The 224579-nt window shown below is 66.8% G+C and carries 207 protein-coding genes, 2 tRNA genes, 1 other RNA gene and 14 pseudogenes; 112 read left to right on the top strand and 112 right to left on the bottom strand.

Features of this window, described 5'->3' with window-relative positions; all coding sequences use genetic code 11:
• Nucleotides 1–42: 42 nt before the first annotated feature.
• On the bottom strand, nucleotides 43–1161 hold the full coding sequence (locus tag F6X53_RS04830) for a molybdopterin-binding protein (RefSeq protein WP_244965522.1): 1119 nt from the start codon (nucleotides 1159–1161) through the stop codon (nucleotides 43–45).
• Between the two features lie 197 nt (nucleotides 1162–1358).
• Here F6X53_RS04830 and F6X53_RS04825 point away from each other — a divergent pair, with 197 nt between their 5' ends.
• Both F6X53_RS04825 and F6X53_RS04820 read left to right on the top strand, forming a co-directional pair.
• Nucleotides 1359–2693, top strand: coding sequence for a c-type cytochrome (locus tag F6X53_RS04825; protein WP_150997733.1), 1335 nt, complete (start codon nucleotides 1359–1361; stop codon nucleotides 2691–2693).
• A gap of 388 nt (nucleotides 2694–3081) precedes the next feature.
• A complete protein-coding gene (locus F6X53_RS04820) occupies nucleotides 3082–4773 on the top strand; it encodes a methyl-accepting chemotaxis protein (protein WP_150997731.1) in 1692 nt (563 codons plus the stop codon).
• Nucleotides 4774–4832: 59 nt separating this feature from the next.
• On the opposite strand, the gene F6X53_RS04815 is transcribed toward F6X53_RS04820, so the two are convergent.
• A complete protein-coding gene (locus tag F6X53_RS04815) occupies nucleotides 4833–6845 on the bottom strand; it encodes a 4Fe-4S binding protein (RefSeq protein WP_150997729.1) in 2013 nt (670 codons plus the stop codon).
• 159 nt (nucleotides 6846–7004) lie between these two features.
• Here F6X53_RS04815 and F6X53_RS04810 point away from each other — a divergent pair, with 159 nt between their 5' ends.
• From F6X53_RS04810 to F6X53_RS04755, 12 genes are all read left to right on the top strand, one after another.
• A complete protein-coding gene (locus F6X53_RS04810; RefSeq protein ID WP_150997726.1) occupies nucleotides 7005–7733 on the top strand; it encodes a biotin/lipoate--protein ligase family protein in 729 nt (242 codons plus the stop codon).
• A complete protein-coding gene (locus F6X53_RS04805; RefSeq protein WP_150997725.1) occupies nucleotides 7730–8302 on the top strand; it encodes a DUF6505 family protein in 573 nt (190 codons plus the stop codon). The genes F6X53_RS04810 and F6X53_RS04805 overlap by 4 nt, the downstream gene beginning before the upstream one ends.
• Nucleotides 8299–9303, top strand: a complete 1005-nt coding sequence (locus F6X53_RS04800) for a DUF6352 family protein (RefSeq protein ID WP_150997723.1) — start codon at nucleotides 8299–8301, stop codon at nucleotides 9301–9303. Before F6X53_RS04805 ends, F6X53_RS04800 begins: the two co-directional genes overlap by 4 nt.
• Nucleotides 9304–9317: 14 nt before the next feature.
• Complete coding sequence (locus F6X53_RS04795; RefSeq protein WP_150997808.1) at nucleotides 9318–9836, top strand: DUF3305 domain-containing protein; 519 nt, start codon at nucleotides 9318–9320, stop codon at nucleotides 9834–9836.
• Entirely contained in the window at nucleotides 9833–10531 is a 699-nt protein-coding gene (locus tag F6X53_RS04790; RefSeq protein WP_150997721.1) for a DUF3306 domain-containing protein, read from the top strand. Before F6X53_RS04795 ends, F6X53_RS04790 begins: the two co-directional genes overlap by 4 nt.
• 108 nt (nucleotides 10532–10639) lie before the next feature.
• Entirely contained in the window at nucleotides 10640–11260 is a 621-nt protein-coding gene (locus F6X53_RS04785; protein WP_150997806.1) for a TorD/DmsD family molecular chaperone, read from the top strand.
• A 66-nt stretch (nucleotides 11261–11326) separates the two neighbouring features.
• Nucleotides 11327–11545, top strand: a complete 219-nt coding sequence (locus F6X53_RS04780) for a formate dehydrogenase (RefSeq protein ID WP_150997719.1) — start codon at nucleotides 11327–11329, stop codon at nucleotides 11543–11545.
• Nucleotides 11546–11552: 7 nt separating this feature from the next.
• A complete protein-coding gene (locus F6X53_RS04775; protein WP_150997718.1) occupies nucleotides 11553–14495 on the top strand; it encodes a formate dehydrogenase subunit alpha in 2943 nt (980 codons plus the stop codon).
• A 15-nt stretch (nucleotides 14496–14510) separates the two neighbouring features.
• Nucleotides 14511–15107, top strand: a complete 597-nt coding sequence (gene fdh3B, locus F6X53_RS04770; protein ID WP_150997716.1) for a formate dehydrogenase FDH3 subunit beta — start codon at nucleotides 14511–14513, stop codon at nucleotides 15105–15107.
• Nucleotides 15108–15151: 44 nt separating this feature from the next.
• Nucleotides 15152–16168 carry a formate dehydrogenase subunit gamma gene (locus tag F6X53_RS04765; RefSeq protein WP_150997714.1) on the top strand — a complete coding sequence of 339 codons (1017 nt, stop codon included), beginning with the start codon at nucleotides 15152–15154 and terminating at the stop codon, nucleotides 16166–16168.
• Nucleotides 16169–16213: 45 nt separating this feature from the next.
• Nucleotides 16214–16435 carry a hypothetical protein gene (locus tag F6X53_RS04760; RefSeq protein ID WP_150997712.1) on the top strand — a complete coding sequence of 74 codons (222 nt, stop codon included), beginning with the start codon at nucleotides 16214–16216 and terminating at the stop codon, nucleotides 16433–16435.
• 54 nt (nucleotides 16436–16489) lie between these two features.
• Nucleotides 16490–17035, top strand: a complete 546-nt coding sequence (locus F6X53_RS04755; protein ID WP_150997710.1) for a hypothetical protein — start codon at nucleotides 16490–16492, stop codon at nucleotides 17033–17035.
• Between the two features lie 497 nt (nucleotides 17036–17532).
• On the opposite strand, the gene F6X53_RS04750 is transcribed toward F6X53_RS04755, so the two are convergent.
• The 4 genes from F6X53_RS04750 to selA all read right to left on the bottom strand — a co-directional run bounded on the left by F6X53_RS04750 (nucleotide 17533) and on the right by selA (nucleotide 20639).
• Nucleotides 17533–17607, bottom strand: a tRNA-Thr gene (locus tag F6X53_RS04750).
• A gap of 153 nt (nucleotides 17608–17760) precedes the next feature.
• Nucleotides 17761–18219 carry an NUDIX hydrolase gene (locus F6X53_RS04745; RefSeq protein WP_150997708.1) on the bottom strand — a complete coding sequence of 153 codons (459 nt, stop codon included), beginning with the start codon at nucleotides 18217–18219 and terminating at the stop codon, nucleotides 17761–17763.
• A 348-nt stretch (nucleotides 18220–18567) separates the two neighbouring features.
• Nucleotides 18568–19035 (bottom strand): MarR family winged helix-turn-helix transcriptional regulator, encoded by a 468-nt coding sequence (locus tag F6X53_RS04740; RefSeq protein WP_150997705.1) that lies wholly within the window; start codon nucleotides 19033–19035, stop codon nucleotides 18568–18570.
• Nucleotides 19036–19181: 146 nt separating this feature from the next.
• Entirely contained in the window at nucleotides 19182–20639 is a 1458-nt protein-coding gene (selA, locus tag F6X53_RS04735) for an L-seryl-tRNA(Sec) selenium transferase (RefSeq protein WP_150997703.1), read from the bottom strand.
• A 190-nt stretch (nucleotides 20640–20829) separates the two neighbouring features.
• Here selA and F6X53_RS04730 point away from each other — a divergent pair.
• Nucleotides 20830–20906: transfer RNA gene (locus F6X53_RS04730), tRNA-Arg, on the top strand.
• Between the two features lie 97 nt (nucleotides 20907–21003).
• Here the strand turns inward: F6X53_RS04730 and F6X53_RS04725 are convergent.
• The gene (locus F6X53_RS04725) at nucleotides 21004–21255 is read right to left on the bottom strand and encodes a hypothetical protein (protein ID WP_150997701.1); all 252 of its coding nucleotides are present in this window, start codon (nucleotides 21253–21255) and stop codon (nucleotides 21004–21006) included.
• A gap of 276 nt (nucleotides 21256–21531) precedes the next feature.
• Between F6X53_RS04725 and F6X53_RS33840 the strand changes: the two genes are divergently transcribed.
• From F6X53_RS33840 to F6X53_RS04705, 4 genes are all read left to right on the top strand, one after another.
• Entirely contained in the window at nucleotides 21532–21714 is a 183-nt protein-coding gene (locus F6X53_RS33840) for a hypothetical protein (RefSeq protein ID WP_306426577.1), read from the top strand.
• A gap of 81 nt (nucleotides 21715–21795) precedes the next feature.
• A complete protein-coding gene (locus F6X53_RS04715) occupies nucleotides 21796–22191 on the top strand; it encodes a FixH family protein (RefSeq protein WP_150997697.1) in 396 nt (131 codons plus the stop codon).
• The gene (locus F6X53_RS04710) at nucleotides 22188–23669 is read left to right on the top strand and encodes an efflux RND transporter periplasmic adaptor subunit (protein WP_150997695.1); all 1482 of its coding nucleotides are present in this window, start codon (nucleotides 22188–22190) and stop codon (nucleotides 23667–23669) included. Before F6X53_RS04715 ends, F6X53_RS04710 begins: the two co-directional genes overlap by 4 nt.
• Entirely contained in the window at nucleotides 23666–26839 is a 3174-nt protein-coding gene (locus tag F6X53_RS04705; RefSeq protein ID WP_150997693.1) for an efflux RND transporter permease subunit, read from the top strand. Before F6X53_RS04710 ends, F6X53_RS04705 begins: the two co-directional genes overlap by 4 nt.
• A 76-nt stretch (nucleotides 26840–26915) precedes the next feature.
• On the opposite strand, the gene F6X53_RS04700 is transcribed toward F6X53_RS04705, so the two are convergent.
• The 15 genes from F6X53_RS04700 to F6X53_RS04630 form a co-directional block, all read right to left on the bottom strand.
• Nucleotides 26916–28658, bottom strand: a complete 1743-nt coding sequence (locus tag F6X53_RS04700; RefSeq protein WP_150997692.1) for a hypothetical protein — start codon at nucleotides 28656–28658, stop codon at nucleotides 26916–26918.
• A gap of 9 nt (nucleotides 28659–28667) precedes the next feature.
• Nucleotides 28668–29573 carry a glycoside hydrolase 5 family protein gene (locus F6X53_RS04695; protein WP_150997690.1) on the bottom strand — a complete coding sequence of 302 codons (906 nt, stop codon included), beginning with the start codon at nucleotides 29571–29573 and terminating at the stop codon, nucleotides 28668–28670.
• Nucleotides 29570–30370: a TIGR04290 family methyltransferase gene (locus F6X53_RS04690; protein WP_150997688.1), complete on the bottom strand. Its 801-nt coding sequence runs from the start codon at nucleotides 30368–30370 to the stop codon at nucleotides 29570–29572. Before F6X53_RS04690 ends, F6X53_RS04695 begins: the two co-directional genes overlap by 4 nt.
• Nucleotides 30371–30387: 17 nt before the next feature.
• A complete protein-coding gene (locus F6X53_RS04685; RefSeq protein WP_150997685.1) occupies nucleotides 30388–31185 on the bottom strand; it encodes a nucleotidyltransferase family protein in 798 nt (265 codons plus the stop codon).
• A 2-nt stretch (nucleotides 31186–31187) separates the two neighbouring features.
• Nucleotides 31188–32303, bottom strand: coding sequence for a CgeB family protein (locus tag F6X53_RS04680; protein WP_150997683.1), 1116 nt, complete (start codon nucleotides 32301–32303; stop codon nucleotides 31188–31190).
• A gap of 7 nt (nucleotides 32304–32310) precedes the next feature.
• On the bottom strand, nucleotides 32311–32895 hold the full coding sequence (locus F6X53_RS04675; protein WP_150997681.1) for a histidine phosphatase family protein: 585 nt from the start codon (nucleotides 32893–32895) through the stop codon (nucleotides 32311–32313).
• Nucleotides 32892–34004, bottom strand: a complete 1113-nt coding sequence (locus F6X53_RS04670) for an inositol-3-phosphate synthase (RefSeq protein WP_150997679.1) — start codon at nucleotides 34002–34004, stop codon at nucleotides 32892–32894. Before F6X53_RS04670 ends, F6X53_RS04675 begins: the two co-directional genes overlap by 4 nt.
• 68 nt (nucleotides 34005–34072) lie before the next feature.
• Nucleotides 34073–35080, bottom strand: coding sequence for a UDP-glucuronic acid decarboxylase family protein (locus F6X53_RS04665; RefSeq protein WP_150997805.1), 1008 nt, complete (start codon nucleotides 35078–35080; stop codon nucleotides 34073–34075).
• Between the two features lie 26 nt (nucleotides 35081–35106).
• A complete protein-coding gene (locus tag F6X53_RS04660) occupies nucleotides 35107–36246 on the bottom strand; it encodes a CgeB family protein (protein WP_150997677.1) in 1140 nt (379 codons plus the stop codon).
• Entirely contained in the window at nucleotides 36243–37337 is a 1095-nt protein-coding gene (locus F6X53_RS04655; protein ID WP_150997675.1) for a CgeB family protein, read from the bottom strand. Before F6X53_RS04655 ends, F6X53_RS04660 begins: the two co-directional genes overlap by 4 nt.
• Nucleotides 37334–38446: a CgeB family protein gene (locus F6X53_RS04650; RefSeq protein ID WP_150997673.1), complete on the bottom strand. Its 1113-nt coding sequence runs from the start codon at nucleotides 38444–38446 to the stop codon at nucleotides 37334–37336. Before F6X53_RS04650 ends, F6X53_RS04655 begins: the two co-directional genes overlap by 4 nt.
• Complete coding sequence (locus tag F6X53_RS04645; RefSeq protein WP_210386370.1) at nucleotides 38443–39582, bottom strand: glycosyltransferase family 4 protein; 1140 nt, start codon at nucleotides 39580–39582, stop codon at nucleotides 38443–38445. Before F6X53_RS04645 ends, F6X53_RS04650 begins: the two co-directional genes overlap by 4 nt.
• Nucleotides 39567–40859, bottom strand: a complete 1293-nt coding sequence (locus F6X53_RS04640) for a TIGR04295 family B12-binding domain-containing radical SAM protein (RefSeq protein ID WP_150997671.1) — start codon at nucleotides 40857–40859, stop codon at nucleotides 39567–39569. The genes F6X53_RS04645 and F6X53_RS04640 overlap by 16 nt, the downstream gene beginning before the upstream one ends.
• On the bottom strand, nucleotides 40856–41971 hold the full coding sequence (locus F6X53_RS04635) for an NAD-dependent epimerase/dehydratase family protein (protein WP_150997669.1): 1116 nt from the start codon (nucleotides 41969–41971) through the stop codon (nucleotides 40856–40858). Before F6X53_RS04635 ends, F6X53_RS04640 begins: the two co-directional genes overlap by 4 nt.
• A complete protein-coding gene (locus tag F6X53_RS04630) occupies nucleotides 41968–43080 on the bottom strand; it encodes an NAD-dependent epimerase/dehydratase family protein (RefSeq protein ID WP_150997667.1) in 1113 nt (370 codons plus the stop codon). Before F6X53_RS04630 ends, F6X53_RS04635 begins: the two co-directional genes overlap by 4 nt.
• A gap of 589 nt (nucleotides 43081–43669) precedes the next feature.
• On the opposite strand from F6X53_RS04630, the gene F6X53_RS04625 reads away from it, so the two are divergent.
• Together F6X53_RS04625 and F6X53_RS04620 are read left to right on the top strand one after the other, a co-directional pair.
• Entirely contained in the window at nucleotides 43670–44500 is an 831-nt protein-coding gene (locus F6X53_RS04625) for an alpha/beta fold hydrolase (RefSeq protein ID WP_150997666.1), read from the top strand.
• Nucleotides 44501–44607: 107 nt separating this feature from the next.
• Nucleotides 44608–45546 carry a pirin family protein gene (locus F6X53_RS04620; RefSeq protein ID WP_150997664.1) on the top strand — a complete coding sequence of 313 codons (939 nt, stop codon included), beginning with the start codon at nucleotides 44608–44610 and terminating at the stop codon, nucleotides 45544–45546.
• Between the two features lie 65 nt (nucleotides 45547–45611).
• Here the strand turns inward: F6X53_RS04620 and F6X53_RS04615 are convergent, their stop codons facing one another.
• A complete protein-coding gene (locus F6X53_RS04615) occupies nucleotides 45612–46808 on the bottom strand; it encodes an MFS transporter (RefSeq protein WP_150997663.1) in 1197 nt (398 codons plus the stop codon).
• Between the two features lie 93 nt (nucleotides 46809–46901).
• Between F6X53_RS04615 and F6X53_RS04610 the strand changes: the two genes are divergently transcribed.
• Nucleotides 46902–47663, top strand: a complete 762-nt coding sequence (locus F6X53_RS04610) for an AraC family transcriptional regulator (RefSeq protein ID WP_150997661.1) — start codon at nucleotides 46902–46904, stop codon at nucleotides 47661–47663.
• Nucleotides 47664–47829: 166 nt separating this feature from the next.
• On the opposite strand, the gene F6X53_RS04605 is transcribed toward F6X53_RS04610, so the two are convergent.
• Nucleotides 47830–48975: a glycosyltransferase family 4 protein gene (locus F6X53_RS04605; RefSeq protein ID WP_150997659.1), complete on the bottom strand. Its 1146-nt coding sequence runs from the start codon at nucleotides 48973–48975 to the stop codon at nucleotides 47830–47832.
• A 201-nt stretch (nucleotides 48976–49176) separates the two neighbouring features.
• Here F6X53_RS04605 and F6X53_RS04600 point away from each other — a divergent pair, with 201 nt between their 5' ends.
• Entirely contained in the window at nucleotides 49177–50376 is a 1200-nt protein-coding gene (locus F6X53_RS04600) for a DUF1972 domain-containing protein (protein WP_150997657.1), read from the top strand.
• The gene (locus tag F6X53_RS04595; protein WP_150997654.1) at nucleotides 50376–51692 is read left to right on the top strand and encodes a glycoside hydrolase family 5 protein; all 1317 of its coding nucleotides are present in this window, start codon (nucleotides 50376–50378) and stop codon (nucleotides 51690–51692) included. The genes F6X53_RS04600 and F6X53_RS04595 overlap by 1 nt, the downstream gene beginning before the upstream one ends.
• On the opposite strand, the gene F6X53_RS04590 is transcribed toward F6X53_RS04595, so the two are convergent.
• Both F6X53_RS04590 and F6X53_RS04585 read right to left on the bottom strand, forming a co-directional pair.
• Nucleotides 51693–52982, bottom strand: a complete 1290-nt coding sequence (locus F6X53_RS04590; protein WP_238295971.1) for a VpsF family polysaccharide biosynthesis protein — start codon at nucleotides 52980–52982, stop codon at nucleotides 51693–51695.
• The gene (locus F6X53_RS04585) at nucleotides 52979–55117 is read right to left on the bottom strand and encodes a GumC family protein (RefSeq protein WP_244965521.1); all 2139 of its coding nucleotides are present in this window, start codon (nucleotides 55115–55117) and stop codon (nucleotides 52979–52981) included. The genes F6X53_RS04590 and F6X53_RS04585 overlap by 4 nt, the downstream gene beginning before the upstream one ends.
• 269 nt (nucleotides 55118–55386) lie before the next feature.
• On the opposite strand from F6X53_RS04585, the gene F6X53_RS04580 reads away from it, so the two are divergent.
• Nucleotides 55387–56925, top strand: a complete 1539-nt coding sequence (locus F6X53_RS04580) for a glucosamine inositolphosphorylceramide transferase family protein (RefSeq protein WP_425324678.1) — start codon at nucleotides 55387–55389, stop codon at nucleotides 56923–56925.
• A gap of 56 nt (nucleotides 56926–56981) precedes the next feature.
• On the opposite strand, the gene F6X53_RS04575 is transcribed toward F6X53_RS04580, so the two are convergent.
• Nucleotides 56982–58184, bottom strand: a complete 1203-nt coding sequence (locus tag F6X53_RS04575; RefSeq protein ID WP_150997652.1) for an FAD-dependent oxidoreductase — start codon at nucleotides 58182–58184, stop codon at nucleotides 56982–56984.
• A gap of 523 nt (nucleotides 58185–58707) precedes the next feature.
• Here F6X53_RS04575 and F6X53_RS04570 point away from each other — a divergent pair.
• Together F6X53_RS04570 and F6X53_RS04565 are read left to right on the top strand one after the other, a co-directional pair.
• Nucleotides 58708–60063, top strand: a complete 1356-nt coding sequence (locus F6X53_RS04570) for a hypothetical protein (protein ID WP_150997650.1) — start codon at nucleotides 58708–58710, stop codon at nucleotides 60061–60063.
• A complete protein-coding gene (locus F6X53_RS04565) occupies nucleotides 60060–61283 on the top strand; it encodes a GNAT family N-acetyltransferase (RefSeq protein ID WP_150997648.1) in 1224 nt (407 codons plus the stop codon). Before F6X53_RS04570 ends, F6X53_RS04565 begins: the two co-directional genes overlap by 4 nt.
• Before the next feature lie 48 nt (nucleotides 61284–61331).
• Here F6X53_RS04565 and F6X53_RS04560 read toward each other — a convergent pair whose 3' ends face one another.
• From F6X53_RS04560 to F6X53_RS04535, 5 genes are all read right to left on the bottom strand, one after another.
• On the bottom strand, nucleotides 61332–61733 hold the full coding sequence (locus F6X53_RS04560; protein ID WP_150997646.1) for a hypothetical protein: 402 nt from the start codon (nucleotides 61731–61733) through the stop codon (nucleotides 61332–61334).
• An 80-nt stretch (nucleotides 61734–61813) separates the two neighbouring features.
• A complete protein-coding gene (locus F6X53_RS04555; RefSeq protein WP_150997644.1) occupies nucleotides 61814–61996 on the bottom strand; it encodes a hypothetical protein in 183 nt (60 codons plus the stop codon).
• A gap of 92 nt (nucleotides 61997–62088) precedes the next feature.
• Nucleotides 62089–62352, bottom strand: a complete 264-nt coding sequence (locus F6X53_RS04550; RefSeq protein ID WP_238297702.1) for a hypothetical protein — start codon at nucleotides 62350–62352, stop codon at nucleotides 62089–62091.
• Between the two features lie 350 nt (nucleotides 62353–62702).
• Nucleotides 62703–63170, bottom strand: a complete 468-nt coding sequence (locus F6X53_RS04545; protein ID WP_150997642.1) for a Ros/MucR family transcriptional regulator — start codon at nucleotides 63168–63170, stop codon at nucleotides 62703–62705.
• Nucleotides 63171–63855: 685 nt separating this feature from the next.
• Entirely contained in the window at nucleotides 63856–64335 is a 480-nt protein-coding gene (locus tag F6X53_RS04535; RefSeq protein ID WP_150997637.1) for a Ros/MucR family transcriptional regulator, read from the bottom strand.
• Between the two features lie 485 nt (nucleotides 64336–64820).
• Here F6X53_RS04535 and F6X53_RS04530 point away from each other — a divergent pair, with 485 nt between their 5' ends.
• Nucleotides 64821–66263, top strand: a complete 1443-nt coding sequence (locus F6X53_RS04530; RefSeq protein WP_150997635.1) for a sensor histidine kinase — start codon at nucleotides 64821–64823, stop codon at nucleotides 66261–66263.
• A gap of 86 nt (nucleotides 66264–66349) precedes the next feature.
• Nucleotides 66350–66607 (top strand): hypothetical protein, encoded by a 258-nt coding sequence (locus F6X53_RS04525; RefSeq protein WP_150997633.1) that lies wholly within the window; start codon nucleotides 66350–66352, stop codon nucleotides 66605–66607.
• Nucleotides 66608–66700: 93 nt separating this feature from the next.
• Here F6X53_RS04525 and F6X53_RS04520 read toward each other — a convergent pair whose 3' ends face one another.
• The gene (locus F6X53_RS04520) at nucleotides 66701–67417 is read right to left on the bottom strand and encodes a response regulator transcription factor (RefSeq protein ID WP_210386369.1); all 717 of its coding nucleotides are present in this window, start codon (nucleotides 67415–67417) and stop codon (nucleotides 66701–66703) included.
• A gap of 370 nt (nucleotides 67418–67787) precedes the next feature.
• Between F6X53_RS04520 and F6X53_RS04515 the strand changes: the two genes are divergently transcribed.
• Nucleotides 67788–68576 (top strand): DUF72 domain-containing protein, encoded by a 789-nt coding sequence (locus F6X53_RS04515; protein WP_238296957.1) that lies wholly within the window; start codon nucleotides 67788–67790, stop codon nucleotides 68574–68576.
• 367 nt (nucleotides 68577–68943) lie between these two features.
• On the opposite strand, the gene F6X53_RS04510 is transcribed toward F6X53_RS04515, so the two are convergent.
• Both F6X53_RS04510 and F6X53_RS04505 read right to left on the bottom strand, forming a co-directional pair.
• Nucleotides 68944–69969 (bottom strand): extracellular solute-binding protein, encoded by a 1026-nt coding sequence (locus tag F6X53_RS04510; protein ID WP_150997789.1) that lies wholly within the window; start codon nucleotides 69967–69969, stop codon nucleotides 68944–68946.
• Between the two features lie 176 nt (nucleotides 69970–70145).
• Complete coding sequence (locus tag F6X53_RS04505) at nucleotides 70146–71258, bottom strand: DUF2778 domain-containing protein (protein WP_150997630.1); 1113 nt, start codon at nucleotides 71256–71258, stop codon at nucleotides 70146–70148.
• A 290-nt stretch (nucleotides 71259–71548) separates the two neighbouring features.
• Between F6X53_RS04505 and F6X53_RS04500 the strand changes: the two genes are divergently transcribed.
• The gene (locus tag F6X53_RS04500) at nucleotides 71549–72958 is read left to right on the top strand and encodes a phosphatase PAP2 family protein (RefSeq protein WP_150997628.1); all 1410 of its coding nucleotides are present in this window, start codon (nucleotides 71549–71551) and stop codon (nucleotides 72956–72958) included.
• A gap of 67 nt (nucleotides 72959–73025) precedes the next feature.
• Here the strand turns inward: F6X53_RS04500 and F6X53_RS04495 are convergent, their stop codons facing one another.
• The 3 genes from F6X53_RS04495 to F6X53_RS04485 form a co-directional block, all read right to left on the bottom strand.
• Nucleotides 73026–73523, bottom strand: coding sequence for a phospholipase A2 family protein (locus F6X53_RS04495; protein WP_150997626.1), 498 nt, complete (start codon nucleotides 73521–73523; stop codon nucleotides 73026–73028).
• Between the two features lie 214 nt (nucleotides 73524–73737).
• Nucleotides 73738–74232, bottom strand: a complete 495-nt coding sequence (locus tag F6X53_RS04490) for an HD domain-containing protein (protein ID WP_150997625.1) — start codon at nucleotides 74230–74232, stop codon at nucleotides 73738–73740.
• Nucleotides 74233–74313: 81 nt separating this feature from the next.
• Nucleotides 74314–74568, bottom strand: coding sequence for a hypothetical protein (locus F6X53_RS04485; protein WP_150997623.1), 255 nt, complete (start codon nucleotides 74566–74568; stop codon nucleotides 74314–74316).
• A 147-nt stretch (nucleotides 74569–74715) separates the two neighbouring features.
• On the opposite strand from F6X53_RS04485, the gene F6X53_RS33605 reads away from it, so the two are divergent.
• Entirely contained in the window at nucleotides 74716–74841 is a 126-nt protein-coding gene (locus F6X53_RS33605; RefSeq protein ID WP_280525994.1) for a hypothetical protein, read from the top strand.
• An 11-nt stretch (nucleotides 74842–74852) separates the two neighbouring features.
• Complete coding sequence (locus F6X53_RS04480) at nucleotides 74853–75053, top strand: hypothetical protein (protein ID WP_150997621.1); 201 nt, start codon at nucleotides 74853–74855, stop codon at nucleotides 75051–75053.
• Between the two features lie 39 nt (nucleotides 75054–75092).
• Here the strand turns inward: F6X53_RS04480 and F6X53_RS04475 are convergent, their stop codons facing one another.
• Nucleotides 75093–75596 carry a thermonuclease family protein gene (locus F6X53_RS04475; protein WP_150997620.1) on the bottom strand — a complete coding sequence of 168 codons (504 nt, stop codon included), beginning with the start codon at nucleotides 75594–75596 and terminating at the stop codon, nucleotides 75093–75095.
• A 283-nt stretch (nucleotides 75597–75879) separates the two neighbouring features.
• Between F6X53_RS04475 and F6X53_RS04470 the strand changes: the two genes are divergently transcribed.
• Nucleotides 75880–76551, top strand: coding sequence for a metallophosphoesterase family protein (locus tag F6X53_RS04470; RefSeq protein WP_150997617.1), 672 nt, complete (start codon nucleotides 75880–75882; stop codon nucleotides 76549–76551).
• Nucleotides 76552–76569: 18 nt separating this feature from the next.
• On the opposite strand, the gene F6X53_RS32155 is transcribed toward F6X53_RS04470, so the two are convergent.
• Nucleotides 76570–76722: a hypothetical protein gene (locus F6X53_RS32155; RefSeq protein ID WP_191970695.1), complete on the bottom strand. Its 153-nt coding sequence runs from the start codon at nucleotides 76720–76722 to the stop codon at nucleotides 76570–76572.
• A 193-nt stretch (nucleotides 76723–76915) separates the two neighbouring features.
• Between F6X53_RS32155 and F6X53_RS04465 the strand changes: the two genes are divergently transcribed.
• Both F6X53_RS04465 and F6X53_RS33600 read left to right on the top strand, forming a co-directional pair.
• Nucleotides 76916–77836: a phosphotransferase family protein gene (locus F6X53_RS04465; protein ID WP_150997615.1), complete on the top strand. Its 921-nt coding sequence runs from the start codon at nucleotides 76916–76918 to the stop codon at nucleotides 77834–77836.
• 682 nt (nucleotides 77837–78518) lie between these two features.
• Complete coding sequence (locus F6X53_RS33600; protein ID WP_280525993.1) at nucleotides 78519–78653, top strand: hypothetical protein; 135 nt, start codon at nucleotides 78519–78521, stop codon at nucleotides 78651–78653.
• Between the two features lie 53 nt (nucleotides 78654–78706).
• Here the strand turns inward: F6X53_RS33600 and F6X53_RS32150 are convergent, their stop codons facing one another.
• Nucleotides 78707–78874, bottom strand: a complete 168-nt coding sequence (locus F6X53_RS32150; RefSeq protein WP_191970694.1) for a hypothetical protein — start codon at nucleotides 78872–78874, stop codon at nucleotides 78707–78709.
• A 182-nt stretch (nucleotides 78875–79056) separates the two neighbouring features.
• Entirely contained in the window at nucleotides 79057–79344 is a 288-nt protein-coding gene (locus F6X53_RS04460) for a hypothetical protein (protein ID WP_150997613.1), read from the bottom strand.
• A 262-nt stretch (nucleotides 79345–79606) separates the two neighbouring features.
• Here F6X53_RS04460 and F6X53_RS04455 point away from each other — a divergent pair, with 262 nt between their 5' ends.
• The 3 genes from F6X53_RS04455 (at nucleotide 79607) to F6X53_RS04445 (ending at nucleotide 80997) form a co-directional block, all read left to right on the top strand.
• Entirely contained in the window at nucleotides 79607–80050 is a 444-nt protein-coding gene (locus F6X53_RS04455; protein WP_150997611.1) for a DMT family transporter, read from the top strand.
• A 136-nt stretch (nucleotides 80051–80186) separates the two neighbouring features.
• The gene (locus F6X53_RS04450; RefSeq protein ID WP_150997609.1) at nucleotides 80187–80456 is read left to right on the top strand and encodes a hypothetical protein; all 270 of its coding nucleotides are present in this window, start codon (nucleotides 80187–80189) and stop codon (nucleotides 80454–80456) included.
• 262 nt (nucleotides 80457–80718) lie between these two features.
• On the top strand, nucleotides 80719–80997 hold the full coding sequence (locus tag F6X53_RS04445) for a hypothetical protein (RefSeq protein ID WP_150997607.1): 279 nt from the start codon (nucleotides 80719–80721) through the stop codon (nucleotides 80995–80997).
• On the opposite strand, the gene F6X53_RS04440 is transcribed toward F6X53_RS04445, so the two are convergent.
• Nucleotides 80981–81742 carry a hypothetical protein gene (locus F6X53_RS04440; protein WP_150997605.1) on the bottom strand — a complete coding sequence of 254 codons (762 nt, stop codon included), beginning with the start codon at nucleotides 81740–81742 and terminating at the stop codon, nucleotides 80981–80983. The two genes, F6X53_RS04445 and F6X53_RS04440, sit on opposite strands and share 17 nt — an antisense overlap.
• Nucleotides 81739–81924, bottom strand: coding sequence for a hypothetical protein (locus F6X53_RS04435; RefSeq protein ID WP_150997603.1), 186 nt, complete (start codon nucleotides 81922–81924; stop codon nucleotides 81739–81741). Before F6X53_RS04435 ends, F6X53_RS04440 begins: the two co-directional genes overlap by 4 nt.
• Nucleotides 81925–82048: 124 nt before the next feature.
• Between F6X53_RS04435 and ssrA the strand changes: the two genes are divergently transcribed.
• Nucleotides 82049–82404: a transfer-messenger RNA gene (gene ssrA, locus F6X53_RS04430) on the top strand.
• Nucleotides 82405–82522: 118 nt separating this feature from the next.
• Here the strand turns inward: ssrA and F6X53_RS04425 are convergent.
• Genes F6X53_RS04425 through F6X53_RS04405 form a run of 5 tightly spaced genes read right to left on the bottom strand, consistent with a single transcriptional unit; the run spans nucleotide 82523 to nucleotide 86799 of the window.
• Nucleotides 82523–83752, bottom strand: coding sequence for a molybdopterin molybdotransferase MoeA (locus F6X53_RS04425; protein WP_150997601.1), 1230 nt, complete (start codon nucleotides 83750–83752; stop codon nucleotides 82523–82525).
• On the bottom strand, nucleotides 83749–84246 hold the full coding sequence (gene moaC, locus F6X53_RS04420) for a cyclic pyranopterin monophosphate synthase MoaC (RefSeq protein ID WP_150997599.1): 498 nt from the start codon (nucleotides 84244–84246) through the stop codon (nucleotides 83749–83751). The genes F6X53_RS04425 and moaC overlap by 4 nt, the downstream gene beginning before the upstream one ends.
• Nucleotides 84247–84268: 22 nt before the next feature.
• The gene (gene trpC, locus F6X53_RS04415; RefSeq protein WP_150997597.1) at nucleotides 84269–85102 is read right to left on the bottom strand and encodes an indole-3-glycerol phosphate synthase TrpC; all 834 of its coding nucleotides are present in this window, start codon (nucleotides 85100–85102) and stop codon (nucleotides 84269–84271) included.
• 8 nt (nucleotides 85103–85110) lie between these two features.
• The gene (gene trpD, locus F6X53_RS04410) at nucleotides 85111–86124 is read right to left on the bottom strand and encodes an anthranilate phosphoribosyltransferase (RefSeq protein WP_150997595.1); all 1014 of its coding nucleotides are present in this window, start codon (nucleotides 86122–86124) and stop codon (nucleotides 85111–85113) included.
• A gap of 60 nt (nucleotides 86125–86184) precedes the next feature.
• Complete coding sequence (locus F6X53_RS04405; protein ID WP_150997593.1) at nucleotides 86185–86799, bottom strand: anthranilate synthase component II; 615 nt, start codon at nucleotides 86797–86799, stop codon at nucleotides 86185–86187.
• Nucleotides 86800–87100: 301 nt separating this feature from the next.
• Here F6X53_RS04405 and F6X53_RS04400 point away from each other — a divergent pair, with 301 nt between their 5' ends.
• A complete protein-coding gene (locus F6X53_RS04400) occupies nucleotides 87101–88792 on the top strand; it encodes a methyl-accepting chemotaxis protein (protein ID WP_150997591.1) in 1692 nt (563 codons plus the stop codon).
• A gap of 130 nt (nucleotides 88793–88922) precedes the next feature.
• Here the strand turns inward: F6X53_RS04400 and trpE are convergent, their stop codons facing one another.
• Both trpE and F6X53_RS04390 read right to left on the bottom strand, forming a co-directional pair.
• A complete protein-coding gene (gene trpE, locus F6X53_RS04395) occupies nucleotides 88923–90437 on the bottom strand; it encodes an anthranilate synthase component I (RefSeq protein WP_150997589.1) in 1515 nt (504 codons plus the stop codon).
• A gap of 9 nt (nucleotides 90438–90446) precedes the next feature.
• A complete protein-coding gene (locus F6X53_RS04390; RefSeq protein WP_150997587.1) occupies nucleotides 90447–92348 on the bottom strand; it encodes a peptidylprolyl isomerase in 1902 nt (633 codons plus the stop codon).
• A 196-nt stretch (nucleotides 92349–92544) separates the two neighbouring features.
• Here F6X53_RS04390 and tpiA point away from each other — a divergent pair, with 196 nt between their 5' ends.
• From tpiA to F6X53_RS04360, 6 genes are all read left to right on the top strand, one after another.
• Nucleotides 92545–93306, top strand: a complete 762-nt coding sequence (tpiA, locus tag F6X53_RS04385) for a triose-phosphate isomerase (RefSeq protein ID WP_150997787.1) — start codon at nucleotides 92545–92547, stop codon at nucleotides 93304–93306.
• A 229-nt stretch (nucleotides 93307–93535) separates the two neighbouring features.
• A complete protein-coding gene (gene secG, locus F6X53_RS04380) occupies nucleotides 93536–93967 on the top strand; it encodes a preprotein translocase subunit SecG (RefSeq protein ID WP_150997585.1) in 432 nt (143 codons plus the stop codon).
• A gap of 182 nt (nucleotides 93968–94149) precedes the next feature.
• Nucleotides 94150–95778 carry a CTP synthase gene (locus F6X53_RS04375; RefSeq protein WP_150997583.1) on the top strand — a complete coding sequence of 543 codons (1629 nt, stop codon included), beginning with the start codon at nucleotides 94150–94152 and terminating at the stop codon, nucleotides 95776–95778.
• Between the two features lie 193 nt (nucleotides 95779–95971).
• The gene (locus F6X53_RS04370; RefSeq protein ID WP_150997581.1) at nucleotides 95972–96424 is read left to right on the top strand and encodes a DNA polymerase III subunit chi; all 453 of its coding nucleotides are present in this window, start codon (nucleotides 95972–95974) and stop codon (nucleotides 96422–96424) included.
• 144 nt (nucleotides 96425–96568) lie between these two features.
• On the top strand, nucleotides 96569–98122 hold the full coding sequence (locus F6X53_RS04365; protein WP_150997785.1) for a S10 family peptidase: 1554 nt from the start codon (nucleotides 96569–96571) through the stop codon (nucleotides 98120–98122).
• Between the two features lie 11 nt (nucleotides 98123–98133).
• The gene (locus F6X53_RS04360) at nucleotides 98134–98529 is read left to right on the top strand and encodes a hypothetical protein (RefSeq protein ID WP_373875911.1); all 396 of its coding nucleotides are present in this window, start codon (nucleotides 98134–98136) and stop codon (nucleotides 98527–98529) included.
• 4 nt (nucleotides 98530–98533) lie between these two features.
• On the opposite strand, the gene F6X53_RS04355 is transcribed toward F6X53_RS04360, so the two are convergent.
• On the bottom strand, nucleotides 98534–100324 hold the full coding sequence (locus F6X53_RS04355) for a hypothetical protein (RefSeq protein WP_238296629.1): 1791 nt from the start codon (nucleotides 100322–100324) through the stop codon (nucleotides 98534–98536).
• Between the two features lie 222 nt (nucleotides 100325–100546).
• Between F6X53_RS04355 and F6X53_RS04350 the strand changes: the two genes are divergently transcribed.
• From F6X53_RS04350 to F6X53_RS04340, 3 genes are all read left to right on the top strand, one after another.
• On the top strand, nucleotides 100547–102049 hold the full coding sequence (locus tag F6X53_RS04350; protein ID WP_150997579.1) for an NAD(P)/FAD-dependent oxidoreductase: 1503 nt from the start codon (nucleotides 100547–100549) through the stop codon (nucleotides 102047–102049).
• A gap of 161 nt (nucleotides 102050–102210) precedes the next feature.
• A complete protein-coding gene (locus F6X53_RS04345; RefSeq protein ID WP_425324679.1) occupies nucleotides 102211–103476 on the top strand; it encodes a PQQ-dependent sugar dehydrogenase in 1266 nt (421 codons plus the stop codon).
• Between the two features lie 78 nt (nucleotides 103477–103554).
• On the top strand, nucleotides 103555–103875 hold the full coding sequence (locus F6X53_RS04340) for a c-type cytochrome (RefSeq protein WP_150997574.1): 321 nt from the start codon (nucleotides 103555–103557) through the stop codon (nucleotides 103873–103875).
• Nucleotides 103876–103879: 4 nt separating this feature from the next.
• Here the strand turns inward: F6X53_RS04340 and F6X53_RS04335 are convergent, their stop codons facing one another.
• The 4 genes from F6X53_RS04335 to F6X53_RS04320 form a co-directional block, all read right to left on the bottom strand.
• Complete coding sequence (locus F6X53_RS04335; protein ID WP_150997573.1) at nucleotides 103880–105019, bottom strand: GNAT family N-acetyltransferase; 1140 nt, start codon at nucleotides 105017–105019, stop codon at nucleotides 103880–103882.
• A complete protein-coding gene (locus F6X53_RS04330) occupies nucleotides 105016–106377 on the bottom strand; it encodes a lipopolysaccharide biosynthesis protein (protein WP_191970693.1) in 1362 nt (453 codons plus the stop codon). The genes F6X53_RS04335 and F6X53_RS04330 overlap by 4 nt, the downstream gene beginning before the upstream one ends.
• Nucleotides 106378–106462: 85 nt before the next feature.
• Nucleotides 106463–107446 carry an SGNH/GDSL hydrolase family protein gene (locus F6X53_RS04325; RefSeq protein ID WP_425324677.1) on the bottom strand — a complete coding sequence of 328 codons (984 nt, stop codon included), beginning with the start codon at nucleotides 107444–107446 and terminating at the stop codon, nucleotides 106463–106465.
• A complete protein-coding gene (locus F6X53_RS04320; protein ID WP_150997571.1) occupies nucleotides 107413–108504 on the bottom strand; it encodes an OpgC family protein in 1092 nt (363 codons plus the stop codon). The genes F6X53_RS04325 and F6X53_RS04320 overlap by 34 nt, the downstream gene beginning before the upstream one ends.
• Nucleotides 108505–108852: 348 nt before the next feature.
• Between F6X53_RS04320 and F6X53_RS04315 the strand changes: the two genes are divergently transcribed.
• The 4 genes from F6X53_RS04315 (at nucleotide 108853) to F6X53_RS04300 (ending at nucleotide 113587) form a co-directional block, all read left to right on the top strand.
• Nucleotides 108853–109866 carry an SDR family oxidoreductase gene (locus F6X53_RS04315; protein ID WP_150997569.1) on the top strand — a complete coding sequence of 338 codons (1014 nt, stop codon included), beginning with the start codon at nucleotides 108853–108855 and terminating at the stop codon, nucleotides 109864–109866.
• A 3-nt stretch (nucleotides 109867–109869) separates the two neighbouring features.
• A complete protein-coding gene (locus F6X53_RS04310) occupies nucleotides 109870–110775 on the top strand; it encodes an alpha/beta fold hydrolase (RefSeq protein ID WP_150997567.1) in 906 nt (301 codons plus the stop codon).
• Between the two features lie 86 nt (nucleotides 110776–110861).
• Nucleotides 110862–112898, top strand: coding sequence for a hypothetical protein (locus tag F6X53_RS04305; RefSeq protein ID WP_150997566.1), 2037 nt, complete (start codon nucleotides 110862–110864; stop codon nucleotides 112896–112898).
• Nucleotides 112895–113587, top strand: a complete 693-nt coding sequence (locus tag F6X53_RS04300; RefSeq protein ID WP_244965520.1) for a hypothetical protein — start codon at nucleotides 112895–112897, stop codon at nucleotides 113585–113587. The genes F6X53_RS04305 and F6X53_RS04300 overlap by 4 nt, the downstream gene beginning before the upstream one ends.
• Nucleotides 113588–113698: 111 nt before the next feature.
• Here the strand turns inward: F6X53_RS04300 and F6X53_RS04295 are convergent, their stop codons facing one another.
• Nucleotides 113699–114667 carry a hypothetical protein gene (locus F6X53_RS04295; protein WP_150997564.1) on the bottom strand — a complete coding sequence of 323 codons (969 nt, stop codon included), beginning with the start codon at nucleotides 114665–114667 and terminating at the stop codon, nucleotides 113699–113701.
• A gap of 926 nt (nucleotides 114668–115593) precedes the next feature.
• Here F6X53_RS04295 and F6X53_RS04290 point away from each other — a divergent pair.
• Nucleotides 115594–116991, top strand: a complete 1398-nt coding sequence (locus F6X53_RS04290) for a tyrosine-type recombinase/integrase (RefSeq protein ID WP_150997562.1) — start codon at nucleotides 115594–115596, stop codon at nucleotides 116989–116991.
• Nucleotides 116992–117177: 186 nt separating this feature from the next.
• Here F6X53_RS04290 and F6X53_RS04285 read toward each other — a convergent pair whose 3' ends face one another.
• From F6X53_RS04285 to F6X53_RS04245, 9 genes are all read right to left on the bottom strand, one after another.
• Nucleotides 117178–118890: an arylsulfatase gene (locus F6X53_RS04285; protein ID WP_150997560.1), complete on the bottom strand. Its 1713-nt coding sequence runs from the start codon at nucleotides 118888–118890 to the stop codon at nucleotides 117178–117180.
• 17 nt (nucleotides 118891–118907) lie between these two features.
• A complete protein-coding gene (locus F6X53_RS04280) occupies nucleotides 118908–119879 on the bottom strand; it encodes a formylglycine-generating enzyme family protein (RefSeq protein ID WP_150997558.1) in 972 nt (323 codons plus the stop codon).
• A 3-nt stretch (nucleotides 119880–119882) separates the two neighbouring features.
• Nucleotides 119883–120908, bottom strand: a complete 1026-nt coding sequence (locus F6X53_RS04275; protein ID WP_150997557.1) for a SphA family protein — start codon at nucleotides 120906–120908, stop codon at nucleotides 119883–119885.
• A gap of 733 nt (nucleotides 120909–121641) precedes the next feature.
• Nucleotides 121642–122214 (bottom strand): hypothetical protein, encoded by a 573-nt coding sequence (locus tag F6X53_RS04270; protein WP_150997555.1) that lies wholly within the window; start codon nucleotides 122212–122214, stop codon nucleotides 121642–121644.
• Nucleotides 122211–122465, bottom strand: a complete 255-nt coding sequence (locus F6X53_RS04265) for a DUF6074 family protein (protein ID WP_150997553.1) — start codon at nucleotides 122463–122465, stop codon at nucleotides 122211–122213. Before F6X53_RS04265 ends, F6X53_RS04270 begins: the two co-directional genes overlap by 4 nt.
• Nucleotides 122462–122695: a helix-turn-helix domain-containing protein gene (locus tag F6X53_RS04260; RefSeq protein ID WP_191970692.1), complete on the bottom strand. Its 234-nt coding sequence runs from the start codon at nucleotides 122693–122695 to the stop codon at nucleotides 122462–122464. Before F6X53_RS04260 ends, F6X53_RS04265 begins: the two co-directional genes overlap by 4 nt.
• A 298-nt stretch (nucleotides 122696–122993) precedes the next feature.
• Nucleotides 122994–124880, bottom strand: coding sequence for a hypothetical protein (locus F6X53_RS04255; RefSeq protein ID WP_150997550.1), 1887 nt, complete (start codon nucleotides 124878–124880; stop codon nucleotides 122994–122996).
• Entirely contained in the window at nucleotides 124877–125383 is a 507-nt protein-coding gene (locus tag F6X53_RS04250) for an ABC-three component system middle component 2 (protein ID WP_150997548.1), read from the bottom strand. Before F6X53_RS04250 ends, F6X53_RS04255 begins: the two co-directional genes overlap by 4 nt.
• Nucleotides 125380–126381, bottom strand: a complete 1002-nt coding sequence (locus F6X53_RS04245) for an ABC-three component system protein (RefSeq protein ID WP_150997546.1) — start codon at nucleotides 126379–126381, stop codon at nucleotides 125380–125382. Before F6X53_RS04245 ends, F6X53_RS04250 begins: the two co-directional genes overlap by 4 nt.
• A gap of 449 nt (nucleotides 126382–126830) precedes the next feature.
• Here F6X53_RS04245 and F6X53_RS04240 point away from each other — a divergent pair, with 449 nt between their 5' ends.
• Nucleotides 126831–128108, top strand: a complete 1278-nt coding sequence (locus tag F6X53_RS04240; protein WP_150997544.1) for a site-specific integrase — start codon at nucleotides 126831–126833, stop codon at nucleotides 128106–128108.
• Nucleotides 128109–129332: 1224 nt separating this feature from the next.
• Here F6X53_RS04240 and F6X53_RS04235 read toward each other — a convergent pair.
• Nucleotides 129333–130190, bottom strand: a complete 858-nt coding sequence (locus F6X53_RS04235; RefSeq protein ID WP_191970691.1) for a glutathione S-transferase N-terminal domain-containing protein — start codon at nucleotides 130188–130190, stop codon at nucleotides 129333–129335.
• Between the two features lie 485 nt (nucleotides 130191–130675).
• Here F6X53_RS04235 and F6X53_RS04230 point away from each other — a divergent pair, with 485 nt between their 5' ends.
• Nucleotides 130676–131383: a hypothetical protein gene (locus F6X53_RS04230; protein ID WP_191970690.1), complete on the top strand. Its 708-nt coding sequence runs from the start codon at nucleotides 130676–130678 to the stop codon at nucleotides 131381–131383.
• A 32-nt stretch (nucleotides 131384–131415) separates the two neighbouring features.
• Here F6X53_RS04230 and F6X53_RS04225 read toward each other — a convergent pair whose 3' ends face one another.
• From F6X53_RS04225 to F6X53_RS04195, 7 genes and pseudogenes are all read right to left on the bottom strand, one after another.
• Complete coding sequence (locus F6X53_RS04225; protein ID WP_150997541.1) at nucleotides 131416–131616, bottom strand: hypothetical protein; 201 nt, start codon at nucleotides 131614–131616, stop codon at nucleotides 131416–131418.
• A 99-nt stretch (nucleotides 131617–131715) separates the two neighbouring features.
• The gene (locus F6X53_RS04220; RefSeq protein WP_150997539.1) at nucleotides 131716–132639 is read right to left on the bottom strand and encodes an alpha/beta hydrolase; all 924 of its coding nucleotides are present in this window, start codon (nucleotides 132637–132639) and stop codon (nucleotides 131716–131718) included.
• A gap of 135 nt (nucleotides 132640–132774) precedes the next feature.
• Nucleotides 132775–134997 (bottom strand): SF1B family DNA helicase RecD2, encoded by a 2223-nt coding sequence (gene recD2 / locus F6X53_RS04215; RefSeq protein WP_150997537.1) that lies wholly within the window; start codon nucleotides 134995–134997, stop codon nucleotides 132775–132777.
• Between the two features lie 129 nt (nucleotides 134998–135126).
• Nucleotides 135127–135376, bottom strand: a pseudogene (locus F6X53_RS04210) (transposase); the annotation flags it as partial.
• 113 nt (nucleotides 135377–135489) lie between these two features.
• Nucleotides 135490–135675 (bottom strand): hypothetical protein, encoded by a 186-nt coding sequence (locus F6X53_RS04205; protein WP_150997535.1) that lies wholly within the window; start codon nucleotides 135673–135675, stop codon nucleotides 135490–135492.
• A 71-nt stretch (nucleotides 135676–135746) separates the two neighbouring features.
• The gene (locus F6X53_RS04200; RefSeq protein ID WP_150997533.1) at nucleotides 135747–136853 is read right to left on the bottom strand and encodes an adenylate/guanylate cyclase domain-containing protein; all 1107 of its coding nucleotides are present in this window, start codon (nucleotides 136851–136853) and stop codon (nucleotides 135747–135749) included.
• A 42-nt stretch (nucleotides 136854–136895) separates the two neighbouring features.
• Nucleotides 136896–137144, bottom strand: a complete 249-nt coding sequence (locus F6X53_RS04195) for a hypothetical protein (protein ID WP_150997531.1) — start codon at nucleotides 137142–137144, stop codon at nucleotides 136896–136898.
• 281 nt (nucleotides 137145–137425) lie between these two features.
• On the opposite strand from F6X53_RS04195, the gene F6X53_RS04190 reads away from it, so the two are divergent.
• The 3 genes from F6X53_RS04190 (at nucleotide 137426) to F6X53_RS04175 (ending at nucleotide 139892) form a co-directional block, all read left to right on the top strand.
• The gene (locus F6X53_RS04190) at nucleotides 137426–138478 is read left to right on the top strand and encodes a hypothetical protein (RefSeq protein WP_238298541.1); all 1053 of its coding nucleotides are present in this window, start codon (nucleotides 137426–137428) and stop codon (nucleotides 138476–138478) included.
• Between the two features lie 57 nt (nucleotides 138479–138535).
• On the top strand, nucleotides 138536–138817 hold the full coding sequence (locus tag F6X53_RS04185; protein WP_150997527.1) for a DUF2312 domain-containing protein: 282 nt from the start codon (nucleotides 138536–138538) through the stop codon (nucleotides 138815–138817).
• Nucleotides 138818–139127: 310 nt separating this feature from the next.
• The gene (locus F6X53_RS04175; protein ID WP_342353991.1) at nucleotides 139128–139892 is read left to right on the top strand and encodes a dienelactone hydrolase family protein; all 765 of its coding nucleotides are present in this window, start codon (nucleotides 139128–139130) and stop codon (nucleotides 139890–139892) included.
• On the opposite strand, the gene F6X53_RS04170 is transcribed toward F6X53_RS04175, so the two are convergent.
• The 5 genes from F6X53_RS04170 to F6X53_RS04150 all read right to left on the bottom strand — a co-directional run bounded on the left by F6X53_RS04170 (nucleotide 139889) and on the right by F6X53_RS04150 (nucleotide 142690).
• Nucleotides 139889–140449, bottom strand: coding sequence for a Ros/MucR family transcriptional regulator (locus tag F6X53_RS04170; protein WP_150997523.1), 561 nt, complete (start codon nucleotides 140447–140449; stop codon nucleotides 139889–139891). The two genes, F6X53_RS04175 and F6X53_RS04170, sit on opposite strands and share 4 nt — an antisense overlap.
• Nucleotides 140450–140510: 61 nt before the next feature.
• Nucleotides 140511–141077, bottom strand: a complete 567-nt coding sequence (locus tag F6X53_RS04165; protein WP_150997521.1) for a hypothetical protein — start codon at nucleotides 141075–141077, stop codon at nucleotides 140511–140513.
• Between the two features lie 123 nt (nucleotides 141078–141200).
• Nucleotides 141201–141668, bottom strand: coding sequence for an HAD family hydrolase (locus F6X53_RS04160; protein WP_150997519.1), 468 nt, complete (start codon nucleotides 141666–141668; stop codon nucleotides 141201–141203).
• A gap of 135 nt (nucleotides 141669–141803) precedes the next feature.
• A complete protein-coding gene (locus tag F6X53_RS04155) occupies nucleotides 141804–141989 on the bottom strand; it encodes a hypothetical protein (RefSeq protein WP_150997517.1) in 186 nt (61 codons plus the stop codon).
• 71 nt (nucleotides 141990–142060) lie between these two features.
• Nucleotides 142061–142690 carry an adenylate/guanylate cyclase domain-containing protein gene (locus F6X53_RS04150; protein ID WP_191970689.1) on the bottom strand — a complete coding sequence of 210 codons (630 nt, stop codon included), beginning with the start codon at nucleotides 142688–142690 and terminating at the stop codon, nucleotides 142061–142063.
• Between the two features lie 110 nt (nucleotides 142691–142800).
• On the opposite strand from F6X53_RS04150, the gene F6X53_RS04145 reads away from it, so the two are divergent.
• The 3 genes from F6X53_RS04145 (at nucleotide 142801) to F6X53_RS04135 (ending at nucleotide 146430) form a co-directional block, all read left to right on the top strand.
• Nucleotides 142801–143799, top strand: a complete 999-nt coding sequence (locus tag F6X53_RS04145) for an IS481 family transposase (RefSeq protein WP_150997513.1) — start codon at nucleotides 142801–142803, stop codon at nucleotides 143797–143799.
• Nucleotides 143800–144257: 458 nt separating this feature from the next.
• Complete coding sequence (locus F6X53_RS04140; RefSeq protein ID WP_150997511.1) at nucleotides 144258–145865, top strand: sensor histidine kinase; 1608 nt, start codon at nucleotides 144258–144260, stop codon at nucleotides 145863–145865.
• Nucleotides 145855–146430, top strand: coding sequence for a response regulator transcription factor (locus F6X53_RS04135; protein WP_238298551.1), 576 nt, complete (start codon nucleotides 145855–145857; stop codon nucleotides 146428–146430). Before F6X53_RS04140 ends, F6X53_RS04135 begins: the two co-directional genes overlap by 11 nt.
• A 154-nt stretch (nucleotides 146431–146584) precedes the next feature.
• Here F6X53_RS04135 and F6X53_RS04130 read toward each other — a convergent pair.
• A pseudogene (locus tag F6X53_RS04130) lies at nucleotides 146585–146934 on the bottom strand (IS110 family transposase); the annotation flags it as partial.
• A gap of 744 nt (nucleotides 146935–147678) precedes the next feature.
• Here F6X53_RS04130 and F6X53_RS33060 point away from each other — a divergent pair.
• Nucleotides 147679–148071: an IS5 family transposase gene (locus F6X53_RS33060; protein ID WP_244965519.1), complete on the top strand. Its 393-nt coding sequence runs from the start codon at nucleotides 147679–147681 to the stop codon at nucleotides 148069–148071.
• Complete coding sequence (locus F6X53_RS04125; protein ID WP_244965518.1) at nucleotides 147962–148519, top strand: IS5 family transposase; 558 nt, start codon at nucleotides 147962–147964, stop codon at nucleotides 148517–148519. The genes F6X53_RS33060 and F6X53_RS04125 overlap by 110 nt, the downstream gene beginning before the upstream one ends.
• 21 nt (nucleotides 148520–148540) lie before the next feature.
• Here the strand turns inward: F6X53_RS04125 and F6X53_RS04120 are convergent, their stop codons facing one another.
• Complete coding sequence (locus tag F6X53_RS04120) at nucleotides 148541–151648, bottom strand: efflux RND transporter permease subunit (protein ID WP_150997505.1); 3108 nt, start codon at nucleotides 151646–151648, stop codon at nucleotides 148541–148543.
• A complete protein-coding gene (locus F6X53_RS04115) occupies nucleotides 151645–152817 on the bottom strand; it encodes an efflux RND transporter periplasmic adaptor subunit (protein WP_150997503.1) in 1173 nt (390 codons plus the stop codon). Before F6X53_RS04115 ends, F6X53_RS04120 begins: the two co-directional genes overlap by 4 nt.
• Before the next feature lie 48 nt (nucleotides 152818–152865).
• Between F6X53_RS04115 and F6X53_RS04110 the strand changes: the two genes are divergently transcribed.
• Nucleotides 152866–153390 (top strand): hypothetical protein, encoded by a 525-nt coding sequence (locus F6X53_RS04110; protein WP_150997501.1) that lies wholly within the window; start codon nucleotides 152866–152868, stop codon nucleotides 153388–153390.
• A 743-nt stretch (nucleotides 153391–154133) separates the two neighbouring features.
• Here the strand turns inward: F6X53_RS04110 and F6X53_RS33055 are convergent.
• Nucleotides 154134–154568, bottom strand: a pseudogene (locus F6X53_RS33055) (IS630 family transposase); the annotation flags it as partial.
• A gap of 237 nt (nucleotides 154569–154805) precedes the next feature.
• Here F6X53_RS33055 and F6X53_RS04100 point away from each other — a divergent pair.
• A pseudogene (locus F6X53_RS04100) lies at nucleotides 154806–155841 on the top strand (IS110 family RNA-guided transposase).
• A 699-nt stretch (nucleotides 155842–156540) separates the two neighbouring features.
• A complete protein-coding gene (locus F6X53_RS32145; RefSeq protein ID WP_191970688.1) occupies nucleotides 156541–156690 on the top strand; it encodes a hypothetical protein in 150 nt (49 codons plus the stop codon).
• A gap of 232 nt (nucleotides 156691–156922) precedes the next feature.
• On the opposite strand, the gene F6X53_RS04095 is transcribed toward F6X53_RS32145, so the two are convergent.
• On the bottom strand, nucleotides 156923–157273 hold the full coding sequence (locus F6X53_RS04095; RefSeq protein ID WP_150997497.1) for a hypothetical protein: 351 nt from the start codon (nucleotides 157271–157273) through the stop codon (nucleotides 156923–156925).
• Between the two features lie 402 nt (nucleotides 157274–157675).
• On the opposite strand from F6X53_RS04095, the gene F6X53_RS04090 reads away from it, so the two are divergent.
• Both F6X53_RS04090 and F6X53_RS04085 read left to right on the top strand, forming a co-directional pair.
• Nucleotides 157676–157972, top strand: coding sequence for a hypothetical protein (locus F6X53_RS04090; RefSeq protein ID WP_150997496.1), 297 nt, complete (start codon nucleotides 157676–157678; stop codon nucleotides 157970–157972).
• Between the two features lie 367 nt (nucleotides 157973–158339).
• On the top strand, nucleotides 158340–158555 hold the full coding sequence (locus F6X53_RS04085) for a hypothetical protein (RefSeq protein WP_150997494.1): 216 nt from the start codon (nucleotides 158340–158342) through the stop codon (nucleotides 158553–158555).
• A gap of 750 nt (nucleotides 158556–159305) precedes the next feature.
• On the opposite strand, the gene F6X53_RS04075 is transcribed toward F6X53_RS04085, so the two are convergent.
• The 5 genes from F6X53_RS04075 to F6X53_RS04060 are packed head-to-tail and all read right to left on the bottom strand — an operon-like array spanning nucleotide 159306 to nucleotide 161198.
• On the bottom strand, nucleotides 159306–159734 hold the full coding sequence (locus F6X53_RS04075; RefSeq protein ID WP_150997492.1) for a hypothetical protein: 429 nt from the start codon (nucleotides 159732–159734) through the stop codon (nucleotides 159306–159308).
• Between the two features lie 27 nt (nucleotides 159735–159761).
• Nucleotides 159762–160028, bottom strand: a complete 267-nt coding sequence (locus F6X53_RS04070) for a hypothetical protein (protein WP_150997490.1) — start codon at nucleotides 160026–160028, stop codon at nucleotides 159762–159764.
• 1 nt (nucleotide 160029) lies between these two features.
• Nucleotides 160030–160302 (bottom strand): hypothetical protein, encoded by a 273-nt coding sequence (locus F6X53_RS04065; protein WP_150997488.1) that lies wholly within the window; start codon nucleotides 160300–160302, stop codon nucleotides 160030–160032.
• 1 nt (nucleotide 160303) lies between these two features.
• A complete protein-coding gene (locus tag F6X53_RS32140; RefSeq protein WP_191970687.1) occupies nucleotides 160304–160468 on the bottom strand; it encodes a hypothetical protein in 165 nt (54 codons plus the stop codon).
• Between the two features lies 1 nt (nucleotide 160469).
• Nucleotides 160470–161198 carry a hypothetical protein gene (locus F6X53_RS04060; protein ID WP_150997486.1) on the bottom strand — a complete coding sequence of 243 codons (729 nt, stop codon included), beginning with the start codon at nucleotides 161196–161198 and terminating at the stop codon, nucleotides 160470–160472.
• Between the two features lie 289 nt (nucleotides 161199–161487).
• On the opposite strand from F6X53_RS04060, the gene F6X53_RS04055 reads away from it, so the two are divergent.
• Both F6X53_RS04055 and F6X53_RS32135 read left to right on the top strand, forming a co-directional pair.
• Nucleotides 161488–162200 (top strand): IS5 family transposase gene (locus F6X53_RS04055; RefSeq protein WP_238298875.1). Its coding sequence is split into 2 segments (ribosomal slippage): nucleotides 161488–161779 and nucleotides 161779–162200, totalling 714 coding nucleotides; the frame shifts between segments, so codons are not numbered across the junction.
• A gap of 118 nt (nucleotides 162201–162318) precedes the next feature.
• Nucleotides 162319–162489, top strand: a complete 171-nt coding sequence (locus F6X53_RS32135) for a hypothetical protein (protein ID WP_191970686.1) — start codon at nucleotides 162319–162321, stop codon at nucleotides 162487–162489.
• 19 nt (nucleotides 162490–162508) lie between these two features.
• Here the strand turns inward: F6X53_RS32135 and F6X53_RS32130 are convergent, their stop codons facing one another.
• The gene (locus tag F6X53_RS32130) at nucleotides 162509–162679 is read right to left on the bottom strand and encodes a hypothetical protein (RefSeq protein WP_191970685.1); all 171 of its coding nucleotides are present in this window, start codon (nucleotides 162677–162679) and stop codon (nucleotides 162509–162511) included.
• Between the two features lie 510 nt (nucleotides 162680–163189).
• Here F6X53_RS32130 and F6X53_RS04050 point away from each other — a divergent pair.
• The 5 genes from F6X53_RS04050 (at nucleotide 163190) to F6X53_RS32125 (ending at nucleotide 168552) form a co-directional block, all read left to right on the top strand.
• Nucleotides 163190–164905: a thiamine pyrophosphate-dependent enzyme gene (locus F6X53_RS04050; protein WP_150997484.1), complete on the top strand. Its 1716-nt coding sequence runs from the start codon at nucleotides 163190–163192 to the stop codon at nucleotides 164903–164905.
• A gap of 81 nt (nucleotides 164906–164986) precedes the next feature.
• Nucleotides 164987–165268 (top strand): YtcA family lipoprotein, encoded by a 282-nt coding sequence (locus F6X53_RS04045; RefSeq protein WP_150997482.1) that lies wholly within the window; start codon nucleotides 164987–164989, stop codon nucleotides 165266–165268.
• 65 nt (nucleotides 165269–165333) lie between these two features.
• Complete coding sequence (mdtN, locus tag F6X53_RS04040) at nucleotides 165334–166320, top strand: multidrug transporter subunit MdtN (protein ID WP_238298125.1); 987 nt, start codon at nucleotides 165334–165336, stop codon at nucleotides 166318–166320.
• Nucleotides 166301–168301, top strand: coding sequence for an FUSC family protein (locus tag F6X53_RS04035; protein ID WP_150997480.1), 2001 nt, complete (start codon nucleotides 166301–166303; stop codon nucleotides 168299–168301). Before mdtN ends, F6X53_RS04035 begins: the two co-directional genes overlap by 20 nt.
• 86 nt (nucleotides 168302–168387) lie before the next feature.
• A complete protein-coding gene (locus F6X53_RS32125; protein ID WP_191970684.1) occupies nucleotides 168388–168552 on the top strand; it encodes a hypothetical protein in 165 nt (54 codons plus the stop codon).
• Here F6X53_RS32125 and F6X53_RS32120 read toward each other — a convergent pair.
• Together F6X53_RS32120 and F6X53_RS04030 are read right to left on the bottom strand one after the other, a co-directional pair.
• Complete coding sequence (locus F6X53_RS32120) at nucleotides 168549–168707, bottom strand: hypothetical protein (RefSeq protein ID WP_191970683.1); 159 nt, start codon at nucleotides 168705–168707, stop codon at nucleotides 168549–168551. The genes F6X53_RS32125 and F6X53_RS32120 overlap by 4 nt on opposite strands.
• A 97-nt stretch (nucleotides 168708–168804) precedes the next feature.
• A pseudogene (locus F6X53_RS04030) lies at nucleotides 168805–169317 on the bottom strand (IS5 family transposase); the annotation flags it as partial.
• Between the two features lie 220 nt (nucleotides 169318–169537).
• On the opposite strand from F6X53_RS04030, the gene F6X53_RS32115 reads away from it, so the two are divergent.
• The 6 genes from F6X53_RS32115 to F6X53_RS04005 all read left to right on the top strand — a co-directional run bounded on the left by F6X53_RS32115 (nucleotide 169538) and on the right by F6X53_RS04005 (nucleotide 175858).
• Complete coding sequence (locus F6X53_RS32115) at nucleotides 169538–169699, top strand: hypothetical protein (protein ID WP_191970682.1); 162 nt, start codon at nucleotides 169538–169540, stop codon at nucleotides 169697–169699.
• Nucleotides 169700–169729: 30 nt separating this feature from the next.
• Nucleotides 169730–170422 (top strand): methyltransferase domain-containing protein, encoded by a 693-nt coding sequence (locus tag F6X53_RS04025; protein WP_150997478.1) that lies wholly within the window; start codon nucleotides 169730–169732, stop codon nucleotides 170420–170422.
• Entirely contained in the window at nucleotides 170401–171477 is a 1077-nt protein-coding gene (locus F6X53_RS04020) for an NAD(P)/FAD-dependent oxidoreductase (protein ID WP_150997476.1), read from the top strand. Before F6X53_RS04025 ends, F6X53_RS04020 begins: the two co-directional genes overlap by 22 nt.
• A 604-nt stretch (nucleotides 171478–172081) precedes the next feature.
• On the top strand, nucleotides 172082–173650 hold the full coding sequence (locus F6X53_RS04015; RefSeq protein ID WP_150997474.1) for a DHA2 family efflux MFS transporter permease subunit: 1569 nt from the start codon (nucleotides 172082–172084) through the stop codon (nucleotides 173648–173650).
• Nucleotides 173647–174720 carry a type III polyketide synthase gene (locus F6X53_RS04010; protein WP_150997472.1) on the top strand — a complete coding sequence of 358 codons (1074 nt, stop codon included), beginning with the start codon at nucleotides 173647–173649 and terminating at the stop codon, nucleotides 174718–174720. The genes F6X53_RS04015 and F6X53_RS04010 overlap by 4 nt, the downstream gene beginning before the upstream one ends.
• Before the next feature lie 388 nt (nucleotides 174721–175108).
• Complete coding sequence (locus F6X53_RS04005) at nucleotides 175109–175858, top strand: IS6 family transposase (RefSeq protein ID WP_150997470.1); 750 nt, start codon at nucleotides 175109–175111, stop codon at nucleotides 175856–175858.
• Between the two features lie 60 nt (nucleotides 175859–175918).
• Here F6X53_RS04005 and F6X53_RS32110 read toward each other — a convergent pair whose 3' ends face one another.
• Together F6X53_RS32110 and F6X53_RS04000 are read right to left on the bottom strand one after the other, a co-directional pair.
• Nucleotides 175919–176092: a hypothetical protein gene (locus F6X53_RS32110; protein ID WP_191970681.1), complete on the bottom strand. Its 174-nt coding sequence runs from the start codon at nucleotides 176090–176092 to the stop codon at nucleotides 175919–175921.
• A gap of 246 nt (nucleotides 176093–176338) precedes the next feature.
• A pseudogene (locus F6X53_RS04000) lies at nucleotides 176339–176955 on the bottom strand (efflux RND transporter permease subunit); the annotation flags it as partial.
• Here F6X53_RS04000 and F6X53_RS32105 point away from each other — a divergent pair.
• Nucleotides 176851–177264 carry a hypothetical protein gene (locus tag F6X53_RS32105; protein WP_191970700.1) on the top strand — a complete coding sequence of 138 codons (414 nt, stop codon included), beginning with the start codon at nucleotides 176851–176853 and terminating at the stop codon, nucleotides 177262–177264. The pseudogene F6X53_RS04000 and the gene F6X53_RS32105 sit on opposite strands and share 105 nt — an antisense overlap.
• Nucleotides 177264–177679: pseudogene (locus F6X53_RS33950) on the top strand (Ros/MucR family transcriptional regulator). The gene F6X53_RS32105 and the pseudogene F6X53_RS33950 overlap by 1 nt, the downstream one beginning before the upstream one ends.
• Nucleotides 177680–177686: 7 nt before the next feature.
• Here F6X53_RS33950 and F6X53_RS03990 read toward each other — a convergent pair.
• The 3 genes from F6X53_RS03990 to F6X53_RS03980 all read right to left on the bottom strand — a co-directional run bounded on the left by F6X53_RS03990 (nucleotide 177687) and on the right by F6X53_RS03980 (nucleotide 180765).
• Nucleotides 177687–178070 (bottom strand): response regulator transcription factor, encoded by a 384-nt coding sequence (locus F6X53_RS03990; protein ID WP_150997468.1) that lies wholly within the window; start codon nucleotides 178068–178070, stop codon nucleotides 177687–177689.
• 110 nt (nucleotides 178071–178180) lie between these two features.
• A complete protein-coding gene (locus F6X53_RS03985; RefSeq protein ID WP_150997466.1) occupies nucleotides 178181–178840 on the bottom strand; it encodes a response regulator transcription factor in 660 nt (219 codons plus the stop codon).
• Nucleotides 178837–180765, bottom strand: a complete 1929-nt coding sequence (locus F6X53_RS03980; protein ID WP_150997463.1) for a PAS domain-containing sensor histidine kinase — start codon at nucleotides 180763–180765, stop codon at nucleotides 178837–178839. The genes F6X53_RS03985 and F6X53_RS03980 overlap by 4 nt, the downstream gene beginning before the upstream one ends.
• 974 nt (nucleotides 180766–181739) lie before the next feature.
• Between F6X53_RS03980 and F6X53_RS03965 the strand changes: the two genes are divergently transcribed.
• The 6 genes from F6X53_RS03965 to F6X53_RS03940 all read left to right on the top strand — a co-directional run bounded on the left by F6X53_RS03965 (nucleotide 181740) and on the right by F6X53_RS03940 (nucleotide 187127).
• Nucleotides 181740–182060, top strand: a complete 321-nt coding sequence (locus F6X53_RS03965; RefSeq protein WP_150997461.1) for a hypothetical protein — start codon at nucleotides 181740–181742, stop codon at nucleotides 182058–182060.
• A gap of 246 nt (nucleotides 182061–182306) precedes the next feature.
• Complete coding sequence (locus F6X53_RS03960) at nucleotides 182307–182702, top strand: hypothetical protein (RefSeq protein ID WP_244965517.1); 396 nt, start codon at nucleotides 182307–182309, stop codon at nucleotides 182700–182702.
• Between the two features lie 97 nt (nucleotides 182703–182799).
• The gene (locus tag F6X53_RS03955) at nucleotides 182800–183951 is read left to right on the top strand and encodes a patatin-like phospholipase family protein (RefSeq protein ID WP_150997459.1); all 1152 of its coding nucleotides are present in this window, start codon (nucleotides 182800–182802) and stop codon (nucleotides 183949–183951) included.
• A 31-nt stretch (nucleotides 183952–183982) separates the two neighbouring features.
• Nucleotides 183983–184726: an acetoacetate decarboxylase gene (locus tag F6X53_RS03950; protein ID WP_150997457.1), complete on the top strand. Its 744-nt coding sequence runs from the start codon at nucleotides 183983–183985 to the stop codon at nucleotides 184724–184726.
• 48 nt (nucleotides 184727–184774) lie between these two features.
• The gene (locus F6X53_RS03945) at nucleotides 184775–185560 is read left to right on the top strand and encodes a 3-hydroxybutyrate dehydrogenase (RefSeq protein WP_150997456.1); all 786 of its coding nucleotides are present in this window, start codon (nucleotides 184775–184777) and stop codon (nucleotides 185558–185560) included.
• 493 nt (nucleotides 185561–186053) lie between these two features.
• A complete protein-coding gene (locus F6X53_RS03940) occupies nucleotides 186054–187127 on the top strand; it encodes an adenylate/guanylate cyclase domain-containing protein (protein ID WP_191970680.1) in 1074 nt (357 codons plus the stop codon).
• Here the strand turns inward: F6X53_RS03940 and F6X53_RS03935 are convergent.
• Both F6X53_RS03935 and F6X53_RS03925 read right to left on the bottom strand, forming a co-directional pair.
• Entirely contained in the window at nucleotides 187081–187395 is a 315-nt protein-coding gene (locus F6X53_RS03935; RefSeq protein WP_150997454.1) for a transposase, read from the bottom strand. The genes F6X53_RS03940 and F6X53_RS03935 overlap by 47 nt on opposite strands.
• 431 nt (nucleotides 187396–187826) lie before the next feature.
• The gene (locus F6X53_RS03925) at nucleotides 187827–188483 is read right to left on the bottom strand and encodes a DDE-type integrase/transposase/recombinase (RefSeq protein ID WP_280525995.1); all 657 of its coding nucleotides are present in this window, start codon (nucleotides 188481–188483) and stop codon (nucleotides 187827–187829) included.
• A gap of 327 nt (nucleotides 188484–188810) precedes the next feature.
• On the opposite strand from F6X53_RS03925, the pseudogene F6X53_RS03915 reads away from it, so the two are divergent.
• A pseudogene (locus F6X53_RS03915) lies at nucleotides 188811–189339 on the top strand (arsenate reductase ArsC).
• A gap of 1 nt (nucleotide 189340) precedes the next feature.
• Here F6X53_RS03915 and F6X53_RS03910 read toward each other — a convergent pair.
• Nucleotides 189341–190099, bottom strand: coding sequence for a sulfite exporter TauE/SafE family protein (locus tag F6X53_RS03910; protein ID WP_150997450.1), 759 nt, complete (start codon nucleotides 190097–190099; stop codon nucleotides 189341–189343).
• A gap of 359 nt (nucleotides 190100–190458) precedes the next feature.
• On the opposite strand from F6X53_RS03910, the gene F6X53_RS03905 reads away from it, so the two are divergent.
• The 13 genes and pseudogenes from F6X53_RS03905 (at nucleotide 190459) to F6X53_RS03845 (ending at nucleotide 206230) form a co-directional block, all read left to right on the top strand.
• Nucleotides 190459–190944 (top strand): winged helix-turn-helix transcriptional regulator, encoded by a 486-nt coding sequence (locus F6X53_RS03905; RefSeq protein WP_150997448.1) that lies wholly within the window; start codon nucleotides 190459–190461, stop codon nucleotides 190942–190944.
• A gap of 18 nt (nucleotides 190945–190962) precedes the next feature.
• A complete protein-coding gene (locus F6X53_RS03900) occupies nucleotides 190963–192129 on the top strand; it encodes an HlyD family secretion protein (RefSeq protein WP_150997446.1) in 1167 nt (388 codons plus the stop codon).
• Between the two features lie 65 nt (nucleotides 192130–192194).
• Entirely contained in the window at nucleotides 192195–193742 is a 1548-nt protein-coding gene (locus tag F6X53_RS03895; RefSeq protein ID WP_238298904.1) for a DHA2 family efflux MFS transporter permease subunit, read from the top strand.
• Between the two features lie 311 nt (nucleotides 193743–194053).
• A complete protein-coding gene (locus F6X53_RS33040; protein WP_244965516.1) occupies nucleotides 194054–194299 on the top strand; it encodes a PaaI family thioesterase in 246 nt (81 codons plus the stop codon).
• A 23-nt stretch (nucleotides 194300–194322) separates the two neighbouring features.
• Nucleotides 194323–194460 (top strand): annotated as a pseudogene (locus tag F6X53_RS03885) (acetyl-CoA C-acyltransferase); the annotation flags it as partial.
• A gap of 337 nt (nucleotides 194461–194797) precedes the next feature.
• Nucleotides 194798–194989, top strand: a complete 192-nt coding sequence (locus F6X53_RS03880) for a hypothetical protein (protein ID WP_150997442.1) — start codon at nucleotides 194798–194800, stop codon at nucleotides 194987–194989.
• A 527-nt stretch (nucleotides 194990–195516) separates the two neighbouring features.
• Complete coding sequence (locus F6X53_RS03875) at nucleotides 195517–196566, top strand: HlyD family secretion protein (protein ID WP_342353990.1); 1050 nt, start codon at nucleotides 195517–195519, stop codon at nucleotides 196564–196566.
• Complete coding sequence (locus F6X53_RS03870; protein WP_150997438.1) at nucleotides 196563–198911, top strand: ABC transporter permease; 2349 nt, start codon at nucleotides 196563–196565, stop codon at nucleotides 198909–198911. Before F6X53_RS03875 ends, F6X53_RS03870 begins: the two co-directional genes overlap by 4 nt.
• On the top strand, nucleotides 198901–199887 hold the full coding sequence (locus F6X53_RS03865; RefSeq protein ID WP_150997436.1) for an HlyD family secretion protein: 987 nt from the start codon (nucleotides 198901–198903) through the stop codon (nucleotides 199885–199887). The genes F6X53_RS03870 and F6X53_RS03865 overlap by 11 nt, the downstream gene beginning before the upstream one ends.
• Before the next feature lie 123 nt (nucleotides 199888–200010).
• On the top strand, nucleotides 200011–201480 hold the full coding sequence (locus F6X53_RS03860) for a mechanosensitive ion channel family protein (RefSeq protein ID WP_150997434.1): 1470 nt from the start codon (nucleotides 200011–200013) through the stop codon (nucleotides 201478–201480).
• A gap of 413 nt (nucleotides 201481–201893) precedes the next feature.
• Nucleotides 201894–202907, top strand: a complete 1014-nt coding sequence (locus F6X53_RS03855) for an IS110 family RNA-guided transposase (protein ID WP_150997432.1) — start codon at nucleotides 201894–201896, stop codon at nucleotides 202905–202907.
• A gap of 509 nt (nucleotides 202908–203416) precedes the next feature.
• Nucleotides 203417–204268, top strand: coding sequence for a universal stress protein (locus F6X53_RS03850; protein WP_150997430.1), 852 nt, complete (start codon nucleotides 203417–203419; stop codon nucleotides 204266–204268).
• A gap of 135 nt (nucleotides 204269–204403) precedes the next feature.
• Nucleotides 204404–206230 (top strand): glycoside hydrolase family 15 protein, encoded by a 1827-nt coding sequence (locus F6X53_RS03845; protein WP_150997428.1) that lies wholly within the window; start codon nucleotides 204404–204406, stop codon nucleotides 206228–206230.
• A gap of 14 nt (nucleotides 206231–206244) precedes the next feature.
• Here F6X53_RS03845 and F6X53_RS03840 read toward each other — a convergent pair whose 3' ends face one another.
• On the bottom strand, nucleotides 206245–206709 hold the full coding sequence (locus F6X53_RS03840) for a MaoC/PaaZ C-terminal domain-containing protein (RefSeq protein ID WP_191970679.1): 465 nt from the start codon (nucleotides 206707–206709) through the stop codon (nucleotides 206245–206247).
• A 625-nt stretch (nucleotides 206710–207334) separates the two neighbouring features.
• Here F6X53_RS03840 and F6X53_RS03835 point away from each other — a divergent pair.
• Nucleotides 207335–208534, top strand: a complete 1200-nt coding sequence (locus F6X53_RS03835; protein ID WP_150997423.1) for an IS256 family transposase — start codon at nucleotides 207335–207337, stop codon at nucleotides 208532–208534.
• A gap of 56 nt (nucleotides 208535–208590) precedes the next feature.
• Here the strand turns inward: F6X53_RS03835 and F6X53_RS03830 are convergent.
• A pseudogene (locus F6X53_RS03830) lies at nucleotides 208591–209141 on the bottom strand (thiamine pyrophosphate-binding protein); the annotation flags it as partial.
• Nucleotides 209142–209334: 193 nt separating this feature from the next.
• On the bottom strand, nucleotides 209335–211893 hold the full coding sequence (locus tag F6X53_RS33595) for a winged helix-turn-helix domain-containing protein (RefSeq protein WP_280525992.1): 2559 nt from the start codon (nucleotides 211891–211893) through the stop codon (nucleotides 209335–209337).
• 1481 nt (nucleotides 211894–213374) lie between these two features.
• Between F6X53_RS33595 and F6X53_RS03820 the strand changes: the two genes are divergently transcribed.
• The 4 genes and pseudogenes from F6X53_RS03820 to F6X53_RS32095 all read left to right on the top strand — a co-directional run bounded on the left by F6X53_RS03820 (nucleotide 213375) and on the right by F6X53_RS32095 (nucleotide 215876).
• A complete protein-coding gene (locus F6X53_RS03820) occupies nucleotides 213375–215249 on the top strand; it encodes a PAS domain-containing sensor histidine kinase (RefSeq protein WP_238297299.1) in 1875 nt (624 codons plus the stop codon).
• Nucleotides 215246–215470, top strand: a pseudogene (locus tag F6X53_RS33025) (DNA-binding response regulator); the annotation flags it as partial. The gene F6X53_RS03820 and the pseudogene F6X53_RS33025, both read left to right, overlap by 4 nt.
• A 112-nt stretch (nucleotides 215471–215582) precedes the next feature.
• Complete coding sequence (locus F6X53_RS33590; RefSeq protein ID WP_280525997.1) at nucleotides 215583–215711, top strand: hypothetical protein; 129 nt, start codon at nucleotides 215583–215585, stop codon at nucleotides 215709–215711.
• An 18-nt stretch (nucleotides 215712–215729) separates the two neighbouring features.
• Nucleotides 215730–215876, top strand: coding sequence for a hypothetical protein (locus F6X53_RS32095; protein WP_191970678.1), 147 nt, complete (start codon nucleotides 215730–215732; stop codon nucleotides 215874–215876).
• 86 nt (nucleotides 215877–215962) lie between these two features.
• Here F6X53_RS32095 and F6X53_RS03810 read toward each other — a convergent pair.
• Nucleotides 215963–216157 (bottom strand): annotated as a pseudogene (locus F6X53_RS03810) (IS630 family transposase); the annotation flags it as partial.
• Between the two features lie 1145 nt (nucleotides 216158–217302).
• Between F6X53_RS03810 and F6X53_RS03800 the strand changes: the two are divergent.
• A complete protein-coding gene (locus tag F6X53_RS03800; RefSeq protein ID WP_150997418.1) occupies nucleotides 217303–218400 on the top strand; it encodes a patatin-like phospholipase family protein in 1098 nt (365 codons plus the stop codon).
• Nucleotides 218401–218416: 16 nt separating this feature from the next.
• Here F6X53_RS03800 and F6X53_RS03795 read toward each other — a convergent pair whose 3' ends face one another.
• The 3 genes and pseudogenes from F6X53_RS03795 to F6X53_RS32885 form a co-directional block, all read right to left on the bottom strand.
• The gene (locus F6X53_RS03795; RefSeq protein ID WP_150997416.1) at nucleotides 218417–218572 is read right to left on the bottom strand and encodes an integrase core domain-containing protein; all 156 of its coding nucleotides are present in this window, start codon (nucleotides 218570–218572) and stop codon (nucleotides 218417–218419) included.
• Between the two features lie 36 nt (nucleotides 218573–218608).
• A pseudogene (locus tag F6X53_RS33015) lies at nucleotides 218609–218854 on the bottom strand (hypothetical protein); the annotation flags it as partial.
• Between the two features lie 170 nt (nucleotides 218855–219024).
• Nucleotides 219025–219168, bottom strand: a complete 144-nt coding sequence (locus tag F6X53_RS32885; RefSeq protein ID WP_210386374.1) for a hypothetical protein — start codon at nucleotides 219166–219168, stop codon at nucleotides 219025–219027.
• A 1-nt stretch (nucleotide 219169) separates the two neighbouring features.
• On the opposite strand from F6X53_RS32885, the pseudogene F6X53_RS03780 reads away from it, so the two are divergent.
• Nucleotides 219170–219316: pseudogene (locus F6X53_RS03780) on the top strand (SDR family oxidoreductase); the annotation flags it as partial.
• 34 nt (nucleotides 219317–219350) lie between these two features.
• Here F6X53_RS03780 and F6X53_RS03775 read toward each other — a convergent pair.
• From F6X53_RS03775 to F6X53_RS03755, 5 genes are all read right to left on the bottom strand, one after another.
• Nucleotides 219351–220055: a hypothetical protein gene (locus tag F6X53_RS03775; RefSeq protein ID WP_150997414.1), complete on the bottom strand. Its 705-nt coding sequence runs from the start codon at nucleotides 220053–220055 to the stop codon at nucleotides 219351–219353.
• An 873-nt stretch (nucleotides 220056–220928) separates the two neighbouring features.
• Entirely contained in the window at nucleotides 220929–221477 is a 549-nt protein-coding gene (locus F6X53_RS03770; RefSeq protein ID WP_150997412.1) for an amino acid synthesis family protein, read from the bottom strand.
• Between the two features lie 30 nt (nucleotides 221478–221507).
• Nucleotides 221508–222743 (bottom strand): ABC transporter substrate-binding protein, encoded by a 1236-nt coding sequence (locus tag F6X53_RS03765; RefSeq protein ID WP_150997410.1) that lies wholly within the window; start codon nucleotides 222741–222743, stop codon nucleotides 221508–221510.
• Between the two features lie 67 nt (nucleotides 222744–222810).
• On the bottom strand, nucleotides 222811–223686 hold the full coding sequence (mmsB, locus tag F6X53_RS03760) for a 3-hydroxyisobutyrate dehydrogenase (protein WP_150997408.1): 876 nt from the start codon (nucleotides 223684–223686) through the stop codon (nucleotides 222811–222813).
• 7 nt (nucleotides 223687–223693) lie between these two features.
• Nucleotides 223694–224579, bottom strand: an 886-nt coding sequence (locus F6X53_RS03755; RefSeq protein ID WP_150997406.1) for an aldehyde dehydrogenase family protein, incomplete at its 5' end; no start/stop codon positions are given.

Raw genomic sequence — 224579 nt, 5'->3', positions numbered from 1 at the left:
GGATCTTCACGAGGGCGGTACGCATCAAGGGCGCTGATCCCGTCACAGGGGCAGGATCTCGACCGGGGTCCCGTCGGGATAGCCCTCCCGCTCCGGCGGAACCAGGACGGCCCCTCGTGCCAGCAGGAGCCGGGCGAGGGCAAGCTCGGCGCCGCCGAGCGGCGTGACGCCGCCCTCGACCGGCGCCACGAACACGATCTCGCTGAGCCCGATCACCGAGGTGAGCTTGCGGGACAGGATCGCGGTGGTCGCGGGCACCGGCGCGGCCCCGGTCAACCCGGCGAGCAGCGGGCGCCCGAGGGCCAGGAAGGCCGCCAGCATCGCTTCCGGCCGGCCGGGCAGGAGCAGCACCGGCATCGCGCCGACCCGCCCGAACCCGGAGGTCTCCCCGGGCCGCAGGGCGAGCCCGTGCCCGTCGAGGCGCCCGGCCCGCGCCAGGGCATCCGCGGCCCCGTCCGTGCGGCCGAATCCGGTGCCGCCGACGACCAGGAGCGCGTCGGCCGCGAGGCCGCGCAGCGTGTCCGCGAGCCCCACGACCGCGCCGGGCGCTTCCGTGACGGAGCTGACCCGCCCGCCCGCGCCCGCCACGAGCCAGGTCAGGGCGGCCGCGCGCGCCTCCGGCCCGTCGCGCCGCCCGGCGCCGGTGAGCACGACCGCGATGCGGGGAACGCGGATCGGGATGTCGCGCAGGCCGGCCTCCGCCAGCGCGAGCGCCTGCGGCGCGCTCACCCGCTCGCCCGCCCGGATCAGCGTCCGGCCCGCCGCGAGGTCGCCCGCGACGGGGCGCGTCCCGTCGCCAGGGGCGGCGTCCGCCACGATCTCGGCCAGCGGCCCGGACAGGTCGACGGCCTCGGCGGGCAGCAGGGTGTCGGCGGCCTCGGGCAGCGCCTCCCCGGATTCGAGCCAGGACGGCGCCCGCTGAAGGAGGATCGGCGCGTAGGGCGAGGCGCCGGTGATCTCGGCGGATGCGACGGCCCAGCCGTCGCGCAACGCGGTCCGGGTCCGGGGCCGGGCGATCGCCGCCGTGACGTCGTCCGCGCTGACGCAGCCGACGGCTTCGGCCAGCGGGACGGCGCGCGCCGAGACCGGCGCGAGCCCGTCGCGCAGGCGCGCCAGGGCCTCGCAGAGCGGCATCAGGGCCGCGGAACTCGCCCTTGCCATTCGCGCCCTCCTGTCCTCCGGGCGCGCGACGGCGCCGGAACGGCCCGGGGCTTGGGCCATCTCGGCCCGGCGATCAAGTCCGCGCCCCATCCCTGAGGTTGCACCTGCGCCCGATATCCCTGCGCCGATCCGCCGGACGACAGGCCGCCCCGGCCTCGGCTATGGTCCGGGCGCTCCGCCTTTCGTTTCGAGACGACATGCCGCTGATCCGCGTCCGCCCGCACCGCCTCGCCCTCCTGCTCGCGGCGATCAGGTCGATCGCGGCGATTGGCCCGATCGCGGCGATCGGCCTGATCGAACCCGCCAGCGCGCAGATGCGCGGGCATGGCGGGCCGGTCCGGGCGCTTGCGGCGACGCCGGACGGCGCGCGGGCGATCTCGGGCAGCTTCGACCAATCGGCGATCCTCTGGTCGATCGAGACCGGCGCGGCGACCCAGGTGCTTCGCTTCCACGAGGGCGCCGTCAACGCCGTGGCGGTTCTGCCCGAGGGGCGCTTCGCCACCGGCGGCGAGGATGGCCGCATCGCCCTCTGGCAGCCGGGCGAGGCCGACCCGATCCGGGTCTTCCAGGACCATGCCGGTCCGGTCGTCGGCCTCGCGGTCTCGCCGGACGGGCTCGGCCTCGCCTCCGCCTCCTGGGACGGCACGGCCCGGCTGCGCCCCGTCGCGGGCGGCGCGGCCATCGCCTATGACGGCCACAAGGGCAACGTCAACGCGGTGGCGTTCCTGCCCGACGGCCGCCTCGTCAGCGCCGGCTACGACGCCACCCTGCGGATCTGGCCGCGGGCGGGCGAGGACGAACCTGCGCGGATCGTCACCCTGCCGAGCCCCCTCAACACGGTGGCGGCGGCGCGTGACGGCGAGATCGTGACGGCGGGGGCGGACAGCGTCCTGCGGATCCTCAGACCGGATGGCAGCGTGCGGGTCGCGCTGGAACTCGCCCCGAACCCCGTCATCGCGGTCGCGCTCTCGCCGGACGGGACCCGGATCGCCGCCGCCACGATCGGGGGCGCTGTGGCGGTCGTCGACCGGGCCTCGGCCAAGTCCGTGTTCAATCTCGTCGGGCCGGGGCTGCCGGTCTGGTCGCTCGCCTTTCGGTCGGATGCGGAACTCGTCACCGGGGGCGGGGACCGGATGATCCGCCGCTGGGACATGCGGAACGGCGAGCCGATCGGCAGCCTCGCGATGGCGCGTCCGCAGGATGAGCTGGCGCGCTTTGCCGGGGAGCCGGGCGCGGCGGTGTTCCAGGCCTGCGCCGCCTGCCACAGCCTGACGCCGGACGGCGGCAACCGGGCCGGGCCGACGCTCAGCGGCGTCTTCGGCCGGCGCATCGCCACCGCCGAGGGCTACCGTTTCTCCGAGGCCTTGAGGAAGCTCGACATCGTCTGGAACGCCGAGACCATCGCCAAGCTCTTCGAGGTCGGGCCGTCCCGCTACACCCCAGGCACCAAGATGCCGGATCAGACGGTCAACAGCGCCGCCGACCGCGAGGCGCTGGTGCGCTTTCTCGAGAAGGCGACGCAAACACCCTGATCGGGCGCTCGCGTCACGGCCCGAGGGGGAGCATTTATGCGCCGGTTCGCGCGCAAGCAAATGGGCGGTTTTCGACGAATTTTCTCAGCGGCGCACTCGACGAAAACACTAATAGCTCAAACCAATGCCGTTCATCCCGGCGCAAGACCGCTGAATGTAACGGCCCTTTAAGCGTGAGGCCAGATATTGTCCTGGCGTGGCCGCCGGGAAAGCTGCCGCGATCCGAAACACAGGTTCGTCCCCCATCACATTCGCCGCGGAACCGAATGTCGGCCTTGCCGGCCCGTCGACGCGACGCGTTTCGGCCACGGCCCGCTCTCCGGCGCGCCCCCGGCCTCCCGAACCCCGTTCAATCCCTCCCTGAAACACGCGGAATCTGGGGCAATCGATGAATCTCCTCTCGCGCATCTCGATCCTCAACAAGATCGGAGCCGTCATCGCCCTGATCGCCGTGATCGTCGGCAGCTGCATCTGGTATGCCCAGATGCGGATGAGCGCCATCGACGTTGCCTATAGTCAGTTCTTCGCCCGGGAATCGCGGGGCGTCGACAGCGCGCGTCGCCTCAACCGGCTGATCTTCGAACTGAACTACTACGTCTACCGCACCATCGCGGAGACGGATGCCGAGCAGATCAAGCAAGCCAATGCCGGCTTCGTGGCGGCGCTGCCGAATGTCGACAAGACCCTGAAGATCCTGCGGCAACAGGCACCTGATTTCGCGACGCGGATCGACGAACAGGCCGAGCGGCTGGCGCGCTTCGTCTCGGGGGTGACCGAGGTGCGCCGGCTGGCGAGCCTCAACCAGAACGACCAGGCGATCGATCTCGTGCATCGCACGATCGATCCGACCTTCGACGCGCTGGCGACGGCGGGGATGCAACTCGGCGACGACATCGGCAAGTACCTGCAGGAGGGGGCCGACAATCTCAGCAATCAGACCCAGGCCACGCGCTGGAACCTGATGGTCTCCAGCGCGCTCGGGATGCTCGTCGGGCTGGGTGCCGCCATCGCGATCGTCATCCTGGGCATCACGCGGCCCGTCGCCGGTCTCGTGGCGGTTCTCCAGCGCATGGCGCGCGGCGAGATCGACGCGGAGATCAAGGAGGCGGCGCGCCGGGACGAGATCGGGGCGGTGGGCCGGGCCGTCGACGGCATCAAGACCATGGTTGCCCAGAAGGCCGCCGAGCAGGCCGAGATCAAGCGCATCGCCGATACGGCCACCGCCGCCGCGCGCCGCCGCACCATGATCGACCTCGCGGATGATTTCGAGCGCGCGGTCGGGGGCATCGTCGGCCAGGTCTCGTCCTCCGCCACCGAGCTCCAGGCCACCGCCGAGCAGATGACGAGCACCGCCAGCCAGGCCGCGAGCCAGTCGACCAATGCCGCCGTCGCCGCCGAGGAGGCATCCACCAATGTCGGCACCGTCGCGACCGCCGCCGAGGAACTCGGCGCCTCCGTGCAGGAGATCGGCCGGCAGGTCTCCGGCTCCGCCGACCTCGCCCAGGTCGCCGTCACCGAATCCGACGAGACGGCCCGCCTCGTTCACGAGCTGAGCCAGGCGGCCACGAAGGTCGGCGACGTCGTCAGCCTGATCTCCAGCATCGCCGGACAGACCAATTTGCTGGCGCTCAACGCCACGATCGAGGCGGCGCGCGCCGGCGAGGCGGGACGGGGCTTTGCCGTGGTGGCGACGGAGGTCAAGGAACTGGCGAGCCAGACGGCGCGGGCGACCGGCGAGATCTCGAGCCAGATCAGCCAGATCCAGGGCGCGACCGGCCAGGCGGTGCGGGCGATCGGGACGATCTCGGGCCGGATCCGCGAGATCAACGCGGTGGCGACCACGATCGCGGCGGCGGTGGAGGAGCAGGGCGCGGCGACCCAGGAGATCGTCCGCAACGTCTCCCAGGCCTCGGCCGGCACCAGCGAGGTCACCCGCAACATCGCGGGCGTGGCGGGGGCTGCCGAGGAGACGGGGGCCGCCGCCGCCCAGGTCCTGGCCTCGGCCTCCGAATTGTCGCGCCAATCCGAGCATCTCGGCTCAGAGGTGCAGCGCTTCCTCGCGACCGTGCGCGCCGCCTGAGATCGGGCGGCGCTCCGGCCGGGCGGCGCGGGTCGGAACGGGGCTCCGGGGGGCGGGGCTCAGGCCGTCTCGCCGGCCTTCTCGGCCCGCTCGCGCAGGTAATCCTCGCTGGTGCGGGGTCTCGCCCGCTCCGGCCCGGCATGCGGATCGAATCCCTGGTTGTAGGCGTCCTCGACGCGGCAATCCTCGCACATCATCAGCGAGCGGATACGGGCCTCGCCGGCCGCGCCCGCGAACATCCAGTGGTTGCCCCGAAGCTTCTCGATGACCCGCTCGACCGTGCTGCGGGTGCCGAAGGCCTTGCCGCAGGCGACGCAGTCGAAGGGCTCCTCTTCCTTGACGATCCGCCGCGGCGCGGCCCAGGCGGCGAAATCGACCTGCGGCGTCAGGCTGATCACGTCCTCCGGACAGGTCGCCGCGCAGAGGCCGCACTGGACGCAGAGGGATTCCTCGAAGGCGAGGAGCGGCCGGTCGGCGCTGTCCGACAGGGCATGGGTCGGGCAGGCGCCGACGCAGGCGAGGCAGAGGGTGCAGGCCTCCGTGCGGAAATCGAGGCCGCCGAAGGGCGCGCCGGCCGCGAGCGGCACCAGCGGGACCGGCGTGGGCGCCGCGACCTGCATCTCGCGAAAGCTGACGCGCAGCACGCTGCGCTTGTCCCCCACCGGCTCGAAGCCGGCAGGCCTCGGTGTGGGGGTTCCGCGCCGCGCCGAACGGAGCGCCGCCCCGAGGGCGTCGGGATCGTCGGTCTCGATCACGCCCACGACGGTGCCGGCCTCGGCCTCCCCCGCGTCCGGACCGTAGCCGAGCCCGCGCGCGAGGGTGCCGGCGAGCGTCACCGTCCGGTGCAGGCTCGCCAAGTCGTGCTTCGGCCGGGCGCGGGCGAGCACCTGCGCGCCGACCGCCCCGTAGGCGAAGAGCGCCGCGAAGGCCTCGGGGCCGATCTGCGTGACCTCGTTGACCCGCACCGGCAGGATGTGGGCTGGCAGACCCTCGCCGAAGCGGCCGAGGGCGTGGAGCAGCGGCTCGCCGTGATCGCCGTCGTGGAACAGCACGATGCCGTCGCGGCCCCCGGCCTGCCCGTAGGCCAGCATCAGAGTGCGCAGGCGGCGCATTAGCGCGTCGGCCGGGGGCAGCGCGTAGGCGGCCGCGCCCGTCGGGCAGGTCGCGGCGCAATTGCCGCAACCGGCGCAGATATAGGGATCGATCGCCACGTGGTCGCCGGCGGGCGTGATGGCGCCGGTCGGGCAGACCTCGAGGCAGCGGGTGCAGCCGGTGATGCGCGAGCGCGAATGGGCGCAGAGATCCGGGTGGAACTCGACGAAGCGCGGCTTGTCGAAGGTGCCGACGAGGTGGGAGGCCTCGAACAGCAGCCGCTCGACGGCGGCCGGATCGCGCGGATCGGCGCGCAGGTAGCCGCTGCGGGTCTCGTGAGCCGGGAAGAGCGGCGTGCCCCCCGTGAGGTCGATCACGAGGTCGCAGGTCGAGGTGGCGCCGTCGCGGGGCGCACCGAAGCGCAGGGCCTCGCGGGAGGAGGGGCTCGGCACGGCATAATCGTCGATGCGCAGCGAGAAGGCGCCGAGATGGCCCGTGGCGGCCGTCACCGTGCCGTGCAGGACCGGGAACTCGGCCCGCGCCGGCGGGGCCACGTCGCCCGGCCGGCTGAGCAGCACCGTGATGTCGAGATGATCCGCGAGGCGGCGGCCCGCCTCGATCGCGGCCTCGTCGCGGCCATAGACCAGCGCGACGCCGGCGCTCTCCAGGGTGACGAGCTTGGTCTCGGCCTGCGGCTCGGCCGCCGCCGCGAGCAGGGCCGCCATCTTGGGGCCCGCCGCCGCGCCCTCGCGCGACCAGCCCGCCATCTCGCGGATATTCGCGTAGCGCACCCGGTCGGCGGCGCCCTCCGCCTCGGCGATCTCATCGAACAGGGGCGCCTGCAGGGTGCAGGACACGGTGAGGGGCGCGCCGGTCGCCAGGGCGGCACGGAAGCGCTCGATCTCACGCCCGCAGAGCTGGTCCGCGGTCTCGAGGCGCCCGCCGCAGCCGCGCGCGAGGCTGCCGCCGTCGAGCGCCATGGTCTTCTCGCAGGAACACGCGATCACCAACCGGTCGGACACTGTGTCATCCCCAAAAGCGCGAGCCTGTGGCCTGCACGTGCTTGTCGCGGGCTCTTATACTCGAATAGGTCCAAACTGCGATTCCACAGATGGGCGCAGCCTTTACGCGACGCAACGATGACCGGGTCCGACAGGGAACTTGACGGGACGCCCTTCGTCCTGCCGCCGCTCTTCACGAGCGTGGCCGCGCCGAGCCCCGGCGCGGTGTTCGCGCAGGCCTGCGCCCTCGCTCACCCCGACGCCGTCGGCACCCTGGTCTTCGCCGATGACGGGCGCGACCTCGCCTTCGCGGTGGTGCTGGGCCCGGCCGAGCCCCTGCGCACGGCGCGGCGCGCCTTCCTGGTCTGCATGAACGCGCTCGCGGATGGGGTCGGCGCCCACGCGCCCCCCGAGAAGGCGATCCGCTTCGACTGGCCGGACGTGCTCCGCTTCAACGAGGCGATCCTGGGCGGCGGCCGCCTCGCCTGGCCCGAGGATTGCGCGGAGGATGCGGTGCCGGATTGGCTGGTCTTCGGTGCCAGCCTGATCGTCTCGAAACGCCACGCGGGCGATCCCGGCCTGACGCCGGATTCCACCTCCGTCGAGGAGGAGGGGTTCGAGGTCGAGGACCGCAGATCGTTCATGAAGAGTTCCGCGCAGTTCCTGATGAAGTCCTTCGAGATCTGGACCGAGGACGGCTTCGCGCCGCTGGCCGACGCCTACCTGTCGCGCCTCTCCGGCGACACCGCCCCCCGCGGCATCAGCGAGACCGGCGACTGCATCACCGGCGACCGCATCCTCCCCCTCCGGCCGGCGCTGGAGGCCGTTGCCTGGCTCGACCCCGCGACCGGGAGCCCCCGCCTGTGAGCGTCCTCAAGCTGCCGCGTACGCTGCGGCTCGACCCGTCCGACACCTTCGTGTTCGCCCATCCGGCCGAGCCCGGGGAATGGGCGGTGACCGGTTCGTTCCTGTTCTTCGACGTTGATCCGACAGCACTTTCCGCCAAGGAGCGCGCCGCCTTCCGGTCCGGTTTCGTCGGGGTCGAGTCCTTCGGCTTCTCCACCTTGGTGGTCGTCAGCGAGGCGAGCGAGGCCGAGCGCGAGGCGGCGATCGCCGCGCTCGCGCGCCACATCCACGACAGGCTCGGCGCCCCCGATCTCGAGACCGCCCGCGCGGCCGCCCGCGAGGAGATCGCCGTCGCGGCCTCCCTCTGCACGCCGCCGGTCAACACCGTGATCGCGATGAACCGCAGCCTCGAACAGGGCGCGCTGAAGGAGCGCTTCCGCACCCTGCAGCGGCGCGCCGGTCCCGCCGGCGCCGACCCGCTCCACGCGCAAGCCCGCGCCTTCACCTTCGTGGAGACCGACGAGGAGCCCGAGGAGGCGGTCGATCTCCTCGGGCTGATGGCGCCAGGACAGGACAAGGGACGGGCATGACCGAGTTCTGGGTTTCGAGCGGGCACCACCTCGCCGGGCGGACCGAGAGCGGCGGTCTCGCGGTCACCGACGCGCTGCTGCTCGCCTATCTGGCGCGACCGGAACTGGTGCCGCCGGAGGATGCCTGTCCGGCCGAGCGCGCGCTCCACGCACGCCTTCTCGCGGATCCGCGCCGGCCGGTGTCGCGCGCGGAGATCGCGGGTCTCGCCGATCCCGATGCGGTCGAGAACTGGGAGGTGATCCTCGCCTTCCGAAACCGGCTCATCACGGCCCGCTCCATTGAGGCCGCCTATCTCGATCTCGTTCGCGGCGATCTCGCGGGCACGCCCGCACTCTTCCTCAACCAGCTCGTCCACCTGATCCTCCGCAATGCCCTCGATGGCTGCGACGATCCCTACGTGCTGCGGGCGGCGGAGCTGTTTTTTCGGCCTCAGCGGGTCTCGATCGGCAAGGATGCGACTCTGCTCGCCGATGCCGAAATCATCGAGGCCCGCGAGGCGGGGCCAACTCAGTCTCCCCTGATGGCGATGTTCGGCCACGAGCCGGCCTCGGAACTCGACGTGCTCACGGACGAGACGGCCTGGACCTATTGGAGCCGCTCCGACGCCTTCACGATGGCACTGAACCTTTCAGCCAACCCGAAGAGCCGGGACGGTCTCGCCCGCGCGATCGAAGCGTGGCTGCGGCACCTCCTGGGACTCGAGGCCCATGTCGAGCCACTGGCGCGGATCGAGGACCGGGACTGGCGCTGGTTCGTCGGGCTCGACGCCGAGGCGACGCGCATCGGAAACGGGCTCTGGCGTGGGGAGCGCGCCGAGTCCGAAGCTCTGACGCGGGTCCTCGCGCTGTTTCGCATGACCATTCCGGATGCCTCGCGCGTTGACCCGAAGGTTGCCGGTCACCCAATCTACCTGCTGCTGGCCATGAACCCGGCCAAGCTCGTGACCCTGAAGCCCCAGAACCTCGTCGCCGGCCTGCCGCTGGCGTCAGGATATGCCTGAGCGGAGATTTGGTGTTGGGAACCACGCCGGTGGATCGCTTCGAGGTTGGGGTGATTGTGGTGAAACGCCGCCTCAACAATCCCTGGGTGTCGCATCAGTGGCTCCCGGTCGGGGCGTTGCCCGCCGTGCCTCCGGTCGCGCCCTGGACGACGCTCGGCTCGACGCCCGATGAGGAGACTTTCTACGCGGGTGCCTGCGAGGTTCGGCTCCACATCGGCGAGACGGCCCATTACCGCGACAATCTCGTGTCCGGTCGGCCAAGCCTCTGGGTGTCGCTGCGGCATGTCGCGGGCGAGGAATACGAGATCGCCAGCGTCACGGCCGATCCCTACGAGGGGGAGGCGATGGCTGAGGGCATCGGCGAGATCGTCGAGCCGGTGCCGATGCCGGAGCCTCTTCAGGCCACGCTCGCGGCCTTCATCGAGGCCTTCCACATCGAGCGCAAGTTCGAGAAGCGCAAGCGCGACAGGGCGGATCCCGAAGCGCTCGCGCGCCGGAATCGTCCGGTCAAGTCGAGCGGAGCGTCGGAATGAGCGGTGGCGACTTTCTCGCGCGCTGGTCCCGTCGGAAGCGCGACGTTGCGGAGCACGAGGCGACGCGGCCCGTCTCGACGAATTCCACCTCGTCCGACGAAGCCGTCGCCGACGCGTCCGGTACCGAACCTGCCGATGCCGTTGAGGCAGGGGAGGGGGTGGCGCTGACGCCGGAGGAAATCGCCCGGCTTCCGGCCCTCGACGACCTCCGTGTTGACACCGACCTGATCCAGTTCCTGCGAAAGGGTGTTCCGCGCCTGCTCCGGAACGCCGCCCTGCGGCGGATGTGGACCCTCGATCCGGGCATCCGCGATTACGTCAGCGAAGCGCGGGACTATGCCTATGACTGGAACATGGTCGGCGGCGTCCCGGGCTATGGGCCGCTCCTGCCGAGCGACGACGTTGGCGCCATGCTCAAGCAGATCGTCGGAGGATTGCCTGAGGCAAGGGACGCCGCTGAGGCGCCGCGGGACAGGGGGATCGCAGACGCGACGACGGCTTCCGCGACCGCCGAGGCCGCACTGCACGAGCAGATCGAGGCTGCCACCCTCGAAGCACCGGAAGATGCGAAACACATCGCGCCGGCAGCTACGCAGGGCGACGCACCTTTAATCCCAACGAATGATGGGCTGTCTCGAAACAAAATCGAGGCTGTGTCACCTGTGCGACGTCATGGCAGCGCGATTCCGATTTGAATCGCTCAAAACTGAGATTGCGAGTGTCTGGAACGCGTTTATAATGTGCACAATGAATACGGTCCGCGGGACGCTCGCGGGTTGAGGGATGTCATGCAGCCGGGTGGGATGTCGGGTGAAATCCGAGCTGAAAACGGCCCCGGTGCGATGAGGGCTGTCGATGAGATCGACCTCCTGCGTGCCCGGCATTATGACCTTCTCGCGACGCTTCTCGGGCGTGCGCCGTGCAGTCAGGTTCTCTCTCAAATCTCGGATCTAAGGGGGGACGAGACGGCTCTCGGGCAGGCCCTCGGCGCGCTCGGACAGGCAGCCTGCCGCGTCGAACCGCGGGCGGTGGAACGCGACTACTTTGACGTCTTCATCGGCGTCGGGCGCGGCAAGCTTCTCCCCTACGCCTCCTATTATCTGACTGGCTTCCTGAACGAGCGGCCGCTCGCGCGGGTGCGCGAGGATTTCGGCGAACTGGGGCTCGAGCGAAGCGGCGGGATGAGCGAGCCCGAGGACCACGCCGCGATCTTGCTCGAAGTGATGGCGGGCCTCGCCTCGCAGCGTTTCGATGCCGAGCCTGGCTTCGAGCAGCGCTTCTTCGAGCGGCACCTGAAGCCCTGGGGCATCCGCTTTTTCGAGGACCTCGAGACGTCAGCGGACACGGATTTCTATCGCGCCGTCGGCACGCTCGGGCGAAGCTTCCTTGAGATTGAGGCCGAGGCCTTCGCGCTGGATGCCTGACTTTCGGTTTGAAAGCTTTCGGACGATGCCGGTTGGTGAGAGCATGGTCGGATTGGAGGATTGAGGATGCGACAGGAAAAGAAGAGCGGGATCGGTCGCCGGCAGTTCTTTCGCACCATCGGCGGTGGTTCGGCCGTCGCCGCAGCAACTCTGATCTCGCCGCTCTCGACGTCGGAAGCTCAGGCTTACGATCCGGGCGCGGAGGAGACCAAGGCGCGTTATCGGGAGACCGATCACGTGAAGGCCTTCTACCGCACGAACGGCTACGAGACCTTGCAGAAGTGACATCGCGATGCTGATCAAGCGCAAAAGCGGCGATGCTGGCCGCACGAAACATCAGGCCGTCGTTGCGGGTCTCGCCGCCGGCACCCTCGATCGGCGCGCGTTCCTGCGTCGCTCCGGTCTCGCGGCCGGCGGCCTCGCGGCGGCAGGCTCGATCCAGCTCGGGTCGGTGCGCAAGGCCGAGGCCGCGGGCTCCGCGGTGAGCGGGCCTGATGTCGTCATCAAGAAGAACATCTGCACCCATTGCTCGGTGGGCTGCACCGTGACGGCCGAGGTCGTGAACGGCGTCTGGGTCGGCCAGGAACCGTCCTACGCCAGCCCGATCAATCGCGGCACGCATTGCGCCAAGGGCGCCGCCATCCGGGAGCTCGTTCACAGCGACCGCCGCCTGAAATACCCGATGAAACTGGTCGGGGGTCAGTGGACCCGGGTTTCCTGGGAGCAGGCGATCAACGAAATCGGTGACAAGATTACGGCGATCCGCGAGAAGAACGGCGCCGACGCCGTCTACTGGCTGGGTTCGGCCAAGTTCACCAACGAGGCTTCCTACCTGTTTCGCAAGTTGGGCGCTTTCTGGGGAACGAACTCGGTCGATCACCAGGCGCGCATCTGCCACTCGACCACGGTGGCGGGCGTGGCCAACACCTGGGGCTACGGCGCCCAGACCAATTCCTACAATGATATCCGTAACGCGCGGACGATGATCATCCTCGGCGGCAACCCGGCCGAGGCACACCCGGTCTCCATGCAGCACGTGCTGTCGGGCAAGGAGATCAACCGCGCCAACATGATCGTCATCGATCCGCGCTTCACGCGCACCGCCGCGCATGGCACCGAGTACGTGCGCATCCGCTCCGGCACCGACATTCCGGTGATCTGGGGCATGCTCTGGCACATCTTTCAGAACGGCTGGGAAGACAAGGAATTCATTCGTAAGCGCGTCTACGCCATGGACGATGTCCGCAAGGAAGTCGCCAAGTGGACGCCCGAGGAGGTCGAGCGGGTCTCCGGGGTTCCGGGCGAGCAGCTCAAGCGCGTCGCCGAGCTCTTCGCCAAGGAGAAGCCCTCGACGCTGATCTGGTGCATGGGCGCGACCCAGCACACGGTCGGCACCGCCAATGTCCGGGCTCTGTGCATCCTCTGCCTGGCCACCGGCAATGTCGGCAAGCCGGGCACCGGCGCCAACATCTTCCGCGGGCACACCAACGTTCAGGGCGCGACCGATCTCGGCCTCGATGTGACGTCGCTGCCGCTCTATTACGGGCTCGTCGAGGGTGCCTGGAAGCACTGGGCCCGCGTCTGGGAGGTCGAGTACGACTGGCTGCAATCGCGCTTCGACGAAGTGCCGGCCCAGGCCGGCCGCAAGGCGCGCTCGCGCAAGGAGAACATGGAGGCGCCGGGGATCACCTCGACGCGCTGGTTCGATGCGGTGAACCTGCCGGCCGACCAGGTCGACCAGAAGAGCCCGATCAAGGCCATGATGGTGTTCGGCCATGGCGGCAACACCGTCACGCGCTTGCCCGACGCCATCAAGGGCATGAACAACCTTGAACTTTTGGTCGTCGCCGATCCGCATCCGACGACGTTCGCGGCGCTCGACGCTCGGCAGGACAACACCTACCTGCTGCCGATCTGCACGACGCTCGAATGCGACGGGTCGCGCACGGCTTCGAACCGCTCGCTGCAATGGGGCGAGCAGATCGTGAAACCGGCCTTCGAGTCGAAGTCCGATTACGAGGTGACCTACCTGCTGGCGAAGAAGCTCGGCTTCGCCGACTCGATGTTCAAGAACATCAAGGTCGAGAACAACGTGCCCCTGGCCGAGGATATCCTGCGCGAGATCAACCGCGGCGGCTGGTCCACCGGCTATTGCGGCCAGAGCCCGGAGCGGCTCAAGGCGCATATGAAGAACCAGGCCAAGTTCGACCTCGTGACGCTGCGCGCCCCGAAGGACGATCCGGAGGTCGGCGGCGATTATTACGGCCTGCCCTGGCCCTGCTGGGGCAAGCCCGAGATCCGCCATCCGGGAACCCATATCCTCTACAACAACAACCTCCACGTAAAGGACGGCGGCGGTGCTTTCCGCGCCCGCTTCGGCGTGGAGCGCAACGGCCAGACGCTGCTGGCCGAGGATTCCTTCAGCAAGGGCTCGGACCTGACCGATGGGTACCCCGAGTTCACCATGGGTGTGTTCAAGAAGCTCGGCTGGGACAAGGACCTGACCGCCGAGGAGATGGCGGTCATCACGCGCGTCGGCGGCAACACGATCGACGCGGTGAGCTGGGCCACCGATCTCTCGGGCGGCATCCAGCGCGTCTGCCTGGACCACGGTGTCGTGCCGTATGGAAACGGCAAGGCGCGGGCGAATGCCTGGAACCTGCCCGACCCGGTGCCGGTCCACCGCGAGCCGATCTACACGCCCCGCCCCGACCTCGTGGCAAAGTACCCGACCCGGCCCGACGAGCGCCAGTTCCGGATGCCCAATATCGGTTTCACGGTGCAGAAGGCCGCGGTGGACCGCGAGATCGCGAAGAGCTTCCCGATCATCCTGACCTCGGGCCGGCTCGTGGAATACGAGGGCGGCGGCGAGGAGACGCGCTCGAACCCCTGGCTCGCCGAGCTGCAGCAGGAGATGTTCGTCGAGATCAACACCCAGGATGCGGCGGAGCGCGGCATCAAGGATGGCGCTTGGGTCTGGGTTTCAGGGCCCGAGGATGGGACGCAGGCGAAGGTCAAGGCCCTGGTGACGGAGCGGGTCGGCCGGGGCGTGGCCTTCATGCCCTTCCACTTCTCCGGCTGGTACCAGGGCAAGGACATGCGCCAGTACTACCCGGCCGGCACCGACCCGGTGGTGCTCGGCGAGAGCGTCAACACGATCACCACCTACGGCTTCGATCCCGTCACCGGCATGCAGGAGCCCAAAGCCGCCCTGTGCCAGATCCGCGCGGCGTAAGAGGACGACGTCATCATGGCCCGCATGAAGTTTCTCTGCGACGCGGATCGTTGCATCGAGTGCAACGCCTGCGTCACCGCCTGCAAGAACGAGCACGAGGTGCCCTGGGGCATCAATCGCCGCCGCGTCGTAACGCTCAACGACGGCAAACCCGGCGAGCGCTCCGTCTCGATGGCCTGCATGCATTGCACGGACGCGCCCTGCGCCTCCGTCTGCCCGGTGAACTGCTTCTACACGACCGCGGATGCCGTGGTCCTTCACTCGAAGGATCTCTGCATCGGCTGCGGCTATTGCTTCTACGCCTGTCCGTTCGGCGCTCCGCAATATCCGCGGGTCGGCAATTTCGGCTCGCGCGGCAAGATGGACAAGTGCACGTACTGCACCGGCGGGCCTGAGCCCGACCTCTCGACCATCGAGTACGAGAAATACGGCTCGAACCGCCTCGCCGAGGGCAAGCTGCCGCTCTGCGCCGAGATGTGTTCCACGAAGGCGTTGCTCGCGGGCGACGGCGAGATGATCGCGCAGATCTACCGGGAGCGCGTGATCAAGCGTGGCTACGGATCGGGAGCCTGGGGCTGGAAGACCGCCTACCGCGAGACCGTGGCGATCTGATCGCGGCGGAATCCGAGAAAGGCTTGAAGGGAAGGGAACCGCCGATGCGGCTGGGAACCACGATCAGCAGGACATTCGTCGCCATGATGGCGCTCGTGGCGGTAGCGGCGATCGATGCGCCGGTGCGCGCGCAGGCGCCGACCACCGCCCCGAATCCGACGGCCGACTCGGTGAACGAGGACTTGCTGTTCAAGCAGGATCCGAAGATCCATGGGCGCATCTCGATTCCGGATCAGAAGGCCGCCAACCTGATCCAGCCGCAGGGCCGGGAATGGCGCCTCTTCCATGAGGGTTGGATGCCCTGGATCGGCGCCGCCGCGATCCTCGGCATGATCGCCGCGCTCGCGCTGTTCTTCTTCACGCGAGGTCGGATCAAGCTCGAGCACAGCGAGGAATCCGGCAGGAAAATTCTCCGCTTCAACGGGTTCGAGCGCTTCACGCACTGGATGACGGCGAGTTGCTTCGTGATCCTGGGCCTGTCGGGCCTCAATTACATCTTCGGGAAGCGGCTGTTGATGCCGATCATCGGCCCGGAGGCGTTCGCGACCTTGGCCCAATGGGCGAAGTACAGCCACGTCTATCTGGCCTGGCCCTTCATGCTCGGCATCGTGTTCATGGTCGCGGTCTGGCTCCGGGACAACATTCCGAACAAGATCGACTGGCAATGGATCAAGGCCGGGGGTGGCTTCATCGGCAAGGCGCATCCGCATGCCGAGCGCTTCAACGCGGGCCAGAAGGTCGTGTTCTGGATGGTGACGGGCTTCGGCACGGCGATGGGCATCACCGGCCTGATGATGCTGTTCCCGTTCTACGCCACGGATATCAACGGCATGCAGGTCATGCAGGGCATCCACTCCCTGATCGGCGTGGTCTTCATCGCGGCGATCCTGGCGCACATTTACATCGGGTCTCTCGGCATGGAGGGCGCCTACGACGCCATGGGCAGCGGCAAGGTCGATCTCGCCTGGGCGCGCTCGCACCACGACCTCTGGGTCGAGAAGGAGCAAGCCAAGACCGCGAGCGGCCCGCAATTGCGGCCGCATCAGGCTCCGGCCGAGTAGGGCCGCTTCGGGGGCATCTCAGCGGGGCTGAGATAGGAGACGTCCATGAAAGCGTTCGTTGTTGCCGTGATCTGTGCCGTGGCGCTCGGCATCGCGGCCTCCTACGTCCTGGCCACGAGCCAGAGATTTGCCTGGCAGGCCTTCTCCACCACCTCGACCCGCGTCTCGCAGCCCGGCACCAACCTCGTCGGGCCCCGCTGGACGGGGGACGTGAAGGGGCCTCACGACGAGGTGGCCGGGGACCCGCAATCCGGCAAGCGCTCCTGAGCGCCGCGGCCGCAGACTGACGCAGGGACACCGGCGATGCCGAAGGACCGGATCATGATCGCAAAAGCAGGCTTGGCCCTGGCCGTCTTCCTGAGCCCGATCGCGGCGTCTGCCCAGACCGACCCCGCGCCGAGCGGCGCACGGACCGGCAAGCCCGCCAATATCTGCCAGGAGCTCGTGGCCTTCGTGCACCCGCCGGCACCGGCGGCGCCGGCCGGTTCACCGCCGCCCCAGACGGCGACCGCCGTTCAGGCCCCCGCTCAGGGGCAGCCGGCGCCGACGGCGTCGTCAGCAGCCGGGGAGACCCAGCAGAAATCGGGTCTCAGCGGTCCCGTCACCCAATCCGGACCGGGGGCCTCGGGGCCGCAGGGAGAGGCCCAGAAGGCAGCCCCCGCCGCCCCGCCGCCCGCCGCAACGGCTGCGGGCGCGCCGAAACCCTCGCCCGAAATGATCGAGCAGGCCGATGCCGCCGCGCGGAACAATGATATCGTCGCCTGCCGCGATACGGCGCGGAAGATGCGCATCGCTGGCATGGCGCTTCCCGCGCCGCTCCTCGCGCTCACGGCGCTCGACCTGAAGTATCTGCAGGCCGCGCGCTAGGATCGATCCGAACAAGCGATCTCCGAAGCGTTTTCAGTTCCTGGCAGACCTTCGCGCTCGAGTGTGTCCGCGCGGGCTCGTTTTCCGCTCGGGCACAGAAGCGCGCGCGCAAGCTTCGGCATGAGGCACCATGTCGATCGGTTCGAGCCCCTAGCCGGTATCGACCCGTGGTGAGCGGCCTGCCGGATTGCTCTGAGCTTCCGCCGTCGGGCTCCGGCGTGCCCTCTCGGAGGCGATCTGGAGCCTGCGCCGCATCCGGACCGGGGCCCACCCGCCCCGCACCACCGGCAGGGCCTGGCGGATCTATCCAGTCCGTGCCACGGGTGCTGACAGCATGGGGCGGGGATGGGCGGCCCAGGCGCCGCATCCACCTCGCAGGAATCTGCATTGTGATGGCGCGAGCGGGCTTGCGAACGCGTTCTGCGGCCGTAATGGCCCGCAGCGAGATCGGCCGGATCTGGCGCGCATCTGACTGATGGAACGTGATCAGGAATAACTGGTGCTGCGAGGGGGGATCGAACCCACGACCTCCTCATTACCAATGAGGTGCTCTACCACTGAGCTACCGCAGCATGGGGCGGAGGGCGCTGAGCGCTTCCGTCCGACCGGGTGGGGGATTAGCGGATCGGGATCGGCTTGGCAATCGTCTGAATGCACGGTTCTGTCGATCCTCCGCCGCATGGTTCGACGGCAACACCCGCGCGCAGCATCGCTTCGGTGCAATCTCAGTCGGGCAGGCCGGCTTCGCGCCTCAGGGCCGCTCGGATGATGCCCGCGAGGCCCGCCTCGGCGACCGCCTCGGCGGCCTCGGAGGGGGTGAACCAGCGGTTCTCGCGCTCGTGCTGCTCGGGCCAGCGCTTGAGCTGCTTGCGCACTTCGAGGGGGAACACCTTGACCTGGCACAGGACCGAGTCCCGGTTCTTGAGGCGCTTATCGTAGAGATAGAAGCCGAGGGGGCGCTTGCCGACATGGCCGATGACGCCGGCCTCCTCATAGGCCTCGCGGGCGGCGGCCTCGTAGGGTTTGCGCCCCTTCATGGGCCAGCCCTTCGGTATCACCCAGCGCCGGCTCTCGCGGGAGGTGACGAGGAGAACGGTGTAGCTGCCGTCCCCGTCCCGTCGGAACGGCAGGGCGCCCACTTGCCGTCTCGGCTCGCGCTCGCTGTCACCGGGTTGTGTCGTCATGATCCGAAAACGATGACCTCGCTGCGAGGAGTTAGGCGCGCGATGCTCCAGGCCGGCCCATCCGCACCCTGACGCGGCGCCTGATCCCATCCGGAGATCCGCCCGGCCCCACCCATCCCGATGGAGCGACGCGGTGGATGACGGTCCAGCGCGATCCGGGCCATGACGTTTCGCGGAAGAGAGAGAACGGAACGGCCCGCGACCGTCCCCGTTCCCCAAATAGGCGGAAGGCCGGGCCGCCTCAACCGAAATTTATCCGGCAAACGAACGCGGCCGATCAAGACCCTACAGGAGCGCGCCGACAGCCGCATGACAGGGAAGGGCATTGCGGTCTCTGCGCCGGCTGGCTCAGCCGTTCGCGGACAGGTTCTCGATCAGATGGTTGAGGTCGGCCCGCATCGCCTGGACTTCCGGTTCCGTCAGGTTGAGCTGGCACATGACCGATTGGCGCACGCCGGCGGCCTCGGCCTTGAGGGATTGCCCCCGCGGGGTGAGGCCGATCTCCACCTCGCGCTCGTCGCTCTGCCGCCGGCTGCGCACCAGAAGCCCCGCGCTCTCGAGACGCTTCAGCACCGGCGTCAACGTGCCGGAATCGAGGCGCAGGCGCCGCCCGATCTCCGACACCGTGACACCGTCCGTTTCCCAAAGCACGAGCAGGACGAGATATTGCGGGTAGGTCAGTCCAATCCGTTCCAGCATCGGACGATAGGACTTCGTCATTCGGTGCGCCGCCGCATAGAGAGCGTAGCAGAGCTGGTTGTCGAGCAGCAGCGGGTCCGTGAGCGACCCGGCCTTCTCCTTGAGCGCGTTCACCATGTACACCATGCCATCCGGCCACACCGAGACCGCACGCGTCCGGCGCGAGCCCGACCGGCCCCTCCTGCATAGCACGATACGCGAAACCGGAGCGCAGCGTATACGCAGAATTCTTCCGCGCACCCCGCACGATAATGCGCCTTGGCCTAGCACGCGAGGGCGTCGAGGGACGCCAGGAAGCCGGCTTCGTCTTCGAGCGTACGCAGGTCGAGTTGGAGGGCATCGTGAGCGACCCGGCCGATGATCGGGACCGGCAAAGCGCGCAAGTCCGCGCCGAGGCGCTTGAGCCAGGCGCCCCCACCGCGGCGCGTGCCGTCGCTGGCCGGTCGGCGCAAAGTCAGGCAGGCGCTCGGCAGCGTGTCGATGGGGAGCGCCCCGGACCCGATCTGGCTGGCGCAGGAACTGAGCGCAACCTCGGCGCGCCCCTGGAGGCGTCGGGCCACCTCGGGCAGCAGGCGCCGCGCCTGCGCCTCGATCTCGTCGCGCGGCCGCGTCAGGAGCCGCAGGGTGGGCAAGCGTCGGCGCAGTTGCTCCGGATGTTCGTAGAGCCGCAGCACAGCCTCCAGGGCGGCATAGGTCATCTTGTCGACCCGCAGAGCCCGCTTGAGCGGGTTGCGCCGAGCCTTCGCGACGAGGTCCGCCCGGCCCACGACGAGGCCGCATTGCACACCGCCGAGGAGCTTGTCCCCGCTAAAGGTCACGAGATCGCAATACGCCAGCGCCTGCCGCACGGTCGGCTCCGGCGGCAGACCATAGGCGGCCAGGTCGATGAGGCTGCCGCTGCCGAGATCGCTGGCGAGGGGGACGCCGCGCGCGATGCAGAGCCGGTGCAACTCGGCCTCGGGCGGCTGCGACGCGAATCCCCGGATCTCGTAATTGCTCGGATGCACCTTCATCACGAGGCCGGTGCGGGGGCCGATGGCGTCGGCGTAATCGGCGAGATGGGTGCGGTTCGTGGTGCCGACCTCCCGCAGCCGGCATCCGGCCCGGGCCATCACGTCCGGCACGCGGAAGGATCCGCCGATCTCGACGAGTTCCCCTCGCGAGACGATCACCTCGCGGCGCAGGGCCAAGGCGTCGAGCACAAGGAGCACCGCGGCCGCATTGTTGTTGACGACGAGGGCCGCCTCGGCTCCGGTCAGGCGACAGATCAAGGCCTCGACATGGCTGTCGCGTTCCCCCCGCTCACCCGAGGCGAGATCGAATTCGAGGTTCGTCGCCCCCGTCATCGCGGCTGCGACCGCGACGACGGCCTCCTCCGGCAGGATCGCGCGACCGAGATTGGTGTGGAGCACCGTGCCCGTCAGGTTGAAGACCTGGCGCAACGAGGGGCGCGCGGCCGCATCGAGGCGGGCCGCGGCGCGCGCGACGATCTCGGCGTCGTCTGGAACCGGCTCCGCGCCCGCCCGGATCTCGTCGAGGACGGCTCGGATGGCGCCCGTGAGAGCGATCCGGCCATGTTGTACGACCCAGGATGACGCCGTCCCGTGACCGAGCAAGCGCTCGACCGCGGGCGGACGGCGTCGGGCCGGTGGCCCGCCATCGTCGTCGGGCGGGTCCTGCAACGCGCGCTCGCCTTCGCCCGGGGATACAACCTCGCTCATGCTCCAAGACATAGCAGCCGGCCCCCTCCGATCCAGCGTGCGGCGGGCCGATGCGGACCTGTGATCCGGCCCGTCCCCACCGCGGCGGGCGAATTCGCCCGATCGGCGCGGAAGGGCTTGCCAAGCGCAGGCGGAGCCTCTAGACACCGCTCCCGACCGGTGCGGCAAGCAACGCCGCCCGATCCACCGCGCGCCCGTAGCTCAGCTGGATAGAGCACCAGACTACGAATCTGGGGGTCAGAGGTTCGAATCCTTTCGGGCGCGCCATTTCACAATCATTGATAATAACTTGGCCTGTTTCGCGATTGCGGTATTTTCATACCGTATCGGCAATCGCGGCTGGGGTGCGACGCGTTTTGGCTGCTCAACAGGGTGTCCTTGGCAAGGCCGAGGCGTTGGTCAGTTGTAGGCGCTCACCGCGCATCCAATCAGCACCTGCGCTGACGGCGACCCGGTCACGCGCCCGCACCTCGTCGCGCTCCGCCGGCGTGTCGGGGCGCGACAGGCCATGCGCGAAAACGTCAGCAGCAGGTACGGGATGTGCGTTGATGACCAGATCATCGAATGCCGGATCGTCCAGGTCCTTGCCGGCCACCGCCGGTATGAAGACGAGCATCGCTGAACAATCCGCTATTCTTATCGCAGCCCGGGCCCAGGGCTTTCTGCGGCTGGCCCGATGTGAGATCTTGGACTCGTGATCGTCTGGCTCGCCCTCCGGCGGCTGCTCCCGCTCCTCGCGGTCGTCAGTCTTGCCCTTGCGCCAGTGGCTGCCCCAGCGGCCATGGCGGGCGTGCACGCGCCCACGGCAGCGCAGAGCCACCCGATGGCAATGTCCCGCATGGCCGATGGGGCCATGGATGACATGCCCTGCTGCCCACACGAGATTCCGACGATGCCGGACTGCTCGAAGGGCTGTCCCCTGATGGCGCTCTGCCTCGCGAAGCTCGTCTCGGGCCTGCCGAGCGGGATCGGCCTTCCCGTGCGGGTCGCGAGCGTCGAGGACAGGCTCTGGGGTGGCAATGCGCCCTTCGACAGTCTCGTCCGCGCCCCTCCACCCGAACCCCCTCGATCCTGAGCCCGATGCTGCCGGCGTAAGCGTCGGCCGATGCCGCGTGCCTCGGCGCGCGGTCCTCATCGTGTTCAGGAGATTCCGCCCGTGACGAAGAATGCTTTTGCGCACGCCCTGTCGGCGGCGCTGCTCGGCCTCGCCCTGATCGGGCCGGCCCGAGCCGACATCAAGGATTACGAATTCCGGCTCGTGAAAAACGAGGTGAAGCAGGGCGACGCCGTCCTCGATGTCCGCCTCGTCGACAAGCGCAGCGGCAAGCCGGTGCCGAACGCCGTGATCATGGCCAAGCGCATCGACATGGCGCCCGACAGCATGGAGGAGATGGTCTCCAGGATCGAGCAGCTGCCGTCGACGGAGCCTGGTCTCTATCGGTTCAGGACGACGCTCACGATGGCCGGCGGCTGGCGCCTGTCGCTCGGAGCCAAGGTCCAGGGCGAGACCGGCACCGTCGAGAACAAGCTGGTCCTCAAGGCCGTCCCATGAGCCGGTCAGCTTGGCTGGCCGGCACCCTCGCCGCGCTCGCGGCGGGGGGCACCGGCTATTGGGCGGGGCGCGCGGGCAGCCCCGTCCCGGCGCTCGTCGAGAGGGCGCGGTTGGAATTCACGGATTGGCTTCCGGCCCGCAGGTCTGCTCCTGCGGCCCCCGCCGGAGCGACGGGGCCGGTCGCCTACTATCAGGATCCGGACGGCAAGCCGATCTACGCGCCTACGCCGACGAAGACCGCGGATGGCCGGGATTTCCGCGCCGTCCAGGCCGACGAGGACCTGCGCTTCGACGCCGATACATCCGAGACGGGGAGGCCGGCCGAGATGCCGCCGCACGCCGCGGCCGGTGCGCCCGCGAGCCCTCGACGGACGCGCTACTACCGCAACCCGATGGGCCTGCCGGATACCTCGCCGGTCCCGAAGAAGGACTCGATGGGGATGGACTACCTCCCTGTCTACGAGGGTGAGGATTCGGATACCGGCGTCGTGACGGTCTCGCCGGGCAAGATCCAGCGCACGGGGGTGCGGTCGGAGGCGGCCGAGCGCCGCGCCCTGTCGGTGCCGGTGCGGGCGCCGGGCTCGATCGAGGAGGACGAGCGCCGGATCTCCGTGATCGCGATGCGGACGGATTCCTTTATCGAGACGGTCGAGAACGTCGCCACGGGCGATCACGTCCACAAGGGCCAGCCGCTGCTGCGGCTGTTCTCGCCGGAGATCAACGCGGCCGCAGCCCAATACCTGACCGGCATCGGCTACGAGGGGGCCCGGCGGCGCCTCGAGAATCTCGGCATGCCGGCGGAGGTGATCGACGAGATCGAGCGCACGCGCAAGGTGCCGGCGACCCTTACATGGTCCTCTCCACGCGATGGCGTCGTCGTCGAACGGAACATCTCGGACGGGATGCGCGCGAAGTCCGGCGACGTCCTGTTCCGCATCGTCGACCACAGCCGGGTCTGGGTCCTGGCCGACGTGACCGAGCGCGACCTCGCCGCCGTCGCTGAAGGACAGCGCGCGACGGTGCGGCCCAGGAGCTTCCCAGGCCGGGTCTTCACCGGAACGGTGGCGCGGATCTACCCGCATCTGGCGATGGGCACGCGGACCGCCCGCCTGCGGATCGAGTTGCCGAACCCGAACGGGGAGCTCCGCCCGGCGATGTACGCCGATGTCGAGATCGCGACGGGCAACGACACGCCCGTGGTGACGGTGCCGGAGGACGCCGTCCTCGACACGGGCGCCAGACAGGTCGTCCTGCGCGACAGGGGCGAGGGCCGGTTCGAGCCGCGCGCGGTCAAGGTCGGACGCCGCGGCGGCGGGTACGTGGAGATCAGCGAGGGCGTCACGGCGGGCGACCGGGTCGTCACCTCGGCCAACTTCCTCATCGATGCCGAGAGCAACCTGAAGGCGGCCCTGGAAGGCATGGCGACGGCCGCATCGCCGGCCGAGACGTCGGCGCTGGCCGAGGAGAAGCCGCGATGATCGCCCGTCTGATCGGCTGGTCGGCCCGCAACCTCGTGCTGATCCTCATCGCGACGGTGTTCGCGGTCGCGGCCGGCCTCTACGCCCTGCGCACGCTGCCGCTCGATGCCATCCCGGACCTCTCGGACGTGCAGACCATCGTCTATACCGAATATCCGGGGCAGGCGCCGCAGGTGGTCGAGGACCAGGTCACCTATCCTCTCACCACGGCCATGCTGACGGTGCCGAAGTCCAAGGTGGTGCGGGGCTTCTCCTTCTTCGGTGTCTCGTTCGTCTACGTGATCTTCGAGGACGGCACCGACCCATATTGGGCCCGCAGCCGGGTGCTCGAATACCTCAATACCGCGGGCCGCCGGTTGCCCTCCGGCGTCACGCCGACACTGGGCCCTGACGCCACCGGAGTGGGGTGGGTCTACCAATACGTCGTGATCGCCAAGGAACGCACGCTCGCCGAGCTGCGCTCTCTGCAGGACTGGGTCGTCCGCTTCGGGGCTTCGAGAGCCGAGGGCGTGGCGGAGGTCGCGAGCGTCGGCGGCTTCGTCAAGCAGTACAACGTCGTCGTCGATCCGAACCGGCTGCGCGCCCAGGACGTCTCGCTGAACAAGCTTCGAGACGCGATCCGGGCGAGCAATGCGGATGTCGGCGGCCGCACGGTCGAGCTCTCCGAATTCGAGTTCATGGTCCGTGGCCGCGGCTACGTGAAGAGCGTCGCCGACATCGAGAACATCGTCCTGAAAACCGAAGGCGGCACACCCTTGCGGATCCGTGATGTGGCCCGGGTTGAGCTCGGGCCGGACGAGCGCCGCGGCATCACCGAGATGGACGGCGACGGCGAAGTCGCCGGCGGCATCATCCTGCAGCGCTTCGGCGCCAATGGGCTGAATGTCATCGAGAGTGCCAAGACCCGCCTCGCCGAGGTCGCGAAGAGCCTGCCCGCCGGCACCGAGATCCTGCCGGTCTATGACCGCTCGCAGCTCATCGACGCTGCCATCGAGACCCTGCGCAGCACGCTGGTCGAGGAGAGCATCGTCGTCTCCCTCGTCTGCTTCGTCTTCCTGCTCCACATCCGCAGCGCGCTCGTGGCGATCCTGATGCTGCCGGTGGGCATCCTGATGGCCTTCGCCGGCATGAGAGCGCTCGGCATCGGCGCCAACATCATGTCGCTCGGCGGCATCGCCATCGCGGTCGGCGCCATGATCGATGCGGCGATCGTGATGGTCGAGAACGCGCACAAGCATCTGGAGCGCGCTCCGCCGGAGAAGCCCCGAGGCGAGATCCTGGTGGACGCGGCGGCCGAGGTCGGCCCCTCGCTGTTCTTCTCGCTCCTCATCATCACGGTGAGCTTCCTGCCGATCTTCACACTGGAGGGCCAGGAGGGCCGTCTGTTCGGGCCGTTGGCCTTCACCAAGACTTTCGCCATGGCGGCGGCTGCGCTACTTTCCGTGACGTTGGTGCCGGCGCTGATGGTGCTGTTCGTGCGCGGGCGGATCGTGCCCGAGCACCGCAACCCGGTGAACCGCCTCCTGATCTGGCTCTACCGGCCCGTCATCGCAGGCGTGCTCCGGGCTCGGGTCCTCACCGTCCTGGTCGCCCTGCTCGTCCTCGGTGCCACGGCCTGGCCGGCCCGCCAGCTGGGATCCGAGTTCATGCCGGAATTCGACGAGGGCACGCTGATGTACATGCCCACCACCTTGCCGGGCCTCTCGGTGACGAAGGCGGGGGAACTCCTCGCCACCCAGGACCGCATCATCAAGGCGTTCCCGGAGGTCGCCTCGGTCTACGGCAAGGCGGGTCGCGCCAACACCGCGACCGATCCGGCGCCGATGGAGATGTTCGAGACCATCATCAATCTGAAGCCGAAGGCGGCTTGGCGGCCGGGCCTGACGCTGGCTGGCCTGAAGGCCGAGATGGATCAGGCCCTGCAGTTCCCGGGCGTCTCGAATGCCTGGACGCAGCCGATCCGCGCCCGCATCGACATGCTCTCGACCGGCATCCGCACGCCGGTCGGTATCAAGGTGCTCGGCACCGATCTCGGCGCGATGGAGAAGGTCGCCCGGAAGGTCGAAGCCGTGGTCCGCACTGTACCGGGCACCTCGAGCGCCTACGCGGAGCGGGTGATCGGCGGCTACTTCCTCGACATCACGCCGGACCGGGAGGCGCTCGGGCGCTACGGCCTGATGGTCGGCGACGTGCAGGACGTCATCGCGATGGCGCTCGGCGGCGAGAGCGTCACGAACACGGTCGAGGGCCGTGAGCGCTACACGGTCAACCTGCGCTACCCGCGCTCCTACCGCTCGAACCCTCAGGCGATCGCCTCCGAGGTGCAGGTGCCGCTCAAGGGGGGCGGGACGGTGCCGTTGGGTGAAGTCGCCAACGTCCAGCTCACCCGGGGGCCGACATCGATCCGCACCGAGAACGGCCAGCTCGCCGTGTACCTCTTCGTCGACATCGCTGGGCGCGATCTCGGCGGCTATGTGGCCGAGGCCCGGGCCGCCGTGGCGAACGAGGTGCGCCTCCCGCAAGGCACGATCCTGCAGTGGAGTGGTCAGTACGAGTCCCTCGAGCGCGCCGAAGCCCGCTTGCGGATCGTGGTGCCGCTGACGCTGCTGATCGTGTTCTTGCTTCTGTACCTGAACTTCCGCCGGCTCACCGAGACGCTGATCGTCATGCTGTCGCTGCCCTTCGCGCTGGTGGGCGGCGTCTGGCTGATGTGGTGGATGGGATTCAACCTGTCGGTCGCGGTGGCGGTCGGCTTCATCGCGCTGGCTGGCGTCGCGGCCGAGACCGGCGTGGTGATGCTGGTCTATCTCGACCATGCACTCGACGAGATCCGGTCCCGCCGGGCGCGGGAGGGCCGGCCGCTCACACGCGAGGACCTGCGCGCGGCGATCATGGTCGGCGCCGTCGAGCGGGTGCGTCCGAAGATGATGACCGTGGTCGCCATCATGGCCGGCCTCGTCCCGATCCTGTGGAGCACCGGCTCCGGCTCCGAGGTCATGCAGCGGATCGCCGTGCCGATGATCGGCGGCATGGTGTCCTCGACGATCCTGACGCTGGTCGTCATCCCGGCGATCTACGGACTCGTGAAGGGCCGGGGCTTGCCGGCGGAGCACATCCAGATCCCGGCCTCCTGGCAGGACGAGCCTGGAACACGCGCCGCCGCAGAGTAGAGGGAGGCCGCAGCAGCGCGTGCGTTTCAGGATGTGCCGCCGGACGTCGAGGCGCGGACTTGTCCGGCAGCCCGCATCAGGGCCGGAGCAGGCGCTCGAGCTGCTCCGCGTAGCGCGCACGCGCGCGCCCGAGGCGCAGGGCCTCCGCGGGATCGTGCGCGGCATCCGCCGCCAGGCTGGCGGCCCCGAGCTGGAACGCGAGGTAGCAGGGCGTCAGGAATGCGAGAAGTTCGGGATCGACCGGGCGCCCCGCCTCGCGCCCGACGATCCCCGCGAGGCGGGCCTGCGCGGCCTCGGAGAGCGCCAGTTCCACGCCGGCGCCGGCGACATCCCAGGCGATGTCCTGGCAGCCGACGAGATCGTGAGCCGCATGATGGTCGAGGGCATCGCATTTGAGAAGGTGTCCGCCGGGCTGGACCAGGAATTCCCAGGCCTGCATCCGGCCGTCGATCTCCACCGGATGGGCCTTCCGTTCGAGGGCTGAGAGCCGATCGGACGGCCAGCGGTCGAGGCACCTCGCCCAGTCCGCGCCCTTGAACGCCTCGACGTTGTGGCGGGCCATCGCGAGAAGATCGGCGAGACCCGCGCCGCGATCGGGCCCGCTCGCGAAGCACCGCGCCCGAAAGCCGAGATAGCGCCCAACCTGATCCGTGAGATCATCCGGCGACACGCGGCAGAGGTCGAGGGGCCGGGCCTCGTCGAGCCAGCGCTCGACGAGGAAGCCATGCCGATAGCCCGCGACCGGGGGCGTGAATCCGGCGGCGTGCAGCGCCCGGGCCCGGTCGAGCTTCGCGCGGCCGGCCCGCCCGAGGCCGACGAACTTGAGGAGCCAGGTGCCGCCACTGGCCCTGAGCAGGAACTTGCGCTTTTCCTGCTGCGCGTTGACGGGCGGCCACGCATCCGCGTCTCGGCCCTGGAGCACCCGCCATCGCCCGCCCGAGATCTCCTCCAGGGGGGCCTCGGCCGGGCCGACGAGATCGGCGACCCAGGCCGCGACTCCGTGATCGGCCAGCCCCACCTCCTCGAAGGACACGACGTGGCGCCTCATGCGCGGCCAGCGCGCGCGATGCCGCGCATCCGCCTGAGGGCCCGGCGCGCCAGGATGGCTCGGGAACAGGCTGATGCGATCCTGCGCGACGCCGCATTCGCAGAGCAGGTCGATCACCGCTCCGAAGGAGCTTCCGGACAGGCCCGGTCCCTCATCGACGATCGCGAACGCGGCTGGATCCCCCGTGATCAGCCCCGCGCCGCTCCTGTCTGCACGGGGCAACTCGCGGCGGAACGGGTGGCCGACAGGACGTATCGTCCGCAGGTCCCGCGATCCCAGCCCGGCCGCCACCATCGCGCCGAGGGGCGCGCCGATGCTGCGGATACCGATGACGCGCGTCGTTGCGCCCAAGGCGGCGCGCGCCGCCGCGATCGCGTAGCTCTCCGGGTAGAGCGCGTAGAAGGCGAAGCCCTCGGCCCAGCGCGTGGTGATCGAATCCGGCAGCGCCGTCGCGGCTAGTCCGTTCAGGTCAAACGCCCCGGGGGCCGCCGCGAACCCCGTCCGCCAGGATTTCCAGACCGAACGGGCGAGCGCCAGGAGGAGATGGTTCGCGCTGGCCTGCGAGGGGGAGAGGGCATCGGGACCGCGATCGCGAAAATCCGCATCGGCGATTCCCTGCACGAGCTCTCCGGCCTCGATCAGGGCCGCGACGAGCGCACCGTGGCGGCCGATTCCGGGCCTCTCATCCGCCATCTCCCGAAGGAGTTCAGCGAGGGCCGCGAGCTTGTGGCGCGGATCGCCCGTCCAATGAGCCTTGCCGTAGACGAGCATGGCGGACGCTCAGCGAAGAATGCCTCGCGCGGGCGCGTAGCGGCGGACCATGTCGGCGCAGAACGCGGCGTATTCCTCCGGAACCTGCGGCGCGCTGCTGTGATGCGGAGCGATGCCCCGGTGCTCGGGCGTGAAGCAGAACGTCACGGTGACGTCGAAATCGCGCAACGCCTCCATCTGCCGGTCGAACCAGTCGAGGGCGTTCGGCCGGAAGCTGTCGGCCCAGGACAGGCCGGTGCGCAGGTAGGTGACTCCGAGGCGCTTCATCCAGGCCACGGCCTTATCGAGGCGATGATCCTCGAAGTGGAACCACTGACAGAGCCCGAGGGCCGGGGTGTGCTTGGCGAATTCCTCGAGCGCGCATTTCGGCGTGCCGTCCTGGCGAAGCAGGCCCATGTGGAAATGCCGGTAATAGGACGAGCCCTCCGCCTCGCGGTGGCGCGTGGTGGCCTCCCACTCGCGCGGCAGGTCGTAGAGACTGTACCAGTGGATGCGCGGAGCGCGCCCGATCAGGAGCTCGGCCGTGCGCGCGAGTCCCCAGAGTTGCACCTCGTCCGCCCCAAAGGTCGAGATGCCGACCTCCGAGACCCAGATCGGCAGGCCTGTGACCGCGCGGATCTCCGCGATCTTCCCCGGCCATTCGTCGATCTGCCAGAGGTTCCAGTCGAGGGGGAAGCCGTGCACCGCGACCGCGTCGACCGCGCCGAGCACGCCCTGGCTCTCCATGCGGCGGATGAAGAACGGATCGATCGGCGAGATGCCGCCGAGAACCCGCGTCAAGCCCGGATTGACCGCATGGATCGCCTCGCCCGCCGCCCTCGCCATGGCGCCGAAGCGCAGCCAGTCCGGATCGATCTCAGGATCCCAGTGCGATTTGTTGTTGGGCTCGTTCCAGAGCATCACCGCTTCGATCACAGACCATGGTCCTCGGCTGACGGGGTGTCTCTCCGCAGGGCGTCCGCCCGCGCCGGATGGATGGCGCCGGCACCGGGGGGGAGGGGGGCGCAGCGGCAGACATAGACCTCCTCCTCCGGGTGGGAGACGAGGGCGAAGCCGCTCGCGCGCAGCATCGCCTCGGTGCAAGCCCGGTTGGGGATCCACCAATTGGTCCAGTCATTCGCGTAGCGGTGCTCGATGAAGTGCAATTTCGGGTACCCGGGATCCGCGAAGTGGTCGACCTTCCAGAAGTCGTAATCCTCGGCGACCGGGGCGACGTCCTGCGCGCCGCGTTGCATCGACTGGAACACGAAGAGGTCGCGCGCTGCGTGCTCGCGGATCAGATCGAGGGCCAGAAGCGGATGGCGCAGGTGGTAGAGCACGCCCAGGAACAGCACGACGTCGAAGCGTTCGCCGAGCGTCCCGACATCGTAGACGGAGAGGTTGCGGAACTCGATGTCCTGGCCCGTCCGCGCGGCGGCGAAGCGGGCTTGCGCGAGATAGCGCTCGTCGGAATCCACCGCCAGGACCCGCTCGGCGCCGCGCCGCTTCATCTCGATCGCGTAGAAGCCGCCGTTGCAGCCGATGTCGAGGACGCTCTTGCCGGTGAGATCGGCCGGGATCGCGTCGGAAAAGCGCGTCCACTTCACCCGCGGGTAATCCCCGAGGAAGTGATCCGGCGCCGTCGGCACACCGTCGAGGTCGATGTTGTGGAACCACGCCCCGAGCGCGTCGATCTCCCGGCGCAACGCGGCGCTCTCCTCGGCCAGCCTCATCGTCTGATGGTCTCCGGTCATCGGGAAAGGGAGGCCGCGCAGGCGCGGAATCCGGGTTCGCCGAGGGAGAGGCGTCCCGTGGTCCCGTTCCCCTCGGCCTCGCCGAGGAGCGCGATGGCGGATCGATAGCCGTCGAGGGTGCCGACATCGACGTAGGACCGTCCCGCCTTGACCCCGATCGCGTGCCCGCCCTCGGCCAGATAGGCATTCATCAGCGTGCCGATATACTCGTCGGCGCAGTGGCGTGCCTGCCAGACCGCGTGCAGCTCGCCCAGCATCCGGCCGGGCATCTTGAAGGCGCCCCAGATCCATCGCGCGTTCGCGCCGGCGCGCTTCACCTGGATCTCGACGACCCGGTTCTCGGCATCGAGGATGACGGCGTCGAAGCGCTCGGGCTGGTCCACGGGGAAGAGCAGGAACGAGAGGGCATCGTCGGGCAAGGCCCTCAGGGCCTCTTCCGGAAACCAGACCGTATCGGGGAGCCCGACGATCACGGGCTCATCGGGCGCGATGAGGGGGAGGGCGCGGAACACCGCGTCGCACAGCCCGACCGCGTGCGGCTGGACCACATAGGCGATCGGAACGCTGCCGTATCCGGCCCCGTAATACTCGACGATGTCGGACTTGCCCGGTGAGATGACGAAGCAGATCCGCGTCGCTCCCGCCCGCAACATGCGCTCCACCAGGTACTCGCTCACGGCGCAGGGGCAGGCGAAACCGTCGCGAAGGCGGCTTCCCACCGGCAGCAGCTCCTTCGAGAAGGCGAGGGGCTGGATGCGGCTGCCACGCCCGGCGGCGGGCACGATTCCCCACATGGTCAGGCCCCTTCGCTGAATTCGGGCTGGAGCGCGCCGAGGTTCGGCGCGCGCATCGGTGCCTCGGCGAGGATCCGCTCGAGCGCGTCGAGACGACGGGCCGCGCTGTGGTCAGTGAGGGTGCGCGCGCGGCCCGCCTCGGCGACACGGCGGATCTCGGTATCGCTGAGGTCCATGACGGCGCAGACATCCTCGGCGTCGCGCGCGATCAGGATCTCCTCGCCAGGCCGGTAGAAGTGATCGAGCCCCTCCCAATCGTCGCTCAGGAGTGCGGTGCCGCAGGCCGTCGCCTCGAACATGCGGCCGGATGGGCACCAACCCAGCTCGGCCATGGCGCCCCGCGTGACGTTGAGCGTCAGCCGCGACGAGGAGAAGAAGGCCGGGTGCTCCTCGGGCATGACGTGCTGCACGAAATGGATGTTCCGGGTCCACGGGAAGTCCGACGGATATTGTGCGCCACCGATGAGAAAGCGCTGGTCTGGACGGCGCCGGGCCGGCTCGATGAACAGGTCGGCGACGCCGGCCTGCCGGTCGGCCGCATAGGTCCCGAGATAGGACAGGTCGGCCCGGTAGCGCTCGCGCGGCGTCGTGGGGCGATGGACGGCCGGGTCGACATGCCCGTAGAGCGGGGCCACCCGCTGCGCGCCGAGTTCCTCGCGCAGGGCCGTCAGGGCGCTGCCGCCGGTATAGCTCAGCACGAGATCGAAGCCGCCGAGGCCGCCCGGGCCGATATAGTCGACCGCTTCGCCGCGGCGCAGGCGCGCGAGGGTCACCGGCGTGTCGAGATCGTAGAAGACCCGCCGCGCCCTGGAGGCCGCCAGCACGAGGTCCGTAGCCGCCAGCGCATCCGGGCAATAGGAGGTCACCATCGCGACGTCCGCCCCGGCCACTTCGCGGGCCGCGAGGGCCCGGACGTCGCTCCATGCCTCGAACAGGACGAGGCGCCCGCCGGGCAGGTCGGTGAGGTCGCGATGCGGCCGGTAATACGGGAGATCGCGCTCGAAGAAGACGACCTCGTGCCCGCGCTGCGCCATCGCGCGGCACAGGCCCCGCCAGAGTGTGGCGTGCCCGTTGCCCCAGGCCGAGCTGACGGTGAGCCCGAAGACGATCAGCTTCATCGTGGCCTCATGCCGTGGCCGGCCGTTCGTTGAGGCCGAGGAGGCGTCCGCCCCCCGGCCAGTACTCGATGAGGCTCAGCGATCCGGGATCGACCGCGAGCCGGTCATAGGCATCGAGGGAGAGGCCGAGAACCTTCAGCAGGACCGCCCGGATCACGTCGCAATGGCTCACGAGTACGCAGGTCCCCTTAAGCCGTTCCAGGAGCCCGAGGACGCGCCCCTGGGCCTCCGCCATGCTCTCGCCGCCCGGTGCGCGCGCGATCGCACGGGACGTGTTCCAGAACCGCCAGAGCGGGTCGTCCGCGAGTTCCGCGAAGCTCCGCCCCGTCCAGTCTCCGAACGCGATCTCGTCGAGTTCTTGCGCGACCGCGATGGCCTGCCCGAGGGCGCCGGCGATCGCGTCGGCGGTCGCCAGAGCCCGCTCCCGCGGACTCGAGAGGACCAGGGTGGCGCCCGAGTCGCGAAGGCGCTCGGCCAAGGCCGCCGCCTCCTTGAGGCCCGCCGCCCCGAGCACGATCCCGGGCATGCGCCCGCAGAGGATCGTGCGCACGCGGTCATGCGAGGCGTGGCGCACGAGGTAGATCCGGCTCATGGCCGCTCCGCCGATCCGGGCGTTTCCGGATCGGGCAATCCGGCGACGAAGCGGAGCGTGCGCTCCCGGGCCTCGTTGTCGGTGAACTGCCGGGGCGGCGCCTTCATGAAGTAGCTCGACGGTCCGATCAGGGCGCCGCCGGTGCCGCGGTCCCGGGCGAGCTTGGCGCACCGCACGGCATCGATCACGATTCCGGCCGAGTTCGGCGAATCCCAGACCTCCAGCTTCAGCTCGATGGTGAGCGGCACGCCGCCGAAGGCCGTGCCCTCGAGCCGGATATGCGCCCATTTGCGGTCGGTGAGCCACGGAACGTGGTCGCTCGGTCCGACATGGATGTCGCCCGCCGCGAGGGGCACGTCGAGCTGGCTCGTGACGGCACGCGTCTTCGAGAGCTTCTTCGATTCGAGGCGCTCCCGTTCCAGCATGTTCTTGAAATCGGCATTGCCGCCGAAATTGAGCTGATAGGTCCGATCGAGGCGCACGCCGCGCTCGCGCAGCAGGTTGGCGAGCATCCGGTGCACGATGGTGGCGCCAACCTGGCTCTTGATGTCGTCGCCGATCAGCGGCAGCCCGCGTTCCGAGAACCGCGCCCGCCAGGCCGGATCGGACGCGATGAAGACCGGGATGCAATTCACGAAGGCACAGCCGGCCCGAAGCGCGCACTCGGCGTAGTACTCGGCGGCGCGCTGGGAGCCGACCGGCAGGTAGCAGACCAGGACGTCGGTGCGGCTCCGTTCGAGCTCCGCCGCGACATCGACCGCGGGCTCCTCCGATTCCGGAACGTCGGCCCGCAGATAGGTCCCGAGCCCGTCGAGCGTCGGCCCGCGCCGCACCACGATCCCGCTCGGCGGCACGTCGGCGAAACGCTGGGTGTTGTTCGGCGCGGCGAGGATCGCCTCCGCGAGGTCGCGCCCGACTTTCCCGGCATTGATGTCGAAGGCCGAGACGACCTCGATGTCGGCGACGTGATAGCCGCCGAGCTCGACATTCATCAGCCCGGGCACGGCCGCCTCGGTGGCGGCCTCGCGATAGTAGCGCAGGCCCTGCACGAAGGACGAGGCGCAGTTGCCGACGCCGACGAGGCCGACGCGAACCTTCGGGCCACCCATCACGGCCTCCTCATGCGCGCTGAAAACCACGGACCGCGCGACGCGTCCGCGCGACTGCGGCGTCGCTGTCATTCCGCCGCAAGGACGTCATCCTGCAGCCGCTCCATCCGGATCGCGCCGTCCGGCACGACCTCGTTCGCGAACCACGCGATTGTCGCCTCGAGCCCCTCCCCGAGCGCCACGGCCGGCGACCAGCCGAGCAGATCACGCGCCCGGGTGATGTCGGGCTTGCGCCGGCGCGGATCGTCGACCGGAAGGGGCCGCTTGACCACGCGCGAGGTGGTTCCGGTGAGGTGGATGACGCGCGTCACGAGGTCTGCGATCGTCAACTCGCTCGGATTTCCGAGATTGACCGGACCGCCCGGCAAGGTGTCGCGCGCCATCAGGCGCATCAGCCCGGCCACGAGGTCGCTGACGTAGCAGAAGGAGCGCGTCTGGCGCCCGTCGCCGTAGATCGTGATGTCGGCGCCCGCCAGCGCCTGACAGATCACGTTCGAGACGACGCGCCCATCGTCGGCTCGCATGCGCGGACCGTAGGTGTTGAAGATGCGCGCGACCCGCACGTCCGTGCCGTGGCCGCGCTCGAAGTCGAAGACCAGGGATTCGGCAGCCCGCTTGCCCTCGTCGTAGCAGGCCCGCGGCCCGGTCGGATTGACGTTGCCCCAGTAGGATTCCTGCTGCGGGTGCACGTCGGGATCGCCGTAGACCTCGCTGGTCGAGGCCTGGAGGAAGCGGGCGCCGTCCGCGCGGGCGCGTTCCAGCAGCCTGTTGGTGCCGAGCACGCTCGTCATCATCGTGTGGACCGGGTTGGCCTGGTAGTGCGGCGGCGAGGCGGCGCAGGCGAGATTGAAGATCCGGTCGAACCGCGGCAGCCGCGGCAGCGGATCGACGAGGTCAGCCTCCAGGAATGTGAAATGGGACACGCGCCGGAGATGGTCGAGATTGGCTTGGCGCCCGGTCATAAGATTGTCGAGGCAGGTCACTCGCGCGCCATCGGCAAGCAAAGCGTCGATGAGGTGCGATCCGATGAACCCTGCACCACCGGCAACAAGAATGTTCAGGCCTCTCTCGCCCATCACGACACCTTCCTTTTCCGCTGCCATTATTCACGAAGCACTTCGCTGGCTGATGTTTTGCCAAGCATTGAGCGTGCGCTGATGTTCCCGCGGCGGTCGATCGCCTCCCGGAGATGGGCCTCGAGTTCCGCCGCGCGTTGCGCGGCGCTGTGGCTGGCGAGAACCCGCGCGCGGGCCGCTGCGGCGAGCCGCAGGCGCGCGGCCTCGGGCTGTCCTTCGAGGAGGTCCAGCACGTCCTCGGCCGTGTCGACGGGCAGGATCTCGCGACCGGGGACGAGCACGGTCTGCAGGCCTTCCCAGCGATCGGTCAGGATCGGGGTGCCGCAGGCGGCCGCCTCGAACAGGCGCACGCTCGGGCTGTACCCGGCCCGGATCATGTCGGCCCGCGTGATGTTCAGGGTGTAGCGGCTCGCCGCGTAGAAGGCCGGATGGTCGGCGGGCGCCACGTGCTCGATCCGGTCGACGTTGCGTGGCCAGTCGATCTCGCGGGGATATTGCGGGCCCGCCACCGCGAAGCGCAGATGCGGTGCGCGCCGGGCCGGTTCGAGGAGGAGCCGCGTCAGGGTCGATTGCCGGTCGGGGCTGTGGGTCCCGAGATAGGACAGGTCCCAACGCGCGGTCCGGGGCAGTGCCGGGTAGGCGTCCGGATCGACCGAGCAGTAGAGCCGGCGCGCCGCCGGTGAGCCGTAGCGCTCCTCGATCCTGCGCAGAGTCGGCCCGCCCGTGAAGGACAGGTAGAGGTCGTAGGCCTCGATCAGGTCGGGCGCGAGATACGCGTGGTCCCGCGCCTCCAGCTTCGCCAGGGTGACGGGCGTGTCGATGTCGTAGAAGGCGCAGACGCGCCGGTTCCAGGCGCGCACGCGCCGGCCGACGGCGACGCCCTCGGGCACGTAGGAGCCGACGATCACCGCATCGGCCGAGGCGATCCGCTCCCGGAACCGTTCGAGATCGGCGAGGTCGCGATAGAAGGCGAGATCGCAGAAATCAGGCTCCGTCAGGTCCCGGTGCTCGGCATACCAGGGGGTCTCACGCTCCAGGAACAGGATCGCGTGCCCGCGTTCGGCGAAGGCCCGCAGCAGAGCCCGGTAGGTGGTGGCGTGCCCATTGCCCCAGGAGGAGGACAGGCTCAGCCCGAGCACGACGAGGCGAAGGGGCGCGCGCATCACGCGACGCTCCGCTCGCGCTTGCGCGCGGCTTCCTCGCGCAGGATCGCGTCGACCTCCGCGCCCCGATGCCGGTAGGTGTGCTCGCGGGTGATCCGGGCGCGGGCGGCCGCCCCGATGGCGCGGGCGCGCTCGGGGGTCAGGGCGGCCAGGTGCGCGGCGACGTCGCGGCCGTCTCGGGCGACCAGAACCTCCTCGTCCTCTCGCAGGAAGAGATCGAGTCCGGTCCAGGCGTCCGTGATCAGGCAGGCGCCGGCGCCGGCCGCCTCGAACACCCGGGTCGCGGGCGAGAAGCCCACAGCCGCCATGCTGTCGCGGGCGATGTTGAGCACCGCGCGCGGCGTCGTATTGAAGGCGTTGTGCTCGCGCGTGTAGACGTGGCCGATCGGGCGGACATTGCCCGGCATGGCCTTGTCGTCCCAGCCATTTCCGCCGATCAGGAAGGCGCGCGCGGGCAGCCGCGCCGCGGCGTCGAGGAAGAACGTCTCCACCCGCGCCTCGCGGTCTGGCAGGCGATTACCCAGGAAGGCGAGGTCGGCGGCGAAGCGCGGTTCGGCCGGGACCGGGTGGTGGGTGTCGGGATCGAGCGCGTTGTAGATCGGGATGCACCGGGCGGCCCCGAAGCCCTCATAGGCGGCGATCACCGGCGGACCGCCGCCGTAGGTGAGGACGAGGTCGAGGGCCGGCATCGCGCGGTGGAGGGCGTGGCCGGGTGTCCGCGCGAGGTCGGCCAGGGTCGCGGGCGCGTCGACATCCCAGAAGATCCGGATGGCCTCCGGGCGCGAGGCCGCGACGACGCCCTCCAGCAATGCGTCGTCGAACACGCCGACGCCGCTCGCCTTCACCACCACGTCGGCCTGCGCCGCCTCCGCCACGACCGCGCGCATCGCCTCCGGTGTTGCCGGATACACCCGAACGTCGGCGTAGGGGGGCGGATCGATGTCGCGGTGCTTCTGCCGGTCGTAGGCGTCCGGCTCGTAGAAGGTGATGCGGTGGCCGCGCGCGGCGAGGTCCCGCAGGAGACCGCGATAATAGGTGGCCGCCCCGTTCCAGTAGGAGGATAGCAGGCTTGATCCGTAGAAGGCGATCTTCACGCGACACTCTCCTGCAGGGCGGGCGCGCGCAATCTCCGGGCGATCTCCAGGAGTTCGTCGGCCCGGTGGCGGCAGGTATGGCGCGCCCGGATCGCCGTGAGCCCGTTATCCGTGAGGCTCCGCCGCAGATCGGCATCCGCATGCAGGGCGCGCAGGTGGCGCTCCATCTCCGGCCCGCTGCGGGCGACGAGGTAGTCGGTGCCGGGCCGGAACAGCCCCTCGGCATCCTCCCAGGGCGCGCTGACGAGGGGTATGCCGCAGGCGAGCGCCTCGAAGACCCGGATCGTCGGGATGCCGGGCAATTGCTCCGCGTAGAAGCGGCGCGGCACGTGGATTGTCGCCTGATGGCGGGCAAAGAGGCTCGGGGCCGCGGCGTTCGGAGCCCAGCCGTGATAGCGCGCGCCGGAACGGCCAAGCGTCGCCAGCGCGGACTCCGTGTAGCGCACGCCGTAGATGTCGAGGGGTAATCCCGCGGCCTGCGCAGGCGCGAACAGGAAGGCTTCGAGCTCGGCGCTGCGCTCGTCGTCGCCCCAATTGCCGATCCAGATCAGGCCCTGCCGCCGGCCTTCCACGAGCGGAGGGCGGAACAGGCGGGTATCGGCGGCCTCGTGCCAGACGATGGCGCGGTCGCCCCAGCCCCAGCCCCGATAGACCGCCGCCAAGGTCTCGCCGAAGGCCAAGACGCCGTCATAGCCCGAGAGATCGAAGCGCCGCATCGCCTCCGGCTCGCTCACCGCCCGATGATGCGTGTCGTGGAACAGGAGCGTGAAGGGCGCACCGCGCTTGCGCGCCTTGCCGAGCGCCGCCACGAGGGCGGGCTCGTTCCACTCGTGCACGATGACGAGGTCGGCATCCGCCGCGCGCTCCGCTGCCGGCTCGACCGCGTCGTAGACCTGCGCGTCGAGCTCCGGATAGCTGGCCCGGAAGGGCGCGAGCCCCGCCTCGCCATGATCCAGCAGGAGGTTGGCGAGGCTCCAGGCGCCCCGCGGCTCGAAGGATTCGACCGCGTGCCCGCTCAGGACCAGCTCGCGCAGGACGCCGCGCAGGAAATGGGCGTTGCCGTGGTTCCAGCACGAGGCGAGGGAATGGGTGAAGTAGGCGATCCTCACGCGGCCGCTCCCTTCAAGGAGGCGCGCGCCACAGGCTGGGCGAGAAGCGCCTCGAAAATCCGGAGAACGCCCGCCGTGGTGGCCGCCGCGGTGTATCGGCCGGCCCGCTCCCGGGCCGCCTCGCCGAGGGCGGCGCGCCGCCGCGTATCGGCCGCGAGGGATTCTAGGATGCGGGCGATCGTGTCCGCGTCGTCGGCATCGACGAACAGGGCGGCGCCCTCCCACAATTCCCGGAAGGTCGGCAGGTCCGACAGGACCAGGGCGCAGCCCGCCTGCGCGGCTTCGAGGATCGCGAGGCCGAAGGGCTCGTAGCGCGCGAGGGAGACGAAGATCGGCCGCCGTGCGAGCTCGGCCGCGATGCCGGCCTCGTCGAGCTGCCCCGGCAGGTCGAGATGCGTCAGCGCGATGCGCGCGCCGTTCGGTCCCGCGATGGGTCCGGCCGCGCTCACCGGCAGGGTGATCCGAGCCGCGACGCGGTCGAGGCCCGCGAGGTTCTTGCCCCGGTCCCACAGCCGCCCGGCGGTGAAGACGAAGCCGGCGGCCTCCGCCTCCGTGGCGTCCGCATCGGCGAGGGGCCGCCGGCCGTTGCGGACGACGCTCGGCGGCCGCGGCAGGCCGTAGGCGCGGGCGGTGGCGGCCGCGAAAGCGGCGCTCGGAGCGAGCAGTGCGGCGGTGGCGCGGCAGCCACGGCCGACGAGATCCGCCCGCCAGGCCAGATCGGGCGGGAGCGGACCGGTTTCGAGCGCCGCCCACCAGGTGGCGACGCAGGAATGGCAGACGCCGACGACAGGCACGTCGAAGCCGCCATCGGCCGCGAAGGCCGGGCTATGCAGATGGACGATGTCAGCGCCGACCGCACGGGCAAGCCGCGCCAAGGCCGCGCCGGCCGCCGTCACCGCGCCGGGCTCCGTGGCCGTCCAATCGAGGGCATGGCCGGTCCTGACGAGGCGGCAGCCGGCGGCCTCGGCCTGCGCGGCCTGCATCTCGGACGGGTCCGGCCCGAGCACGGCGAGCGTCACCCCGACGCCTGCCTCGGCAAGCCCCGCGGCGAGGTCGATCGCGTAGGACCAGACGCCGCCGACGGCGTCGGCGCTCATCAGGACGTGGAAGCGCTCGGTTGTCAGACCCGTCCGCATGCGACCTCCAATTCCCGGAGCGGCAGCGGGCGCTCCTCCTGGATGTCGCTGAACTGGTCGAACTGGCCGAGGTAATGCGCGTGCGCCCGCTCCCAGGCCGCGTCGTCCGGCGCGCCCCAGAGGCGCCGGTAATCGGGGGAGCTCGGATAGGGGTAGAGCGGCACGGGGTCGTTGGCCCAGACGCCGCGCGCGCGCAGGTGGTCGCGCCATTGCGCCACCAGCGCCGGATCGTCGCCCGCCACCTTGATCAGGTTCGCCTGCACGAAAGGCACGGTGTTGCGGGCGCGGATCAACCGCTCGGCGAGCTCGTCGGTGGTGGCGCGGCACCTCTTGTCGAGGGATGCCCGGCCCTCGACGGTCAGGCTCTCGATACCCGCCTCGATCGAGACGCATCCGGCTGCGCCGAGGAGATCCAGCATTTCCGGTTTCCACAGATCGATCCGGGTCTGGATGCCGAAGCGCAGGTCCCGCGAGACCAGCGCCTCGAGGAGAGGCCTCTGGGGCAGGAAGATCTCGTCGATGAAGTAGACGTAGGTGACGCCCTGCGCGATCAGGCCGTCGATCTCGTCAAGCACGAGCGCGAGGTCACGGCGTCGATACCCGTCGCGAAAATCGATCTTCGCGCAGAAGCTGCAGGTATAGGGGCAGCCCCGCGAGGCCTCGACCTCGGCGCCCGGGCCGTCGGGCTCCCGGTCGAAGCGATGGTGATGGTGGGTATGGCGTGCGAGCCACGCCTCCGGCCAGCGCAGGGCCGGGAGGTCGCTGAAGCGGGAGGCGTGCGGCTCGCCCGTGACCAGGATGTTGCCCTCGTCCCGGAATGCGATGGACGGCACGCGGCTGAGTGCGTCCGCCTCCGCGAGACGCAGGACGATCTCCTCGCATTCGCCCCGCACCACCGCGTCGACGCCGAGTTTCTCCAGGGTCGGCCGGGGCGTCGCCGAACCGTGCGGCCCAACCGCGACCGTGCGGCCGCCGCGCCCGGCCAGCGCGTCGAGGAAGGCGCGCGGCACCCGCAATTCCGGGGGAGCGCAGCGCCAGAACAGGTAGGTCGGGGCGGTCGCCACCACGGTCATGCCGGGCCCGAACGCCGCCACCGCCTCGGCGGTCTGCGCGTGTGTCAGGCCGCAGAGATGCGCGTCGAGCATCAGCACGTCGTGCCCGGCGGCCGTCAGGAGCGCCCGCGTGTAGCCGAGTTCGAGCGGGAGATGAGGCTCGCGGCAGCCGAAATAGATGCTGTTGCGGTAGTCCCAGGCGGGGTTGACCAGAGCGACCCTCATTCGGCCGCTCCCATCAGCGGGGGCACGGGGTTCTCGGCTCCGGAAAGTAGGGCGCCCGGACCCAGTTGTGGCTGCGCGAGCGAGGCGGCGAGTTCCGCGACGCCCCGGCGCCACGGCATCGGAGCCGGGAGACCGAGGATCGACGCGGCGCGGCGGGTATCGGAAACGTAGTAGCGCTGGTCGCCCGCGCGCCAATCCGAGAAGTGCCGGTCAATCGGGCGGCCGACGAGCCTCTCGATATAGGCGAGGACCTGATGCAGGCTCACGGCGTTGTCGGGGCCGCCGCCGAGGTTGAAGGCTTGGCCGGCAATCGCCTCGATGCGCGTCCAAGCCGCCACATAGGCGGTCACCGCGTCCGAGACGTGCAGGATGTCGCGCACCTGCATCCCGTCTCCGAAGATGCTGATCGGCCGACCCGCGAGGGCGCTGATCAGGAAATGCGCGACCCAGCCCTGGTCCTCGGTCCCGATCTGTCGGGGGCCGTAGATGCAGCTCATCCGCATGACCGCGGTCGGGATGCCGAAGCTCCGGGCGTAGTCGAGCACGTACTGGTCGGCGCCGCCCTTCGAGCAGCCATAGGGCGTGTGGAAATCGAGGGGCCGCGCCTCGCTGATGCCCCAGCGCCGCAACGCGGGGTCGGCCGGCAGGTAGGCGTCGTTCGTGGCCGTCAGCGGCAGGTCGGTGAGATTGCCGTAGACCTTGTTGGTCGAGGCGAAGATGAGCGGCACCCTGCGCGCGCGCAACGCCTCGAGGAGCGTCAGGGTCCCACCGAGATTGATCGCGAAATCCTCCAGCGGGGTGACGAGGCTCGTGGTCACGGCGACCTGCGCGGCGAAGTGGAAAACCACATCCGCGCGGGCCACGCAGGCCGCGAGCCGGTCAGCGTCCCGGATGTCGCCGATCACCGCGGTCAGCCGGTCGCGGTGCCGCGCTTCGAGCCAGGCGAGGTTCGCCTCGACGCCCGGGCGCATCAGCGCGTCGTAGACGGTGACACCGTGCCCGGCCGCGGCCAGATGATCCGCGAGGTTCGCACCGATGAAGCCGGCGCCCCCGGTGATCAGGACGTTGCGGCCGCCCGGACCGCCCGGGGGGAGGGGCCGAGACCGGCTCACGCGACGAGACCTCGGGCCTCGAGCTCCCGGCGCGCCTCGGTCACCCGATCGATGGCCTGCTGCTCGGCGACCCAGGCGGCCAGTTCCGCAACGCCCTCGGCGAAGTCGCGCCGCGGCGCGAAGCCGAGTTCGCGCTGGATCTTGCCGATATCCGCGATGCAGTGGCGGATGTCGCCCGTCCGTGCCTGGGCGGTGATTTCCGGCGCGAGTTCCGGCCTGCCCATGGCGCGGGCCAGGATCTCGGCCACCTCCCGGACGGACCAATCCTGGCCGCTCCCCACGTTGTAGACGTTGCCGGGCGCCTTCGGGTGCTCGAGCGCCAGCACGAAGGCTTCGGCCACGTCCTCGACATGGATGAAATCGCGGCGCTGCTCGCCGTCCTCGTAGATCATCGGCGGCTGGCCGTTATGCAGCCGCGAGGCGAAGATCGCCAGAACGCCCGTATAGGGGTTCGAGAGCGCCTGGCCCGTGCCGTAAACATTCCAGAGGCGCAGCGCGACTCCCTCCATGCCGTAGACGGAGGTCAATGTCAGGGTCAGGCGCTCCTGCACGTATTTCGTCAGGGCGTAGACCGAGGCAAGGGTCGGGGCCTTCCATTCGGGGGTCGGCACCGGCACGAGGGGGCACCCGTCCGTATCCAGCGGATCCCAGGGCTCGCCCGCACGGCGGGGCTTGCGCACCGCATCCTGGACGATGCTGCCGTTCACGCTCCGGTACAGGCCCTCGCCGTAGATGCTCATCGACGAGGCGACGACGACGCGGCGCACCGGCCTGTCGATCAGTTGCTGGAACAGGGTGGCGGTGCCGCAATCATTGACGGAGACGTAGCGCTCGACCGCGTACATGCTCTGGCCGACGCCGACCTCGGCCGCGAGGTGCACGACGGAATCGACGCCGTCGAGGGCCCGCGCCAAAGCTGCCGCATCGCGGATATCGGCCTGGATGAACTCGATCCCTGGGCGCGATGGGTTCGGCCGGGCGCCGTGCCCGTGGACCTGCTCGATCAGGCTATCGAGTACTCGAACGCGGTAATTGCGCGAAAGCAAAGCATTGGACAGATGATTGCCGATGAAACCAGCGCCGCCGGAAATAAGGACAGTCTCTTTCAAGTCGCAGCTTCCTCCATGCGGTCGCGCCCCGGGAATGGGGTCGGGTCTGTCGGAGATCCGCGTCGCTCGATTGAGGTGGTTCAAGAACGATCGACAGACCAAGGGCTTGCGCTGTCCACCTCCGGATCGGTGAGCGATTGTTTCAGGCACGTGCACTCAGCGGCGTCTGTGCCGGTGAGCTGACCAAGTGCTTTGTTCAACTTACCTCTGAGATCCGAACTGGAAAATATCCTGTGATAATCTTTCGCACGGAACTGCTGCGAAGGTTGGCCGCCGGCCCTGCCGACGATCGCACGCCCCGCCTGCACGCCCGCGCGACCGCCCCTGCGATGACGCTGATCGCGCTTCTACGGAAACGATGCGTTTCGATTGTTTCCGTTTCATGCGACGCGTTCTGGTTGCAGTATGCTGTGCATCGAGCGCGACCGAACCCCGTGCGAAGGAGACGACGATGAACGTCCGCGCCACAACGCCCAATATCGGCCGCGCCGTCTTCCCGGCGGATGGCCGAGCCGATCAGCGCTCATTCGCCTGAGATCGCGGAGAGCGGCGGATCCCGCTCCTCCACCCACATCATCCGAGGTTCCAGATGCCAATCATCACCCAGACGGACGGCACCGAGCTCTTCTACAAGGATTGGGGGCCGAAGGACGCGCAGCCGATCGTCTTCCATCATGGCTGGCCGCTCAGCGCGGACGACTGGGACAACCAGATGCTGTTCTTCCTCGGCCAGGGCTTTCGCGTGGTCGCCCATGACCGGCGCGGCCACGGTCGCTCGACCCAGACCGACACCGGCAACGAGATGGACACCTACGCGGCCGACGTCGTCGCGCTCGCCGCGGCGCTCGATCTGCGGAACGCCATCCATGTCGGCCACTCCACCGGCGGCGGCGAGGTTGCCCGCTACGTCGCACGCGCCGAGCCCGGCCGCGTCGCCAAGGCCGTCCTGATCGGGGCGGTGCCGCCCGTGATGGTCAAGTCCGAGACGAACCCCGGCGGCCTGCCCATCGAGGTCTTCGACGGCTTCCGGGCCGCGCTCGCGGCCAACCGCGCGCAGTTCTACCGCGATGTGCCGGCCGGCCCCTTCTACGGCTATAACCGCGCGGGCGCGCCGGTCTCGGAAGGGGTGATCGGCAATTGGTGGCGCCAGGGCATGATCGGCGGCGCCAAGGCGCAGTACGATTGCATCAAGGCTTTCTCCGAGACCGATTTCACCGAGGACCTCAAGGCGATCGACGTGCCTGTGTTGGTGATGCACGGCACCGACGATCAGATCGTGCCGATCGCCGATTCGGCTTTGTTGGCGCAGCCCTTGCTGAAGAACGGCACGCTCAAGACCTATGACGGGTTGCCGCACGGGATGTGCACGACCCATCCCGAGATCATCAATCGGGACCTGCTGGCCTTCATCCGAGCCTGAGAGCCGAGCGGTGCGCCGGGGGCCGTTCCCGGCGTGCCGCAGCCTCCGGTGCGCGGCCCGAACGGTCCTCACCCCCCTTTCGATCGAACAGAACAGGAGCCACGGCAATGAGTTGGCACAGTGCAGAGGATCCGATCCCGGGAGACCGCTTCTCCTGCGACGCCATCCGGACCCTGATCGTCCCGCGCTCGCGCGACCTCGGCTCGTTCGCGGTGCGGCGGGCTCTGCCCTCCGCCGAGTGCCGGATGGTCGGCCCCTTCATCTTCTTCGATCAGATGGGGCCGTCCGAGTTCCTGCTCGGCCAGGGCATGGACGTGCGTCCCCATCCCCATATCGGCCTCTCGACCGTCACCTACCTCCTCGAAGGCGAGATCATGCACCGGGACAGTCTCGGCACGGAGCTGCCGATCCGTCCGGGCGAGCTAAACTGGATGACGGCGGGGCGGGGCATCACCCATTCGGAGCGCACCGGCGCCGGTCTCCGGAAGACCGGCTCGACGCTGTTCGGCCTCCAGAGCTGGGTGGCCCTGAGCGCGCAGGACGAGGAGAACGCTCCGGCCTTCGAGCATTACGACGCGTCGGCGCTGCCGGTCCTCACGGGCGAGGGCAAGACCGTGCGCCTGATCGCCGGCGACGCCTTCGGGGCGCGCTCGCCCGTGCGCACGTCGAGCCCGATGGTCTACGCCGACGTGACGCTGCAGCCCGGCGCCGTCCTGCCGCTCGACCCGACCTATGACGAACGCGCGATCTATACGATCTCGGGCGCGATCGAGATCGCTGGCGACGGCTTCGGGCCCGGGCAGCTGCTGGTCTTTCGGCCGGGCGACCGCATCAGCGTGCGGGCGACCGAGGCATCCCGCTTCATGGTGCTGGGCGGGGAGCCGATGGACGGCCCACGCCACCTCTGGTGGAACTTCGTCTCCTCGCGCCCCGAGCGCATCGAGCAGGCCAAGGAGGATTGGCGCCAGGCCCGCTTCGACACCGTGCCGGGTGAATCCGAGTTCATCCCGCTGCCCGAGGACCCTCCGCCGGTCCGCTATCCTTGAGCGAAGCCGGGGCGGCGTGGTGGCACGCGTATCAGGCGCAACGCTGGGGTCCCGCGCCCCGGGCCTTACTCTGCGGCAGCGAGCGCGCGCGCCCGGTCGCCCCGGGTCAATCCGAAGAAGCCGAGGGCGGCGGCGAAGATCACGAGGCCGATCGCGGCCGCGATTCCAAGGACCAGCCCGAACCCGCCGCGATCATGGAAGAGGGCGATCATCGGCACCACGAAGCCGCTCACCGTGAAGCCCAGGAAGTAGCGCACGCTGTAGGCTCTGGCCCGATAGGCGGCCGGCACGTAGCGGGCCACCATCGCGTCGTTGATCACCACTTGGCCGTAGAGGGCCGCCATCGTCAGGACCAGCCCGATCAGGAGCGGGATGCCCGTTGACGCGGCCGCGATGGCGAGGCCGACCGGCTGCAGCACGGACAGGCCGAGGAAGAGTGTGGGCAGGCTGTAGCGGTCGATGAGGCGCCCCATCAGCAGCTGCGTCAGGGCGCCGAACACGAAGACGACGGTCGCGAGGGATCCGATCAGCGCGAGCGGCAGCCCGTCTCCGACGCGCTCGTCGAGGACCTTGGGCAGCGCGATGGTGGTGACGTTGAAGGTCATGCCGCCCGCCACGATCGCGAAGCCGAACACGACCAGGAGCGCGACCGGGCGCGACACCGGAATGATCGCCGCGGCGCCGGACTTGCGGCCGCCGCCCTCGCCATCGCCCGGAACGAGGGCCAGGAAGGCGATTCCGCAGGCGAGGCAGACCAGGCCCGGCACCACGAAGGCCGCCTTCCAGCCGAGACCGGCGGCAAGCAGCGCCGTGACGCCGGAGGCGGTCGCCGCACCGAAATTGCCCCAGACCCCGTTGACGCCGAGGTCCCGGCCGAGGCGCCGCGCATGCGTGACCAGCATGGTCGACCCGACCGGATGGTAGATCGCCGAGGCGAGCCCCAGCACGCAGAGCCAGATCGCGAAACTTGTGGGGCTCGAAGCACTCGCCACGCCGAGGCAGGACAGACCGTACCCGAAGAAGAAGATCGCCAGCATGGTCCGACGCCCGAACCGGTCGGCGAGCCAGCCCATCGGCAGGGAGCAGAGGCCGAAGGCCACGAAGGCACCGGTGGCAAGCCCGATCAACTCGCCGTAGCTGAGGCCCGTCTGCGCCGCGATGGCGAGCACGGCGGTCGGGTAGATCAGCAGCACGAAATGGTCGAGGGCGTGCGCGACGTTGACGAAGCGCAGCGTGCGGCGCGACAGGGTTTCGGAATCCATCGGGCGGGCGTCTCCGCGAGCGTGCCCCCTGCCTAACTGACCCGTTGAACGTTGTCGGGCCGAAGGTGTACGCAATCGGGCCAAGGAGGCGCGATGCGTTCGATCCGGGCCGAGGATTATCAGGATGTGCCGCGCCAGGTCGCGGTGATGCCCAAGACCTTTCCGGCCGGCAGCCGCACGGACCGCCACTTCCACCCGCGCGCGCAGCTTCTCTACGCGACGGCGGGCCTGATGATGGCGACCGCCCAGGACGGCACCTGGGTCGTGCCGGAAGGCCATGCCCTCTGGATTCCGCCGCGCCTGCCCCACGCGGTGGTCATGCACGGCGCCGTCGCGATGTGCTCCGCCTACCTCGCCGTCGAGGCGGTGTCCGGTTTTCCCGCGCGCGCGCAGGTCATCGAGGTCTCGCCGCTGCTTGCCGCCGCCCTGGCCGCGCTGACGCAGGAGCCCGTGCTCTACGACGAGGCGGGCCGTGGCGGTCATCTCGCGGCTCTGGTGCTCGACGAGATCGAGCGGGCGCCGGAAACACCCTTGACCCTGCCGCTGCCGGACGATCCCCGGCTTCGCCGGATCTGCATCGGGCTGATCGATCACCCGGCTTCGAGCGCGGATCTCGACGCCTGGGCCGAGCAGGTCGGCGTGAGTCGCCGGACGCTGACGCGCGGATTTCGCGACGAGACGGGCCTGAGCTTCGGACAATGGCGGGCCCGGGCACGGGTCGTCCGGGCCCTGGCCCTCAGGGCGGACGGGCATCCGCTGCGCCAGATCGCGGCGGCGGTCGGCTACCGCAGCGTTCAAGCGCTGCGCGCGCGCATGGAGAACGACCTCAACGGGATCCTGGCGGACGGCGATTGAGAGGCGGCTGCCGGGCTGCGAGCCGGGGCCGTCGCAGGCCGGCTCCGGAGCCGTGACCGGCGCGGTCGCCATCTGCCAAAGGTGCAGTCCCGCCGGCAGCCCGACATCCTGAGGGTCCGCCGGTGTTTCGGCGCAGCGTTTGGCCGGGCCGCAGGAACCGGCACGGTCAGGTTCCTGGCGCGGTTCCGCTCGCGCGACGCCCCAGGACGCGGAGCAACTGATCCCGCATGGCCTCGGCGGAGGCGGCCTCGCCGAACACCGTCTGGTAACGCAAGCGGGCGGCCGCCGGAAAGGCGCGCCAGGATTCCGGCCGTGCCACGATGGCGGTGAGCGCCTCGGCGAGGCGATCGGCGCGACCGGGCGGGACCACCCAGCCGCCGCTTCCGTGCTCCACCACCTCGGGCAGGCCGCCGATATCCGAGACGATGGGCGGAATCCCGTAGGCCATCGCCTCGATCGCGACGCGCCCGAGCGATTCTGGCAGGCAGGACGGCACCGCGACGACGTCTGCCCAGAGGAAGTGCGGCGCCGGATCGGCCACGAAGGGATGCAGCGTGACCCGCTCCGCGAGCCCTGCCTCCGCGATCGCGGCGACGAGGGCCTGCTCGCGCTCGGCATCCGCGAACGCGCCACCGACGATGCGGACCTCGATCCGGTCCCGGATCGCGCCGGGGAGGCGGCCGATCGCCTCGACCAGCACGTCCTGGCCCTTGATCCGGCTGATCCGCCCGAGCATCAGCAGCCTGAGCGGACGGCTTCCGTCATAGGTCATGGCTTTGACCGGGCCCGGATCGGCGATGCCGTTATAGACGACGCGTGCGCGCATATGCGCCGGCATCGCGAAGGCGCGCTCGGTCGCGCGCGAGTTGAAGATGACGCCGCAACCGCTCCAACGGATCAGTGCCCGGAGCGCCTTGAGGACGGCGCCTTCCGGGATCTCGTGGACATGCACGATGCTGCGTCCGCCGCCGGCGCGCGCGGCCAGGAGGTAATCGGCGACGACCGACGTGTTCACGTAGACGAGGTCGCTGCTCCGGATGCGCCGGAGGGCGCGTCCCACCGCGAAGGGGAGGGTGAGGAGCCCGATCGTGGCGAGCCGCGGCAGCTCGCGCCGCCGCAGGATCCAGAGCGGCTCGATCAGGACTCGCGACGCGATCGCCTCGAGGGGCGCCACGATCGGCCCCGAGCGCGGTAGCACGACGTCGATCCAGGCGGCGGGCCAAGCCGCCCGGATCACCCGAACCGTCTCGATGAAACTCCGGTCGGATCCGTAGAGCTCGAAGCCTTGATGCACACAGGTGATCCGCGTCATGACCAATTTTCCAGATCTTTAACGATCCCTCTGATGCCACGAGGCGATTAAAGCGAATCTTAATCCGGGACCGTCATTTGCTCTGTACTGAAAAGGCGAAGTAAATCCGCCTCGGATCGATCCAGTGCCGGGCCCCAAGTCCACCCTGGCCTCCGTGGGCGTATCGATCCGGGACAGGATGCGATGAGGATCCGACCGATCATGGGACAGGCTGCCCCCTCACTGCTGATCCTCGGAACGCGCGGCGTCCCGGCCGCGCATGGCGGTTTCGAGACCTTCGCCGAGAAGCTGGCGCTGTTCCTGACCGGGCGCGGCTGGAAGGTCGGCGTGTATTGCCAGGACGAGGTCGAGACGGTCGGCGAGCGGTTCCGGAGCACGGATTGGAACGGCATCGAGCAGATCCACGTCGCTGTGGGATCGCGGGGCCCCCGGGCGACGCTGGAATTCGATTATCATTGCGTGCGCCATGCCGCGGAGCGGGACTCGGTCTGCCTCGTGCTCGGCTATAACGGCGCCGTGTTCCTGCCGCTCCTGCGCCGGAGGGGACGCAAGATCATCACCAACATGGACGGCCTCGAGTGGCGCCGGCCCAAATGGTCCCTCCCGGTCCGGGCCTATTTCTGGGTCAACGAGTGGATCGCGGCGTGGACCTCCCACCGCCTCGTCGCGGATCACCCTGCGATCGCCGGCCATCTCGCGACGCGCCGGTCGCGCGACGCGATCGCCACCATCCTGTACGGGGGCGACCCGGTCGGCGCCGCGCCGGCCAGCGCGCTCGAGCCTCTCGGCCTGGAGCCCGGCCGGTACATGACCTCGATCGCCCGCATCGAGCCGGACAACAACATCCTGCCGATCGTCGAGGCCTTCTCGCGCAAGCGCCGGGACGCCAAGCTCGTGGTTCTCGGCACCGTCAACCCGGCGAACCGCTACCACCGGCGCGTGCGCGCGGCGGCGAGCGAGGAGGTGATCTTCCCGGGCGCCATCTATGAGGCGGAAACCGTGAAGGCGCTGCGCTACCACGCCCGTGCCTATCTGCACGGCCATTCCGTCGGGGGCACGAACCCATCCCTGGTGGAGGCGCTCTGGGCCGGCAACGCGGTCATCGCGCATGACAACCCGTTCAATCGCGGTACGGCCGGCGCCGATCAGGCCTATTTCCACGATGCGGCGAGCTGCTCGGCGCAGATCGAGACCTTGCTGACGGACGATCTCGCATTGAAGCGCGCCCGCGACGCGGCAGTGAAGCAGGCGGCGGCCTTCGCCTGGCTGCCGGTGCTCGAAGCCTACGAGCGTGAGCTTCTCCAGCTCGGCGGCTACGATCAGGTCAGCTACGCGATGGACATCGCCGCAGGGGCCGCCGCGAACGACCGGATCGCCGACGTCTCGACCGGCACCGCCTGATGGAGGCGGACGAGCCGGGCGCAGCGGGAGGCAGGCCCGCACGGCGGCCGACGCGGCGGAGCGTGCTCGGGGGAGCCCTCGGGATCTCGCTGGGGCTGCCTCTCGCCGCAGGCCCCGGCTTGCCATCGGTCCGGGCGGCGCCGGCACCGGAGCCGATCCGGCTTCGGCGCGGAATCAACCTGTGGCCGTGGTTCGCGCTGACACGGGAATTCCCAGCGCCGCGCATCGATTACGCCTGGCCGCCGTTCCAGGATCAGCGCCCGATCCCGACGCCGAGAGACCTGTCGCGGCTCGCCGAATCCGGGCTCGATTTCGTGCGGCTCCCCGTCGATCCGGGCCCGTTCCTCGCGTTCACGGGCGCGCGCCGCGCCGCGCTTCTCGCCGATCTCGATGCTGCGGTCGCGGCGATCCTCGACGCCAGGCTGAGCCTCGTTCTCAATGTCCAGGCCAATGTCTCGACGCATTACTACAATCCAGCCAATCTCGTCGCCGATGCGCGGGCGCCGCTGTTTCCAGCCTATCGCGACCTCGTCGCCGAGCTCGCGCGCCGGCTCGCCCGGCACGATCGTCGCCGGGTGGCGCTCGAGCCCGTCAACGAGCCGCCGCAGGCCTGCGGCGCGGCGGCCTGGGATAGTGTCCAGGCATCCCTGCTGATCTCGGCGCGCGCCGCCGCGCCCGATCTGACGCTCGTGGCGACCGGGGCCTGCGGCAGCATGATCCGGGGTCTCGCCGCCCTCGATCCTGCGCCCCTGCGCGGGCTGCGGCCGCTCATCTACAGCTTCCATTTCTATGAGCCCTACCTGTTCACCCATCAGGGCGCGCCCTGGATGCAGGAGCCGATCTACCGGGCCCTCAACGCGGTGCCGTGGCCCGCCAGCGCCGGTCGCCTCGACGCGACGCTCGCCGCCGTACGGGTGCAGATGCGGGGAGATGCGGGCCGCAGCGACGCCGAGAAGGCCAAGGCCTACCGCCTGACCGAGGCGAAGCTCGCGGAATATTTCGCGGCACGGCCCGATCGCGGCTTCATCGATCGGCAGTTCGCGGACATCCGCGACTGGGCGACGCGCCACGCCATTCCTGAGCGCGAGATCCTGATGGGGGAGTTCGGCGCGCTGCGCAGCGACCACCGCTACGTTGCGGCCGGCGACGCCGACCGCGCGCGCTACGTCCGCGACGTGCGGGAGAGCGCGGAGGCCTTCGGGTTCCCCTGGGCCTTCTGGAACCTCTTCGACGGGATGGGCCTGATCGACGACGACACCCGCATCGCCGATCCGGCGCTCCTGTCGGCCCTGGGCCTCACGCCGTCTGCGCGCTGATCAGAGCCGTCCGGCTGCCCTGTTGTCGGGAATCGGGCGGTAAAGGGCCACGAGCACCAGAACGAATTTGGCCAGCAAAGTCGTCTTCCCGCCGAGGCTCTCGAAGGTGTTGATCAGGATCACGAAGGCGACCATCGGCAGGGCGAACCCGGGCCGGCAGCGGCGCCCGACCTCGCACAGGAACAGCGTCACGGCGACCGTCAGCAACAGCGCCATCAGGCCGCCTTGGTAGAGCACCACGCGAATGATCGGGTGCTCGATGCCCCATTCGAGCCCGGTGATCCGGCGCAGGCTGTCGACCAGAGTGGGGTCCGGCCCGAGCACGAGATCGCGCAGGGGCAGGCGGCTGAACAGGTCGAACATCGCCACGCGCGCGTTGGCGCTGCCGCCGTCGGCGGCGAAGCGGCCGAGCAGCGCATCGAAGAAGCCCCCGAAGGCGAGGGCCGCCACCGCGCTCGCGACGAGCGGCAGGGCACAGGCCGCACCCGCCGCCGCGAGGAGCGGGATGCGTCCGCGCGCGACGGCGCGCAGGAGCTGGACGATCCCGAAGGCCCCGCCGAGGAGCAGGGTGACGATGATGGCGGAGCGGCCCCCGAAGGTGACGAGGGCCACGAGCTGCACCGCGATCATGCCGAGGCGCGTCAACGGCTTGAGGCTGCCGCCTCCCGCGATCAGGGCCAGGACGTAGCAGGCCGTCAGGGTCGCGTTGCCGAGGGGATGGCCCTGGAGGGCCGCGGACCGCGTATCGGTCTCGAAGGTCGCGCCATCGAGGCGGAACGGGAAGAAGCGCTGGCCGGTCGCGAATTCGACGATCCCGAGCAGCGCATTCACGGCCATCACGGCATGGACCAGGGTCTCGAGGCGACCGAGGCTCCGCGCGTCGCGGTCGATCAGCAGGATCATCACGAGCGCCGGCTGAAGGAAGCTGTCGATCGCGCCCGCGGCGCCCGAGGCGCCCCGCAGGGTGATCTGCAGCGCCATGGCGATGCCGGCCGCGGCCAGGAGAAAGCTCGCGGGCGCGTGCTCCGCTGCCGAGACGACATTGGCCACGGGGTTGCCCCGCCGCAGCATCTGCCAGGCCACCAGGAGGACGCAGAGGTAGCTGGCCGGATGCACCTTCTGCGCCTGGCCACCCGTGAGGCCGTCATAGTTGATGCCGACCACCCAGAGCAGGCCGCCGGACACCGCGAGGATGATCAGCGAGGTCAGCACCAGACCGAGATCGGGCGGAAACCCGAATCCGGCGCGCCGCGGAGCCGGAGCCCAGGCCCGCGCGTGCGTCCGCATCATCGCGTGGCGCCCTTGCCGTCCACCAGCAAGGCGCCGAAGGGGGCATTCCCGAGCGCCGCCGCGATCCGGCCGGTCTCGACGAGATCATCCTGCAGCGTATGGCCGCCGCACGCCACCACGATGAGCCGATCGACGGCGGCGACGAGGGGAGCGATGCGGACGTTCTGCGCGAGGGTGCCGCCATCGAGCAGGACGAGGTCGTAGCGCTCGGCGACGTGCGAGAGGAACCGGTGCACGTTCTCGCGCTCGAAGGCGTCGCGAACCGGCTTCTGGCCATTGCCGACGGGGAGACGGCGCGCGCCCGTGGCCGCGTCGGTCGTGGAGGCGGTGTGGAAGCTGATCTCGCCGCGCAGGACTTCGAGCAGGCCGCCGTTTCCGGGATCGGCCGAACCGAGATCGGCCTCGACCACGAGCACGTGATCCCCCCGCGCGACCGCGACGGCGGCCAGGAGATCGATCAGCGCCCGACGTTCGGCCGCGTCGGATGCCGGCGCCGCCACCATCACGCTCAGCGCCCGGTCTTTGCGGTGCTTCATGCCGGCGAGCGCGTAGAGGCTGTCGAGGGCGAAGGCGGCCGGCGCCGCGCGGGCCGCCCCGTCCGACGATCCGAGCGCCGACGGGAAAGCAGCGAGGACCGGCGCGCCGAGGAGCCGTTCGAGCTGGCGCCGGGACAGGAGCGTCGGGCGCGCATATTCGCGCACCAGCGCGAGCCCGGCGCCGAGCCCGAGCCCGCCGCCCAGAGCCGCGCCGAGGATGAGGAGGCGCAGGGGCCAGCTGCGGTCCTCGGGCGGCTGCGCCCAGGTGATGACGCGCGCGTTCGTCGGATCCACGCTCGCCTGCTCGCTGATCTCGCGGGAGCGCACCAGGAAGGTGTTGTAGACCGAGCGGCTCGCGTCGAGCTCGCGCTCCAGCTCGCGCAACCGCACATTCGCCTTGCCGGTCTGGACCGAATCGGCCTTCAGGATCTCCAGGTTGCCGGTCAGCGAGCGCTCGTTGGCGAGGGCCCGCTGGTACTCGATCTCGGCGCCCTGGACGATGCGGCCGAGTTCGGCGTCGATCAGCCGCTTCACGTCGGATTTCTGGGTGCGGATTGCGGTGATGAAGGGGTGGCGCTCTCCAAGCTGCGTGCGCAGGTCGGCCTCCTTGCTCGTCAGCTCCGCATATTGCGAGCGCAGGCGCTCGATCGTCGGCGACTGGATCGCCTCGGGCGTCGCGCCGGCGTCGAAGGCGCCGCCTCGGGCGCTGCGGATGCCCTGGAGTCGGCTCTTGGCATCCGCCGTCCTGTTTCGGGCGGCCACGAGGCGCGCGTTGCTCTCCGTGAGCTGCTGCTCGCCGACCAGGCGTCCGCTCGAGGCGATCAGCCCATTGTCGGCCCGGAAGGCCTCGAGCCGCGTCTCGGCCGCGAGAACATCCTCGCGCAGGCTGTCGAGGCGCGCGTTCAGCTCGCCCGCGGCGCGCTTGGCCGCATTCACGCGGGCTTCGGCCTGATCAGCGAGATAAGCGCGCGCGATGGCGTTGACGATGCGTGCCGCCTTGTCCGGATCGGAGGCCGTCACGACGACGTCGACGACGAAGACCTTCTCGGCGCGCTTGACGGCGAGCTTCCGGCGCAGGTTCCGCAGGGCGCGCAAGGTGGCGTTGTGCGGCTGGACCTCGGAGCCGGACACGGCCTCGCGCAGCCCCTGCACCGCCCGCGACAGGATTCCGTTGCCCGTGGCGCCGAATTCCGGATCGGCCTCGAGCCCGGCTTCCGCGATGGCGCGGAGCAGGACCGTGTCGGATTCGATGACCCGGACCTGGCTCTCGATCTTGGTGATGCCGCCATCCGGCGCGACCGCGCCGGCATTGAGGTCATTGGTCACGACCTGACGGTCGCGCGGATCGATCAGGAGCTGCGAGGTCGCGGTGTAGAGCGGCGTCGCCAGGAAACCGTAGAGCAGAGCCGCGAGCCCGAAGAGGGCGGTGGTGCCCAGGATGATGCGCCGGCGCCGGATCAGGATGCGCCAGAGGTCGCCGACCTCGGCGGTCGTCTCCCGTTCCGCGGGCCCGCCCCGATCGACCACGGCCGGCAGGAACCCGTGCGATTGTGCCAGGCTGAGAGAGGTGTGTCCCGCGTTCGGCCATTGCTGGTTCAAGGTCGGGCTCCGTGGTCCTCGCGCCGCGGTCGTCGCAATGCCCGTACCTTCGTGCGGTTAGTCTTGAGATCCTGTCCGTTCGGGCGCGGCGCGTGAGGGCTATCTCGGTCTTTAGTTAATCAATCGCCGCGGCCCATGCGGGCAGATATTTCATTAAGCGAGCGACGTCCGGACATTCCGGCATGAAGGAAGGCTTCATCGTCCCCCGATAAGCTCACGGCTCGCTCCGGATCTGCGCGCCCTCGGGACGGCGCGGTCCACACGAACTGGTGTCCTCCAGCGAGGCAATGCGCGACGTGCGGGTCAGACTTCGCCTCGATGGCCGCCGGGCGCGGCGCTGGCACCTTCGCCTCGCGGACGCGCTCGCCCGGCATCCGGGGGCCTGCCTGGAGGTCGATGCCCGGCCCGGGCCAGACCACTGGCCGGACAACGCGGATCTGCTCTTCCGCCTCGAGACCGCGATCCACGGATTGCCGCAAATCGGGCCGGCCGCCCATCTCGACGCGCGCACGCCCCCATCCTGGCCGGCTCCCGGCAACGCGCCGCCGGACCTGGTCATCGACCTCTGCGGCGACGTTCCGGAGACCGGAGCGGTACGGCTCTGGCGTGTCCTCTATGACGGGCAGGCCGGCGAGGCGGCACTCCTGGCGAGCCTTCTGGCCGGGCGGGCGCCGATCGCCGAGATCGTCGAGGGACAGCGGGTCCTCTGTTCCGGACGGCTGGGCACCGAGGTCCGCGGCGTCGCCCTCACGATGTTCGAGGACGCGCTCGTCCGCACCGCGACGATGATCGAGGCGGCGCTCAAGGGCCGCGCCCCCCTCCTCGGCGCCGATGCGCCGTCATCGGCCGCGCTGCGCTTGCGAACATCCGATCTCGGATTGCGCGCCGTCCGGATGCTCGCGGGCGCGATCGTGCGGCGGCTCTATCATCTCTGCTACCGCGCGCCGCATTGGCGCGTCGGCTGGCGCCGCCTCGACGGTCCGGGCCTCGTCACTCTGGGCCACCTTCCCGAGATCGGGTGGCGCGAAGTGCCCGACGACGGGCGGCGCTTCTACGCGGACCCGTTCCCCTTCGAGCATCAGGGCGAGCCTTGGCTGTTCGTCGAGGAATATGTGCACGCGCTCGGCAAGGCGCTGATCTCGGCGGTCCGCTTCGGTCCCGAAGGGGCGATCGGGGTGCCGGTCCCGGTGCTCGAGACCGGTTGCCACCTGTCCTATCCGTTCGTGTTCGCCCGGGACGGTGCCGTCTGGATGGTGCCGGAGAGTTGCGGGGCGGGGAGCATCGACCTCTATCGCGCGGCATCGTTCCCGGGCGGCTGGGTGAAGGAGGCGACGCTGGTCTCCGGGATCGCCGCGAGCGACGCGACCCTTCTCGAACATGCGGGACGGTGGTGGATGTTCGCCGCCGTCCGGGGCAATGATGCCGAGGCCGCGCTCGGGAACGGCTCGTTCTCGGACGCGCTGCATCTCTGGACGGCGCCTGATTTCAGGGGGCCCTGGACGCCGCACGCGGCCAACCCCGTCCTGATCGATATCGCTTCCGCGCGGCCCGCGGGTCGCATCGTGCGGCGGGGCGCCGACCTGATCAGGCCGGTCCAGGATTGCACGCGCGGCTACGGGCAGGCGCTGGCGCTCGCCCGGATCGAGCGTCTCGATGACGAAGCCTTCGCGCAGCGCGTCGAGGCGCGCATCGAGGCCGGCCCGGCTTGGCCGGGGAGCCGCCTCCACACCCTGAACGCCGCGGCCGGATACGAGTTCATCGACGGCTCGGCCCGCGCGCCCCGCTTCAAGCCCTCCCTCCGGCGTTGAAGCCCCGCGGGAGGATGGATCCTGGCCACCGCTCCGGCGGGGTTCGCGCGGAGCCTTCAGGTGCGGCCCGGGTCGTGGTTCTGCTGGAACGGCTGCGCGATCCGCGACAGCGTTCGCCGCACGACGGCGTTGCGCACCCGGCGCGCATCCCAGAGCAGCCCAGTCCCGGTGACCATGCCCCGGGCGTAGAAACTCGACGCGATGCTCGCGCCGTCGACACCCTGCTTGACCCGATCCTGGTAGAAGCTCGCGATCTTGTCGGCGCCCATCCCGGGCGTCTCGAACCATCGCGGGAGATGGACCGAGCAGAGCCGGTCAACATCGGTGATCACCCGCCGGAACCCGACCCCCGGCGCCGGGCAGGTCGTGCAGAACGCATCGCCCACGAGGACGATGCCGTCGCGGCGGTGATCCTGCGTCACCGTGAGGTCGATCTGTCGGATGTCGACAGGACCGTCGATGCGGAAATCGTCGCAGACCGTGACGATGTCGGGCGCGAGGTCGCGGAGGATCGGCTGCGGTGCCTGCCTGAACGCGCGGGTCCAGGGCTCGGCAGCCTGCCGATAGACGAACAGGTTCCCCCGCATTGCCCCATCGATCGGGAACAGGGTCAGGTAGGCCATGCGGTCGGCGGGCTTGTAGCCGTAATAGGTCAGGGTATCGAACGGAAATTCCGACCGGGGCCGAGCCATGTTGAAGCCCAGGGAGAGCGAGTGTCCCTTCGAGGTCTCCACGCGCCGCAGCCCGGCATGGCGCCGCACCGCGTCCCCGAGACCCGTGGCCAGCACGACGAGGCGCGCCTGTGCGAGGGTCCCGTCCGTCAGCGCGATGCGCTGCAGGTCCGGTCCCGTCGTGATCTCGGCCACCCGGCCGCGCAAAAAGGTCGCCTGCGCGGGCAGCGCGGCCCGGAGGCCGTTGATCAGCGGACCGTAGGAGAAGCCGTATTCCCGCAGGCGTGCCTTCGAGACGAGGCGGCCGTAGCGATAGATCCGGCTCTCGTCCATGGGCGTGAGCAGCGGCCGGACCACGGGGCCGAGCCCCAGCCGTTCGAGCACCGCCATATGGTCGAGGCCGAATTTCTCCCCGCGGAATTCCGACGGATAGACGGCCTGCGCGTCGATCAGCAAGACCCGCAATCCGGCCTTGGCCAGAACGATCGCGGTGCTTGTGCCGGCGAGCCCCGCGCCGATGATCGCCACGTCGGCCACGATCGTCGCGCCCTGCTCGCCGGCCGCGCCGTCCCGTCTCGCCTCGGACATGTGCCGTTCCCCATCCACGCCCAGGCCCCCCCGATACCGGTCCGGCGCCCTGATCCGGTCTATCGCAAGTTCTCTCGGGTCGAGAGCCGATTAGGCAGAGAGCCATAGAGCCTTGAGGAGACCGTTAAACTGGTCGTCTCCTGCGGAGAAATAGATCAGCGATCCGCGCGTCGGGAGCGCTGAGGGGAGGGCAAGTGCGATTTGAGTTAACCGGACGTCGATGCGATCGGTGCGTCCGCGCGGCCGCGGGGCAAGAAGAGGGATCGGTGGACCGCTCGTTCACCGGACGGAAACTGCATTGCGAAATCGAGGCGCGCATTAAGCGGGCCGACATAGTTGGAATCGCACATCTCATCTCGGACAGGCCGCGACCGGCGGCGCCGATCGCCGCGCGGGGAGGCGTTCCCCCCGGGAGATGCGTCTCGGGATCGGAGCGATGCCGGAGGGATGACGCGATGAATCCGTCGAGATCGGCCGTCGGCAGACGCGCGGCATCGCCGATGCCGCCTTTGGCGAGCCGCACGTGAGCGGCCTCCGCGCGCGGCTCGCGCAGGGCCGCCTGATCCTGATGGTCGGCGGGGAGGCGATGCAGAGCGCCCTCAACTTCGCGCTGAACCTCGCGCTCCTGCACGCCCTCCCGGCGAAGGAATTCGGCGTCTTTGCTCTGGTGATGGTCATCGGCGGCGTCGGGCTGACCTATATCCGCGCCCTGACCGCCATGCCCGCCGCGATCCTGATCGGCCAGGCGAGCCGTCCGGGTCGGGCGGCCATCCACGACGTGACCTTCGGCTCGGCGGCCCTGCTGCTCTCGGCCGCCATGGCGGCCTCCGTCGCCATCGTGCTGAGCGCCTGGGTCGAGAGCGGGGCCTGGGCCGGCGGCGCCTTCGTGGGCCTCTGGGCCTTCCGCAGCCATCTGCGCACCGTTTATTTCGCGGATCAGCGCCAAGGCATCGTCGGCATCGGCGACCTGGCCTACACCCTCTGCGGATCGCTGACGGCGGCCGCCATCTGGGCTGGCGCGGATATTCTGCGCAACGTCCTGTTGATCCTCGCGGCCGCCAACGCCCTCGCCATCGCGGTGATGCTGCTGCGCGCCCGCCGCCGGGTACGCGTCAGCTTCGGCCGCAGGACCCGCCGGCGCTATCTCGGGATCGGCCGGCAGCTGGCCTGGTCCGCCCTCAGCGTCACCACGACCAATCTCCAGGGACAGGGCATGGCCCTGATGGTCGCCGCCCTCGCGGGCCCGGCGGCCTACGCGCCGATTGCCGCCGCCTTGGTGGTGTTCGTGCCGCTGCGGATCGTCGCGACCGCCCTCGCCAACATGAAGCAGCCGGAACTCTCCGCAAACCTCGCGCGCAACGAGATCCGAACGGTCCGTCGGTCCGTGCCGGCCTGGATGGCCGCGATGGCGCTCGGCGGGCTCGCCTACGGCGCCGCGATCGCTCTGGTGCTGCCGGTCATGGCGCCGGGCTTCACCGAGACGTCATCGCCCCTCGTGCTCGCCCTCGCGTGGATCTTCTACACCCTGACGATGGTCTCGGTGATGCCCCGGATCATGCTCGAGATCCTCGGCGAGTTCCGGTCGATCACGATGATCACGGTGGGCAGCGCCGTGCTCGGCATGGGTCTTTCCCTCCTGATCCTCCTGACCGAGCCGCCGAGCCTCGCCCTGATCGGCGGCGTCGTCTCGGAACTCTCGGTCCTGGCCGCTTCCGGAATAGTGGTCTGGCTCAGGATCAATCAGTCGCGTCACGGCCGCGTTCAGGCCTCGCCGTTCGATCGCGCGCCGAAGGGCGGCGCGACGCCGCCGGATCGCGGCCATCGTCTCTTCGCGCTCGAACCCGACGAGCGCCTCTCTGAGCAAGGCACCGCCCGATGAACGCCGTCGATCTTGCCCTGTTCTCACCGCAGGCCGAGAGGCCGATGGCGGCCGCGACGGGCCGCGCCTTCGCAATTGCCCTCCATCGCGACCTCGCCGGCGCGGAAGGCGCCTGGCGCCACCTCGAGCGCGAGGGCACGGTGACGGCCTACCAGCGCTTCGACTGGGTGCGTGCCATCCTGCAGCATCTCGCGCCGCGCGCGTCGGCGGATCTCCTCATCGCGGAGGTGCGCGACGCCGAGACCGGCCGGCCCCTGATGCTGTGGCCGATGTGCCGCCTGAACCGGCGGGGCCATCGGGTCATCGTCTGGGCCGATTTCGGGGTCTGCGACTACATCGCGCCCCTGATGGCCGCCGGCCTGACCCTGTCCGACGCGGAGGCGGAGGCCGTCTGGACCGCCATCCTGGCGGTGCTGCCAGCCGCGGACCTCGTGCGGATCGACGCGATCCCCGCGATGGTGTCGGGCTACCCCAACCCGCTGGCCCAGCTCGCCCGAACCACCGCCTCCGCGCACATCACCTCCGGCATGGCGATCCACGGACCGTCAGGCACGCTGCTGCAGCGGGTCTGCAAGGCCTCGGTCATGCGCGAGATCGGCATGAAGAGCCGGCGCCTGGAGCGGCGCGGCGACGTCGCCTTCGTGGTGGCCGAGACCGCGGACGCGGTGGAGACGATGTTCGCCGTCCTGCTGGAGCAGCGCCTCGCGCGCTTCGCGAAGCTCGGCCGCTTCGATCTCCTGACCCAACCCGAAGCCGTCGCCTTCTATCGACAGACGGCCCTGGAGGGCCTGTCCGGTGGGGCGGCCAGGCTCGTCGGCCTGCAGGTCGGCGATCAATGGGTCGCCACCTGCTACGGCCTCGTTCACGGCGGCGCGTTCCACGTCACGCTGCTGTCGATCGCCGATGAGAGCTGGCGGAATTGTTCACCCGGCTTCCTGCTGGTCTGCCGTGCGATGACCTGGGCGCGCGAGCAAGGCCTCGACTACTTCGATTTCACGATCGGCGAGCACGGCTACAAGGCGAAGATCGGCGGCCAATCGCAGCCCCTGCTGTCCATTCACCAGGAGCTGAGCCTGAAGGGTCGGGCCCTGCGCGGGGTGATCGAGGGCTTGCGCGACGGAAAGGCGTGGCTCGTCGCGCGCCATCCCGCCCTGTTCGAGCGCCTGCGCAACCTTCGCCAGGCGCAGCGGCGCGGAGCCGCGCGCTTCCGACGATCCTGATGCCTCGCCCCTGAGGACCGGCATTCGACCCCTTGCGGACGCGCTCGTTCACGCTCCCGCGGCCGAATCCTGCAGGTGCCCCTTGATCGCCCGCCGCCGGATCAGGATGGCAAACCGGCCGCCCGCACGGCTCGCGAGATAGAGCGCCAGGCTCACCATCGCGGCAGAGCCGGCACTTCGGAAGTCCGGCACGCCGGAGACGGTGCCCTGTTCGATCAGCCTCAACGACGCGACGCTGCCGGATTCGCCGAGGCTGCCCTGACCGGCGGGGACGGGCGCGCGCCGGCACTTCTGAGTGGGCTTCAGGGGGTCGAGGCCGCCGGCATTGCAGGGAGGCAAGGGGCGAGCGTTCCAGGTCGCGACGCTGCCGAGCCAGATCGCGAGCGCCAGGGGCGGTCCTGCGAGCACGAGGCCGATACGATGTGACCATCGCGAGACATGCGACACCATCCCGACTCACCCTCTCTCGACGCCCTCATGGATCACAACCCGAGAGGACTTGCGAGAGTTCAGAGCGTGTCGGCACGCCCTCATGGGCGTGGACGGTTCGGCTGCGGCCTCGCGTCGTCGCGTCCCGAACGGCCGGTCGGCAGGCGGGCGCGGTCCAGCAGGTGTGCGAACCCGTCCCATCGCTTGGCGCGCGGCGTCGCCGCGACGACCAGCGCGATGGCGCCCAGAGCCCCGGCGAGCATGATGGCAAGTTCGAGTTCCATGGCGGTGAGGGTAAGACGGGCGAGTGGTCACGACCATGTGACCTCGTGTCGTGCGCGTTCCACGAAACCGTCGGGCGTAGCGGGCCGTGAGCCTACCGCATGTCGGACAGGTGATCGGAGGTCATCGCCTCGAGGCTGGCGAGGCCCCGCTCGGTGATTTCCCAGGAGGCGAACATGCCACCGAGATGCGGGCCGGCTTGCTCGCCGAGCCAGCGAACCTTGCCGAGACTCGCCAAGGCGCAGAGGCGGCTGTGATCGCTGGGCCAGCTTCGGTCCTGTTCACGCTTGACGGAGATGCGCCCGGCGACAGCGTGCGCCGCCTTGGTCAGCAGACGGCGCTCATGTTTGATCAGCATGTCGTCTCTCCGAATCAGGGGGCGAGCGGGCACGCGGCACCGGCGTTGAGGTAGGCCGATACGGCCAAGCTTTGCAACCCCGAAACCCCATTTGGTACAAGGGGATACCGTCTAGATCGGGGGTTTTCGGCAGGCCGGCGCCTGAGGCCAGCGGGACGGAGAGGGGGGCTCGACCGGGTTTCGGCCGCGCGGCGTTCCGGCTCCCGAACCGGCGCGACCGGCCTCGTCGTGGTATCGGCAGAGCGGCGCGCGGGGCCTCAGGACACCGGCAGCCCGATCGGGCGGCGCGCGGCGACGGACAGGCGCCGATTCCAGCGGCGCCTGTCCGACAACCCCGTTGCGGCAGGCGATCAACCGGTCTTGCGTTGCGCCCGGCTTTTGGGCTCGACGGCGCTTGCCTGAGCGCCGGGCCGGCCCAGCCCGATCGCGCGCGCGAGTTCCGCACGCTGTTCCGAGTAGCTCGGGCACACCATGGGATACTCCTTCGACAGGCCGTAGCGCTGCCGGTAGCTGTGCGGATCGAGATTGTGGGCTGACAAGTGGCGCTTGAGCGTCTTGTAGGGCTTGCCGTCGATGAAGCTGATCAAGGCGCCGGCGGTGATCGACTTGCGGATCTGCGCCGCCGTCGGCTTATCGACCTCCGCGGCCGACGCGGCCGGCACCGGGCCTGCCGCGAGTCCGCTCAAGGCTTTGTGGACGCTGCCGAGGAGAGATGCCACCTCCACGATCGGCACGGAGTTGTTCGACACGTAGGCGCAGACGATGTCGGCGGTGAGCGTGACGAAATCGTTTGTATGATCTTGTGTTGCCTCTGACACGTTTGCAATCCGAATAAGTACCCCCGCCGAAGTTAGATCACTTTCAAGTCATATCGATCAAGTGCTGACGCATGCGTTTCCTGTTTGTACGAATTGCCAGATTATCCCGACCAGAAAGATATCGCATTGGAGCGGCGCGCGTCGGCGCCTGGAATTGACCTTTCTTTCTGGTCGAAGGCAGCTTCTCGATGAAGTCGCGGATCCCGAAATGCCTGATCTCACGACAGGTGGCTGATTTGCTTGAAGGACCGCGATCGAAGACATGACGCGATGCGCCCGGTACGGGCCTCGCGACGCTCTCGGCGTCGATCGACAAGGCTGAGCCTGTGGTGAAGGGGCCCGAGCGCGCCTTCCGCTTCTCGAATCCTCAGCGAGGCAGGATCGGTCTCGAGCCGTCGGCACAGGGTGGGTGCGAGGCTCAGGCGCGTGGCAGCGCCCCCCCGGCAGGGACGCGCCTCTGTTCCGCGAGACGATTCGCTCTGGCGCCCTGGCGCCCATCGGCATCCGCGCCCCGACGGCGCCATCGCAAGGCTTCATCCGCTCGCATTGAGCGCGGCGTGCCGCTCTCGGAGCAGTTGAGACCGTCGTCGCGCCGAGGACGCGCGGCCGGGACGCGGCGTGCCGCGCGACACGCGGATCGCCGCATCGTGGCGGCTGCCGTCCGCATCCGGCGGGTGACTTCGGATCAGGCCGCCTTGCGGGGACCCCGACCCGTCGGCGCCTCGGCGGATGCCTGTCCGCCGACGCGGCCGAGGCCGATCGACTTGGCGAGTTCGGAGCGCTGGGCGGCGTAGTTGACGGCCACCATCGGATAATCGGCAGGCAGACCGTAGCGCGCCCGGTAGCTGTAGGGGTCGAGCCCGTGGCTCGCGAGATGGCGCTTCAGGGTCTTGTAGGGCTTGCCGTCCACGAAGCTGGTCAGCGTGTCCGGGGTGATCGACTTGCGAATCTGCGCCGGGGACGGCTTCTCGAAATCCTCGGCCGCTGAGATCGGCGCAGTCCCCGTCGCGAGGCCGTTCAGCGTTGCGTGGACGCTGGCGATCAAGCCGGGAAGATCAGTCATCGAAACATGATTGCGCGCAACGTAAGCAGATACGATCTCTGCGGAGAGATCCACGAGGCTGCTGCTCGTAGTCACTGCGTCTTCCTGCACGTTTCGCTCCATGAATGTGCGTGAAACAACGTCGAAATGGTTGATTCAGCTTGAGCTGTCAACTAGCTTACATTCGAAATGCGCTGCGCACTGCATTGAAGCCTGTGCGTGGCATGGGGCAGGAATCGTTCTTTGTTCTCTTGAACTTTGCGCGCGGGACATTGCGGCGCCGGGTTTGGCCCCACTTCGCGCGGCTTTTCATCCCTCGAGGCCTTGCGCAGGAGACCGGTTGAAGCCGCCCGAACCCTTCTTTCCCATCGGCGCGGCGCGCCGAAATCGCGGCACTTCGACGGAATTCGTCCATCCTCGTTCGCGCCAGCTGCGGCCGAGCGATGTCTCGCTGGCATGCGTCGCCGGTGTTCGGCGGCGCGGCTGATGCGGAACGTCAATGGAACGGGTGGGACCGAGCATTTACATCCCGATCGCACCATGTTTCGAGGATCTCGGTCCTCGGTCGATGCTCCCTGTGCCGGCGCCTGCGAGTCTTCCCTGCTGCGATGTACACATTCCTGACCAGGCTCGGCCTGCGCTTCGAACAGAATGCGGACGAAGACCGCTTCGTCGAGCGCTTCACGCTCGATGATCTTGGCCGGACCCGGGCCGCCATGGTTCTCGGGGCCTTCGTCTACTGCGCTTTCGCGGTCTGGGACTGGATTCTCGATCCCACAATCTGGACCACCACGCTGGCCATCCGGCTCGCCGTCGCGGCTCTGGTGCTGCTCCCGTTGACGGCGGCGCTGACTCGACCGAGCGCGCAACGATGGGCGGAGCCGATCTATCTTGCCTACTGCCTCGTGCCGGGCTGCGTGCTCAGCCTGATCTATCTTCTGCTGGAGCCGGGTTTCGACCATGCGGCCGCCGGGATGATCATCGTCATCCTGTTTGTCTCGACCTTGCTGCCGTTGCGGCTACCCTCGCTCATTGCGTTCTGCGTCGTCACCTGGATCGTCTTCGCGGCCTGCGAATCCTTCGCCACGCATGAGCGGGCCGGCCTGCGCTTCGTGAACAATTTCGAGATCGGCATGGCCTACGCTCTCTCGCTCTACGCGGTTGGCGCACGGGAACTTCGCGCCCGCCGCCAGTTCCGGACCGAGCAGGCTCTGCGTCGCGAGACGTTACGGTCGGAGGAGGCCTTGCGCGAGTTGCGCGAAGCGCAGGCCCACCTCGTCCAGGCCGAGAAGCTGGCCTCGCTCGGCCAGCTCGTGGCCGGCGTCGCCCACGAGATCAACACCCCGATCGGGCTGGCGCTGACCACCTCGACCGCCATCGACGGCGACCTGAAGCGCCTCGTGCGCAGCATCGAATCGGGACAGTTGCGCCGCTCGGAGCTGACCCAGGGGATCGCGCGGCTGAGCGAGGGAATGCGCCTCCTGTTCGCCAATCTGACGCGCGCGGCCGACCTCGTGCACAGCTTCAAGCAGGTCGCCATCGACCAGGCCAACGAGGAGCGGCGGCGCTTCGAGCTGCGCGGCTGGCTGCTCGAACTGATGAGCACCCTCGAGCCTTTGCTCCGCCGCAAGGGGCACGACGTGCGGCTCTCCTGCGAGGCCGGAATCGTCATCGATTCTTACCCTGGCGCGCTGGCACAGATCCTCAGCAACCTCGCGCTCAACGCGGTGATCCACGGCTTCCCGGGCGGCCGGACCGGCGTGCTCGACCTGACCGTCTCGCGCTTGGGAGCGCGCGATCTGCGCATCGTCTTCGCCGACAACGGCGCCGGCATCCCGGCGGAGAACCTGCGCAAGGTGTTCGACCCGTTCTTCACCACGCGGCGGGACCAGGGCAGCACCGGCCTTGGCCTGCACATCGTGTTCAACCTCGTGGTCTCCACATTGGGCGGGCAGATCGAGCTGGAGAGCGGCCCGGATCGCGGCACGCGCTTCACCATCGATCTGCCGCTCACCCTGGGGGCGGCCGGCGAGGCCCTCGCGACCGTTTGACGACGTTGGAACGCCGTTCGTGGCGGCCCCGGAATAGGGCAAGCGGTCCTACTGACCGGACGGGTGCTCCCGTGCGATGAGCGGGCATGATCCGGGTCATCAAGCACATCCTCGTGGAACCGACGCCAGACCGGCACGCGCGCATCGAGCGGATCACCGCCCGGATCGGCGCGGCCTTCCCGGAGGCCACGACCGAGCTCGTTCCGGGCCTGCTCGACGACGATCTCGTGGTGGAGGTGCGCCTGCCGCTGTGCCAGCTCGACGCGTGGCGCGCGGCCCGCGCGCGCTGGGCTGATCTCGACAGCACCGACGACGTCGAGCACCGCGTCTCGGACCCATCCTGAGCCGCCTGCGGTCCGCCCGCAGCCTTCAATGTCGGCAATCGCGGGCTCGCGCTCGGCTCGACGTCGTTGCGCGGGCGGTGCGCAGCCCCCGCTTCACAGGGACTGAGCGCGAATGCCATGCTCGATCGCCCAGAGCGCGGCCTGCGTCCGGTTCTGGGTCTTCAGCTTCCTGAGCACGTTCTTCACGTGGATCTTCACGGTTGCCTCGGCGAGGTCGCAGGCGCGCGCGATGATCTTGTTCGACGCCCCCCCGGCGAGATGCTTCAGCACGTCGATCTCGCGGGGCGAGAGCTTGTGCACGGTCATGATCTGCTCGCGCGACGACGCGACGACGGCCTGCCGGCCCGTCAGGGTGCCGTGAGAGCCTTCGGTCGGGCCAAGCTCGGGCCGGGGGCGGGGCTTCCAGCGCGCGGAGATCCCCGGCATCTGGACCGTCAGGCCGCTGAAGATCAATTCGAGGATCTGCTGAAGGGTCTCTGTCGAGACGGTCTGGTCGACGATCGCGGACGCGGCCTCGCACAGGTCTTCCGGAATTGTCGCGCAATCCTCGCGATTGATTAGAAGCACCAGCTTGGTCTCGCCGCATCGTTGCGCGAGATCAACCGGGATGGTTTCGCCTTCGCGCCCGCTCGAGGCGACCAGAATGAGCATCCGGCCGGCCCGCTCGGGCAAACGCAAGACGGCTTCCGAGACGTTCAAAGCTTCCGCCTCGACGCTGTACCGCGTCGCACGAAGCATGGCCTTCAGCCCTTCTCGCGATAACGGATTGGAGGACACGACAACTGTCGAGATACTGCCCTCGCCGAACATGGCTTTCCCCTGTGATGTAATGCTGTCAACAAATGATCAGACGCTTAGTCTGAGAACCGTCTGAGAAACGATGGCACCAGTCGGGGCTCCGGAAAATTTCGATTTGTTAATATTATGTATGCTTTTCGCTTAACGTGAGAGTAAGTTTAATCCGTACAGTCACATTATGTCCGAAGGCGCGCATTCGCGCTCGTCGGTGGCGTCGTCGTGGGCCCCATCGGCCTGCTGACCCAAGCTTTAGCGCGGCTGAGTTGGCGCGCGACGCGGGTCGGGCGTCGCGACTGACGGGACGTGAGAGCCTGGACGGAGGAGGGAGCGGTGATGGCCACTGGCCCCATCACGGCCGGTCGTGCTGCGGAACGGACTTGCCATGTGGCTGGGACACGGTTTCAAGGGCCGCATGTCGAGGCAGACCGGAATCTTCGTCGGAACGGCGGGCTGGAGCCTGCCGAAGCAACACGCGGACGCGTTCCCGCCCGACGGCAGCCATCTGGAGCGCTACGCCGCACGGTTGACGGGCGTCGAGATCAACACGTCCTTCTACAGGCCGCACCGCGTCGCGACCTACGAGCGCTGGGCGGCCTCCGTACCCTCCGACTTCCGCTTTGCCGTCAAGGTCCCGCGGACGATCACGCACGAGCGGCGCCTGGTCGATATCGATGAACCGCTGACGCGCTTCCTCGCCGAGGTGGCCGGCCTCGGCACGAAGCTCGGCCCGATCCTGCTCCAGCTTCCGCCCAGCCTCGCCTTCGAGCCCGCGCGAGACAGCGCGTTCCTGGCGCGGCTGCGACGCGATGTCGGCGGCGACCTTGTCTGCGAGCCCCGGCATCCGAGCTGGTTCACGCCGTCGGTCGAAGCGCGGCTCGACGCCATGCAGGTCGCGCGCGTCGCGGCGGATCCGGCTCCGGCACCGGGGGCCTCCGAGCCCGGCGGCTGGCGCGGCATGGCCTATTACCGGCTCCATGGATCGCCCGAGATCTACCGTTCGGCCTATGCGCCGGCGGCCCTGCAGCGGATGGCCGAGCGGCTCGCGCACCATGCCGCGGGCGCGGAGGAAGCCTGGTGCATCTTCGACAACACGGCCGAATTCCACGCCGCCGGCGATGCGCTCACCACGCTGCGGAACCTGGCCAGACTCGACCCCGGCACGGGAGCCTGACATCGACCGGAGATCGCGGGCGGGGATGCGGGGCCCCGCCCCGGCGCGAGCTCTGCCCATCTCCGGTGAGCCTCACGATGTCGAGGCGCAGAGGGCACGCATCCCGCACAAGAAAAGCCCCGCGCGCCTCAAGGCTGCGGGGCGAAGGTTGATCTCGGAGACCAATCCCGTCGGCTCAGATCGAGGGGAAGGAACGCCGACGGTGCTGAACCCGGGTATCGAGTTGAGCCCGCACAGGGTGGCGCGCATCGCGGTGGCGCACATGCTCAAATGTGAAGCGGCACCCGAAAAGGCTGGTCGCAATCGGACCGAGCCGCCCGGCGCACCGATCCCGCGCGAGCTGAATCTCGGGTCGGGGGCTCCGCGCTCAGTGCGGTTGCACCTTGTCGCCGTAACGCCGGGTCCATTCCGCCAGGATGCGGGCGCGGTTCTCGGCCATCCACGACAGGTCGTTGCGCGCCATGCGCGCCTCGATATGCGGCGGGTAGGTGGCGGGTGGCTTCGACACGTCGGGATGAGCGACGATCGCGAAGGTCTGCGCATAGAGTTCGCTGGCGGCCCGGCTCGCGGCCCAATCGGCCACGCGCTTGGCGAGATCGACATGCGGCGAGCCCTGCACGATCGCGAAGGCTTCCAGCTCCCAGCCGACGCCGTCGATCGGGACGAGGATCTGGATCGGCGCGCCGCTCTCCTTCAGGAGGGCCGCCCGCATGTCGTAGCTGAGGCCGGCCAGATATCGGCCCTTGGCGGTTTCCTCGCAGGGGCCCGCACCGGTCGCCAGATAGGTGGCGACGTTCTGGTTGAGCGCATCCATGAAGTCCCACGCCGCGGTCTCGCCCATGCTCTGGATCCAATTCGCCACAAGCAGGTAGCCCGTCCCGGTCAGGGCCGGGCTGGGCAGGGCGAGACGCCCCTTCCATTCGGGCGCGAGAAGATCGCGCCAACGATCGGGGCTCGGGATCCGGTCACGTTGGGCGAGATCGCCATTGAGGCAGATGACGCCGAGATAGGCGTCCATGCCGGTCCAGGTATAGGGCAGGTTCGGATCCCGGAAGGGCCGGCGCAGCTCGTCCGCTCCGGCCGGCTCGTAGGGCAGGAGAAGACCGATCTTCTCGAAGGCGATCAGGCTGGTAGCCGCGAGCCCCAGGACCATGTCCGCCCGCAGATGCTCACGCTCGGCGAAGATCCGGTCGGTGAGAATGCCGGTCTGGTGCCACACCCAGGACACCTCGACCTCTGGCACCGCGGCCTCGATCGCTCGCTTGAACGGAGCATGCTGCTCGGGCTCGAGGGCGGTGTAGATGATCAGGCGCGTGCGTTCGACCGCAAGTGCCGGGGCCGACAGGCAGGCGAGGACGAGGCTGCGGAGCAGCAGGCTGAGGAGGAACCGCATCACCGTCGACGTCGCGAGATCTGCCAGGCACGAAGGGCGGCGCCTCGGTCAGGCCCGGGAATCGCCGCGCGCCACTCTCGCAGCCCAGCGCCGCCGCGTCACGCGGGACCCCGCGTTGCGGGGCGGGGAGCCTCGGCGATCCTGGCGGCGTGACCGGATCCGGGATGGCCGCGAGCCTACCCCTCGCCGCCGAGGCGGGCCGAGCGTCCCGGGACATCGCGCGGCTTGCCGGCCATGCTGGGCGGCAGGTCCTGCCCGCGGCCGGAGACCACGACGAGGCGCTGGATCTCGCCTCTCAGATAGGCCTGCAGGAACTTGTCGTAATCCTTGAAAGAGACGCAGCCGTTGGAGGCGCCGCTCGGCCCGAGCATGTAGGTATGCGCCAGCAGGCCGACACGGCCATGGACGGCGGCGCTGCCGCCGACGGGGTTCAGGCGGATCGCCCGCACGCCGTGGAACAGCGCCTCGCGCTCCGAGAGATCGTAGGTGCCGGGCGGGGTCGCCCCCTTCATGCGCAGGTGGACGGAGTTCGGGTCGTCCATGGTGGCGCCGAGGCCGGAATGCGCTTCGAGCCGCTCGCCGCTCGGCATGTGAACGATCCGCGCGCTGATGTCGTAGACGGCCGTGCCGGTTCCGCCTTCGGGGATTGGCGTGGGGCTGAGCCGACGCCGCGGCGTCACGTCGGCCGGGTTGCTCTCGAGCGCCGCGTAGGCGAGGGCAGGGCCGGCGGGCCGCTCGACGCCGAACAGCTTCTCGAAGAACGAGCGATCATCCTCAGTGGCGATCGGGAGGGCCGTCGTTCGCGCGCGGCGGAGGGCCGAGCGATCCGCCCGGCGCGTCAGCTCGGCCGGGTTCAGCTGGCGAAATTCCTGCGGGCGCGGCACCGGCAGGGGCACCGTCTGGGCGAGACGCGGCGGTTCCTGAGCCGGAGCGGGGGCGATTTCCGCCGCGTCCTGTTGCGCGAAGGGTGTGGGCGGCTCGGTCTCGGCCGATGACCAGGCGGGGCTCGCCTCGCGCAGGGCCTCCCGCCACAATTGGTCCGCCTCGGCGCCGAGGGCCAGGTCCGAGCCGGGCGCCGCATCCTCGCCCTCGGAGGGTAGGGCGATCTCCTGCACCGGCAATGCCGCGTCCGGCCGCACGAGAGGCGAATCGTTTTCCGGCGGGCGCGTGCCGATCGCCGACAGGCCGAATGCGGCCGCCAGAGCAATCGTCAGGGGGACACTCGCAAGACCGAGGCGGCGGAAAGAATTCGTGCCAAGCCGGACGCCTTGCGTAGATGTGTATGCCATGCGATCGCCACTCGGATCTTCGTGTCTCGACCGGTTCCTGGCCGTCCTCCACGCGTGTGTACTCGTGAGTACAGAGCGACCACGCAGGATGAGCCGGCCGGTACCGGTTCCAGTGTGGCAAAGATCCAACCTCGCCCGGCTTTTCTTGGGCGACAATATGGTTACGACGAGATGAATTCGGGCCGTCCAGGATGCGGTACGGCGTGACCACCATAGGTCGGCCCCCCGATGCGGCGGCGGCGGCGCTCTGCTAGCGTCCGGCACAGCTGAAGCAGCCGAGGGCCGGTGTCATGCACTCTGGGATCAAACTTGTTCTCGCATTCCTGTCCACCTTGGCGCCCGTCGCAGCCTCCGGACAATCGGCGACGAACATCGTCGCGCTTCGCGGCCTTGCCCCCGTGAGCACGTTGCCCGGCACGCCGGAGGGCAAGGCGGCCCTCGCGGCAAATCTGAGCGTGACGGGCGATATCCAGACCGGGACCCTGAAGCAGCCGACCTTGCTGTCGTTCACCGAGCAGCAGCAGCTCGCGCTCCGCGACTGCTTCATCACGGACGGCAATGCGACCGAACTCGCCGACGGCCTCGGCTCAAGGCTCGGCGAGGTCTATCAGGCCAAGGCGCGCTACGAGGATTTCAAGACCTTCACCAGCATCTCATCGGCTCTGGCCGATCTGATCGGCTATACCAACAATGTCGCGAAATCGGACTCGAACGCCGGCAAGTACTTTTTCGCCAACGCGACCACGGACGGCAAGACGCCCGTGAGCGAGGCCGCGGCGGCGATCTTGAGCGAGACGGGCGGGACGACCGACGTATTCGGCAAGGCCTACGGGCGCGTGGCGGGAAGCCCCGGGGCGGATGCTTTCGGGAATTCCCGTCCGTTTCAGACCGAGCCGCGCCTTCTCGCCTATCGGGGAAGCGATTATTTCGACAAGGCCTCCCACAGTCTCGACTGGCTCCGGGGCCCGAGCCAGAACCTGACCGACAGCCCATCCTATCCGAGCGGCCACACCACCTACGGTTACACCGAGTCGCTGCTCCTCGCCGTGCTGGTGCCGGAGCGCTACCAGCAGATGATCACGCGCGCGGCCGAGTACGGGAACGATCGGATCGTGGTGGGCGCCCACTACGCCATGGACGTGATCGGCGGGCGCAGTGTCGCACTCCATGCCGTCGCGCATCTTCTCGCCAACGATCCGGCCTATGTGGGGAAGACGCGCGACAACCCCGCCGTCATCAACGGGATGAGCCACGCCGCGGACAAGGTTGTCGCCATCAGCGATTACCCCGCCGCTCTCGCGGCCGCCCGCAGCGAGCTCGCGGCTTTCCTGAAATTCGGTTGCGGCGACACCGTCGCGGCCTGCGCCAGGATGGATACCGGCCGGTTCCGGGACGGAGCTGCCAACGAGGCGCTGTACAACGCCACCCAGACCTACGGCCTTCCGGTCGTGCATGCGCGCACCGCCAGCGCCGTCGAGGATGTCGGCACAGTGGCGCCCGAGGCCGGCTACCTGCTGACGGCGGCGTTCCCGTCCCTGACCCTCGCGGAAGCCAACGACATCCTGACCGAGACCCAAGGCCCGGGCGGCGGGTTCCTGAATGACGGCTCCGCCTTCGGTCTCTATTCGCGGCTGAACCTCTATGCCGCGGCCGGCAAGGCCGCGGCGCTCGTTGCCAGGAAACAGGCCGCGGCCGAGTGAGTCTCGGCATGCCGGGACGGACGATGCGGCCGCGCCCCTCCCGGATCCCTGGTGTTGGCCGCGACGGTTACTCGTCGGATTCCGGCTCGTCGGTCACCAGGTTGGCGGGCGCGCCGAACCATTGCGGCGCGGTGGCCGTATCGGGTCGGTCGAGCCCAGCGGGGATCGAGGCCGGCGCCGGCGGAATGTCCGAGGTAGCCATCATCATGGAGGCTCCGGCGGAGACGAGCCCGGCCATCGCGCGGAGATCGTCCGGTTGCCGCCGGTCGCGGGAGATCCGCGCGGCCTCCCGCTCCAAACGAAGATTGCATGCCCGCGAGGGCAGCCCGCCATCCGGGGTGCAGTCATCGTGCCGGGCACAGGCCGCATCCAGGGCGTCGATCGGCGCCAACGGGGCGTTGTTGCCGGGGCCGCAATAATTGCCGTGAACCAGCAGGGCCGGTCCCTGAGTTCCTGATGCGGTCTGCGCCATGGCCGGTCCCGCGAGACAGGCGGCAAGACCGGCAGCCAGACAGGCGGCAGAACCTGCGGAAAGAAGAAACGGTACGGTGACTTTGCCGAGCATCGACTGGTGATCTCTTGCGATCTCGCCCCCTCAGGCGGGTCGTGTCGCGTGCTGCAATGCAGCGAGTCCGGTTAGAAGGAGCGGAGCGCTCGATCGGTTCCCGACGATCGGTCGTCGATGCCGGTCGCCGCACCGAGCCAAGCGGGTGTCCCGGCACCGGATTCGTCGGCGCCGCGACGATTTCGCGCGCTGCTACAGGGCGCAAGCTCGCCGCTCAATCGCCGGTGTAGCCGAGACCTTGAGCCGCCTGTTTCAGCCGGGCGAAGCCCGCCGCATAGCGCTCCTTCAGCCAGCCCGCGTCGGGCAGGGTGCGGTCGGGGCTCAGATTGTCCGCGTTGTCGGACATCTTGATCAGGATGGCGCCGAGATTGCCGCTCTCGATCACCCGCGTGATGCGTTCCGAGTAGGCGGTCCGCGCAACCGGTTTCGTCAGGATCGTCACCATCTCGACGACATCCGCCCCGAAGCCCGCGGCGCGCAGGTCCGCGATCGTCCGAGGCGTATCCTCGAGCACGTCGTGAAGGATGGCCGCCTGCATCACCGCCATGGGATCGATCGCGAGGCTGTCGACCGCTCGGGCGTGCCCGGCGCGCGCCACCGCAGCGTTGGCGACGCGTTCGAGGTGGCGGATATAGGGTTGGCCACCCTTGTCGATCTGACCCGCATGGGCGGTGATCGCGAAGCTATGCGCGTCGAAGATGCTGCTCATGGCCTTCCCGGGCGGCCCCGAGAGATGTGTATCACCCGCGGCCGCCTGCGCCGACACTGTGTGCGCGAGACGTCGCCCAAGTCAGGAAGCCTTCTCGACGGGCGCCGTCTCGACGACGCGAAGTCCCGCCGAGCGGCTGCTGTAGCTCGGGCGGTTGAGGCGCCCGAGATCCATCAGGGGCTGCAGGGGCAGCTCGGCGAGATCGAGGAGCCTCGCTTCGCGCCAGCGCAGCTTGAACTCGCCGTTCTTGAACCAGCTCGGCTTCTTCTCCTCTACGAGGAGAAGGAGCTTCCCGCTCCAGGTCTTCTTGAACCAGAACCGTCCAGTCAGAGCCATCGTGCCACTCACGCCAATGACCCCCCCTGCGTATCAACGGTCAAGCTTATCGCTTGTTCCTGACAGGGTTGCGACGGATCGGTCCGTCTCGCGTTATGTCACCGCGGCCTTCCCGGCACCGCGCCCGACCGGAATTTTGCTTCGCTCATGCCTCGTTGGCTCTTCCTCGTCTTCTCCGCCGCCCTTGCCCTGGCGGTTCTGGGCAGTGCCCTGGTGTTCCTGAGGGGATCGCCCGCCCGTGAGGCGACCGGCATCGCCACGGACGCGTCGTGATGCGGCTCGGGATGCCTCTGATCGCCGCCGCCCTGCTGGCGATCGCCGTCGTGGTCGGAATTGGCTTGTGGCGGTCGAGCGCGCGCGAGGAGCAGCGCGCCGAGACGGACGGCAAGCCGGCGGTTCCCGCCTGCGATCCGCAGAACACGGTCGGCAAGGTCATCCTGCCCGATTGCCCGAAGCCCGCCTTTCCGACCCCCAGAACGCCCTGACCCGGATTGCCTGATCGGCACGCCGGATCGCTCCGAGACTCAGTCGTTGGCCGGCGGGTTCGCGGTCACCTCGGCGCGGCGGTTCGCATGGCGCCAATCCATGGGCTCGACGAAGGTCCCGGCCCAGAGGCCGCGGCGCGTCGCCCAGGCCTTGCTTTCCTGCCGGAGGTAGGCCGGGGAGGCGCGCCGCTCGGCGATGGCCTGGCCATGCGCGGCCATCCAGGCACTCAGATCCTCGTGACCGACGCGGCAGACCGCCACGACCCGCTCACGCTTGGGCGTCTTCACAGGCTCGCAGGTGACGGGATTCGTGCCGATCTGTCCGGCCAGGGCATGGGCCGCCGTGCGGCCGCAAGGGTAGGTCCGCCCGGTCGCGTTCTCGCAGGTCTGTGCCGCTTCCGGCGCGTCGATCCCGTAGAGTCGGATCTGCGCGCCCTGCAACTCGATCGTGTCCCCGTCGACGACCACGGCGGGTCCGGAGATCGTCTCCGCCGACAGAGCCGGGAGCGTGAGCAGGAGAAGGAGGGTCGTGGAGCGCAGCATTGAACGGGGGTTGCCTGAGGGGAGCGACGTGATGTGCCGAGGAGTGGCCAGGGTTACCACGACATTCGGCCAAAAGACGGCAGGCCGGGCCCCCTCGAACGGATAGGCGCGTAACGTTAATCTCCCGTAACACTCCGCTTCCGCTCAAGGGCCTGGTCCCGGCCACGCGCCGTGGCATCATTCCCGGGCATGGCCGTTCGCGCATGCGGTAAGGTCTGGCCCGTGTCATGACGACCTCACCGCCTGCGTGAGGAATGGCGCGTGATACAGTCCCGGGAGTGCCATGCCGGACCTCACCTACGCCATCGGCGACATTCATGGATGCGCTGACCTTCTCGAGCGGCTGCTCGCGCGGATCGAGCAGCACCGCGCCGGGCGCGACCGCTGCCTCGTGTTCCTGGGCGACTACGTCGATCGCGGACCGGACAGCGCCCGCGTGATCGCGATCCTGCGCGGTTTGCAGCAAGGGGAGCCCGAGGCCGTGATCTGCCTCATGGGCAACCACGAGGAGATGATGCTGGCCTCCTATCGGGACGGTCTCGGGGCAACCGCCTGGCACGAGAATGGCGGCGTCACCACCCTGGCATCCTTCGGCATCGAAGATCCGGAAGACCTGCCCCATGACGTGCTGGCCTGGCTGTCGGGCCTGCCGACGGTCCACGAGGACGACCGCCGCTACTACGTCCATGCCGGGTTCCGGCCCGGGCAGCCGGGAATCGATCCCGACATCGAGACACGCCTCTGGATCCGCGAGCCGTTTCTCTCCGCCGATTACGATTTCGGCAAGCACGTGGTGCACGGGCATACGCCCCAGAAATCCGGCCGGCCGGATATCCGGAGGCACCGCACCAACCTCGACACCGCGGCGGTTCGCGGCGGTGCTTTGTCGGCCGGCGTGTTCACCCGCGACGCGCAACGGGCCGTCGCGTTCCTGCAGGTGGCGGCCTCGGACTGACCCCGCGCGGCTGGTCCGTCAGAGGGCTTGGACGATTGGGCCGGTCGCGAGAAGCACGTGCGCCTGCGCGGCGATCGCCAGGAAACCGAAGGTCATCGCGGTCGCGACAGCGGCGGCAAGGGCGGAAGCAAAACGTAAGGACATCACAGCACCCATGAAGGTCAACTGCATTCCTCAACCTGTTGAGGTCGTCGGAGCAGGCTACAGAGAGATGGGAGCGCGAAGTGGGCCTCGGTGTGCGCGCGAGCACATCGAAGCCTGCCTGAGCCTCTGCCTGAGCGTTGCTATGATTGCGCCTGTTCGGCGCACTGCTTAGCCTGCTGATCGCCAAAGCAGGGGGCTGCTGAAGCCCTCGAAAATCTCCATGTCCGCAGACCAAGACCCTCGGCGTGCCCGTGGCCCTCGAATCGGCTCCGGGCGCAGCTCGGACGTGTTTGAATACGGGCCCGACCAGGTGCTCAAGCTCTACCGGGTGCCCTGGGAGCCGGCCGCAATCCTCAACGAGTTCGATGCGACGCAGCTCGCGTGGGCACGCGGGCTTCCGGTCCCGGCGCCCGTCAGGATCACGCAGGAGGACGGCCGAACCGGGATCGTGTTCGCGCGTCTCCAGGGGCGAAGCGTGTTGGGCCGCTACGCGCGTGATCCGGTCGGGCTCCTCATCGCCCTCAGGCAGATTGCGCGCCTCCAGCGCCAGATCCACACCTGCGACGCGGCGCAATTGCCGAGCCAGCACGCGATGCTCCGCAGCCAGATCGCCAAGGCGCGCGTGTCGGATTCCGTGAAGCGCGCGGCACTTGCCGTGCTCGATCGCTTGCCGGACGGGACCAGCCTCTGCCATGGCGATCTGCATCCCGAGAATGTCATCTGCACCCCCGACGGCCTGTCGATCGTGGATTGGCAGAAGGCGCGCGCCGGCAACCCCGCCGCCGATGTTGCCAGGACCGCGCTGATCCTCGAACACGGCCGATGGAACCTCGGTCGTTTCGGCACGATTCTGCCGATGACCCCGATCCGGAAGCTCGTGGCCTTCCTGTATCTCTGGCGCTACGCGCAGCTGACGGGCACGCCCGTCTCCGAGCTGAGGGCTTGGCGCCTGCCGCTCCTGGTGTCCCGCCTGTTCGGCCAGGCGGCCGCGAACGAGGATGCGGTGCGGGCGGATGCCGAGCGTCTCGCCCGGCGCGTCAGGGAGCCGGCCCCGGGGCTCGTGCGGGCCACAATCCTCATGGCCTGCGTCGCGGTTGGGCTCTCGGACGAGGCGATGATGGCCGCGCTCTTCCTGGCCTGAGGCGCAGGGCAGATCCCCTCACCAATTCGCCACGGCGATCCCGATGCTGATGCCGGCGCCCAGAAATGCGGCGGCCACGGCGATGATCTCGACGACGTCCATGGATTGCGGGGCGTGCCATGACCTGGGTGGGGGAGGCGCGATCCTATCATCGCCGGTCGCCCGCGCATCCCCCGATATCCGGGCGACGCGCGCAGCCGCGTGAACGATCGTTGGCGACGTGTCGCCACCAAGCCTGCCTCTGGGAGGCGTGAGCATTCGCGCGATCTGGAAGGAGGGCGATTCCGCCAAGATCCGTCGCCCCGGGTTGTGAGGGCGGCGGGCCAAGTCACATGGGTTCATAAGCGCTCGGCCCGCCCGTCGCGACACCGACCGGGCCGATCTCGCGACAGGTAAACTTAGCAGGGACCGCACGGGGCTCGTCGAATTCCAGTCGATGACCGTTGAGAGGCGCCGCGATATGTAACGCATTTCGACGGAAAGAGGCCGCATCCGGCGATTGTCAATCGAACACGGGCGGCACCACTCGTTCCGACCCGGACCATCTCACGAAGGACTTGTCTATCCTGTGGACAAGACGGCCGGCGGGGTCGAAGCTTGGCCTTAATCCTGCGTTTGCGGACGAGAGCACCTGACGCTAGGCTCCGGTCTCGCCCCCCGAGCGCGGGCACCGCGAGGCAGGATGTTCAGGTTCCTCCGCAACTGGTTCCTGCTCTCGATTCCCGTCGGAATTCTGATCGGTCGCTTCATCGAGGCCGGAAAGGGCTCGTCCTCGCCGGACCCTCGGCCGGACAGGGCACCGGAGCGCAACGAATAGGATCCCGATGCCTGACGGCAGGGTGTCGCACCGATCCGCTCAGACCGGACGGCTCAGTGGATGAGCCAGTGGAGCAGGATCGCGGCGGCGCCGCCGACCAAGGCGAGACCGAGCAGCACGACGCTGCTGAGTTGATCGACCGTGTCGACGTCCTGACCCTGCCGGTGCACCGGTGCATTGGCCGGGTTGCTGCCGATCGTTGAATTTGCGCGAGTGTCCATGAGCATCTCCGGGATGTGAGGCAGGCCAACGCGTCAGGCTGGAGGAGGCACCTGGTTCGACATGCGGCGCTTCGCCCCTGTCGGTCGTGCATCGGCAATCGGCGAGCCCGAACAGGCCTTCCGAGCAACGAAAAGGGCCGGGATGAACCCGGCCCCATCGCTCTGCGGGATGCTGGAAGCGTTCAGCGCGCGCCGGCCGCACCGGGCGCGGTGCCGGCCGCACCGCCGCTCGTGTTGGCACCACCGCTGTGACCGCTGGTCGAGCCGGTGGTGTCACCGGCCGCACCGGCCGTGCCGGGCGCCGTCGTGCTCATCGAGCGCTCCATGCCCTTCTCGGAATTCGACTTCACGCTCCCGGGATTCGTCATGTTGCGCTCAGCACTCCCACCGCCGGTGGCGGTCTGGGCAAACGCCGAGCCGGACAAGGCCAGGATCATCGCGGTCGCGAGGCTAATCGTCGTGGTACGCATCGTTGGTTTCCTCCGTTTCAGGAACTGCGATCCCAACGGCGAACACCGACCTTTCGTTCAATTCCGATCCATCACCGCGCGATCGTCTTCCCGAAAGCCTAGCCGTTCCAAGCCGATGCTTATGCTCCGGGGATCCAGATCCTGTTCGGGTCGTTCGCTCAATCAGTCAGCACCCGCCCGGCCGGCGAAGCGCCGCTCCGGCCGTCAAGCAATTCCGGGTCCTGGCTCCTGCCGAGCACTCCAAGGCTGAAGAGGTCGATGCATGTGGTATCTGTACGGGTGCGTGCTGCTCGCGGGCATCGCCAACGCCATCCAGCCCGGGATGAATGGGACGCTGGCCAAGGACCTGCCGCAGCCCCTGGCCGCCGGGCTCGTCGTCGGGGCCGGGACGCTCCTGAGCATCCTGACCGTCGGCCTGATCTCCGGGCGCATGGCGCTGCCGAGCTACGATCAGGCCGCGCAGATCCCGTGGTGGGCCTGGATCGGCGGCGTTCTGGGCGGCGGGATCGTGATCACCCAGCTCCTCATCGCCCGGCAGATCGGTGCCGCGCCGTTCCTGGGCATCCTGGTGACCGCGGGCGTCGTCACCTCGATCGCCCTTGACCATTTCGGCTGGGTCGGTTTCGCGCAGCACCCGGCGAGCCTTTGGCGCATCCTCGGAGGGGGCCTGATGATCGCGGGCGTCGCCATCGTGGCACTGACCTGAGGCCGTCGCGCCGTCGGCCGCAAGCCCGGTCGGAGTTCCGGATCTGCATCCGCGTCTTCGAGAGAAGTTGCGAGCAACCTAATGCGACGAACGCAGTTATCTGCCCAGACGCTGGGATTTCCAGCAAGGAGACAACATGAAGAAAATTGTTGCTGTGACCGCCCTGGCCCTCTCGATTGCTTCCCCGGCCTTCGCGCAGACTGCGCCGGCCGCGCGTGAGCCGGGTTCGACCGGAACAGTCGTCCAGGGTCAGCCCAATACGACCGGCAACGACCGCAATGTCGTGATCGCGCCGGGCGCGACGGGTGCCTCGACGATCACGACGGATTCCGCCGCGGGCGGCAATGCCGGTCAGCCCGAGCGCGCGGTGCCGCAGGGCAGCGCGAGCGGAAGCGGCACACGTTAACACCATCGACGCCGAACGCGATGCGGGTCCCGCAGCCCTCGGGCTTGCGGGACTTTTTTTGTTTTTCACGCCCGGTGTGACGGCCCTTGTCGTGCGGTTCGATGATTGCCCGCGCTTGGTCCGCCCCAAACACGCCCTGCGATGCGTTGGGACGCGGCCGCCTGTTTCGGCTGCGGTCCTGTGCCCCGATCACGCGAGGTCATAGGCCCAGGCCGGACCGGGCGCTGGCCGCAGACCCTCGCCTCATGCCATGGTGAGTCGCATGACATCTCATGACGAATGCGCGCGCGACCTCCGATCCTACATCGACCACGCGGATCGCGACGATCTCGGGGCCGCGCAGAACGCGATTCTGAAGTTTGCGCTCGCCGAACCCGACCCTCAGGGACGCGCTGCCGCGATGGATGCACTCCTGGACGACCTCAGCCGCGACCGCAGCCCCGCCACGATGTCGGAGGCGCAACAGGCGTTCCACACCGTCCTGATCGCGATGATCGAGCGCACCAAGACCGTGGTGGGGCCGGTCACGTCGGGTCGCTGAGCAGACCCTCCGGAATTGCGCTCTCGGAGGGCGCCTCGGCTGCCGCGAGGCGCCGGCGGGCGGCCCGCTCGCCGGCTTCCTGGCCGCATTTCTCGGCATGGACCGCTCGGTTGACCACCTGAAGGTTCGGCGTGCCCCAGAAGGACAACAGCGTCGGCCACGGCGCGTCCCGGTGCTCGCGCCAAACGCGGTAGAGCGGAACGCGATGATCCACCTCGGCGGTCTTGAAGAGCCGCTTGCCGGAGGCCGCGCAACGGTGCCTTTGCCCGGCCTTCAGGATCTTCACGTGGTCGCTCGGCGAGGTCCAGAGCTTCCAGGCGGCGACGCAGGCCGAGTGCCAGCTGGCATTCTTGTTGGGGATCCCGGCGCCCCACAGATCGCGGTGCCAGCCGAAGCGATAGACCGGCTGTCCGCAGATGCAGCAATGGCCGCGACCGCGGGCATGCGCCGGCTCGCGGTAGGGCGAGGGCGGCATCCGGAAGGTGAGGGGAAGCCCGGCTCCCTTCTCGCCGCCGAGCCGCCAGGACCATCCCTCGGGCTGGCCGGAACACGCCGCCAGCGCCCGCGCAAGGCGATCGGCGCGCAGGAGGTGATGGCGCCAGTAGCTCTCGACGGCGAGGCGCGGCGTCGGCGGCTTCAGCGGTCTGCTGAGCGCATGCCGCAGAACCGTGGCCGGGAAGATCGCCGGGATGGCGCGTTCGAGCCGTTCCCGGGACAGCGCATTGCGCTCGTCCCGCCAGCTCACGGGCGCGGATCCGCGTGCCGCTCCTCATCGATCAGGGCCTCGACGGCCGCGATCGTGTTCTCGAGATCGGCGATCTTGCGCAAGGTCCCGTCGGGCGGGAGCATCGCGAGTTCCGCAGCCTGAAGAACCAGCATGCGCTGGGCGGCCTTCAGGCGGTCGAGCAGGGCTTCGAGATCTGACATGCTGTCGGCTGTAGCGGGTCTGCGATGCTTTCCACAACCGCCGTTCGGGCCAGGCCTTGCGCAGTTCGGCGCGCCGTTGCCCGGAAGCCGCGCGCCGCCGGGCTGTCGATCCGGGCCGCGGACGCGAGTTGATTTTCCGGCCGCGACCGCCCATATCTCGGATGCGGTTGATGACCGGTTCGTAATAACGTTTCAGGACCCGGGGGCGGTACCCGGCGCCTCCACCATGAGCGCATCGTGATGCGCTCCTGTTGGGGGCGAAACAGGATCGACTGGGCGGTAAAGGGATCGCGAGTCCTATCTCGCTTCGGCGGGAGACGGTGCGACTGTCGGTAAGGTTTCGACCGGTTTGGCGTAGGTAACCCCTATTCCAGGCATCTGACCAAAACTCTAAATGCCAACGATAACGTTGTCATGGATGCCCGCCTCGCGGCGTAAGCATCTTGCGGTAGGGTAACCGTAGAAACAGAACCCGGAGCTCCGGCTCCGGGACCCACCTTTCCCTTTCATCTCACGGCACTTGAGCGCTCTTCGCGGGCTCGCGCGGCGATGGCGCTTGCGCGCCGATTCGGCCTCACCTTCGGGACGGCTCCGACGCTCAGAGCAGGCCGCGATCGAGGCGGATGATCCGGCACGCCGCGCCGGCCTCGGCCGCCTCCGCGTGGGGCGGGCGAACCAGCAGCGCTTCGGCGTGGCCGAGGGTCGAGAGCATCGAGGAATCCTGGCGCTCTTCTGGATAGACCACGGGAAGCCGGTCGGGGGCGGTCTCCAGGCGCGCGCGCAGGTAATCGGCCCGGCCGTCATTGGCGGCGAGCGCGCGTCCGAGTCGGGCGGGCTCGCTCCGGTCGGCCCCGGCCGCCGGGTCGCCCAGCATGGCCCGGATTGCCGGCACCACGAACAGGATCCCGCAGACGATCGCCGAGACCGGATTGCCCGGCAGCCCGATCACCAGCATGTCGCGCAGGCGGCCATGCATCAGGGGTTTCCCGGGCCGCAAAGCGATGCGCCAGAACGCGAGTTCGAGCCCTTCGCCCCGGAGGGCGGATTGGACGAGGTCGTGGTCTCCGACCGAGGCGCCGCCGAGCGTCACGAGGAGGTCGGCCCCGGCCTCGCGCGCCCGCTGGAACGCGCTCGCGAGGGCGGGCAGATTGTCTGCGGCGATGCCGAGATCGATGGCCTCGCCGCCCGAGGCACGAACGAGTTCGGCGAGCGCGAGGGCGTTCGAGGCGATGATCTGGTCCCACGCCGCCGGCTGGCCGGGCGATACGAGCTCATCCCCGGTCGCCAGGATGGCCACCCGTGGCCTGCGCCGAACCGGGATCTCGACATGTCCCGAGGCGGCCGCGAGGGCGAGGCGCCGCGCATCGAGGGTTTCGCCGGCGCGCAGCAGGACATCGCCTTCGTGGAAATCGAGGCCCCGCCGCCGGATGAAGCGATCCGGCGTCACCGGCTCGCGGGCCAGGACCCTGTCGCCCTCGGCATCGGCGTTCTCCTGGATCAGGATGGCGTCGGCGCCGTCCGGCACCGGCGCGCCGGTGAAGATCCGCACCGTCTCGCCGGGGCCGAGGGAGCCCGCGAATCCGTGCCCGGCCGCGCTGGTGCCGGTGAGGCGGAGGCTCGCCGGAACCTGCGCGACGTCGCCGCTGCGCACCGCGTAGCCATCCATCGCGGAGGCGGCGAAGGGCGGCTGCGTGCGCCGGGCCGCGAGATCGGCCGAGAGCGTGCGCCGGCCGGCCGCCGTGATCGGCAGGTTCTCGGTCTCGACCGGGCGCTCGACGCTCGCGAGGATGCGGGCCAGCGCGTCCGCGACGGGCAGCAGGCCGCTCACGCGCGCGTCTCCGGATCGGCTTCCGCCACGAAGGAGCCGGAGCGGCCGCCATCCTTGGCGAGCAGCCGGATGCCCTCGATGCGCATGCCCCGGTCGACGGCCTTCACCATGTCGTAGACGGTCAGGCAGGCCACCGAGACCGCCGTGAGCGCCTCCATCTCGACGCCTGTCGGACCCTGCACCTTCACCTCGGCGGTGATGCGAAGGCCGGGCAGCCCGTCATCGGGCTCGCACTCGACCCGCACCTTCGAGAGCAGGAGCGGGTGGCAGAGCGGGATCAGCTCGTGGGTGCGCTTCGCCGCCATGATCCCGGCAAGGCGCGCGGTGCCGATAACGTCGCCCTTCTTGGCATCGCCCTCGCGGATCAGCCGCAGCGTCTCCGGCAGCATCACCACGCTGCCACCGGCGCGCGCGGTGCGGGTCGTTGCGGCCTTGTCGGTCACGTCGACCATGTTGGCCGCGCCGCTCGCATCGAGATGGGTCAGGCCTGTCATGAAGCTGTCCCTGCCGATCGGCTCACGCGCCGGCTTCGCCGAAGAGGAGGCGGCGCGTCGCGGCCGCCACGTCGGACTGCCGCATCAGGCTCTCGCCGACCAGGACCGTATGGAGCCCTTCCTGCGTCAGGCGCACCACGTCCGCGTGCCCCGAGATCCCGCTCTCGGCCACCGGAATGCGGTCCGGCGGAATGCCCGGCGCGAGCTTGATCGCGGTCTCGAACGAGACCTCGAAGGTCTTGAGGTTGCGGTTGTTGATGCCGATCAGGCGGGTCCCGAGCGGGACGGCCCGTTCGAGCTCCTCGGCATCGTGCACCTCGACCAGCACGTCCATGCCGAGATCGTGCGCGGCCTCGACGAGGTCGCCCGCCTCGGCGTCGTCGAGGCAGGCCATGATGACGAGGATGCAATCGGCCCCCCAGGCCCGCGCCTCGAAGACCTGGTAGGGCTCGAACAGGAAATCCTTGCGCAGGACGGGCAGCGAGCAGGCGGCGCGAGCCTGGGTCAGGTATTCGGGCCTGCCCTGGAAGGAGGGCTCGTCGGTCAGGACCGAGAGGCAGGTGGCGCCCCCGGCCTCGTAGGCGGAAGCGAGGGCGGCCGGGTCGAAATCGGCGCGGATCAGCCCCTTCGAGGGGGACGCCTTCTTGACCTCCGCGATCAGCGCCGGGCGCTTGGCCGCGACATGCGTGGCGATCGCGTCGGCGAAGCCGCGCGGCGGGTCCATCTTGGCGACCCGGGCCTCCAGCTTGGCCAGCGGCACCCGAAGCTTCGCCTCCGCGATCTCGCGGCGCTTGTAGGCCTCGATTCGTGCCAGGACGGTCTGGGCGCTCGTGCCGCTGCTCTCTGTCTCGGACATCGGGTTCCTCAGGCGTTCGAGACGGCGACGAGGCGGGCGAGGGTGGCTCGGGCCGCCCCGGAATCGACGGCATGGCTCGCCCGCGCGACGCCCGCCGCGAGGGTGTCGGCGGCCTCCGCGACCACGAGCGCGGCCCCCGCATTGAGAACGGCGATGTCCCGATAGGCGTTGCGCGCGCCTTCCAGGACGGCGTGGAGGCTGCGGGCGTTATGATCGGGGTCTCCGCCGCGCAGGTCCGCGAGGGTCCAGAGCGGCAGGCCGACCTCGCGCGGGTCGATGGTGAAGTGCGAGATCCGCCCCCCATCGAGGGCGACGACCGCGGTCGGCCCGGTCACCGTGATCTCGTCGAGGCCGTCCGAGCCGTGCACGGTCCAGACCCGCCGGCTGCCGAGTTCCGCCAGGACGCGGGTCAGGGGCTCGGCCCAGGCCGCCGTCGAGACGCCGAGCAGCTGGCGCTCGACGCCCGCGGGATTCGAGAGCGGTCCCAGCAGATTGAAGATGGTGCGCACCGGCAATTCCGAGCGGATGGGCGCCACGTGGCGCATCGCGCCGTGGTGGGTCTGCGCGAACATGAAGCAGAGGCCGGCCTCGTGCAGGCATCGCGCCAGGGCCTCGGGATCGAGACCGAGCTTGACGCCGAGCGAGGCGAGGACGTCGGCGGCCCCCGAGCGCGAGGTCGCGGCGCGGTTGCCGTGCTTGGCCACCGGAACGCCGCAGGCCGCCGTCACGATCGCCGCGAGGGTCGAGACGTTGTAGCTGCCCGAGTGATCGCCGCCGGTCCCGACGATGTCGACGGCGCCCGCGACCGGGTTCACGGTGACCATGCGGGACCGCATCGCCTCGACGGCCCCGACGATCTCGTCCAGGGATTCGCCGCGCATCTTCAGGGCGATCAGGAAGGCCCCGGCCTGGACCGGCGTGACCTCGCCGGAGAGCAGGTCGTCGAAGGCGGCGCGCGCTTCCGCCCGATCGAGGGCGAAGCCGGCGGCGACCTTGGCAAGATGGGGCTTGAAGGAATCCATTCGCCCGACGCGCAGCTTACGAGGCGGGAGGGCCCGGCGCCGCTCCCTGACGATCAGGCGTCAATGCACGCCGTCGCCGCGCTTGTCACGCTCCGCGTTCCAGGCGGTGGCGATATCGAGGAAATTGCGCAGGATCTGCGCGCCGTGATGCGACAGGATGCTCTCGGGATGGAACTGCACCCCGTGGACCGGCAGCGTCGCGTGTTCCAGCCCCATGATCAGACCATCGGCCTCGGCCGTGACCGTGAGGCTCTCCGGACAGCGGGCGCGGTCGACCACGAGGGAGTGATAGCGCGTCGCCTCGAAGGCATCGTTGAGCCCGCGGAAGATCCCGCCCGACCCGTGCCGGATGGTCGAGACCTTCCCGTGCATCGGGCTCGGCGCACGCACGACCTCGCCGCCGAAAGCCTGCCCGATGGTCTGCAGGCCGAGGCAGACCCCGAAGATCGGGATCTCACCGCCGAGCGCCCGCACGGCGTCGAGGCAGATCCCGGCCTCGTTCGGGGTGCAGGGGCCGGGCGACAGCACCAGCGCATCGGGCCGGCGCTCCCGGATCGCCTCGACCGTGATGGCGTCGTTGCGGGCGACCGAGATCGTGCCGCAGAGCGGCCCGATCAGATGGACGAGGTTCCAGGTGAACGAGTCGTAATTGTCGATCACCAGGACGTTGGGCATCGGCGCAGTTCCCATCGTGGCGAGATGACGTCACTTGAGGGTCCGGTCAAGGGCGGGGGCGATCCGGGGCGGGGGGCCGGCGAAGGGGCGGGGACTGCGCGCGAAGAATGGCGCAATTTGCTCACAAGCGCCCAAGCGCAGCCAAGTAATGAAATTAAATTGCTCAAATGAATTCTGGCGCGGATCGGGCATCCGGCGAGAAACGCCGCGGATAAAGCCGCTATTTAATCGTATCTTCATCGGACCTGGCCATTTTTGTGCTCAACCGGCGATAGATGATCTGGATCAGGCGGAACACATCATGAAGGCACTGCACAACGCGCGCGTCCTGACCAAGATCGCGATCCCGCTCGCCCTGGTGGCCCTCCTGACGATCGGGCTGGTGGCCTATGCCCGCGTCGTGCTCGGGGCGATGTCGGACCAGACCCACGCGCTGGTCGATGTCCAGGCGGCACGCCAGGAGAGCATCCTGCGCATCGGGATCAACCTGGCCGAGCTGACCATCCAGGACCGCAACATCACGATCGAGACGCGCAGCCAGGAGATGGCGGAGTACAAGCGCCGCCAGGACGTCGCCAAGGGCGCGGCGCTCGCGGCCTCCGATCGGCTGATCGCGCTCGCCGATTCGCCGGCGCGTCTTGCCGTGAATCAGGAGCTGCGCCGGCAGATCGAAGCCTATTTCGCGGTCGTCGATCGTTCGACGGAGCTCGGTATGCGCAACGATGCGCAGGGCGCCGTGGCGATCTCCCAGGGCGAAGGGCGCCTGGCACGGCGCAAGCTGATCGAGACGGTCGAGAGCCGGATGAGCCTCTTGGGACGCGAGTTGCTTGAGGCGAAGGAGCAGGCCGGCGCGACCGCCACGCGCGGCACGCTCACCCTGATGGGCGCCGCCTTCCTGGGCCTCCTCGTGGCCTGCGGCCTCGCCGGCCTGATCGTGATCACGGCCGTGACCCGGCCGCTCGGCCGGATCACCCGGGCCCTGGAGCGGCTCGCCGCGGGCGACCTCGACATCGCCGTCGAGGGCACCGAGCGCCGCGACGAGGTGGGCGTGCTGGCCCGGGCCCTCGGCGTGTTCCGGGACAACGCCGCCGAGGCGCGCCGCCTCGGGGCGCTCCAGGCCGAGGAGGATGCCGCCAAGATGCGCCGCGCCGAGCGCCTCGATGCGGTGACGCGCAGCTTCGAGACCACGGCCACGGGCCTGACCGAGGGTCTGGCCGCGGCCGCCACCGAGATGGAGGCGACGGCCCATTCCATGACCGGCATCGCCGAGGGCACGAACCAGCAGGCGGTGGCGCTCGCCGCCGCCTCGGCCCAGACCTCGGGCAACGTCCAGACCGTGGCGTCGGCCACGGAGGAATTGTCGATCTCGATCCAGGAGATCACCCGCCAGGTCGCCCGCTCGGCGGAGATCGCGGCCTCCGCGGTCGTCAGCGCCCGCGACACCGACGCGACCATCCGGGACCTCGCCGCGACGGCCGAGAAGATCGGGGACGTGGTGGCGATGATCTCGACCATCGCCGGGCAGACCAACCTGCTGGCCCTCAACGCCACCATCGAGGCCGCCCGGGCGGGCGATGCCGGGCGGGGCTTCGCCGTGGTGGCGACCGAGGTGAAGGAACTCGCCGCGCAGACCAGCCGCGCGACCGACGAGATCTCCGGCCAGATCAGCGCCATCCAGGGCGCCACCCGCGGCGCGGTGACGGCGGTTCGCGGGATCGGAGAGACCATCTCGGGCATGGCGGATATCGCCACGCAGGTGGCCGCCGCGATGGAGCAGCAGGGGGCCGCGACGCGCGAGATCGCCCGCAACGTGCAGGAGGCCGCCCACGGCACCGAGCAGGTCACCGGCAATGTCGGCGAGGTCCGCAGGGGCGCCGGCGAGACGGGCTCGGCGGCGACGCAGGTCCTCGGCGCGGCCCGGGAACTCGCCACCCACTCGAACACCCTCGGGCAGACGGTGCGACGCTTCCTCGGCGAGGTGAAGGCGGCGTGACACCCGCCGCGCCGGCCACCGGACGCCCGCCTCGGGCGCTCCGGACGGATCCCCGCAGGCCGACCGGGCCGAGAAAGCGTGGCGCCGCGGCGCAGGGTCAAGCCCCGCGACGCGGCCAAGTTCCTGCCCGCTACTGCCCGCGCTTCGCCCGCGCGGCGAACAGAACCGCGTCCTCGGCGGCCCGGAACAGGGCCTTGGCCTTGTTGACGCATTCCTGCTGCTCGGCGGCCGGGTCTGAATCGTAGACGATGCCCGCGCCCGCCTGAACATGCATGCGGCCGTCCTTCACGATGGCGGTGCGAAGCACGATGCAGGTGTCCATCTCGCCCCGCGCGCCGAAATATCCGATGCAGCCGCCATAGGGCCCGCGCTTCTCGCGCTCCAGCTCGTCGATGATCTCCATCGCCCGGACTTTGGGGGCGCCCGAGACGGTGCCGGCCGGGAATCCCGCCGCGAGGGCCGCGAGGTTGTCATGGGCCGGGTCGAGATCGCCCTCGACGTTCGAGACGATGTGCATCACCTGACTGTAATATTCGAGGAAGAACGAGCCGGTGACGGTGACGCTGCCGATGCGCGCGACGCGCCCGACATCGTTGCGGCCGAGGTCGAGCAGCATCAGGTGCTCGGAGCGCTCCTTCGGGTCGGCGAGGAGTTCCTCCGCCAGCGCCTTGTCCTCGGCCGGCGTCGCGCCGCGCCGCCGGGTGCCGGCGATCGGCCGGATCGTGACGCGGCCGTCGCGCACCCGCACCAGGATCTCGGGGCTTGAGCAGACGACCTGGAAATCCTCGAAATCGAGGTAGCACAGGAAGGGCGCCGGGTTGGTGCGCCGAAGCGAGCGGTAGAGCGCGAAGGCCGGCAGCGTGAAGGGCGCCTCGAAGCGCTGCGACAGGACCACCTGGAAGATGTCGCCCGCGACGATGTACTCCTTCGCCCGCGCCACCATCGCGGCGTAGGCGGCCGGGCTCGTGTTGGAGACGGGCTCCGGATGGGCGACGTCCGAGAGGTCGGCCCGGGCCTCGATCGGGAGCGGGCCCTCGAGCGCCGCCGCGACGCGCTCCAGCCGGCCCATCGCCGCCTCGTAGGCCGCGCGGGCACCGAGGCCGGCGGCCGGGCGGACCGGGCTCACCACCGTGATGAGGTCGCGCACGGCATCGAACACCACCATGGTCCGGGGCCGCACCAGCACGGCGTCCGGCACCCCGAGGGGGTCGGGGTTCGGCGCCGGCAGCACCTCCATGGCCCGCACCATGTCGTAGCCGAGATAGCCGAACAGGCCGGCCGCCATCGGGGGCAGCTCGGCGGTGTCCTCGGGGCCGATCGCGCTCTCGGCGATCAGCGCCCGCAGGCTCTCCAGCGGCGCCCCGTCCTCGGCCTCGAACCGGGTCAGGTCGGTGCCGCGCGCGATCGCCGCCCGGCCCTCGCGGCAGCGCCAGATCAGGTCGGGGTCGAGGCCGATCATCGAGTAGCGCCCGCGGACCGCGCCGCCCTCGACGGATTCGAGCAGGAAGGCCGGCCCCGCATGGCCGGCGCGCAGCTTCAGGAAGGCCGCGACCGGGGTCTCGAGGTCGGCCACGAGGGTGAGGTTCAGGAGGCTCGGCCGGCCGGCCTCGTAGCCGGCCGCGAAGGTCTCGTAGGCGTCGACCATCGCGGGCGCTCAGTACTCGCCGCCGATCGCCCGGCGGAAGGCGGCCTGGTTGACGCTGACGCCGGCGCTCTTCTGCACCTCGGCGATGTACTCGCCGAGCACGTCGTCGGCGAGGGCGGTGCGGAAATTCGACTCGATGGTCTTGTCGGAGGGCGAGCCCGCCACGAAGGCCGGCATCGTCGCGCCCGTGACCTTGAACACCGCCCGCCCGTCGCCGGAGGCCGCCGAGCCCGCCTTGCCGACCGGGGTCGCGAAGATGCGGCTGACGATGTCGGCGGTGAGATCGCCCTTGGGCTGATTGCGGACGAGGTCGTCCGCGCTCTGCACCGTGAGCCCCGTATCCTGCGCCAGGGCCTCGAGGGTCTCGCCCTTGTCGAGGCGCTCGCTCAGCTCCCGGCCCTTGGTGGCGAGCCGGCGCGCCACCTCGGCGGATTTCCAGCCCGCCACGACGGCGTCCCGGACCTCGGAGAGCGGCTTGTCATGCGCCGGGTCGATCCTGGTGATGTCGTACCAGACATAGCCGCCGGCCTTGGTGCGCAGGGGCTCGTTGTCGCCGCCGATATCGGAGCGGAAGGCCGCCGCGAGCGTCGCATCGGTGTCCGGGATGCCCTCGACGGTCTTGCCCTGCGGGTCCTTGCCGAGGGAATCGACGGCCGGGATCGTCACGAGGGCGAGGCCGCGCTCCTTGGCGATCTCCGCGAGCGGCTTGGCGCCGGCGCGCTGGTCCTCGATGGCGTCGTGCAGGGAATCGACGCTGTCGCGGGCGCGCTGGAGGGCGAGCGTCTGTCGGATCTCGGGCGCGACCTCCGCGAAGGGCTTCAGGGTCCCGGGCTCGATTCCGGTGACCCGCAGCAGGACGATGCCGAAGCGGCCCTTGACGGGCTGGCTCACCGCTCCCTGCTGCAGCGCGAAGGCGGCCTCCGCCACGGCCGGGTCGAACAACTCCGCCTTCGTCAGGGTGCCGAGGGAGAGATCCTTGTCGCTGGTGCCGCGCTCGCTCGCCACCGCCTCGAAGGATTTCTCGCCGCCCTCGATCGGCTTGCGCGCGGCCTCGGCGGCCGCCTCGTCCGGGAAGACGATCTGCTGGATCGTGCGGCGCTCCGCCGTGCCGAACCGGTCCTTCTGGCCGTCATAGGCCTTGCGCACCGCCTCCTCGCTCACCGCATCCGGCTTGGCGAGGGCCTCTGGGCTGATCACCAGCAGGTTCATGCTGCGGTACTCGGGCGCCCGGTAGGCGCCCTTGTTGCCGTCGTAATAGGTCTGGAGGTCCTCCTCCGTCGGGGCCGGGACCTCGCCCGCGGAGGCCGGAATCAGCATCAGGTAGGCGGCGGAGCGGCGCTCGGTGGCGTAGCGGTGGACCGCCTCGCGCAGGGAGAGCGGCACCTTGAGCTCGGAGGCGACGGCCTCGGCGAGCTGCAGCCGCGCGATCACGGCGCGCTGCTCGCGCACGAAATTCGCCTCGTTCAGGCCCGCCCGCTGCAGGGTCTGGTAGAAGAGCTGCGGCTCGAACTTGCCGTCCTGGTTCTGGAAGCTCTTCTCGTCGTGGATCGCGCGCAGCACGGCGGCATCCGACACGGCGAGGCCGAGATCGCGGGTCTTCTGGTCGAGGGACGCCTCGGTCACGAGCTGCGACAGCACCTGCCGGTCGAGGCCGAGCGCCCGGGCCTGATCGGGCGTGAGGTTGCGGCGCAGCTGCGCCTGATAGCGCTGGAGCTGGTTCTGGTAGGCCGTGCGCACGGCCTCCGCCGAGATCGGGGTCTTGCCGACCGTCGCGACCGCCGTGGACGAGCCGCCGCGGAAGAATTCCTCCACGCCGAAGATCGCCACGCCCGCGATCAGCAGGGTGAAGACGACCGTCATCACGATCTTGCCGAGCCAGTGCTGGCTGGCGTTGCGCATGTTCTGGAGCATCGAAAGCGCTCTGGTGCCCGTTTTGCGGTGCCGCGCGTTTCCGAAGAAGGCGCGGAGACCGGTCGATCAAGGTTGCCCGCGATAGACCATCCCGGCCCTGGCGCAAAGGCCGACGCGCGTCGCCCCCGCCCGTTTGCGCGCCTAAGCTTGCTCTGGTACGCCCCGGGGCGACGACGCGTAGCGAGTGGGGATGGCGATGACGAGCGCGGGGCGACGCCCTCTGGTGGCCGGCAACTGGAAGATGAACGGCACCCGCAGCTCCCTGGCTGTGGTCGAGTCGGTCCGGCAGGGCCTGACGCCGGAACTCGCCGAGCGGATCGACGTCCTGATCTGCCCGCCCTCGACCCTGATCGCCTCCTGCGTCGCCGCCGCCTACGGCTCGCCGATCGCGATCGGCGGACAGAACCTGCACGCCAAGCCGAACGGCGCCTTCACGGGCTCGATCTCGGCCGAGATGCTGAGCGACCTCGGGGCGCGCTACGTCATCGTCGGCCATTCCGAGCGCCGGGCCTATCACCACGAGACCGATGACGGCGTCCACGCCAAGGCGCTCGGCGCCCGGCGGGCGGGCCTGTGCGGCATCATCTGCGTCGGCGAGACCAAGGAGGAGCGCGAGCAGGGCCGCGCCCTCGACATCGTCCGCGCCCAGCTCGCCATCGGGGTGCCGAAGGGCGCGACCGCCGCCGACACCGTGATCGCCTACGAGCCGGTCTGGGCGATCGGCACCGGCCTGACGCCGACGCCCAAGGACATCGCCGAGGTCCACGCCTCCCTGCGCGAGATGCTCGACAAGCTCGTCGGGGCGGAAGCGGAGAAGATCCGCATCGTCTATGGCGGCTCGGTCAAGCCAGGCAATGCCCGCGAGCTGATGTCCGTCGAGAATGTCGACGGCGCCCTCGTGGGCGGCGCCAGCCTTGTCGCCGAGGATTTCCTCGGTATCTGCGCCGCCTACGCCTGAGGCTCCGGCCCGCCCCGGGCGGGAGGCCACCTCGCTGCGGGTGCGCCGCGTCACCGCGGGTGGGCCGCGTCGTCGCGGCCCGGTTGGCGCCGGCCCGCATCTGGTGTAATGGCCCGCACGATATGCGGCCGGTGGTGTTCGCGCGGCATTGCGCCCGGGATCGCCATCGCCCTCCGCACGCGTTCGGCCGCTGGCCCTGCGAACCGCGCGTGCCGTTTCTGGAAATCCGATGCAGACCGTCCTGATCGTCGTCCATCTTCTCATCGTGCTCGCGCTGATCGCCGTGGTGCTTCTGCAGCGCTCGGAGGGCGGGCTCGGCCTCGGCGGCGGCGGAAGCGGCGGCGTCTCCGGCTTCATGACCGGCCGCGGCCAGGCAAATGCCCTGACCCGCGCCACCGCGATCCTGGCGGCGTGTTTCTTCGCCACCAGCATGGCGCTCGCCGTGATGTCGCACCGCGCCGCGGCCCCGAAATCGATCCTCGATGGCGGCGGCACCGCGCAGCAGCCGAACAAGCCGGCCAACGCCGACAACCTCCTCGACACCCTGCGCCAGCAGAGCGGCACCCCGGCTCCCGGCGCCCCGGCGGCGCCCGCCACTCCGGTGCCGGTTCCCGCCCAGCCGGCACAGCCGGCCGTGCCGGAAGCTCCGCAATCGCGCTGATGACGTCGCGCGCCGGGCCAGAATCCGGCGGGCAGAAGCCGCGGGCAAGATCCCGCGGGCAAGATCCGCTTCCGACGCCCCAGCAAGGCCGTTCCCTCGCGTTGCGTGGTCCACAAGGATCGCGCGGCGCGAGCGTTTCGCGGTTTGGCAAATCACCGAGCATTCGTTAAGGACCGAGGCCCATGACGCGGTACGTCTTCATCACCGGCGGCGTGGTTTCCTCGCTCGGCAAAGGTCTCGCCTCGGCGGCGCTCGCGGCCCTGCTTCAGGCCCGCGGCTACAAGGTCCGGCTGCGCAAGCTCGACCCCTATCTCAACGTTGATCCGGGCACGATGAGCCCGACGCAGCACGGCGAGGTCTTCGTCACCGACGACGGCGCCGAGACTGATCTCGACCTCGGGCATTACGAGCGCTTCACCGGCGTTCCGGCGACGCGCGCCGACAACATCACCACGGGCCGGATCTATCTCGACATCATCACCAAGGAGCGGCGCGGCGATTATCTCGGCGCGACCATCCAGGTGATCCCGCACGTGACGAACGCCATCAAGGCCTTCGTGCTCGAGGGCAACGAGGCGTTCGACTTCGTGCTCGTGGAGATCGGCGGCACGGTCGGCGACATCGAGGGCCTGCCCTTCTTCGAGGCGATCCGCCAGCTCGGCCAGGAATTGCCGCGCGGCGCCACCGCCTTCGTGCACCTCACGCTCCTGCCCTACATCCCGTCGGCCGGCGAGCTGAAGACCAAGCCGACGCAGCACTCGGTGAAGGAGCTGCGCTCGATCGGCATCCAGCCCGACATGCTGCTCTGCCGCTGCGACCGGCCGATCCCGGCCGACGAGCGGCGCAAGCTCGGCCTGTTCTGCAACGTCCGCGAGACCGCCGTCATCGAGGCGCGCGACGTCGATTCGATCTACGACGTGCCGCTCTCCTACCGGGAGGCGGGCCTCGACCGTGAGGTGCTGGCGCATTTCGGCATCGCGAACACCGTCGAGCCCAAGCTCGACCGCTGGCGCACGATCTCGGAGCGGGTGAAGAACCCCGAGGGCGAGGTCTCGATCGCCATCGTGGGCAAGTATACGGGCCTCAAGGATGCCTACAAGTCGCTCACCGAGGCGCTGACCCATGGCGGCATCGCCAACCGGGTCCGGGTCAACCTCGAATGGATCGAGTCCGAGGTGTTCGAGCGCGAGGACCCGGCGCCCTTCCTGGAGGGCATCAACGGCATCCTGGTGCCGGGCGGCTTCGGCCAGCGCGGCGCCGAGGGCAAGATCCGGGCGGCCCGCTACGCCCGCGAGCGCAAGATCCCGTATTTCGGGATCTGCTTCGGCATGCAGATGGCGGTCATCGAGGCGGCGCGCGCGCTCGCCGGCATCGCGGACGCGAACTCGACCGAGTTCGGCGAGACCCCCGAGCCCGTGGTCGGCCTCCTCACCGAATGGCTGCGCGGCAACGAGCTCGAGCGCCGCGCGGCCGCAGGCAATCTCGGCGGCACGATGCGGCTCGGCGCCTACAAGGCGAGCCTGCGGCCGGATTCGAAGATCGCCGAGATCTACGGCGCGACCGAGATCTCCGAGCGCCACCGGCACCGCTACGAGGTCAACATGGCCTATCGCGAGGCTCTGGAGGCCAAGGGCCTGCGCTTCTCCGGCACCTCGCCGGACGGGCTCCTCCCCGAGACGATCGAGCACGAGGGGCATCCCTGGTTCATCGGCGTGCAGTTCCACCCGGAGCTGAAGTCGCGTCCCTTCGAGCCGCACCCGCTGTTCAAGGGTTTCGTCGCGGCGGCGATCGACCAGAGCCGCCTGGTCTGACGCTCGGAAGGGCAGGGGTCTCGATCTCCGGGCGTCGCGCCGTCCCGGCCGAATGCACGGGCGCGCGTCCGCGTCGGGCCCTGATCGCGGCGGCCGTGATCGCGGCGGCCCTGGCACTGCGACGCTCGGTCCGGCGGAACCGGCCGCGTCCCGCGCTACATTCCGGCCCCGGACGCCCTATCTGACGAAGACCGTGACCGAGATCCTGTTCTACCACATGCAGCGCCAGCCCCTGGAGAAGGTGCTGCCGAACCTCGTCGAGCGCTCCCTCGAGCGGCAATGGCGTGCGGCGATCCAGGCCGCGACCGAGGAGCGGCTTCAAGCCCTCGACGACCACCTCTGGACCTACAGCGACGACAGCTTCCTGCCGCACGGCACCGACCGGGACGCCGACGCCGCGACCCAGCCGGTGGTGCTGACGCTCCGCGACGGGAACCCGAACGCGGCCTCGATCCGCTTTCTCGTCGAGGGCGCCGACCTGCCGCCGGACGCCGGAGGCTACGAGCGCATCTGCATCCTGTTCGACGGCACCGACCAGGACGCCCTGCTGCGCGCCCGCGAGCAATGGCGCGAGGCCAAGGATGGCGGCCACGCGGTCGCCTATTGGCAGCAGGACGAATCCGGCCGCTGGCAGAAGAAGGCGTGAGCCCACGTGATCCACTCGATCAGACGACGTTTCGCCGGCAGCCGGCCCGCTCCGAACGGGCCCGCGCGGCGCCGGCCCCGCGATGAAACCGGGCTGAGCGGGCGCACCCCCGCTCTCCTGGCCGCGGCTTTCCTGTCCGGCGCGATGCTGATGGCCGGCCCCCTCGCGGCGCAGAACGCCCAGCCGGGGGCTGCACCGGCCGCGGAGACACGCCGCCCGCCCGAGCGGGGACCCGAGGGACGCAAGCTCCCGCCCGATTCCACCACCGAGCACAGCCTGTCCCTTCCGGACGGACGCAGCCTGTCCTTCACGGCGACCGCCGGCAGCCTGCCCCTCGTGGACGAGGCGGGCAAGCTCCAGGCCGAGATCGCCTTCGTGGCCTATAGCCGGCCGCCGCGGCAGGGGGAGGCGTCGCGCCCGATCACCTTCGCGATCAATGGCGGGCCCGGTGCCGCCTCCGCCTACCTCAATATCGGGGCGATCGGGCCCTGGCGTCTGCCGACCGAAGGGGGCAGCATCAGCCCGTCCCAGCCCGTGACCCTGGTTCCCAACGACGGCACCTGGCTCGACTTCACCGATCTCGTCTTCATCGATCCCGTCGGCACGGGCTACAGCCGGGCGGCGGACGGCGATGCCAAGCGCTACTGGTCGGTCGATGCCGACGCTTCGGTGCTGGCCGCCGCCATCGCCCGCTACCTGCGGGTGAACGACCGCATGGGCGCGCCGAAATTCTACGTCGGCGAGAGCTATGGCGGCTTTCGCGGGCCGCTGATCGCCGCCAAGCTGCAGGAGGATGTCGGCGTCGGCCTGTCGGGGCTGGTCCTGTTGTCGCCGGTCCTCGATTTCGGCTGGCTCCAGCCGCCGCGCAGCAATCCCTGGGGCCACGTCACCCGGCTCCCGTCCTTCGCGGCGGCCGCCCTCGAGCGGAGCGGGACCGCGCTCAACCGCGGGCTCCTCGCCGACGCCGAGAGCTACGCCACCGGCGCCTATCTGAGCGATCTCCTCAAGGGGCCGAACGACAAGGCCGCCGTGGCGCGCCTGACCGAGCGGGTCTCCGCCCTGACGGGGCTCGATCCCGCCTTCGTGCGGGCCCAGGCCGGGCGCCTCACCGCCCACAGCGTCCAGCGGGAGATCGACCGCACGGGGGGCCGCGTCGCGAGCGCCTACGATACCGGCGTGACGGGCTGGGACCCGGACCCGACCGCGCCGCATTCGGGCTTCGAGGACCCGCTCCTCACCGCCATCCAGGCGCCGCTCACCAGCGCCATGATCGAGCTCTACGCCAAGCAGCTCAACTGGCGGGTGACGAACCTGCGCTACGAACTCCTCAATGGTTCGGTGAACCGGGGCTGGACCTGGAGCTCGGGCCGCAGCGCCCCGGAATCGGTGAGCGCGCTGCGGGGGGCGCTCGCCCTCGACGGCAACCTGCGCGTGCTGGTGGCCCACGGCTTCACCGACCTCGTCACGCCCTACTTCGTCTCGAAGCTCCTGATCGACCAGATCCCGGATTACGGCCCGGAGCCGCGCCTGAGCCTCGCCGTCTATCCGGGCGGCCACATGTTCTACTCGCGCCCCGAGGCGCGGGCCGCCTTCCACCGGGACGTGGCCGCCCTCTACGCCTCCGCCCTCAAGGTCCGCAGCGCCGGCGAGTCCCGGACCGGCATCCAGCCAACCGAGCGATCCCGGGACATGCCGTGAGGAACTCCGCCGTGAGACCCTTTTCCGGGACGGTGAAACCCGCCTCCGCCGCGCTCGCGCTGATCCTGGCGCTCGGCGCCTGCACCAGCACCGAGGTGCGGACGCCGCCCGTGCCGGCGGCGGTCAAACCGGCTCCGCCGGCCGCTCCGAGCGTCTCCGCCCCGACCGTCTCGGGCCCGGTCCTGGCTCCGGACGGGACCTGCACCGGACCGGCGGGCGGGAGCGCGACCGCGATCGAGCCCGGCATCGGCGAATGCGACCTCGTGCGCCTGAAGGGCAAGCCGCCCACCGACGTTCTCGTCGGCGAGGGCCGCGCCGGCCGCGAGGTCCAGGTGCTCTACACCGAGCCCGGCGCGAAGGAGTTGTACTTCTTCGTCAACAACCGCCTCGACCGGGTGGTGAAGTAGCGCCTCAGCGCATTAGCCAGACCTTGAGCCCGGTGCCGGCCACCGGCACCGGCTCGAGCCAGGGCACCGCGACCGCGCCCGTCGTCAGGCGCGTCGCGAAGGCGGTCTCGGCGCCGAGATCGGGGACGGGCTTCGTCGGGCAGGTCACCAGATAGGTGGCACCCCGCGCCGTCATCTGGCGGCGCAGGTCCGCCTCGCTTCCCCCCAAACCCTCGATGGCCGCAATGAGCCCCGGAATCGCGCGGTGATAGGGTGCCGCCACGATCGCGTGGGGCGTGTGGAGGAGGATGGCCGGGCCCATGTTGATGGGGGCCAGGATCGTGCCGGGGGGGAGCGCCGCGAGGGGTGAGACCGAGCTTTCCGCCTGGCAGGGCAGGCCTTCCGGCGTCGGCTCGGCCGCCCTCAGGAACGCGAGCGCGTAGGCCGGCAGCGACCAGATGGTGCTCACGAGGGATGCGGCGAGGAGCGATGCGCCGATGCGCCGACGCAGCGTCACCTCGGTCGCCTCAAGGAGCGTGAGCGCGCGGTCGATCGCCGGGCCCGCCACGAGCGGGATGAAGCCGGCTGCGATGTAGGTCCCGCGAAACTGGTCCCACCCGACGATCAGCCCCGGCCACAGGAACAGGCTGACGACGAGGAAGTAGCGTCGCTGTGTCGCCGGGCCGTACCGCACCGCCCAGGCGGCAGCCAGGGCGGCGGCGACGAGGGGCGGGTAGAAGGCCAGGATCTCGGGGCGCCCCTTGGCGATGAAGGCCGGCACCGACATCATCTCGCTGACCGCACGCAGCCAGCGCTCGTGCACCAGGGCCGGCATGCCCGGGAAGGGACCGCCAAGGCAGATCGGGAACAGGGCCGCGAAACCTGCCCCCAGCGCGACGCCGAGACCGGCCGCCAGCGCGAGCCGCCCATTCCAACGCGTCAGGTGCCGGTCGAAGATCGCGCAAGTCAGCGTGGCGATCATGCCGCCGACCGCGAGCCACAGCCAGGGCGGCGAGAGGGCATCGCAGGCCGTCGTGCCCCAGAGGGCGGGCGCCGTCTGCAGGCCGAACAGGAGGGCGGCGCCGAGGCCGAGCCCGAGGCCGAAGCCCGTGAGGCCGGCCAAGGCCGGCCAGCCCCGCGCGATCCAGTCGCCCACCAGGAACAGGGCCGCGAGCGCGAGGGTCGGCAGGCCCTCAAGCCCGATGGCGAGCGACAGAGCCGCGAGCGCGCCACCGAGGAAGGCCGGCACGAGGCCGCCGCGCACGAGGCAGAAGGCGAGGCCCAGCATCGCCAGGATCTGCAAATTGTGATGGTCGACCCGGCCCACGGTGAATTGGCCGACGAGCCCCAAGGTCTGGAGCGCGGCAAGGACCGCGAGCGCGGCCGCGCGCGGGTTCAGGCAGCGCCTGACGCCCAGGAACAGGATCACTCCGTAGAGGGCGAGGAGCAAGGGCGGCCACAGGGCGGCGGTCAGCCCCTCGGCGAGCGGCCGGCCGAGGAGCGGAGTCAGCGCAAGGATCGAGCCCGCCAGGGGCGCGTCGACGAGGCGCGACCAGTGGCTCGCCACGCCCCCCGGCGGCAGGAAGCGATGCTGGACATTGTCGTACCAGCCCTGGCCAGCGACGAGGTCGCGCACGCCGACGAGGCGCATCGCGTCGTCCGTGTCGCGCACGCGCAGATGCTGGATCGTGCCGAGGACATCCGCGACCGGGTAGAGCGTCGCCGCCGAGAGCGCCAGGATGAGCCAGAACACGAGGCGGGGATCAAGGCGCGTCGCGGGTGCGCGCGGCAGGCCGGGGGAGGCGGCGCTCAGCACGGCACGGCTCCGCAAGACCGTCCCCGCCCGCTCGCCGCCGTCATCGCCGTGCCCCTCTGAGCCCGGCGGCAGAGTGGCGCGCCGGCGTTAAGGATGGGTCAAACCCGCGACGCTCGCCGCGTGCCCGGGGACCGGAGGGCTTCCTTAACCATCCTGGCGGCAGAATTTCCCAGCGCGCGCCCCGGAATCCTGGCCGCGCGAGCGGATGGGCCGGAGTTGCGGATGAGCTACCACACCGAGACGCTGGTGATCGGCGCCGGCCCGGCCGGACTGACCGCCGGCTACCTCCTGTCGAAGCAGGGGCGCGACGTGCTGGTGCTGGAGCGGGATCCGAATCAGGTCGGCGGCATCAGCCGCACGGTGGCGCATAACGGCTATCTGTTCGATATCGGCGGGCACCGCTTCTTCTCCAAGGCGAAGGCGGTGGTGGATCTCTGGGACGAGATCCTGCCCGACGACTTCATCGAGCGTCCGCGGCTGTCGCGGATCTACTACAAGGGCAAGTACTACGCCTATCCGCTCAAGGCCTTCGAGGCTTTGCGCAATCTCGGCTTGCTGCAGAGCACGGCCTGCGTCCTGTCCTATCTCTACGCCCGGGCCAGGCCGATCGCGGAGCCGAAGAGCTTCCACGACTGGGTCCGCAACCAGTTCGGCGAGCGCCTGTTCTCGATCTTCTTCAAGACCTACACCGAGAAGGTCTGGGGCATGTCCTGCGACGCGATCTCGGCCGATTGGGCGGCGCAGCGCATCAAGGGGCTCGATCTCGGCGCCGCGATCCGCGACGCGCTGGTCCGCTCGCTGGGGCTGCGGCCGAAGCGCAGGGCCGGCGAGCCGGTGATCAAGACCCTGATCGAATCCTTCCGCTACCCGCGCCGCGGCCCCGGCATGATGTGGGAGGCGGCCGCCGCCAGGATCGCGGACCAGGGCGGGCGCGTGCTCCTCGACCGCGGCGTCGACGGCCTCAGCTTCGATGCCGCCACCGGAATCTGGACCGTGTCGGTGATCCGCCGCGACGGCTCGCGCGAGACCTACACGGCGCGCAACCTGATCTCGTCGGCGCCGGTGCGCGACCTCGTGGATGCGATCAAGCCGCGCCCGCTGAGCACCTTCAACGCCCGCGCCCTGCAATACCGCGACTTCCTCACGGTGGCGCTGATCGCCAAGTCGCGCGCGGATTTCCCCGACAACTGGATCTACATCCACGATCCCTCGGTGCAGGTCGGGCGGGTGCAGAATTTCCGCTCGTGGTCGCCCGAGATGGTGCCGGAGGCGGGCTATACCTGCCTCGGCCTCGAATATTTCTGCTTCGAGGGGGACGGCCTCTGGACCGCCTCCGACGACGACCTCGTGGCGCTCGCCAAGGCCGAGATCGGCAAGATCGGCCTGATCGCGCCGGACGAGGTGGTGGATGCCTGCGTGGTGCGCCAGCCCAAGGCCTACCCGGTCTACGACGAGACCTACCGCGACAATGTCGCGGCCGTGCGCCTGGAACTGGAGCGGGACTTCCCGACGCTGCACCTCGTCGGCCGCAACGGCATGCACAAGTACAACAACCAGGACCACGCCATGATGACCGCGATGCTCACCGTCGAGAACATCCTCGCCGGGCATCGGCGTCACGACATCTGGCGGGTGAACGAGGACGCGGAATACACCGAGGCCGGGATATCCGGCGCCGACGAGGCGCTGGCGAGCGAGCGGCTGGTGCCGCGCAAGGTCGCCTGAGGCGCCCGCGCCTTCAAAGGCCGGCCCGGCGTCAGGCTCGGCCCTTGCCGCGACGCTTGCGCGGCCTATCACTCTCCCGGACCGCCCGATCCCAGAGTGGCGGCGCCGGGAGGACGTCCATGCGATCTGCTGCTGTTGCCGTGACCTTTGCCGCGCTCGTGATGGGAACGACCGCCCTCGTGACGACGCTGTCCGCGCCGGCGCGCGCGCAGGGCGCCCCGCCGGCGGCCACCAAGGCGAAGGCCGACGATCTCGAGAAGCTCCAGGCCTTCCAGAGCACCGGCACGGCCGCGGCGCCCGAGATCCCGCAGACCGGCAAGCGCGCCGACGCGATCCGCCGCATCCTCACCAAGGTGAAGCTGCCCGAGGGCTTCAAGATCGATCTCTACGCCATCGTGCCGGATGCCCGGGCGCTGGCGGTGGGGCCGAATGCCGGCGTGGTCTTCGTCGGAACCCGCAAGACCAAGGTCTACACGGTGACGGACCGGGACAAGGACCGGGTCGCCGACGAGGTGCGCGCCTTCGCGCCCGGCATCGACTTCAAGGTCCCGAACGGCGTCTGCTTCTCCCGCGACGGCGTCCTGACGGTGGTGGAGCAGAACCGGGTCCTCGCCTTCCCGGCGGCCGAGTTCTTCTACGAGAATCCCGACGTGGCGGCCGGCGTGCTGGTGAAGCAGGGCGAGCTGATCCCGGCCTCCGAGGAGAGCTACAACCACACGGCGCGCGTGTGCCGGGTCGGAGCCGACGGCAAGACCTACATCGCGCTCGGCCAGCCCTACAACGTGCCGCCCCAGGACAAGCTCGATCTCTACACCAAGGCCGGGATCGGCGGCATCATCCGGATCGATGCCGACGGCAAGAACCGGGAAGTCTACGCCACGGGGGTGCGCAACTCGGTGGGGATGGATTTCAGCGCCAGCGACAAGGCCCTGTGGTTCACCGACAACCAGGTCGACGGCATGGGCGACGACCAGCCGCCGGGCGAGCTGAACCGCGCCACCAAGGCCGGGGAGAATTTCGGCTTCCCGTGGTTCGGCGGCGGCCATGTCCGCACCACCGAGTACAAGGATGCGGCGCCCCCGAAGGACGCGGTGTTCCCCCAGGCCGAGCTGCCGCCGCACGCGGCCGATCTCGGCATGACCTTCTACAGCGGCAAGATGTTCCCGGAGCGCTACTGGGGCGGCATCTTCACGGCCGAGCACGGCTCCTGGAACCGGACCCAGCCGATCGGCGCCCGCATCATGTTCGTGCCGGTCAACCCGGACGGCAGCGCGGGCCAGCCGAAGCCCTTCGCCGAGGGCTGGCTGACGAGTGACGGCGAGTATCTCGGCCGTCCCGTCGACGTCGCGGTGATGCTCGACGGGTCCCTGCTCGTCTCCGACGACACCGCGGGCGCGATCTACCGCATCTCCTACGAGGGCAAGTAGCCCCATCGTTGCCGCAAGGGCGGGCCCCTCCGATCCGGGAGGGGCCCGCCTCGTCCCGAGCCACGCGTGAGACCCGCGATGCTGCGTTTTGCCTGCCTGAGCCTCGTTGTCCTCTGGACCGTCACCGCCGCCGAGGCGGGTGACGCCGCGGCCGGGCGCAAGCGCGCCGTCGCCTGCCAAACCTGCCACGGCATGGACGGGCTCTCGAAGCTGCCCGAGGCGCCGAACCTCGCGGGCCAGGTCGAGCCCTATCTCATCAAGGCGCTGACCGAGTACCGGGACGGCACGCGCCGGAACGAGATCATGAACGTGGTGGCGAAGGAACTCTCCGACGCCGACATCGCCGACCTCTCGGCCTATTACGGCGGGCTTCAGATCGAGGTGCTGCCGCCCGGCTGAGGCGTCAGGGACGGCGCAGCAGGCGCTTGGCCTCGGCGCGGGCCGCGTGCTCGAACCGGGCGAGCCGCAGGCGCCGCTCCAGGGACAGGCCTCCGCCGGGCGGCACCGCCACGATCTCCGCGATGGTCTCGCGCTCGCCGTAGAGGCTCTCCAGCGCGGAGCCCGCGAGCGCCGCCGAGTCGAGGCGCCGGGCAAAGCCGGTCTCGTGCATCGCCCGGACGATCGCGGCCTCGAGCAGCAGGCCCGGCGCGGTCGCGCGAAGGGTCTCGTCATAGGCCGTCTTCAACAGCGTCGCGGTGCCGCCTCCCACCAGCGCGAGGCTGATCGCGATCGGGCGGCCGTCGAGGCGCAGGAGGTCGGCGCGCGGGGTCACGGGGCCATCCGTGCCCCTGAACAAGGCCCGCGCGAGGGCCGCGCCCTCCGGCCGGCAGGCCATGGCGGTGCCGGCTGCGCCCTTCCAGCCCGCCCGCTCCAGCGCCAGGAAGGCCTCGACGGCCGCCGCCAGGGCGGGGCCGGCCTGCGCCGTCTCGAAGGTCACGGCGCCGGCCTCCGCGAGGCGCCGCTCCCGCCGCCGCAGATCCTTGAAGCGCGCGCGGTGCGGATGCCCCTGAAGGTAGGCGTCGTGGCTCGCGCGCCGGTCGAGGATCGGGCGCTCGAATGCGGCGACGCGCCCGCAGGCCCAGCCGGCTCGCGCCATCGCCGCCAGGAGGCCCTTTCCGACAGCCGATTCCGCCGGCAGGAGCGGCCAGCGCCACGCCCGGCCGCCGGACGCGTCGGCGAGACCCGCGACCAGGGCCGCGAAGGTCTCGGGGCCATCCGCATCGCGCCCGACGAGGGGCGTCGTCGCGGTCACGAGGGGCGACAGGAACGGGCGCGCGACGTGGCCGCCGAGGCCGCTGAGGTCGCGCCGCATCCGGTAGGGCAGGGCGGCGACGAGGCGCCCGTGGCGCCGCACCGCGACGAGGCGCAGATCCGCGCCCGCGAGTCCGGCCGCCGCGTGCGCGGCGAGGACGTGGCGGCTGAAATGCGGATGCGGGTCGAGGGCCCGCTCGACCAGGTCGTCCCAACCCCGCGCGTCCTGCGCGAGGCTCGACGCGTCGACGCAGTCGATCTGGAACGGGGTTCGGCGCTGCCGGGGAATCATCGGGCGGGCCGCGTCGTCAGCCGGGACCAGACCGGCGTCGCAAGCCCGTGCACCGACCGGGCGGCGCGCGCCAGGGCAAAGCCCCGCAGGAGGGTGACGCCCGCGAGCGCCAGGGCGGCCCCGATCGGCCCGAGCCAGGGCACCAGCACTAGGCAGGCGAGCACGGCGAGCCCCAGCATCGCGGCCGTGATCACGGCGCAGAGGCGCTCGCCGCCGAGCATGGTCAGGAGGTCCTCGGCCGGACCGAACAGGGCGGCCCCGACGCTGCCCGCGACGAGGACGGCGAGGATCGGCAGGCTGTCGCGGAACTCCGGCCCGAACAGCCCGAGGAGGAGAGGGCCGGCCGCCACGAGGCCGAGCCCGACGAGCGCGGTCGCCCCGAAGACGGCCTGGCCCTGGCGCCGGACGAGGGCGGCCAGGGCCGCGCGCTCGCCCTGCGCGTGGAGCGCGCTGAAGCGCTGGGCGGTCGCCGCGGAGGCCGCGTAATGCACGAAGACGACGAGCTGCTGGATGCGGGTGGCCGCGAAATAGAGCCCGATCGCCGCCGGCGGAAGCAGGAAGCCCAGCACCACGACATCGACGAAGCCGAACCCCGCGGCGGCAAGATCGACCGCCGAGATCGGCAGGCAGGCGCCGAGCCAGATGCGCCAGCGGAACCGGCGCGGCCCCGGCGGCAGGACGCGCCGCAGCCGGACGATCAGGAGGACGGCCTGGAGCGCCACCGCGACGCCCGTGGCCAGGAGGGTGCAGGAGAGGGCGACGCTCGCCTGCGCCGGGGCTCCGAGGAGAACGGAGCCCACCATCGCGGCCATGATCAGGCCCTGCCGCAGCAGATAGGGCGGGGCGATGGCGAGCACGGCCCAGTTCTGGCTGCGCGCCACGCCCTCGAGATAATCCTGGAGCGCGAAGAGCGGCAGGACGAGGGCCGCGATCGCCAGGGGGGCGACGTAGGGCGCGGCCACCCGCCCACCCGCGAAGGCCGTGAGCGCGAGGCCCGCAAGCGTCAGCGCGAGGGCGGCGGCAAGCGTCGCCAGCGCCCCGCCCAGGAGGAAGCCGCGGGCGGCGTCGAGGTCGCCGCGGGCCTGTTCGGCCGGCAGGAAGCGGCAGGCCCCCTGCGACAGGCCGAGGGTCGCGGTGTGGCCCAGGATGGCGGTCCAGACCCAGACGCTCGCGAAGATGCCGTACTCGGCGCCCCCCATCAGGCGGGCCATCAGGACCTGGGCGCCGTAGGCGAAGCCGGCGGCCGCGATGCGGATGGCGAAGACGTCGAGGGCGGCCCGGGCGGGCCCGCGCCGCAGGGCCCTGAGGCGGCCGAAAGCCGTGCCGCGTGACGATCCCGCTGCGATGCTGGCTGCCATCCGGGCCCCGCGCCGGAACGCGCCCGGCGACGGATTCGCGGGCAGAGCGGCGGACCGGTCTAGCCCCGTGGCCGTTGCGGCCGGGTTAATGGGCGTCCGGCGTCGGGTTCACCTGGGGGCCGCGCGGATCGCGCGCCGCGGGCGGCAGGTCGGATTTCAGCACGGGCCCGGCCGTGCCGGTGGTGTCGGGCTGCAGCAGCGAGAGGGTGATGGCGCGGGTGACGTGCTCGGCCATGCAGCGCAGCCCGAGATCGTTGAGGCGGAAGCGGCTGCCCAGCATGTGGCCCTCGCTCTTCTCCGCACGCGCCGAGAGGTAGCGCATGGCCTCGTAGCGCTGGACCAGGGGAACGCCCTCGCGGGCGGCAACCTCCTGAACCTTGCGGACGACGCTGTTGTAATAGGCGTCGTCGGCGAGGCTCGCGGTGTAGAGCGGATCGACCAGGACCACGTCCATCTCGTGGGACTTGATCCACTTCACGGTCTCGTCGAGGGCGTCCCCGAAGGCATCGAGCTCGACGCGGGCCAGCGCGTCGTGGGTGCCCACCTGCCAGATCACGAGATCGGGCTCGACATCGGCCACCATGCTGCGCAGGCGCTCGGCCGCCCCCGAGGCGATCTCGCCCTGCAGCCCGCGGGCCTCCACCACCACGTCGACATCGGGGAGCGAGCGCTCCAGCGCCGTCTCCAGCTTCATCGGGTAGGTGGCCGAGGCACCCGGTCCGGCCGAGGTCGAGCCGACCGCGAGCACCCGCACGGGCCGCTTCTCCTTGAGGGCCGCCTTCACGGCCCGGAGCTTGGCGAGGGTGTAGAGCTTCGAGCCGGGCACCCGGCATTCCGGCGACAGGCTCGGATCGAGCGGCTCGGCGCCCGCCGCCGCGGCGACGTTGGGCGGCGACACGATGGTAGGGGCCGACGGCGCCATCGGCGCCGGAGCGGGGGGCAGACCCGCCTGCGGCTCCTCGGCCCGGGCCGCGGTGAGGCCGAGCCCGGCGGCCAGGAGGACCGCCGCGGCGAAGCGCGGGGCCGGACGCGCGGTCATGCGCGCGGCTGCGGCTTTCGGGAGCGCCATTCGACGAACCATGCGGTGAAACCCAGAGCCAATACGCCGCTGCTGATGACCAGAATATCAATCAAGAGACCGCCGCCCGTCCAGAAGCGCACCAGCTGCCCCCCAAGGCTGAGTACCGAGCCCATCGAGAACACAGCCAGCGAGTTTCGGCCGAGCCGCGCCAAGTATTGAACCACGGGCCCGATCCGCGGCGCAACCAAGCGATATACCGCCTGGAAGGCGAGGAGCACCCCAAGGAAGTGGATCAATCGCGCGGGTGAGAGATAAGTCTTGTCAAAGGTAAAAATAAGGCGCGGCTCCGGCACCGAGAGCGGATCGGGGCGCAGCTCAAGCACCGACAGGACGATCCCCACGAGGACGATCACGATCCCGGCCGGCATCAGACGGCGCGCCCAAAGCTGCAGCCTGTCCGATTCGCGGTTCCAATCCTGCAGCACGAAGCCGAGGACGAGGAGGAGCTGCCAGCAGAACGGATCGAAGAACCAGTCGCCCTCGCCGGGCCAGGAGGGCAGGTTCCACTCCTCCACCAGGCTGGCGAGGTAGAGCCCCCCGGAGAGCGTCAGCGCCGCGACCCGGCTCACCCGCGCCAGCAGCACGAAGACCGGCGCGATGCCGAGCAGCACCACGTAGAGCGGCAGGATGTTGAAGAAGCCGAGCTGGTGCGAGAGCAGCACCACCCCCACCACGGACTGGATCGGGTCGGCGAAGAAGGTCCCGGCATTGTGCCATTCGAGGATGAGCGGGTTGTCGAGGACGAGCGCCGTGCCGGCGATCATCGCCAGCGCGATCAGCATCACGGTGAGCTGGGCCCGATAGACCTCGATGGTGCGCGACAGGAGCCGCAGAACGGTCTTCAGCCGCGGCTCGGCCTGGCCGTCGCGCCCGCGCGTCGCGATGCCGATCGACCAGCCGGCCAGGAAGACGAACAGCTCGGCGGCATCCGAGATGCCGTATTGCGAGTAGGTGTATCGCTCGAAGGTATTGCCCGGGATGTGGTTGATGAAGATCGTCACCAGGGCGAGACCGCGCCAGAAATCGATCGCGTTCGGTTCCCGCATCGGGGTGGACAGCTCCGGGGCTTGAGGGCGGCGCTGCGAGGGCCGGGGGCAAATCACCCGGGCGGATCGCCGGGGCGGCGCGTCCTGATACGGTCTGCGGCCGCCAACTGCAAAGGTGACCATTGGGCGAAGGCGGCCGATCGCGGCGCGGCGGCGCGTCCGAATGGCCGCAGGCTGCGTCCGAATGGCCGCACGCTGCGTCCGAATGGCCGCAGGCGTGATTTCGCAACCTCAGGGCGTATTTCGGGTTTCCGCTGCAAGCGTTGGGTCCGCACGATCCTGCGGGTGCTGTCCGCAGGGTGGCGGCGCCTGCGCCGTTGCGCCGCCCAGATCCTGCCGGGAGAACCCATGCCGCACGTGAACAAACCCCTCGACGAGCAGGTGATCGTCGTCACCGGCGCCTCCAGCGGCATCGGGCTCACCACGGCCGAGATGGCGGCCGAGCGGGGGGCGCGCGTGGTTCTGGCTGCCCGCAACGGGGCGGCCCTCGCGCAGGTGCAGGCGGCGATCGAGGCGAAGGGCGGCAAGGCCATCCACGTCATCGCCGATGTGGGGGAGCGCGCAGATGTGGCGCGCATCGCCGAGCGCGCCGTCGAGGCCTTCGGGGGCATCGACACCTGGGTGAACAATGCCGGGCTGACGATCTACGGGCCGCTCACCGAGGTGACGGATGCCGACCATGAGCGCCTCTTGCGGACCAACCTCTGGGGCACGGTGCTGGGCTCCCTGGTGGCCGTCGAGCACATGCGGGCGAGGGGCGGCGCGCTGATCAATCTCGGCAGCGTCGGCTCCGATCTGGCCTTCCCGCTGCAGGGCATGTACTGCGCCAGCAAGCACGCCATCAAGGGCTTCACCGACACTCTCCGGATGGAGCTGATGCAGGCGGGCGTTCCCGTGAGCGTCACCCTGATCAAGCCCGCCTCGATCGACACGCCGCTGCCGCAGCACGCCCGCAACTACACGGACCGCGAGCCCAAGCTGCCGCCCCCGGTCTACCCGCCGGCCGAGGTGGCGGAGGCGATCCTCAGCGCCGCCGTGAACCCGCAGCGCGACATCTACGTGGGCGGGGCCGCCAAGGTCCTGTCCAACTTCAAGACCCTGGCGCCCGGCGCCTATGACCGCCTTGGCCCCGCCATCACCGCCCTCCAGCGCCGCAGCGAGAGCCCGCGCGACCCGGAAGGGGCGCTCTACGTCACCAAGCCGGATGGCCAGGCGCGCGGGTCGCATCCGGGCTACGTCATGCGGCGCAGCGCCTATACCCGCGGCAGCCTTCAGCCGCTCCCGACCGCCCTCCTGGCCGCCGGCCTCAGCGCCGCCGCCGCCCTGTTCCTGCGCGCCGGCTCGCGCGGCCCGAGGTCCTGAACGATGCTGCAACTGGTGCAGGGCGGCGTACCGCCGCTCCTCCCGCTGGCGCGGGCCGCGACGCCGAACCTGGCGCCCCGCCGCTTCGTCGACATGCCGGGGGGCCACCGCATCGCCTACACGGAGGCGGGGCGGGGGCCGGACCTCGTGCTGATCCACGGCGCCCTCCTGGCCCTGGAGGACATGTGGCTCGGACCGATGACGGCGCTCGCCCGTCATTTCCGGGTCATCGCCTTCGACCGGCCCGGGCATGGCGAGAGCACGAGGGCGCGCCTCGTCGACGCCTCGCCCTGGCGGCAGGCCGAGATCCTGGGCGACGCCATGCGGGCCCTTGGCCTGACGCGCCCGGTCGTCATCGGGCATTCCTTCGGGGGCGCCGTGGCGTTGTCGCTCGCCATGAGCCGGCCGGAGGCGATCGCGGGCGTCGTCGCGCTGGCGCCGATCTGCTTCCCCGAACTGCGCCTGGAGCAGGTGCTGTTCGGCCCGCGCGCCGTGCCGGTCGCCGGGGATGCGCTGGCGCATAGTGCGGGCGCGGCCGCCGACAGCGCCATGCCGCCGCTCCTCTGGCGCGCCATGTACCTGCCCCAGCCGATGCCGCCGCGGGTGGCGGCCGAGTATCCCTTCGCCTGGACGCGCCGCCCGGGGCCGATGATCGCGAATGGCGAGGATGCGGCGAGCCTCTGGCCCGCGCTGACGCGGAGCGCGCTCCGCTACGCGACCTGCCGCGCCCCGGTCCACATCCTGGCGGGCGATGCCGACCTCGTGGTGAACCCCCATCTGCACGCGGCGAACGCCGCCCGCCTGATCCCTGGGGCCCGCGACGACCGGCTTCCCGGCATCGGCCACATGGTGCACCACGCCCGCATCGACGCCGTGGTCGAGGCAGCCCGGGCGATGTTGCCCGCCTGATCCGGGCCGCCCCGCTCGGATCCGCCCAGACGAATGGTTAATCGCGGCGTGGTAGCGCCGGACGGACCACCATTCGCGGCGAATCGATGAACGGCAGCGCAGCAGACGCAATCGGGATCCTGGCGGCGTTCCTGATGGGCGTCCCGCTCGTCCTGCTGCCCGGCTACGCGCTGGCCGCCGCGAGCCGCCTGTTCGACCGCGACGCGATCTCGCTTGGGCGCGGCTGGCTCCTCGCCACCCTGTTCGGGCTCGGCCTGCTGCCGTTCCTCGACAGCACCCTCACGCGCTTCCTCGGGCTGAAGGCCGCGGGCGCCGCAAACCTCATCCTGGCGCTCGCGGGCCTCGCGCTCGTCCTCCGGAGGCGCCGGCCTTGGCGGATCGACGCCGTGGCGGGGCTGCTGATCCTCGCCTGGATCATCCTGGTGATCGGCGTCTCGATCGATGTCGACGTGGCGGGCCGGATCTACCAGCCCCTCATGGTCATCGACCTCGTCAAGCACGCGGCGACGACGCGGGCGATCCTCGAGACGGGGGCGCCCCCCATGGACCCGTTCTTCGCCCGCGAGGGCCGGGTCAGCTACTACTATTTCTTCTACACGCTGTCGGCCCTGGTGAACGGGCTCGGCCGGCCCCTGGTCGATGCGCGCACGGCCTTCCTCGGACTGACGATCTGGATCGGAATCGGCCTCTACGGCCTCCTCGACCTCCTCCTCGCCCAGTCCGGCCTCGTCCGGCGGGCGGCACCCGGCCATGCCCGCGCCGCGCTCGCGGCGCTGCTTCCGGCCGCCGGCCTCGCGGCCCTGTTCGCCTTCCACGCGCGGCACGTCTTCGGCTTCTGGATCACCGATACCGGCTCGCTGAACGAGCAGGTGACGTGGTGGGGCACCTCGCTCCTCTGGGTCCCCCACCACGTCACCGGGCTCCTCGCGGCGTGGCTCGGGTTGCTGGCGCTGACGCGCGCGGGCCAGGACAGGCTCGACGGGGCTGAGCCCGGCGGTACCGCCTGGATCGCCGTGTTGGTCGCCGCGACCGCCTTCGCGTCCTGCGTCGGCCTGTCGGTCTGGGTCGCCTGCGGGGCGGTGGCGACCGCCGCCCTCTGGCTCGCCCTGCTCCTGCGCGAGCGGGACTGGCGCGGGGCGGCGCTCCTTGTCGGCGCCGGCATCCTGAGCCTCGTCATCGCGGCTCCCCATCTCGCCGACCTTCTGGCGAACCGGGCCGATGGCGGCGCCGGGATCGCCCTCACGGTGCGGCGCTTCGGCCCCCTCGACAGCTTCGATCTCGACGATCCAACGCGGTCGCTGCTGCGCCTTCTCCTGCTGCCGCTGAATTACGGGCTCGAATTCGGCGTCTTCGCGGCGGGCACAATCCTGTTCTGGCGCGCCGTCCCGCTGCGGCAGGCCCACGCTTCCGAGGTCGGCCGCCTGCTCACGCTGAGCGCGCTCGCCTCCCTGGTGGTCGGGACCTTCCTCAAATCGACCATCATCAACAACGACCTCGGTCAGCGCGCGCTCCTCTTCGCGCAGGTCTCGAGCCTGGTCTGGACCGTGGCGCTCGTGGTGCGGTTCCGGGCCGACCGGGTGCCGGCCGGCCTCGGCCCCCCGGGGCGCCTGCGCATGCCGCCCGTGATCGCGGGACTTGCCGTCCTGGGCTATGTCGGCTCCGCCTATTTCCTCGTCTGGCAGCGCGCCTACCGGCTGTCCGGCGAGCCGGATACGCGCTTCGTCAACGCGCAACCGGCGGTCGATTACGGGCTGCGGGATGCCTATCACTGGGCCGCGGCCGGGCTCCCGGCGAGCCTGGTGCTCCAGCACAACCCGGCGCCCCCGCGCGCCTTCGCGTTCGGCCTCTACGGCCTCCAGCCCACCGGCGTCGCCGATCGCAGCGCCCGGCTCTACGGCGCGGCCTCTGCTGAAATCCTGGCGCGGGTCGACCTCCTGCGTCCGGTCTTCGCCACGAGCCTGCCGGCCACCGAGGTCCGGGCCCGGGCGGAGCGCGCCGGAATCGGTGCCATCGTGGTCTCGTCGGCGGATCCGGCCTGGGGCGATCCCGGGTCCTGGATCTGGGAGGCGCGCGCCGTCTATGCCGCGCCCCGGGTCCGGATCATCCGGGTCGCCGACCTATGAGCCGCGCCAGCCTGCAGGAGGCGCCCGTGACGCCCGAGAGCACGGTGATTCGTGAGCGGCCGGTGATCGCGTCCGGTCGCGCATCGCCGGAACGGGGCCGGATCGGACCGGGCCTGCGCTGGGCGGCCGCTCAGGCGGTTCTGCACGCGGGCGCCGTCGCGCTCGGCTTCCTCAGCTTCGTCCTGCTGTTCCAGCTCGATCTCGGCGCGGGAATCACGATCCTGTTCTACCGCGGCCTCGTTCTCCTCGGCCTCGCCTTCGCGGTCACGCTCGCGCTCACGACCTGGCTCGCGGGACACTTCGCGCGGACGGGCCTGCGCCGGCGCGACGCCCTTGCTGCCTGCATCCTCTCGCTGTCGCTGAACCTGAGCTTCCTGGTGCTCTTCCCCGTGACGGTCGACCGCTCCATCAGCGTGTTCATGCTGGGGCAGATGGCGGCGCATCCGGACGACGTCGTCACGCCCGCGCAAATGCGCGCCACGTTCCAGGACGTCTATCTCGGCGAGTACCGCCAGATCGAGCGGCGCATGGACGAGCAGGCCCTCTCCGGCAACGTCGTGCCGGTGGGCGACGGCTACAGGATCACGCCCCAGGGCCGCGCCTTCATCCGCCTCTCCGGCCTGATCGCGCGCGCCTTCCGGACCGATCCCCGCCTCGTGGCCGGCACCGCGCCGCCGCACCGCGACTGAGCCGGGCCGGAGGCGCGCCATCGGCCTCCGGCTCGGCAAGGCCCGGGGTCCACGGCCTCGCATGGCCGCTCCTGCCTCGCCCTGGCTCGGTCCGCTTGCCCCGCTTGACGGTCAGGCCGGGGAAAGCAGGTCGTCCCGCACATCGGCGGCGGCAACGTCCATCAGCGGCGTGCCGGGATCCAGCGTGGGCACAGCCGCGTCGTCCCCGTTCGGCTCGGGCCGATGCGCCGCGCAATCCCCGTCGCCGTGGTGGTCCCGGTCCGGCGTCTCGCCGGTCAGCAGCGCGAGTAGTTCCTGGACCGGGAAGGGCTCCGCCGCGACGTCCCGGAACTCGGCGCGCGTCGCATCCTCGACGGTCAAGTCCACCGCGCCGGTGGTGGTATTGACCGTGAGGACGAAGTGGTCGGTTCCGTCGATCACGCTGATCTGATCGGGATCGAGATCGGTTTGGCCGTCGAGGGAATCGATGAACGCAACGACCTCCTTCTCGAGGGCGATGTCGGAATCGGCACGGAAATTGGTGTAGGCCTCGACCCGCACCGTGCTGTTGTCCGGTTCCGTCAGGTCGAACGCGATCTTCACGGCGTGGTCGAACGCGATCTTCACGGCGTTGTCGAACGCGAAGAAATCGGGATTGTCCGTGTCACCCGTCAGGAGCGCGACGAGGTCCTGGACCGGGAAATCCTCGGCCGGCGTATTCTCGAAGACCTTCGCGCTGCTCGGCTCGAATTGCAGCTCGACCTGCTCCGTCGCGGTGTTGACCTGCAGGGTGAAATGATCCGTCCCATCGATCCCCTCGAACCGATCGGGATCTCCGTGCGGGTCGATCAGCCCGCCGACGAATTCGACGATCTGCTGCTCGAGCGCGATCGTGGCCGGGTCGGTATAATTCGTCAGCGCATCGATGGTCAGGGTCGGCGCGCGATGACCGCTGAGGTCGACCGCGATCTTCAGATCATCGGAAACCGCCAGGTAGTCGGGGTCGTCCCGATGGTCGTGAGCCAGGCCGCCGAAATGGCGCGCGGTGTCTGCGTCATGCGGTTCATGGTCGGGGGAAGACGACGTATCAGTGAGGGCCATCGGTGATCCTCCTCAACGCTGCGTGGACAATGCGCCTGACAATTCCGCGGAAGCGACGCGCGGCGTCCGCACCGATTGCAGGGACCGTCAAGCTTTCGTCGAGGTGGCCAACTCGAATGGTCGGTTTGGACCCCTCCGCTGATTCGTGTCAACCGATGAGGCAGAATGCGTAGATTTTGAACATTATCGATTTTTCTTGGTCGCGCCGAGGAACCCGAGTCCGGATCTGCGGTTTCAGCCGGAAATTCTTGCGAAACTGCCACGAATGCATTCGCAATCCGAACGCAAAGCTTCAACTTCGCTGGAATCGCTCGTCCACCCGCCTCGGCGTCTGGTCGCCTCGCGGGCAGGACCCGCGCTGCCGAAGGCCAGCGCGAGGGCGGCGCGGCTTGTTGCAAGGCTCGGAAGCGATCTTCCATCGACTTGGCGGCCCAGATCGCTGATCTGCAATCGTTGCAATATTTTGTCGATCAATCTTGAGATGTGATCTCGCACATCCGTGCAGAACGCTTCGAATTCGCTTGGAATCGCCCCTGCGACGATCCCCGATCGGTGTTCAGGCTGTGATCGCGCAGCCGGAACGGGGCACGCGGTGCGGCGCTCCGGCATCGAAGGATCGCAAGCGCTGCGATGGCGCGCCGCGGGTCGCGGCTCCGCGCCAATTCCAGGATCAAAGCGCATTGATTGAGAGAAGTGGTGCCGCAAGAGGGATTCGAACCCCCGACCCCCTCATTACGAATGAAGTAACAGGCTCGTCGCCGTTCTTCGTCGTCCTTCGCCGGTCGTTGCGCAAACCCTTGATAACGCTCCTGGAACCGTCATAAATCTCTTCGCATGCCTTCGCTGGGGTTCGGCAGCAATCGGGTCGTTCTGCGCCCCCATTGCGCCCCCAGGGATGTGGCTGCCTTGCGAATGAGGATGCTAGAATGCCGGCTCAGCCGCTTACCGATGCCTCTGTGAAGGCTATGAAGGCCGCGGGTGGCAAGCGCATGGACGTACCCGACAGCCGGTGCCGAGGCTTAGAGCTGCGTGTCACGGTGAGCGGCCAGAAGACGTGGTGCTTCCGCTTCCGCGACAAGAGCACGGGCAAGACCCAACGGTTGACGCTCGGCCAGTACCCCGTGCTGGGGCTGTCGGACGCGCGTGCCCGAGCCATTGCAGCCAGTCGGCGGGTGACTGAGGGGGGAAGCCCGATTCAAGACCGGAAGGCCGCGAGAGAACTTGCCGCGCAGCGCGATGCGGATGCGCAGGCACACGCCTGGGAGCGCCTCGCGGAGCTGTACCTTGCGAAGCATGCTCGGCCGAAGAAGCGCTCAGCTAGCTACGACGAGGATCTGTTGCGGCTGCATGTAACGCCACTATGGGCTGGGCGAGACTTCCGGACCATCAGACGCCAGGATTGTATTAGCCTCCTCGAAGGCGTGGCCGAGACGGGCAAAGGGGCCTTGGCAAACCGGCTGCGCCCCCTGCTGTCGAAGATCTTCAAGTTCGCGACCGATCGTAGCCTTCTTGACGCATCGCCCGCCCTCACGCTGCCAAAGCCTGCCGAGGACTTGGCCCGAGACCGCGTACTCAGCGACGCAGAGATTCGCCTACTGTGGTCAGCCACCTCCGGAGCGGCCCCATTCTCATCCACGGTGGCGCTAGCCCTACGCTTGATACTGGTCACCGGGGCTCGGCCCGGCGAAGTTGCCGGCATGAACGAGAGCGAGCTATCCGAGCTGGATAGCCGCGGCGAAGCGGTTTGGCGCGTACCCGCGGGACGCATGAAGGGCAAGCGGCCCCATGCTGTTCCTCTCACACCCCTTGCCGTCTCAATCATCCGCGACGCGCGAGCCATTGTTGATGACGCCGCAGAGCGCCGGGCTCAGGCAAGCGATGCCTCACCTCAGCCCGTTGGCACGCGGGCCATCTTCGCCTCGCCCCGAGGCATCCCCGGTGCGGATCCGATCGACGCTCATGCCCTGGCGCGAGCGATGGCCCGCCTGGGCCCGAGCTTAGCGAAGGGTCCGGTCGAGGGTTCGCCAGCCTGGGCAACCGCGGCAGGCTGCGACTCCTGGCAGGTGAATGCGCCGACACCGCACGATCTGAGGCGGACCGCCGCCACCGGTATGCGATCACTCGGGGTCTCGATTTCCGATGTGCAGGCGGTGCTCGGCCACGTTCGGCGCGATGTACTCGGCCTTCACTACGACTGGCACGACGCGATGGGCGAGAAGCGGGCCGCGCTCACGCGATGGGCGGTTGCGCTGGAGCGCATCATCTCGGCCGAGGCAGCGCAGACGGTTGTGGAGCTTCGGCCGAGGCAGGCGGGGGCGGCGTGATGGCGCTGGATCAGCTGCCCGTGAAGATGCCTCAACCCGAGATCACAGACATCGTCGCGTCATCTACCGTCGTTGCTGATGGCGAGAGGAAAGGTTCGGCCGAGAAGGTGACAAAGCCGTGAGGCGAACACTTGCTCGGCCGAACGAGTGTTCGCCTGCCTGTTATTCTGGCGGCTTGCTAGAAGGTTACTGCTTAGATCGCCTCAGGAAATCCTGCACGATGTTGGACATGTCGAACGATGTGCCACCTTGTACTGGAGGGTATGCGGCCAGCGTCTTGAGGTGCTCCTCGACGAGCTCCGACATGGGCTCGAAGACCCAGGAAGTCTCTTGGCTCAGGTGCCCGTAGGAGTCCTTGTTGTCGTAGCTCTCGAACGGATCGGCACGTATGTTGATGAACAGGGGAGCGTGCCGGGCGGTGACGACGTCGTAGTAGTTCTCTCGGGTTGAGAAGTGCAGCTTCCAGGGTCCTTGGCGGACGGCCATGAGCCTGCTCTCGAAGTAGTAGAGGAAGTCGTTGCGGTTGCTCTCGCTCGTCTTCCCTGTCCAGTAGTCTAGGTTGCTGACCCCGTCGACGTACTGCTTCTTGTCGCGCTTCAGATCTTCAGCGACGTTCGGGACGCCTGCAGCCGCAGCGAACGTGGTGAACATGTCCATGTGCGCTTGGATGCCGTTGAGGGTTTGGCCAGGCTTGATGACGCCCGGCCACCGCAACATTGAGGGCACGCGAACGCCGCCTTCGTAGGTGGTCATCTTCTCGCCGCGGAACGGCGTCGTAGCCCCCTGCCACCAAGAGGAGTGCTCGGGCCCGTTGTCAGTCGAGTACCAGACGACGGTATTGTCTTCGAGGCCGTTCGCTTTCAGGAAGTCCAGAACCAAGCCGACATCATGATCATGTTGCAGCATGCCGCTGCCGTGCAGGTCATCCTGGAACGTGTATTTCTGCGCCGCGTAGCGCCACTTCTCGTTCAATCGCGTGTAGAGGTGCATCCGGCTGGTGCTGAGCCACACGAAGAACGGCTTGTTGTCCTCGCGTGAGCGCTTCATGAAATCGAGGGCCTTCGGGATGACTTCCACTGCGTCGAAGTCCTCCATCCGCTCCTTGCCGAGCTGGCCTGTGTCCTCGATGCGCTGCTTGCCTACACGTCCGAAGCGAGGGTCGACGGTCGGGTCGTCGGTGTCGGTTGCCCAAGAATGCAGGACCCCGCGGGTGCCGAACTTGCGCCGGAAGGCTTCTGAGCCGCCCGGGTACTTCTCGGCATAGGCGCGGTAGTCCGGGTACTCGTGCTGCTCCTGGGTCGTGAGGTGGTACAGGTTGCCGAAGAACTCGTCGAAGCCGTGCATCGTCGGAAGATGCTCGTTGCGGTCGCCGAGGTGGTTCTTGCCGAAGTGCCCACAGCGATATCCTGCCCGCTTCAGGACCTCGGCGAGGCACGGCGAGGCGGCCTGCAGCCCGAGCTTGTCACCCGGCATGCCGATCGTGGTCATGCCGGAGCGGATCGGGTACTGCCCAGTGATGAAGGCGGCTCGCCCAGCGGTGCAGGAATTCTGGGCGTAGTGATCGGTGAACCGGATGCCCTCGAGGCCGATGCGGTCGAGGTTCGGCGTGGTGTAGCCCATCGTCCCCATGCCGTAGGCACTGACGTTCTGCCAGCCGATGTCGTCGCCCCAGATCACAAGGATGTTCGGCGGCCGGTTGCCTGCCGGAGTGGTCGGGCTCGCTGGGGGAGCAGAGGGGCTGACGGGCGCCTGCGTGGCAGGAGCCTGGGCGATCGCGGTTCCCTGCGAGACCCCAGCTGTCGCGAGGGCCGTCCCGCCGAGCAGCAGGCTACGGCGGCTCAAGTTGGGCTCAGCGCTGGCGGAAGAGACGTCAGCACGGCTCGGCTTGTCGATCGACATCGGTTCTCTCCTCGGGATCAACGGGACCGCACGACGCAGCGGAAGCCGATGTGGCTGGTGGAGGTGTCGACTGGGTGCGGGTGGCGCGCGGCCGGGCGGTAGCGCCGGCAGTAACTCGGTGCGCAAAGGTGCGAGCCACCCTTGATCACCCGGCGCGGGATCCGGACCGCCGGCTGGCCGGGGTCGTAGCTTCCTGTCTCAGGCCCGCCGCGCGGGTTCGACGGCACGCAGCAGGCCTTCGGCGCATCCGCCGGATGCCGGGCGGCGTAGAAGTCGCTTGTCCATTCCCAGACGTTGCCGATCATGTCGTGGAGGCCGAAGCCGTTCGGCGGGAACGCGGTGACCGGCGAGGTGCGCTCGTAGCCGTCCTCGGCGCGGTTCTCGTGCGGGAAGGCGCCCTGCCAGGTGTTGGCCATGTGGTGCCCGTCCGGCATGAACGTGTCGCCCCAGGCGTACTCGGCCCCGTCGAGGCCGCCGCGCGCGGCGAATTCCCACTCGGCCTCGGTCGGCAGGTCCTTGCCGGCCCAGGCCGCGTAGGCCTCGGCATCCGCGTAGGCGACGTGGACGACTGGATGCTCGTCGAGGCCGGCGATCGACGAACCTGGCCCTGTCGGCCGCCGCCAGTGCACGCCAGGCCTGAACCGCCACCACGCGCTCCAATCCCGGAGGTCGACTGGACCCTTCGGCGGCTTGAACATCAAGGAGCCGGCCTGGAGCATGTGCGGCAGAGCGCCCGGGTAATCCTCGGCCCTGGGCTTCGTCTCGGCGACGGTGACGTAGCCGGTGGCCCGCACGAAGGCGCGGAACTGAGCATTGGTGACCGGCGTGCGGTCGATCCAGAACCCGTCGACCCGGGCCCGATGAACCGGCGCCTCCTCCGGGTAGTGCCGGTCAGAGCCCATGCGAAAGGTGCCACCGGGCAGGAAGACCATGCCTGCCCGAAGGTCCGGCGAGCTGGTCGGACGGTCGAGGACAGGGACCGCCGTCATCGCTCAGAACTTAGCCGCTATGGGCCTGGGCTCGGATGCGGCCTTCGGAGGGGCCACCCACAAGGGGAAGGAGACCTCGAAGAAGCCGATGGTGCCCTGGAAGCGGTTCTCCACCTCCACCTCGCGCAGCACCTTCAGCCGGGCGGTCACGGGGACCTTGCCGAGTTCACCGGTCACGCTGATGGTGCCCCCCACCGCCGTCGTGCGGCCCATGAACGGGCCGAGCCGGGCCCCTGGCCCGCTGTCGCCCGTGATCTGCTGGTAGTGCGAGGCAATGACGCCGACCGACACCTCCTTGGAGAGATACTTTGAGGCCGAGACGTCGACGTGGAACTCGGTGCCGGTGTCGTACCGGGTCGCCGGGTTACGTCCGTTGAGCGTGAAGCCGGCGGCCGCGGACAACTCGTAGCCGAGTGTCGGGTCGAGGTAGGTCGCCGCGGCCGAGATGTCGCCGACGTAGCGGTTCAGCGCTACGTTCGAGAGTTGCCCGGGTTCGTAGGCGCCAGCCGGGATGCTTAGCACGCCCGCGAGCTTCCAGTGCCAGTTGCCGGAGTGCCAGCCGAGCGTGCCCGACACGATGGGATCGCCCGGGTTGAAGGTGGCGTCGCCGACGGAGACGCCCACGGGACGGCCGAGCGCTTGGTTGATGAGGGGGCCGTTGAGAAGGACGCCCGCCCGCACAGCCGGCTCGCCGAAGGGCATGACGAAGGCGAAGGCCAGGTCGCCACCGAGGATCTGGACCGGCGTGACCCAGAGGGCGGTCACGAAGTCGGCGACGAGGTTCACCTTGGCATCGGCGATGACGTTGCCGCCGATTTGTGTCTGCCGATTGCCGCTAATCCTGGCGTTGTAGAACCAGGTGGTGCTGTCGAAGTAGAGGCCGGGCGGTGGCACGATGCCGCCGAGCGGCACGGCCTGCCCTTCGATGTAGAAGCTGAGGCCACCTTCTGCTGCCTCGGCCGAAAGGCTCGTGGCGATTGCGCTTCCGAGAATCAGACTGCCGACGAGGTGACGCGCGAAAGGCCGCATGCCCGCTTCCCCCAAAGCTTACCCAGCGATCAGGTCATGATCCTGTGCTGATAGGTGCGATTGAACATGCTTTGGCAGGGACATCCAGTGCTCCAGAGCCCCAGCTCAACCTTAGGTCACGCCGCCGCCGCTTGTCCGCCTCCGTACGGAAAGCACCACATGTGCGTCCGAGATATATCGCCTTGCACGTCGAACGGCGCATCTAATGCCCTCTGCCCGGCACCGTGTGACGCCCTCCACCTGTCGGCTGATTACGCATCGATGCTGAGCGTCGCATCGCGGCACGGCTCCCCCCTTCGAGTTCTTGGAGTGTGCCTCACCGCGGGGCAGCGCCCCCCCCCGAGGTAACCTCCTCGGAGAACGGTCCCTAAAGGGGGAGGGGTAGCGAGTTGCAATTCAGCAATCGTCAAGCCGAGCCACCTGCAGCATCGAGCACTTCCTCGGCCCGCGGGGCGAGCCCGCGAAGTTCGACCGGCTAATGAGAGGCCGGCTTTGCGCCCGTGTCCACCTGAATGAGGACGGCAGTGCCTTGCTAGATGCCATTCTCCTAGACGGACAGGAGCACGCGAGAAGTCCCCGCTCGGTGCGGTGCCACATGCCTCCTACCCGAAGATATTTAAAGTAGTAACGCTGGCGATACTGGCCATTCGGCTCACTCACGACACTGACGGTGCCTGAAAGTGTCGCCAGCGTTACTGGCATCGATACCGCTAGCGATACTGGCTTCTAAATCTCACTCGGCTGCCCGACACCGCCCGGTGGCTGGCGCTCCTGAGTGATTTGCCCGCTCAGAGCGCCGCTGAATTCCTGCCAATCGGACCCGAGCCGATGCTGCCTCGGCCGACGCAAGATCGGCGAAGCGACTCCACTTCGACTCTGGCATGTCCCCATGAATGGTCGGCAACCAAGCGAGGCGAAAGGTTGTAGCGTGTCCGGCGTATTCACCCCAGGCACGCGTCCCTTTCTCAGAGATGGCTATGAAACCAAGTTCAATAGCCTCATCAATCGCTTTCTTCACCGAGTTGCGCCGAATGCCATATTCCTCGAAGTTATTGTAAGTAACTGGGAGTGCTCCATTCTTATTGCCGCCGTGGCTCATGTGCTCCACCATCACGCGCTCGACCACGAGCCTCGCATTCCGTGACATGGCGCGCCATGCCGGGCTTCGAAGCATAGGCAGTGTGATCCAGGCGAAGGGGACGCCTTTCGGGGGCTTGTTGAACTTGCGGAAGCGCGGGTCCTTGAAAGCTCCAGTGGACCGGCCCGTCAGATCGACGCCGCGGCGGGTTCGCGAGTTCTCGGTCATGCCGCTCCTCCCGGCACAGAGAGAAGCCTGCAGGCACAGGCCCGAATGTGCCCCTCGATGGAGGCGATCTCGCGAACCATCACTTCCGGCGCGACTCCTCGCCGCGCCATCGTCTCTTGCTGGATCGCAAGCTGGCGCAGGAGGTGCGCCTCTGCTCTCAACGATGAAGCCGCCTGCGCCATGAGGTTTGCGTGGCGCAGAATGAAGTCGCGGTCACGTGAACGGGGGAAAGGCAGCACTTCAGCGCTCATCGGACACCCTCCGAGGTGGGTCCGCTTTCACCGCCGTTGCCATTGAATTGCGCAGTGGGCAGCGAAGCCTGGAAGCGCGCGACTTCCGCCTCAGAGATGAAGGTCCGGCCTCCGAGCTTGAAGGCGGTAATCCTGCGCTCGTTCAACAGCTTGTAGATCGTGGTCTCCCCAATCCCAAGCATCGCACGAGCTTCCTTGATGCTCATGAAGCGATTGTTGTGGCTGTTCATGTCTGCCCTCGCTGGCCTCGTTGAGGCGCCAGAATGACCTTCTTCACGCTGCATGCCGGCGCTCTCGCGCCGCCAATGCCCGCAAAGGGCCGTAGGCCTGCAGGACCTTTCGGCACTCGCCACTGGTCTATGCCTGGCTTCGCGGAAGAACGTCGTAGGACTGAGCAGATGCCCCTGGGCGCACCCGAAGCTCGACGCGCGTGATTGGCCTGGAGGACCGAAGGGCAATCAAGTCAGCCCAAGATTGGGTTCGCGCCTTCGGGATGGCGCGCGAGCCTGCCTCAGGTGCCCAATGAGCTTAGTGCGATTGATTATCGGCGGACGGAAAGAGCCCGAATCTTCCTTCGCCTTCTCCTCCAGTGAAGGCAGTAACCTCTACGTCAAGGAGGTCTTTCGGTGGGTCGGCGTTCTCAAGCACGATGATCTGTCCGAGGCCCTGCATGCTGGCAAGCGATCTGTAGAAGTGCTCGTTCAGCGCTGATGCCCTTAGAACCAACTCATCCGCAGCCATAGGCCCGTGGCGGGTCTGCTTGAGCGGCTCACGATACGTCAGAAGCGGGGTGTCCAGTGCCACGAAGCCTGGGTGCGGCAGGTCTCTTCTGCGGCAGTGGATAAGAACGCCAATCTTGAAGGCAGCATGCAGAATTGCCCTCACACCTTTGCCGTTCGCTCGACGATCCTTTCCGTTAATACGGATATCGTGCGTCGCTAGATCGAAGCCAACTTGCGGGTCCCCGGGGAACTTCCAGGCTTCAAGTAATTCTTGAATGATTCGCGCGAATTCATGCCCGGTGCCGCCATCGACGCCGACGGCAAGCCTACTCGTCGAGGGCCTTCTCGCAGGCCTTACATCCAGCTGAGACCGTCGAGCTAGCAGCCTATCGCGGCGCCGATGTAGTTCGATTTGGTGCGCAAGCTTGTCCCGCACCGAGAGCAAGCGTTCATACTCGGCTCGTCCTTGAGCCTCTCTCGGCCGAAGCTCTGCAAGCTCGCCCTCAATCCGACTGAGACTTACGTCTAGTTCCTCAATGCGACGGCGAAGACCTGCCGCCTCCGCGCCAAGTGAGGTCATGGTATGTCGTAGGTCACGCCGCTCATACTCAATCTTCCGACCCTCTGCGCGAGCAGCTTGATGAGAGCGAGCTATTTCTTCAGCCCCGTGATGATAAGCTTGATGCTCTGGTCCAGCGCCACAGGCAGCACACGGTCTGTCTGCCAGCGCAAGTAGCAGGAACCCGCCCTCTTCCAGAGCCTCAAGCCGTGCTATATCAGACACATAGACTGCATCGAGCTTTGCAAATCGCCGTAGCGTGACATCTAGCTCCCGTACCCGAGCTGCTAAGTCGTTCAGAGTGTCGAACACCTCCCTACGTTCCACTAGCAGAGTGTCGATCTGGTCCTGCCGCGAGCGCATCTCATGTTGGTGCGTTGCTAGAGTGGCTCCGAGCCGCTCAGTCTGCTGCATTAGCTCCGCACGTGTGGGATGGTCCTCGCCGAGTTCCTCGTCCAACCCAGCAATCATCTCGTCGACGAGGTCGATTTGACCAGTTACGCGCGCCTTCCTCAACGCCGGCTTCATGGTCGACACCACTGCGCTATCATCTCTCCCAGTCAGAAGAATTCGGAAGACGTTCCGCTCGACTGTATCGGTCACGTACTGACCTGACAGTATTGGGCTACGCTCGTCTATGATTGCGGTCTCGTCGACAATTAGAAAGCGCATAAGGTGCCGGAGGCTCAACGATTCCTTCTCGCCATTAGCATTCCTGGCAATCATCTTGCCCTCAAGCCCGAGGGTCGTGAGCAAGTAATTCGAGAGATTGTCGTTGCTCTTTGCATCATGCTCGCTGTGGAGGGGGGTACCTGTAATGTTGCCAGGGCGCTCCTCATGCAAACCTTCGAACAGCAGGTAATCACCTCCTAGCGTTGAGCGATAAAGTGTGACCTCGCGGCTGCCGGGAAGCAGTAGCCCAAGAACAATTCCATTATATCCGCGGCGCTCGTCAATATCTGGAAGCGGTCGAGAGCTGCCCAGCATGTAATCAATGGACTTGCAGATGAACGACTTGCCAGTGTTCGACGCACCGTAGACTATATTTAGGCCTGGAGCGAAGTGCAGGCCTGCTGGCTCGAGACCCGGACCGGTAAAGGCAAGGTGCCGAAGGGTGAAGCCTTTGGTATTCATAGGCCGATTTCGCTGCTATCGGTCGCGGTGCGGAACTCAGCGGTCCAACGACCGATGCGCTCACTGACAATCCCCTCAATCTCAGAGGTAGATCGGTCGCGGAATTGATCGGCGAGCCAGCGCGCGCAGTCTTTCAGTGCAAGGCTGTAAGACGTCTGGAGCAAGTCGATAAAGGACGGGGCTTCGTCACTCGCCTTGAAGTAGATGCCAGTCTCGTCGTTGGAAGCCTCAATGAGGTTGACCTGCTGCATCAAGCGAAGACTTTGTTCTACTAAGCGTCGCCGGACGAGCAATTCGCCAGTTCGGCTTGGAAGGTCGGGGTGCAGGCTTGCGGGACCACCGAGGTCGCCCGTGTGAACGACGAGGTGATCAAACCACGTTAATTCAGAGAGGCCACAGGCGCGCGGATACAGCGCGTCAAGCAGCACGACCGCCCGTAAGCCAGTCTCAAGTGGGCTGTTGAAGAGTGGTGCCTTCGCTGGCTGGGCATCGTGTGCGCTCATCGCTTCCACGCTAGCCGGCCATCGTTAGCGAAGTGGTGGCAGATGCCTTGGCAGACCTGCACTCGGGCGTATCGGGCTAGGACGCCAGAAGGACGGATTCGAGCCGCCTGGGCCATAACCTCATCAACGCGCGTGAGTGTGTAGGTGTGTTCGCCTTCATGCACGTCTACAACGCCGTAGTAGATTTCATCCTCGAAAGTGCCGAGGTAATCCTCGGGTGTGTTGTCTCGGTAGAAGCGCTTGAAGGAAGCGGCATCATAGAAGCGTGTACGCTGCCGTCGCAGGTGCTCGGTATGTGCGCCGTGTGCCATTACCGCCGCCATGTCGGCGAATGTCTCACCGGCTTTCTCTCCGTAGGCATCGAAGAGTTGTCGCAAGTAGGCAAGCTCCTCATCCTCAACCTCGGCGGGCACCGAGCCGGGCGGAGCTGCACCTGGATCGTGGCCAAACCAGTGCACAAGCACCGGCACGATGTGCTCGTCTTTGAGCATGCGGTGAACGTCGAGCGTGTGAACTCGGCTGAAGTCAAACCCTTCGATCAGGGATCTGATCTGAGGCGAGAGAGGAATTGCAGCATTCTCGACGATGCGATGGGCGCAGAACTCGTCCCACCGGTCCAGCATTGCCGCTCGCAAGCGGACGGGGCTCGCAACAAGTTCCTGAACCGGCCGCGCGACGCCACGGGGCGCGACGAAGTGATATGCCTCCGGCAGGCCGTAGCTGTCCTCCGCGGCGTGATGGAAGACCTTTCCAAGCTCCTTGATCGCGTCAGGGAGCTTCAGGGCAGACCGGTACTGCTTGCACTGAAAGAGGTGCCAGGGGCCATCCAATCGCTGATTCGTCAGATAGCCGACAACGTCCCGCCCTTTGTCGCCGGTCCCGGCCCAAACCTCCGTCTCGGCATACGAGTCCTTCTTGCGGCTCATCCAAGCGTCAACGAACAGCTCAAGCTGGTCGGCGGTCATCGCGTAGACGTGACGAATGTACTGATTCAGCACGGTGGTGCTCAGGCCACGGGGGCGCATCGCGTAGCATAGCGTACAGGCCGCCGCCTAGGTGATGCGATTGGGATCGGTGTTGATTGCGCTCTAGGAGCCGCATCCGCCGAGTAGCTTTAGGCGATCGAACTTTGAGCGGGTGCTACGCTACCCGGGCAATTCGCGCCCCTGATGCGCCCCCAGGACGCCCATCGGCTACAGGTGCCGATCCAGCTCGCGCCTAAGTCATTGCAATCGCGGGAGGAAGGTGGTGCCGCAAGAGGGATTCGAACCCCCGACCCCCTCATTACGAATGAGGGGGAACGAGATTTCCTGAGTTGGACGTAGGTTGCTGGAGATCGCTATCTCCTTGATCCTGCTCGTGCTATGGTGAGACCGAGTGTGCTGGCGGTTCCGCTAGCTTACCTTTCGGTGGTCACCCAGTGGCCGCCAGAAGCTCGGTGACCACCATGACAGACCTCTCCCCAACCAAGCTCACAAAGCGGAGGGTTGATGCTGCGCACCCGGCTGCGACCCGCTACATCGTGTGGGACTCCGACCTGAAAGGTTATGGCCTGCGGATCGAACCTTCGGGATTGAAAAGCTACCTTGTCCGCTATCGCGCAGGACAAGGTGGGCGTGCCGCCCCCAAGCGCTTCCTGAGCATCGGACGTCATGGAGCTCTGACGGCGGATGAGGCTCGCCGGAAGGCGAAGGAAGTCCTCGGAGCTGTGGCGAGAGGCGAGGACCCGGCTGCCGATCGTGCGCAGTTGCGGGCCGCCCTGACGGTGGCTGACATCGCGCAAGCGTTTCTCGCCGAACACATGAAAACGAAACGGAAGCCCAGCACGCTAGGGAACTACCGCCGAGCATTCAATCTGCACATCCTGCCCAGCCTCGGCCGTAAGCTGGGTGAGGAGGTCACCCGAGCTGACGTCGCTCGCCTGCATCATAAAATGCAAAGCCGGCCATCCATGGCGAACTACGCTAATGCCGCCCTCAGTTCGATGTACGCCTGGGCTGCAATACGGCGGCTCGTTCCAGTGGGCTTCAACCCTGCGGCGAAGATTGAGAAGTACCGCGAGAACCAGCGTGAGCGGTTCCTCTCTGTCGAGGAGCTGGAGCGACTTGGTCTGGCCATCCGGACGGCAGAGACGCTGGGCGTGCCATGGGAGCCGAGTGCCGCCAGGAACGTGAGGCATGCGCCAAGGCCTGAGAACCGGCGGGTTAAAATCAGCCCGCATGCGGCGGCAGCGTTGCGGCTTCTCCTTTTCACCGGCGCGCGCCTACGTGAGATCCTGCACCTGCGCTGGGAGCACGTCGACCTCGCACGGGGACTGCTGCTCCTTCCAGACAGCAAAACCGGCAAAAAAACGATCGTTCTGAATGCCCCAGCGCTTCAGGTGCTTGCCAATACCCCCCGCGTGGGCGCCTTCGTGATTGCTGGCGCCAGTGCTGGGCAGTCAGATGAAAAGCCACGATCGGATTTGAAGCGTCCGTGGGAGCTGATCACGAAGGAAGCGGGCTTGGAAGGCGTCCGGCTCCATGACCTCCGGCATTCGTTCGCCAGCGTGGGGGCAGGGGGCGGCCTTGGATTACCGATCATCGGCAAACTGCTTGGCCATTCTCAAGCAGCCACGACACAGCGGTATGCTCATTTGGATGCTGATCCCTTGCGCCGAGCCGCTAACGAGATTGGTGCCCGGATCGCGCATGCCATGGGCGATACAGCGCAGTCGGCGACATAATGGTCAGTACCAATCCCAGCGAGACCGGCCGTGTTGGCTACATTCACACACGGTGAGATCGCCAATCAGAGCGGCGCCGGGCTCTCCTGTGACAGGAGGCGCATGCCGGGGCCATCGTTAAGATAGCTCACAACCAGGACTTAGAGAGTCGCTTTTTCGGGTTGAGGAGCGCGATCAAAAAAAGTGCAACGAAATTCCCTATATAGAAGAAAACAGGAATAACGTTGCATGAATTCCGCTACCCACCAGAACCCCAGGGGAAGGCGGCCCTCCTGCCCATGTTTGTGCCCGAAGTCGCCATTCGGCCCTTTCGCATGTCAAGGTCGCCGAAGAAGTCGTAGTCACAACCTGACCTGAGGTGAGATGCTGCGCTACTGATCCGGCAGGGGCCCGCCTGTCGATGATCGGGATTTCTAGCAGGGTCAGGAAAAGGCCAATCCGCAGAAGGCAGCGATCTCGCGGTTCGGCAGTCTCTGGATGCTGTTCGAGCGCAGCCCCGGTCGAGAGCCGGCTTATTCGGACCCGGTGTTTGCGAGCAAGCAGGGCAGGCACATCACCTCGGTGCTTAACGGCTTCACCGAGTTGCTGAAGGCGGTTTGTCGGAGGGTGAGGCAGGGCTCAGCGCCGGCCAGCGGCCAGCGGCCAGCAAATGTGCGTCGTTGCGACCTTGGCAGCGATGAAGGCGCTGAGTTCGGGCGTGAGAGACGCGGTGATAGTAGCCTTAGAGGGCACGAGGCTCCTGGGGGTGTGATTTCTTCTTACCCTGCTGGTAGGTCACCGAGCCCGGCTTCCAAATAACCTGTGTTGCTGCGCCCGTGCTGTTTCTCATCGGCGTTGGCATCGCGCTGGCCTCCGCCGTGGTCATTAGGGCCATCGGCACGGCTGCAATGCTCAGTTCGGCGTGAACAATTCTCGGTTTCGGCATTTAGCATGTCTTAGCGGCGCCTCACCGCTGCCCTATCCCACAACCTAGCGCGGATCAGGCGCGTGCTTTTACTCAGGTCATGATCAAGAGCGATCCCTATCTGAACACCTATGGCTCGGCTTTCGATCCGGTGCTGCACGGCGTAGCGCAGGGTCTCAGTAGCCTGTTCCCGCCCATGCAGAACTCTCGGCCATCAGACCATGACGAGGATCAGTCTCGTGATGCTGAGAATGCCGCGGCCGAGCCAGCCCAGGATTAGCTTTCCGGCATTCCCACGCACCGCGTGCCGAACCACGTCCTCACTTGCCCCTCTCTCGTTTGATCTCCGCGGAGGTGAACGCGCGTCGGGCGGCCTTCAGGGTCGTGGCGGGATAGCTCCGCGGCTGTCGCGAGGGCACTACGCTGTCTTGCAAGGTAGCCTCGCACGACCGACGATGATGAGCATAGATGGCCCTAACCCACGCAAAGCCCGGTCTATCGCGCCAGCCCGAGATGCTCGCCTGCACGGCGGGCGGGAGCACCACCCGCGAGTAGAGCAAGGCGACTGGATGAGTAGGGGGCGGCCCCACCGGCGCCCACAGGCTGGCGGCGGTTAGATCCGCTCGCCCAAACGTGTGGCCCACGAGGTGTTTTCCGCGCTCGTTGAGCATGCTTTCGAACCACGCGAGTTCCGCTTCAACGCGCTCGGTGAGAACCGGCAGCAGATCGGCTCGCGCATTCATCCTCAGCATCATCACACGCCGTGTTCGTAGCCAGAGCAGCCTGCCGGCTAGGGCTTGGACGGCGGACACGCCGTTAAACAGGATCTCCCGCACGCCAGATCGCGGGTTGCCGAGCACGGCCGCGTAGTAGAATTGGCGGACCAGCGGGCCGATGCGCTTCTCGAAGCGCTGTTCGAGGTCGGGGTCGCCGCCGGGTAGTCCCGTCCAGTTCAGGATGTGATCGCTGCCCTGGATCACCTGCCCGTTCCCGAGATCGAGGATCGGCGTCGTGCGCGAACTTAGACCGAGACGCTTGGCTAGGATCCTGTGTGGCCCTGGCGCCCAGCGCTCCTCGCGATAGACCACTCCGGCCTGATCCAGCGCCCAGCGTGCCCGCTCGCAAAAGTGAGAGGGAGCGAAGGCAATCAGACGAGGTAGCGCCTGAGGCTGTGCCATTGTCATCCAGATTCCAACCGGTCATGCGGTGGAGATCGGAACGCCAGCCTCAATCTAACACGATCTGCCACAGCACCCCAGCGACTGTCTCGCGTCCTCTGACCTCCCCCGTTAATCTGATCGGCAGCCTTGCCGCCCTTGACGCTCGCCATCCTTCTTCTGACGGCTTCCCCATTGTGACGGGCTCAATTTCGGCAGAGCGCTTGCCTGTCGACTCTGACGACACTCTCCCCGACTGGTCATGCGCCAGCAATGTTCCGGCAATGTTCCCTTTGATATTGCATGGCGTCTTGCTGAGGAGAGCCATAGCCATGCACAACACCACTGTCGTTCGCGTCGGCTGGCTCTTCGCCTGCTTCTTCCTCGGAATGCCTGTGCTGCTCCACTGACAAGAGCGCTCTTGGCGGCGTAGGGTAGCGACCGTACACGCCACGTGAGGGTCAAATTCGACTTTCACTCCAGGGCACCTCTGAACGAGGGACCCGATGCGCCTTGAGACGCTACTCGCCGCTTGTCTGCTTGCCACGCCTGCCCTGGCGCAGGACTACAACCGAACCGACCTGATTCGGGGTCTGTGCCAGCCGGATGGCTGCGACGAGTTCAGCGTCATCTCCGTCGATCCAGTGCGGACAACGTCCGAAGGCAGCCTAAAGCGAACCCGGCTGAAGACCTTCCGTGCGAGCTACAGCGGCCGGATCCCCCGTGCTGAGGAGACTGGATACGTCTACTGTTCACAAACCAAGCCCGCGGTGATCGCCGAGAAGCAAGGCCGTACGGTCGGTATTTTGCTCGCGCCCTTCGCCACCGAGGATCCTCGCGAGACAGTGCGCAGGTACACCAACTTCACCGCCACTTACTTCGCGATCTGCCATGGCTCTGAGGCCGGAAGGAGAGCGGTCCGCGATCTGCGCAGCCTTGCGCAGTCGCTCGGGTACCGGGTACCCGCCACGCGCTCGCAGGTCGTCGACCTAAAGCGGGCCGAAGACATCATCACGCACGGAATGGGAGGCCAGCCGATGGCAGCTAAGCCGGAGTGGACGCGGTCAACCGAGACACCGCCCAATGCAGGAGCACCTGAGAGCAACACGTCGAGCAAGGGGGGCGAGGAGCGGTGCGGAGAACTGTCTGAGGCACTGGGGCTATGCGCGATGACGGCCTTCGTGAAGGAGCAGGTCTCGGCGTTCGGTGATTGACGGTGCATGGCCCGCCGGCTCTCGCCCCTCCTTCATGCAGAACCGTTGCCAGGGTCCGCTGAGAGAAGGCCGCCCGACGTTGAGTTGAAGTCATCTTCGAGCAGCGACCGCAAGCGTACGAGCGTGTCTCGCTGCTGATGATTGGGGCGAGCCGAGGTCAATCGGTCGTCTATGGCGTTCAGAAGCTCGAACGTGTCCGAGTCGGACATCACCCAGGCTGCCTTCATCGGCATGGCGTCCTCCACGGCCACGCTTGCTCACCGCTCATTTGAGGAGCGACATCTTTGGTCGCAAGAGCGAACCCTTCATGACAGCCAAGCGGTTCCTCTCGCTTAGGTGAGGACGCCGAGCCGTGACAGCCAAGTGCGGTACATGTCCGGCCACATCATCTCCGGCGTGGCGGGCCGACCCATCCCAAAGCCATGACCACCGCTCTCGAAACGAACAAGCTCGACAGGCACGTCGGCCTTTAAACACGCAGCTTCCAAGATGCGCGTATGGGCCGGTTTGCAGATCGGGTCGTCGTCGGCTTCAACCAGGAACATGGGCGGGCAGCCCCGCTGTACATGCGTCTGAATCGACCACTCGTCACGAGCCTCTGGGCTCGGATGATCGCCGATAAGCTCATGGCAGGTCGAGGTGTGGTCCAGCGGCGGCTCCAAGGTGACGACGGGATAGATCAGGGCAGCGAAGTCGGGCCGAGCGGATTGATCGTCGATCTGGTCAGTGGCGGGATAGGTGTGGAAGTCGGAGCGCACTGAGGCCAATCCGACGAGATGCCCTCCGGCTGAAAACCCCAAGACGCCCATGCGCCGCGGATCGAGATGGAGCGTGGCAGCCATGGACCGCATGATCCGGATGGCTCGCTGAGCATCTTGCAACGGCGCGAGTGGGCCATTGTGCCAGCCCTCGCGGGGCAGGCGATAGGTGAGAATGAAGGCGGTCACACCCTGGTCTGTCAGCCAGTGGGCAGCAGGGCGCGCCTCGTTGGCCATGGCGATGTACGTGTAGCCACCACCAGCAGCAACTAGAACGGAAGCACCGTTCGGCTCACGGGGCGTGATCACCTCAAGGAAAGGGCAAGCCACATTCGAGATGGTCTCTGACGCGCTCACACGGGCAGGTCCGACAGGGCCACCGCCGCCGGGAGGATCGCCCGGCCAAAGCTGTACGCGAAGCGGCGACGTTTGTGCCGAGACTCGGTTAATGGCCGCGGTAGTCGCAGCAGCGATCATGAACTTTCTGCGGTTCAGCATGGTGATCTCGTCTGAGGGCGCGCACCTCTCAAGCGAAAATCGGTGACGCGCCCGTCCAGGAGATAATCACCGCGAGCCATGCATGGATCGAGACTGTAGTGTTGGTACCGACGAACTCGGTTGCCTCGCTGACGTTTAGGTAGCGGCAGCCGCAACGCGCCAGGAGGCGTCTCCTCGCACCAGCCACTCCCGCAGCTTCGTCCAACGCCGTTTCGTCTTCCCGCTTCGCACAGCCATGCCGATGGCCTTGCGCTGGCCGATCAGCACCACAAGTTGCTTGCCCCGCGTCACGCCCGTGTACAGCAGGTTCCTGGCGAGCATGTTGAAGTGCTGCGTCACAATCGGGATCACCACAGCCGGGTACTCCGAGCCCTGGCTCTTGTGGATCGTCGTGGCGAAGGCCGGCACGAGCGTGTCGAGTTCGCCGAACGGGTAGATGACCTCGCGGCCGTCGAACGTGACGATCACCGCCTCCTCCTCGTCGTCGATCCCGGTCACCATGCCGAGATCGCCGTTGAACACCTCGCGGTCGTAGTCGTTCTGCGTCTCCATCACCCGGTCACCGGGCGCGAAACGCCAGCCGAAGCGTTCGACCTGCGCTGGCGGGTTCGGGTTGAGCACGCGCTGGAGTTCGTGGTTGAGGTTGCGTGAGCCCAGCGAGCCCCGCAGCATCGGGGTGAGGACCTGCACGTCGCGTACGGCGTCGAGACCAAAGGTGCGCGGGATGCGGTTCGTGACTACCTCGATCAGCTTGGCAACGCCGATCTCGGGATCGTCGATCTCGATCAGGTAGAAGTCGGCCTTCTCGCCCGGACGGGGCTTCTCGGGCATCTGACCGTGGTTGATCCGGTGCGCGTTGACGATGATCCGGCTCTCGGCTGCCTGCCGGAACACCTCGGTCAGCCGCGCCACAGGCACGCGCTCGGACGCGATCACGTCGGCCAAGATCTGCCCTGGCCCGACCGAGGGTAGCTGATCCACGTCGCCAACGAGCAGGAGGCCTGCCCGCAGCGGCACCGCCTTGAGCAGCGCGTTCATCAGCGGCACGTCCACCATCGAGGTCTCGTCGATGACGAGGAGATCGCAATCGAGCGGGTTCTCCTCGTTGCGCGTAAAGCCGCCGTGCTTCGGATCGATCTCAAGCAGCCGGTGAATGGTCTTCGCCTCCAACCCGGTCTGCTCAGTCATGCGCTTGGCGGCGCGACCTGTGGGGGCGGCGAGCAGCACGTGCACGCCTTTGGCCTTCAAGATGCGCAGCACCGAGTCGAGGGTGCTGGTCTTGCCCACTCCTGGTCCGCCCGTGATGACGCAGAGCTTCGAGCCGAGCATCAGCCGCACGGCCTCGACCTGTGAGGGCGAGAGTGTCTTGCCGGTCTTCTGCTCGACCCAAGGCCGCGCCTTGTCGAGGTCGATCTCGGGCCAAGGCGGCGTACCAGTCGCGCGCGCGATCAGCCGCTCGGCAATGATGCGCTCGGACGCGTGTAGCCCTTTGAGGAAGACGCAGGTCTCGCCGTCCACCGTGTCGGCAACCACCTCCTCACCGCGCAACTCCAACGCAATGGCCACTCGTATCAGGTCGGCATCGACCTCCAAGAGCTTTTGCGCGAGCACGACGAGCCGTTCGGTGGGCAAGCCGCAATGTCCCTCGTCCATGGCCGTTTGGAGCGCGAACGAGACACCCGCCCGCAGCCGCTGCGGTGCCTCCTTCTCCAGTCCGAGCTTCATCGCGATGGCATCGGCCGTGCGAAAGCCGATGCCGCGAATATCACGGGCCAGCCGATAAGGGTCCTCGGTCATGACCTTGATCGACTCGTGGCCGTAGGTCTTGAAGATGCGAACGGCCCGCGCGGTGCCGACGCCGTGCGCGTGCAGGAAGATCATGATCTCCCGCACCGCCTTCTGCTCGGCCCAGCCGCGCACGATGCGCTCGGCGCGTTTCGGGCCGATACCGCCAACCTCCTTCAGCCGATCAGGCTCGACCTCAATGATCTCGAAGGTGTTCTCGCCAAACAGCGCCACGATGCGCTTGGCCATGGCCGGGCCGATGCCGCGCATGTAGCCGGACGCGAGGTACTTCTCGATGCCCTCAGCCCCGGTCGGCGGCGTCGCCTTGAGTGTGTCGGCCTTGAACTGAAGCCCATGCTGGCGGTCAGAGAACCAGATGCCGGTGGCGGTGATCCACTCGCCTGCGCCGATGGCGGGTGCGTGGCCGATCACCGGCACGAGATCGCGTTTGCCACGGGTCTGCACCTTCAGCACGCAGAAACCGGTCTCGGCATTGTGGAAGGTGACGCGCTCAACCGTGCCCGCCAGAGCCTCGACCGGCGTGCCACTCTCAACGTACTTGGGGCGGACCATCTGGTTCACCGGTTCCCACTCCCACTTAGCTTACGCGAGATCGTCGCAGTCTGGCGGCCGGATCGACGAGCTGTGCACGCGAAATTCGTTCCTTCTTTGTTCTCGCACTGGAACTGTTCGCGACCATATAGCGACGTTCAGGTCGTCCCCGGAGCCTGCTGTAGCTAAGATAGTTGCGGCATCCCTGCGGGATGAAGCGCGTGAAAGCCTGCGGGATTGCCGCCCAGAGATCCGGGATCGTGCGGGGTGCTGCGCTGCGCAACAGCGCCTTGAGCTTTGCGAAAGCCTGCTCGATCGGGGTCAGATCAGGGCTGTAGGAGGGAAGGTACAAGAGCCGCGCTCCCACTGCCTCAATGGCGTCCTGCACACCGGCGACCTTGTCGCTACGATGCCAAAGCTGCTCCGCGCCAGTAGGCTCAGCATCAGGTCGGGTGCAGCAGGCCCGGCCGATCCATGATGTGCATCGGCTCGGCTATGGCAATCAGCGAATGATCACAAGCTCTTCAAGATGACACCGAGTGCCACCACAACGTAAGCGCCGACGAAGAACCACGTCCGGAACTTCACGACGGTGTGTCCGATCGTTGGAATGCGCAGGTAAAGGCTCGCGATAGCGAGCCCAATGAGCGCGGCAGCCTCAAGGAAGGTCAGGAGGCGCGGAGACGAAAGGCGGAGCATGGCGCCATCCTCACCCCGCATGGCTGAGGGGTGGCCATGCAGCTCCCTTGGAGTAGCGAGAGGCAACCCTGCTAGGGAGTTTGGCGAACGAGAGCGTCGCTCCCGGGTGCGATGGGGACGGTAGGAGCAAAGATCGCGACCGGCTCCTTGCGTCCGGCAAGAGGCTCTCGGCCGATCTCATGCCAGGCATCGCGCTCCGATGAGCCCTCGACGGCAGCCTCAGAAGCCAGAATGGTCGCACCATACCGCTTGGTCGCTTGCTCAAGCCGTGAGGCGACATTCACCGCATCGCCCAGCACCGTGAATTCCATCCGCTCCTCATCGCCGATGATACCGCAGAAGACCTCGCCGACGTGGATGCCGATCCCGATCCGCACAGTTTGCGGCAGTTCGCGCGTCGCGTTCCACGCTTCGACCATCCGGACCAGATCGTGCCCGAAGGCAAGGGCCCGCCCCGCATCGTCGAGGCCTTCATCCGGCACGCCGAACAGAATCAGCGCTCCATCGCCGATGAACTTGTCCACGACGCCATGGTGCTTGCGCACGCAACTCAGGATGCGCGTCCGGAAGGCGGTGAAGAACTGCGACAGACGCTCGGGATCCATGCCCTCGGCCATTCCGGTCGAGTCGCGAATGTCCACGAAGACGATCACAGCCCTCTGGCGGCGCCCGCGGCGAAAATCAACGTCGCCTGCTGCCAAGCGAGGTGCGATCTCGGCAGGAAGGAAGCGTGAGAGACTGGCACGCCCAACAGCGTCCTTGACGGCCGAGGACAGGAGCCGCCGCGAGCGGACGATACCAAACGCTGTCGCCACGCCGGCCAGGAGAAGCAGCGTGAAGCGCATCACGTTGACTGGCATCGAGAACAACTGGGGCCGAGCTGGAGCGTTCTTCGCGGCGGGATCCATAACCAGCCGATGCTCAAGCCCGATCGCAATGCCGATCAGGCCGAGCGCCAGGAGAGCGATCGCGCAGAGCTGAACCTTAACGTCGTAGCGCAAGGCTCCGACTGCTAGAACCAGAGGCACTGCCCAGACGATAGGGGCTGACGGCAGCGCATTTCCGGGCAGTTCGCGTTCGCCGACAGCAAGGCCTGCAATGACGAGCACGAGCCCAACGTCGAGAACCATGAACAGGTAGGCGAAGCCATGACGCCAGCGCTGCGGCACGGCGAGCACGATGCTTACTGTACCGACGACCAGAAAGCCGAGTGAGGCGATCTAGGCGTTGTGCTCGAAGACATCGAGAGACACGCTCGTCAGCTGATGCAGCACCTGGCTGGCTGCGATCACGGTCACGAAGACGCAAGTCCCGATCGCAACCCGCAGCCACCCGATCAAGCGCTCCGCCGCGACTTCGTGGCGCCGCATCAGCGAGGTGACGAGATCGCCTTCCAGTGAGCCCGTCGGGATGCCGATGTAAGGCTCTGCCTCACGGGGAGGATCATGTGCACGCAGACTGGGCCGCATGACGGCTACCTGGCTCCTCGACTCTGCAAAGAGAGCCGCTGCTGGATTAGAACATGGCGCCGGGTATGCGGCTATAACTCCTTGCCGGAGCGCGTTGCGTTGCCACCCCATTGAGCCTTTCAGACAGTGAGCCCACAGGCATGCGAGAAAGCGTGACCGGAGCGTGCACGCCGGAGAGCCTGCTCTTCGGTGAGGGTGTTGCCGGCACGCTTGTCCACATCTCTGAGGTACTCCCGGGCCTTGCGTGTGGCTGCCGCTGCCCGAGCTGCGGGACACTCCTGGTGGCGCGTAAAGGCGAGCAGTTGGGGCACCACTTCGGGCATTGCGGCACTGCAGACGAGCGCGCCTGTCGAGGCGGCCCGGAGACAGCCCTGCACAGGTTCGCTAAAGAGCTGCTCGCCTCCAGGCTCGCGCTCATGCTGCCCCCTCTGAATCCGGATGGTAAGACGCAGGTCGGTTACGCAGGCAGCCCTTTCCGGTTCGACTCAGCGATCCTGGAGCATCGGCTCGGTACCATCATCCCCGATGTGATCGTACGCCGAGGTGCACGCGACCTGATGTTGGAGTTTCGCGTCACACACGCCTTTGACGCCGACAAAGTCGCCAAGATCACGAGCTTGGGCACCGCAGCTGTCGAGATCGATCTCTCTGGGCTGCTGCGAACCTCGTCACGGAACGCGCTCGAGGATGCTATCCTTAACCAGGCTCCGCGCCGATGGCTGTACAATCCGAAGCTCTGCCGAACGCCGGCTCCGGCCGGGCCAGCCAAACGCCGCCCCGCGCCTTCGCCGAGCCGATCGACGGCTACTCTCGAACGCGCCTACGCAGCCGCCTGCCGTGAGGCGCATGCGATGGGCACCACAAGCTTGGCCAGCAAGCGCATTGAGGCTGACGGGCTCTCGCGTGCGATCGGCATCGACGTTGTTGGGATGGGCTGTTTCCGCGTCTCACCTCTTGACTGGCAGGCTGTGGTTTTGGTGTCCGTGCTCGATCGTGCTTTGGCGGGCCGCCCCGGCGTCCTTCTCGGAAAAGTGGCTCTGCAGCAGATCCGAGAGCGCGCATGGCTACACGCCCGCTTCAGCCGGCTCGCGGGAGCTGAGGCAGCAGCACTCTGCACGGCTGTGCCGTCATTCGCGCCACCGGCTGAGGCAATTGCCGCTTGGGCAATGGAACTGTCGCGGCAGGGCATCCTTGTACCGAGCAGTGCGCGAAATCAGTGGGTTGTCCGACGCGAAACGCTGCAGCTGGTGCGTGAGGCGTGCCTACGCCGGTCAGCAAGCGCGACAGGTCCCACCACTCCGGGTGCTCAGCGCAGTTCACGTGGTCCGGTTTAAGTTCTCGCTTACCTTGATCCGCGAGGTTGGCGGTCTGGATCAGGCAAGGGAAACGACATGGCCGACACGATCGACACCGTTGGGATCGCGGGCGACCGCATCCGCTCCATCATCGAGCGCATCGAGAAGGTCGAGGAGGAGATCAAGGATCTGATGGAGGCTAAGAAGGAGATCTTCATGGAAGCCAAGAGCGAGGGCCTCGACGTGAAGATCCTCAAGGAAATCCTCAAGCTGCGTAAGCTCGACCAGGACGAGCGCGATGAGCACGAGACGTTGCTCGAGGTCTACCTGCGCGCCATGGACGCGCCAACTCCAGTCCCGATCGCGCAGGCTGCTTGACGGTCGCCAGAAGAGCCGAGCCTTCATGCTGCTGTGGTGGTCAGAGCATCTCCACGGCAGCACGCACCATCTCGTCGTTCACGTCGATGTAGCGCTGAGCGGACGAGAAAAGGTCGACGGCCAGCGAGCATCATGATGGCTTTGGGCGATATGCGAGCGTGAGTCAGGCGCGTGAAGAATCAGCGCCGGTCTCTGTGACTTGAGCCGCTGTGCGGACTGGCTTGATCATACCACCAGACAATCATGCGGTTAAGGCTACTGCATAGAGGACCGTGCAGCTTCGCAGATGCGCGAAGTGCCGCATTCCTCGATGCGCGATGGCTTCCCAACTCTGCAATTCAGGCCAGAGAGTGGGAACGTAGATCCAGACATGCAGAGCTTAACGAGTGGCGGGCGGCGGATCGAGGTGGAATGGTTCGCTGCCTCCGGCGGCTCTGCGGAGATTGCGAGAGGAAGTTCCGCCAGGCCTGCCGTTCTGCTTCTTCATGGTGCAGATGGCTTGACCTATGCCGAAGGTTATCGCCTGGCCGCCCGCACGATCGCAGCCTCGGGCTACCACATCGCCTTCGTGCACTATCTCGACCGGACCGGTGACCGACGCGTCGCCTATGGTCGCCTCCAACAGGACTTCCCGCTCTGGGCAGAGTCAGTGCGCGATGCGGTGGAGTGGTTGGCAGATCAGCCTGACACCGATGCGCAAAGGCTCGGCATCGTGGGGATCTCGCTAGGTGCGGCCCTGGCCTTCACCACGGCGGCGGTTGAGCCTCGGGTGCGGGCGATCGTTGACTATTTCGGTCCCTTGCCGGACGAGCTCGCGCGTGAGCGCCCGCGCCTGCCCCCGACGCTGATCCTGCACGGCGGCGTAGATCCGATCGTGCCAGTCTCCCATGCACGGGCGCTGGAGCGGCTTCTCCAGGAGCAGGGCACACCGCACGAGATCAGAATCTACGAAGGCCAGGGCCACGCCCTCACGGATTCTGCGCAGCTCGATGCGGCCGCGCGCGTGACACGCTTCCTTGGACGACACCTTCAGGCTGCTTCAGCTGAAGGCGCCACCGGTTTTGCGGGAGCTTAAGACGCAGCACCATCATCCTCGAACGGCTCGCGCGTAATGCCTTCGTCGGACGCATCGGGTGCATCGGCCTGTTCAGGCATATCAGCGGCCATCTGTGCGCCCGACACAACCGCTTCATCGGCCTCAACTTCCGCTGTCCCAAAGGGAAGAGACCGGCTCCGGCCCAAGCCACGATCCAGTGCTAGCTGGGAGCGTTGGGCTGAGTAGGCCGATGCCGTCATTGGGTAGTCGGCCGGCAGCCCCCACTTGGCCCGATACGCATCGGGCGTGAGACCAAGCTTGGTGAGGTGCCGACGCAGCGTCTTGTAAGCTTTGCCATCCTCGAAGCTGACTAGGCCCTCCGGCCGAATCGAGCGCCGGATTTCAGCGGCGGTAAGCGTCCGCCGCACCTCGGTCGGCTCAGCCGAGCCGCTGCTGAGCCTGAGCAGGCCCGCGTGCACGTCTCTGAGCAACCCTGACAGCTCGGTAGCCTGAACGTGGTTGCGCGTGACGTAGGCCATGACGATCTCGATTGCGAGCGTCACCAGCCGGTCGTGCTTCACGATGTCCGCAGCCATGTGTGCCTCTCCTGCCGCTTCCGAGCAGCAGCGAGGTACCACGCAGACGGCCTGGATCAAGTCACCAGAGAGCGCGTGGCAACCGCCGCTTCCAGCGCTCGCCACGGCGCAGGGTTAAGGCCTGCTCGGCGCGCCGTCCTGTGCCTGCCAGAACCGAGGCAGGTCGAGCAACCACGGCCGACGTCTCCGCCGGAGTGAAGACGGATGCAGGCTTGACCCGCGGCTGGGTTGCTGACGCGGCGCGAGACGGCTGCGCAGCTATCACCTTGGTCTTTGGCTTCTGCTCGCGCTTAGTAAGCTGCTTGAGACGCCGAACACGCGGCAGGCGCTCTTCTGCAGGCACCTCGGGCACCTCCGGCGCCTCGGGCTCTATGGGCATCGAGAACGTTGGCACCAGGCTCGGCAGAACGCGTCGTGCCGGCGCTTCGGGCTGAACAGGCTCAGAACGAGCTATCGGCGCAGGCTGCATCCGTTGCACTTCAGCAGGCTTGTCATCCGCGATCAGCGGCAGTCCCTGCCAGAGGTTCTGTCCCTCGCGGGAGCGTGCGGTCGCGTCGGTGAGCGACGCACGGGACGTACGGGTGTGCGTGACTTCGACCGTGAACGGTCGCGCGCTACGGCGCTTCATGTGTGTGGAAATCCTGAAAACGTCACGCTCAGCCGCGCAAATCGCGCTGACGACGTTCGCCCATCTTATGCGAGGCAACAGATCTTTGTCGAGGAAGCTCGAAGCGGATATATCTGGCGTCCTTTACAAGAAGGCATGCGCACGGAGCTCGCGGATCGAAGAGGCTGCATCGCGATGGTGGATGAAGATGCCGCCAGCTTGTATCCAGAGGTGACGGTACTTCTCGCGATCGTCCACCAACGCATCACCTGGATGGCAATGCTCCCGCTTCAACGCCGCACTCGTGGTGATCACCTCGACGTCAGGAAAGTGCCTCTCTGCCCAACGGCGCTTCTGCGGCTCGGCCCAATTTCCGCGTGCTAGGCCTGTAAGGATGATCGGCTGGAGGTGGCGCACGGCCTCGTAGAGCTCCACGGCGTCTGGCAGCAGCGGGAGCTCGCCAAAGAAATCCTCAAGCGAAGCCAGCCTGCTCCAAAACCGCTGCAAACCGAAGCGCCGCTCGAACTCCTTTGGCGGCATACCCAAAACCTGGGTGGCGCCAGCGTCGAAATCGGCCAGCACCCCGTCGCAATCCAGGAAAACCGTAGGCATCAGAAGGACACGACCTCGCACACGCATGTCGGCTGATCGTATGACCAGCGCGTGTGTCAAAGCATTGCTTCAGCGTCAAGCTGTTCGGATCTGAGAGAGATGGTCTGCCAAGGGGAGAGGGCTGACCTTGGGCGCTTACAAGCTCTTCGAAACCACGCCGATAGCCAAGAGTACATAGGCGCCGATGAAGAACCAGGTCCGGAACTTCACGACGGTGGGTCCGATCGTTGGGATGCGCAGGTATAAGCTCGCGATGGCGAGCCCGATGAGCACGGCAGACACAAAGAAGGTCAGGAGCCGCGGGGGCGAAAGGCTGAGCATGGCGCCATCCTCGCTCCGCATGGTTAAGGAGTGGTGAAGCAGCTCTCTAGCGGTGGCGAGAGGTAACCCTGCTAGGGAGTTTGGCGAGCAATTGCGTCGCTAACAGGTACGAAGGAGACGGTAGGAGCAAAGATCGCAATCGGCTCCTTGCGCCCGGCGAGAGGCTCCCGGCCGATCTCGTGCCATGCATCGCGCTCCGATGAGCCCTCGACGGCAGCCCCGGAGGCCAGAATGGTCGCACCATAGCGCTTGGTCGCCTGCTCAAGCCGTGAGGCGACGTTCACGGCATCGCCCAGCACCGTGAACTCCATCCGCTCCTCATCGCCGACAATGCCGCAGAAGACCTCGCCGACGTGGATGCCGATCCCGATCCGCACGGTATGCGGCAGTTCGCGCGTCCCGTTCCACGCTTCGACCACCCGGACGAGATCGTGCCCGAAGGCAAGGGCACGCCCCGCATCATCGTGGCCTTCATCCGGCACGCCGAACAGGATCAGCGCCCCATCGCCGATGAACTTGTCCACGACGCCATGGTGCTTGCGCACGCAACTCAGGATGCGCGTCCGGAAGGCGGTGAAGAACTGCGACAGACGCTCGGGATCCATGCCCTCGGCCATTCCGGTCGAGTCGCGAATGTCCACGAAGACGATCACTGCCCTCTGGCGGCGTCCGCGGCGGAAATCAACGTCGCCTGCTGCCAAGCGTGTCTGGTAGCGGAACGTTGTTGGGATCGGGTGCATTGGGCGGTTGAGGAATACGCCTGGCGCTTTGACGGCTTGCGCCGGGCTCAGTCTTCCCGGAGGGCCCGCTGATGCTTGCCATCCACCCGAATGCCCGCACCACCCCGGCTGTCCGCGCCGAGATCGCCCGCTCACAGGAGAGCTCCAGCGTCCTGGCGAGCCGCTACGGTGTCTCCACCGAGACCATCCGCAAATGGCGCAAGCGCGGCCCCACCGACTGCCAGGATCGCTCGGCGCGGCCGCACAAGCTGCCCTGGAAGGCGAGCGAGGAGGAGCGCGCCATCGTCTGCGCGCTTCGTCGCGCCACCGGCTTCCCGCTCGACGATCTCACCTTCATTCTCACGCACTTCCTGCCGCATCTGAACCGGGACGCCGTGTACCGCATCCTCAAGGCTGAAGGCCTAAACCGCCTGCCGCCGTCCGAGCGCACGCGCAAATCGCACGGTACGTTCAAGGACTACGAGGTCGGCTTCGTGCACATGGACGTGAAGCACCTGCCCAAACTGCAGGATCGCGATCGCGTGCTGCGCAAACGCTACCTCTACGTCGCCATCGACCGCGCCTCCCGCTACGTGCACCTCGCCGTCAAGGACAACGAGACCACCGCCTCGGCCGTGGCCTTCTTGGACGAGGCGCTTTCAGCCTTGCCGTTCCGGGTCACGCACGTGCTGACTGACCGTGGCTCCTGCTTCACGGCCGATGGCTTCAAGCACGCCTGCGAGCGGCACGGTGTGCAGCATCGCAAGCCGAAGCCCTACACGCCCCGCACCAACGGCATGGTGGAGCGCTTCAACGGGCGGGTGCAGCGGGAGGTGCTGGGCATCACCCTCTACAGCCACCAGGATCTTGAGACGCTCCTGTCCGGCTTCAACCGCGCCTACAACGGCCGCCGCCAACGTGTCCTGAAGGGCCGCTCACCCGACCTGGTCCTGCGCGAGCGCCTGAAAGCAAAACCCGAGCTGGCCAAGCCCATCACCAAACCGCCTGACCCGGACGCGCTTCCGAAAGTGCTCAAGGTTGTAGCAGCCGCCAAGGAGGTCTCGCATCCAGACACGCGCCGAACAACATGAGGTTCCAATGCCAATGCTCTCGCGCAGCAACAAGGCCGAGATCGCTTGAGATCATCAAACGCGGCCATCTGCCTAAGCTTTGCAGACTGCGGTCTGAGGCTCTCGGTCTCGATCCATCATGCAAAGTGGTATCGCGCGGGCCGGAAGCTTGGCGTAGTCTTTACGCGTTGAGCGTCGCCAAGGAGAACGTTGTGTGGCCCCGCGCTATGCCCCGCAGCTCAAGTCGGCCGCAGTGAACGAGATTATCTTTGCATTCAGCGCACTCGCGCACTTTGCTGCCCGGGTGGCCGCTTCCCCAGGAGCCGCTATGAGGACGATAAAACTGCTGCTTGGCTGAGGGGGTGCTTCCTGTCAGGCGTGCTGCTGACCACAGCCTGTTAGTTCGTCCAGCTGCGCTGTTAGAACCGGGACCTTAAGAGTGATCTGCAGTTCAATACCTAGCGCCAGGTGAAGTCATCATGCAAGCGCGCCATCCCTCTCGGTCGTTCCGCAACTCGGTCCCGGCGAGACTTGCGCTTTTTGCCTTGCTCTTCGCCGCGGTCGTTGGGGGCGTGCATGTGTTGGCGCTCGACCGCCTTCTGCAGGTCCGGGAAGTGTCAAGCGACGTTCGCAATCAGTGGCTCGACTCGATCAGTGTTCTCTACAATGTCGGACGACATCTTTCGGACCTCCGCGCCTCCGAGGCCGATGTTGTCTTCATTCCCGATCCCACGCATCGGGAAAGGCAGGCAACTGAACTGCCCATCCTCACGGACCAAGTCGAGAAAGCGATTGAACGGTACAAACTACTTCCACACGGTCCCGAAGAGGACCTGGTCTTCAACGCTCTCCTGCAGAATTGGGCCGAGCACGCCGGCCACGCACGACAGCTCGCATTGCTGACGCAGAAAGGACAGGGCGATGCGGCTGCCGCGCTGTATGACGGGGCCGCTAGGTCGAGTTTCCAAGCCGTGCGCGATCGAAATCGCCGACTCGTTGATCTCAGTACTGCGAAGGCACAGCGCGCCAGGAATTTGACCGCTCAGGCCTTCACTGACGCGGAACGCTGGATCTCCGGCCTTATCTTAGGGGCTGGAGTCCTGTTCGCGGCTCTTGTCGTGTATCTCTGGTGGTCCGTTTCACGTCCCCTGTTCGAATTAGAAGGCCTGATGCGGCGTCTCGCCGCTCAAGATACGAACTTCACGATCCGGTTCGAAGGCCGCCGGGACGAGATCGGCGAGGTAGCGCGAGCGCTAGTCGTCTTTCGCCGCAATACGATCGAGCTCCTTGACTCGCGCAAGCGCCTCTCGAGCCAGGCGGAGATCCTCGCGGGCTCCTTGGCCAACGAGCGCGCGCTCGCGACGGAGCAGCGGAATTTTATCTGCACCATCTCGCACGAATTCCGCACTCCACTGATGGCGATTGACGGTCACGCTCAGCGTCTGATCGCCACGAGGGAACGTGCGAAACCTGCTGAGATTGCCGGCCGCGCCGAGAAAATTCGCGCGGGCGTGTTCCGGATGACGAGCCTTGTCACGAGCCTGATGGACGCGATCGAGCTTGTGCGTGGGGATCTGCGAGCGCGAATGCGTCCATTCGATCTCAAGGAGATGCTCGAAAGCCTCGCTCGCTATTACGACGAAATCGGAGTTGGTGGAGGGTTGCAGGTGCGCATCGAGGAACTCCCGAGTGAGGTAAGGGGCGACTCGGAGCTCCTCTACCAGGCCTTCAGCAATTTGATTTCGAACGCCTTCAAATACTCACCCGAGCAGGGTAGCGTTAGCCTCAGTGCGGGCGCGAATGACGGCATTGTCGAGATCGCAATCGAGGACCGCGGCTTAGGTATCCCGCGTGGCGAGATCGACCGGATCCGGGAGCGCTACTATCGGGCCAGCAATGTTGGCTCCATCCCGGGCACCGGGATGGGATTGCACCTGGTCGATGAGGTCGTCCGGCAACACGGAGGCCGGCTCGAAATCCAGAGCGAGGAAGGCAGGGGCACGCGCATGGCGGTGTTCTTGCCCGCCGACAGCCCTGGCGAGGCAGCGGAGCTCAGTCATGCACAGGATCTTGTGCGTGGAGGATGATGAGGAGACGTCGAGCCTTCTGGCGGAGGCTCTGATCGAGCTCGGCTATACGGTCGAGCTCGCGTCTGACGGCGGAGGTGGTCTGGCTCAGGTTCTCGCTCGCCCCCCCGACCTCATCCTGTGCGATGTTCGAATGCCGCGCATGAGCGGCTTCGAACTGCTGGAGCGCGTGGCTGCCGCAGGGACGAGCTTCGCCGAGATACCGTTCGTGTTCCTGACCGCGCTGGCAGACCGCGACAGTGAGCTCGCTGGACGCCGGCTCGGCGCGGACGATTACCTGACCAAGCCGGTCGATTTCGAGTTGCTCGGCGTCGTGGTCGAGAACCGGCTGAGGCGCCGGCACGACCGCTTCGGAGCGCCATCTGACATCCATCTGACTGACCGCGAGCGGGAGGTGCTGATCTGGATCGCGCGCGGCAAGACCTCTGCCGAGATCGCGATCATTCTTGGTCTGCGTGAGCGTACGATCAACTTCCACTGTGACCAGGCCATGAAGCGTCTGGACGTCGTCAACCGCACCCAGGCGGTGGCCAAAGCCATCGTCCAGGGTCTCATCACCAGCTGAGCGCCCCTGCTGTGCTTGAGATGGCCTTCACGTTGTCGAGCAAGGCCGCGATGAGACACGTGGTGGCTCATGTTAGGCAGCCACGCCCGCAGCCTCCCGCCACGTCTCGAACGCCTCGGTTCGGAAGAGCCGGTGCATGCGAGTTTCCTGAGCACCTTACCCGCGCCTCCCGGTACCAGCCTGTGCGCACGAGCTGCGCCAACGTCTCGGCATCGCGCGCAACGGTCTTCTTCCGCTGCAAGGCCGTAGCGGCTCGGGCATGCTGGGCATCGAGGCAGATAACGAGCGCACACAGATCATTGAGCGCGTGGAACAGCCACGGCGTGGGCCGGCCCGTCTCATGGCCAACACGCACGAACTCGGGGGCGTGGCGCTGCAGCGCTGCGGCCAAGGCTTCCCGCTCGTTCTCGGCTGTATGCCCTTTCAGACCAGCTTGCCGTGCTCGTCGAGCACGTGGACCGCGGTCTCCTTGTCCGCGACATCGAACGCGGCGTAGTGTGCCAGGGCATCCACCGCGAGGTGAAAGCGGACGGACCACCTGCCAGCATCGCACCCCAGTGCGGCACCGCCGCCCGCCGAGCCGCGCATGTAAAACGCTTCTTCTGGATCGGTCGCAATCGACGCCGTTGGAACGGATCCCGAGGCGATACACTGTTCGGCAAGAGCCTTTCTCTGCGCCGCATCCGTCATGATGCTGCTGCGCAGGATCACACGCTCAACATGGCTTCTCGGACTCCCAGAAGCAGCCGGGTTTTCTCTCATCACCTCGTTGAAACGTGTTTTCCCCCGTGGATTCAGCAACTTGCGTCAAAATCAAGCCTTTCGCGCCCTGAAAGTAACTGCGGACGTGATATCAGTATTAATCTCCTGCATGACCTCATCACCCCCGGCTTTTCTGAGGCCCTACTCGCCTAAGACCGAGTTTTTACCAAACGGAGTTCGAATGCATGTCTGAATCGGGATTTCGGCGCTCGGCTATCTACCTGATACTGCTGACGTTCTCGGATCAGAGAGGGGGTGAGCAATTACGCGGCCGGACAGGACGAAAGTTCTTCATGCAAAGACGACCAGCTCTCTGGTGCTTCGTCGGCAAGGAAACCTGGATCAGAGAGGCTTAGTTCGGTGACGTGGCCGAACTCTAACCCACCATCGGCTTAGTTCAACTGCCGCTGGTTAGTGTCTGTCCTGAAAGAAGGCGTTTTTCTGCAGGGGGTTGCGCTGTGAGTCCTGCTGGCTACGAAGGCTGGCATGTGGACGGACGAGAACCGAGCCCGCTATGACCGGAGTCAGCTTCGCTATCCCAGTGATCTGACGGACGAGGAGTGGAACCTGATCGAGCCGCTGATCCCAGCGGCCAAGCGGGGTGGCAACAAGCGCAGCGTGAACATCCGCGAGGTAGTCAACGGCCTGCTGTACGTCTTGAGCACGGGCTGTCAGTGGCGTGCCCTTCCCAAGGATCTTCCGGCCCGCAGCACGGTCTACGGCTACTTCGACCTGTGGGACTACGACGGCACGCTGCTGCGCCTTCACCATGCGCTGTTCGTCCAGTGCCGAGAGCAGGCTGGACGCGAGCCCAGTCCGACAGCCGCCATCATCGACAGCCAGAGCGTCAAGAGCGCTGAAAAAGGGGGCGCGGATTGATCCGCCCGGCTACGATGCGGGCAAGAAGATCAAGGGCAAGAAGCGCCATATCCTCGTAGACACCCAAGGCTTGCTGCTGCACGCCCTGGTGCATCCAGCCGACGTGCAGGATCGCGATGGTGGGGTGTGGGTGATGGCGACGCTGTTTGGCCTCCATCCTTTCCTGCTCAAGCTCTACGCGGATGGCGGATACCAGGGCCCCGCCTTCCAAGCGGGCCTGCGCCGGGTCTGTCGCGGGATCCAGGTCGAGATCGTCAAACGCTGCGATCAGACGAAAGGCTTTGCGGTGTTGCCCAAGCGCTGGATCGTCGAGCGAACCATCGCATGGCTCAACCGCTGTCGGCGTCTCGCCAAGGACTGGGAATGCCGCTCACGCAAGGCACTGACCTTCCTCCATCTCGCCTCCATCCGCCTCATGATGCGAAAGCTCACTCAGACAACAATATGATCTCGGACAGACACTTAGGGGTTATTTGTATGCCTCCATAGAAAGCTTTCGCTCCCCGCGAGAGCGGCGCAGGAATTGTGCCAGCCGGTCGAGGTACAAATAGACAACCGGCGTCGTGTAAAGCGTGAGAATTTGGGAAAGTACCAGACCGCCTACGATGGTATAACCAAGCGGCTGCCGCAATTCTGCGCCGTTGCCCGCGCCGAGCATCAACGGCACGCCCCCAAATAGCGCCGCCATGGTCGTCATAAGGATGGGCCGGAAGCGGAGCGTGCACGAACGGTAGATTGACTCCTCTGCTGACAATCCTTCCGTCCGCTCAACCTCAAGCGCGAAGTCCACTAGCATAATGCCGTTTTTCTTGACGATTCCGATCAGCAAGATGATACCAATGATGGCAATTACGCTCAGATCGAGATGAACTGCCATCAGCAACAGGAGTGCGCCGATGCCAGCCGACGGCAGTGTCGATAGAATGGTGATTGGGTGGATGGTGCTCTCATAGAGAACACCAAGAATGATATAGATGACCACGAGTGCCGCCGCGATCAAAGCGGGCGTTCCCGCCAAGGAAGATTGAAAGGCGTCGGCGTTGCCTTGGAAGCTCGTCACCAACGACGGTGGCTTGCCGCTATGTTGCTCAAACCGATGAATGGCGTCGACGGCATCTCCGAGCGCCATGCCCGGCTTCAAGTTAAACGAAATTGTGACCGAAGGAAACATGCCCTGATGATTGACCACGATCGGCGCGCCCTTGATATTGCTGTCCACCAGCGTGCTCAGCGGCACCTCTTGGCCTGCCGATGAATTAACATAGATGCCGTTGAGCGCGTCGGGATCGCGTTGGTATTGCGGAGCAACTTCAAGGACCACGTGATATTGATTTAACTCCGTATACATCGTGGAGACAATGCGCTGACCAAATGCATCATCGAGCGTGTTGTCAATTGTTGAAGGTAGAATTCCGAAGCTCGACGCGACTTGACGTTTAACTGTCACATTGAGCATCGGGCCACCGTTCTCCTGGTCGGACGCAACATCGGTCATTCCAGGAATGCTTTTAAGCTTGGCGAGGTAGATTTCGGCCCAATGATTGAGCTCGTTTGAGTCGGCATCAAAGAGTGTGTACTGATAAAGGGTTTTTGAGAGCCGGCCCCCGATAGTGATATCCTGCGCCGCTTGGAGGTAAAGGGAAATCCCTTGAGTCTTGGCGAGTTGCGGAGCCAGGCGCCGCATGACCTCCTGGGCGCTGACACCGCGTTGCTCTAGCGGCTTAAGGACAATGAAGACACGCCCTTGATTGAGTGTCGGAGTCGGGCCACCTGGCCCGATATAGTCGGTGACCGCTTCGACTGCGGGATCCTTCAACACTGTATCGATCAGCGCCTGCTGCCGTTGGACCATGGCCGGGAACGAAATATCGGTGGCGGCCTCGGTGATGCCTTGAAGCAATCCAGTGTCCTGCTCTGGAAAAAAGCCCTTAGGAATAGCGACATAGAGATAGCCGGTCAGGGCAATTGTTCCGAGCATGACGAGCAGCGTCATGAACCGATGCGCCAAGACGATCTTGAGACCGCTCGTATACCATGCGAGCAGGCCGTCGAAGCCACGCTCAAACAGCCGATAAAGCGAACCATGCTGAATGCTGGTCTCGCGCCTTAACAGGCGCGAACACATCATGGGCGTCAACGTCAGAGAGATGACAAGCGAGAGAATAAGGGAGACACTAATCGTTACGGCAAATTCCTGAAATAGCTTGCCGACATAACCGCTCATCAGGAACAGGGGGATGAAGACGGCAATCAGAGACAGGGTAATTGAAACGATCGTGAACCCGATTTCGCCAGATCCCTTAAGTGCAGCCTCCATAGGCGTCAGGCCCTCTTCGAGGTGACGAACGATATTTTCGATCACGACAACTGCGTCGTCGACCACGAACCCCACGCCAACCGAAAGAGCCATAAGGGACAAGTTGTCGAGACTGTAGTTCAGTTCGTACAGTACCGCAAAAGTGCCGATGAGCGAGAGCGGAACTGTGACCGCCGGAATCACCGTGGCCCAGAAGTTTCGCAGGAACACAAAGATCACCATAACCACGAGCGCCACTGTCAGTAACAGTGTAAACTGCACGTCGGTCACAGAAGCGCGTATGGTTGTTGTGCGGTCAGAAACAACTGATACCTTGACGGCTGGCGGGATGGACGCTTCGAGTTGGGGCAGCAGCGCCTTTATGCGGTCTACGGTGTCGATTACGTTGGCCCCAGGCACACGCTGAACCGCAAGAACGATAGCGCGATGCTTGTTGTACCAGCCAGCCACTAAATTGTTCTCGGGCGCTTCAACTGCCTTTCCTATGTCGCGGATGCGGACCGGTGAGCCGTTGCGATAGGCGACAATCAGATCGTCGTAGGCCCCGGGCTTGAACAACTGGTCGTTTGTATTGAGCGTGAAGGTCTGGCGCGGACCGTTGAGCGTGCCTTTGGGAAGATCGACATTAGCTTGGCCGAGCACCGTGCGGACATCTTCCAGACTTATGCTGCGGGAGGCGAGAGCCTGAGGGTCGACCTGAACGCGGATTGCAGGCTTCTGCTGCCCGCCAATTCCGACCAGACCTACGCCGGAGATCATCGAAATCTTCGGCAGCAGGATATTTTCCGCATAGGCATCCACGGTGGTCAGCGGAAGCGAATCTGACGTGAGGGCGAGAAGCAATATTGGGGTGTCGGCCGGGTTCACCTTTCGAATTGTCGGAGGATAAGGCATGCCTATCGGTAGGTACGGTGATGCCGCGTTGATTGCGGCCAACACGTCTGTTGCGGCGCTGTCGACTGTGCGGCTCAGCTCAAATTGGATGGTAAGCTGGGTATACCCCAGCGCGCTCGCCGAGGTCAGCTGCGTGACACCGGGAATTTGGCTCAACTGCTGCTCGAGCGGCGTCGCTACGGAGGACGCCATAGTCTGCGGATCCGCGCCCGGTAGCTGCGCAGTAATCTGAATCGTCGGGAAATTGACGTTCGGGAGTGATGCAACGGGCAGGAGCCGGTAGGTAACGAGTCCGCATAGCAGTAGTCCCGCCATCAGCAACGCTGTCGCGATCGGCCGATGAATGAAAGGGGCTGAGAGATTCACGGGATTGCCCTCTCCACGGCGCTCTGCAAATCCGCTTGCTGTGCGGCTTTGCCATGTAGCTCGTCGATGTGACTGCCGGGTTGGAGTCTGTACTGACCGTCCACGACGACCTTTTCGGTTGCATTCACTCCCGAGGCGATAAGAGCTTGTCCTCCGCTGATCTGTGCGATCTTGACGGGGCGCATCTGCACAGTTTGGTCTGCAGCAATCGCGTATACGTAGGAGCCGGCGGGACCCTGCTGGACCGCAGAAGCTGGGACCGTCAAGCCGTCCTTCTGCGTTCTAAGAAGCAGGCGTGCGTTGACGAACTCACCCGGCCAGAGCAACCGCTGTGCATTTGCAAACGTGGCGCGTAACCGTATCGTACCAGTAGTTTGAACGATCTGGTTGTCGATCAGAAGGAGCGTGCCCTCGTCGAGCTTCTTCGTGCCGTCCTGGCTGTACGCGAGGACCTTGACCGGCCCTCTGGCCATCTCTTGCTGGATTTCGACAAAGTTGGTTTGAGGCAGAGTAAAGATCATGGAAATCGGCTGTATTTGCGTCACATCAACCAGGCCAGCGACATCGGTTGGGTGAATGATATTGCCTTGGTCGATCTGCCGGATCCCAGTCACGCCGTCGATCGGCGATGTGAGGTTGGTGTAGCTCAGATTAACCTGCATGGCTCGCACGAGAGCCTCGTCTGCCTGTACGGCAGCCTGGAGCTGTGCCACCTGGGCCTTCTGAGTGTCGACGAGCTGAGAAGTGGCATACCCCTTGGCCAACAATGGCGTGTAGCGGTTGAGGTTAGCTTGGGAATTGATCAGCTGTGCCTGGTCACGGTTAAGGTTGGCGGTCATCTGATCGACCTCTGCCTGATACGGCCGCGGATCGATCTGCGCCAGCAGATCACCAGCTTTCACCGACTGCCCTTGTACAAAGGTGATCTTGGTCAGTTGCCCTGTTATCTGGCTACGAACCACCACGTTATTGAACGCAATCACCGTTCCTACTCCGTCCAAGTAGATCGGTACGTCACGACTGACGACGTCACTGGCGACGACAGGAACCGCAGGAATAGGAACAGCGGCCTGCGCGGGATGCGGCGCACCAGCAATGTGCTCAGCCTCGAACACGACGCCGGTGATCACCAGCAGCACGGCAGCAAGAAGGAAGGCTCGTTTTTGCATTGAAGGATCCTGCCGGACACCGACGCTCAGCAACCGTATGTCGATAAGGTGCTGGTCGTGCCCGCCATACTCGCGCTGCCGCAGGGCGTGCCCAGGCCAGACGTGCTGCCCAGTGTCGAGTTGTACGAATACGACCCGGACGGCAGCACTCCGGTGGGTACCGGAACTGGCATCATCGGACTTGTTCCCGGATCACTTAGTTCTGTAGCCCCCAGCGGAATTCCAACTTGGCTTGTTGATGACCCCGCAGCGCTCAACGGCATCGCTGAAGTCCCTAAAGATGAGGCGCTCGAGCCCGTAGATCCGCAGGTGCCCGACATCGACGACGCCGATGGAGAAGTGCCTGGGTTGGAGGTTCCGATTGTGCCCCCGCCGTCGTATGTGGACATTGATCCGGGAGGTCCGGAACTGAATGTTCCTGTGCTGGAACACGCCATGCTGCCTGTGGAGCCGAGCGGCATTGGACTCGTGCCGCCGGGATTGAGCTCGACAGCCCCCATCGGGATACCCGATGGACCAACTAGGGAAAGGGGGGAGGTCACCATCCCAGGCGACGTGGCTGTGCTGACTTGAGCTTGACTCGGCTCGCTGTGAAAGAGGGTCGCTATTGCCATGGCGACCAACAAGCGTCGGTCAATAGACCTGTATTCATTTTTCATCGAATTTCACCGTAGTTTATGCGACCTCAAGACATTCAATCCCGATCTCATCCTGCTTGCGCCAAGCCTAACGGGCCGGAAGCTGCTCCTCACCTGGCACGACTTGGAGGGTGAAAACAGTTGGAATGCAGATTAGCCTCCCGACATTCAGACGAGCGCCTGCGCTGGAGCGGTCCTACAGTGTGCATTCGATTGCATCGCAGTTCCACAACAGTATCTTGCTAGGACGTGAAGAGTGCTCCAGCGCCTCGGCGGTCTGGCCTGTATCCGGACACCCGCCCCCGCTGCGGTTGGTATACGCAGCGTTGTCGGTGTTGCGAACCGGCCTCCGACCGCCGACCGCCCGCGCTTCTTGCCGGCATTGAGAGTATCGGTTGCAACCCTTCTAAAAGGATCGCCGTGTTTGTAATTAGGCTCGTCCTGCACTGATTTTTCTCTGCGCAACGTGTGGAACGTCTGTTTTCAGAATGGACTTCGCCTTTGAGATAACGACGCGATGCTAGATAGCACCGCCGCAGCTCGTCGGCAGCCTGTTAGATCTAACAGGCGGAAGCTTCGAGCCCGGAGCGAAGCGCCGTGAGCCGTGGGCGACAGCCGTCGCGACAGCCGAGCGACCGTAATACCGATCGGCGTTGATCCTAACCGACAGGCGCTGTCGCGCAGGCCAATGGACATGATCTTCCAGGGCGGCTCGATCAGGTAGTTCCAGGCACGGCAGCACTGGGCGACGATGTCGTTATAAGAGACGAAGACCCGATTGCCGAGCCAGCTCTGGCGGAGGTACTGCCAGACATTCTCAACCGGGTTCAGCTCAGGCGCACGTGGCGGCGTCGGCATCGGCTTGATGTTGTCCGGGACCACAAGGCCGCCAAGAGGTGCCAGCCTGCTCAGTCGAGCATCAGGACAGCCTGGACACCGAGATCAACGGTGCGCACAATCTCAGTGAGGTGCTCGTTCATCGCCTGCGTGTTGCACAAGGGCATGATGAGACCGGCCACCGTTGCCCTTCTCGGGACAGATCGCCCCGAAGATGTAGGCTGAGAGCGTGCGCTTCTCGTGCGGCAAACGCGGGCGCGTGCCGCGCCGGGCCCACACCGGTGCGCGGGCTGGCACCCCGTCGCGAGCAAATCGCCCGAAACGCGTCCAAAGCGATCGTCCACTCCTCTTCCGTCATCTGCGTCAGCATGGTCGGTCCTCCCAGAACCCGACTCGCTACGAATCACCAACGCCGCGCCTTGTGAATGTGTGTTGGTGTGGACGGCCTTCTGATCGCCAAGCGGCTTATGCGACGATCTCGTGTCGCGCGCCTGGACGAGAAGAGGACATGCCATGAACACGGTCGTGCGCATCGGTATGGACACGTCGAAGAACTTGTTCCAGCTGCATGGAGTTGATGAGGATGAGGTCATTGTCCTGCGTCGCCAGTTGCGGCGCGGGGAGATGATCAGGTTTTTCGAGAGGTTGCCGCCGACGCTTGTCGCCATCGAGGCGTGCGGCAGCGCGCACCACTGGGGCCGCCTGCTCGGCTCGATCGGCCATGAGGTGCGGCTGATCCCGCCGCAGTACGTGAAGCCCTACGTCAAGCGCGGCAAGAACGACGCGGCCGACGCCGAGGCACTGTGCGAAGCGGTCAGCCGGCCGTCGAAGCGCTTCGTGCCGGTGAAGTCGTGCGATCAGCAGGCCGCGTGCATGTTGATGAGCGTGCGCGAGCGGCTGGCCGGCGTGAAGTCGCAATTGTCGAATGCCATCCGCAGCTACGCGGCCGAGTTCGGCATCATCGGTCCGGCCGGCCGGCCGGCAGAATGTCAACGCGCTCATCAAGCACATCCTGGAAGACGACACGCTACCCGAGATGGCACGCGACCTGTTCCGCCTGCAGGCCAAGGAGTATGCCTCCGTCGAGGCGCGCCTCAGAGAGGTCGAGGCGAAGCTCATGAACTGGCACCGTGCCGACGATGTGAGTCGCCGCATCGCCACCATCCCGGGCGTGGGGCCGATCGGCTCAACCATGCTGAGCATCAAGGCACCGCCGGCGGCCACCTTCAAGTCGGGCCGCCACTTCGCGGCCTGGCTGGGTCTCACGCCTAAAGACCATTCGACTGGCGGTCGCGTGCGGCTCGGCGGCATCACCAAGGCCGGCGATCCCGGGATCCGCTCGACGCTCGTCGTCGGCGCGACCGCGCTCTTGCGACACGTCAGGAAGGGCCGGACCAAGCCGTCGCCTTGGCTCGCGGCTCTGCTGGAGCGCAAGCCGCCCAAGCTGGTCGCGGTTGCGCTTGCCAACAAATTCGCGCGCATCGCGTGGCGACTGATGGTGTCGGGCGGGGTCTACAATCGGCCGCCCGCACCGATGCTGTCAGCATGAGAGATCGATCCGAGGTGGCGAGGAGGAGGCCTGCCACGATAGATCGGTGACCGAACTTGAAGGGACGGGTAGATGGAACTATCGGTCGATCGGTACGCGCGACACTCCGAAGATTGCACCGGCATCCCCGATGCCGCGTATGTGTTTGGACCGCGCGCAGCGAACACCATCTTGGCCAGCGGGCTTGCCTCGCGCTAACAGGCCGGACATCTGATCGCAAGCGATCGCGTCGGACCGCTGCTCAATTCCTGACAAGTGGGGGCCGTCCACATCTGGCAATCTTCAATCCGTCCACACGGCCTATCGGAACGTTCCATCTGTCTCTGCAGGTCATGTAGAGAAAACGACCGGATGCTGTTGGCGAATTCTGACCTGGGGTCCGGACAGCGTGCCATGGCAGAGGATTCGCGCTCACAAGAGAGCCGTGTGAGGCGGCCGACCGAGGAGCGGCCGGAATTCGCATCCGACGGTTCCCCCGACACTCTGTACCGGAACCCCGAAGTGGGCCAATTCGCGCCCAAATCTGTTGGGAAAACCTGACTGGAAATCTATCGACCGGAAAACGGTCTTTAGGAGCTAAACGGACATGACCGGGCTTGCTTAGCGCTTCAAAGATCATCGCGACGGGTACCTCCCCCAGGCGCGCGTTCAGAGCCGGGAATCCCAGCCCCAACAATCCCCCCATCCCACGAGGACGCCATGACACCTAAGGAACGGGTCGCCCGAGCGATCGCACTGGAGCTGGGGCTGGACTTCGACCGGATGGAGGTCTGCGTGCTCGGCCCAGCGTCCACCCAGGACGACATGCTGCGGGCGGCGCAGGCGGTGATTGATAGCCTGTCTGAATAGGGCAAGAGCCGAAGCCGATTCATCGAGCATGCCGAGGAGCCATGACATGAACCGGCTCGACATGATTTTCGCTCTGCTCGTCATCCCGGTCTCAGTGACCGCCGGCATTCTCCTGCTGCTCGCCATCGTCTCGACGCACCCGGCCCGCGACGCGGACCGGCGGCTCCTCAGCTCCATCGAGAAAGCCCGGGCAGAGCCGGGGCTCATTGAGAGAGCCCGTGGAGCGAGACCGTCACCGGACCTGGGGACCCCTGAAGGTGTCCGACGCGTCCCGATCGAGATCGAGGCAGGTGGCGAGTTCCACGTAGCTCGGATCGCCCCCGATCTGGGCCTCCGCACTGCACCGGAACCTCGCGTCGGCTGGGAAGCTCGTCCACTTGCTGGCGAGCTGCTTCTTTGCGCCGACCTCGTCGGCCACGCAGCTCTTGTAGTCCTGCTCGTCGGTGTAGCCGAGGTTCGCCGTGGTCCGGCAGATCTGCTGGGTATCGAACTGCGGCATCGCCGTTGCCGCCTCGGCCAACGACGGCACCGACGCCGCGACCGTGACGGAGACGAGAAGGAGGGTCCGTAGGGGCGTTCTCATGGCAAGTACTCGCTCGGGCGGCAGTGGCGCAATGACCTGAGCCCAGCTCAAGAGATCGTGCAGGCTTTACCGGGCGACAGCCTGTCAGATCTCCCAGGCAGTCAACAGAACCGCAGCCAGCCATGTCTAGGGGAAGGGCGGGGTCTTCCCTGCACGCACCCTCGCCCCCGGTGTCCTTTCTAGTTCTTCCGCCCCCCAGTCCTAGCAAGGACGCTTTCTTGATCCCCTCATCCTTTGAGCCTTTCATCCCGGGCTCCTGTGATCCTTGCAGGGCACGCAGATGCAATCGTGGGGCAGTGTTATGACCACCGAGACCCTTCTGATCTTCACGGCCGGCTCCTTGAGCTGTTCGTTTGGGTTCGTCCTGGCCGCCCTGATGTCCAAGAAGCGCAGCGCCCGGCCATGATGAGCGACATCCACCGCGTGAAGCACGACGACAACTGCCGCATTCTGGCGTTCCCAAAGTGGCAGCTCCGCGACTACCGCCTCGCGATGGAGGAGGCGATCACGACGCTTCTGTGCGCGTACGGCATGACGTGCGGCGAGCCCTATAGGCTCACCGCACAGCAGTCTGCGAACTTGAAGCGGCTTCTCCGCCTGCACAAGGCCGTGCACGAGGATCATTCGGGCCGGCCGCTCCAGGGGCAGCAGAGCCCATTTGGTCCCCGGTTCAGCTATCCGAACGTATGGGTCGACTAAACGAGCATCCAATTTTCGCCGGTTCCGGGTCGTCGTAGACAGAGAACAAAGGTGGGGCCTGTCTCCTGACACTTCACACCCCGACCCGGCGTCCCTGCTAGTCCCTCAGCCCCCAGCCCTAGCAGGGACGCCGAAGGTTCCTCCGGTCAGAAAGTCAATTCAACCGGGCGCTCGGCAACGTGGGCTGCTTCAGAGTTCTCACCGCGATTCGGTGTGACACTCAGGATCTGAACAAGTGACTGTGGGCGGATGTCGTGAAACGCTCGAGTGATCTGCTCGTAAAGCGCCAAGTTTTTGTTGAATTAGACCGCATTCTTGCTCAGCGCAATTCAAGTGCATCCCCCGTTTCCAGAGGGCGAATTTAAAGATGGAGATCGAAGCTCTCGAACGCCCTGCCGATCTCGCTATCTGGAGTCTGGGGCGGGTGAATTCGCTGCTGGTGCAGCCCGAGCGGTTCAACAGCCTGCGCGAGGCGATTATAGCCGCCGCCGGCGTCCTCTCTGACCACTCGAAGCAGCCCTGGATCATAACTGAGGAAGGCGACCTGCTCCCGCCGAACTGGATCCGCGCCTATCTGACATGAGCCTTACAAGGTGTTGGAAACACCGGGGCGGGCGGGCCGGTGGCCGGGGGAGGGTGCCCCGGCCTGTTTTGCCGCCTCTACGGCCCCATCCCCCTCTAATCCGGGTACGTCTCGATCCGCTTGCCGCCGCAGGCCGTGCACCGCAGCCGCAGCGCCACGTCGGGCAGGTACCAGCTCGGGTCCAGTCGGTTGAAGGACAGCTTCGCCTCGTGGTTGCAGGCGCACCGGGCGAACAGCCTACGGGCGCCGTTCGCCTGCGCATTGGCGACGGTCGCCGGCTCACACTCACGGTCTTCCTCGTCGTAGCCCCGCCGCGGGTTACGGAGGTGGCGCGGGACGGGTGGACCCTTTGCCGATCGCGCGCACCGCCTAACCCTTCGATCGGTCGCGCCAGCAGGATCGCGGTTCGCACCATCGTGCGCTTAAAGGTGTCGGAGGCGTTGGGGTCGGCCACGACTTTCCGGGCTGGCCCGTGGGCATTCACCGCGGCGCCCAGGTCTAGGCCGTAGCCCTCGCCCACCGGGAACACACCCGTCTCGGCCTCGTCCGTGAAGGCGTCCACAGCCCCGCGCACGTCCGCATCCAGCACGAGGGGCTGCTTGAACAGCTCGCCAATGGTCGGGTCGGTCGCCATGCGGAGAAGTTAGGGCGCTGATGCCGACCGTACCACAGGTGCCCCCAAACGCGCAAAAAGGCCCCCCACGGGGGAGGGGGCCTGCGAAGCCGACGAGAACGGCCCCGATCAGAGCGTCAGTAGGGGTAGCCGTAGTTGCCGCAGTAGGGCGGGACAGTCGTGCCGTAGGGGCCGTAGGCGTACCCAAGGGCGCAAGCGTTCGCATAGCGGCGACGGCCCACGTGACGGCGGCCAGCGTAATGGCGACCGACGAAACCGTGTCTGGAGACGGTTCCGCTGTGCACGCCCGCACCCCGCATTCCGCCCGCGTACCCGCCAGCCATGGCCCCGCGTCCGGCCATCGCTCCGCCGCCCATGCCGAGACCCCCGAAGCCACCGCCCCCGAAGCCGCGGCCGTGGAAGCCGCCACCCCCACCAAAGCCGCCGCCATGACCGCCCCCGCCGAAACCTCCACCTCCACCCCCGCCGCCGCGTGCAAACGCTGAGATGGGCGCAAGAGAGAGCGCGGCCATCAGGGCGGCCGCCGCTAGAGTGATCTTGTTCATGTCAGGAACTCCGAAGTATATGCTCTGCTAGCGACGAGTCGCATGCATGTGCGGAAGCAAATAATAGTCGTTCTGGGTGGGCTGCTGGTACATCCTGTTTCTCTCAGACTGCATGAGAGACTGATTGAAATCGGTGGTCTCCTGCTGTTGGAGGGAGCGCATCTCTCCTTGGTCAGCCAGCGAGTTGTTGATGCTGTTGAGGTTGCTGCTCTGAGCGAATGCCGGGACGGTCGCTGCCGAAGCCACCGCGAGGGCTGCAATCAGGGCACCCGACGTGCGAGTGAGCGTCTTCATGTCAGGGCCCCTCACCGGAGCGGGCGTGATGAACCCGCCCGCCCTCTAGAGGCCGGAACGGAGCATTGGGTCCGTTGGTGCCATAAGCCTGGAGGTAGGTGTTGTAGCGGGACGAACCGTAGGGGCCGCTGTCCACCCCGCCCGTGCGGTCGTTGCCCTCAGATGCGGCCCAGGGATCGAGCCCGTCTCCGCCGCGGGCCAGAGCCGTCCCGGAGAACCCAAGAACGAGGGCAAGCGCGGCTGCGGCGCGGATCGTGGTCATGTTCTTCTTCATGTCAGTAGTCCTCGCTGTCGTGGCAGAGCGGCACCTTGCCGGTCAGGGGGCGATCGCCGCTGTTCTCAGCCCGCGCGGCCTCGATGGCGCGGCTCGCGTAGGCCGAGAAGGGTGCAAGGCAGATCGCTGCGATCAAGGCGGCTGATGTGAAAGCAAACTTCTTCATGTCAGGAGTTCTCCGCAGTTGGAGTGATACCTGGGACATGGTTAGGCGCGGTTATTTCGTCAGCCTGGAAGATCTGACAGGGCAGGGCCGTAGCAGACACGAAAAATGGCCCCCTCCACGGGGGAGGGGCCAATCGCGTCGGCGCCGTTGGGCGCTGGTGGGTGTCTCGGGCCGCGCCGCTGCGGCGCTCGTAGCGGCCCAGCATTCCTTCCAGGCGGGCGCCCAGGAGGGCGACCGGCCCGTCGTTCCAGATGGTCGCGTCCACACGGAAGTCCTGCGCCTCCAAGGCGTGGCTTCCGACGACGAGGTCGGGACGCCGGATGCGGACCACGACTCCGCCGAGCGCGTGGATCTCGGTCACTTCCTCGGGGTTGCGCACGTCCTCGGCCAGTACGCCCGGGGCGCCGCTGGCGAGCGCTGCCTGGGCGCTGCCCCGCCACGCGCTCGTCCAGATCAGCGGGTGCATGCGCTCGCGGCCCCAATCGTAGCCCAGCCCGATCATGCCCTCGCGGGGTGTGTGCCCGCCGAGCAGCGGGTCCGGTACGCCTTTGAGGTCGCCCTCGATCCGCCGCTCGATCTCGGTCTCGGGTAGGCCGCAGGCGCGGTAGAAGGCGCGCAGCATGTCCTTGAGCGGCGTCGAGAACCGGCAGCGCGCGTAGCCCAGGCGCTCCACGAGGTAGGCGGCGGTGGACGTGCCCGCGCCGGCCGCGCCGGCGAGCCCGATAATCATGACGCGCTCCCTCTGGAGTGTGAATGTTCACAGGTAGCGGTTAGGCTTGCCTGCGCTCACCTGGGACGGGAGAGCAGCCGGCCACGGGGGAGTCCCGAGGGCTCACTGAAGGCGCACCCGCATGTACGAGATCGTGGACCGGATCGTGTTCCTTACCCTCGTGCCGTTGTGTGTCGCGGTCTAGGGCTTGTTGAGGTTCAGGGTTTCGCTCTGGGTGGCAGCATGATTCAAACTCCGCAAGGAGTTTGGCATGGACCGCTTTGTTCTGACGGACGCCCAATAGGCGAAAATGGAGCCGCACTGCCTGGGCAAGCCGACCGATCCGGGCCGGACCGGAATGGATGGGCGGTTGTTTCCGGAGGCGGTGCTGTGGATTGCTCGGACAAGCAGCCCCTGGCGTGATCTGCCGTCGACCTTCGGCAAGTGGAACACGGTGTTCAAGCGCTACCGCGAGTGGGTGAAGGCGGACGTCTTTGCCAGGATCTTTGCGGCGGTGTCGGACGAGCCGGACCTGGAATGCGCGATGGTGGACGGTACGATTGTCAAGGTTCATCGCCATGGGCAAGGCGCAAAAGGGGGACTGAAAGCCAGGCCATCGGCCAATCTCGGGGCGGCTGGACCACCAAGATCGTGGCCTTGACCGATGCGCTGGGCAATCTGGTGCGCTTCAGTCTCCTGCCGGGTCAGCGTCACGATACGATCGGGGTCGCGCCCCTCATCGAGGGGGTCACCTTCGGAGCTCTGATTGCGGACAAGGTGTTTGATGCCAACTGGATCATCCAGGCGATGGATGAGCGCGGCGCCGCCGTCGTCATCTCTCAACATCCCAAGCGTCGTGAGCCACGCGAGATTGATCGCGATCTCTACACATGGCGTCACCTTGTTGAGAACTTCTTTGGTAAGCTGAAAGAGTTCAAGCGCATCGCCATGCGCGCCGACAAGACTGATCAGAGCTTTGCTGCTCTGATCTATCTCTGTGCCGCCGTCATCAACTCACGTTGAATCTCAACAAGCCCTAGCCCATCGCGATCAACGCGACGGTCGTGCACCGCGCTGCCAACACAGCGCCCGCCCCTGAGCCTCACGCGGGCTCTCCTTGGACTAGACGGAGGCGATCCGCATGAAAACCGCTCTGACAGAGGTGATGCTGCGGCTTCTGGTAGCGCTGTTCGTTCCGGCCGCGGCCATCGCCATCGATTCGGAGATTGTTCACCGCGCAACCCACGTAGCGCCCAACTCGCACACAACGCTCGCCTCCGCGCCGCTGCCGATGTCGATGCCAGGACCCTAATCGCTGGTGAGCCCGAGGATCATGGGTGGGCCTCTTTCGAAGGCTCAACGGGTTCGCCGTCGTCAGCCCAGAGCATCAGGACGGCGTAGTGGCCGTGCGGCGTCCCAGCCATGTCGTCCGACAGCACCCAGCCGAGCGCCTCGTCGGCCGGGCGCATGGCTTGCAGCACGTAGCGGGTCCAGGCGATCATGCGGCCCTCGGCAGGTTGCTGGCAGTTCTCACAGGTGTTCCCAACCTCAATTCGTGCCCATCTTCAACCGTGAGATGGAAAGTAAATCCGCATGAAACACTTACTTAAAGAAATTGTACTGCCGTTTCTCGTCGCAGGAGCCGTCCTTATAATTGGTTTTGCGACCATCCACGGGTATTTGGTGAGATCCGGGGCGCTCACTTCTCCCCTGTTCTAGACTTCCACGCGATCACGCAGCCCTCGGGGTGTAGGTCACGAAGTGGCGCCCCCGCTGCCCCTCGTCGCCCGAAGAAGAGCTTGACCAGCTGCTCGCCGAAATGCGGGCGGCTGTCGGCCTTTCGGGATCCGGTGCAACTGCCGAAAGCTCGCATCATCGCGGCTCATACCTGGGTATATGGCAGCCACACCAAAGACTGCTCATGGGCAATACTGTGTTTAATATCCAAAACGGCCGCGACTGGGAAATATGTCGTCAGATTACAGGCCCAGGCGATTCCAGGAGATTCGGTCATGAGCAAGAGAGTGGCAGATGTGGTGGTCGAGACCATAGAGGCAGCTGGCGTTGCGACCTGCTACGGCATCGTGGGCGATACGATGAACCGCATTGCCCAGTCGATCGACCGGAGCTCTATCGATTGGGTTCACATGCGTCACGAGGAGGCCGGCGCATTCGCGGCAGCGGCCGAAGCGTCGCTGATGGGCCGATTGACGGCCTGCGCCGGGACCTGTGGTCCGGGCAGCCTGCACTTCATCAACGGCCTCTACGAGGCGAACCGCAACCGGGCTCCGGTCCTTCTGCTCGCCACTCAGATCGTGCGGCAGGACATGGGCTTCGAATCAATCCAGGAGATCGACTTCAACGACGTCTTTGGTGGATGCAGCGTCTATTGCGAGACGATCATGACGCCGGAGCAGGCTCGCAAGAAGACGGTTGCCGCATGCCAGGCCGCCCTAACGAAGCGCGCTGTTGCCGTGCTCATTGTACCGGCGGATGTCGCCAATGCCGTCGCACATGCCGAGGCGCCCTATGCCGTCCATGCGGAGATGCCGCTGGTTCGCCCGTGCGACGCGGAACTCGACGAAATGGCGGCCATCCTCAACGGGAGCAACCGCATCACGATCTACGCGGGGGCCGGCTGCGAAGGCGCGCACGATGAGGTGATCGCGACCGCGGCGCAGCTTAAGGCGCCGATGGCGCACACCTCGCGCGGCAAGGATTTCCTGGAATATGACAACCCCTACAACGTCGGCATGACCGGTATGATCGGCGGGGCGGCCGGGTATCGCGCCGTTCTCGATTGCGATGTCTTGCTTCTGCTAGGCGCGGACTTCGCCTGGAGCCAGTTCTATCCGAACAAGGCCAAGATCCTGCAGATCGACCTCGACCCGACCCATATCGGCCGGCGTCATCCGGTGACGATCGGCGCGGTTGGTGGGATCAAGGCGAGCCTGGAAGCACTGCTGCCGCGGCTGGAGCAACATGAGGACGGCGAGTTTCTGGCGCAGTTCACGGAGCGCTTCCGGGAGGACGAGGTGAAGGCGAAGGCTGAGATGCCGTCAGGGCCCGAATCCGCAATCTCCGGCACCTACCTCACCAAGGTCATAAACCAGTGCGCTGCCGACGACGCGCTGTTTACGGCGGATGATGGAACACCGGCCGTCTGGATGGCTCGCCACATCGACACGGGCGGCAAGCGCCGGACCTTCGCGAGCCTCCTGCACGGCACGATGGCGGGCGGGATGCCGTCCGCGCTCGGCTTGCAGAAATGCCAACCTGGAAGGCAGGTGATCTCGCTCTCCGGCGACGGCGGGCTCGCGATGTTGCTCGGCGATCTCCTTACCACGGTGCAGGAAAACCTGCCGGTCAAGATCGTCGTCTACGACAACGGCAAGCTCGGCTTCGTCGATATCGAGCAGAAGGCGGCCGGCCTCGTACCCGTGTTCACCGACCTCAAGAACCCGAATTTTGGGGAGGTCGCGAAATCGATGGGTCTGTGGGGACACAGCATCTCCAAGGCTGGCGAGATCGAGGATGCGGTGAAGGCTTGGCTCACGCAGCCCGGACCGGCTCTGCTTCACGTGAAGGTGACGCCCATGCAACTCGTGTCGCCGCCCGCGACCTTTGTGGCGCCGGAAGCGGTGATCGGCATGGCTGTCTACAGTGCGAAGGCCATCCTGCACGGGAAGGGCCACGACGTCTGGGAGATGGTTGTCGAGAACGTCTGATCGAACCAGGCGGTGACGGCCGCGCGGGCCCACACCGCCCTGAGCTTCCTAGGAATAACGGACCTGCTTCAGGAGGCAACCATGCGACGCTCGGGGCTCGTCGAACGCAGCCTGTTGGTGCCGCTGCTCTTTAGCGCGCTGAGCGGATGCAGCGACCGCGGCGCCCCATCCTTCACGCTGGTCGGAGCTTTTTTCCCAGCCTGGATGCTCTTCGCGCTGATCGGCATCGCGGTCGCGATCGGCGCCCGAGCTATCTTCGTTGCCTCGGGCCTTGCCGTAGTCTTACCGAACCAGCTTTTCGTCTGCGCGGCGATAGGCGTAGGGTTTGCACTGCTGGCGTGGCTCCTCTGGTTTGCAGCTTGACCATGAAGGCCGCTGGCACACCACGGAGACCCGCGTGGGCGCATCTGGTCTCGGTTGCGCTTATTGTGGCGACGATCGTCCTCGGGTGGTACGGCTGGCATTGCGCCGCACTGACCCCGACCACGGACGATGCGACCATCGACGCCGATGTCGTCCATGTGGCCGCGACGGTCGGCGGGCGCATCGTCAAGATCCCAGTCGTCGAGAACGCTCGTGTCGCCGAGGGCGATCTGCTCTTTCAGATCGACCCGGTCCCCTACCGCCTCGCAGTCGATCGCGCTCGAGCTGACCTCGCGTTCGCAGAGGCTGCGCTCGCGACGCAGGAGCGGGTACTCTCGACCCAACGTTCAACCGCGACCGTTGCCGCCGAGCAGGTCACCCGCGCGCAGAGCAATGTCGACCTAGCCGAACGTACCGTTGCGCGGCTTCGTTCACTCGCAGAGAAAGGATACCTTTCGATCCAGCGATTTGACGACGCCGAGACAGTCCGACGCGACGCCGAGACATCTCTTCGACAGGCCCGCGAGCAGCAGGCGGCCGCAGTCGAGGCGATCGATACCGACGAAGGCGCTAAAGCGACGGTCCAGGCCCGCAAAGCCGCGCTCGCCAGCGCCGAACGGTCGCTGGCTGACACGACCGTCCGGGCCACGCATGCCGGACGCGTCGTCGGCCTCACTGTCCTCGCAGGAGAAATCGTCGCACCTTCCCAGAGCCTGTTCACGTTGATCAACGACACCGAATGGTTCGCAGTCGGGAACTTTCGCGAGACCGATCTCCAGTTCGTAACGGTCGGAGATTGCGTCACGGCCTTCTCGATGATTGACCGACAGCAGCCTATAAAGGGTCACGTCCAGGGTATTGGCTCGGGTGTGCTCGACACGGACCGGGTCAACCTCCCTCGCTCCCTCCCTTACGTCGAGCGCTCGCTCAACTGGGTAAGGGTCGCGCAGCGCTTCCCTGTCCGCATCCGCCTCGACGACCCGCCTCAGCCGCTGATGAGGCTTGGCGCGAGTGCCGTCGTGGAGGTGAAGCATGGCCCAGCTTGCAAGTGAACGGCTGCGCTCGGCTCTTCGCGAGTTGCTGCCCTTGCTCGCGCCCTTTCCTGGACGGCTGGAATTCGCCGCGCGACTGGGGCTGATCTGCGCCCTCAGCACGCTTGTTGCGGAGATTTATCAGACGCCGGAGCCCGCGCTCGCGGCCTATGTCGCTTTCTTCTTGATCAAGCCCGACCGCGCGACGAGCATCGTCGTGAGCCTCGCGATGACCGTGATCCTTACCGTGGTCATCAGCATCGTCTTGGTCATCACCATCGCGGTGATCGACCACCCGTTCTGGCGGTTGACCGCCATGACGGTCGTGTCGTTCATCTTCCTGTTCGCAGCCTCAGCCAGCAAGCTGAAACCGATTGCCGGGATCGTCGCTCTGATCATCGGCTACGCTCTCGATCTCCTCGGGACCGCGCACGGTGGTGACGACACGACACGGTCACTCCTCTATGCTTGGCTCTTCGTCGGCATCCCGGCAGGCGTGTCAATTGTTTTTAACCTCGTTCTTGGGCCTGCGCCACGCAGACTAGTGGAGCAGGCCTTGGCGCGTCGGTTACTGCTTGCAGCGGCGATGCTCCGCGATCCGGATCTCAGCACCCGTCAAGCCTTCGCCGAATGCCTTGGGGAGGGGACGGGCGAGATCTCGGCTTGGCTCAAGATGGTGGGTGTGGAGAAGACCTCCTCTCCGCTCGACACCGCGTCGCTGTGGCAAGCGTCCCAATCCACGCTCATCATCCTGTCGGTGATAGATTTCCTCACGAGAGATCCGGAGCCGATACTTCCGAATTCCCTGGCGGACCGTGCCGCTCAGACCATCGGCGACATGGCCGCCATCATGCGAATGGGCGCCTACCCGGTCGACGTCACCCTCGAGGCGTGCGGTAGCGAGGCTCAATTGACGCCGGTCGCCGCGATCGCGTTTTCGGAGCTGCGCAGCGCGTTAACTGCTTTCGCTCAGCCATCAGCCGAAGCGTCGGCGGCGGTCAAATCTGCTGACGGCTTCTTCCTTCCCGACGCCTTTGAGAACCCGATCCATGTACAATACGCTCTAAAGACGACGGTAGCGGCGATGTTCTGCTACGTCGTGTATTCGCTGCTCGACTGGCCCGGCATTCATACTTGCCTGATCACTTGCTACATCGTGGGTCTCGGCACGATGGCGGAGACGATTGAGAAAGCGACGCTCCGCTTCCTGGGCTGTCTGATCGGCGCCGTGGCGGGACTAGCGACTATAGTCTTCCTCATGCCCGACGTCACATCGATTGGCGCCCTCATGGCCGTCATCTTCGTCGCCGCGATCACCTCGGGATGGGTCGCGGCGGGCAGCCCGCGCATCGCCTATATTGGTTTCCAACTCGCCTTCGCGTTCTTCCTGAGCGTGGTGCAGGGTGCCGGACCCTCCTTCGACATGGTGACAGCCCGCGATCGGCTCATCGGCATCCTATTCGGCAATCTTGTCATCCTGATTGTCTTCACCCTTGCGCCTCGTGTCAGCATTGCCGCCCGTCTCGATCCTGCAATCGCGGCTGTTCTCGGCAAGCTCGCAGCTCTAGCCGCTGCTGAAAGCCGGTCTCAGCGCTGGGCAATTGCCGCGGATGTGCGGACGGCGCTCACCGCCCTTGAACAAGACCTCAAGCTCAGTCGCTACGAGCCCTCCTCGATCCGCGCTGAACAAGCCTGGCTTAGACGGCGCCGGGGCGTCGCTCACGCGATCTCGGTCCTGCACGCACCTGTGCTGATTTACGCAGACCAGGACCCGGGTACGCTCGGCAGCATTCCGGGTCGGCTGAGTCGGATTGCGGACACCTTCAATGCCCCGTCAGCCTCTTCCGAGCAGGCCGAGAGCTCCGTCACCACACCCAAGGCGGACCTAGCCGAAGCCCACGTGATGCATGCCGTCGTCGAAGCGTCGCTCGCAAGCCTGGAGTGGATGGCTGACGTCTCCATCCGTAATCGAAGCGAGAGAGCGGACCAGGCGCCGTCGTAACGGCGCTTTCGTTGGCCGGTCCTTCCTCTGCGCTCCCGAAGACGCGTCGCGAAGCGCGCCTGATGGTCGTCTAAAAGCGCACTCGCATGGACGAGATCGTGGACCAAATTGTGATCCTTGTTCTTGTGCTCTTGTGTGTCGCGGCCTGGGCCATCGCCATCAACGCGACGGTCGTGCACCGCGCAGCCAGCGCAGCGACTGCCGTTCAGGAGGCGTCTGTCCCGGGACCGCTGCCGATGCCCGCGCCCTAAGCGCCGGGCCCGACGGGTCCACCTTCGTCAGCCCAGAGCATCAGGACGGCGTAGTGGCCGTGCGGCGTCCCAGCCATGTCGTCCGACAGCACCCAGCCGAGCGCCTCGTCGGCCGGGCGCATGGCTTGCAGCACGTAGCGGGTCCAGGCGATCATGCGGCCCTCGGCAGGTTGCTGGCAGTTCTCACAGGTGTTCCCAACCTCAATTCGTGCCCATCTTCAACCGTGAGATGGAAAGCAAATCCGCATGAAAGCCCCTATCATTGTCGTGCAGGTTGGCCGGAGAGACGGCGGCCACGAGCAGGCGGCCGTCCGTGTCGGTGAGCGCGTGACGCTTGCGTCCGACGATGCGCCGGGCCGGATCGTAACGGCGTTCGCCTACGACCCCTGCCCCGCCCGAGCGCGCGGCTTGCGCATCGAGGATGCCGCCGATCGGGCTGGCTTCGCGCCCGACGCGCTCGCGGTCGGCCATCGTGAGGGCGTGGGCGAGGCGCTCGAACACGCCCGCCTGCGACAGGCGCAGGAACCAGCGATGCACGGTTCCCCAGGGCGCGACGTCCAGCGGCAGATGCCGCCAGGCGCAGCCAGTGCGCAGGACGGACAGGACGCCGTCGAGCAGCGAGCGCGTCGGCCAGCGCCACGGACGGCCGGTCGCGGCGGTACCCGGCAGCAGAGGCTTGACCACCGCCCACTCGGCATCGGTCAGGGAGGTTGCGTAGGGCAGGCTCTCGCGCGCGAGCTCGGCGTGGGCGGCGGGCGTCCACATCGGTGATCTGGGGCGAGCGTCAGACACTCCCCCAACGCCTGCAACACCCGCCGCTCACGCTTCGCACGCCGTTATGAAACGGGGTCTGAGCCTCTCTTTTGGCGATTTGTTCATGGGACACTTATACAATTGCTGCGGCGTCTAGCTCGATCCTTTACACGCCATGGGCCAGATTACGCCTGCGGTCCCGTGAATAGATCGTGCGAGCCCCTGCAAGTCCATGTCGCTTACCATTCAGCCCGCCGCGATCCTGTCCGAGGTGCCGGTCGAGCACCAATCCCGCTTCATCGTCGGGCGGGACCCGCAGGGGCACTGGGTCGCGGTCGAGACCCACGGGCTCGCCGGTGGCATTTTCCGGAGCTGCAAGGATGCGATCCATTAGCCGGCAGGTCGACCCTCACGTGGTGCCAGCATGACCCGCCTCGCCGCACGCGCGCTCGCTGAGGAGCAGATGGACGCAGCCGAGCTGCCGGACGCCGACTATGCGGCACTGCTGGCCGATCTCGCCCACGTCAATCGCTGGACGATGGCGGCGCGCCCAACTCTCGCCTTCCTCGACCGCGCCGTCTCGCGCGGCGGGCGGCTCAAGCTGCTCGACGTCGGCTTCGGGCATGGCGACATGCTGCGCCGGATCGCGCGCTGGGCGGAGCGGCGCGGGCTTGCGACCGAGTTGGTCGGCATCGACCTCAACTCTCGCTCGGCCTCGGTGGCTGGCGCCGCGACCGACCGGACGCTGCGCATTGACTATCGCACTGGCTCCTACGCCGCCCTGGCCGGAGAAGGCTGGGATGTGATCGTCTCCAGCCTGGTGGCGCATCACATGACCCATGTGGAGCTCGTCGCCTTCCTCCGCTTCATGGAGGCGGAAGCGCGGACCGGATGGCTGGTGAACGATCTTCTCCGCCACCCGCTGCCCCATGTCGGTTTCCCGCTGCTCGCTCGAGCGATGCGGTGGCACCGCATTGTGCGCGAGGACGGCACGCTGTCGATTGCGCGCTCTTACCGTCCGGCAGAGTGGCCGCCGATCCTCGCCGAGGCCGGCGTCGTCGAGGCCCACGTTTTCCGCGTCGTCCCGTTCCGGCTATGTGTCGAACGGCTCCGCTAATCATAGGCGGCGGGCCCGCGGGCGCGGCGGCGGCAGTCAATCTCGCTCGCGCCGGCCTGAAACCGCTGCTGATCGAGCGCAATATCGAAACGAGCGATGCATTGTGTGGCGGCTTCCTGAGCTGGACGACGATCCGGCGGCTGAGGGAACTGGGTGTCGATCCTCTCGCGCTGGGTGCGCGTCCCGTGGAAACGCTGGCCCTGTTCTCGGGCCATTCCAGTGCCACGGCCCGACTCCCCGCACTTGCCGCCGCCCTCTCCCGCCGCACACTCGATGCCGCGCTGCTCACGTGCGCCAGTGCGGCCGGCGCGAGGGTCGAGCGTGGGGTCAGCGCACGAGCACTGGAACAAGGTCGCGTTCGGCTCGGAGATGGCGGCGAGATCGCGGCTTCGTGCTTGATCCTGGCCACTGGAAAGCACGAGCTCCGCGGCGCCGTCCGTCCCCACCCCAGCGGTGACACAGCGCTCGGACTGCGCTGGCGGCTCAGGGGGAGCGCGACCTTGGCGAGGCTCACTTCGGGCAGGATCGAGTTGCACTTGTTCCGCGGCGGCTACGCCGGGCTAGTGATGCAGGAGGACGGCAGTGCCAATCTCTGCCTCGCGGTTCGCCGGAGCCGATTCTCCGAAGCCGAGGGTCGGCCCGAGCAGCTTCTCGCGGCTCTTGCGGAGGAGTCGCCCGCGCTCGCCATCCGCTTGGCGGGCGCTATCGTCAGCCCGGCCCAGGCCATCGCCAATGTCCCCTATGGCTGGCGGGCACAGGCCGGAGATCCCGATCTATACCGCGTCGGTGACCAAGCTGGCGTCATTCCTTCACTGGCGGGAGAAGGCATCGCGGTTGCCATCCTGAGCGGCCAGGCGGCCGCCGATGCCATCGCACGCGGAGAGCCGGCGGGAAACTTTCAGCGGACTTTCTCCCGCAGGCTGTGGGGGCCAATCACGCCTGCCCACCTTCTTTGGCGCGCAGCTGAAATCCCCGCAACGGCAAGCTTACTGGTAGGGGCCGTTGCCATCGCGCCTTCGCTCGCGAGTTTAGCCGCGAGGCTGACGCGTGTCTGATCCTACTATGTTCCGCAACGCGAGACCCGGGACAGCCTTGTTACTTTATGGAAACTGTATGTCAACATTCAACTCGGCTCGGTCACGCAACGTCCCGACACCTTATCAAATGGAAGTTGAATCTGCTCGCATGTCATGTTGGTATAAAACTGACGTGCAATATCAAGCACTACCTTGCAGCCGCAGCGAATGCACAAATTGGAGAATAGTCAACATGCGTGAGCCGTTTATTGCGGAGCTCCGCTAAGAAATGAGAATTCGCCATGAGCGAGACGTTACGCACGCCGACCATGGTGGCTTGGTTATTGGACGCTGGGCACTCGGAGTGAAGAACCGCGGCCAACTTGAACTCCATGTAAGGACGCGCCATGGCCAGGGCTCATACCGCCTTTCTTGAAATCCTTGTACGCCTGATCGGCCTCATTGGGCGGCGAATGCTCATCGGCGTGCGAACTGACCGAGCTGTTGTGCCAGACGTCCACCCAACCGCGGGCGTCAGCACCCATCATTCGGTTCTGAAGATGCCTTCGCAGCGCGTTCAAGGTGGTGTTTCCGCAAGAGGGCCTTGCTCTGAGACGGAAGCAACCGCCGAGACTGAGCGAGCATGCCATCCGCTTACGTCGCTCGGGTTGTGCTGAGGGAGCCCGTCGTGGGAGCACGGACATGGGCCGGCTTCGCGACCATGTGCACCGGCATGTTCATCGCGATACTAGACATCCAAATCGTCGCCACGTCGCTGCCGACGATCCAGTCGGCACTCGGCATCCCGCCGGACCAGATGAGCTGGGTCCAGACCGCCTACCTGACGCCCGAGGTGCTCTTGATCCCGCTCACGGGACTACTCACGCGCCTCATAACCATGCGCTGGCTCTTCGTGGCTTCCGTCTCGGTGTTCACGGTCGCATCATGCGGCTGTGCTGCAAGCGGCAGTTTCGCCACGCTGATAGCCTGGCGCGTCCTGCAGGGCGCTTCCGGGGGCACGCTCATCCCAGCCGTCTTCTCAGCCGTCTTCCTCTTATTCCCGGACGAGCGGCAGGGCATCGCGACGACCATCGCCGGCGTGCTGGCTGTCCTGGCCCCGACCACTGGCCCCGTCGTCGGCGGCTGGATCACCGAGACGTTATCCTGGCACTGGCTGTTTCTGATCAACGTGGTGCCCGGTACGCTCTCGGCTCTCGGCGGGGTGTGGCTACTGACGCGGGACCAGCCGAGCGGCCTGCTCCGTGAACTCGATCTTGCCGCTCTGTCGCTCTTGGCCGTGTCCCTTGCCTGTCTGGAGGTCGGCTTGAAGGAGGCTCCCGAGCTCGGCTGGGTAACGCCCATTACACTGTCATGTCTCGGGACGAGCATGCTCACGGCCGTCCTGTTTGTGCGCCGGACACTTGCCGCCCGGCACCCGGTCGTCCAGCTCACAATGCTCGCCGACCGCCGCTTCGCCGTGGGCTCTGCCCTCAGCTTCGCCTGCGGGGTCGGCCTCTTCGGCTCCGTCTACCTGATACCGGTCTTCCTCGGGTTCGTGCGCGGCCACAGCCCGCTTGAAATCGGCAAAATCATGCTCGTCACGGGATTGACCCAGCTCGCCACCGCCCCGCTCGCCGTCGCACTGGAGCGGCGCCTCGACGCTACGGTTCTCGCCCTTCTCGGCTTCGGCTTGTTCGCGACGGGCTCGGCCCTGAGCGCGACCCAGAGTGTCGCTACGGATTACGATGGCATGTTCTGGCCCCAGATCGTCCGCGGCCTCTCCATCATGCTCTGCCTGCTCGCACCGACGCGGCTCGCGCTCGGGCACTTGCCGCCAGAGCAGATTCCGGACGCGAGCGGGTTGTTCAACCTGATGCGCAACCTCGGTGGGGCCATCGGCCTCGCACTCGTCGACACCGTCATCTATGGGCGCGTTTCCGGCCACGCGACCGACCTCGCGGCGCGGCTCGCCTCCGGGGATGGAGAAGCGGCCCGCGCTGTCGGAATTCCCCAGGCCCTCTTCGCGGCCCATGCCGGCGAACCGGCCGACCCGGCGACTCGGGCCTTCGTCGCGCCGCTGATCGAGAGGGCGGCGCTCGCAGCCGCAATCGACGAGGCCTGGATCCTCATCGCCACGCTCACCCTTGTCGTGATCCTGGCCTTGCCGCTCGTACGCCGGCGTGCCGAGCCAACTCTGGAGAAAACACCATGACTGAAGCCTATCTCAATCGCATCGAGACCGTGGTGCCACCGCACGACGTGCACTCAGCCTTCCTAAGCTTTGCGCGCTCGCGGCTCACCCATGATCCGCGTCAGGTGCGCCTCCTGGCCCGTATGGTCGAGCGCAGCGGGATCGAGCACCGCTATTCCTGCCTCAAGCCCGGCCTTGAGCCCGAGAAGGGCCCCGTCGATGCCGGCGGCATCTACGAGCCGGGCAACTTCCCGACGACGGCCGAGCGCATGCGCCTGTTCGAGAAGTTTGCGCCGTCGCTCGCCGCGCAGGCGGTCGAGAAGCTTGAACTCGGGGAAGACCGCGATGGCATCACGCATCTGGTGGTGTCCTGCTGCACTGGCTTCTCGGCTCCCGGGCTCGATATCGACATTATCGAACGCTGTGGGCTCAGGGGCTCGGTCGAGCGCACGATGATCGGCTTCATGGGCTGCTATGCCGCGATCAATGCTCTGAAGGTTGCTCGGCATATCGTCCGGTCGGAACCGGGGGCCCGAGTCTTGGTGCTGAACATCGAGCTCTGCACGCTTCACCTCCAAGAGACTGGCAGCCTCGAACAGATCCTGTCGTTCCTCCTCTTCGGGGACGGCTGCGCCGCCAGTATCGTCTCGGCCGATCCTATCGGATTGCGGCTCGACGGTTTTCATGCGCTGCTCGCCCCCAATACGCGCGGGCTCGTGACTTGGCACATCCGGGAGTCCGGCTTCGACATGGTTCTCTCAGGTCGGTTGCCGGCCGCCGTGCAGGAAGAATTGAGCCATCGCTCCGAGGAGTTCTTGGCCGGAAACCGGGTGTCGGAGATCGGCGCATGGGCCGTACACCCGGGCGGGCGCACGGTGCTCGATGCGGTCGAGCGCGCGTTCGAGCTTCCGGCCGATGCGCTGACGGTCTCGCGCGACATCCTGCGCCGCTACGGCAACATGTCTTCGGCGACGGTCATGTTCGTGCTCAAGGCCATTATGGACCAACCGTCGAGCCGACGCGTGGGGTGCGCGATGGCATTCGGGCCGGGCCTTGTTGCCGAAGCGATGCTGTTCCGAAGAGCTGCGTGAGACACCACGAGGCTGGCACGTCGCGAAATTCTGCCAGAACTCCTTATCTTCTTATAGGAAACTGGGTCTGCTCGGATTTTGATTGATGACCTCGAGTTTCAACCCTTGAACTCATCGTCGTAACGACATGCGTGGTCGGTCAGCACCAAGGCCCCTCGGCGATTTACAGGCTGCAATCATGCCAGTTCTCGCGGAAACACCTGTGCCGGCGGCTCTCTGGATAGGGTTCGGATCATCTTAGTCTCTTCTTTCCTTAAGGCGGTGAAAGAGGCTGGTCCCGGTCGCCATCATCAGAGGCGTTCCAAAGGGCCTGTGGCGAATTTCTAGGGTTCACGGCTCGTTAGGCATACGGGCCGAACCTGCACCTCCGATTTCGGAGGGCCCCACGATCCTGAGCGCCATCGCCGCGAAGCTGAAGCGTCGGTCTCAGGACGATTTCAAGGGCCGCCATTTCGAAGCAGCGCTGATCGTGCAGGCGGTTTCCCAGTACCTGCGCTACCCGCTCAGCTACCGCGACATCGAGGAGCTGTTCCTCGAACGTGGTCTCGAGGTGGACCACTCGACCATCAACCGTTGGGTGCTCACCTACGCGCCGCCGATCGAGCGCCGGCTGCGCACCTTCCGCAAGCCGCACTGCGGATCGGTGCGCATCGACGAGACATACATCAAGATCCGCGGGCAGTGGCGCTACCTGTACCGGGCCATCGATAAGCACGGAAATCCGGTCAACTTTCTGCTGATCGCCCGGCGAGATCTAGAAGCCGCCAAACGCTTCTTCCGCAAGATGGTGGAGGATCAGCCGTTGTCGGCGCTCGACCGGATCGGCACAGATGGTGCCAGCACATACCCGCCCGCGATCGTGACTGCGAGGAACGACGGCCTCCTGGCTCGCACGCCGCTGCACTACGTCACCAAGCACCTGCAGCAGGGGATCGAGAGCGATCATTTCCGGGTCAAGAAGAACATGCCCAGGATCGGCGGCTTCCGCTGCTTCCACCCGGCACGGCGGATCATCCAGGGCTTCGAGGCCCTGCTGTGTCTACGCGAGGGCTTCGGCTTTGCCGGCGCCTGGACTGTGCGCGAGCAGAACCACCTGCTCGCGGTCTACTTCGGACTTCCAGCAGTTAACGAAGTCTGAGAACGGGGTCGGTCGGGCCAGTCCTGCGGCCTGCGCCAGCCGGGACCGTTCGTCGCCGCTTTAGCAGAGCGCTTCCGCAATGATCCGCTCCCAGGCAACGCGCTCGTCGTGATCCATGCGCAGCAGGTCCGCGGCAGTCGGCCATGGCCGACGACGTTCATGCACGGCGGCCGTCAGATCCGGCGCGGCATCGTCTTCGTTCTGGGTGGGCTTGTCCCGCGATGAAGCCAGCATGGCAATGCTCCTGGCTTGAACAATGGCGTGTCGCTCGAGCGGCTCGATTTGGAAGCGGTTGTTTGAATTCGCTTGCCCACTGCAGAGTGGACGCGAATACAGTCTGTCTCGGTCGATGTAACCTATCACATGCAATGATCAAGTTATCCAGACCATCGATTTTTAGCACCATATCAGGGTGCTATTGCTCTATACGCGGGTATGGATGATCGGCATTCGTCAGTGTGAGCGGCTCCATCCAGATCTCTAGATTCGGGCAGGCTGCGCGCTCCCCGAGTGCTGCGTTGCGGCCTCCTTCCGGCGCGCCAGGATGCCGGAGAGCTTGTCCATGTAGATGTAGACGACGGGCGTCGTGAACAGCGTCAGGATCTGTGAGACGATGAGCCCGCGGACGATGGCGTAGCCGAGCGGCTGGCGGATCTCCGACCCGGTGCCCGTTCCGAGCATCAGGGGGATGCCGCCGAGGGCGCGCACATCGTCGTCATCAGGATCGGCCGGAAGCGCAGCAGGCAGGCCTTGTTGGCGGCCTCCTCCGCCGAGGGCCCGCGTTCACGTTGCCCCTCAAGCGCGACATCGATCAGCATGATGGCATTCTTCTTCACGATGCCGATCAGGAGGATGATCCCGAGGATGCCGACCATGTCGAGCGGCCGGCCCACCAGCATCAGCGTGGCGAGCGCGCCGAGCCCGGCCGAGGGCAGCGTCGACAGAATGGCCAGGAGGTGGATGGTGCTCTCGTAGAGCATCCCGAGGATGATGTGGACCGCGAACAGGGCCGCCAGGATCAGCGCCGGCGTACTGCGGAGCGAGGTCTGGAACGCCTGGGCGTTGCCCTGCAAGCTGCTGGCCAGCGAGCACGGCAAGCGGAAGGTCAACAGCGTGCGCTGGTCCAAACCTACACGCGGCTGAACCTTCTCCCACCGCAGGCGGACGGGTCGGAGACCGCAATTATAGCCAGCTTCGAGACCCGCGACGTCCGTCTGGCCGAGACGCTGCCGGCGGACGAGGTGCCGGAGAACGCCCGACTGAGGGTCGACCTGTACGACCGATCGCTCGGCGAAGCCATCGGCACCGTATGCTGCAACGACCTGCAGGAAGCGGAACCCGCGCCGATCGCCCTGATGGACGATGCCGAAGCTCGGCTGCGCACCTGCTCGAACCGGAAGGCATAATGACTGACCTGTCTACAAGCCCGGAACGCAACCTGACCTTCGTTGCAGTGTGCATCGTCGAAGCCTACGTGGCGAACAACCACCTTCCGGCCTCTCCGGCCTACCCTATCTGATCGCGACCGTCCACCGCGCCCTAGATGGTCTTCGAAGGCCGCCGTAGCCGCCCGTGGCGACAGTGGACGTACTGTCCACGGCGGAGATCCGGCGCTCGGTCACGCCCGAGGCCCTGATCAGCTTCATCGACGGCCGGTACAAGACGCTGAAGCGGCACTTGGCGGTGCATGGTCTGAGTCCCTTCAGCTACCGGGAGCGCTACGGCCTGCCGGCCGACTACCCGATGGTCGCACCGGCCTACGGAGAGGCGCGGTCGCAGATTGCCAAGTCCATCGGCCTCGGCCGGCCGTCGGGCGCATGACGGCGACTCAATGCAGCGAACGGCTGCCGTTCAGGGCCTCCTCGATGCAGCGGATGATGGTGTCGCCGTCGGGCGGCTTGTTCAGGAAGCACTGAGCCCCGGCATCCAGGACGCGCCGCTTCACGGCCTCGGTCGGGAAGGCGGTCAGGAAGATGATCGGAAACCGGCGGCCGGCCGAGTGAAGTCGTGCCTGTAACTCGTCCCCGGTCATGGCCGGCATCTGGATGTCTGAGATCATGCAAGCCGGCTCCCTGTCGAGGGTGTCGCGCAGGAAGTCCGGCCCCGACCCATAGGTGCGGACGCGATAGCCGAGCGAGCGTACGAGGCTCGCCAGGGACGAGCGGACTGCCTCGTCGTCGTCGACGATCGCGATCATAGGTTCCTCGGTCATCGATCTTGCCTCGCCGCACTGCTTCTCGGAACGAGAACGCAGGGGTGGCATCCGGGTTCTATATAGCGGTCGGTCGACGCGCCTGGAACTATACGGAGGTTTGTCAGCGACTACTGTTGAGATGAAATCCCAAGCGTCTGCGCCTGTCGCACGAGTTCTGCCAAGGACTTGGCCTTCATTTTTCGCATGACGTTGCCGCGGTGGATCTTCACCGTGATCTCGCTGAGGCCGAGATTGCCCGCGACCTGCTTGTTCATCAGCCCCGCCGTAACCTGGGCCATGATCTCCTGTTCGCGAGGGGTGAGAGCGGCGTAGAGCGCTTTCAGATCCTCCTGTGCGCCCTGCTTGCTCCGGCGCTTCGCATCGCGCGCAATGGCTGCCGTCACGGCATCCAGCATGTCCTGATCGCGGAACGGCTTCGGAAGGAAGTCGACCGCGCCAGCCTTCATCGCCCGGACCGACATTGGGATGTCCCCGTGGCCGGTCATGAAGACGACGGGCAGCCCGATCCCGAGCCGCACCAACTGGTCTTGAAAGTCGAGACCGCTCACGCCGGGAAGCCGGACGTCGAGGACGATACATCCGGGAGTGTCCGGAAGGGTCTGTGCAAGGAGTTCCGCGGCCGAGCCGAAGAGCCGCGCCTCCAGATCGACCGACCGGAACAGGCTCCCGAGGGATTCGCGGACTCCTTCATCGTCCTCCACGACGACGACGAGGGGCTTCGTGGCAGGTTGCGGAGATGCCGGTGCGCGCGCGACGGGCTGGATCATGGTGAGACCCCTTCTGCGACGGGAAGCGTAAACGCGAAGGTGGCGCCCTCGCCGGGTCGGCTCTGAACCGTGAGGCGGCCACCGTGGGCTTCGACGGTGGAGCGGCAGATCGCGAGGCCCATTCCCATGCCCTCGTTCTTCGTCGTGAAGAAGGGCTCGAACAGACGCGCGAGACGGTCGTCGGCGATCCCGTGACCGGAATCGCGGACGGCGAAGGCCACCTGATCGGCCGCCTCCCGCTTCGCCCGGAGCGTCAGCCGCCGGGATCCGGGTATCGAGGCCATGGCCTGGGCGCCGTTCACCATCAGGTTGACGAGCACCTGCTGGAACTGCACGCGGTCGGCCAGAACCTCGGGCAGATCCGCGTCGATCTGCATGTGCACGGTCACGCCATTCTTCGCGAGCTCATGCTCGACGAGGAGCACCGCGTCCTCGATGACCTCGGCGGGATTGAGCCTGTCGCGACTGAGTTGACCCTTCGCCAGGAAGGTTCGGATACGGGTCACGATGGCGCTCGCGCGCTTGCCTTCGTCTATGGTCCGCGTCAGCGCGCTCGAGACTTCGCCGAGATCCGGTACGTCCCGGCGCAACCAGCGCAGCGCGGCCTCGCCGCTGGTCACGATGGCCGCAAGGGGCTGGTTCACCTCATGGGCGATGGAGGCAGTCAGTTCGCCCAGCGTCGCCACACGGGCGGCGCGAGCCAGGTCCGCCTGTGCGGCCAGCAGCGCATTCTGGGCCTTGTCGCGCTCGGTCACGTCGACGACGAAGACGAGCACCTCGCCGTCCGAGCCCTCCTCCTCGCCTGGGAAGGTCAGGCCGAAGAGCACCGGGACGCGCCTGCCGTCGACGGTCCGCACTTCCGTCTCGCCCTCGAAGAAGCGGTCGCCGCGCGCGAAGGCGAGGACCGATTCGGCGAACGTCTGGTCCGTCTCGCTCAGGATGTCCTTGAGGGAGCCGAGGAAGGTCGGGACGCTGCCGGCGCCCGTGATCGCGAGCATCGCGGGGTTGACGTCCACGATCCTCACCAACGCTTTAGCCCGCTCGAGAAATTCAGTGCCGTGGGCGAGATGGGAGGCAAGATCCTGGACGCCGCTCCGCTCGAGCTTCCGCAACTCCGAACGGACCTGCGACCAGTCCTGCTGCTGCAGGCCGGCACGGCTCGCATCGAACATGCGCCTGTAGCGCCGCTCGCTTTGCGTCAGCGCAGCGTGGGAGGCTTCCCGCTCGGTGACGTCGCGGTGGGTCTCCAAGACGCCGGAGGGACGGCCTCGTTCGTCCCGCTGGATCGCCCATCGGCTCTCGACCACGATCTCGAATCCGCTCTTGGTGCGCTGTCGGACGACGCCCACCCACCAGCCTCTGCAGAGGAGCTCCGCCTCGATTCCCGTCCGGTCGGACGGGTAGCGGGTCCGGAGGAGGTCGTCCGCCCTGCGCCCGATGGCCTCGCTCCCGGTCCATCCGTAGCACTCCTCCGCCCCACGGCTCCAGAAGGTGATCGGGCCGGCGGGATCGCGCACGAAGATCATGTCGTGCGATAGGTCGAGAAGCTGCGCCTGTGCGAGGAGCTTTTCGGAGGCCTGCTGGTTCTGCAAGGAGAGGAAGGTCACGATGCCGGTGGCCGCGAGGCTCACCGCCGCCCGGATCGTCGGCGAGCCGACATGGTGCCAACCATGCGACATGAGATAGGCGGCGGCCGTGAGCACGACGCTGGCCGCCGATGCGAGCATGAGGTCGCGTCGGGAGATCTTGGCGGCGAGGAGGACCACGACGACGTAGAGGACGGCTACCGCTCCCTCGAGCGGCGTCAGCGTGTCGACGACGAAGATCGCGAGCGCCAGAAGACCGGCGGCGAGTCCCAGGGGGATTCGACCCGTGGGGGGAGCGCCGGGGCCGAAGTGGATCTCGCGGGCTACAGAGGTTGCCATGACGGGCCGCTCCGAGAGACCGATTCGGATCTGTCATGCGATAGCCATACCGGCGACAGGATCCTGCAACACACAGCCTCTCAAATGGTTGGGTCGGATACCAGTTTGTCAGGCCGCCGAGATCGCGCCGTCATAGAATTCTATCACGGGAACCACGGCTTCGGGTCGTCGGGATGATTTCGATGCGCGACATCCCTACAGAGTACCGCCTGATGTACCAGCGGTTCAGGGATGCTCACGAGGCTGCCGCAGCGGCGTGACAAGCCTCAGTACGTTCCTCAGGCAGCCAGAAGAACCGGAACCAGCGCTTGTGCCGCGTGGCGGGAGTTGCGGTACCGCTCATCAGTCGTCACCTCGGGCCCGATCCAGGACGGTAGAACCACAGGCTGGTCTTCGTGGGGAGGCTCGATCACTGCCAGGATCAACCCGGCTAGGTTGCCGCCGAAACCGTCCACGTCCCAATCAGGGCCGGCGTGCTCGACACGGTGGCGGGTCAGGGGTTCGCGCGATCCTCTGGGAACTGCGAGCCTAACGTGTGACAGGCCGCATAAGGATTCGAGCGGGAAGCCTGCGCGATCTCATAAGTGTCCGTTAGGACGTCCGGTAGACCGCCAGCCACCAACCTTCCGCATCTCTCAATCCCGAACGGGCGGCCGACTCAGGCAACGCAGCCAAAGCTTGCTCCCGGGGTGCGCCGCACGCTCTCAGAAGGTCGTATCCCCTGGCCTGAGCGGGCCTGTCGCAAACGCTCCCGCGGGAGCAGGATGGGCCGGATCGACCCCATCAGGCCCAGAAGAAGCACTATAGTTGACGATCACCATGCGAACGTATGGGTTGACTAACCGAGCGTCTGATTTTCGGGGCGCCGGCCCGGCGTAGATTAATAACATCCGCCTCCGAAGCCGCCCTCATGTTCGCGGCCGGCTCCCGGTGAAGCCGGCTCAGGGCGCGCGTAGCGCCAGCAGGAGATTACCATGACCGTACACTTCACCCCCGGGCCTTGGCAGGCCCGCCTTGGCCGGGTGTTTGGATCCGACGGCCGAGCCATCGCCCGGCTCCCCGTGCATCAGGTCGCCGCCTACGAGCGGCAAGAAGCGAACGGGCGGCTTATCGCCCACGCGCCTGACTTGCTCAGCACCTTGAAGCTCCTGATGCGGGACTTCCTAGCCGAGGCCGAGAGCAACCGCGGGCACGAGCCGCGCACCGGCGAGCTGCCCCATGCGTACCACGTCGCACTCTCCGTCATCCGGGGCGCGGAAGGTGAGGACGTCGAGGCCGACGGGAGGGTGGCGTAAGCCACCACTTAGCAGGAAATATCCATGTCCGTTCTAACCGGCCTCTTAGTGTTCGTGCTGGTAGTAGCTGTGCTGGCCTCCAGAGGCCGCCCGGCGGCCTTCCTCGGCTGTCTGTTCCTACTTGGCCTCTGCTGTGTGATCACGCTCTCAAGCCTTAAGGGCTTCGTGCGTCCCACCTCCTGGCAGGGATTGCGCCCTAGAGGCGCTCCAGAACCGTCGCAAGCTGGTGAAGGGGATCGAGGTCACATGTCAGGCAAGCTGTCCGCCATTGCACTGTCCGCCATCTCCGTCGTCCTCTTGGGCGGCACGGGAATCCCTGTTCTCGCGGCCAGCGGCACCGGGAAGCCGAAACGCTATGACGGGAAGTGGAGCGTCGAGGTGATTACCGAGATGGGCACCTGCGACCGCGCCTACCGGTACGGGATCGTGATCGAGAATAGTCAAGCCCGCTACGCTGGCGGCAACGACTTCACCGTGTCCGGGGGCGTCCAGCCGAACGGGGCCGTCCGGGCCGTGATTTCTCGCGGCAGCGACTCTGCACGCGTGGTCGGCCGCCTCTCCGAGGGTTACGGCAACGGCACTTGGACGACGGCCGGGTCCAGCCCCTGCGGCGGCCGCTGGGACGCCGAGCGGCGGGGCTGAGCGCTCTCGCCATTATGCCAGTGAGATCGGCGGAGGCAGCGCCCATGCGCCAATTAGGCCGAGGCATCCGGCGAGCCTATGAGAGGGAAAGCATGCCATGAATGCTGAAATCCAGCCTCGTGTCACAGTCGCGGAACCACGTCTCCGCTCTGAATGCACCGCGCTGGTGCTGCAAGGCGGGGGAGCGCTGGGTTCCTACCAAGCCGGGGTCTACGAAGGGCTCTGCGAAGACGGTCATTCGCCGGACTGGGTCGCCGGCATCTCGATCGGCGCCATCAATGCCGCCCTCATCGCCGGCAACCCACCAGACCAGCGTGCCGAGCGGCTGCGAACCTTCTGGGAGAGGGTCTCCTCTGGCGTTCAGGGGGAGCCACTCGTGCCCGGCGAGCGGGCGCGGGCCTGGTTCAACGAAGCCAGCGCCGCGCTGATCGCGAGCTTCGGGGTCCCGGGCTTCTTCACGCCGCGATGGCCACCGGCGCTGTTCTACCCGCCGGGCGCTCCCCAGGCCCTGAGCTACTACGACACCGCCTCGCTGAAGGCCACGCTGGAAACACTGGTGGACTTCGACCGCATCAATGCTCGGGAGATCCGCCTGAGCGTCGGTGCGGTCAACGTACGCACGGGCAACTTCGTCTACTTCGACAATGCGCACGACCGGATCGGGCCCGAGCACATCATGGCCTCCGGCGCGCTGCCACCGGGTTTCCCGCCGGTCGAGATTGACGGCGAGCACTATTGGGACGGCGGCCTCGTCTCGAACACGCCGCTTGAATACGTCCTCGACCAAGAGTCCACCAAGGATCTCAAGATCTTCCAAGTCGACCTGTTCTCGGCCCGGGGACCGATGCCGCGCACCCTGGTCGAGGCCGCCGAGCGCGAGAAGGACATCCGCTACTCAAGCCGCACCCGCCTCAACACCGATACGGCCATGCGCCTCCGCAAGGCCAAGGCTGCCTTTCGGCGCCTGGCCGAGAAGCTGCCGCCGGAGCTTCGCCAGGACCCCGACACGGCCTTCCTGTCCGAGGTCACGCATGAGAACGCGGTGACGATCATGCAGGTGATCTACCGGCGCAAGAACTACGAGGGCAACGCGAAGGACTACGAGTTCTCGCGCCAGACCATGCTGGAGCACTGGGCCGCCGGCCGCGCGGACGTCCGGCGCGCGTTCCGTCAGCGCGGCTGGATGGATCATGCGCGCGAGGAAGACGGCCTCAGCGTCTTCGACCTGACCCGCGATGCCCGCGACTGAGTGGCGACCACACGACAGGAGACAGCAAGACATGACCCGTGAAGACATCCTGAGTGCCCCCTCGATGCCGGCGTTCAGCCCGAGCTACCCGCGCGGGCCCTACCGCTTCGTCCGGCGCGAGTACCTGATCATCACGTACGAGACCGACCCGGAGGCGTTGCGCGCAGCCCTGCCCGAGCCGCTCGAACCCGCGCCGGGAAACCTCGCCTTCTACGAGTGGATGAAGATGCCGGACTCCTCCGGCTTCGGCGACTACGAGGAGAGCGGCTCGGCCATCGTCGCGACCTACAAGGGCCAGCCCTGCAACTTCTCGGTCCAGATGTACCTCGACGACGAGCCGCCCATCACGGCGGGGCGCGAGATCTGGGGATTTCCGAAGAAGTACGGCGTGCCGAGGCTGGCGGTGACCAAGGACACGCTCACGGGCACCCTGCACTACGACGGCGAGCGGGTGGCGATGGGCACGATGACCTACAAGCACCGCAGCCTGGAGGACCAACTCGACAAGGTTCGCGAGGGCATCGGCCACCTCAACGTCAATCTGAAGCTCATCCCCGACGTCGACGGCGGCGTGAAGGTCGCTCAGCTCGTCGGCTACCAGCTGCGGGATGTGACGGTGCATGGCGCCTGGGAGGGTGAGGCCCGGCTCCACCTCATCCCGCATGTCAACTGCCGCGTGGCCGACCTGCCGGTGCGCCGCATCGTCGGCGGCCGGCACCAGGTCGTCGACTTCACGCTGCCCTACGGCGAGGTGCTGCACGATTACCTGGGCTGACGGGGCGGCGGCACGCCCTGTCCCAATTGATCGAACCTGGAGCTTCCCATGTCCCTTAAATCCAAGACTGCCCTCGTGACCGGCTCGACCAGCGGCATCGGGCTGGCCATCGCCCATTCATTCGCCAAGGACGGTGCCAACGTCGTCCTCAACGGCTTCGGCAAGCCGGACGAGATTGAGCGCGAGCGATCCGCCATCGAGGCCGAGTTCGGCGTCAAGGCGGCCTACTCGGCGGCCGACATGACGAAGCCCGACGAGATCGCCGCGATGGTGCGCGAGGCGGAGGCACGCGTCGGCGCGATTGACGTGCTCGTGAACAACGCCGGCATCCAGTTCGTCGCCCCCATCGAGGAGTTCCCGCCGGAGAAGTGGGATCAGATCATCGCCATCAACCTGTCCTCGGCCTTCCACACCATGCGGGCGGCAATCCCCGGCATGAAGGCGCGGGGCTGGGGCCGGATCATCAACACGGCCTCGGCGCACTCGCTCGTCGCCTCGCCGTTCAAGGCCGCCTATGTGGCGGCCAAGCACGGGATCGCCGGCCTGACCAAGACGGCCGCCCTCGAACTGGCAACGCACAAGATCACCGTGAATTGCATCTCGCCGGGCTACGTCTGGACGCCTCTGGTCGAGGCCCAGATCCCCGACACCATGAGGGCGCGCGGGCTGACCAAGGAGCAGGTGATCAATGACGTGCTCCTGCAGGCCCAGCCGACCAAGCAGTTCGTCACGGTCGATCAGGTCGCCGCGCTCGCAACCTTCCTGTGCTCGGATGCGGCAAGCCAGATCACCGGAGCGAACCTGTCCATGGACGGAGGATGGACGGCGGAGTAGCCGCCGCTCGGCAGCGTACACGACGGTCCAATAAGAAACCTTGGTTTCGATTACGCAGGGTGCGGCCGGAGGTAAAAAAGCACGATACGCCAGTAGGTTGCGCATCGCTTGCCGAGGGCGCATGATACTGCGCGGAGCTTTGAGAACGCACCGAGTGCAGTTGGCCAGGAGAGACTTGGTCGAACTGGATGTCCCTCTTGGGAGTTCACCGGTCCCACAAGGTGGTCCGCTTTAACAGTTGGACGCCGGCGCCAACCGGGCAAGGCAGCGTGGAGAACCGGCAGCCTTTCGCTGTAGAGCCCTTCCGCAGACGTCGGCCAGGCTCTTGGAAATCTTGCGGACCTTCCTTGGTCATCACTGGAAACGGCCATCATGCGCCGTACAATTCCGTTCAGCTGAGGCGGTTTCCTCCTGCATGCGAAACTTCGGCATCTCGGCCGCCCAGTCGGAGACTCGGAGCGATTGCTCCTCCAGAGTAGGGGAGTCGAAGCACATGATCATGTCGTCGGATTGGTGCCGCGATGGATCGAACGAACGGAGTGGCTCGGCCGCGAGTGATACCAACTCCACCATAATCCTGACGGCCGCAGCCCTTGCGGCGCTGACAGTGTTCGCTTTGGACACTTGGGTGTCTGTGCGGGATGCAGTCGCCGTTCTGTACGTTCTCGTCGTGCTGACGACAGTGACGCTATACCGTCGATCCTACGTCGTCATCGTGACGGGCGCCTGCGTAGCCCTGACCCTCCTCAGCTATGCAATCACCCATGGGGGCGAAGCCGAACCGGCGGCCTCCATCCGAATGCTGGTCAGCATTTTGTCCATTCTGATCACGGCCATGCTCGTCATGAAGGTCGTATCAACGACATATACGCTACGCCAAACGGAAAGACGGCAAGCCAATCTTTCGCGCTTCTTCTCTCCACAGCTGGTCGATCAGATTGCGGAAGCGGACGTTCCGTTGTCCCAGTCGCGCCACCAATCTGCCTCGATCATGTTCGTCGACATGGTGGGCTTCACGTCGTATTGCGACCGCATGTCCCCGGAGGCCGTCGTCGAGATGCTCCGCGACATCCTGAAGATCCTCGGCGACTGCGTGTTCGCTCGGAACGGAACGATAGACAAGTTCACCGGCGATGGTGTGATGGCCGTTTTTGGGCTGCCCTTCCCTTCCCAGAGCGATGGAACCAACGCCGCCCTATGCGCGCTCGAGATTCTGGAGGTGGTCGAAACCTGGAACACCCGCGCAGGCCGAAAGGGATCTCTGAAGATCCAGGTTGGGGTTGGCATCCACTACGGCGACGTCGTTCAGGCTGATGTCGGCTCAGAGCAGCGCCTCGAGCTGACCACGTTCGGCGATGCGGTTAACGTCGCTTGCCGGGTCGAGGCATTCACCAGACAACTCGATGCCTCCGTGCTCGTCACCAAGTCCTTCGTCGCGCTGCTGGAGCGAGAGGGTGCAGAGGCACTTGTCGCGGAGTTTCACGACTTGGGCAGACACCAACTCCGCGGCCGTACTGATCTTACACACCTCTTCGGGAAACGGAGGCAGGCTGCAGCCGCAGGTTGATGCCCGCATTTGTGTTCCGATCTGGGCCACTGACGTCTAGGGCTTGTCGAGATTCAACGTGAGTTGATGACGGCGCACGGAGGTAGATCAAAGCAGTAAAGTTCTGGTCAGTCTTGTCGGCGCGCATGGCAATGCGCTTGAATTCTTTGAGCCTGGCGAAGAATTTCTCGACAAGGTGACACCATGTGTAGAGATCGCGATCAATCTCGCGGGGTTCACGACGCTTGGGATGCGGAGAGATGACGACGGCTGCGCCGCGCTCATCCATCTCTTGGATGATCCAGTTGGGCGCCTGCAGCCGTGCCCAGCAGCAGACGAACTGAGAAGGCACATCACCGTCAACCAGGTTGGTATCAACTCAAGTGCGCCGACGCACGGTGACCGGCGCTGAAAGGTTTATATCAACCATATCGCAATGAGCCAAGGCAGTGGCCCTCTCAAGGATCCCACGCTCCGACCGCTCAGAAACCTTGGAGAACTTCGATGACCTTTCGTTCTCTCGTTCTCGCTGTTCTGGCATCCGCCACTCTGACCGGCACTGTGATGGCGGATGACCGCATTCATCTCACTCCGCCGCTCTACCGTGAGCAGGCCCGAGCCACGGCAGCCGTGCGCCCGGCCTCCGAGCTGACGACGACGCCGTCTGTGGTCCCGCGTGCCCCCACGAACCCACGCGTCGTTGCTGAGGCAGCTGCGACCTCAACCCGCTAAGACGACCCGTTCTGTAGTCGTCCGTTCTCGGCATCGCCCCGGCCTCGCGCCGGGGCTTTCCTTTGCCCTTTCAGCCTTTGTCTGTAGGCGCGGGTGCAGGACGACCTCGCGGCTGACCGGGGCGTGGTGCAGCACCAGGGCGCGGGCATTGTCGAGTAGCACCTCGTGCGGCACGCCGCCGAAGGCCCGGAAGGCGCTCTCCAGCCCCGCAAACCAGTCCTCCTGCCGCTCGTGGCCGAAGGCACGCACGTGCAGGCGGCGCGAGTAGCCGAGCGTCGCCACGAACAGGGAAACCCGGGTCGGCACGCCGCCGATCTCGACGCGCCGTTCGCCGAAGTCGATCTGCATCTGCTCGCCCGGCCGCGTCTCGAACCGCACGCTCGCCCGCGCGGCGATCACCAGATCCCGCCGCAACGGCGCGACCGCCAGCTCCACCGTGCGCAGGCTGACATGGAGGCCCTTCTCGCTCGCCAGATCCTGGGGCACGACGTCGGCGTTGCCCGCATGCTGCCGGAAGCGCTCGGCCAGCCAGTCGGCCAAGCCGTCGAGCTGCTTCGAGCGCGAGAGCGTCGCGCAGGGGCGCCAATCCCCCCGTCGCAGCCAGTGCTTCACCGTGTTCTTCGAACAGCCAAGCTCTGCCGCGATCCGCTTCGCGCCGCAGCCTGTGGCAAGCCCGGCAGCAGAGTGCTCGACGAAGACGATCTCGCATGGCGCTCAGCAAGGCTTTCACCGCACTTGCATCCTCTGTCGCCGACGCTGCAGGCCGACCGAGTGCATTCGCAGTTCAGCCTCGTGCTGATCTTGGCTTGAGCGGTAAACCAGCCAGTTCGTTCATCGACAGCGCGATCTACGCAGCCCTGTCTGACCTAATGCGTTTCTGATGCGTGATTGCTGCCAAGGCCACCCGGATGTCTGTCCCCCGGCGGGTCGCCGCATTGGCAGCGTGCTGCACCCGACGGGGAGGCCTTGCTCATGCCTGATCACGTCTACAACGTCCTGTTCCTCTGCACGGGCAACTCAGCCCGCTCGATCCTGGCCGAGGCCATGCTCAACAAGGAGGGTCAAGGCCGCTTCCGCGCTTTCTCGGCTGGCAGCCAGCCGAAACCTGACCTCAACTCGATAGCCGTGCAGGTCCTGCGCGAGCCCGACTACCCGATTGAGGGGTTGCGCTCCAAGAGCTGGGACGAGTTTGCAGAGCCCGACGCGCCGGTCATGGATTTCGTCTTTACCGTCTGTGACAACGCCGCGGGCGAAACCTGCCCCTACTGGCCCGGTCAGCCGATACCAGCACACTTGGGGCATCGAGGACCCCGCTGCAGTTGAGGGCTCGGAGATGGAGCGCAAGGCCGCCTTCGTCACCGCCCAGCGCTACCTCAAAAATCGCATCGCAGCCTTTGTTGCTTTGCCGATCTCCAGCCTCGACCAAATCGCGCTGACGTCACAAGTCCGCGAGATCAACCAGCAGGCGGGTGCCACCTCGCCCCGTCCACAGGACGCATGATTCAGATAAGATAACCAGAAATTCCGTCCCACAATAACTTCAGCGCTGTGATGATCAATAGTCCGTAACAAGCCTGATACAACTGACGTTGGTCCAGCCTTCCGTGAAGCCGCCAACCAAGCCATACCCCAACGGGAATGGCGAGCGCGCAAATCACCATCAATATCACGATGTTGCCCGATGGTCTCACCAACAGCAGCCAAGGCAGCGCCTTTATCAAATTGCCCACGGTGAAGAACAGGCTCGTCGTACCTGCATAGATTTCCTTGCTCAAGCCGAGTGGCAGCAGATACATTGCCAGCGGCGGCCCTCCCGAATGAGCCACCATGGTGGTAACGCCCGATGCGAGACCGGCTGTGATCGCCTTCGGCGCCGAACGCGGACGGATCGTCACCTTCGCACCTCCGACAAACCAGAGACCGACGAAGATCAGGGTGATCGCCGCCATCAAGATCGCTATGGCGCGGTGATCGAGGACGCGGAATAGCAGGTAGCCGAACCCAATCCCGATCACGAGGCCCGGCAACAGCAGCACAAGGTCCGGTTTCGACCATGTCGAGGGCCGCCAGTATCGCAATGCGAACAGGTCCATCGCGACGAACAATGGCGCCAGCAGGCCACCAGCCGTCACCGGATCCATCACGATCGACAACAGCGGAATGCCGACGATGGCGAACCCGCCGCCAAACGCGCCTTTCATGAAGCAGATCAGGAAGACACCAGCAAAGGCGATGACGATCGTCGCAGTAGTCAGCTCCATGCGATCCTCCCGTCACTACACCGCGGGGCGGCGCCCGACATTCCAGTCAGCTTCTTTGACCAAGGTTACCCGATGCGCCTCGTATTGTCCGGTGCACATACCTGCTTGAGCACGTGCCGGCAGGCATAGGGACGAACCGGAGCTTCAGATCGATTTGCGGATTGGCCTGAACGCTGTGCGAACCGCGGCCTTCGACAGGTCCGACTGTTTTCGCCGCCTGACGCAACGGCTGGGCGGAATCGCCGCGTCGGTCCGGAGACGGCGGGGCCGCCCCGATCCGCGCCATCCAAGGGCCGACGGCTATTCTATGTGCGCAACGTTACTTTCATCATGCAAGTTTGTGTGCAATTGCTTGCCTCATGCAACGCACTTCCTTCGGCCAGATGCCCTGTCCCGTCGCCCGTTCCCTGGAGCGGATCGGCGAGTGGTGGAGCATCCTCATCCTGCGGGATGCCTTCTACGGCCTGACCCGCTTCGACCAGTTCGAGCAGAGCTTGGGCATCGCGCCCAACATGCTGACCCGCCGCCTCAAGGCGCTCTGCGAGGCGGGACTCCTCGAACGGCGGCCCTACCAGGACCGGCCGCCGCGCTACGAGTACCTGCTCACCGAGAAGGGCCGCGACTTCCGACCGGTGCTGTGGACCCTGTTCGCCTGGGGCAACCGGCATCTCGCCCCCGAGGGCGAGAGCGTGACCCTCGTCGATCCCGAGAGCGGCTTGCCCATCGATCCCGTGGTGGTCAACCGGCATACCGGCCGCCCCCTCGCCGAGGGCGTGCGCGTGGTGGCCGGCCCGGCCGCGTGCGAATCCCTTCGGCGCCGTTTCGAGCGCCGGACCACGATCTGAGGTTCGGAGGACCCGACGATGGGCGAGGCCGCGACGATCGACGCCTTCGAGAGGGCCGGGGCATCGGCGGGCCTCGCCGCGCCGCGGCAACGCGGGTCGCGCAAGCGGGCGGCGCTCATCGGCCTCGCGATCCTGACGCTCTCGGGCGGCGGCGCCTACGGGCGCTACTGGTGGGAGACCGGCCGTTTCCTCGAGGGCACCGACGACGCCTATGTGGGCGGCGACGTCACGGTCATCGCGCCGCGCGTCTCGGGGTTCGTCGCCGCCGTGCTCGTGACCGACAACCAGCGTGTCCGGGCCGGCGACCTCCTCATCCGCATCGACGACCGCGACTACCGCGCGGCGCTGGCCCGGGCCGAGGCGGCGGTCGCAGGGCAGGAGGCAACGCTCCTCAACCTCGCCGCCAACCGGCGCCTGCAGGAGGCCGTGATCGCGCAAACGCGCGCCGATCTCGCCGGGGCGGAGGCCGAGGCAGCCCGCACCCGGTTCGACTACACCCGCTACCGTCAGCTCTCGGCGAGCCGCTACGCCTCCGAGCAACGCTTCGAGCAGGCCGAGGCGGACGACAAGAAGGCAGCGGCCGCGGTCGAGAAGGCCCGCGCCAACCTGGAGGCCGCCGAGCGCAAGGTCGCGGTTATCGACACGAAGACGCGGCAAGCCGAGGCCGCGCGCGACCAGGCGCTGGCCGAGCGCGACATCGCCCGGCTCAATCTCGGCTACACCGAGATCCGGGCGCCGATCGACGGCGTGGTCGGCAACCGCAGCGCCCGCACCGGCTCCTACGCCACGCCGGGCGCGAGCCTCGTCGCGCTGGTGCCGGCGCAGGGGCTCTGGGTCGACGCGAACTTCAAGGAGAGCCAGCTCGCCGAGATGCAGCCCGGCCAGACCGCGAGCGTGGTAGCGGACGTGCTCCCGGACGAGACCTTCCGCGGCCATGTCGAGAGCCTCGCGCCCGCGACCGGCGCGCAGTTCAGCGTGCTGCCGCCCGAGAACGCCACCGGCAACTTCACCAAGATCGTCCAGCGCGTTCCGGTGCGCATCCGCCTCGACGGCGAGGCCGGGCGGCTCGGGCGCCTGCGTCCCGGCCTCTCGGTGACGGCCTCGGTCGACCGCCGTGGCGGCACGGTCGAACCCGACGGCCCGACCCGGAGCGAGGGTGTCGTGGTCGGCGAGCTCGCCCGATGAGCGCCGCCGCGACCGCCGGCGACCGGCCCCACGCCTCGCCCTCTCCCGCCCCTGCGAGAGCGGAGTTGAGCGATGGCCAGAAGGTCTTCGTCTTCGCGGTCATGTGCGTCGGCTTCTTCATCGCGCTTCTCGACATCCAGATCGTCTCCGCCTCGCTGAAGGACATCGGCGGCGGGCTCTCGGCGAGTCCGGACGAGGTCGCCTGGGTTCAGACCAGCTACCTCATCGCCGAGATCATCGTGATCCCGCTCTCGGGCTTCCTCGCCCGGGTGATGTCGACCCGCTGGCTGTTCTGCACCTCGGCTGCCGGTTTCACCGCCACGAGCCTGCTCTGCGGCTGGGCCTGGGACATCGAGAGCATGATCGCCTTCCGAGCGCTGCAGGGCTTCCTCGGCGGCTCGATGATCCCGACGGTGTTCACCACCGCCTTCGCCTTCTTCCCCGGCAAGAAGATGGTTGTGGCCGCCGCGACCATCGGAGCGCTCTCCTCCCTCGCACCGACGCTCGGACCAACGGTGGGCGGCTGGATCACCGACAACTTCTCCTGGCACTGGCTGTTCTTCGTCAATCTCGTGCCCGGGATCTTCGTCGCTGTCGTCGTGCCGCTGATGGTGCGCGTCGACGAACCGGAGCCCGCCCTCCTCGGAACCGCGGACTGGCTCGGTATCGCCCTGATGGCGCTGTTCCTCGGCTGCCTCGAATACACCCTCGAGGAGGGGCCGCGCTGGAACTGGACCGAGGACACGACGATCCGGGCGACCGCCTGGATCTCGGGCCTCTCCGGAATCGGCTTCGTCTGGCGCAGCCTCACCTACGCGCACCCGATCGTCGATCTGACGGCGCTGCGTAGCCGCAACTTCGCCCTCGGCTGCCTGTTCTCCTTCGTCACCGGCATCGGCATCTTCGCCACGATCTACCTCACGCCGCTCTTCCTCGGGCGGGTGCGCGGCTTCTCCGCCCTGCAGATCGGGCTCGCCGTCTTCTCCACCGGCGTCTTCCAGGTGATGGCGATCCCCGTCTACGCGATCCTCGCCAAGCGCGTGGACCTGCGCTGGCTGATGATGTTCGGCCTCGCCCTGTTCGGCCTCAGCATGTGGTCGTTCACACCGATCACACACGCGTGGGGCTCGGACGAACTGCTGCTGCCGCAGGCCCTGCGCGGCTTCGCCCAGCAATTCGCGGTGGCGCCGACCGTGACGCTGACCCTCGGCGGCCTCGATCCGGCGAGGCTCAAGCTCGCCTCGGGCCTCTTCAACCTGATGCGCAATCTCGGCGGCGCCATCGGCATCGCGGCCTGCGCCACCATCCTCAACGACCGCACCAACCTGCACTTCCTGCGGCTCGCCGAGCACCTCAACCCGGCCAATCCGGCGATGCTTGCGGCCCTACGCGGCATGGAGGCGCGGATGTCGGGCGCCTTCGCGGGCGATCCGTCCCACGGCCACGCGGGCGCGCTGCGCCAGCTCTGGGCCCTCGCCTACCGCGAGGCCCAGACCATGACCTACGCCGACTCCTTCGTCGCCATTACGATCTGCTTCGCCCTCGCCACCGCCCTCGTGCCCCTGATGCGCCGGATCGCCCCGCCGGGAGGACCAACAGCCGATGGGCACTGACGCACTCGTTTCCCCCTCGTCCCCTGCCGTCCCGGCCGCGCCGGTGCGGCGTCGGGTCGTCGAATGGGCCGATCCGCGGGCGACCGCGCGAGCGGGCGAGGCCCGCGCCGGCCTCGACTTCCTGCGGGCCCTCATCGCCGGCGACGTGCCGCCGCCGCAACTGATCGCGCTCCTCGGGATCGATCTCGTCTCGGCGGATGCGGGTTGGGTGATGATGCGGATGAGGGCGGACGAGCACCTCTACAACCCGTTGGGCTCGGGTCCACGGCGGAGCCATCGCCTCGCTCCTCGACAGTGTGACGGGATGCGCGGTGCACTCCACCCTGCCGCTCGGACGCGGCTACACCACTCTGGAGATCAAGGTGAACTACCTGCGGGCCGTGACCGCGGCCTCGGGTGTCCTCACGGCGGTGGGTCACGTCGTCCATGCCGGCAGCCGCCAGGCGGTCGCCGAGGCGCGGCTCAGCGACGAGGCGGGCCGCCTTTGCGCCACGGCGAGCACCACCTGCCTCCTGTTCGACTTGCCGGAGGCGCGCGCCGCCGCGCCCGCTGCCTGATCCGGCCGAAGTGCCTAGCCCTCCACCCGATCGGCGCGACGGGGGCGGTGCTGACCACGCGGCTCCTCCACGCCATGCGGCGTGACGGCGTGCGGCGCGGACTCGTCACCATCTGCATCGGTGGCGGCCAAGGCATCGCGCTCGCGCTCGAAGCGGCGTGAGCGTCTCCCTTCGCGGCGCTGACACCGCACTCAAGCCGTCAGGAAAGGGACAAGCCCATGGCTGCGCCTAAGACCGCTCGTCGATCGAGAAGCCTGATCCATTGATGCGGCCGCAGAAAGGGATGGCCCTGCGAACGTCCGGCTGGTTCGATACCTTGGTATGACTCACTCGTCCTTACGTATGCTCAATCGAGACACGTGGCTACTATCCAATATTCGTCTGGCATACCAATATCGGAACTAGATCGAGTGCAGCGGAAACGGTATCTCCCGATTATTGAAACCCCACGACGGATCGGTGAAATCTGGTCTATCCTTCGCCTCGGAAGCATCCGCCATGAACGCGATCACGCCAACCCGCGACGAGAACAGCCTGAGCCGCGAGGAGTTGCGCGAAATCGTGCGCCTCTTGAACCGCTACGGCATCGCCAAGTTCGGCGACGAATGGGGACCAGGCGCGGCCAATCCTTGGCTGGCCGGCGGCGAGCGGCTCGAAGAGTTGCTCGACAAGCTGGACCGCACAGGCTGATCGGAGACGCACATATGACTGATGGCCACAGAAATTGCTGATCGAACTGAAGGTCCCTCTTGGCGAACTGAGAGGCGCTGCGATGAAACCCTACTTTCGCGACGCAGACCTGAGCCGTGATTGCCGCGTCTCTCCGCGGCGAGGCACTGGATCGCCCTGGGGCCAAGGGGTCCCGGGCCTTATCAGGGGCATCAGGGCAGGACGGATTGCCTGTCCCGGTGTGTAGCCCTGGGTCCTGACATCCCGGCGGCTCGCCCGTACGTCGAGGCGTAGGGAGGCAGTGGGTGGCCGGACTGCTTCTCCGCCCTTGCTGCCTACGAGGACCGCCTGGGGGCCAAGACCAGCTGTGGCTGACGCCGGACATCGAAGGCTGCCGAAACGGCGATTGCGTCCCGATACGGTCATCACCGGCGCAGCCGCGACACGGTCCATCGGGAGGATGCCGCCTCCTGATATCGCCAGCATCAGCCGGCGCCGTCGAGCAGAGGAAGTCATCCGCTCAGAAGCCGAGACGAGGGATGAGAACGTTGAACCTTTTGCAGCGTGACTTGGGGCTGCAACCGCCCCCGCCCCTGCCTCCACCGGGAAGGAAGGTTGCACGCGCTCCCGCGATCATTGTGACGCTCTTGATCGTCGCGATCGTTGGCCTGTCCCTGTGGTATCTGGTGCAGCCGCAGCCTCTCATTATCCAAGGCGAAGCGGACGCCACGCGGATCGATATCGCGGCCCGAGTCGACGGTCGCGTCGGTCGGCGCCCCGTCTCGCGGGGCGAGGATGTCAGTACAGGACAGCTGCTTCTCGCGATCGACAATCCCGAACTCCTCACGAAACAGCGTGAGGCCGAGGCGAACTTGGCCGTGGTGACGGCGCAGCTGGCCAACATCGAAGCCGGCACCCGTGCAGAGGTGATCGCCCAGCGCAAGGCCGCCGTCGAAACGGCCTCGGCCAACCTGACCCTTGCACAGCGGACCTATGAGCGCGTCAAGACGCTGGCGGGGAGCGGCAACGCGCCGATCCAGCGCCTCGACGAAGTGACGGATGCCCTTCATGTCGCGGAGCGCAGTTTGGACCAGGCCAAGCTCGCGCTTCAGGCCGCCGTCACCGGCTACACGGCGGAGGAGCGGGGCATCGCGCACGCCAACGTCACCAAGGCGAAGGCCACGATCGATACCATCAAGGCGCAGGTCGACGAGCTCGTCGTCAAGGCGCCCTTGTCGGCACAGGTCTACCAGATCAGCGCCGAAATCGGCGAATATGTCTCGCCCGGTGTGCCGCTCCTGTCCCTGATCGATCTCAGCGACCTGTGGCTACGCTTCAACCTGCGCGAGGACCTTGCCAAGGGATTGAAGACGGGGGATCGGTTCGAGATGCGGGTTCCCGCCCTCGGCGATCAGCCGATCACCGCGGAGATCCGGCTGATCGCCACGAAGGGCGAGTACGCGGGCTGGCGGGCCACGCGGGCGACAGGCGATTTCGACCTGCGAACCTTCCTGATCCGTGCTTATCCGGTGACCCCGGTCCCGGGACTGCGGCCCGGGATGAGCGTCTACGCCGACTGGCCGAGGGCAAGGCGATGAAGCCCCCCGCGCAGCCCGGCCTCCTGCTCGTCGCGACACGGGAACTGCGCTGGATGTGGCGCGACCGCCTCGCGCTCTTCCTCGCGATCGGGGTTCCACTGATCGCCGTGGCGATCCTCGCCGCGACGTTCAGCAACGTCGTGATCCGCAACCTCCAGGTCAGCGTTGTCGATGCCGACCGCTCGCCGACGTCGCTGGTCTACGTCCAGGCCATCGCCTCGGCACCGGGCGTCAGCGTCGCGCACCGATCCGGCGACATGACGAGCGCGATGCACGCGGTTCGATCTGGCGAGGCAATTGCGACCGTCTATATCCCGGAGAATTTCGAGCGCGACCTCGTCGCAGGTCGGCGTCCTCAGATCGTCGTCCTCTACAACCGTCAATACTTCACGCCGGGCAACAGTGCGTCCGCCGCACTGTCGGCCGGCATCGCGGCGGCAACGGCGACGCTCGGGCCGCCAGGGCCATCACGGGGCAGATCGTACGCGCCGGGGTCTCTCGTGGTCGAGCAGTACGTTCTGACCAATCCCGCCCTGAACTACGCTCAGTTCCTGTTGCGGGCCGTCCTCCCGCACGTCCTTCACGTCATCACGGCGATCGCCGCCGGATACGCGGTCGGCTCCGAGTTCTCGCGGCGCAGCCGCCGCGCCTGGCTTCGGGCGGCCGGCGGCAGTTGCCTCACCGCCCTGGTCGGCAAGCTCGCTCCGTTGTTCGGCATCTTCCTGCTGATGCTGGCCGCCGAGGCCGGCCTCATCCACGGGCTGTTCCATGTCCCGTTCCGCGGCGACTCAATTCTGATGGGGGCGGCGGCGATCCTCCTGGTCGCAGCCTACCTGTCGCTCGGCGCGCTGCTGCAACTCCTGACCGGCAATCTCGCGCTCGGCATGAGTCTGACCGCCATCATCTGCAATCCGGCCTTCGGCTTCGCCGGCGTCGGCTTTCCCGTGCTCGCCATGAACGGGTTCGCGCGCCTCTGGGGTGATCTGCTGCCTCTGCGCTGGTATATCCAGATCCTGTTCGACCAAGCGGTGCGAGGCCTGCCGCCCTCGAGTTCGGTCGCGCCGCTCCTGACCCTCTGCGCATTGACTTCCGCCGCGTTCGCTCTCGCGTGGTGGCGCCTGCGCGTCGTGGCGCGGACAAACCCACGGCGGCCTACCGAACCTGTGGCACCCGAAGACCGCGCGCCGGTGAGCGGTATCGGTGGAGCCATGGCTGCGGAGTGGCGCCGCACCCTCAATGACCGCGGCGTCTTCGGCCTGATCGTGCTGGCGCCGGTGATCTACGGCATCCTCTATCCGCAGCCCTATCTCGGCCAATTGCTGCGCGAGATCCCGATCGCCATCGTCGATCAGGATCATACGCCCCTAAGCCGCCACATCACCCAGATCGTGGATGCGGACGAGGCCGTCGCCGTCACGGTCCGCGCCGACACCCTGGCGGAGGCACAAGCCGCCCTCGCACGCCGCGAGGTCTTCGCTATCCTGGGCATTCCCGCAGACACCGAGCGCGACATCCTGAAGGGTAGGCCGGCCCGGCTCGCCGCTTATGTCGACTCGGCCTATTTCCTGATGTTCAACCGCATGCTGCAGGGTCTCTCCGAGGCGGCCGGCACCGTCACCTCCGAGATCGCAGCCCGCGGCGCCAGGCTCGACGGCAGTCTCGCTCGCGCGGCGCTCGCGCGCAGCGCTCCGGTGGAAGTTGTGTCGCAACCCCTCTTCAACCCGACCGGAGGATACGCGAGCTACGTGGTTCCGGCGGCCTTCGTGTTGATCCTGCAGCAGACGTTGCTCCTGGGCTCCGCGACCGTGGGGGGCGTCGCCTTCGAGCAGGCCGGGAGCCTCGGGCGGCGACGCCGGGCGGGGGCGCGGACCATCCTGGGCCAGGCGCTCGCGCATCTCCTGCTCGTGATGCCCGGGGTGGCGCTGTACCTGATCGTCCTGCCGCGGATCTACGGCTTCTCGACCCTCGGGCGGCTCGTGGACCTGTTCCTCCTGGCCTGTCCCTTCGTCCTGTCGGTCAGCTTCCTGGCGCAGTTCGTGAGCGTCTGGTTCAAGCGCCGCGAGACGGCTGTCCTGCTCTTCATCGCGGCGAGCCTGCCGCTCTTCTTCATGGTCGGCGTGTCCTGGCCGGTCGAGGCGATCCCCGATGTGATCCGCTCGGTGAGCCGGATCTTTCCCAGCACCTCCGCAATCGACGGGCTCGTCCGCATCAACCAGATGGGCGCGACCCTCCACGACGTCCGGCGCGATTGGCTCATCCTCTGGGCGCTGACCGGGATCTACGGGCTCCTCGCCATTCTGGCGGCACGATCGGCAAACAGAGGGATGGCCGGCGATGCGCGGTAAAGCGACGTGGCGTGTTCTGGCGGGCGCAGCGATCGCCGTCTCCATCGCCGCGGCGGCCTATCTCTGGTGGCCCCAGAGCGAGAGCGCGCCGCCGCTATCCCCCGGCGTCGTGCATTGGACCGAGATCCGCATCGCCCCCGAGACGAGCGGCCGGCTCGCGTCGTTCCGGGTGACGGCCGGACAGCCGGTGCGGCAGGGAGACGTGCTGGCGGTGCTGAACAGCCCTGAACTCGCGGCGGCGGTTCAGGAGGCGAGAGCCAACGCCGCCGCCGCGCAGGCCGATCTCGCCAACGTGCTCGCGGGGGTGCGCAAGGAAGAGGTCGATACGGCGGCACAGAACGTGCGCATCGCCGAGGCCAACCTCCTCCTCGCGCGCCAGCAGCATGAACGCGTCACAACGCTCGCGTCCCATGATTACGCCAGCAAACAGCAGCTCGACGAGAGCACGGCCGCCCTCGGCAAGGCTGAGGCCGCCCTCACCCTGATGCAGGCGACCTTTGCCCAGCAGCGAGCCGGTCCGACCAACGAGGAGCGCGACATCGCGAAGGCCAAGGTCGAACTCGCGAACACCGCCCTCGCGGTTCTCGAAGCCAGGCTTGGCAAGACCACTCTCATCGCGCCGAGCGACGGCGTGGTGGGCCTGCTCGTGGCCGAGCCGGGCGAAGCGATCTCCCCCGGGCAGCCAATCATGACGTTGTCGGCGACGAGCGAGCCCTGGTTCACCTTCACCATCCGCGAGAACCGGCTCGCAGGCATTACGCTCGGCACAGCCCTGACGCTGCGGACTTCGGGCGGCGAAGACATCCACGCTCAGGTCAGCGAACTGCGACCGCTCGGCGAGTTCGCCGTCTGGCGCGCGGCACGCGCCGTTGGCGACCACGACGTGAACAGCTTCCTGGTGCGGGCCGACGCCGACGCACCGGCGCGGGAAGTGGAACCCGGTATGACGGTTTGGATCGCGCACGGACGCGAGTGATCGAGAGCAGTCGTAGACCGTGGCTTGTCGTTTGCCCCTTGGGACACGAGCGAACGAAGCGGAGACGTGCGGTCGTCCCGCGTCCGTCGAACGGCCCGCTTTCCTGAAGGGACGGTCGGCCACATGACTCCAACCCTGCTGCCTGCTGTGGCGCTCGTCGCACTAACCCTGCTGGGTCTCGTTGCACTCCGGCCGTTCTCGTACCGCACGCGGATCGGCTTCGATCTCGTCTGCTTTGTCGCCATCAGCGTCTTCCTTCTGGGCGAGGGCGTGTTCCCGGTGTTTCCGCCCCCGAGCGGACCTCTCGACGGCACGGAGTTGTGGCTCCGTGCCGTTTGCGGCGCCTGGTGGTTGCTCGGTGCCAGGATTCTGGTCGCCGTCCTGTGGGTGACGCTTCACCGGAGCCGTCGGTCACGCGAGGCGAGGCTGTTCTCGGATCTCACCGCCTCAGCGATCTACCTCGCAGCCGCGCTGGTCGTCCTGAACTCGGTCCTCGCCCTCCCGGTGACGGGGCTTCTCGCGACCTCGGGCATCGTGGCGATCGTCCTCGCCCTCGCACTTCAGAGCACGCTGGCAGACGTCTTTGCGGGCATTGCCGTCGGCATCGAGGCGCCGTTCGGCGTCGGCGATCGCATCCAGATCGACGACAAGGTGGAGGGGCGGATCGTTCAGATCAACTGGCGCTCCATCCGGATCCTCACCGATGAAAACGACGTGGCGGTTATCCCCAACAGCATCGTGGCGAAGGCCAAGATCGTGAACAGGAGCTTCCCGGACCCCCAACGGGCCGCGTCGGTCGAGATCAGCTGCCCGCGGGACGTGGCACCCGAGCACGTCATTGAAACGCTCCTTCATGCGACGCTGCTCTGCCCCGATATCCTATCGACGCCAAAGGCATCCGCTGTCCTCTCGCGGCTCGGTCCCAGGTGGAATGCCTACCGGGTCGCATTCTCGGTCGGGGATTCGAAATCCGTCTCTCGTACGAAGGACCAACTTCTCAGGGCAGCCCGCCGCCAGCTGCACTACGCTGGCCTCCTGGACGAGGATGGCCGGAGAACGGATCAGCGCTCCCCCGGAACGGACCGATTGGATGTGGCTCGCCGGGTCTTGAGCGATATCATCATTTTTGAAGGTCTTGCCGACCAGCAAATCACCAGTTTAGCAGGTCAGCTCGAATTGCGGCGCCTTGAACCCGACGAGGTGCTGTTTACTCAGGGCGCGGTTGATCCTTCGCTTTACATCGTCGTAGCGGGCGTCCTGGAGTTCACTCGGGTCACGGGCATGGCTGGCGAGACGATCGGCTGCATCGGAGCCGGCGAGTACGTTGGCGAGATCGGGCTTCTCACCGGGGCGCAACACGCAGCAACGGCACGCGCACGAACGCATTGCCGCATCTATCAGCTTCCCCGCGAGGCTATCGCGGAACTTTTATCTGATCATGTTGAGCTGGCGGAAGCGTTGGATCGTTCGATGCGACGTGGCTTGGCAACCCTGCACCGCGAGATCGCGGTTCGCGCCACCCCGGACATCGGCGCGCCGGCGCAATTACTGCAACGGATCCGCAGTCTCTTTCACAAGCACCCGTCCGTGTAATCTGCGCCTTCGCGCCGGACAACGTGCGGGGGATCTGCAACGTTGTTAATCTCATTCAAGAGTGCGCGGCTGCAGTGCTCGGGGTCTGCGAAAGTGCGCTCTCGACTTGAAACCGGCACCTGAAAGTGGAGCAGCCGAACGTCGGCTCCTGGCGGATTTTGTTGAAAAACTCGAGGTGCGGTCGGCGCGTCCCACTCGGCGGAGCTCGATGGAGAACGACCTGCTCTAAGTACGCTGAAACGCTGCGCTTCAGCGGCGTATGTCGGCCGATGAGAGAAGGTCATTCTCCGCAAAACTGGGCGTGATGCAGCCGCGGAGACTTACGTCGCGTTTTTCAACATCGGGTAATGGGCGGCAGCTCTCCCGCGGAAGGCCGATAGGATCGGCTCCGCTGCCGGAAGAGGAGGCTGATCATGGAGTATTTCGCTGGCCTGGATGTCTCGATGGAGGAGACGCACGTCTGCGTGCTCGACCGCGACGGAGTAATTACCCATCAGGCGAAGGTGGCCTCTACGCCTGCAGACATCGCGCAGGAACTCAAGAAGGCGCCCGCCTGCCGTCGGGTTGTGTTCGAGACGGGCCGGATGGCTCCGATGCTGTTCCACGGCTTGGCTGAACACGGTGTGCCGGTCGTCTGCGTCGAGAGCCGGCAGGCTTACCAAGCGCTGAAGTCGCTCACGACGCACAAGACCGACCGCAACGATGCGCGCGGTCTCGCTCACCTGGCACGAACGGGCTTCTTCAAGTCGGTGCACGTGAAGTTGTTGCCGGCTCACGCCGTGAGGTCGTTGATCATCGCTCGCAAGAAGCTGGTGGGCCAGCGGGTCACGTTGGAGAACCAGATCCGCGGCCTTGCCGTCGTGTTCGGGGTGCGACTGCCGCGGGCGCTCAGCCCTGCGTTCATCGAGCAGGCTCTGCGTTCGAGCGAGGGGATCACTGGGCTGTCTGCCGCCATGCGCGGCCTGATCGGAGCGCGAGCTGCCGTGCTGGCCGCCGTCATCGCCATCGACGCAGATATCAAGCGGATGGTCCGAGCCTCAGAGGCCTGCCGCCGCTTGATGACGATCACGGGCGTCGGTCAACTCACCGCGCTCGCCTTCACGGCAGCCATCGACGATCCTGAGCGCTTCAAGCGCTCTCGCGACGTCGGGCCGTATCTCGGTCTCGTCCCACGGCGTTACCAATCGGGCGAGGTCGACTACACCGGCAGCATCTCGAAGTGCGGCGACCGGCGGGTCAGAACGCTCCTGTACGAAGCCGCCAACGTGATGCTGACGCGCTGCAGACAGCCTCTGAAGCTCAAGGCTTGGGCTCTGGCCATCGCGAAGCGCTCGACGATGCGCAAGGCGCGCATCGCTCTCGCGCGTCGGCTGGCGATCATCATGCACGCGATGCTGCGGCAGGGCACCGAGTTCAAGCCTGCGTAGCGGCTGACATCACCGGACAGGAGGCCGAACCGAGCTCCCGAGCGGGAGCGACGCCCGAGGGAGGGAGCAGACGATGGCGCCGATTCTGTAGCATGCGGCCTCGCGCCGGCTGCGATTTCAACCGAGCCGCTCTGCACCCAGCTGACCCCATCAAGTGCCGCACGAGCACGTAGAGAACGCAGGCACCCGAAAGCGTCGAACGCTCTGGACCGAGCTGCCGCCCATTGACCCATTAGAGAACAAAATCGGCGCTACCCAGACTTATAACTTGGGCTGCTACGATGTCCGGTTCCGATTGCCGAGACGGCAGCGTCTATGACCACGATGGGCGCGAACCGGAACGGGTAATCCGGGCTGAAAGCGCGCTGAGCCCGCACCTCGGCTGTTCGCCTGCTCTGGCGTCGCGCAGCCCACATCCGATCCGACATCGCAGCACTTGTGCTAGGCTCGATGCGCGGCCGAATGATCGGCCTGTGCCGTGTCGCGAACGCTGATCGATGGGTTCTGCGATGAAGACGCTGCTGGTGCCTGTCCTGGGTCATGATGGCCTGAGGGCGATTGTCGATACCGCCTGCCTCGCCGGGCAGCGCTTCGACAGCATCATCGAGGCATGCAGCTTCCGACATGCGCTCGCCGATTACCTGCGCGGCAACGCGGCAGGCAATCTACCATGGCACTTCGAGGAGCAGGTCCGAGCCAGCGACCTCGCCCGTGCGGAAGACCTCGCGCGCAAGCAAGTATTCGCACATGCCATGGAAACGCGTGGCATGCGGGAAGAAGCGGCGCCCGGTCTCGGCGTGTGCTTCCGCTGGCGAGCGGAGCCCCTGTGCGGCGATCACGTTTTGGGTCAGCAGGCCCGGCTCTTCAGCGCCACCGTGATAGGGCAGCCTGAGTCCACCGGCGCCAGTCCTGAAATGGCGACGTTCGAGACGCTGCTGTTTGAGAGTGGCAGGCCGGTCCTGATCGCTCCACCGGCGGCTCCCGCTTCCCTCGGTGAGTCCATTCTCATTGCTTGGAACGGCTCGACGGAGACCGCGCGCACGATTGCCTTTGCCGAACCCTTCCTGCGACGGGCGAGGCGCATCTGGGTGTTGGCGATCGAAGGCAGCAGCGTTCCCGGCCCGTCCGCTCAGGAACTTGCGGAAGCTTTGAACAGGGCAGGTATCGCGGCCGAGGCACGCACCCTGACCTCGAGCCGGTTCTCGTCCGGCGAGGTATTCCTTGCCGAGGCTCAGGCGCTTAGCTCCGATCTGCTGATCAAGGGCGCGTACACGCAGAGCCGCTTGCGACAGATGTTCTTTGGCGGTGCGACCAGCCACATCCTGCGGCACGCCAAGTTGCCTGTGCTCATGGCGCACTAGGGGGCGATCTAGGCGACCGGGCGTCGTTTCGAGCGGGGCACACAGTCATCGAGCCCCCTTTGTTCACCGGCTGTGGTCCGGCTTTCGGGTTAATCTTTCGCCGGCCGACGTCGGCCCACTGCATCGGAGGTCACGATGGCGGCCAGGATCGAGGATTACGCGCTCGTCGGCGATGGCCACACGGCCGCGCTGATCAGCCGGGAGGGCAGCGTCGACTGGCTGTGCTTTCCGCACTTCGACGCCTCCGCCTGCTTCGCCGCGCTGCTCGGCACGCCAGAGCACGGCTTCTGGCGTCTCGCGCCCGTGGCGCAGCACGTCGAGACCAGCCGACGCTACCGCGACGGCACCCTCGTCCTCGAGACCCGCCACGCGACCCGGGAGGGCAAAGTCCTGGTCACCGACTACATGCCGATCTGCGACGGCGCGCACCTGATCCGCCTCGTCGAGGGTGTGCACGGGCGGGTCGCCATGCGGATGGATCTGTCGCTGCGCTTCGACTACGGCTCGGCCGTCCCCTGGGTTTCCCGCAACGAGTGGGGCGACCTGCGCGCCATCTCCGGGCCCCACAAGGTGGTGCTCAGAGCTCAAGCGCCCGTGTGGGGCTCGGACCAGACCACGGTCTCGGAATTCACGGTGCGGGCTGGCGAGACCGTGGCCTTCACCCTGAGTTACGGCGCCTCCCACGAGGAGGATCCCGCACCGGTCGAGCCCCGCAAGGTGCTGGCCGCCACGGATGCGTTCTGGCGCGACTGGTCGCGCCACTGCGCCTGTGGCACGCCCTGGGACGACATCCTGAAGCGCTCGCTCCTGACGCTGAAGGCGCTCATCTACATGCCCACCGGCGGGATCGTGGCCGCGCCGACGACCTCGCTGCCCGAGCAGCTCGGGGGCGTGCGCAACTGGGACTACCGGTTCTGCTGGCTGCGCGACTCGACCTTCACGCTGCTGGCGCTGATGGATGCGGGCTTCGTCGAGGAGGCGCGCGCCTGGCGAGACTGGCTCCTGCGGGCGGTGGCCGGCAACCCCGAGCAGGCCCACATCCTCTACGGCATCGCGGGCGAGCGCCTGCTGCCCGAGATCGAGCTCGACTGGCTGCCGGGCTACGAGGGCTCGAGGCCCGTGCGCGTCGGCAACGCGGCCACGCAGCAGTTCCAGCTCGACGTCTACGGCGAGGTGTTCGACGCGCTCTATCAGGCGCGCCGCCGTGGTCTCGGGAGCGACGCCACGGCTTGGCAAGTGGGTCTCGTCCTCATGGACTTTCTCGCTAAGGCGTGGCGCGAGCCGGACGAGGGCATCTGGGAGGTGCGCGGCGGGCGCAAGCACTTCGTGCACTCGAAGGTGATGGCCTGGGTCGCCTTCGACCGGGCGATCCGCGGCTTCTCGGAGGCCCGCGATGCTCCGGCCGCACCGATCGAGCGTTGGGTCCAGATCCGGGACGAGATCCACCGGGAGGTCTGCCAGAAGGGCTTCGATCCGGAACTCAACAGCTTCGTGCAGTATTACGGCTCGAAGCGCCTCGACGCGAGCCTGCTGCTGATCGCCCATATGGGGTTCCTGCCGCAGGACGATCTCCGCGTCGTCGGCACCGTTGAGGCCATCGGCCGCCACCTCCTGCGCGACGGCTTCGTGCTGCGCTACGACACCGAAGGACAGGCGACGGACGGGTTGCCGGGGGGCGAGGGCGCGTTCCTGCCCTGCAGCTTCTGGTACGCGGACAACCTGATCGGGCTCGGTCGCTGCGACGAGGCCCGGGCGATGATCGAACGCCTGATCGGGGTGTGCAACGACCTCGGGCTGGTTGCGGAAGAGTACGATCAGGTGGAGAAGCGCCTCGTCGGCAATTTCCCGCAGGCCTTCAGCCACGTCGCGCTCGTGAACACGATCCTGAACTTCGCCCAGGCGCAAGGCCCTGCTCAGGAGAGGAGCGAGGGCGGCAGGCCACATCGGCGCAGTTGTGGCTGATGCGCTTCGGGGTCTCAGCCATCCGCCGCATCAGAGGGGCGCCGCGGCACCACCAACGTCGAGGTGAGGACCTGGACGACCTCGACGCGCTGGTTGCGGGTCTCGCTCCGCAGGACGACGATGCCGCGGCCGGGCTTGGATCGGGAGGGGGTGACCTCGGTCACCTCGCTGACGACCTGGAGTTCGTCTCCGGGGCGGGTCGGCCTAGGCCACGAGATCTCCACGCCAGCACCCACGACGCCCCCAACGATCGGCGCGCCGCCGTCGACGAGGAGCCGCATCGTCACCGCGGCCGTGTGCCAGCCGCTCGCCGCGAGGCCAGCCAGCAACGATGCTTCGGCGGCGGCCTCGTCGAGGTGGAACGGCTGCGGGTCGAACTCGGCCGCAAAGCGCTTGATCTGGGCGGCGTCTAGGACGTGCGACCCACTGGTGAAGGTCTGGCCGATCCGCAGATCGTCCAGATAGAAGCGTCGATCCATGGCAGAGCTCACTGTGGTCTCATGCGATTAGCGATGATGTCTACCGAAGTTCGTCAGGCCGAGACGGTCCGTCCGCGTTACCGCGCCTCATACCAATGAATCTGCCGTGCCAGTCGAGGCGCTACGTTACTGCTCCTAACGGGCATGCAACGCCGACGGTCGGCTCGGCCGAGACATAGCAGCGCAACGCAAGACCAGTCGCTTCATCTAGGCGACGTCAGGATGCTGTGTCCGCCCGCGCCGACGTCAATTGCCGCAAGGGCAGCGTCTGCTGCGGAGCGGACCATCGGGATCGGCCGACCATCGGGGCCTTCAGGCGCCTCCCTAGCGCCAACAATTCGTCGTGGGCTCCGTGGCAACCCGAGCCGCATAGGATCGTCACACGTCCTTCGCTGTTGAGGAGTGCGGCGAGCCGGTCGAGGTCCGGATTTGCCGGTATCAACACGGGCGCGGACGGCAGCAGGGGTCGTGTCCCGGCTGGTGGTGTAGCTCGCCGGTAGCGGGAGAGCCCACCTGCGCGCCGTTCACAGCGCTGTAGCAGGCGGGATCTCTCGCGGGGCGGTCATCGGCGGTTGCCGGGTAGGGTCGGGTTGCGAGCACCAACCTCGAACCCGAGAGACCCCCGATGACCGACGAGATGATGGCCCTACGCGGGCTGATGGAGAAGAGCGCGGACGCCGATCTGCTACGAGAGATGATCGGCTTTGCGGCCGAACGGCTGATGGAGCTGGAGGTCGGCGGCCTGACCGGCGCGGCCCACGGCGAGAAGAGCGCCGAGCGGCTGGTCCAACGCAACGGCTACCGTGACCGGGATTGGCAGACGCGTGCCGGCACGGTCGAGCTGCGCATTCCGAAGCTGCGCAAGGGCAGCTACTTTCCGGGCTTCCTGGAGCCGCGACGCATGGCCGAGAAGGCGCTCACGGCTGTGATCCAGGAGGCCTACATCCAGGGCATCTCAACCCGCTCGGTCGATGACCTCGTCCAAGCCATGGGCGGCACAGGCGTGTCGAAGAGCCAGGTCAGCCGGCTCTGCCAGGAGATCGACGAGCGCGTGGGCGTGTTCCTCGACCGGCCGCTCGAGGGCGAGTGGCCCTATCTCTGGATCGATGCGACCTACGTGAAGGTGCGCCAGGACGGACGCATCGTCTCGGTGGCCGTGATCGTGGCGGTCGGCGTGAACACCGACGGCCGTCGCGAGGTGCTGGGCATGGATGTCGGTCCCTCCGAAGCCGAGACGTTCTGGACGGACTTCCTCCGCAAGCTGGCGCGCCGCGGCCTGCGTGGGGTCAAGCTGGTGATCTCGGACGCCCACGAGGGCATCAAGGCGTCGGTGGCCAAGGTCATGAACGCGACCTGGCAGCGCTGCCGCGTGCACTTCATGCGCAACGTCCTTGCTCATGCGGGTCGTTCGGGCCGCCGCGTCGTTTCGGCCTTCATCGCCACGGCATTCGCCCAGGACGACGCCGAGGCGGCCCGGCTCCAATGGCGGCGCGTGGCCGACCAGCTCCGGCCCAAGGTGCCCAAGCTCGCCGCGCTGATGGACGAGGCTGAGCCGGACGTGCTGGCCTACATGGGCTTCCCCGTCCAGCATCGGGTCAAGCTGCACTCCACAAACCCACTGGAACGCCTGAACGGTGAGATCAAACGCCGGACCGAGGTGGTCGGCATCTTCCCCAACGAAGCGGCCATCACGCGCCTTGTGGGCGCGATCCTGCTGGAACAGAACGACGAATGGGCCGTCCAGCGCTCACGCTACATTACCCTGGAAAGCATCGCCCCGATCGGCGATGATCCCCTCGTCAGCCTGCCCACCCTGGCAGCCTGATCCTCCCGGCCCAAGCCGGTAATCGTGGTGACTCTCAGCGAGCTACACCATGCCAGGGGACACGACCGCAGCAGGGCATCGACCCTCGGGTGCGGAGCGTCGGGCGCCTTTTGCAGTGCGACGTCGCCAGGCATGACGATCACCGATACGCCGCGCTTGCCGACCGCCTCTCGGATCGCGATCTCGAGCGAGCGCGGCATCTCATGCGCCGCAGAGACCAACTCGCAATAGTGGCTGCATTCCTTGAACAACATCTCCGGGTGAGTCTCCTGAAAATAGCCGGAGCCGATTTCCGCCGAAGGAATGTGTGCCGTGATGGCGAGCACCGGTACGCGCGAGCGTTGGTAGTCGAAGAGCCCATTGATGAGGTGCAGATTGCCCGGGCCACAACTCCGCGCGCACACCGCGAGATCACTCGTCAGATGCGCCTCGGCCCCGCCGCGAACGCCGCGACTTCCTCATACCTGACATGGATCCACTCGATCTTGCCTTGCCGTCGTATCGCGTTCGTGAGGCCGTTGAGGCTGCCGCCGACGATTCCATAGACGCGCTTGACGCCTGCGGACGCCAAGATCTCCGCAAATTGGTTCGCTACCGTTCGTGACACGAAACTCTCTCCTCATCGTGGATGACTGGTCATTCGACCTGCGGGGCATCGCCGCTCAAATTCGCCACGGAGTTCGGCCGTGCCTTGCGGTGTCAAACATGGTCGGAGATGTCGGGAGGCCCTATCCCCCGGACGGGGGATCGAGATGGGGGAGGATGCGGTAGGAGGCATGCGGTTTCGAACGGAACCGGCGTTATCGATGAGCGTCAGCCAGTCCCAGAATTTGAGCGCGCGACACGGCCTGCGCCCGTCTCTCAACATTAAGCTTGATGTAAATGTGCTTTACATGTGACTTCACTGTTTCGGGGGAGATGGCGAGGTCCCTGGCGATTTCCTTGTTGGATAGGCCGTCAGCGATCAACTTGAGTATGTCCCGCTCACGCCGACTGAGCGCCCCGGCCGTCGGCGAGGGCTGAGACTGCTGGCCCTCCTCAGGCTGATGGCGCGACTTCCAAGCCGCGACTAGGTTTGACACGAAAGACTGGAGCTCGAGAGAGCTGCTCGTCCGCGCGGAGTTCTCCTGAAACGCCAAAAGCAGGGGCCCAACTTCGGCCCCCTCATCCAGAATAGTGCGATAGATGCCCGCCTTTGCGAACACGGCGACGATATGCCCGAAAGCTCCTAGCGCTTCCGCCACTTGCTCCGCTCTAAATTTCATGGTCGCAACACGCATCTCCACCCGGAGCGCGAAGTGACGATTTTGGACGATCTCCAGATCGCGCTGCAGCGCGGCTAAAATTGATATAGCGTCGTCAAAGCGTCGCTGCGCCGAGGCAGTGTAAGCGCGCCCTAGGGCTACATATCGATGGATATCCGACCAGGCGCAATTGGTTGGGGCGGGATATTTTGCTGCAAGGTATTCGAGACGACTGAGATGCTCGACGCCTTCAGCGATTCGTTCCTCTCGAAGGCATAAACGCGTCCGTTCCAGCGCCGCTGCCGCGCTCAGGCGTGCCCAGCCGCGCGTATTGCCGAGGTTCTCTGCCTTCTCCAGTAAAATGTGGGCTGATTCCAAGTTCATCCTGTGCACGGCGATCTTCACCATGACAGAGTAGGCGCTCAGAACGCAGTCCAACATTGCACCAGCATTGATGAGCGGAATGCGGTCAATCAGCATGGATTCCGCTTCGTCCAGCCGACCCTGCTCGTAGCGAATGCCGGCGAGCAGGCTTACTGGTAATGCCGCTGCGACCGAGTTTGGACCCACATGCTGTTCAGCAAGCCGCAGGGCATAGACGTAATAGCGTTCGGCAGGAGTAATGCGAAGCTGCTGAATTTCTGCCAGCCCTTGAATACAACGATAATAAACTGAAGCAAATAGATTCCTCTTGTCTTCATCGAGTGAGAAAGGAATCCAGGGCGTAGCGTAGAATTCCTTCAGATTACCCCGCTTCAAATGCCCAAAGCGAACAACATTCGATGCAACATTTGCGCACCATGGATCGGCTGATCGGCTGAGGCAGTCTTGTGCGATGGATAGCGCCGGCTCGCTGTCGTCCTTCAGTGCGAGCGCGACCGAGCGAATCGCGTCACACTCACAACGAAATGCTCCTCCATCTTGCGTCAGATTTGCGTCGATATCTCGCTCTACTTCGTTCAGCCGGTCGAGCGTCTCGTCGTACCGGATGGCGAGAGCTAATCCCCAGGCGACCGCCAGTCCGACCTCCGGCTGGCCACGCACGAGCCCGGACGGGAATAGCCGTTGCCAGCCCAGCAAGGTGAAAAGATCACCCTGTTTGACCAGAGGCATAGCGCAATTCTTGATCCAGCTTAGCGCTCGGACAGCATCGCCCGCCGCGAGCGCGTGCTGGACGGCGTCCGTCCACATTTCCTGGGAGGCGTACCAGAGAGACGCACGTTGATGCAGCCCAGGAACCTCGTTGCCAAGCTCCGACTCCAACCTCTGGCGCAAATACCCCGCAAGGAGTGGATGGTAGCGAAACCAATGGCCTTCGTGATCGCAAGGCGTGAGTAGTAGCTGACGTTGCTCAATCGACCTAAGCCATTCCTGGCCGGAATTCGCGCCAGTCACAACCTTGCATAGCGGCACGCACAGCCGATCGAGTATCGCCGCACGAAGCATAAACTGAACCATGTCGCGAGGAAGGCCATCGAGCAGTTCCCCGAGATAGGCACCAATGGAGCGCTGGATGCCCGAGAGATCGCGCACATACTGCGCGAAATCCTGGTTTAACTGGACCGACGTGGACGTCACGATCCGCAGGGCGGCCGGCCAGCCATCCGTCTTGTCACGCAAAAGTTTCACATCCGACGGGCCGAGCGTGCCCGGACCCTCGGCCTCGACAAATTCTCGGATTTCATCGAGATCAAATCGCAAGGCGGGGACATCGATTTCCAGCACCAGGTTCTGGGCGCGCAGCGATGCGAGAGGCAACGGCGGTTCGGTTCGCGTGGTTAGGACGACGTGGCAATTGGACGGGGCGTGCCGCAGAAAAAACGCCAGCGCCTGATGGATCTCCTGGTTGCTGATCCAGTGGTAATCCTCTAACAGCAAGAATACTTCGTCGTTTACATCTAGCAATTCATTTATCAAGGTTGACAATATCGCTCGCGGGTCGATGAGGAAGCTTTCCTGAATCAGGTCAATCGCCGCTATACCTACCTTCTCGCACGATCGTCGTAGAGCGTGACATACATAGAATATAAAAGTCGCGGGATCGTCATCATTAGGATCGACAGTTAGCCATGCGACTGCATTTCCGCTCTTTTGCAATTCCTGCAGCCAAGTCACAGCCAGCGAGGTCTTCCCAAACCCCGCTGGAGCTTTGATAACCGCGAGACGCTTTTCGGAAAGCTGAGAGGCCGCAGCAAGGAGCCGTGGCCGTGCGATCAGCCCCCGGCATCGCGGTGGAACGACCTTGGTCGCAAGGAAATGTAGCCGATTCCCGCATGGGATCGTACCTTTAAGAGGGGTTGGCTCGCTCTCCGAGCCTGTTGAAGCCGGCTCTGTCAACGGCGCGTTCCCCCGGAAACCATCGCTCGATCCCCCATCTGGGGGATCGAGCCTCGATTGCAGACTATACCGCTTGGACCAGCCCAGGAGAAAGTGAAGGCAGGTCCGGATCAGCCTCCACCATCAAGGACACACACTTCAATCGAACCCAGGTGACGAGATCGCATTGCCCGCTTGCGATACGCCCGCGCAATGCGGCGCAGCATCACCTCGTTGCAACGGTCTGGGGGATGCTTTCTGCTAACGGCCCATCCACGACGCCGACGGCTGCCTGCTTGCCCGCGGTCCCTTTGCATCCCCTTCCGTCGTCCCCCGTTCGGGGGATCGCGTGATAACTCGAATGGCACGACCTTTACGCGGGAGTGGAACGACGGCGCTGGCCAGGGTGTGACCTGACCCCGAGAGCCTGACCATTAACCCGTGGATCCAGCTCGCTGGACAATGCGGCAGGAGAAGTTCCGCCATGAGTGAACGAGTGACCGACTTACTGGTCGAGAGGTTGCAGGTAGCCGGCGTGAAGACGTGCTACGGGATGTCGGCGATATGCTGAACCAGATTGCTGACGCCATCGACCGCAGCGAGATCGACGGCCCTGCCGCAAACTTTTTCCGAGCGGTGTGCGAGCTGCGCGAGAACGTAGTCGAGGACGTAGTACAGCCTAAGTTTTGGTTGTCGGTTTGGATTTCAGACGGTGGAAATTCTATCTCTGGTCGAGCCGATGCAGGTTCAGCGAAGCGCAACCCGCTTACGAACCGTGCGCGAAAAAACTTTGCGACAGGCTCTGGTGCCGACCATTCGCCTGTGAACCATTCGTCAGCGGGAGGGGGTCACGGCCTTGTCGCGCAACGTGCGAGGGTGCGAAGCACTCGCTAAGGCGGTCACGAAGACGAACAAGCTACGCTGGAAAACGAACGAGCTCGAGGGCAGCCCGCGTTGTCGCCTGACACCGATCAGCCTAGGCCACTAGAGCCGTTACCGACCTAATTGCACCAGGTTGGTGGTCCTAAATCTTTGTTTTGTCCCGATTTATTGCAAATAACCTGCATCCACTTCGTCGGAGAGCGCACTAACGGCAAACACGTTTATACCTAATAAAGTTAAAAATGCCGTTTTAACTGCAAGAGGGCCGGATGCAGGAGTCTCCGATCTCTGACCAACAAGCGCTGCCTGCGTCGGGTCAGTATAACCGCCGACCGAGTGTCCAGCAGAGGTATCCTCCGGCGAATCAGGCCGTCGCCAAACGGACGATCTCGCAGCTGATGGCCCTTTTATTGGCGGTGGTCATCTTCCTGGTCGACGTGCTGACCTCCATCAAAGGGGGGATCGCTGTCCTGTACGTCGTGGTGATCCTGATCGCCGGGAGAACCGTCCGGCGCTCCGGCGTGACCCTGACAGCAACCGGCTGCATGGCCCTGACGGTTGCGGCCTATCTACCGCAGCATGGACTGTTCCAAGACGATTCGGCCCTGCTGCGGGCATCCGTGAGCCTCGCGGCTATTGTCACCAGCACGGCACTCACCCTGCGCAACCAGGCCGCCGCCGAGAGGCTCACCGAGCAGGCCCACCTCCTCGACCTGACGCACGACTCGATCTTCGTGCGCGACCTCAGCGACATCGTCACCTTCTGGAACCGGGGTGCCGAGGAACTCTACGGATGGAGCCGGGACGAGGCCGTAGGCCGGTACGTTCATGCTCTGCTGCGGACCGTCTTCCCCGTCGACCTGGAGGCGATCCAGGCGGAGCTGATCCGCACCGGGCGTTGGGAGGGAGAACTCGTCCAGACCGTGTGCTCGGGCCGGACCGTCACGGTCGAGAGCCGATGGGCCCTGCGGCGCGACACCCGCGGCGAGCCGGTCTCGGTCCTGGAGACCAACACCGACATCAGCGAGCGCAAGCGGGCGCACGCGGCCCTCGTGGAAAGCGAGCGGCGCTACCGGACGATCTTCGACACGACCCGCGTCTCGATCCTGCAGCAGGATTGGATGCCCGTGAAGGCGGCCCTCGATGCCCTCGCGAACGAGACGGCCGACCTCGAGGCCTACCTCGCAGACCACCCCGATTTCGTCGCCCGGATGCGGCGCAGCGTGACAATCGTCGACGTCAATGCCATGACGCGGAGCCTAATTGGTGCCAGCGTCAAAGCACAAGCGCTGGGAACCCTTGACGATCTCCTGCGCGAGGATGAGCCGACCTTTCTGAAATCCCTCCTGGCGCTGGCCCGGGGCGAGACCTTCTTCGAGGGCGAGACGCAGATCCGGGCGCTCACGGGCGCGAGCGTCCCGATCCTGTTCGGCATCACCTTCCCGGAGCACGCCGAGGAGTTCGGCTGCGTGCTGGTCTTCGCCGTCGACATCACCGAGCGCAAGGAGGCGCAGGAGGTCCTGCTGGCGGTGCAGGCGGAGCTCGCCCATGCCGCCCGCGTCTCCACGCTCGGCGAGCTCACCGCCTCCATCGCCCACGAGGTGAACCAGCCGCTGGCCGCCATCGTGACCAGTGGCGAGGCGGCTCTGCGCTGGCTCCGGCGCCCGGTGCCGGACCTCGAGGAGGCCGAGGACGCGGTGACGCGCGTCGTCCAGAACGGCACGCGGGCGAGCGAGATCGTCGCGCGCATCCGCACGTTCCTGACCAAGGCACCGCCGCGCCCGGACTGGCTCGACCTCACCGAGATGATCGACGAGGCCATCGTCCTGATCGAGCGCGAGATCCTGCGCCACGGCGTCGTCCTGCGCCGGGAGTTCGAGGCGGGCCTACCGCCGGTCTGCGGCGATCGCGTGCAACTGCAGCAGGTCGTCATCAACCTGATGGTTAACGCCGTCCAGGCCATGGCGGAGACGCACGACCGCCCGCGTCTCCTCGTCGTCCGGGCCCAGGCCCAAGGTGCGGGCGAGGGTGCGGGCAAGGGCGAGGCTGTGCGGGTAAGCGTGAGCGACAGTGGCCCCGGACTCGCCCCGGAGGCGCGTGCACGCGTGTTCCAGCCCTTCTTCACCACGAAGAACGAGGGGATGGGGATGGGCCTCGCGATCTGCCGCACGAGCGTGGAGGCCCATGGCGGACGGCTCTGGGCCTCGGAGCAGCCGGGCCCGGGCGCCGCCTTCCACTTCACCGTACCGGTCAGCGCCGAGAGGGTGGGATGATCCGCAGCACTGCCGGCGAGCCAACCTCCCTGCCGGGCCCCGCGTCAGCCCCGCGCTCGATGGTCTTCGTCGTCGACGATCCCGGCATCCGCGAAGCGCTGGCGGGTCTGTTCCGCTCCGTCGACCTCGCCGCCGCGACCTTCGCCTCGGTCGCCGAGTTCCTGCAGAGCCCGCGCCCCGACGGGCTGGGCTGCCTCGTCGTCGACGTGCGCCTGCCGGGCCTCAGCGGGCTCGATTTTCAGGCCCAGATGGCGGAGCTTGGCCTCCACCTGCCGATCACGTGTCAACAGAGCCACCACGGAGCGCACCCTGGACGACCACCGCGAGAAAGGCTTGTCGTTCAGCTACATCCGCCGCCTGCGCGAGTTCGCCGCCCGCTGCGACCAGCGTATCCGCCAGGATATTAGCTGCGTTACTGGCACGCTGCTGCACGGCTGGCACAGCTCAAAGAAGGACCGATAGTACATCAGCCGTAAGGACGTGCTGATCGAGAGCAAGTTCGATCCCGACGTGGGCATTACGCTCAACGTGAACGGCCTGCCCACGCTGACCACGGATAACCGCCTGCTTCGGGACGGCCTGCGCCGCTATCTGTCCCAGCGCTTCGAGGACAAGAACACACTCTGATGAGGCTCCGCATGCGCGTCCTGATCTGCGGGGGCCGGCGCTTCCACCTCGGCGCATCAGCCTGGGCGGCGCTCGACCAGCTCCACGAAGGCCAGGAGCCAGTCCCGCACCGTCTGCAAGCCAACCACGCCGGTCCGGGCGGCGTCCGGGCGTGTGCCGCCCTCGTAGATCTGTACCAGAGCGAGCAAACGCCGCCTCTGGCCTGCGTCTCGGCTGCCTCCCGCCAGCCGCCGCAGATCGTCGGCTGTGAAGTCCTCTCGAAGTGGCACGGCAGCGGACATGACGAACCCTCCCGGTGCGCCGCATCGAACCAGATCCGCCGCCGACTGCGAAACCCCATTAGTCCCACTCGGCGCCCGTTGGTATAATCCTTCGTATAATCCCGCGAAACGTTTATTTCATTTCTCTCTACTCAGGTTCAATAGACCGACCCACCTTGACCAACCTATCCTGGCGGCAGCTAAGATCTCTGTGAGAAAGGCTGAAGACCATGTGGATGGCGTCACCAAGCACTAAGCCTCGGTCAGTCATTCTTTCGAGAAGTCAGAGAAGCTTCCAGAGCGTCACGGGTTGCATCTAAAGAGCTAGCCCTCCCGACTTTCGCAGTACCCCAAAGCAGAGCACCCATGCCCACGCTCGCGGACTTCGCAAGGGTGGCCCAATCAGCATGCAGCGAACCGCCTGAGGGGGTGAGATCGCTTACAGCTTACAGGTTAGAACGCCATGATCGTGAAAATCGCAGCTCCATTCATGCTCGCCACTTGCCTAGTGGCACCGGCGCTGGCGCAATCCGGGCCAATGGCCCATCGGCCGGCGCTGCTCCTACACGGCAACTACTGCGGACCCGGGAACAACGCCCCGCTCCCACCTATCGACGCGCTCGATGCCGCCTGCGCCCGCCACGATGCCTGTACACCTGATGGCGCCCTCCCTTCGAAGGCATGCAACCTGGGCCTGCAACGGGATGCAGAGCTGATCTCCCGCGATTCGAGGCAACCTGACGACCTACGTGCGCTAGCTGGCCTCGTCTCCGCCGGCGCTTCCCTCATGCCGTTCGATCCAGATCTGCCGTCTCGTCTCGCGGCACCGGCGCCCCGGCACCATCGGTGGGTTGAGCCCGCTCCGCAGCATTCCGGGTTCTACCCGGCTGGTGCGGTTGGTCTGGACCGAGCGGGAGAGGAATGAGCCGAATGTGGCAGCCGATCCCGTTGGGAGATCGCTTTCTCGGCGCTCATCACCCCGTCGTCGGTAAGGTGATGAGAGCGTCCGGTTCCATGCCCTCTGTGCCATGCAGCACGAGCTTCGCCCTATGCTGCAGAGCAGCAGCCATATTGCCTCTTCGCTGTTTCTCTCCTCACGGATCCGATTGGCCCTGCTGCGTTACGGATCCGCGCAAATAAGAGCTACGGCAGGATAGGAGTAGATCATGACCTTTGACGACACGAGTCTTGCTTCCCCTGGGATCCAGCCCAGCACGAATCCGCAGGACGCACCTCGACACTCCTCTCTCGACCAAACGAACCATACGACGAAGCCCATCTCGCTGGCTCTCCAGGGCGGCGGATCCTTTGGCGCGTTCACGTGGGGGGTGCTGGACCGGTTCCTGGATGAGGACATCGGCTTTGATGCTGTGAGTGGGGCCAGCGCCGGCGCGATGAACGCCGTCGTGCTTGCCTCAGGGTTGGCGCGGGGCGGAGCAGTCGAAGCACGCGCCAGCCTGGAACGATTCTGGCGCAAGGTCAGCGAAGCGGGCTCCCGGAGCAAGTTGCTCTCAGCCAACCCCGTCCTGACTACCATGGCGGCACAGCTCTCGCCCTACCAGTTCAACCCCTTCGGCCTGAACCCTCTGCGTTCCATTCTCAGCGAGGAGGCCGACCTTGAAGCAGTGCGGACGAGCTCGCCTGTGCGCCTGTTGCTGGGGGCGACCCGAGTCCGTGATGGCGAGCTTCGGATCTTCGAGAATGCGGAGCTGACCTACGATGTGGTGCTCGCGTCGGCCTGTCTGCCCCACCTGCATCAGGCGATCTTGATCGACGGTGAGGCGCATTGGGATGGTGGATATGCGGCCAATCCTCCTCTCCTGCCGCTTGTGACCGCCACATGCGCCTCCGAGCTGCTTGTGGTGCAGATCATCCCGGCAAGCCACAGTGAGCTGCCGACCAGCTCGACGGAGATCGACATGCGTTTGGACCAGATCACCTTCAGTAACTCACTGCAGAAGGATCTTGAGGCTCTGTCGATGATGAGCCAGCTCTGCCGGGAGAGCGACATCCGAAACTCGCCGCTTGGCCGCAAGCTGCAGGGTGTTAAGCTGCACCGTATCGCAGCTGAGGACCATGTTGAGGGCCTGAGCGGGCACAGCTTCAAGAACACGGATTGGTCGTTTCTTGTGCGCCTCCGGGATCGGGGGCGCGCCGCAGCGGAGGCTTGGCTTGCAACCCGAGTCGAGCAGCAGACTGGACACCTCCAAAAACCCCTCTGGAGTGTGCCCCTATCGGTAGACAGTCTCAGGCGAAGGTTTTGACCCGCTGCCGGGCGTGTTATTCCTCGAAATGCACGGGGCTTAGATAGCCGAGCGCGGAGTGCCGCCTTCCGGTGTTGTAGATCTCCTCGATGAAGCGCGGAAGATCAGCAGCAACATCGGCGAAGCTTTCGTACTCGGTCAGATACGCCGCTTCGACCTTGAGTGTCTTCATGAAGCTCTGGCCTTGGCGTTGATGCTCCTATAATCGTCAAGCGGGAGCAGCGCCTGCTACGCAGCCCGGAGACGACCGGAGATGAGTGTAGATCTCGCGGGCGACGAACCGCTTGAGGCAGCGGATGACCTCGCGCTTTGTCAGTCCCTCGGCGAGACGCTTGCTGAGGTAGGCGAGGGTCGGCGGATGGCTGCGCAGGCGTACGATCACGACACGGTAAAGGGCGGCATTGGCCTGCCGATTGCCGCCGTGGTTTAGCCGATGCCGGTTCGGCTTCCCGCTGAGAGTGCGGCCGCAAGCAGGAGAGCGGTGTCGGGACAGGTGGCGACGTGACCCTCGAGGATGGCTACCGGCGTCCGGACCTTCGGCCCTTCAGCCTCGAAGCTCGCCGGGGGAAGCGCGTAGCTGATCTTCAGGCCGGTCACGGCTGACCAGATGGCGGGGGCGAGCTCTCAGACGCGGGTTCGCGACTTCGCCTCGTAGCCGTCGATGCCGTCCTTCTTGCGGGCGCGCCGCAGGACGTCGAAGGCCGCCTTCAAGATCCTGTCGACGGCCGGATCGTTGGGCATCACGAAGGCGGCCAAGAGCTCGGACATGCGCGACGCTCTGACGAAGCTGATCCCGCTTGGCCGCCTTGGACGCCCGGAGGAGGTCGCCGCGGCGGCCTTGTTCCTCGCCAGCGACGAGAGCAGCTTCGTGACCGGTACCGAGTTGTGCGTGGATGACGGCATGGCGCAGGTGTAGTCGGCCGCCGTGAGCTCAGGAGGCTGAAGGAAACCTACGAGAAGCCGAGCACCCGTGACACGACGGATGGCGAAAGGGGAGGGCCCCCGAAGGAGAGGCTCACTTCTCCCGGTCGATATACCTTGGCGAGAACCTCCAACGGCTCTCCATCGAGGTCGCACCGCAAAGCCGCGTCCGGGGTGTAGTTGATGATCAACCCGAGGGCCCGGCCAAAGAACATGACTGCTCGCCCTCCGCCTGTTCGAGCCATGGACTTCTCGGGAAGGGCGTCGACCGCCTGCTGGACGTAGGTGAGGGGAGGGCGGGACAGGTCGAACGGGATCATGAGCCATCGTCCAGCGCCACCCGTGAGGCCGCAGAATGTGATCTGTGTGGGGACGGTGTGCTCCGTCTGAATCACAGCGTGTGGGTGGAAACTGGCCCGCCAGGCAGCCTCTTCCGCCTCTCGTGCAAGGCGACGCTCTTCCTCCGCCTCTAACTCCCACTGGGCGAAAAGCCGCTCCGTGTCTGCAACGGCCAGCAGAACCACGGCTGCAGGGACTTCGAGAGCCTCGGGCAGACGCCACAAAGCGAAGCGGCTCTTAGCACTGAGTGGTAGGCCGTTGCACAAGGCATGCACGCGGCCCGCAGCCTTAGCCGAGTTCGTGTAACCGAGGCGGCGGCCCAGCGCCTCTTCGGTCAGGCCTAGCTCCCGCATCCGCTTCTGAATGAGGTCTGCAAGCGGTGTGTAACCGGACATGAGCGCCTCCATTCCTGTTCGTTCTGGAAGGCTGGCGCTTCCGGCTACTCTTGCTGACGTTTGTCAGCCGCATCCCACTGCCGTGGAACCACCTTGCCGCCGAAGGGCAGGTTGGGGAGAGGCCAGCTCTCGTCGTGATGCTCAGGAAAGTATGCAGGCGGTTAGCGGCTGGGTCAAGGTTGTAGCCGCTGCTCGCCGTCGGTCTGGGTGTTCCGTCTAATCAGAACAACTTGGGGTGCTGAGCAGGACAGTGGATCGACTTACCGATAGGAGCCCAACCTCGCTGCGCTCGGTGCCATCGCCACTACGTGGCTCGGCTGTTCTGCGATGCAGTTATCTTCGTGAGGACGATATACGATGCCGGTTTTTCGGATGATCTACCGCCCTACTTTCGGCATTGTCTCACCGGTTGAGAGCCCGTTCTTCTCTGCTCAGATTGATCGCATGCAACAGCTCACAACCACGGGTAGGGAGGTCGCCACCCCACCGAAGAGGTGTGAGCGAAAAAACGTGTAACGATATTCCCTATATAGAAGAAGACAGGAAAAACGTTACAAGAATTCTGCTCGCATTTTCCCACCTGGGGGAGGGCGACTCTCCTGCCCATGGTTGTGCCCGAAATCGGCTCTCGCACCTGGCCATGACCCGATTAATATGGCCACGATCGACCTCCAAAGCCACGTCATTGACCGCCCGAAACCCTTTGAACTTCCGGCAACCCACTCGCCCGCAGGACGATCTCTTTCACCGTTCCCTTCCAGGTCAAACTCAAAGTAGATCGTGCCTGTTGCTGGCTCGGTGGACCGCATTGCACCAGGTGCGATTTTCACCGAGCCAACGTTCGAAGACGAATGGAGCAGGTCCTGGGCAGGTCTATTTCCCAATGCGATGGAGCGGCCGTCCGCCGATACCGAGGCAAACGACGATGACGATTTCGTCCGGCCTAGGAGCATCCGAGATCGCAATCTCGATCGCATCCATATGATCGAAATCCCAGATGTTGTCCTTATTCGTCATCGGCATGGTGATTGCAGAGCCGGGCGCCCCAACCTTCTTGGTTCCAGGTATGATGTCCTTGCCGCTTCCCACGGCTGCCCGGACCGGTGCTCCAAAGCGGGGATGTAGGAGCGCAGCTGAGTGCTCGATCTCGCCTGCTGTCCCGACGATTGCACCCTTGCCGTAGCTCTGGACCTCATCCGCCTGGACGCCGAGAACGGCCACGCCGCGCTCGGCAAGGATTTTGCTCGCCTCCGCGCCTAGGTCATAGAGAGGTGACAGATCCTCCACGTACTTGCCGGCGTACGGATTTTTGATGACGCCCGCGATGGCGACCTTGCGGCTCGCCGGTTCCACGGGCTTGCCATTCTCGATCAGTGTTTCTTCAATCTGCGTAACGATCTTGCGCAACTCAAGCAATGACATCAGTCTTCCTCTCAGCAACGACGAACTCGACTACTTCTGGGCGGAGCTGGTTTGGGCAGTAGCGATCAGTGGGCACTCGCTCTCGGAGAGCGGGCGAAAAGCTTGATCTGCCGGAACGGTTGCACGCAGCTTGTAGTAGTCCCACGGAGCCTTCGACTCAGACGGCTTCTTGACTTCGAAGAGATACATGTTGTGCAGCTTCCGGCCGTCCGCGCGGACACTTCCCTTGCCGAACAGCGGATCGTCGGTGGGAAGCGCCTTCATGGCGTCCACCACCTTGAGGCCATCGTGCGGGTCTGCACTGGCGGCGGCTGCCTTGAGATAATGCAGGGTGGCCGAATAGACCCCGGCCTGAACCATCGTCGGCTGCGTTCCGCGCATCTGCGCGGAGAAGCGCTTTGCGAAGGAGCGGGTCCCGTCGTTGAAGTCCCAGTAGAACGGCGACGTAAGGATCAATCCCTGCGCGATCTGCAGGCCAATCGAATGGATATCGGTGACATAGATCAGAAGCCCGGCCAAGTTCTGACCGCCCGCCACGATCCCAAACTCGGATGCTTGCTTGATCGAGTTCGTCGTGTCGCCACCCGAATTGGCAAGTCCAACGATCTGCGCCTTCGAAGCCTGTGCCTGGAGAAGGAAGGACGAGAAATCCGCGCTGCCCAAGGGCACTCGCACAGTACCGATGACAGTACCGCCGCTCTCCTTGACGACGGAGGCTGTATCCCGCTCAAGTGCTTGGCCGAAGGCGTAGTCCGCGGTGAGGAAGAACCAGGTTTTGCCTCCGGTCTCGACGACCGCCTTGCCTGTGCTGTGGGCCAGAGCCCAGGTATCGTTGGTCCAGTGGATTGTGTTCGGCGAGCAGGCCTTTCCGGTCAGATCCGAAGTCGCCGGGCCTGACGCCAGCGCGACCTTGTTCTTGTCGCGCGTGATCTGACTCACCGCCAGGGCTGCCGCCGAATTCGTCAGGTCGGTAATCATGTCGACACCTTCCACGTCGTACCATTTGCGAGCGGTACCGGCAGCGATATCGGCCTTGTTTTGGTGATCGGCGGAAACGATTTCGACTTTCCAGCCGGCAGCCTTAAGTCCCGAGTCCTCTACTGCCAATTGTGCGGCGATGACGGATCCAGGGCCGCCCATATCGGCATACGGACCGGACTGATCGTTCAGAACGCCGATTTTGATTGACTTGGCGTTCTGCGCGTCAGCAACGTTCGACACTGTGAAGGCCAGCGTTGCTGCGAGCAACATCTTTGCGATGCGCATGTTTCTCTCCCATTATTGCGATGGCTTATCTTTTTTCTGGATGTATTGGTGTGTCGAGATTTGACGCTCATCCTCGCAAAAATTGAATGACAGCGGAGTAATCTCGGCCTCGACCGCCGTTCTCGACAAAACGGTCGAAGATATCGCGGGCCGCGGCCCCGAGCGGGGTCGCCGCCCGACTCGCTTCCGCGACTTCCTGTGACAAGCGCAGGTCCTTGAGCATCAACTCGGACGCAAAGCCAGGCGTATAGCCGCGGTTCGACGAAGCCGTGGGCACAGGACCGGGCACGGGACAATGGGTCGTTAGAGCGTAACACTGACCCGAGGAGGACGAAGCAACGTCGAACAGCGCCTGGTGTGAGAGTCCGACCTGCTCGGCGAGGTTGAAGGCTTCGCTGACCGCGATCATTGTCACGCCGAGGATCATGTTGTTGCAGATCTTAGCTGCTTGACCGTTCCCGGCGGCTCCGCAATGAACGATCCGGCGGCCCATTTGGGCCAGCAGCGAACGACCGGCCTCGAAACTGGCCTCGTCACCGCCAACCATGAAGGTGAGGGTGCCGGCCACCGCCCCTTCGGTACCTCCGGAAACTGGCGCGTCGAGGGAGAGCAGACCCGCCGCTCGGGCACAATCATGTGCCCCGCGCGCGCTGTTCACATCGATCGTCGACGAGTCGATGATCAGAGCACCTTTTCGCGCCGCGGGAACGGCACGAGCCCAGACCGATCGGACGAGGTCGCCATTCGGCAACATCGTCATAATGACGTCGGCGTCTCCAATCGCAGCCTCGACGGTGTCTGCGATGTGGATGCCTTTACCGGCAGCCGTGGTGCAGACTTCCTGCGCCACATCGTAGCCGAAGACGGCATGGCCGGACTTCACGAGGTTGGCGGCCATCGGGCCGCCCATGTTGCCGAGTCCAATGAAAGCGACACGTGCCATAGTCGACCTACCGCATTGTGGGGATTGAGAACTCGGCGCCGCTCTTGATGCCGGACGGCCAGCGCGAGGTCACGGTCTTGGTCTTGGTGTAGAAGCGGATCGCGTCCGGCCCGTGCTGATTGAGGTCGCCGAAACCCGAGCGCTTCCAGCCGCCGAAGGTGTGGTAGGCGATCGGCACCGGGATCGGCACGTTGACGCCGACCATCCCGACATTGACGCGCGCGGTGAAGTCGCGCGCCGCGTCGCCGTCCTGGGTGAAGATCGCGACGCCGTTGCCGTATTGGTGGGTCGAGGGCAGCGCCAGGGCCTCCTCGTAATCCTTAGCCCGCACCACCGAGAGCACGGGGCCGAAGATCTCCTCCTTGTAGATCGTCATGTCCGGGCGGACGCGGTCGAACAGCGAGCCGCCCATGTAGAAGCCGTTCTCGTAGCCCTGGAGCTTGAAGTCGCGCCCGTCGACGGCCAGTTCCGCGCCCTCGCGCAGCCCCGTGTCGATGTAGCCGCGCACGCGCTCCACCGCCTCGCGCGTGACGAGGGGCCCGTAATCGGCCGACCCATCATGCGAGGGGCCGATCTTGAGGGACTCGACCCGCGGGATCAGGCGCTCCATCAGCCGGTCGGCGGTGGCCTCGCCCACCGGCACCGCCACCGAGATCGCCATGCAGCGCTCGCCTGCCGAGCCGTAGCCGGCGCCGATCAGGGCATCGACCGCCTGGCCCATATCCGCATCCGGCATCACGATCATGTGGTTCTTGGCGCCGCCGAAGCACTGGGCGCGCTTCCCCGTCTGCGCCGAGCGCACGTAGATGTACTCGGCGATGTGAGATGAGCCGACGAAGCCCACCGCGCGGATGTCCTCGTCGTCGAGGATCGCGTCGACGGCCTCCTTGTCG

This window comes from Methylobacterium soli (genome assembly GCF_008806385.1).
GTDB classification, from domain to species: Bacteria; Pseudomonadota; Alphaproteobacteria; order Rhizobiales; family Beijerinckiaceae; genus Methylobacterium; species Methylobacterium soli.
Note: the sequence above shows the minus strand (reverse complement) of the source record. Positions and strands in the feature narration are given on the sequence as shown.

What these genes read in the sequence shown, in the direction of transcription:
- F6X53_RS03935 (WP_150997454.1), bottom strand. Translation starts at nt 187,395, where the DNA reads ATGGATGAGCGCGGCGCAGCCGTCGTCATCTCTCCGCATCCCAAGCGT.
- F6X53_RS04090 (WP_150997496.1), top strand. Translation starts at nt 157,676, where the DNA reads ATGATGAGCGACATCCACCGCGTGAAGCACGACGACAACTGCCGCATT.
- F6X53_RS04560 (WP_150997646.1), bottom strand. Translation starts at nt 61,733, where the DNA reads ATGGTGTCGCATGTCTCGCGATGGTCACATCGTATCGGCCTCGTGCTC.
- F6X53_RS04685 (WP_150997685.1), bottom strand. Translation starts at nt 31,185, where the DNA reads ATGTGGGGAATCGTGCCCGCCGCCGGGCGTGGCAGCCGCATCCAGCCC.
- F6X53_RS04785 (WP_150997806.1), top strand. Translation starts at nt 10,640, where the DNA reads ATGTCGGGTGAAATCCGAGCTGAAAACGGCCCCGGTGCGATGAGGGCT.
- F6X53_RS03945 (WP_150997456.1), top strand. Translation starts at nt 184,775, where the DNA reads ATGTCCCTTAAATCCAAGACTGCCCTCGTGACCGGCTCGACCAGCGGC.
- F6X53_RS04530 (WP_150997635.1), top strand. Translation starts at nt 64,821, where the DNA reads ATGTACACATTCCTGACCAGGCTCGGCCTGCGCTTCGAACAGAATGCG.
- F6X53_RS04565 (WP_150997648.1), top strand. Translation starts at nt 60,060, where the DNA reads ATGAACGCCGTCGATCTTGCCCTGTTCTCACCGCAGGCCGAGAGGCCG.
- F6X53_RS04390 (WP_150997587.1), bottom strand. Translation starts at nt 92,348, where the DNA reads ATGCTCCAGAACATGCGCAACGCCAGCCAGCACTGGCTCGGCAAGATC.
- F6X53_RS04405 (WP_150997593.1), bottom strand. Translation starts at nt 86,799, where the DNA reads ATGCCCAACGTCCTGGTGATCGACAATTACGACTCGTTCACCTGGAAC.
- F6X53_RS04310 (WP_150997567.1), top strand. Translation starts at nt 109,870, where the DNA reads ATGCTGCAACTGGTGCAGGGCGGCGTACCGCCGCTCCTCCCGCTGGCG.
- F6X53_RS32885 (WP_210386374.1), bottom strand. Translation starts at nt 219,168, where the DNA reads ATGTCCGAGCTCTTGGCCGCCTTCGTGATGCCCAACGATCCGGCCGTC.
- F6X53_RS32150 (WP_191970694.1), bottom strand. Translation starts at nt 78,874, where the DNA reads ATGGACACTCGCGCAAATTCAACGATCGGCAGCAACCCGGCCAATGCA.
- F6X53_RS03765 (WP_150997410.1), bottom strand. Translation starts at nt 222,743, where the DNA reads ATGCGCATCGCAAAGATGTTGCTCGCAGCAACGCTGGCCTTCACAGTG.
- F6X53_RS04620 (WP_150997664.1), top strand. Translation starts at nt 44,608, where the DNA reads ATGAGTTGGCACAGTGCAGAGGATCCGATCCCGGGAGACCGCTTCTCC.
- F6X53_RS04300 (WP_244965520.1), top strand. Translation starts at nt 112,895, where the DNA reads ATGAGCCGCGCCAGCCTGCAGGAGGCGCCCGTGACGCCCGAGAGCACG.
- F6X53_RS04165 (WP_150997521.1), bottom strand. Translation starts at nt 141,077, where the DNA reads ATGAAGCGCCGTAGCGCGCGACCGTTCACGGTCGAAGTCACGCACACC.
- F6X53_RS03820 (WP_238297299.1), top strand. Translation starts at nt 213,375, where the DNA reads ATGGCCCTTTTATTGGCGGTGGTCATCTTCCTGGTCGACGTGCTGACC.
- F6X53_RS04775 (WP_150997718.1), top strand. Translation starts at nt 11,553, where the DNA reads ATGCTGATCAAGCGCAAAAGCGGCGATGCTGGCCGCACGAAACATCAG.
- F6X53_RS04320 (WP_150997571.1), bottom strand. Translation starts at nt 108,504, where the DNA reads ATGCGGGAACCGAACGCGATCGATTTCTGGCGCGGTCTCGCCCTGGTG.
- F6X53_RS04265 (WP_150997553.1), bottom strand. Translation starts at nt 122,465, where the DNA reads ATGAGCGCTGAAGTGCTGCCTTTCCCCCGTTCACGTGACCGCGACTTC.
- F6X53_RS03845 (WP_150997428.1), top strand. Translation starts at nt 204,404, where the DNA reads ATGGCGGCCAGGATCGAGGATTACGCGCTCGTCGGCGATGGCCACACG.
- F6X53_RS04480 (WP_150997621.1), top strand. Translation starts at nt 74,853, where the DNA reads ATGCCTCTGATCGCCGCCGCCCTGCTGGCGATCGCCGTCGTGGTCGGA.
- F6X53_RS04115 (WP_150997503.1), bottom strand. Translation starts at nt 152,817, where the DNA reads ATGCAAAAACGAGCCTTCCTTCTTGCTGCCGTGCTGCTGGTGATCACC.
- F6X53_RS03840 (WP_191970679.1), bottom strand. Translation starts at nt 206,709, where the DNA reads ATGGATCGACGCTTCTATCTGGACGATCTGCGGATCGGCCAGACCTTC.
- F6X53_RS04670 (WP_150997679.1), bottom strand. Translation starts at nt 34,004, where the DNA reads ATGGGTGGCCCGAAGGTTCGCGTCGGCCTCGTCGGCGTCGGCAACTGC.
- F6X53_RS32125 (WP_191970684.1), top strand. Translation starts at nt 168,388, where the DNA reads ATGGACGAGATCGTGGACCAAATTGTGATCCTTGTTCTTGTGCTCTTG.
- F6X53_RS03940 (WP_191970680.1), top strand. Translation starts at nt 186,054, where the DNA reads ATGATCATGTCGTCGGATTGGTGCCGCGATGGATCGAACGAACGGAGT.
- F6X53_RS04740 (WP_150997705.1), bottom strand. Translation starts at nt 19,035, where the DNA reads ATGGTGAACGCGCTCAAGGAGAAGGCCGGGTCGCTCACGGACCCGCTG.
- F6X53_RS04690 (WP_150997688.1), bottom strand. Translation starts at nt 30,370, where the DNA reads ATGAGGCTGGCCGAGGAGAGCGCCGCGTTGCGCCGGGAGATCGACGCG.
- F6X53_RS04725 (WP_150997701.1), bottom strand. Translation starts at nt 21,255, where the DNA reads ATGCTCGTCTTCATACCGGCGGTGGCCGGCAAGGACCTGGACGATCCG.
- F6X53_RS03980 (WP_150997463.1), bottom strand. Translation starts at nt 180,765, where the DNA reads ATGGCAACCTCTGTAGCCCGCGAGATCCACTTCGGCCCCGGCGCTCCC.
- F6X53_RS04680 (WP_150997683.1), bottom strand. Translation starts at nt 32,303, where the DNA reads ATGAAGCTGATCGTCTTCGGGCTCACCGTCAGCTCGGCCTGGGGCAAC.
- F6X53_RS04010 (WP_150997472.1), top strand. Translation starts at nt 173,647, where the DNA reads ATGACTGAAGCCTATCTCAATCGCATCGAGACCGTGGTGCCACCGCAC.
- F6X53_RS04605 (WP_150997659.1), bottom strand. Translation starts at nt 48,975, where the DNA reads ATGACGCGGATCACCTGTGTGCATCAAGGCTTCGAGCTCTACGGATCC.
- F6X53_RS04700 (WP_150997692.1), bottom strand. Translation starts at nt 28,658, where the DNA reads ATGCTCGTCTACGGCAAGGCTCATTGGACGGGCGATCCGCGCCACAAG.
- F6X53_RS04820 (WP_150997731.1), top strand. Translation starts at nt 3,082, where the DNA reads ATGAATCTCCTCTCGCGCATCTCGATCCTCAACAAGATCGGAGCCGTC.
- F6X53_RS04280 (WP_150997558.1), bottom strand. Translation starts at nt 119,879, where the DNA reads ATGACGGCGGTCCCTGTCCTCGACCGTCCGACCAGCTCGCCGGACCTT.
- F6X53_RS04490 (WP_150997625.1), bottom strand. Translation starts at nt 74,232, where the DNA reads ATGAGCAGCATCTTCGACGCGCATAGCTTCGCGATCACCGCCCATGCG.
- F6X53_RS04350 (WP_150997579.1), top strand. Translation starts at nt 100,547, where the DNA reads ATGAGCTACCACACCGAGACGCTGGTGATCGGCGCCGGCCCGGCCGGA.
- F6X53_RS04315 (WP_150997569.1), top strand. Translation starts at nt 108,853, where the DNA reads ATGCCGCACGTGAACAAACCCCTCGACGAGCAGGTGATCGTCGTCACC.
- F6X53_RS04230 (WP_191970690.1), top strand. Translation starts at nt 130,676, where the DNA reads ATGCGCCTTGAGACGCTACTCGCCGCTTGTCTGCTTGCCACGCCTGCC.
- fdh3B (WP_150997716.1), top strand. Translation starts at nt 14,511, where the DNA reads ATGGCCCGCATGAAGTTTCTCTGCGACGCGGATCGTTGCATCGAGTGC.
- F6X53_RS03985 (WP_150997466.1), bottom strand. Translation starts at nt 178,840, where the DNA reads ATGATCCAGCCCGTCGCGCGCGCACCGGCATCTCCGCAACCTGCCACG.
- F6X53_RS04205 (WP_150997535.1), bottom strand. Translation starts at nt 135,675, where the DNA reads ATGCTCCGCCTTTCGTCTCCGCGCCTCCTGACCTTCCTTGAGGCTGCC.
- mmsB (WP_150997408.1), bottom strand. Translation starts at nt 223,686, where the DNA reads ATGGCACGTGTCGCTTTCATTGGACTCGGCAACATGGGCGGCCCGATG.
- F6X53_RS32130 (WP_191970685.1), bottom strand. Translation starts at nt 162,679, where the DNA reads ATGATCGCCTGGACCCGCTACGTGCTGCAAGCCATGCGCCCGGCCGAC.
- F6X53_RS04290 (WP_150997562.1), top strand. Translation starts at nt 115,594, where the DNA reads ATGCCGGCTCAGCCGCTTACCGATGCCTCTGTGAAGGCTATGAAGGCC.
- F6X53_RS04155 (WP_150997517.1), bottom strand. Translation starts at nt 141,989, where the DNA reads ATGCTCAGCCTTTCGCCCCCGCGGCTCCTGACCTTCTTTGTGTCTGCC.
- F6X53_RS04555 (WP_150997644.1), bottom strand. Translation starts at nt 61,996, where the DNA reads ATGGAACTCGAACTTGCCATCATGCTCGCCGGGGCTCTGGGCGCCATC.
- F6X53_RS04475 (WP_150997620.1), bottom strand. Translation starts at nt 75,596, where the DNA reads ATGCTGCGCTCCACGACCCTCCTTCTCCTGCTCACGCTCCCGGCTCTG.
- F6X53_RS04495 (WP_150997626.1), bottom strand. Translation starts at nt 73,523, where the DNA reads ATGCTCGGCAAAGTCACCGTACCGTTTCTTCTTTCCGCAGGTTCTGCC.
- F6X53_RS04755 (WP_150997710.1), top strand. Translation starts at nt 16,490, where the DNA reads ATGATCGCAAAAGCAGGCTTGGCCCTGGCCGTCTTCCTGAGCCCGATC.
- F6X53_RS04045 (WP_150997482.1), top strand. Translation starts at nt 164,987, where the DNA reads ATGCGACGCTCGGGGCTCGTCGAACGCAGCCTGTTGGTGCCGCTGCTC.
- F6X53_RS04185 (WP_150997527.1), top strand. Translation starts at nt 138,536, where the DNA reads ATGGCCGACACGATCGACACCGTTGGGATCGCGGGCGACCGCATCCGC.
- F6X53_RS04050 (WP_150997484.1), top strand. Translation starts at nt 163,190, where the DNA reads ATGAGCAAGAGAGTGGCAGATGTGGTGGTCGAGACCATAGAGGCAGCT.
- F6X53_RS04235 (WP_191970691.1), bottom strand. Translation starts at nt 130,190, where the DNA reads ATGGCACAGCCTCAGGCGCTACCTCGTCTGATTGCCTTCGCTCCCTCT.
- F6X53_RS04335 (WP_150997573.1), bottom strand. Translation starts at nt 105,019, where the DNA reads ATGATTCCCCGGCAGCGCCGAACCCCGTTCCAGATCGACTGCGTCGAC.
- F6X53_RS04240 (WP_150997544.1), top strand. Translation starts at nt 126,831, where the DNA reads ATGACAGACCTCTCCCCAACCAAGCTCACAAAGCGGAGGGTTGATGCT.
- F6X53_RS04435 (WP_150997603.1), bottom strand. Translation starts at nt 81,924, where the DNA reads ATGTCAGATCTCGAAGCCCTGCTCGACCGCCTGAAGGCCGCCCAGCGC.
- F6X53_RS04025 (WP_150997478.1), top strand. Translation starts at nt 169,730, where the DNA reads ATGACCCGCCTCGCCGCACGCGCGCTCGCTGAGGAGCAGATGGACGCA.
- F6X53_RS04445 (WP_150997607.1), top strand. Translation starts at nt 80,719, where the DNA reads ATGACATCTCATGACGAATGCGCGCGCGACCTCCGATCCTACATCGAC.
- F6X53_RS33600 (WP_280525993.1), top strand. Translation starts at nt 78,519, where the DNA reads ATGTTCAGGTTCCTCCGCAACTGGTTCCTGCTCTCGATTCCCGTCGGA.
- tpiA (WP_150997787.1), top strand. Translation starts at nt 92,545, where the DNA reads ATGACGAGCGCGGGGCGACGCCCTCTGGTGGCCGGCAACTGGAAGATG.
- F6X53_RS03880 (WP_150997442.1), top strand. Translation starts at nt 194,798, where the DNA reads ATGAACGCGATCACGCCAACCCGCGACGAGAACAGCCTGAGCCGCGAG.
- secG (WP_150997585.1), top strand. Translation starts at nt 93,536, where the DNA reads ATGCAGACCGTCCTGATCGTCGTCCATCTTCTCATCGTGCTCGCGCTG.
- F6X53_RS03770 (WP_150997412.1), bottom strand. Translation starts at nt 221,477, where the DNA reads ATGTCATTGCTTGAGTTGCGCAAGATCGTTACGCAGATTGAAGAAACA.
- F6X53_RS32155 (WP_191970695.1), bottom strand. Translation starts at nt 76,722, where the DNA reads ATGCAGTTGACCTTCATGGGTGCTGTGATGTCCTTACGTTTTGCTTCC.
- F6X53_RS33840 (WP_306426577.1), top strand. Translation starts at nt 21,532, where the DNA reads ATGCCGGACTGCTCGAAGGGCTGTCCCCTGATGGCGCTCTGCCTCGCG.
- F6X53_RS04065 (WP_150997488.1), bottom strand. Translation starts at nt 160,302, where the DNA reads ATGAAGAAGAACATGACCACGATCCGCGCCGCAGCCGCGCTTGCCCTC.
- F6X53_RS04710 (WP_150997695.1), top strand. Translation starts at nt 22,188, where the DNA reads ATGAGCCGGTCAGCTTGGCTGGCCGGCACCCTCGCCGCGCTCGCGGCG.
- F6X53_RS04375 (WP_150997583.1), top strand. Translation starts at nt 94,150, where the DNA reads ATGACGCGGTACGTCTTCATCACCGGCGGCGTGGTTTCCTCGCTCGGC.
- F6X53_RS04815 (WP_150997729.1), bottom strand. Translation starts at nt 6,845, where the DNA reads ATGGCGCTCGACGGCGGCAGCCTCGCGCGCGGCTGCGGCGGGCGCCTC.
- trpC (WP_150997597.1), bottom strand. Translation starts at nt 85,102, where the DNA reads ATGTCCGAGACAGAGAGCAGCGGCACGAGCGCCCAGACCGTCCTGGCA.
- F6X53_RS04615 (WP_150997663.1), bottom strand. Translation starts at nt 46,808, where the DNA reads ATGGATTCCGAAACCCTGTCGCGCCGCACGCTGCGCTTCGTCAACGTC.
- F6X53_RS04455 (WP_150997611.1), top strand. Translation starts at nt 79,607, where the DNA reads ATGTGGTATCTGTACGGGTGCGTGCTGCTCGCGGGCATCGCCAACGCC.
- F6X53_RS03905 (WP_150997448.1), top strand. Translation starts at nt 190,459, where the DNA reads ATGCAACGCACTTCCTTCGGCCAGATGCCCTGTCCCGTCGCCCGTTCC.
- F6X53_RS03860 (WP_150997434.1), top strand. Translation starts at nt 200,011, where the DNA reads ATGACTCCAACCCTGCTGCCTGCTGTGGCGCTCGTCGCACTAACCCTG.
- F6X53_RS32110 (WP_191970681.1), bottom strand. Translation starts at nt 176,092, where the DNA reads ATGCTGGCTTCATCGCGGGACAAGCCCACCCAGAACGAAGACGATGCC.
- F6X53_RS32145 (WP_191970688.1), top strand. Translation starts at nt 156,541, where the DNA reads ATGACACCTAAGGAACGGGTCGCCCGAGCGATCGCACTGGAGCTGGGG.
- F6X53_RS33605 (WP_280525994.1), top strand. Translation starts at nt 74,716, where the DNA reads ATGCCTCGTTGGCTCTTCCTCGTCTTCTCCGCCGCCCTTGCCCTGGCG.
- F6X53_RS04595 (WP_150997654.1), top strand. Translation starts at nt 50,376, where the DNA reads ATGGAGGCGGACGAGCCGGGCGCAGCGGGAGGCAGGCCCGCACGGCGG.
- F6X53_RS04765 (WP_150997714.1), top strand. Translation starts at nt 15,152, where the DNA reads ATGCGGCTGGGAACCACGATCAGCAGGACATTCGTCGCCATGATGGCG.
- F6X53_RS33060 (WP_244965519.1), top strand. Translation starts at nt 147,679, where the DNA reads ATGTGGACGGACGAGAACCGAGCCCGCTATGACCGGAGTCAGCTTCGC.
- F6X53_RS04075 (WP_150997492.1), bottom strand. Translation starts at nt 159,734, where the DNA reads ATGAACAAGATCACTCTAGCGGCGGCCGCCCTGATGGCCGCGCTCTCT.
- F6X53_RS04675 (WP_150997681.1), bottom strand. Translation starts at nt 32,895, where the DNA reads ATGAGCCGGATCTACCTCGTGCGCCACGCCTCGCATGACCGCGTGCGC.
- F6X53_RS04330 (WP_191970693.1), bottom strand. Translation starts at nt 106,377, where the DNA reads ATGGCAGCCAGCATCGCAGCGGGATCGTCACGCGGCACGGCTTTCGGC.
- selA (WP_150997703.1), bottom strand. Translation starts at nt 20,639, where the DNA reads ATGAGCGAGGTTGTATCCCCGGGCGAAGGCGAGCGCGCGTTGCAGGAC.
- F6X53_RS04645 (WP_210386370.1), bottom strand. Translation starts at nt 39,582, where the DNA reads ATGCGGACGGGTCTGACAACCGAGCGCTTCCACGTCCTGATGAGCGCC.
- F6X53_RS04095 (WP_150997497.1), bottom strand. Translation starts at nt 157,273, where the DNA reads ATGAGAACGCCCCTACGGACCCTCCTTCTCGTCTCCGTCACGGTCGCG.
- F6X53_RS04610 (WP_150997661.1), top strand. Translation starts at nt 46,902, where the DNA reads ATGCGTTCGATCCGGGCCGAGGATTATCAGGATGTGCCGCGCCAGGTC.
- F6X53_RS04365 (WP_150997785.1), top strand. Translation starts at nt 96,569, where the DNA reads ATGCTGATGGCCGGCCCCCTCGCGGCGCAGAACGCCCAGCCGGGGGCT.
- F6X53_RS04035 (WP_150997480.1), top strand. Translation starts at nt 166,301, where the DNA reads ATGGCCCAGCTTGCAAGTGAACGGCTGCGCTCGGCTCTTCGCGAGTTG.
- F6X53_RS04270 (WP_150997555.1), bottom strand. Translation starts at nt 122,214, where the DNA reads ATGACCGAGAACTCGCGAACCCGCCGCGGCGTCGATCTGACGGGCCGG.
- F6X53_RS03800 (WP_150997418.1), top strand. Translation starts at nt 217,303, where the DNA reads ATGACCTTTGACGACACGAGTCTTGCTTCCCCTGGGATCCAGCCCAGC.
- F6X53_RS04500 (WP_150997628.1), top strand. Translation starts at nt 71,549, where the DNA reads ATGCACTCTGGGATCAAACTTGTTCTCGCATTCCTGTCCACCTTGGCG.
- F6X53_RS04255 (WP_150997550.1), bottom strand. Translation starts at nt 124,880, where the DNA reads ATGAATACCAAAGGCTTCACCCTTCGGCACCTTGCCTTTACCGGTCCG.
- F6X53_RS04140 (WP_150997511.1), top strand. Translation starts at nt 144,258, where the DNA reads ATGCAAGCGCGCCATCCCTCTCGGTCGTTCCGCAACTCGGTCCCGGCG.
- moaC (WP_150997599.1), bottom strand. Translation starts at nt 84,246, where the DNA reads ATGACAGGCCTGACCCATCTCGATGCGAGCGGCGCGGCCAACATGGTC.
- F6X53_RS04485 (WP_150997623.1), bottom strand. Translation starts at nt 74,568, where the DNA reads ATGGCTCTGACTGGACGGTTCTGGTTCAAGAAGACCTGGAGCGGGAAG.
- trpD (WP_150997595.1), bottom strand. Translation starts at nt 86,124, where the DNA reads ATGGATTCCTTCAAGCCCCATCTTGCCAAGGTCGCCGCCGGCTTCGCC.
- F6X53_RS04640 (WP_150997671.1), bottom strand. Translation starts at nt 40,859, where the DNA reads ATGAGGGTCGCTCTGGTCAACCCCGCCTGGGACTACCGCAACAGCATC.
- F6X53_RS03990 (WP_150997468.1), bottom strand. Translation starts at nt 178,070, where the DNA reads ATGACCGAGGAACCTATGATCGCGATCGTCGACGACGACGAGGCAGTC.
- F6X53_RS32140 (WP_191970687.1), bottom strand. Translation starts at nt 160,468, where the DNA reads ATGAAGAAGTTTGCTTTCACATCAGCCGCCTTGATCGCAGCGATCTGC.
- F6X53_RS04590 (WP_238295971.1), bottom strand. Translation starts at nt 52,982, where the DNA reads ATGATGCGGACGCACGCGCGGGCCTGGGCTCCGGCTCCGCGGCGCGCC.
- F6X53_RS04175 (WP_342353991.1), top strand. Translation starts at nt 139,128, where the DNA reads ATGCGCGATGGCTTCCCAACTCTGCAATTCAGGCCAGAGAGTGGGAAC.
- F6X53_RS04275 (WP_150997557.1), bottom strand. Translation starts at nt 120,908, where the DNA reads ATGCGGCCTTTCGCGCGTCACCTCGTCGGCAGTCTGATTCTCGGAAGC.
- F6X53_RS03865 (WP_150997436.1), top strand. Translation starts at nt 198,901, where the DNA reads ATGCGCGGTAAAGCGACGTGGCGTGTTCTGGCGGGCGCAGCGATCGCC.
- F6X53_RS04295 (WP_150997564.1), bottom strand. Translation starts at nt 114,667, where the DNA reads ATGGCCCTCACTGATACGTCGTCTTCCCCCGACCATGAACCGCATGAC.
- trpE (WP_150997589.1), bottom strand. Translation starts at nt 90,437, where the DNA reads ATGGTCGACGCCTACGAGACCTTCGCGGCCGGCTACGAGGCCGGCCGG.
- F6X53_RS04470 (WP_150997617.1), top strand. Translation starts at nt 75,880, where the DNA reads ATGCCGGACCTCACCTACGCCATCGGCGACATTCATGGATGCGCTGAC.
- F6X53_RS04665 (WP_150997805.1), bottom strand. Translation starts at nt 35,080, where the DNA reads ATGGGCGAGAGAGGCCTGAACATTCTTGTTGCCGGTGGTGCAGGGTTC.
- F6X53_RS04400 (WP_150997591.1), top strand. Translation starts at nt 87,101, where the DNA reads ATGAAGGCACTGCACAACGCGCGCGTCCTGACCAAGATCGCGATCCCG.
- F6X53_RS04305 (WP_150997566.1), top strand. Translation starts at nt 110,862, where the DNA reads ATGAACGGCAGCGCAGCAGACGCAATCGGGATCCTGGCGGCGTTCCTG.
- F6X53_RS03955 (WP_150997459.1), top strand. Translation starts at nt 182,800, where the DNA reads ATGAATGCTGAAATCCAGCCTCGTGTCACAGTCGCGGAACCACGTCTC.
- F6X53_RS04705 (WP_150997693.1), top strand. Translation starts at nt 23,666, where the DNA reads ATGATCGCCCGTCTGATCGGCTGGTCGGCCCGCAACCTCGTGCTGATC.
- F6X53_RS04465 (WP_150997615.1), top strand. Translation starts at nt 76,916, where the DNA reads ATGTCCGCAGACCAAGACCCTCGGCGTGCCCGTGGCCCTCGAATCGGC.
- F6X53_RS04160 (WP_150997519.1), bottom strand. Translation starts at nt 141,668, where the DNA reads ATGCCTACGGTTTTCCTGGATTGCGACGGGGTGCTGGCCGATTTCGAC.
- F6X53_RS04525 (WP_150997633.1), top strand. Translation starts at nt 66,350, where the DNA reads ATGATCCGGGTCATCAAGCACATCCTCGTGGAACCGACGCCAGACCGG.
- F6X53_RS04060 (WP_150997486.1), bottom strand. Translation starts at nt 161,198, where the DNA reads ATGATTATCGGGCTCGCCGGCGCGGCCGGCGCGGGCACGTCCACCGCC.
- F6X53_RS04550 (WP_238297702.1), bottom strand. Translation starts at nt 62,352, where the DNA reads ATGCTGATCAAACATGAGCGCCGTCTGCTGACCAAGGCGGCGCACGCT.
- F6X53_RS32120 (WP_191970683.1), bottom strand. Translation starts at nt 168,707, where the DNA reads ATGATCGCCTGGACCCGCTACGTGCTGCAAGCCATGCGCCCGGCCGAC.
- F6X53_RS04460 (WP_150997613.1), bottom strand. Translation starts at nt 79,344, where the DNA reads ATGCGTACCACGACGATTAGCCTCGCGACCGCGATGATCCTGGCCTTG.
- F6X53_RS04535 (WP_150997637.1), bottom strand. Translation starts at nt 64,335, where the DNA reads ATGGAGCGAAACGTGCAGGAAGACGCAGTGACTACGAGCAGCAGCCTC.
- F6X53_RS04070 (WP_150997490.1), bottom strand. Translation starts at nt 160,028, where the DNA reads ATGAAGACGCTCACTCGCACGTCGGGTGCCCTGATTGCAGCCCTCGCG.
- F6X53_RS04220 (WP_150997539.1), bottom strand. Translation starts at nt 132,639, where the DNA reads ATGCTGAACCGCAGAAAGTTCATGATCGCTGCTGCGACTACCGCGGCC.
- F6X53_RS03855 (WP_150997432.1), top strand. Translation starts at nt 201,894, where the DNA reads ATGGAGTATTTCGCTGGCCTGGATGTCTCGATGGAGGAGACGCACGTC.
- F6X53_RS03795 (WP_150997416.1), bottom strand. Translation starts at nt 218,572, where the DNA reads ATGAAGACACTCAAGGTCGAAGCGGCGTATCTGACCGAGTACGAAAGC.
- F6X53_RS04600 (WP_150997657.1), top strand. Translation starts at nt 49,177, where the DNA reads ATGGGACAGGCTGCCCCCTCACTGCTGATCCTCGGAACGCGCGGCGTC.
- F6X53_RS04145 (WP_150997513.1), top strand. Translation starts at nt 142,801, where the DNA reads ATGCTTGCCATCCACCCGAATGCCCGCACCACCCCGGCTGTCCGCGCC.
- F6X53_RS04575 (WP_150997652.1), bottom strand. Translation starts at nt 58,184, where the DNA reads ATGTCCGAGGCGAGACGGGACGGCGCGGCCGGCGAGCAGGGCGCGACG.
- F6X53_RS03960 (WP_244965517.1), top strand. Translation starts at nt 182,307, where the DNA reads ATGTCAGGCAAGCTGTCCGCCATTGCACTGTCCGCCATCTCCGTCGTC.
- F6X53_RS04340 (WP_150997574.1), top strand. Translation starts at nt 103,555, where the DNA reads ATGCTGCGTTTTGCCTGCCTGAGCCTCGTTGTCCTCTGGACCGTCACC.
- F6X53_RS04625 (WP_150997666.1), top strand. Translation starts at nt 43,670, where the DNA reads ATGCCAATCATCACCCAGACGGACGGCACCGAGCTCTTCTACAAGGAT.
- F6X53_RS04260 (WP_191970692.1), bottom strand. Translation starts at nt 122,695, where the DNA reads ATGAACAGCCACAACAATCGCTTCATGAGCATCAAGGAAGCTCGTGCG.
- F6X53_RS03775 (WP_150997414.1), bottom strand. Translation starts at nt 220,055, where the DNA reads ATGTCCGGTTACACACCGCTTGCAGACCTCATTCAGAAGCGGATGCGG.
- F6X53_RS03900 (WP_150997446.1), top strand. Translation starts at nt 190,963, where the DNA reads ATGGGCGAGGCCGCGACGATCGACGCCTTCGAGAGGGCCGGGGCATCG.
- F6X53_RS04780 (WP_150997719.1), top strand. Translation starts at nt 11,327, where the DNA reads ATGCGACAGGAAAAGAAGAGCGGGATCGGTCGCCGGCAGTTCTTTCGC.
- F6X53_RS03965 (WP_150997461.1), top strand. Translation starts at nt 181,740, where the DNA reads ATGACCGTACACTTCACCCCCGGGCCTTGGCAGGCCCGCCTTGGCCGG.
- F6X53_RS04015 (WP_150997474.1), top strand. Translation starts at nt 172,082, where the DNA reads ATGCCATCCGCTTACGTCGCTCGGGTTGTGCTGAGGGAGCCCGTCGTG.
- F6X53_RS04745 (WP_150997708.1), bottom strand. Translation starts at nt 18,219, where the DNA reads ATGACGACACAACCCGGTGACAGCGAGCGCGAGCCGAGACGGCAAGTG.
- F6X53_RS04760 (WP_150997712.1), top strand. Translation starts at nt 16,214, where the DNA reads ATGAAAGCGTTCGTTGTTGCCGTGATCTGTGCCGTGGCGCTCGGCATC.
- F6X53_RS04020 (WP_150997476.1), top strand. Translation starts at nt 170,401, where the DNA reads ATGTGTCGAACGGCTCCGCTAATCATAGGCGGCGGGCCCGCGGGCGCG.
- F6X53_RS04825 (WP_150997733.1), top strand. Translation starts at nt 1,359, where the DNA reads ATGCCGCTGATCCGCGTCCGCCCGCACCGCCTCGCCCTCCTGCTCGCG.
- F6X53_RS04800 (WP_150997723.1), top strand. Translation starts at nt 8,299, where the DNA reads ATGACCGAGTTCTGGGTTTCGAGCGGGCACCACCTCGCCGGGCGGACC.
- F6X53_RS03950 (WP_150997457.1), top strand. Translation starts at nt 183,983, where the DNA reads ATGACCCGTGAAGACATCCTGAGTGCCCCCTCGATGCCGGCGTTCAGC.
- F6X53_RS04515 (WP_238296957.1), top strand. Translation starts at nt 67,788, where the DNA reads ATGTGGCTGGGACACGGTTTCAAGGGCCGCATGTCGAGGCAGACCGGA.
- F6X53_RS03870 (WP_150997438.1), top strand. Translation starts at nt 196,563, where the DNA reads ATGAAGCCCCCCGCGCAGCCCGGCCTCCTGCTCGTCGCGACACGGGAA.
- F6X53_RS04125 (WP_244965518.1), top strand. Translation starts at nt 147,962, where the DNA reads ATGCGCTGTTCGTCCAGTGCCGAGAGCAGGCTGGACGCGAGCCCAGTC.
- F6X53_RS03850 (WP_150997430.1), top strand. Translation starts at nt 203,417, where the DNA reads ATGAAGACGCTGCTGGTGCCTGTCCTGGGTCATGATGGCCTGAGGGCG.
- F6X53_RS04810 (WP_150997726.1), top strand. Translation starts at nt 7,005, where the DNA reads ATGACCGGGTCCGACAGGGAACTTGACGGGACGCCCTTCGTCCTGCCG.
- recD2 (WP_150997537.1), bottom strand. Translation starts at nt 134,997, where the DNA reads ATGGTCCGCCCCAAGTACGTTGAGAGTGGCACGCCGGTCGAGGCTCTG.
- F6X53_RS04170 (WP_150997523.1), bottom strand. Translation starts at nt 140,449, where the DNA reads ATGGCTGCGGACATCGTGAAGCACGACCGGCTGGTGACGCTCGCAATC.
- F6X53_RS04520 (WP_210386369.1), bottom strand. Translation starts at nt 67,417, where the DNA reads ATGTTCGGCGAGGGCAGTATCTCGACAGTTGTCGTGTCCTCCAATCCG.
- F6X53_RS03835 (WP_150997423.1), top strand. Translation starts at nt 207,335, where the DNA reads ATGACCGACGAGATGATGGCCCTACGCGGGCTGATGGAGAAGAGCGCG.
- F6X53_RS32135 (WP_191970686.1), top strand. Translation starts at nt 162,319, where the DNA reads ATGAAAACCGCTCTGACAGAGGTGATGCTGCGGCTTCTGGTAGCGCTG.
- F6X53_RS32115 (WP_191970682.1), top strand. Translation starts at nt 169,538, where the DNA reads ATGTCGCTTACCATTCAGCCCGCCGCGATCCTGTCCGAGGTGCCGGTC.
- F6X53_RS03910 (WP_150997450.1), bottom strand. Translation starts at nt 190,099, where the DNA reads ATGGAGCTGACTACTGCGACGATCGTCATCGCCTTTGCTGGTGTCTTC.
- F6X53_RS04285 (WP_150997560.1), bottom strand. Translation starts at nt 118,890, where the DNA reads ATGTCGATCGACAAGCCGAGCCGTGCTGACGTCTCTTCCGCCAGCGCT.
- F6X53_RS04225 (WP_150997541.1), bottom strand. Translation starts at nt 131,616, where the DNA reads ATGCCGATGAAGGCAGCCTGGGTGATGTCCGACTCGGACACGTTCGAG.
- F6X53_RS04505 (WP_150997630.1), bottom strand. Translation starts at nt 71,258, where the DNA reads ATGGCATACACATCTACGCAAGGCGTCCGGCTTGGCACGAATTCTTTC.
- F6X53_RS04450 (WP_150997609.1), top strand. Translation starts at nt 80,187, where the DNA reads ATGAAGAAAATTGTTGCTGTGACCGCCCTGGCCCTCTCGATTGCTTCC.
- F6X53_RS04790 (WP_150997721.1), top strand. Translation starts at nt 9,833, where the DNA reads ATGAGCGGTGGCGACTTTCTCGCGCGCTGGTCCCGTCGGAAGCGCGAC.
- F6X53_RS04325 (WP_425324677.1), bottom strand. Translation starts at nt 107,446, where the DNA reads ATGGCGCTCCCGAAAGCCGCAGCCGCGCGCATGACCGCGCGTCCGGCC.
- F6X53_RS04510 (WP_150997789.1), bottom strand. Translation starts at nt 69,969, where the DNA reads ATGCGGTTCCTCCTCAGCCTGCTGCTCCGCAGCCTCGTCCTCGCCTGC.
- F6X53_RS04250 (WP_150997548.1), bottom strand. Translation starts at nt 125,383, where the DNA reads ATGAGCGCACACGATGCCCAGCCAGCGAAGGCACCACTCTTCAACAGC.
- F6X53_RS04195 (WP_150997531.1), bottom strand. Translation starts at nt 137,144, where the DNA reads ATGCGGCCCAGTCTGCGTGCACATGATCCTCCCCGTGAGGCAGAGCCT.
- F6X53_RS04830 (WP_244965522.1), bottom strand. Translation starts at nt 1,161, where the DNA reads ATGGCAAGGGCGAGTTCCGCGGCCCTGATGCCGCTCTGCGAGGCCCTG.
- F6X53_RS04345 (WP_425324679.1), top strand. Translation starts at nt 102,211, where the DNA reads ATGGGAACGACCGCCCTCGTGACGACGCTGTCCGCGCCGGCGCGCGCG.
- F6X53_RS04085 (WP_150997494.1), top strand. Translation starts at nt 158,340, where the DNA reads ATGGAGATCGAAGCTCTCGAACGCCCTGCCGATCTCGCTATCTGGAGT.